Below are 229701 nucleotides of genomic sequence, written 5' to 3' on the forward strand. Positions count from 1 at the left end.
GTGTCCCCTACCGGCGCTGGCTGAGGCTGCGGCTGGCGCGGCTGTTCCGGCCCGTGATGCCCGTGGCGGCCCTGTGGAGCGTGTCCGCGGTGACGCTGCTGCTGTCCGGCACCGACTACGGCACCGTGCGCACGCTGGTCAAACTCGCCCTGTCCCCGCTGTGGTTCCTTCTGGTGTACGCGGGGCTCACCGCGGCCACGCCGCTGCTGGCTCGGGTGCACCCGCTGTGGCCGCTGGTGGTCGTCCTGCACGTCGACGTGGTGCGCTTCGGTCTCGGCGGACCCCCGTGGCTGGGCTGGGTGAACCTCGTCGCGGGCTGGGCGGTGCCGTTCACGCTGGGCGCGGCCTGGACCCGCGGCGAGGCGGAGAGCCGCCGTGCCGGGTGGCTGCTGCTGTGCGGCGGGGCGGTGGCGACGGCCGGGCTGGTGGCGTGGGCGGGCTATCCCGCGTCGATGGTCGGTGTGCCCGGTGCCGCGGTGTCCAACCTGAATCCGCCGACCCTGGCCGCGGTCACCTTCGGTGTCGCACAGTGCGGGCTGGCCCTGCTGCTGCGCGGCCGGCTGAGCCGGGCCATGCGCCGGCCGGTCCTGTGGGCGGGGGTGGCGGGCGCCAACCTCTTCGCGCTGACGGTCTTCCTGTGGCATCAGACGGCCCTGATGGCCGTCACCGCGAGCACCCTGCCGCTCGGCCCGCTGCCCGGCCTGCACACGGCACCCGGGGACCTGGGCTGGATCGCCGGCCGACTCGTCTGGCTGCCGGTGTTCGCGCTCGCGCTCGCGGTCTGCTGGGCCGCGTTCCGGTTCTGCGAGCTGGACGCCCGCGCCGTGAGGACGCGGCGGCGGGAGCGCCCCGCGCGAGTGGCCGGGCCGAGTGGTCCGGCGGGCGGCCCGGCGGCCGGTCGCCGTCCGTCCGCAGTCGAGGAGGTACGACATGTCTAGGGTGAGGGGTATGAGGGGCACGGGGGATGGGGGACGGCCGTCGCAGCCGCCCGGTGTGCGCGGTACCCGGCAGGCGCTGCGGTCGGTGCGCGAGGACCTGCTGTCCTTCGACGCGGCACCTCTGCCGCCGTCGGAATGGCTGCGCTGGCTGCCGCACGGCGTGGTGTGGCTGATAGCGGTGATCGTCACGGGCACCGAGATGGCCATGCTGGCCGACGGCTACCGGCAGAACGCCCAGTACGCGGTCGCGGTGTCGCTGGTGCAGGGCGCGGCCGTGGTGCTGGCGCTGCGGCGGCCGGTGCCGGCCTGGCTGCTGTCCACGACGGTCGCGGTCGTCGTCGCCCTCGCGGCCCGGTCCCAGCTGATCTCGGGCCAGGCCACCGACGGCATGTCCTGGCCGTGGTCCGTGCCCGGTCTGTTCGCTCAGGCGCTGGTGGTGCTGCTGCTCGCGCTGCGGGTCCCGACCCGGGTGACGGTCGAGGCGCTGGCGGTGACGGCGCTGGCCACCTACCTCGTCCAGGGCGTCGTCGGCGCGGCGAACTACGAGTCGACCGGTGTGACGGCGGTGGCCCTGTTCACCGGCATGGGCACCCTGGGCAGCGCCCTGCGGGGCCGCCGCGTGGCCCGCAGCCAGCTGGTGGAGCAGACGGAGATCACCGCCGAGGAGCGGGCCCGCCGCACCCTGCTGGAGGAACGCAGCAGGATCGCCCGGGAGTTGCACGACGTGGTGGCCCACCACATGTCGGTGATCTCCATCCAGGCGCAGGTGGCCCCGCATCTGGTGCAGGACCCGTCGGAGGAGCTGAAGGAGAACCTGGCCGGCATCCGGCAGAACGCCCTGGAGGCGCTCACCGAACTGCGCCGCGTCCTCGGTGTGCTGCGCTCCGAGCATCCGGAGGAGGCCGACGGACTGGGCGAGATGTCCGGCGGTCTCGCCCCGGACGCGCCGCAGCCCACCCTGGACCGTCTCGACGCGCTGATCGCGAACACCCGGGCGGCGGGCCTGGCGGTCACCACCGAGATCATGGGCGAGGCCGGCCGGCCCTACCCGCCGGGGGTGGAGCTGTCGGCGTACCGGATCGTGCAGGAGGCGCTGAGCAACGTGCTGCGGCACGCGCCGGGCTCGACGGCGGCCGTCGGGGTCACGCACTTCCCCGAGGGCCTTTACATCGGCGTCGTCAACTCCCCTCCGAAGCAGCCCGTTCCGCCCTTTCCGGGGGCAGGGCACGGACTGCTCGGCATGCGGGAGAGGACGGCGATGCTGGGCGGCCGGCTCAGCGCGACCCGGACCCGGGAGGGCGGGTTCGCGGTGACGGCGTTCCTCCCGCGCGACGCCGAGGGTGCCGCGTCCTGGAGCGGGGACGGCCTCGATCCGCTCGTGCCGTCCCCCCGCCTTCCCGCTCGCCCGGCCGAACCACCGACAGGAGACAAGAACCCATGAAGAGCGGTGCGATCCGCGTCCTCATCGCCGACGACCAGCAGATGGTCCGCCAGGGCTTCACCGTGCTGCTCAACACCCAGCCCGACATCGAGGTGGTAGGTCAGGCCGTCGACGGCCTGGACGCGGTCGCCAAGGTCGCCGAACTGGCGCCGGACGTCGTCCTGATGGACATCCGCATGCCCGAGCTCGGCGGCATCGAGGCCACCCGCCGGGTCGTCGCCGCCACGGCGGACACCAGAGTGCTGGTGCTGACGACCTTCGATCTCGACGAGTACGTGTACGAGGCGCTGCGGGCCGGCGCGTCCGGCTTCCTCCTCAAGGACGCCTCCGCCGACCAGCTCGCCGAGGCGGTACGCGTGGTCGCGGCCGGCGACGCCCTGCTCGCCCCCGGCATCACCCGGCGTCTGATCGCCGAGTTCTCCCGGCTGGACGGCACGCCCCGTGCCCCGCTGAAGCAACGGGTCGGCGATCTCACCGAGCGGGAGACGGAGGTGCTGGCGCTGATCGCCCGGGGGCTGTCGAACGCGGAGATCGCCGAACGGCTGGTCGTCGCCGAGCAGACCGTGAAGACCCATGTGGGCCGCATCCTGGTGAAGCTGGGTCTCAGGGACCGCACCCAGGCGGCGGTGTTCGCGTACGACTCGGGGCTGGTGAGACCGGCCGGGTACTGACGTCTGCGCACCGGTGCCGGCGGCAGGGCCGAGACCTGCGGGCCGGGGCGGAGACGGGCGGCACCGGGACCCGTAGTACCTGAGACGGAGGCAGAAGGACCCCTCTCACTGGTGACGACGGCGGCACCCGGCCGGGCCTACCGTTTCTCATGTGACCGAGACGACCCAGACCAGCGGGGGCGGGACGCGGGGGACCGCGCCGGAGAGCCCGTACGAGCCCTACACACCGCGCAGCCCCGAGGCGCGTGCGGCGATGCAAGCGCTGCGCGGCATGCGCGAGGACCTGATCCATGACGCGTTCGCCTACCGGCCCCTGCCGCGGCTGGCCGCGGACAGCCCGAGGATGCGCAAGGTGCCGCCCCGGCTGCGCCGGTACGCGGTGTGGACACCGCACGCGATGGTGGCCGGGCTCGCCTGGTTCACGCTGATGACCGGGCTCACGACGGGCCACGACATCGGCTCACCGACCGCGCTCCTCGGCAGTGCGGTTCCCGCGGCGGTGGTGCTGCTGACCCTGGTGCGGCCGGTTGCCGCGTTCTGGCTGTCGCTGGCGTCCACCCCCGTCATCACGGTCATCGGCGGCTCCTGGGACGGCTGGCCCTGGCCGCCGGGCAGCTTCGTCGCGCATGTGATCGTCATGACGATCGTCGCGATGCGCACCCGGCCGCGGGCCGCCGCGTGGATGTGGCTGGTGACGGCGGCCTACGGCCTCGGCTCCGACCTCGTCACGGCGTCCCCCTACTACGACTCCTCCGGCACCGCGCCCATGCTGGTCGTCTCGGCGTTCACCCTGCTGCTGGCGACCGTGTTCCATGTGCGGCGCGAGGCCGCCCAGGAGGTCACCGCCCAGCAGACGGTGACCCAGCAGGAGCGGTCCCGGCGCACGCTGCTGGAGGAGCGCACCACGATCGCCCGCGAGCTGCACGACGTGGTCGCCCACCACATGTCGGTCGTCGCGATCCAGGCCGAGGCCGCCCCCTATCGTGTGGAGAACCCGCCGCCCGAGCTGGAGCGCGCCTTCGCGACCATCCGGGAGAACGCGGTCGCCGCCCTCACCGAGCTGCGTCGCGTCCTCGGCGTGGTGCGGGCGGAGGACTACGAGGCGCCGGACGCCCCGCAGCCCACCCTCGCCGAGCTGGACGCGCTGCTGGCCAATGTGCGGGACGCGGGCCTGACGGTGGAGAAGGCGGTGACGGGCGCGGTGCGTGAACTCCCACAGGGCGTCGAGCTGTCGGCGTACCGGATCGTGCAGGAGGCGCTGAGCAACGTCCTGCGGCACGCGCCGGGGGCGAGCGCCCGGGTGGAGATCGGCTATGTCCTGGGCGGCCTGGGCGTGCGCATAGTCAACGGCCCGCCTCCGTCGCCGGGGCTGGTCAAGCCCTCGCCCGGAGCCGGGCACGGCCTCACCGGAATGCGCGAGCGGGTCACGATGCTGGGAGGCGAGATGGCGACGGACCACACGCCGGACGGTGGTTTCGAGGTGGCGGTGTTCCTTCCGGTCGCCCTGGCGAACGAGGCCGGGGCATGACGATCCGTGTGCTGATAGCCGACGACCAGATGATGGTGCGCGAGGGTTTCTCCGTGCTGCTGAACGCGATGCCCGGCATCGAGGTCGTCGGCGAGGCGGTCAACGGCCGCGAGGCCGTGACGAAGGTCCGTGAGCTCGCCCCGGACGTCGTCCTGATGGACATCCGGATGCCCGAGCTGAACGGCATCGAGGCCACACGGGAGATCGTGGCGGCGGACGGCACGGCCAAGGTGCTGGTGCTGACGACCTTCGACCTCGACGAGTACGTGTACCAGGCGCTGCGTGCCGGGGCCTCCGGCTTCCTGCTGAAGGACGCCTCGGCCCGCCAGCTCGCGGACGGGGTGCGGGTGGTGGCGGCCGGGGAGGCCCTGCTGGCGCCCTCGGTGACCAAGCGGCTGATCAGCGAGTTCTCCAAGCTGTCCGAAGTCACTCGGCCGGCCGTCGGCGCAGGCGCCCAGGCGGCCTACGGAGAACTGACCGAGCGGGAGACGGAGGTGCTGGTGCTGATCGCCCAGGGCCTGTCGAACGCGGAGATCGCCGGGCGGCTGGTGGTCGCGGAGTCGACGATCAAGACCCACGTCAGCAGGATCCTGGTGAAGCTGGGGCTCAGGGACCGCACCCAGGCGGCGGTGTTCGCCTACGAGGCCCGGCTGGTGACGCCGGGGTGAGCGGGCTCCGGCGAAAGCCCGGAGGACGTGTGCGGCACCGAAGCCGGCACGGGTGCCGGCTCTGGTCACGGACCGCCCCGGCGCGTTAGCGTCCGGGCATGTCAGGCCGCACCGATCTCGCCTTCGATCCCTGGGACGCCGGGTTCCTCGCGGACCCGTACCCCGCCTACGCCGAGCTGCGCGCGCAGGGCCGCGTGATCCACTACGCGCCCACCGGCCAGTGGCTCGTCCCCCATCACGCGGACGTGTCGGCGCTGCTGCGGGACAGACGGCTGGGCCGGACCTATCAGCACCGGTTCACGCACGAGGAGTTCGGGCGGAGCGCGCCGCCGCCGGAGCACGAGCCGTTCCACACGCTCAACGACCACGGGATGCTGGACCTGGAGCCGCCGGACCACACCCGGATCCGCCGGCTGGTGTCGAAGGCGTTCACGCCGCGCACGGTGGAGCGGCTGGGGCCGTACATCGAGCGGCTGGCCGCGGAGCTGGTGGACCGGCTGGTCGGGGCGGGCGGCGGTGATCTGCTGACGGACGTCGCCGAACCGCTGCCGGTCGCGGTGATCGCGGAGATGCTGGGTGTGCCGGAGGCGGACCGGGCGCCGCTGCGGCCGTGGTCGGCGGACATCTGCGGGATGTACGAGCTGAACCCGTCGCAGGAGACGGCCCAGAAGGCCGTACGGGCGTCGGTGGAGTTCTCCGGCTATCTGCGGGAGCTGATCGCCGAGCGCCGCAAGGAGCCCGGCGACGACCTCGTCTCCGGGCTGATCGCGGCGCACGACGAGGGCGACCGGCTCACCGAGCAGGAGATGATCTCCACCTGTGTGCTGCTGCTGAACGCCGGTCACGAGGCCACGGTGAACGCCACCGTCAACGGCTGGTACGCGCTGTTCCGCAACCCCGGCCAGCTCGAAGCGCTGCGCGCCGACCACACGCTGGTGCCCTCCGCGGTCGAGGAGCTGATGCGTTACGACACCCCGCTCCAGCTCTTCGAGCGGTGGGTGCTGGACGACATCGAGATCGACGGACAGGTCGTCCCGCGCGGTGCGGAGCTCGCCCTGCTGTTCGGCTCCGCCAACCACGACCCGGCGGTCTTCGCCGACCCCGGACGGCTCGACCTCGCCCGCAAGGACAATCCGCACATCTCCTTCAGCGCCGGGATCCACTACTGCATCGGCGCCCCGCTGGCCCGTCTGGAACTGGCCGCGTCGATGAGGGCCCTGCTGGACCGTGCGCCGACGCTCCGGCTCGCCGCCGACCCGGAGCGCAAGCCGAACTTCGTGATCCGCGGCCTGGAGGGCCTGAGCGTCGAGGTCGGCTGAGCGGCGGCGGCCGCCCGCCGGACCCGGTGAGCCCCTGGACGCCCGCCGGGTCCCACCGCCGCAGCCCGGCACCCGGCCCGCCTCACCGCGGCCCTGCGCCCGCGGCCCTGCGCCCGCGGCCCTGCGCCCGCGGCCCTGCGCCCGCGGCCCTGCGCCCGCGGCCCTGCGCCCGCGGCCCTGCGCCCGCGGCCCTCGGACGGCGGCCGGGGCAGTCCACGGCTGGTTCCGCTCCCGGCCCACGGCTGGTTCCGCTCCCGGCCCACGGCTGGTTCCGCTCCCGGCCCACGGCCGGTCCCGCTCCCGGCCCACGGCCGGTCCCGCTCCCGGCCCACGGCCGGTCCCGCTCCCGGCCCTCGGACGGGCGGCCGGGGCAGTCCACGGCCGGTCCCGGCTCCGCTCCACGGCCGGTCACCCCGGCAGCGTCAGCCCCAGCGCCCCCTCCCACACCGTCCACGTCCGCCGCCGCACCGGCCCGGACACCACCGCGTCGGCCCGGTACCGGAAGTCCGACCCCGACACCGTCACCCGGCGCCCGGCCGCCCGCAGGGGCACCGCCTCCGTGCCCACGGACGCCGGCCGCACCTCGACCGCCGCGGCCCCGCCGCCCGCCCCCGGCGTGACGGAGACCTCGCGCACGGGCTGGTCCAGATCCACCAGCGTCACCCCGTCGACCTCGACCCGCAGCCGCGCGGGCCCGGCCGCGGGGACGGCCACCGCCGGCACCCGGGCGGGCCGCGCCGATCCGAGCGTGCGGACCAGCGAGCGCGCGGACCGCAGCCAGGGCACCCGCCCCCCGCCGTCGGTGACGGCGGCCGGCACGCCCACCGCCAGCACCGGCGGGATCCGCAGCGCGCCGAGCACGATGCCGTCGCTGTCGTCGACCAGAAGGTCGAGCCGCCGCTCGACCCCGTCGAGGACCGCGCGCGCCGCCGCGACCGCGCCGGTCGGCACCCCCAGCGACCCGGCCAGGGACAGCACCGCCCCCACGGGCACCACCGACAGCGCGCATTCGGCCAGCTCCCGCTGCCGGTGCAGCAGGGACACCGTCCGCACCAGCGCCCGGTCGTCCCCCACGACCACAGGCCGCCGCGACCCGCGCCGCGCCAGCGCCCGGGCGAACTCGTCCGGTCCGTCCGGCAGACACACCTTGGTCGCCGCACCCGCGCTGAGCACGTCTTTCGCGATCCGTACGGACTCTCCGTCCATCCTCCGAGCGACCGGATCGATCACCACCAGCAGCTGATCGGATGTCGCGAAAGTCGCCACCTCGGCCATGCCTCGCTTCCTCGGGTAGCATCTTTGTGCAAGAGCCCCTTGCGCTATTGCGCCAGGGGCTTCGTCTATTCCGGGGCATCCGGTCCGACGGGTTGCGGCCAACGAAGGTCGCCGGTGTACGACGCACAAGCCGTGTCGCGTACTCCCCTGACCTTGGACATGCCCCGCCCGGAAGGGGTGTACGCGCGTGCCCGCACTTGTGCTGCTCGGTGCTCAGTGGGGTGACGAGGGTAAAGGGAAGGCCACGGACCTGCTCGGCGGCTCCGTCGACTACGTGGTCCGTTATCAGGGCGGCAACAATGCCGGCCACACGGTCGTCGTGGGCGACCAGAAGTATGCCCTCCACCTTCTCCCCTCCGGCATCCTCTCACCGGGGTGCACCCCGGTCATCGGCAACGGTGTCGTCGTCGACCCGTCGGTCCTGCTCTCCGAGCTGAGCGGGCTCAACGAGCGAGGCGTCGACACGTCCAAGCTCCTCATCAGCGGTAACGCGCACATCATCACGCCGTACAACGTGACTGTCGACAAGGTGACGGAACGCTTCCTCGGCAAGCGCAAGATCGGCACCACGGGGCGCGGCATCGGCCCGACCTACTCCGACAAGATCAACCGTGTCGGCATCCGGGTCCAGGACCTGTACGACGAGTCGATCCTCCAGCAGAAGGTCGAGGCGGCGCTCGACGTCAAGAACCAGCTGCTGACCAAGCTGTACAACCGCCGCGCGATCGCCGTGGACCAGGTGGTCGAGGAGCTGCTGGTCTACGCCGACAAGCTCCGGCCGTACGTCGCCGACACGGTGCTCATCCTGAACCAGGCCCTGGAGGACGACAAGGTCGTGCTCTTCGAGGGCGGCCAGGGCACGCTGCTGGACATCGACCACGGCACGTACCCCTTCGTCACCTCCAGCAACCCGACCGCCGGCGGTGCCTGCACGGGTGCGGGCGTGGGCCCGACGAAGATCAGCCGGGTCATCGGCATCCTGAAGGCGTACACGACCCGGGTCGGCGCGGGTCCGTTCCCGACCGAGCTGTTCGACGCGGACGGCGAGGCGCTGCGCCGGATCGGCGGCGAGCGCGGTGTCACCACCGGCCGTGACCGCCGCTGCGGCTGGTTCGACGCGGTGATCGCCCGCTACGCCACCCGCGTCAACGGTCTGACGGACTTCTTCCTCACCAAGCTCGACGTCCTCACCGGCTGGGAGCAGATCCCGGTCTGCGTGGCGTACGAGATCGACGGCAAGCGCGTCGAGGAGCTGCCCTACTCGCAGACCGACTTCCACCACGCGAAGCCGGTCTACGAGACGCTGCCGGGCTGGTCCGAGGACATCACCAAGGCCAAGTCCTTCTCGGACCTGCCGAAGAACGCCCAGAACTACGTCAAGGCGCTGGAGGAGATGTCCGGCGCCCCGATCTCCGCGATCGGCGTGGGCCCGGGCCGGACCGAGACGATCGAGATCAACTCGTTCCTGTAGGCACGGCAGGCACAGCACGGCACGGCCGGTCCCGGCACAGCTCGACCGGGCCACGGCATGAACGGGCGTCCCCGGCAAGCGGGGGCGCCCGTTCCGTGTTCCAATCGGGTCATGCCCCTCCGTGAGGCGCCGTGCCAGGGCCCGTACGGGGGAGAGGTCCGGGGCACCGACTGCGGTGAGCGGGCCCGCTTCGAGGTGGTCCGCTACCGCCGTCCGCCCCTGCGTGTGTGCCCCGTCCATCTGGGGCCGGCGCTGCTGCTCGCGGGCGGGGTGCTGTGGCCGCCGGAGATCCGCCTCATCGGCTGAGCGGCCCCGCCGCGAGCCGGGCGGGCGCCACCGGCCGGACCTGTCGTGAAAGAGCGTGACTTTTCCCGGACCGAGGAGAAGGTGAGTGCCATGCGCCTGCTGATCAAGGCGAACGTGGACACGGAACGCGGCAACGAGGCCATCCGCAGCGGCAAGATGCCCGAACTCCTCCGGCAGACCGTGGAGCGCATCAAGCCGGAGGCGGTCTACTTCGGCCCCATGGACGGGCACCGCTCGATCCTGCTCGTGGTCGACCTGGCGGACAGCTCCGAGATCCCGCCCGTGGTCGACGGGCTGTTCACCGACCTCAACGCCTATGTCGAGGTCACCCCCGTCATGAACATGGACGACCTTCAGAAGGGCCTGTCCAGGATCCAGCGGTGACGGTCAGCTGAACACGATCATCGACCCCTGCGCCAGGCTCCGGGTCGCGGCCGCGTGCAGCCCCAGCCACACGTGCCGTTCGCGGGCGAAGGGGCTCGGGTCGTACGGCGCGGGCACGGCCGGTTCCTCCAGGCCGGTGGGGCCGGGCGGGGGCTGGGGAGCCGTCGGGGGGTTGGCGGGGTCGATGCCGATCGACGGGGCGATCAGCTCCAGCTCCCGCAGCAGGGCGTGCGAGGAGCCCAGCGGGCCGCCGCCGGCCAGCATCTCGTCGTCGGAGAGCGGGTGGGGGAAGTCGACGGGGAGGTACGCGCCGGCGTGGTCGTAGTGCCACACCAGGTGCGACTGCTGGGCCGTCGTCTCGAACATCTCCAGCAACTGCTCGTAGTCGCCGCCGAGTTCGTCCACCGGTGTCACGGGAAGGCCGCAGATCTGGAGCAGGTAGACGCGGCGCAGGAAGTGCAGCGCGTCGTAGTCGAAGCCGGCCACCGGGGAGACGTCGCCGGACAGCCCCGGCATGTACTGGTACACCGGCACCGGCGGCAGCCCGGCCTCGGTGAGCACCCGGTCGTATTGCGCGAGTTCGTCGGCGAACGGGTTGTCCGGGGTGTGGCACAACACGTCGACGAGAGGTACCAGCCACAGGTCACAGGCCAAGGAGGGCTCCTCACTGAGAACGCGCAGAACGCGCAGAAGCGCAGAACGCTGGGAACGGGACGGTCGGTGTACGCGGTGTGGCGCGGTGGTCAGGGCAGCGTAATCGGTGCAGTGCACGGATGGTTCCCCGCGTGCGCGTGCTCAGTCCCCGCCCAGGTTCTCGATCAGGGCGAGCGAGTGGTCGTTGTAGGCGGCCACGACGGCCCGTGCGGTGACGGTGTCCCGCCGGGTGAGCGCGTCGACCAGCTCGGTGTGCCCGGCCCACAGCCGGCCCCGCAGATCGGGCAGCAGCCGCAGCCGCTGCACCGCGCAGACCCAGGACTGCACCCGCAGCCGGTGCAGGAAGTCGGAGAGGTACGCGTTGCCGTACAGGGCGCTCAGCTCGCGCCAGAACCGCAGGTCGTAGCCGATCAGCACGGTCAGGTCACCGGCGACCGCGGCCCGTTGCGCCTCCTCGCCGCGTCGCCTGACGCCCGCGAGGGCGAGGGTCGTGCGCGGGTCGTCGGGGTCCTGGAAGCCGTGGCGGCCCTTGCCGAGCGCGTGGAACATGCCGTCGGTGACGAGCGTGCGCGCCTCCACCAGTCCGCGGAAGTCGGCCAGCGAGTACTCCCGGACCCGGAACCCCCGGTGCTGGTCCGCCTCCAGCAGGCCCTGCGCGGTCAGGTCGACCAGCGCCTCGCGCACCGGGGTCGCCGAGACGCCGTACTGGTCGGCGATCTCCTTGACCGTGAATGCCTGCCCCGGCTGCAGCCGCCCCGCGAGCACCTCGTCCCGGAGCGCGTCCGCGATCTGCTGCCGCAGCGTGCTGCGCATCACGGAGCCGGTGCCGCTGCTGCCGGACATGGTGCGTCCCGTCTCCCTCGTCGCGCGAAGCGGCCTGCTGAACGGCCTGGCCGGTGGGCGTGCTCGTACACGCCCGTACGTACACGACCACGAGTACGTACACGTCTACGAGCACGCCACCTTACGCGTTCGCGCCGGGGGCGGCGCCGGTCAGTTCCGGGTGTGCTCGTCGGCCACGGCCAGCGCGGTGTCGAGCACGGCGAGGCCCTCCTTCAGCTCGGCCTCGGAGACGTTGCACGGGGGTACGACGTGCGTGCGGTTCATGTTCACGAACGGCCAGACCCCGCCCTTCTTCATGGCGGCGGTGAACGCCGCCATCGGGGCGTTGGCCTCGCCGGCCGCGTTGTACGGCACCAGCGGCTCGCGCGTCTCCCGGTTCCGCACCAGTTCGATCGCCCAGAACATGCCGAGGCCGCGGACCTCGCCGACGCTGGGGTGCCGCTCGGCCAGCTCGCGCAGCGCCGGCTCCAGGACCGTCGTGCCGAGGGCGGCGGCGTTCTCGACGACCCCCTCCTCGGCCATGACCCGGATCGTCTCGACGGCGGCGGCGCAGGCCAGCGGGTGCCCGGAGTAGGTGAGGCCGCCCGGGTAGGGGCGCCGGGCGAAGGTGTCGGCGATCTTCCCGGAGATGGCGACGCCGCCGAGCGGGACATAGCCGGAGTTCACGCCCTTGGCGAAGGTCATCAGGTCCGGTACGACGCCGAAGCGGCCGGCGGCGAACCACTCGCCGGTCCGCCCGAACCCGGCCATGACCTCGTCGAGGACGAGGACGATGCCGTACTTGTCGCAGATCTCCCGGACGCCGGCGAGGTAGCCGGGCGGCGGGACCATGATCCCGGCCGTGCCCGGCACGGTCTCCAGCAGGATCGCGGCGATCGTCGCGGGCCCCTCGAAGGCGATCGTCGTCTCCAGGTGCTCCAGCGCCCGCGCGCACTCCTGCTCCTCGGTCTCGGCGTAGAAGCGTGAGCGGTAGAGGAAGGGCGCCCAGAAGTGCACGACCCCGGCCGTGCCGCTGTCGCTGGCCCAGCGGCGGGGGTCGCCGGTGAGGTTGATCGCCTGCTGGGTGCCGCCGTGGTACGAGCGGTACGCCGAGAGGACCTTGGGGCGGCCGGTGTGCAGCCGGGCCATGCGCACCGCGTGCTCGACGGCGTCGGCGCCGCCGTTGGTGAAGAAGATCTTGTCGAGGTCGCCCGGTGTGCGCTCGGCGATCAGCCGCGCCGCCTCCGAGCGGGCCTCCACGGCGAAGGCGGGCGCGAAGGTGGTCATCCTCGCGGCCTGCTCCTGGATCGCGGCGACGACCCGGGGGTGCTGGTAGCCGATGTTCGTGTAGACGAGCCCGCTGGTGAAGTCGAGGTACCGCTTGCCGTCGTAGTCCCAGAAGTACGACCCCTCGGCGCCGGCGACGGCGAGCGGGTCGATGAGCTCCTGCGCGGACCAGGAGTGGAAGACGTGCGCGCGGTCCGCGGCCTTCACTGCGGCGCCGGCTTCGGGATGGGGCTGAGGGGTCATGCGGGTGAGGGTAAATGTCCGCGATGCGGAATCGGTATCGGCGTCCTGTCTGCGGTGCGGGGCTTTCCGCGACAGGTTGTCGAGGTACCGGCCCCCGCAACTATTGACAGCATCCTGTCCAAGTGACAGTATTCTGTCATCAAGGGAACGGCCCGGAGGAGGAACCATGAGCACCACCGTCCGCAAGCCCGTGCACCACGCCGTCTACGACACCTACGCCGACTGGGAGACCGGGCACGCGACGGCCTTCCTCGCCCGGGGCGGCCACGAGATCCGCACGGTCGGCCCCGCGGACGAGGCCGTCCGCAGCATCGGCGGACTGCGCGTCCTGCCCGACCTCGCGCTCGACGCCCTGAGGCCCGAGGACAGCTCGCTGCTGATCCTGCCGGGCGCCGACCTCTGGGACACCTCCGACGACCTCGCCCCCTTCGCCCGCAAGGCACGCGAGTTCCTCGACGCCGGTGTGCCGGTCGCCGCGATCTGCGGCGCCACCGCGGGACTCGCCCGCGAGGGCCTGCTCGACGACCGGGCCCACACCGGCGCGGTCTCCTTCTACCTGGCGGCCACCGGATACGCGGGCGGCGGCCGCTACGAGGACGCCGACGCCGTCACCGACGGCATCCTGGTCACCGCGGGCCCGACCGAGCCGGTCGCCTTCGCCCGGGAGATCCTCCGGCTGCTCGGGGTGTACGAGGGCGAGGTGCTGGACGCCTGGTACCGGCTGTTCCACGACTCCGACGCCGAGGCGTACGCCGTCCTGGAGAAGGCGGGAGCGCAGTGAGCCGGGACCACCAGGACCTGTTCAGCCGCAGCGCGCTGGGGGTCTTCCGGCTCAACGGCCAGTTCCTCGCCGTCGCCGAGGAGCTGGCCCGGCCCGCCGGGCTCACCGCGGCCTGGTGGCAGGTCCTCGGCGCGGTGCTGCGCGAGCCCCTGCCGGTGTCGGGCATCGCCCGCACGATGGGCGTGACCCGGCAGAGCGTCCAGCGCATCGCGGACCTGCTGGTCGGGCGGGGGCTCGCCGAGTACCGGCCCAACTCCGCCCACCGCCGCGCCAAGCTGCTCGCGCCGACCGAGGAGGGGCTGGCCGCCGTACGCCGTATCGACCCCGGGCACGCGGCGTTCGCGGACCGGCTCGCGCGGGCCTTCGGGGAGGACGGACTCGCCTCGGCCGTCCAGCTGCTGGAGCGGCTGTCGGACGTTCTGGACGAACTGGGGAGCGAAGGGTTCCGCGACGGGGCGCCGCCTGCCGACGGGACATCGGCAGCCGTTACGGAACCGTAGACGCGAGCCCGTTCACCTCGCCGTTTGCCGCACTATCGTGGGTCTGTCGCACAGGCGGGACCGGGGGAGGGCCTGCGATGGAGAAGCTCGGGGCGGGAGATCCGCACCGGATCGGGGCGTACCGGCTGCTGGCACGGCTGGGCGCGGGCGGCATGGGACAGGTGTACCTGGCCCGGTCCGACCGCGGGCGCACGGTCGCCGTGAAGCTCGTCAAGCGGGAGCTGGCCGCGCGGGAGGAGTTCCGGGCGCGGTTCCGGCAGGAGGTGCAGGCGGCGCGGCGGGTCGGCGGCTACTGGACCACACCGGTGCTGGACGCCGACACGGAGGCCGAGGTGCCGTGGCTGGCCACCGGCTACGTCGCCGGGCCGAGCCTCCAGCAGGTGGTGGGCACGGACCACGGGGCGCTGCCCGAGCGTTCGGTCCGCATCCTCGCGGCCGGACTCGCCCACGCCCTCAAGGACATCCACGCCGCCGGGATCGTCCACCGCGACCTCAAGCCGTCCAACGTGCTGGTCACCATCGACGGGCCGCGGGTGATCGACTTCGGTATCGCACGGGCCCTGGAGACGGTGACGGACGGGGGCGGCGGGCTGACCCGTACCGGCGCGCTCATCGGTTCGCCCGGTTTCATGGCCCCCGAGCAGGTCCGCGGCGACCGCATCACGCCCGCCTGCGACGTCTTCTGCCTCGGCTCCGTGCTCGCCTACGCCGCCACCGGCACGCTGCCCTTCGGCGACAGCGACAGCGGGGTGCACGCCCTGATGTTCCGCATCGCGCAGGAGGAGCCGGACCTGGCGCGCGTCCCCGAGGGGATCGCCGACCTGGTCCGCGACTGCCTGAAGAAGGACCCCGGCGCCCGCCCCACCCTCGACCGCATCCTGGAACGCACCGGAGCGGAGGACACCGTCTCCGGCGGGCGCTCCCGCGACCCCTGGCTCCCGGGCGTGCTCGTCGCCCAGCTGGGGCGCCACGCGGTGCGGTTGCTGGACGCGGAGGACCCGGAGACGGCGGACGGCTCCGGCACGCCGGGCCCGCAGCGAGGAGAAGCGGCTCCGCCCGCGCCGCCGGTCCCCCGCGCACTGCCGCCCGCGCCGCCGGTCCCCCGCGCACTGCCGGGCGCACCGGCCGCCCCGGGACTTCCTCCCGTGCCGCCGAACGCGCCGGGGGCTCCGGGCGGGCAGGGCACGCCGCCGGCCCCCTACGGGGCGCCGGGCGCACCGGCCGCACCGGGTTCGCCGGGAGCTCCTGCCGTGCCGCCGGCCCCGCCGGGTGCGCAGGGCGGACCGGTGGCCGCGGGTGCCGCGGGCGGCCCGGGGGTTCCCGCCGGGTTCGGGCCGGCGGCCGGGCCGGTGGGTTCTCCTGCCGGCGCGTGGACCGAGCCGCGCGGTGCCTCGCCGGAGCACGCCGCCGTCGCCGACGGCCCGGGCTTCCCCGGCGGGGCCCCGGCCCCGGCTCCGGGCGCACCGCCGCACCGGCTGCCGGCGGCCCCCGGCGGCCAGGGCGCACCGCCGCATCCGGCGTACGGGCCGCCCTCGTCGTCGTACGGCCGTCCCCAGCCGGGCCACGGCGGCCACGGGTACGGCCACCCGCAGGCCGGCGCCGGTCACGGGCCCGTCCACGGCGGTCCGGGGCAGGGGCACGGCGGGCTCGGCCCGACCCTGTACGGGCCGCCGCCGCCCGAGCCGGTGCGGCGCAACGGACGGGCCACCGCCGCCCTCGTCGCGGTGGCGCTGGTCGTCGCGCTCGCGGCGGGCGGATCGGTGTACGCGCTGATGAACCGCGGCGACGACGGCGCAGCCGGCGGCGACCCCACGCCCGCCCCGGTCACCAGCGCCCCCGCGACGACCGGCCCGGCCACCGGGGATCCCACCCCGGCCTCCTCCGGCCCCACGTCCTCGGCCCCCTCGGACGGGGCGGTCCCGCAGGCGTACGTCGGGACGTGGACGGCGGTCATCGACAACGACGGCGGGCGCAACACCCGTGTGCTGACGATCGGCCAGGGGCAGGTCGGCGACGTCGTGCTGTCGCTCACCGCGGAGGGACCCGCGGGGAGCGGCACGTACCGCTGCGTGTTCGAGGCCGGGCTGAGCGAGGAGCCCGGCGCGGACGGACCGCTGGCGATCGGCCCCTCCACCGTCACGACCGGCGAGCCCGCCTCCTCCTGCACCCCCGGCGGACCCACCGAGATCACCCTGCTGTCCGACGGCAGCCTCCGCCGGGTGAACACCGCCACCGGCGAGGAGCTGACGTACACCCGGCGGTGACGCCTCGGCGGGTCCGGCTCAGCGCGGCTCCGGCGGGCGCTGCCGGGGCATGTTCGGCCGGGCCGGTCCTCCGCCCGGCGGCAGCGGGAAGCGGCCGTTGACGACGCCGGGCTCGGGGGGCCGTACCCCGGAGGGGACGGTCGCCTGGATGCCCAGCGGAGCCGAACCCGTGCGGAACTCCACCATCCAGTCGGCCGTCTCGGCGCGCACCAGCTCGGTCACGTCCTCGCAGAACCGGCGCAGGACGGCGAGACACCGGTCGGCCGCCTCCCCGGCGGTGCCCTCCGTGGGCCCGAGGACCTCGCGCACGCTCTCCGAGGCCCAGTCGAACTGGAGGACCTGGAGGCGGCGCTGCACGGCCTGCGCGGTGGCCATGTCCCTTATCCAGCCCGAGGTGACCCCGAAGAAGCGGTCCACGGCGACGCAGGCGACGGCGACGAGAAGGGCCAGATAGCCCCAGGGGGCGACGCCGCCCAGGACCCCGGTCAGGTCCAGCAGGGGGAGGGCCGCGCCGGAGACCGCCCCCGCGGCCGCCCCGGTCCGCAGGACGCGTGCGCCGCGCCGCTTCCAGATCCGGTCGCCGAGATACCACGCGGCCGTCTCCAGCGCCCCGCGCTCCACCCACCGGTACAGCTCGTCCAGCCGCTGCGCGGGCTCGCCCCAGTCGCCGTGCGGGAACGTCCGTCCGGTCAGATCGCCCGGTCGCAGTGCCGCCGTACCGTCGCCGCGTCCGTCCTGCGGCGGCTTCTCTGGCTGCATCTCCGGCTGACCCACCCGGCACTCCCTACTGAACTGATCACGGTGCGTGACACTGCCCCACTGCCCCGATGGCGTGGGAGACGACCCCCATCGGCGCTCATGTGACATCTGATGCTGATGCGCCGGATCCTTCCTACCGCCCAATGGGTGGCGAAGTGGAGGGTTTCACAGCTTTTCCGCCCGGAAGTGGGCCTTGATCAGGTATAGGACGGACGATCGGCTCACCCGAAAGAGTGGCGGGGCGACGGGCCCCCCGACCACGTAGGCTCGTGCCGAACGGGAAGAAACCGGCGACAGAGGAGAACAGATCGTGATCCCCGGTGGCGGCCAGCCCAATATGCAGCAGTTGCTGCAGCAGGCGCAGAAGATGCAGCAGGACCTCGCGCGGGCCCAGGAGGAACTGGCGCGCACGGAGGTCGACGGGCAGGCCGGCGGCGGTCTGGTGCAGGCCACCGTCACCGGCTCCGGCGAACTGCGCGCGCTGAGGATCGACCCCAAGGCGGTGGACCCGGAGGACACCGAGACCCTCGCCGACCTGATCGTCGCAGCCGTGCACGCGGCCAACGAGAACGCGCAGGCGCTCCAGCAGCAGAAGCTCGGCCCTCTCGCCCAGGGGCTCGGCGGCGGTATTCCCGGCCTGCCTTTCTAAGACGGGCGAGGGGCATCTACCGTACGTAGTGAAGGCACATCAGGAAGGACGGCGGTCCGTTGTACGAAGGCGTGGTCCAGGACCTCATCGACGAACTGGGGCGGCTGCCCGGCGTCGGTCCGAAGAGTGCCCAGCGGATCGCCTTCCACGTCCTTCAGGCGGAGCCGGCGGACGTACGGCGCCTCGCCCAGGCCCTGATGGAGGTCAAGGCGAAGGTCCGTTTCTGCGCGACCTGCGGGAACGTGGCGCAGGAGGAGCAGTGCGGCATCTGCCGTGACAGCCGCCGCGACCCCTCCGTCATCTGTGTGGTCGAGGAGCCCAAGGACGTCGTCGCCGTCGAGCGCACGCGCGAGTTCCGCGGCCGCTACCACGTGCTGGGCGGCGCGATCAGCCCGATCGAGGGAGTCGGTCCGGACGACCTGCGGATACGAGAACTTCTCGCGCGGCTGGCCGACGGGACGGTCACGGAGCTGATCCTGGCCACGGACCCGAACCTGGAGGGCGAGGCCACGGCCACGTACCTCGCCCGCATGATCAAGCCCATGGGCCTCAAGGTCACCCGCCTGGCCAGCGGCCTCCCGGTGGGTGGCGACCTGGAGTACGCGGACGAGGTGACCCTCGGTCGCGCCTTCGAGGGGAGACGACTGCTAGATGTCTGACGCCACGCTGCACGCGACCGGCCGGAACCCGGACGACTTCGCCGTCCAGATCGCGGACCAGATCGAGAGCTTCCTGGTGGCCGTCACGGAGGTGGCCAAGGGCGACGAGCCGGGCTCGGCGGTCCCCTTCCTCCTCCTGGAGGTCTCCCAGCTCCTGCTGGCCGGCGGCCGTCTGGGCGCCCACGAGGACATCGTCCCCGAAGAGCGCTACGAGCCCGACGCGGGCCCTGACATCGACGTCGACGAGCTGCGCGAGAACCTCTCGCGTCTCCTCGACCCGATCGACGTCTACTCCGAGGTCTTCGACCCCTACGAGCCCCGCAAGGCGCCCGTGCCCGCCCGGATCTCGGACGACCTCGCGGACGTCATCACCGATCTGCGCCACGGGATGTCCCACTACCGCGCCGGCCGCGTCACCGAGGCCCTGTGGTGGTGGCAGTTCTCCTACTTCTCCAACTGGGGCACCACGGCCTCGGCGACCCTGCGCGCACTCCACTCCGTCCTCGCCCACATCCGTCTCGACCAGCCCCTGGAGGAGCTGGACGGCCTCGACACCGACCAGACCATCGGCGACGAGACCCTGGAGTTCGAGGCGGGCCGGGTCATGACCGAGGAGATCGCGGGCCCCCTCGGCCTGGGCACGGCCCAGCAGTGACCGGCCCGGTCCGCCGGCCGGGCCGCGAGTGAGCTGGCCCACTTTCACGCGTGGGGGGCCGGGACCGGGGCAGGGTCCACGTCGGCGCACCGAAGTCTCACCATGCGATACCGCAGGGGTGAATTTCGGGCGCTCGATAGACTGAGCCGACCCGCGGTACACCGGCGTATGAGCGGGAAAACAGACGGACTGAGCGAGGAGCGCACGTGGGCCTTGTCGTGCAGAAGTACGGAGGCTCCTCCGTAGCCGATGCCGAGGGCATCAAGCGCGTCGCCAAGCGGATCGTGGAAGCCAAGAAGAACGGCCACCAGGTGGTCGCCGTGGTTTCCGCGATGGGCGACACGACGGACGAGCTGATCGATCTCGCCGAGCAGGTATCCCCGATCCCTGCCGGACGCGAGCTCGACATGCTGCTGACCGCCGGGGAGCGGATCTCCATGGCCCTGCTGGCCATGGCGATCAAAAGCCTGGGCCACAGCGCCCAGAGCTTCACCGGCAGCCAGGCAGGTGTCATCACCGACTCGGTCCACAACAAAGCCCGGATCATCGATGTCACGCCGGGCCGTATCCGGGACTCGCTGAACGAGGGCAACATCGCCATCGTCGCCGGTTTCCAGGGCGTCAGCCAGGACAGCAAGGACATCACCACCCTCGGGCGGGGCGGCTCGGACACGACGGCCGTGGCGCTCGCCGCCGCCCTCGACGCCGAGGTCTGCGAGATCTACACCGACGTGGACGGCGTGTTCACCGCCGACCCGCGTGTGGTGAAGAAGGCGAAGAAGATCGACTGGATCTCCTTCGAGGACATGCTGGAGCTGGCCAGCTCCGGCTCCAAGGTGCTGCTCCACCGCTGTGTGGAGTACGCCCGCCGGTACAACATCCCGATCCATGTGCGGTCCAGCTTCAGCGGACTGCAGGGCACGTGGGTCAGCAGCGAGCCGGTCGCCCGGAAGACGAAGCAGCAAGGGGAACAGAAGGTGGAGCAGGCCATCATCTCCGGTGTCGCGCACGACACCTCCGAGGCCAAGATCACGGTCGTCGGTGTGCCGGACAAGCCGGGCGAGGCTGCCGCGATCTTCCGCACGATCTCCGACGCCGAGATCAACATCGACATGATCGTGCAGAACGTGTCCGCCGCCTCCACCGGTCTGACGGACATCTCGTTCACCCTCCCCAAGGCCGAGGGCCGCAAGGCCATCGACGCCCTGGAGAAGAACAAGGCGGGCATCGGCTTCGACTCGCTGCGCTACGACGACCAGATCGGCAAGATCTCGCTCGTCGGCGCCGGCATGAAGACCAACCCGGGTGTGACGGCGGACTTCTTCACCGCCCTGTCCGACGCCGGGGTGAACATCGAGCTGATCTCGACCTCCGAGATCCGCATCTCGGTCGTCACCCGGGCCGACGACGTCAACGAGGCCGTGCGCGCCGTGCACACCGCCTTCGGGCTCGACTCCGACAGCGACGAGGCCGTCGTCTATGGAGGCACCGGACGATGACCGGACGACCGACGCTCGCGGTCGTGGGGGCGACCGGAGCCGTCGGCACGGTCATGCTCCAGATCCTGACCCACCGGGCGGATGTCTGGGGCGAGATCCGACTCGTCGCCTCCCCGCGCTCGGCCGGCCGCAAGCTGACCGTGCGCGGGGAGGAGGTCGAGGTCGTGGCCCTGTCGGAGGAGGTGTTCGACGGGGTCGACGTCGCGATGTTCGACGTGCCCGACGACGTCGCCGCGCAGTGGGCGCCCGTCGCCGCCGCGCGCGGCTGTGTGGTCGTCGACAACTCCGCGGCCTTCCGGACGGACCCGGACGTGCCGCTCGTGGTCCCCGAGGTGAACCCGCACACCGCACGGATCCGGCCGCGCGGGATCGTCGCCAACCCCAACTGCACGACCCTGTCGATGATCGTCGCGCTGGGCGCGCTGCACGCCGAGTTCGGACTGCGCGAGCTGGTCGTCTCCTCGTACCAGGCGGTCAGCGGGGCGGGCCGGGCCGGCGTGGAGACGCTGCGGCAGCAGCTGTCCCTCGTCGCCGGTACGGAGCTGGGGACCAGCCCCGGTGATGTGCGGCGGGCCGTCGGCGACAGCACCGGGCCGTTCCCGGAGCCGGTCGCGCTGAACGTCGTGCCGTGGGCCGGGTCGCTGCGCGAGGACGGCTGGTCCTCCGAGGAGATGAAGGTGCGGGACGAGTCCCGCAAGATCCTCGGGCTGCCGCACCTGCCGGTCGCGGTGACCTGTGTGCGGGTGCCGGTGGTCACCACGCACTCGCTGACCGTCCACGCGCGGTTCCAGCAGGAGGTCACCGTCGCCGGCGCGCGCGAGATCCTGGCGACCGCGCCCGGGGTCGTACTGTTCGACAATCCGGCCGCCGGGGAGTTCCCCACCCCCGCCGACGTGGTCGGCACCGACCCGACCTGGGTCGGGCGGGTGCGCAGGGCCCTGGACGACCCCACCGCGCTGGAGCTGTTCGTCTGCGGGGACAACCTGCGCAAGGGCGCCGCGCTCAACACCGCGCAGATCGCCGAGCTGGTGGCGGCGGAGTTCCCGTCGTGACCGCGGCGGAGTTCCCGTCCCGGGCCCGTACGCCCGGAAACTCTGTCGACGGACTCCGATCGATTTGTAGGATCTGCGTAAGTCATGTGATCCGAACGATGGTCCGGATCACTTGATCGGCACCTGACGGCGTCAGAAGATTTTCTCCCCGCCCTCCGCAACCGCGCGGAGTGCGGGGAGCGTCTATGCGGTCGTCCTTACGGGTGCGCAGACGCATTCATCCAGGCGCGGGGACGCCACGAGCGGGCGTGGGGACGTCCGTTCGCAGGGGACATAAGGGAAGAGCGGGACGCATGTGGGCATCTGAGGCGCCGTCGGTCGTGCCGTCCGGCGCGAGAACGTTGTCGGGCACGCCCTCCGGCGCAAAAGTGACGCCCGGCACGTACAACCCCCGGCGGGGGAAGCGTGTCCAACTGGCGTGGCAGAAGTACTCGACTTCAGCGTCGCCCCGCGCGGCACGGCCCTGCGGCCCCCCGTCCGCGGGCCCCTGCGCCCCCGCGGCGCGCCCGGCGGCATGCCGGTGATCGCCCCCATGCCAGCAGCGCGGCCCGCCCGCATCCCCAGCCAGCGTGACGGCGCCGACGACACCGTGGCGGCCGGCACGACCGTCGACCACCTCACCGAGACCTACCGCGCCCACTACCGTTCCCTGCTCGGTCTCGCCGCCCTCCTCCTCGACGACACCGCCTCCTGCGAGGACGTCGTCCAGGAGGCGTTCATACGGGTCCACTCCGCGCGCAAGCGCGTCCGCGACCCCGAGAAGACGCTCGCCTATCTCCGCCAGACGGTCGTCAACCTCTCCCGCTCCGCCCTGCGCCGCCGCATCCTCGGCCTGAAGCTGCTCTCCAAGCCGATGCCGGACATGGCGAGCGCGGAGGAGGGCGCCTACGACCAGCTGGAGCGCCGCGACCTCATCAAGGCCATGAAGGGCCTGCAGCGCCGCCAGCGCGAGGTGCTGGTGCTGCGCTACTTCGCGGACATGACGGAGGCCCAGGTCGCCGAGACGCTCGGCATCTCGCTGGGCTCGGTGAAGGCATACGGCTCACGCGGCATCGCGGCCCTGCGGATCGCGATGGAGGCGTCGGCGAGATGAGCGACAACGGCGAGGAGCTCACCCCGGGCCGCGAGCCCGGGCGGACTCCGGAGCAAGAGCCGAAGCAATCGCAGGACGAGGACCTCACCCCGGGCCGGGAGCCCGGCCGGGTCCCGGAGCAACAGCCGAAGCAACCGCACGCTGGGAACCGAACTGTGAACGACAGCCCTGACGGACAGAGCCCCGACGGGCTCGGCTCGGACGAGCTGGCACTGCGCCGGATGCTGCAGGACGCGGTGCAGGACGTCGAGCCGCGCGACGGCACCCTCGACCACCTGCGCCGGGCCGTGCCCGCCCGCCGTGCCCGCAAGCGGCAGGCCGCGGTCGGCATGGCGGCCGCCGCGCTGTTCATCGGCACCGCCGTGCCCGCGCTCGTGCACGTCACGCGCGTCAGCGGCTCCGACGCCAACCCCTCCATCGCCGGCCAGGCGTCGGCCGCCCAGGGCGGCTCGACCCAGGGCGAGGGCACGAACGGCGGCAGGACCGACGCGGGCGGCACCGGCGGCACCACCGAGGACGGCGGCCAGAACGCCGGCAGGCCGGACCCCGACGACAAGGGCGACACCGCCGGCCCCGGCGCCGACGGCACCGCGGACCCGTCCGGCAGCGGCGACGCGAGCGCGCCCGCCTGCACCGCGGACCAGCTCAGCGCGAGCGGCAGCTCCGGCGCACCCGACTCCATGGGCACGGTCTACGGCAGCTTCCAGGTCACCAACACCTCCGCCGACAGCTGCTCCGTCGTCGGCTCCGGCGAGGTCACGCCCCTGGCCCAGGGCGCGGCCGACCCCGCCGAGATCGGCCTGGCGCGTCACACCGCCGGGGACGCGGCGGTCGGTCTGCCCGACCCCTCCCTGGAGAGGCACGAGCTCGTCCTGGTGCCCGGTGCCGCCTACGAGGTGAAGTTCGCCTGGGTGCCGTCCGCGACCTGTCCCACGGGCGGGGGGACCGGAGGCGGGACCGGCGGCGGCACGGGCGGCGGCGGCGGTGACGGAGGCGGCACGGGCGGCGGTACGGGCGGCGACACCGGCGGGACCGGCGGCGGTGACACCGGCGGAGCCACACCGACCCCGACACCGACCCCGACGACCACCGCCGGCAGCACCACCGAGGGCACCGAGACCACCGGGGAGACCGGTGTGACCACCCAGCTGCTCACCGAGGAGGGCACGGCCGACGGCAGCGTCGCCGTGACCTACACGGCCGAGCTGGGTGCGCCGAGCGCCGGCGTGACGGTGTCCGGCGCGTGCGCCGGGACGGTCTACCGGACCGGGATGCTGTCCGGGTCGTAGGAGCCGGAGGAGTCCGAGGGATCGTCGGAGGAGTCCTCGGAGTCCTTGGAGCCCTTGGAGCCCTTGGAGTCCGGGGAGCCGGAAGGGCCGGAGGAGTCCCGGGTGCCGGGTGAGGCGTCGTCCTCGTCCGGCACCAGCCCCATCTCCGCGTCCCTGGCCAGCTCCACCTCGCGGCGCAGCAGCCGGAACCACATGAACACGACGAAGCCGGTGAAGACGAACCACTCACCGGTGTAGCCGAGGTTCTGGAACGCCTTCAGGTCCAGACCGGTCTGCGCCGCCGCCTGCGCGGGGACGGCCTTCATCCCCGAGTCGCCCCGGTTGAGGGTGACGAACGCGTCCTCGACGTCGTACGGCACCAGGTTGACCAGGGAGGCCGAGCTGATCGCCGCCGTCTGCCCGGAGGGCAGGCCGCCCCGGGCGCTCACGCCGTTGTCCCCCGGCGTCTCGGACGCCTGGAGCGCGCCGGTCACGGTGACCTCGCCGGACGGCGGGGCCGGGGCCTTCGCCGGGTCGGCGGTGCCGGGCAGCCAGCCGCGTACGACGGGGAGGGCCTTGCCGTCCTGCTGCCGCAGCAGTGTCAGGACGTAGTGGCCCGGCCTGCCGTCCAGCTCGCGGTCCGGGACCAGCAGCTGGTCGGCGTAGCGTCCGGTGGCGGTGGCCTGTTCGCCGGAGGTCGCCTTGTCCACCGGCAGCAGCTCGGCCAGCGGGAGCGCGGGCTTCCCGCGGTCCTCGGAGGCCCACTCGCCGGCGGCGCGGTGGTTGTCCAGCCGCTCCTCGAACCGGCCCAGCTGCCAGGAGCCCATGAACACGCAGAAAGGGATGGCGAGCAGGACGAAGACGTTGATACCCCACCAGCGGGGCGTCAGCAGGAACCGGTACACGCCTTCCACGGTACGGGGCCGGGGTACGGGTGCGGGGTTCGGGGTCCCGAGGCCCCCGGTTCGGGTTTGATAGGGGCCATGAGCAGCGACGCAGAAGCCATGCCCGAGTGGGAGAAGCGGTTCCGCGCACCGCGTGTCTCCCTGCCCGACTGGGCCGAGGACGCCCCCGACAGATCCCTTTTCGTGTCGAACGCGACAGGGACGTACGAGCTGTACGCCTGGGACCGTGCCACCGGCGACCGGCGCCAGGTGACCGCCCGGCCCAACGGCACCACCGACGGTGCGCTCACCCCGGACGGCGCCTGGATCTGGTGGTTCGACGACAAGGACGGCGACGAGTTCGGCGTCTGGCGCCGCCAGCCGTTCACGGGCGGGGAGGACGAGGCAGCCGTACCGGGCCTGGAGCCCTCCTACCCGGCCGGGCTGGCGCTGGGCCGGGACGGCGGCACGGCCGTCGTCGGGCGGTCCACGGACGAGGACGGCACGACCCTGCACGTCGCCCGCCGGGGCGAGGCCCCCGTCGAGATCTACCGTCACCGTGAGTCCGCGGGGGTCGGCGACCTCTCCCACGACGGCACCCTGCTGGCCGTCGAGCACACCGAGCACGGCGACGCGATGCACTCGGCGCTGCGGGTGCTGCGCCTGGACGGCACGGCCGTCGCCGAGCTGGACGACACCAAGGGCGGCACCGCCGAGCTGGGCCTGGAGGTGCTGGGCTTCGCGCCGGTCGACGGCGACACGCGTCTCCTCGTCGGGCATCAGCGGCGCGGCCGCTGGGAGCCGCTGGTGTGGGACGTGGACTCCGGCGAGGAGACCGATCTGGCGCTGGAGCTGCCCGGCGACGTGAGCGCCGAGTGGTACCCGGACGGCACCGGGCTGCTCATCGCGCACAGCTTCGAGGCCCGCAGCGAGCTGTTCCGCTACGACCTGACGAGCAGGGCGCTGGAGCGGGTGGAGACGCCGCCCGGCACCGTGTCGGGGGCGACCGCGCGGCCCGACGGCAGCGTGGAGTACCTGTGGTCGTCGTCGGCCGAGCCGTCCGCGGTGCGGTCCACGTCCGGAGGGGTGGTGCTGGATCCGCCGGGGATGAGGTCGCCGGGTTCGGTGGCGGTCGAGGACGTGTGGGTGGAGGGGCCCGGCGGCCGGATCCACGCCCTGGTGCAGAAGCCCGCCGGGGCCACGGGCCCGCTGCCGACGGTGTTCGACATCCACGGCGGGCCGACCTGGCACGACAGCGACTCCTTCGCCGCCGGGCCGGCCGCGTGGGTGGACCACGGTTACGCGGTCGTCCGGGTCAACTACCGCGGCTCCACGGGGTACGGGCGGGCCTGGACCGACGCCCTCAAGCACCGTGTCGGTCTGATCGAGCTGGAGGACATCGCCGCGGTGCGCGAGTGGGCGGTGGCCTCCGGGCTGGCCGACCCGGCGCGGCTCGTCCTCACCGGCGGCTCCTGGGGCGGCTACCTCACCCTGCTCGGCCTCGGGACCCAGCCGGACGCCTGGGCCGTCGGCATCGCCGTGGTCCCGGTCGCCGACTACGTCACCGCCTACCACGACGAGATGGAGGCCCTGAAGGCGATGGACCGCACCCTGCTGGGCGGTACGCCGGAGGAGGTCCCGGAACGCTTCGAGGCGTCGTCGCCCCTGACGTACGTCGACCAGGTCAAGGTGCCGGTGTACATCTCGGCCGGGGTGAACGACCCCCGCTGCCCCATCCGCCAGATCGACAACTACGTCAAGCGGCTGGAGGTCCGGGGCGCGGTGCACGAGGTGTACCGCTACGACGCGGGGCACGGGTCCCTGGTGGTGGACGAGCGGATCAAGCAGGTCCGGCTGGAGCTGGACTTCGCGGCGCGGCACCTGCCTGCGGCGGCCGGCCCCGACGGGCCTCGGTAGCAGGCGCCTGCCGGCGGGGCTGCGGCGGCGTCGCGCCGCAGCCCCGCCGTTCCTGCACCGCGTCGGGTGCGGCTGTGGCTGTGGCTGTGGCTGTGCGTCGTGCGCGGCTGCGGGTGGTCGTGGGCCGGTCGCGTGGTTCCCCGCGGCCCTGGGGCGTCCCGGTGGGGCGTGTCAGCGTGTGGCGCGGCGCTGCTCCGCCGTCCCGCCGTTCTCCCTTTCCGCCGTGCGCGGGCGGCTGCGGGTGGTCGTGGGCCGGTCGCGTGGTTCCCCGCGGCCCTGGGGCGTCCCGGTGGGGCGTGTCAGCGTGTGGCGCGGCGCTGCTCCGCCGTCCCGCCGTTCTCCCTTTCCGCCGTGCGCGGGCGGCTGCGGGTGGTCGTGGGCCGGTCGCGTGGTTCCCCGCGGCCCTGGGGCGTCCCGGTGGGGCGTGTCAGCGTGTGGCGCGGCGCTGCTCCGCCGTCCTGCCGTTCTCCCTTTCCGCCGTGCGCGGGCGGCTGCGGGTGGTCGTGGGCCGGTCGCGTGGTTCCCCGCGGCCCTGGGGCGTCCCGGTGGGGCGTGTCAGCGTGTGGCGCGGCGCTGCTCCGCCGTCCTGCCGTTCTCCCTTTCCGCCGTGCGCGGGCGGCTACGGGTGGTCGTGGGCCGGTCGCGTGGTTCCCCGCGCCCCTGGGGCGTCCCGGTGGGGACGGCCTCAGCCGGGGTGGTGGTCCGGTTCCCGGGTCCGGCGGCCCAGCAGTTCCGCGAAACCCCTGCGGGTCGCCGCCAGGATCACCCGGTCCCCGGCCCCGAGGACGTACCCCTGCGGCAGCTCCCACACGAGCCCCGCCCCGGGGGCGTCCTCGGGGCCGGCGCCCGTGTCGAGGGCCAGCACCCTCCAGGACCCGGCCCGGAAGGCTTCTCCCACGGTGCGGCCCTCCAGCTGCGGATGCCCGGCCACCTCCAGCGCGGCGAACAGCAGCACCCTCCGCTCGACGGGGATCGCCCCGAGGATCTGGCGCCCGAACATCGCCCCGGCGAACGCGGGCGCGGCCAGGTGCGTGACGCTCCGGCTCCGGGTGAGGGCCTGCGGATGCGCGGCCCGCAGCGTGCGGTACACGGCGGTGGCGAAGTCGTCGTCGTACAGGCGCAGCACCACCCGCAGGTCCGACCGCACGGACCGGGCGTACAGCGCCGCTTCGAGGTTGGTCGAGTCGACGCTGGTCAGCGCGAGCAGCGCATGCGCCCGATGCACCTTCGCCGCCTCCAGGACACCCTCCTGCGTGACGTCCCCGAGCACCACCGGCACCCGCAGCCGCCGCGCCACCGCGAGGCCGCGCGCCTCGGGGTCGGTCTCGACGCACACCACGGGGATGTCCAGCTCGCGCAGCCGGATCAGCACCCGCGCGCCGATCTTGCCGAGTCCCAGCAGCACCACATGCCCCCCGAGCCCGCGGGGCGGCCTGCGCAGCCCGGACGCGTTGCGGAACGTGCCGAGCGCCTCCAGGACGGCGGCCAGCAGCACCGGGAGGAGGAGCAGCCCCAGCAGCCCGGTCAGGAGCTGGAGGATCTGGCGGCCCGTCGATGTGTTCAGCGCGGGCTCGTTGATGGCGAACAGGTCCAGGAGCGTCACGTACGTCGCGTGCAGCGGGTGGTCCCCGGTGAGGACGGTCAGCGCCACCGCGAGGGCCACCACACAGCCGACCACGCCGGCCAGTGACCAGCGCAGCCGCCGGGAGAACAGCGACCCGAGGGCCGGCACCCCGGACGGCGTGCCGGAGGGCGCCCCGGAGTACGACACCTGCTCCAGCACGATCGTCCCGCGCCCGGTCGCCTCACCGACCGCGGCGGCGTCGGGCAGCAGCCGCGGGCCCTGGTCGCCGCTGCTCTCCGAACCGTCCGCGCCCGCAGGGTCGTTGCTCGTCGCGGACAGCAGCGCGAGGGTCGCCAGGCCCGGGTCGGCGACCTGCCCGGGGCCGGGCGGCGGCCGCTCGACCGCGCGCAGCATCAGGCCGTCCGTCTGGACGACCTTGCTGGTCCCGGCGAGGGCGGTGGCGGCGAGTGCGGGTGCCGCCGTGTCGGCGTCGGAGAGGACCACGGTGGATGCGTCCGGCGCGGAGCCGGTCGCCAACGCGGCCGCCTGGTCGAGGAGTTCCTCGATGTGCTGGCCCAGGCGGCGGTTGTACAGGCGCAGCACGAGCCTCAGCCGCGGGTTGAGGCGGCGGGCGGTGAGGGCGGCGCGGATGTTGGTCTCGTCGTCGTCGTGGACGAGCGCGAGGGCGGCCGCGCGGTCGACCCCCGCCTCGGCGAGCACGGCCTCGGTGGGTTCTGCGGCCTCCAGGACGCGTTCGGGGGCCCCGCTGTCGCCGCTGCCGCGGGCCGCGTTCACCATCCGGTCCAGCAGGGCCGCCGAGGCCGCCCGGGCCCGTCCCACGACGGGCCGGCTCACGCGGCGCCCGGCCTGCGGCACGACGAGCGTGACCTGTTCGCCGTAGACACCGCGCAGTTCGGCGGCCAGCCGGTGCGCGAGCCCGTCGTCCCCGCACACCACCATGTGCGCGCCCGCGCCGCCCGGCGGACCCTGGTTCGGAACGCTCCCCACGAGGGGACAGACTGCCGTACGCCCGGGGCCGGTTCCAGTCGGCCCCGGCGGGAGGGATCTTCTGTACTGGGGTTCGAGCCTTCGTCGTGGGGTGTGATCCCGCGCGCCGGTGCGCACCCGGTGCGCGTGTGGAGCGTTGGGCCTGCTGTGGCGCTGGATGCAGAGACGGTTCTGCACCCCTGGTCCACGGTCGTGCAGGAACGGTTCTGCACCCCGGGCCGGCAACGCGCCGGGCACGGCGACCGGGAGAGACGGCTGTGTGGACTTGCGCGAGCGGACCCGACGTCCCACCTCCCGCCTCCGGCGACAGCCGGACGGGACGGACCGAAGGGCCCCGACGGACCGAAGAGGCCGGACGGACCGAAGGAGCCGGACGTCCTGAGGGGGACGGACGTGCCGGTGGATCCGGGCGTGCCGGTGGATCCGGGCGTGCCGGTGGATCCGGGCGTGCCGGTGGATCCGGGCGTACGGAGGGGTCCGGGCGTGCCGGTGGATCCGAGCGTACGGAGGGGTCCGGGCGCATCGAACAGCCCGGTGTGACCGGTGTGACCGGTGCGACCGGCCGCACCGGTCACACCAGTCGCACCGGGCATGCCCCGAGAACCCCGGAGGGAGCGGCCCCGGTGCGGGACGCGGACCCCGGCGGACTCGTCGGACGGAACCGGGAGACCGTCCTGCTGGGCGAGTTGCTGGCCGCCCACCGCCTGGTCACGGTCACCGGCGCCCCCGGCGTCGGCAAGAGCGGCCTCGCCGCGACCGTCTGCGCGGGCACGGCCGGCGGACCCTGGCGGCGGGTGGTACGGGTGCGCTGGCCGGGGACCGGGACGGGGGGCCTGGCGGCGGAGATCGCACGGGTGCTGGACGAGGGGGAACCGGCGGCCGTCGCGGACGGGGGACGGGCCCCTGCCGGCGGGGCGGCCGACAGCTCTTTCCCCGGCCTCGCCCGTGCCCTGCGCGCCGCGGCCCGGCAGGGCCCGGTGCTGCTGTTCCTGGACGACGTCGACCCCGTGCACACCGCGTGCACGGGCCTGGTGCAGCGGCTGCTGATGGCCGTGCCCGGCGTGCGGATGCTGGTGACCTCGCGGGCGCCGCTCGGGCTCGGCGACGAGCACGTGCTGCGGCTCGCCCCGCTGCGCACCGAGGCACGCGACGACGACGAGGGCACGGTCGCGCCGGCGGCCCGGCTGTTCCTGGAACGGGCGCGTGGAAAGGGCCCGTTCGAGCAGGCCGCCGTGCACGAGGTGTGCCGGCTGCTGGAGGGCCTGCCGCTCGCCGTCGAGCTGGCCGCCGGCCAGACCGGCAGGCACTCCGTGGAGGAACTCGCCCGGCTGCTGCGCCGGCACCAGGTCTGGCTGTCCGGACCGCGGCCGGGGGCACCCCGCCGCCACCGCTCGCTGCGCTCGGCGATCGCCTCGGCGTACGCGCCGCACGAGCGGGCCGTACGCGCCGTATGGGCGCGGGCCAGCGTCTTCGCCGGGTCCTTCGCCGAGTCGGCGGCGGTCTTCCTGTGCGCGGGCGGCGGCGTCGCCCCGCACGAGGTGCCCGGCGCTCTGGCCCGCCTCGCGGCCATCGGCGTGCTGCGGCCCGACGGCGACCCCGCCGGGGTGCACCGCCCGCGCTACCGGATGACGCGCGCCGCCCGCGACTTCGGGGCGGAACGGCTGCACGCGGCCGGTGAGCACGCGGTCGCGGTCGAGCGGCTGGTCACGCACTCCCGGCGGGTGGCCGAGGTCGCCGAGGACCTGTGGGGCGCGGGCTCCCAGCGCCAGGCCGTACGCCTGCTCGCCGAGGAGCAGGACGACCTCATGGCCGTCGCCCGCCACGCCCTGGACCGGCCCGAGCACACCGAGGCGGCCCTGGAGACGATGGTCGGACTGTGGTTCTGGTGGGTGGTGTACGACCACGCCGACGAGGGCCGGGACCTGCTGCTCACCCTGCTGCGCCGATGCGACCCGGACAGCCCGCAGGCCGTCCGCGCGCAGTGGCTGGCGGCTTGGCTGACCGCCTCCGGCGATCCGCGCGGGGCCCGCTCCCTGCTGGGCCGCGCCTGGCCCGCCGCGATGCTGGCCGGCGACGACGCCGCGCTCGGCCGTATCGCGCACGTCCAGGGCATGCTGGCGCTGCGCGAGCACGACGCCGTCGCGGCCGCGGCCCACTTCAGGGAGGCGGCCGACACCGTCCCGGCGCACGCGCCGGGCGGACCCTCGGCGGCGGTGAGCCTCGCCGCCCTGGCCGTGGCCGAGTCCGCCTTCGACCCCGCGGCCGCCCGCCGCAGCGCCCGCCGCGCGCTCTCCCACCCGGACGTCCGCGAGGACACCTGGGCCTGTCTGCTCGCCCGCTATGCCCGGGCCGTCGTCGACCACCGCCACGGCCGTCGCGGCCGCGCCTGGCACCGCGCCCGGCGTGCGCTGGCCGCGCTGGACCTGGAACTGCCCGCGCCGCTGCCCGCCCCGCACGGCTGCGCCGCGCTGCACGGCCTTATCGCGGACATCGAGTCGGGTGCGGCGGGCCGTGACCGGGGCCGGGTGCCGTTCGTCCCGACACCGCGCACCGCGGCGGGCCTGCCGGCCCCGTCGAGACGACCCCGGTGACCCTGATGGTCCCGATGGGCCGGGCGATCTCTCGGAATGCAGACCCGGTGAATACGGACGGTCACGGAAGGTGAATGGGTGCGGGTGATGACAAGTAGGTAGTTGTGCACGGAAATTACCGGTGGGCAATTGCGGAAACGGAAACTTGCTCCGATGCTGGAAGAGCTGCGCCCGCCTGTTCCGGTAGCCGCGGGCGCAGCTCGCCCGCCGGCGCGCGCACATCCCCCCGCGGGTGGGATGATGGGGACGGTGATCCTCCCGGCAGGAGGTGGATCATGGGACAGGCGCGTGAAGCGATGGACCGGCTCACCGAGGCCGTCACCTCGAAACCCGACCTGAAGGCCGTGGCCGAACTCTTCGACGAGGACGCGGTCGCCGTCACGCCGGACGGCGTCTTCCACGGCCGCGAGGCCGTCGTCGAGTGGTGGCGCCAGATGACGGACGCGGTCCCCGATGCCGTCTTCGAGCCGCTGTACGCCTTCGAGTCCGGCGACACCGCCATCGACGAGGGCTACTACAGCGGCACCAACTCCGGCCCGCTGCAACTGCCTTCGGGCGAGACGCTCCCCGCGACGGGGAAGGCCGTCAAGGTGCGCGGGGTCGACCTCGCGACCGTCCGGGACGGACACATCGTCAGCTACCGGGCCTACTACGACCAGCTGGCGTTCCTGGAGCAGCTGGGGCTGCTCCCGGAGACGCAGGAACCCGCGACGTCGACGTAGGAACCCGCGACGCGGCGACCTGTGACGCAGGAACCCGCGCGACACCCCCCTCTGACACGGCTGGGGCATTTCTCGATCCGGAGAGGAGCCCCGGCCGTGGTGCGTCGTGCACGCGATGAATTCCATGGGCCCAATTCGGTTCATACCGCTGCCGTCGAGTGATCTGGATCACCTCGCAACCGTTTTCCGTAATGCTCGCCGAACGGAAAACGCTTAATGGTCTGGGCCACTGCTGTTACCGGTGTGCCTCATGTGACCTTCTGGTGGCCGTAGCGGCCTATTTGGGGTGGATTTCTTCGTGAGTCGACGTAAGGGGCACGCGTACAGGCCTTTGAGTCTCAAGCGGCGGGCGTGGCTGACGCTCGGCGCGGTGGTGCTGGGGGGTGGGGGCCTGGCGACGTACGCCGTGGCCAGCCCCCCTGCCGGTCCGGAGGAGACGGGGCAGGACAAGCGGCCGGTCGAGGTGTTCGACCTGGCCCTGAAGGCGCCGGCGGCGGGCAGGCGTGAGCTGCCGCGGACGGAGACGAAGCAGTTCTCGCTGGTCGGGGTGTCGTGGACGGGTGCGACCAAGCCCCTTGAGGGCAGGGCGCAGGTGCGGACCCACAGCCTGGAGACCGGCGAGTGGAGCGGGTGGCACGACCTGGAGCTGGACGCGTACCGGCCGGAGGAGCCGGACGCGCAGATGCGCGGGGCGTCCGCGCCGCTGTGGGTCGGCCCGTCCGACGGCGTGCAGGTGCAGATCCTGCACGAGGACGGCACGACGGCCGCCCTGCCCGCGGGACTTGAGGTCAACATGGTCGACCCGGGTGTGGTGACCGAGGCCGAGACGAAGATGGACGAGCCGGAGCCGGCCGCGTTCGCGGTCGGGGGCACGGTGGCCCAGGCCCCGGCGGCCACGACGGCGGAGTCGACGGTGCCGCAGCCACCGGTCACCTCGCGTGCGGACTGGGGCGCGGACGAGAACAAGAGCCCCGACCCGTCGGAGTACAACCCGGACGTGAAGGCGGTGTTCGTCCACCACACCGACGGCGCCAACGACTACGACTGCGCCGAGTCGCCCTCGATCGTCCGCGGCATCTACGCGTACCACACCGACGTCGAGAAGTGGAACGACATCGGCTACAACTTCCTGGTCGACAAGTGCGGCACGGTCTTCGAGGGCCGCAAGGGCGGCATCGACAAGCCGGTGCTCGGCGCCCACACCTACGGGTTCAACCGTGAGTCCGCGGGTATCGCGGTGCTCGGTGACCATGTCGGGGAGGGTGCCTCCGACGCGGCGCTCGCGTCGGTCGCCCGGGTGGCGGCGTGGAAGCTGAGCCTCTACGGCATCGACCCGGTCGGCACGGTGGACCTGAACGCAGGTATCGACCAGACCAACTACTTCGGCAAGAAGTTCGTCCTGGGCACGAGGTACCCCTTCGAGCGGATCTCGGCCCACCGGGACGGCTTCAACACCCAGTGCCCGGGTGACGCCCTGTACGCCCAGCTGGGCAAGATACGCACCTGGGCGGCCGGTCCGGTGGAGGACGTGAAGATCGGCTCGCTCACCGGCGCGACCGCGTCGGGCTCGACGTACTACACCAAGGGCGCCGTCACGGTGCGCTGGTCGGCCGCCACGCCCGCCTCGCTGATCAAGCGTTTCGACGTGCTGGTGGACGGCACCCCCGTCGCCGGCACCTCCGGCCTGGGCACGGCGAAGGCCGTGACCCTGGCCGCGGGCAGCCACACGGTGGCCGTGCGGGCCACGCACATCACGGACAGGACGACGACCAGCGCGCCGCTCACCGTGGTCACGGACGCCACGGCGCCGACGTTCACCTCGGCGCCGAAGCTCTCCCTGCGCACCGGCACGGTCGACACGACCGCCGTCCCGGTCACCCTCGGCTGGAAGGCCGCCGACGACAAGGCGCTGCGCCAGGTGCAGCTGCTGACCCCGGCGACGGCCACCTTCAGCGCGGCCGCCACCCTCTCCAACCGCACCGCCGGCTCCGGTGCGGCCGCCACGTGGTCGATGCGGGCGTACGACTACGCCGGCAACTACGGCAACGTCTCCGCCTCCTTCACCCCGCTGATCCTCCAGGAGACGTCGGCGGTGAAGACCGGTACCTGGTCCACCCGTTCCTCCACCAGCTACCTCGGCGGCAAGTCCTACTCCAGCGCCTCGAAGAGCGCGAGCCTGACCTGGACGTTCACCGGCCGCTCCGCCTCCTGGGTGGTCTCCCGCGCCTCGACCTCCGGCCAGGCGTACGTCTACGTCGACGGCGTGAAGACCGCCACGGTGGACCTGAAGTCGACCGCGACCCTGTACCGCCAGGCGATCTGGACGAAGACGTGGTCGGCCGCCGCCAAGCACACGATCAAGATCGTCGTGGTCGCCACCACCGGCCGCCCGACCGTCACCACGGACGGCCTGGTCTACATCAAGTAACCACCGCTGATCACCCGTCCCGGGGGCCCGGCCTGCACACCAGGCCGGGCCCCTGCGTGTTCTCCCGGTTCAGGCCGCTGCACGCGCCACGCGGCAGCTCCGGCAGTGTCCGGGCTTCGACTCGCCGGTGAAAGCGCCCCAGAGGGAAGCCCCGAAGCACAGAGCCGGACCGTCCGGGACCTCGCTGCCACGGACGGGGACGACACCCGGGCATCCGGCGGACGGCCGATTCCGGTCCGGCTGTTACTCACTTTCGGGTGATGGGCCGGATTCCGGCGGGGTGGCGCGCTGTGGCGGTCGAGGGGCACGGCCCCGCTCCCACAACGGCAGATCGTCCACCAAGACGTCAATTTCGTGCATACAAGACATACGTGAGTGTTGCAGTCAACAGTCACAGAAATATGGTCAACAGGTAACACGGTGCGCGTTTCCTCTCCAACTCCTGCACACGGCGGACAAAGTCTGTGGTGCGCGGCCAACCGGTCGCCACCCGCACATCGCACCGACCCCGGCGGCTGCCCGTGAAGGCCGCTCCCGAGGGAGGGTGCCCGCACCATGTAGGGGTACTTGATGTCCGCTTCCTCTTCCCTCACCTCCCGCCGTCTGCTTGCCGCCGTGCTCGCGGCCGGCGCCGTCATCGGGGCGGCGGCGCTGCCGGCGTCGGCCGCCGACCACGACCGCGGCCCCCGTGCCCCGAGGGTGGAGATCTCTGCCGTCCAGTACGACTCCCCGGGACGGGAGGACCGCTCGAACCGCTCGCTGAACCGGGAATGGGTGGAGCTGACCAACACCACCCGCCGCGCCGTCAACCTCGACGGCTGGACGCTGGAGGACGAGGACGGCCACACCTACACCTTCGACGGCTACCGCCTCGCCGGGCGCTCCACCGTCCGCATCCACACCGGCGTGGGCCGCGACACCCGCACCGACCTGTTCCAGGACCGCCGCCGCTACGTGTGGGACAACCGCGACACCGCCACCCTGCGCAACGACCGCGGCCGTTTCATCGACGACGAGTCCTGGGGCAACGACCGCCACCACCACGGCGGCGGCCACCACCACGGCGGCGGTCACCACAACCACGGCGGTGGCCACCACAACGACCGCGGCCACCACAACGACCGCGGCAACCACAACGACCGCGGCAACCACAACGACCGCGGCAACCACAACGACCGCGGCAACCACAACGACCGCGGCAACCACAACGACCGCGGCAACCGCCACTGACCGCTTCCTCACCACGCCGGTGACGGCTGAACACCCCACCCACGCGTACACATGAGACACAGGCGCGCCCGGCCACCTCCATGGCCGGGCGCGCCGACGTCCTGTCCATGCGGCCATACCTGTCCGAACCGCCGCCGGCCTGCCGCACGGGCCGTGCAAGCCTCGACGCGGACACCGTCAGCTGCACCGCACGTTCGGTCCACGGGAACGCCGCCGTCAGATTTCTCCCAGGCCCCGGCAGCACCCCAGAAACCACTCAGGGGCCCGACCCGCTGAGCGGATCAGGCCCCTGACCTGGTACTGCACTGTCGGGGTGGCGGGATTTGAACCCACGACCTCTTCGTCCCGAATTAGGTCCGATCATGTTGCCCACCAGCTGCGAAGGGTGTATGCCCAGGTCAGGCTGTTGGTGGCTGTTGGTCTCGGGTGGTGTCGCGAGGGCTCTGGGAGAAGATCTTCTCCCAGATTTCTCCCAAGCGGTGGGGTGACAGCGTGACAGTTGCTTCAGGATGTCGCGTTACGAAGGCGAATTTGCATGCTGCGGTACGCCGTCAGCTGCAGCACGGCGCATGGCGTGCCACCGTCTATGCATTGCTCGCGCAGAGGATCGGTTGAACCGTCCTTTCAAGTACCTCGACGTCTCTCTGCTCTGGCTGAGGGAGTTGGCCGAACCCGCGGGTGTACCTGCACGTTTGGAGCAAGAATGGCCGCCTGGTAGATCAACAAGGCGCAGGGGGCGAAGTTCTGTATGACGAGCCAGGTGGAAGTAGGCGGCCTGAGGATCGCCAAGGCGCTGTCGTACGTGTGTGGGCATCGGGACGAACTCGCCGCGCTGCTTGACGAGGACGACGCCGCCTTGCGTGCTGTCGAAGCCGCAGTCGGCAGGCCGCCCGCAGACGTCTCGCTCACTACCCTTCTGGACGCCTTGCACGCAGCAGTTCGATGCGCAGGCGATCCATCGGGGGTGTATGGGGGAATGGGCCGCAGCGTGATGTCGGCCGGTGTTGCTGGTTTGGACGTCGTGTACCGGTGTCCCTTGCAGCTGTGTATCGGTCGATCCGGTCAGGAAGTGGACGGCGACGTGCCACGCTGCCAGTTCGCCCCCGGCGCGACGGCGCTGATCCGGGAGAGGCTCCCGTAGTGGGAGGGCTGCTCGGTGAACTCAGCAAGAAGCTCGCCGAGCGGTGGCTGACTCTCCTCGTACTCCCAGGCGCGCTCTATTTGGCGGTCGCCGCAGCCGGACACACTCTCGGGCAGAGCGCTGCGCTGGACGTGGGACGGCTTACTCACGCGATCTCGGACGCTGCCCGGGCTCCCGTGGCGACTGCGGTAGGCGGCCAGGTCGTGCTGCTTGCTGCCATCTTGGCCGGTGCGGCCGCCGCTGGTCTTGCTGCCCAGTCCCTCGGCTCCGTTGTCGAGCGTGTGACCCTGGCTGCCGGCTGGGGTGCATGGCCGTGGTTGTTCGGTGAGTTGGCTGAGCGGTACGTGGCACGCCGGCAGCGTCGCTGGGACGCGGCACGGGCGGAGTACGAAGCTCTACGGCTTCTGGAACGCGCTCCGCGACCGGCTGACCGTCCCAGGCCCCGGGAGCGTCACCGCGCTGCCCACAGGTATGAACGTATCTCCGTGGAACGGCCTGAACGGCCGACTTGGAGTGGTGACCGGATCCACGCCACGGCGGTTCGGCTGGACCGAGATGCACATATCAATCTCCTCATCCTCTGGCCACACCTTTGGCTAGTGCTGCCGGAAGAGATACGTGGCGAGATCAGCAGGTCCCGCGCCGCGTTGGCGCGAGCTGCCGTCCTTGGTGGATGGGCCCTGCTCTATCTGCCTCTGGCCTGGTGGTGGTGGCCTGCAGCGCCGCTGGCCGCCACGATGGTGGTCGTCTCGGCACGTCGCCTCCGTGCTGCGTCGGACACCTACGCCACGTTGCTGGAGGCGTCTGTGCGCCTTCACCTGGCGGACCTGGCCGACAAGCTGCGCATCGAGGAACAGCCGATGGGTCCTCTGCTCGGTGGCGCGGTCATGCGACGGCTGAGCAGCCCGGCGCCTGCGGCGGAACCGGCTTCGTGAGTTCCGTCGAATTCAGAGGCTCGCCTCGGCATTCCTGGGCGGTGTGGCAATCAGATCTACCGGAGACGGAGATCGGGAAGTGACAGGACGGTTTATGCAGGGGCGTGAGCAGGATATCGCAAGGAAAAGCGAAGTGGAGAAGCGCATTGCCGTAGTGGAGTTACGGCTGGACCGGCTCGCCCGCGAACAAGACCCTCGGGTGGTGCTGGAGCCGGAAGCACTGGTCGAAGCCCGTCAGCTTGCCTCGATACTCCACGATGACGAGTCCGACCTGGAAGGTTACTACCTCCTCGGTTGGTTGCATGTCTCCAGGTACAAGGCACTTCCCGAAGGGGCTGGGCAGCGGGACAGAGAGGAAGCCGTCGCGAAGTTCACGCCCTGCTTCGTGTTCGGCGCAGATGAGGAGGATCTGCCGGACGAACTCCTTCCAGATGTGGCCCAGCGCGCGCTCGGCTTCGTCTGGAGGATCCAGCAAGGGATGAGTGCTTCGCCGAGCCCAGCTTTGCGCGCGAGAGTGACCGATCTCCTGCGCCGTATCGCGGCCGCTATCCCCCGTGGAAAAAGCGAGTACGCGGAAACGCTGTCCAATCTTTCCGTCATCCTGAGTTCCCACTTTGACGCGGGTGGCGAACTGGCGGATCTGGACGCGGCTATCGACGCGGCCCTGGGCGCAGTGGAAAGCACGGCAACAGGGCATCCGAAACAGCCGGGCATGCTGTCCAACTTGTCAGGTGTGCTGATGTCGCGCTTCACTCATACAGGTGCCGCGGCGGACCTGGACGGTGCGATCGAGACCGGCCGATTGGCAGTCCAAGCTTCTGTGGGCTCCGCTGTCGGCAGGGCTGGCGGGCTCAACAACCTGGGTACCGCGCTGAAGACCAGGTTCACCGAGAGCGGCATCCTGTCGGACGTGGACGCGGCGATCGAAGCCTTCCAGGAAGCCTCAGCCCTCTGTACCGAGGACCACGAGAAGGCGGGAGTTCTTCACAATCTGGGGACCGCCTGGCACGGCCGATATGAAAGCACCGGCGCGCTGGCGGATCTCGACAACGCGATCGAGTGCTGCCAGGCCGCAGTCGAGGCGGCTCCCCAGGAACATCCTGCGCGCTCCATGTTCCTGTCTGGGCTCGGCACCGTCACGCTGACTCGATTCCAACGCACTGGTGAAACAGCGTATTTGGGCCGATCTGTTATTGCGTTCCGGGAAGCTCTGGAGATACTCCCGTCGGGGCACCGGGCTCGTGGGCTTCGTCTCTCCGGCCTGGGGCAGGCTCTCCTGGCGCGATACCGCATCGGCGGCGACAGGTCCGATCTCGATACGGCGATCGAGATGAACCGCGCTGCCTCCCGGGAAATTACCCCGCATCAGACCGAGTTCAACGCGGTTCTCAACAACCTGGCCATCTCCCTCGGGCAGCGTTTCGAATGCACTGGTGACATGGACGACCTGGACGAGGCGATCAGTGCCAGTCGTGCTTCCGCTCAGGCCACCGCGGACGGTCACGTCGACCGGCCGACCCGTCTGTCCAACGTCGGTCTGATGCTGTGGACTCGGTTCAAGCACACCGGGGCGTTGTCGGACTTGAACGCCGCGATCGAGTTCGCGCACGGAGCCGTGAAGACGGCACCCCGTGAACACTCCGCCTTGGCGGCGATGTTGTCCAATCTCGGCACAGTGTTGTTGCAACGTTACGAGCGGAACGGGGACCCTCATGACATCGACGAGGTGGTCCGAAGAAACCGCGAGGTCCTCGGCATTACGGATGCAAGTAGTCCTGACCGCCCTCGCTTTCTCGCGAATCTGTGCACCGCCCTGCACACCCGTTTCCAGCGCCTTGGAGGCTTTGAGGACCTGGACGGCGCGGTCGCAGCGGGACATGACGCGACCGCTACCGTTCCGTCCCACCACCCTGAGCGCCCCAGGTACTTGTCCTTGCTGGGAGGTGTGCTGACCGTCAGGTTCGAGAGGACCGGGTCCATAGCGGATCTGGATGACGCGGTGGTTGCGTGCCAGGCTGCGCTCGACATCTCGTCCGCGGAACATCCGGAGCGCGCCGACTACCTGTTCCAGCTCGGGGCGGCCCTGTATCGCCGGTATCAGCGGACTCACACGCGGCACGACTTTGATCGCGCACTGGCCGCCCATATGGAAGGCGCGCGAGCCGACGGGGCCAGGCCCTCGATTCGTATTCGGGCCGCTCAGGCAGCGGCCTCAATGACCGGACGGTCGGATCCTGATCTCGCAGCTGATCTCTTGGCCAGCGCCGTACACCTGCTGCCCGAAGTGGCAGACCGCCGACTGAGCCGTGGTGACCAGCAGCACGCCATGGGCAAGTGGTCCGGGCTGGCCGGAGATGCGGCGGCACTGGCTCTTGCTTCTCGCGAAGGCACACTCGCTGAACGGGCGGCGCGAGCACTGCAGTTGATCGAGGTGGGTCGCGGCGTCCTCCACAGCCAGGCGTTGGACATGCGGAGCGACCTCGCAGAGCTTCGCGAGCGCCATCCCGACCTGGCCCATCGCTTCGAGGTACTTCGGGACGAGCTGGACCGGCCGATGGAATTGGCTTCCCTCACGGAGCCCGACGGACAAGTAAGCGCCGCGGTACGTGCGGTCGATGCCGAGGAGCAACGACGCAGCCGCGCCGACCAACTTCAGGCCACGCTGGGCAACATCCGAGCGCAGGAAGGATTCGCCAGCTTCGCTCGTCCCCCCGCCGTCAGTGAGCTCCTGGCACAAGCCGCCTCCGGACCGGTGGTGAGCTTCACCGTCAGCCACTACCGCAGCGACGCACTGCTGTTGACGTCCGATGGAATCGAGTCCCTGAACCTGCCCGACCTTACGTACGACCTCGTCATCGACCAGATACAGACTTTCCATAGGGCACTGGAAACCGTTGCGGATCCGCGCATGTCGCCTCTCACGCGAAAGGAGGCGCAAGCGACGCTTCACGCTGTCTTGGAGTGGCTGTGGGACGCGGCGGCCGAGCCGGTCCTGCGCAGCCTTGGTTTCACTGGTGAGCCCTCTCCCGGACAGTCGTGGCCCCGCGTCTGGTGGGCGCCTGGCGGGCTCCTCTCGCTGCTACCTCTGCACGCTGCCGGCCATCACTCCGAGTGGCTCCGGGCGGACTTGAGAGACGGGGAACCGCCGACAGTCATGGACCGTGTCGTCTCCTCGTACACCACCACGATCCGCGCACTGCACCACGCGCGCCGTCGTCACATCTCCGCGCCGTCCGTGAGCCGGTCACTGATCGTGGCCATGCCCACAACTCCGGGCGTTCAAGGACGCCTGGACCACGTCTCGGAAGAAGCCGCACTGCTGTGCGGCCTGCTGCCCGAGCCGACGCTCCTCATGGCGCCGGGTGCAGAAGCTGACGGCATGACCGTCCCCGGGCCGGAGACACGACCGACCAAGGCTCGGGTCCTGAAGGCCCTCTCCGATTCCGGGATCGTTCATTTCGCGTGCCACGGTGCCCACGACCCCGACGACCCGTCCCAGAGCTTGTTGCTTCTGCACGACCACGAACGTGATCCGCTCACGGTGGCGAGCCTTACAGGAATTAAGATGGACTCGGCCCAACTGGCCTACCTGTCAGCGTGCCGAACAGCGTTCATGGAATCTGTGGAGCTGATCGACGAGGCCATCCATCTCGCATCGGCCTTTCAGCTCGCGGGTTTTCCCCACGTCATCGGCACCCTCTGGGAGATAAACGACGAGGTGGCCTCGCATATGGCAGCTGACTTCTATGCTGAGCTCGGCGGGGTCACCGACCAGCATGGTGGCCTCGACACGGATGCGGCGGCCCGTGCTCTGCACCACACTGTGCGCAAGTTCCGTGATCGCTATCCCAAGTCCCCCTACCTCTGGGCGGCCCACGTGCACGCCGGGATCTGAACGCGGGCGGTGTCGCCGCTGAGACGCGGCATCGACATGCATACTGCTGTCGATGCCGTTTGCACCTTGGTCTCGACTGATCGTGAGTGCGCGGTGATCGGATGTCCGTGACGCGGATCTTCCGCGATGGACATGTAGAAACTCCCCAGGCTATGGCTCACATTGTGGTGGACGGGGGCCAACCAGGCCGAGGTCCGACAGGACTTGGTGAGCCAGTTCGAAGGGCTGGTTGCGGGGGCCGTGGGGTACGGAGGCGGCGGATTCGAAGCCGCGTTGTGCGGCGAGGGCTCTGGGGCCTACCAGCCCGGTGAGCCGGTAATGCCGCCAGAGGGGAACCGGCCGGCGGGCATCGACCACGATGAGGTCGGGCCGACGCCAGACGACCAGCGCCCAGGCTCCCCTGTCGGGCTCCGAGCCCGAGTCGGCCCAGGCCCCGACCAGGGACGCATCCTCGGCGGCGCCGACTGCTTCGAGTGCCACCAGCGCCGGGTTGCTGAAGCGGCCGGTGACATGGAGGAGGAGTCGTCCGTGGCGGTGTACGTCACGCCCCTTCTCGGCGAGGGACCATACGGCGTCGGCGAGGGGATCGTTCTGGACGACGTCCGACGCGACATCGAGCACGGCGGCCGGGTCGACGGCCGGGCCGAAAGCTGTGTCGAGCAGCGTCGTGTACTCCGTGACGTACGCGGAATCCACTGCGGGAAGCAGGCGGTCGACTGCCTGGGAGGCTTCGTTGAAGGCGATGGTCTCAGGCGTGATCTCGTAGCGCGGGGCGTGGCTGCGGAGCACGGCGAGGGCGACTGCGGCGAGGCTGCCGACCTGGGGCTCGATCCGCTCGGGGAGGTCGTTTCGGTTCAGTGCGCGGACGGCCTGGGAGAGCAGCGGCACCCAGTCGGTGTGCGCCGGCGGCCAGGCGCCTGCCGCGACGGTCCACAGGGTCAGCCGAACCACGAGCATGCGCTCCGGAGGGCCCAGGTGGGGAGCGAGGGCGACGAGGCGCTCCACCCAGCGCCGGTATCTACGGCGAACTTCCTGGTTCGCCTGCCGGAGGTCGGGAAGGGTGGCGGTGCTGCTCGCTTCGGCACCGGCTGCCTCGGGGTCGTGCTCTGCCGCCACGGCCTCCGCGGTGTCATCGTCGAGGGCGGCTTCGATGTCGTCGGTGAACCGCTCGTCCCAGGAGACGGGCAGCAGGTCCTGAAAGGGCGTGCTGATGTCGGTGGGCAGGGGGAGCCCCAGCGCGAAGCGCGTGAGCGGATGTCCGACGCGTCCGGCACATTTGTCCAGATAGCGCTCCCAGCCGTCCTCGTCGCCGTCCAGCGGGGCCGTCGTGACCGCACCGCCAGTGCTACTGCTCGCGGATACGCCTGCTGGGGTAGGGGTCAGTCCCGTACGGAGGGTTTCCAGGTCGCCAAGGAATCGTTCGGCGAGCCGGGGATCCGCGAACAGGTCGGGAGGCCGTGTCGTGGGGGCCTGGGACTGGGTCGGGGTCATTCGGCGCAGGGCGCGGTCAGGGTCGACGACGAACACAATGTTGCCGAAGCTCGGTACGCCGTCGCTGTCGACTACGACCAGGCGCACACGGCTGCCCGCATCGGCCGGAGCCGTCACCGTCAGCGTGGCCTGTCCGGGCGGGACATCGGCGATGCGCTCCCATGCCTCCGGCGGTGCTGCGGCCTGGGACAACTCCAGGTGAGCGGTGCCGGAGAGAGGCCGGGCCACGCTGATCTCCAGGCCGTCCGATACGCGTAGGGCACCGAGCAGCAGCGGCCCACCGCCAGCGATGGGGCGGGGAAGGGGCGGGACCGTGTGCAGCCGGGCGGCGGGCTCGTCGGTGCCGTCCGGAAGGAGGGTGGCGGGGATGGGGGTGATGACGCCGAGTTCGCAGTTGCCGCCCTCGCCCTGGGAAAGCAGCAGGGCCGCGGCCGAGAGGTTCGGGCTGCCGGTCAGGGCCCAACGCTGCCCCTCGGAGATCCACTCGACGAGTTTCCCGTGGCGGTACCGCTGGCCGTTGTCGCTGACGACGCGTCCGTCGTACTGCTTCACCAGGGCGGCGACGGACGGACCGTCGAGATCGCTGAGTCCGGGCTGGTAGGCGAGGGTGAACCGGCTCGGGCGGAAGCGTTCGAGCAGCCGCCGCAGTGCCATCGAGCGCCGGTCGTAGAAGGGCGCGAACACGGCCAGTTCGTCGACGGGCCCCTGCGGCAACTGATCGATGATCGGCGAGCGCAGACTGCTGACGACACGGACCTGTGACGCCGCAGGTGTCCTGTCGCGGTGGAGCCGGTCCAGCAGCGCTGCGACCCGACCCAGCGCCTGTGGCACTCCGGCGGAGAACCTCACCTTTTCCGGGAGGTCGCGCAGCCATGCCGACAGCTCCGGAACTGCCGTGGGACTCTGCTCGCCGTCCACCCGCAGAACCGTCCACAGTTCGGCGTTGGCCTGCCAGCCGGCCAGCGTGGTGTTGCCGGAGCCGAGGGCGATGGTGGCGTGCTCCGGTCCGGCAAGGACCATCAGCTTGGGATGGAACGCGGCACCCTGGGCGTACGCCAGACCGGCGAGGTAGCTGCGGCCGGCCCGCCGGACGGACCGGGGATCGTTCCGGGTCATGGAGACGTCTCCCGCCACCGTGACGCGTGCGCCGGTGGCCTGGGTGACGCCGAGGGCTACCTCCTCGAAGAAGCCGAGATCGGCGGTGAAGCTGAGGAAGAGCGCCTCTTCCAGGTTCCGCCCGCCCGTGCGCTCCTCATCAAGGATGAGGGTCAACGGAGAGGCGAACGCGGTTGGTGGCTCCACCACGACCGGTGCCGGTGCGGTCTCAGTCAACGAGAGCCCTCCCGCTCCTGGTCACCGACCAGTGCTGGTCGTCGTAGTGCAGCACGCCGCATGTGGCCAGGACGGTCCCGAGCTGGTCCAGCCGTAGCCCGACGTCACCGCGCCCCTCCTGGCTCGTCCGGTACAGCAGCCCGCCCCGTTCGTGCAGCCGGGTCGGTAACCACAACGTGCCGTCTGCACGTCGGCGGGCCTTGGCCAGCGCGATCCGCTGCGACCGCGCCACCAGGTCGTAGGTGAGTCGGCGGGCGACATCGCGCAGTTTCATGGGCCGGGCTTCGTCAAGCCGCCGCTGGACCCATTCCGGGCCGAGCTCGACACCACGCTGGCCTAGGAACGCGTCCCGGACCCGACCGGTGAGTTCGTCCACCCGACGGGCGCTGGTGGCCAGCACCCGCAGTTCGGCGACAGGCAAGGGATCACCCGCCCACCGCAGGTCATGCTCGGCGGGCAATGGCGTTCCGACCGTGCTCTGCGTCGCGGGCAGAGAGGACAGGAACGCATCCACCGTCATGTCCGGAAGCTCCGCGGCGAAGCGGTCGGCCACTTCCTCGATCGGCACCAGCCCGTCGACCTGCTCCACGAGCCAGGACCACAGGCGGCGCCAGGCTCCGACGGAGTAGTTGCGCAGCACCACTCCGCGCCAGGCACCGGCCGCGTCGATGCCGCTGGTGACAGGATCACTGGTCAGGAAGTCGCCGAAAGCGAGCACCTGGCCGATATCGCGGGTGAAATATCGGACGGGATGTGTGGCGACCACACGAGCCAGAAGCTGAATCGTCTGGCGTCGCGTTGCCGAGCGGGAGCCTGCTTCGGCCGGTCCACCGGGCTCGCACATGAGGTTCGCCAGCCACTCCCCATCGGGATGCTCACCGCCCGCGCATACGCACAGCCGGTCCCCGAAGGAGGCGAGATCATCCACGTCCAGCGTGTCCTCGGCGGCCAGTTCGAGCAGCCCGCCCAGCCCCGCTCGTAGTGCCGCGGTCTCCAACCGCGGTCCGGGAACCGGTATGGGGCCCGCACCGAGGATGCCGAGCGCGACCTCGGATCCGGCGTACGGTGCCCAGAACCCCCACGAGTTGCCCACGTACCCGTCCTTGCCCGGGACCTCGGCTTCGGACATGGTGACCGTCCCGGAGTGCAGCCGCCGGGCAAGGGCATCGACCCCATGAGCACGCGGCAGCCAGTCCAGAGCCTGTGGATGATGCGCGAACGACACGGCGGCCAAGGCCACTTCCGCGCGGCGCAGCAGAGTCTGGGCGGCCGGGACCGTCAGGTCCTCCCCGCCGGCTTGCGCCGCGATCAGCCCGTGCAGTGCGTAGTAACGCCCGTGCGGCGTCTGCGTGGTCACCCCGGGGACCAGGTGATCGACCATGCGCGCCACATGCCGCTCCACCGAGAGCGGATAACGGCCCGCGGCGACGTCCAGTCCGGGGCGGCTCCAGCCCGGTCCGTCCACGGGCTCCGGTGTTTGCCCCTTCGCACCGACGGCGACCATGCCCTCGACCATTTCCCGCTGTCACCCCCTCAGCGCTGTTCAGTCGGGAAACCGATCCGTCATTCTGGCGCATCTCTTGGCGCAGCGGCACTTCGGATGGGAATCCCCAGTCGGACGAGGCAGTGGGGTACCTCTGCTGGGAACCTGATAACCGTCATTATCAAATGACGGCGCCTTCGCCTCGCCGGGGTCGGCGTATCGTCATGAGGTGTCGGGCGGAATCTGCTGCAAACGAAGCCGTGACGCAAGACAAGGCCCAGCCTGACGGCCGAAGCGGCTGATGTGACGATAGACGAACGGGGGAAGGATGCGCATCGTGGTCACTGGTCTGCCGGACCCGGCACGCCGCTCCCCCGGGCCGCTGCCCCTCCTGGTGTCGATGTCCGACATCGCGACGTTCGCCCGGGTGAAGCGCCCTGTCGTGTCCACCTGGCGCCGACGCCATCCGGACTTCCCCGCCGCCGTATCCGAGAACTCGGGACGGCCGCTGTTCGACGGCGCACAGGTGACCGACTGGCTGATCGCCTCCGGCCTGGGCAACGCCGCCCCGCAGGAGCTCCGGTCCGAGCTGGCCCTCTTCGGCATCATCGCGCTGCGGGACCGCTTCACGCCGTGGCAGCTGGTCGAGACGCTGGGCAGTCTGCTGTGCCTGCGCCGGCTCGACGGCCGGCCACTGGCCGACGACGCGAACGTCTCCCCGGCCTCCCCGCCCGACGTCGAAGCCGACGAGGCCCTCTGGTCCGCGCTGCTGCGCCGAGCCGAACGGATCGACGCCGAGGACGATTTCGTACTCCGCGAGTTTCGCTCGATCGACGCCACGGCGGCCCCGCTCGTCCGCCTCGCCGAGGGCCTGATCGAGTCCGCCTACGACGAGCGGGGCGCGTACGAGTGGCTGCTCGCCGCCCGCTCCCGGCTCGGACTGGACTCCCTCGCCGCCGACGCGGTCACCCCGGAGCTGCGGAGACTGCTCACCCAGGTCACCGATCTCCGCGTCCGTCTTGAGCGAGGCGAGTCTCTCACCCTCGCCGACCCGCATGCCCGCGCCGGCGACCTGCTCGCCGCGCTCCTCGACGACACGGAGGACCGCGACCGCGTCACCGTCCTCGCTGCCGACCCCGATGACCGGCTCACCCGCATCACCCGTCGCCGCTTCCTGCTGGCGGGCGTAAGCGAACTCGACCTGGACGTGCAAACCGGCTCCGACCTGGAGGAACGCTTCGCGGACCCAGACATCGTCGTCACTCAGCTCCCGTACCGCCCGGGCGAGGACCGCTCGGTGCTCGCCGCCCTGACGGAGCTCGAACGCGTCGCCTACCTCCTCCGCCCCGGCTGCACGGCCCTCGTCCTCGGACCGGCCGACGCGCTCGTCGACGATCTGAAGAGCACGGAGGCCGCCCAGCTCCGCTCGGCTCTCCTGCGCGAGAACATCGTCGAGTCGGTCATCGCCCTTCCCGGCGGGGTCCTGCCCTTCCGCCCCGGCTACCGTCCCGCGCTGTGGACGCTCACACGCGGTCCCGTCCGGGAGGCGGAGGGCATGGTCTTACTGGCCGACATCAGCTCGGAACAGCTAACGCCGGGTGTGCGCATGCGGCTCGCCGAGGACGTCCTCCTCTGGCGGGCGGAAGGCTTCCGAGGACTCGACGGTCACGACCCACGCTACGGCCGTGTGGTCCCCGTCGCCGACCTTGACCGGGCCTTCGGCGGCCCCCTGACCCCGCCCGCGCCACCAGCCTCGGCGATCTGGTCCGACAAGGTCACCGAACGCCCCGCCCTGATCGCCGAGGCCGAGGCCCGCCTGGAGCGTGCGACGGCGGACACGCACGCGTACGAGGAGGAGCGGGGGCCCTACCGAGGGGCCGTGTTGCGCAGGATCGGCCGCCTGCCCGGCCGCACCACCCTCGGCAAGCTGATCACTGAACGCAGGGTGATCCGGCTCCCCGGCCACCGTATCGACGAGAAGGACCTCACCCGCGACGGGCACCACACCGTCCTGGGCTCGGAGGAGATCACCGGTCGACAGCCTGTGGGCGGACGCCGTATCGACCGCCTGGTGCTGGCGACGGCGTACGAACGAGCGGCGCTGACCGAGCCCGGTGACGTCGTCTACACCCTCGCGCCCCGCCTCGGCGTGTACGTCGACCACGACGGCTTCTCGGTCGTTGCGTTCCCCGCCCGCATCCTCCGAGCCAACGCCGACGCCGCCCGCCCGCTCACCCCCCGGGTCCTGGCGGCCCTGCTCGGCGCGGCCCGTGGCACGGCCCGCAGCCCCAGCGCGGTACGCCCGGCCCGCCGTATCGAGGACTACCATCTCCCCGACCTCGACCCGGACGAGGTGCACCGCTTCGACGCCCTCCTGGCCGAGACCGAACGCCGGGAACGCCTGCTGCGCGCCCAGTCCGACGCCCTCGCCGAGGCCCGCGGCCTGACGATCGCGGGTCTGGCCGACGGCACCCTCACGCTCGCCGATCCACACACTCCCGTCATCAACCGTACCTAGCCGACCAGTTGGAAGAAGGAACGATGCCTCCCCGCAAGCGAGCCGCGGCAGCCGCCGGACAGGGCGAACTGCTCAGTGTCTCCAGCACCAAAGAGATCCAGGACATCCTGTGGAAGGCCGCGGACAAGCTCCGTGGCTCCATGGACGCCGCCCAGTACAAGGAGTTCGTGCTCGGCCTGGTCTTCCTGAAGTACGTCTCCGACGCCTTCACCGAACGACGCGAGGAACTGGCGGCCGACCCCGAGCTGGCTCAGATCCCCGAGCACCGCCGGGCGGCCTTCCTTGAGGAGAAGGACGAGTACACGGAGAAGAACGTCTTCTGGGTGCCCCCAACCGCCCGCTGGGACCACATCTCCGAGAACGCGGCCAGCGCGGACGGCGGCGTCGGCAAGCTCCTCGACGAGGCCATGGACGAGGTGATGAAGGCCAACAAGACCCTCACCGGCGTCCTCCCGAAGATCTTCAACCGCGACAACGTCGACCAGAAGCGACTCAAGGAACTCGTCGACCTGATCAGCGACGCCCGCTTCACGGGCCATGGCGACCGCCCGGCGCAGGACGTGCTGGGCGAGACGTACGAGTACTTCCTAGAGAAGTTCGCCCGCGCCGAGGGCAAGCGGGCCGGCGAGTTCTACACGCCGGCGAGTGTGGTGCGCCTGATCGTCGAGGTGCTGGAGCCGTACGAGGGGCGGGTGTACGACCCGGCCTGCGGCTCGGGCGGCATGTTCGTGCAGAGCGGCAAGTTCGTCGCGAAGCGGCGCGGCAAGGACCACACGCACGACATCGCGGTCTACGGCCAGGAGGCCAACGAGCGCACCTGGCGCCTGGCCAAGATGAACCTCGCCATCCACGGCATGGACCCGAAGGGCGTAGGCGATCGCTGGGCGGACACATTCGCGGATGACAAACTGCCGGATCTGAAGGCCGACTTCGTGATGGCAAACCCGCCGTTCAACATGTCCGACTGGGCACGGAAGACGGACGACAGGCGGTGGCGGTACGGGGTTCCACCACAATCGAACGCCAACTACGCGTGGCTCCAGCACATCGTCTCCAAGCTGGGGGACAGGGGCAGCGCGGGCGTGGTCCTGTCCAATGGCTCGATGTCGTCGAAGCAGTCCGGCGAGGGGGAGATCCGGGCGGCGATGGTCGAGGCGGACCTAGTGTCTTGCATGATCGTGTTGCCGGGAAATTTGTTCCGCACCACTCCAATTCCGGCTTGCCTGTGGTTCCTTGCAAAGGATAAGTCGCCGCAGGGTTCAAAGAATTTCAACGACCGCCGAAGCCAGGTTCTTTTCATCGATGCGCGAGCAATGGGTTCACTTCTTGACCGAACAGAGCGGATCCTCACGGACGGCGACTTGGAGAAGATCTCCGACTCGTACCATGCGTGGCGCGGAACCCAGTCAGCAAAGGAAAAGGGTCTCTCCTATGAGAATGTTCCTGGATACTGCTACAGCGCGTCTCTGGAGGAGATCAAGAAGCATGACTATCTGCTGACTCCAGGATTGTATGTGGGTACAGCAGAGGCTGATCATGACCCGGATGCAGAACCCGCGGATGAACGTATCGCACGACTAACGAAAGAGCTGTTCGCTCAACTTGACGAGTCGGCACGGTTGGATGCTGCAGTGCGGGCACAATTGGGGCGTATCGATGGCTGAGTGGCGTCAGACAACCTTGGACCAGCTGGTCAAGCTCCAGCGTGGGCATGACCTGCCAACGTCTCTGAGGAAGCCTGGAGCTGTGCCCGTTGTGGGCGCAGCGGGCCCAAGCGGAACTCATGACACAGCAATCGTGAAGGCGCCAGGAGTCGTGCTTGGGCGCGCTGGCGCTTCCATGGGAACAGCAACGTATTGCGACGTAGATTTCTGGCCCCTCAATACGTCGCTTTACGTAACAGACTTCTTGGGAAATGATCCCAGGTTCGTTTACTACCTGCTCGATCTGCTCGACTTTTCTGGGTACAATTCCGGTGCCGCTCAACCCATGTTGAATCGGAATTATATTACTCAAATCGAGATTTCTTTGCCGCAACCTCAGGAGCAGAAGAATATCGCTGCCGTGGTTGGCGCCCTGGAAGACAAGATCTCGTTCAACCAGCGCCTCGCCATCACTGTCGAGTCTCTACTTCGCAGTATGTACGACTCAACCAGAGATGGAGCTGATGTTGTTCGTCTTGATCGGATTGGATCCCTGGTTCGCGACTCAGTGAAGCCGGAGGACCTAACAGGGGAAGAACCCTACATCGGCCTGGAGCACATGCCACGCAGGAGTATCTGGCTTGGAGAGTGGGGAAAGGCGTTGGAGGTGAGCAGCAACAAGAATAGGTTCGCAAGAGGAGATATTCTCTTCGGTAAGTTGCGCCCCTACTTTCATAAAGTGGGCCTTGCTCAGGCTGCCGGTATTTGTTCGACAGACATCATCGTGGTGCGTGCGACGGAAGACGCGTATCAATGTTGGCTTCTGATGGCGCTCTCCAGTGACGAGGTTGTTGCCCACGCAACTGCACGTAGCGGTGGCACGCGAATGCCTCGCGCTAAGTGGTCTGACCTTGCCGCTTTTGAGGTTCCTTGGCCCGGTCCGGAGGAAAGGGCGCGCTTTGAGGCGACGGCCTCTCCCCTGATTGAGAGAGCGGTGCGTGGCTCTGAAGAGAGCCGCACCCTAGCAGCCCTCCGCGACGCCCTCCTCCCCCAACTAATGTCCGGCAAGCTCCGCGTCCGCGAAGCCGAGAAGATCGTGGAGGACGCCGTATGACCACAGAAAGCGGCATTGAGCCCACTCACACACCCGCCCACCTCGACGCCAAAATGACCGAGGCCACCTGGGAGCACCTGGCCCTGGATGAACTCGCGCAACTTGCCTGGGAGAAAAGGACCGGCAAAGACCTCGCCCCCGGCACCGGCCACCGCCGAGACTGGGACGACCTGATCCTCCACGACGAGCTCCAAGCAGCCATCGAGAAGCTGAACCCGGAGCTGACCTCCACCGCCGTCCACGAGGCGACGCGCATCGCCACCGACCCCACCTCCCGCGAGGCATACCCAGAAAACAAGCAGGCCCACGAATACCTGACCACCGGCATCCGCCTCACCTACACCGACGAGTTCGGCGCCGAGCAGACCCCCACCGTCCGCCTCGTCGACTTCACGGACCCCGACGCGAACAGCTACCTCGCCGTCAACCAGGTCACGGTCAGGGACACCGACGGCAGCCACCGCCGCTTCGACATCATTCTGTACGTCAACGGTCTCCCCCTCGCCGTCGTCGAACTCAAGAGCGCCTCCGACGAGAACGCGACCCTCAAGTCCGCGCACGCCCAACTCCAGACGTACGTCTCGGAGTTCCCGATCGCGTTCCGCTACAACGTCCTGTGCCTGGTCTCGGACGGCATAACCGCCAAGTACGGCACAGCGTTCACGCCGTACGAGCACTTCGCGCCCTGGAACGTCGACCACGAGGGCGAACGCGTCGACACCAACGAGCCCGGCTACGACGGCCTCGACGCGCTGAACCTGGCTCTCCAGGGCCTGTTCACACAGGAGCGGTTCCTCTCCCTCACCCGCAACTTCGTCAACTTCCCCCCGCCCAAGCCGGGCGAGCCACTCTCCGGTAAGCGCATCGCGAAGCCGCACCAGTACTTCGCGGTGAACAAGGCGGTGGACGCCGTCGTCGAGGCGTCGCGGACGAACGGCCAGGCCGGCGTCGTCTGGCACACGCAAGGCGCGGGCAAGTCGGAGGAGATGGTGGAGACGGCGGCGCTCGTCGCCCGTCACCCGGCCCTCAACAACCCCACCATCGTCGTCATCACCGACCGCAACGACCTCGACGACCAGCTCTACGACACCTTCCTCGACAGCGAGTCTCTGCTCGGGCAGAAGGCCCACCAGATCGACACACGCGAGGAGTTGCGCACCGAGCTGACGCGGCGCAACGTCGGCGGGATCGTCTTCACCACCCTCCAGAAGTTCGGCCTGAGCAAGGAGGAGAAGGACGCCGGCAAGTCGCACCCGCTTCTCTCCGAGCGCCGCAATATCCTGGTGATCGTCGATGAGGCGCACCGCTCGCACTACGACAGCCTCGACGGTTATGCCCGCCACCTGCGCGATGCCCTGCCGTACGCCACCCTGCTCGCCTTCACCGGTACGCCGATCTCAAAGGCCGAGGCCGACACGCGTGCCGTCTTCGGCGAGTACATCGACATCTACGACCTGAAGCGCGCCGTGGACGACGGGGCCACGGTCCGCGTCTTCCACGAGCCGCGTGTCATCAAGGTCGACCTGCCCAAGGGTGTCGACCCGAACACGCTCGACGAGCAGGCCAACACCCTCACCGAGGGCATGGACGACGCCGAACGCCGCCGCGCCATCCAGTACGCCACGACGATGAACACCATCTACGGCTCCGAGGACCGCATAGCGAAGCTCGCCGACGACCTGATCGCCCACTGGGAGCAGCGCCGCGAGCTGGTCAAGCCCGACATCGGCGCCCCGGGCAAGGCGATGATCGTGTGCGCGACCCGCGAGATCTGCGTACGGGTCTTCGACGCGCTGGCCGAGCGGCGGCCCGGCTGGGTCAGTGACGAGGTCGACAAGGGCGTCATGAAGATCGTCTTCCACGGCGACCGCTCCGACCCCGAGCACATGCGCAAGCACTCGCTGCGCAAGTCCCAGCAGAAGGTCGTCCAGAAGCGGGCCAGGAACGCCGACGACGAGCTGGAACTGCTCATCGTCCACTCGATGCTGCTCACCGGCTACGACGCGCCGCCCATCCACACCCTGTACATGGACCGCCCGATGCAGGGCGCCAACCTGATGCAGGCGCTCGCCCGCGTCAACCGCCGTTTCCGCGGCAAACAGGACGGCCTGCTCGTCGGCTACGCACCCCTCACCGACAACCTCACCAAGGCCCTGCGCGAGTACTCGGACCAGGACCGCAAGGACCAGACCCTCGGCGCGGACATCGAACGGGCCGTCACCGAGGTCAAGAACGAGCTGGCCACCATCAAGGGGCTGCTGGCCGGGAGCCGTTGGAAGGAGTGGCTGGCCGATACTGGCCGCCCCGACTCCCGCAAGCGCGCGCTGCGCCTGACCGCCGACTTCCTGCGCGACCCGAAGAACCCAGGCAACAAGGTCGAGCCCCCCGCCAAGCCGCTCTCCGTCCGCTTCAAGGACAGCGCGGCCCGGCTGGACCGCTTCTACCGTGTCTGCGCGATGAGCAAGGAGATCGCCGAGCGCTGCGAGGACCTGGACGACTGGCGTCGGGACATCTCCTTCTTCAGCGAGGTCCGGGCATGGATGATCAAGCTCGACGCCGCCCAGCGCGAGGCGAGCGGGGAGCCCCTCAGCGCCGAGGTCCAGCGTTACCTGCAAGCACTAGCAGCCTCGGTCGTCGACGCAGACGAGATCACCGACCTGTACGCGGAGGCCGGCATCGGCCGGTTGGACATCACCCGCCTCAACGAGGCTCAACTGCGGAAGCTGGAGAACTCCGAGACCCCCCACCTGGTCACCGAGGCCCTGCGCCGCATGATCCAGCAGAAGATGCGCGAGGTGACCAAGCACAACGTCGTCCGCAACGAGAGCTTCACCGAGCGCCTGAACGACCTGATGAAGCGGTACATGCTCCAGCAGCTCACCAGCGCCCAGGTGATCGCCGAACTCGCCGCCCTGGCACGGGAGGTGTCCGCGGAGGCCCGCCGCGGCGAGCGGTTCGATCCGCCGCTGACCCACGCCGAGCTGGCCTTCTACGACGCTGTAGCGCACCGTGACATGGCCGAGGTGATGGAGGGCGGCGACGACACCCTCGCCAAGATCGCCCGTGCCCTCGTCAAGGACATCCAGAAGAACCTGTCCGTCGACTGGCTCTCCCGCGAACCCGTCCGAGCCAAGCTCCGCACCCGTATCCGCCGCGTGCTGGCGATGTTCGACTATCCGCCGGAAGAGGAGCGCGAGGCGATCGACCTGGTCCTCAAGCAGATGGAGATCGTGGCCGCCCTGTGGGCGCCCGCTGCGAAGTAGCAACGCATGCGGGAGGGCGCCACCAGGGGCGCCTGCCCGTCACGGCCAGGTGCGCTCGACACGGTCGTGCCGTACGGCGTACGCCGCCGGGCCGCCCTTCTCGACGGCCCGGTGGATCGCGTCACGACGCGCGACGAGCCGCTCGACCATCTCGGAACTGCGAAGCTGCTGGTTGTCCAGGTAGAACAGCACCGCCTCGCGCTCCAGGACGGGCTGGATCTCAAGATCCCGGGTCTTGATCCGCCCGTCCTTCGACAGCGGGACCCAGGACCGGTCGAGACCGTAAGTGATCCACTCCTCGTCCGGAACGTCCTGCCCGTCGTCAGGAAAGACGTCCCCGATGCGGTGAACCGTCCACCCGCAGGCTCTCAGTCCTTCCGCGACACGGCGACCGAGGTTCCGGTCGAGGAAGAACTCAGGCGGCAAGGTGCACCACGGCCCGGCAGAGCGCGTCCACCTGTGCAGGCGTCATGTCGTAGTCGTACGCGATGTCCTCGACGGTCTCCCCGGCCTCCCACAGGTCGGTGATGGCCTGGACCGTGACGCGGTTGGCGGCCACCACGGGGAGACCATGGCCGAACCTCGGATCGATCACGACGGGGACGGAGTCCGGGTACTGCCTCAGCCGCAGGCTGGAGGGGAAGTCGTCGCCCGGCTCCCAGGTGAGGTATCGGAGATAGTCGGAGACCACTTCGTGGATGGGGACCTGGCCGTCGCGGGCTCTGCGGAGATCTCCCCAACCGTGCTCGATGAAGATGTCCACGCCGTCTGTGGCGATCCGCTTCGACACGAGGCCATACGGGGTGTCGAAGGCGTCTCGTACGGCGGCGGCGGCCTCCCTGATCTCACTCATGCGGAGGCCCAGAGAACGCAGAGAACGAAGAACGTGTGCCTCGGCCACCGCGATGAACGGCACCGAAGGCTGTCCCCTCCGTACCGGCTCGACCTGGTGGACCAGTGGCGCTCCGGCGGCCTTGCCCTTCAGCCACGAGGTCAGGGTCGACTGCGGAATCTCAAGGTAGGAGGCGGTCTCTGCGGGCGTCAGCAGCCCGTCGTTGAACCTGTCGACCATGTCCCACCTCCTCTTGGCGCCGGATTTCGCATCGTGCCACATCAAGCCTCCCACCTGCAGGTGGACCGCACACCCAGTCATCGGCTCAGCCAGCCACAGGGAGTCGGTCTTTGGCCTGGCAGTCCCGGCAGCGTTCAATTCACTTTAGACCGCGATTCTCGATAACCAGGGTTATCACTGAAAACTTGGATTCAATAACTTCTCCGCCTCTACCGTCGGTTCTGTCACACCGGGCTCGCGCAAAGCGAGAGACTCAGCCCTCTCGCCCACCGCATGAGGCCGGCCCAGGAACCGACCACGGAGGGCGGAGAGCACCATGACGGAACACCCCGCACAGAACGAGCCGAACGCATCCGATCATCAGGTCGATCACCGCCGAGGCGCCTCCTCGACGCTCTCCCGCCTGACCGCCCGCCTCGAAAGCTCGGCGCTCGCCGAGGCAGCCCGGGAACTCCTGCGAGAGGCACTGAGCGCCACCGCGACGGAGTCCTCCGGCACCCCCGCCGCTCCGCACCCGGACCAGCGGGTGTTCCTCGACTCCATCAGCGTCAACGGCTTTCGCGGCATCGGCCGCAAGGCGCGTCTGCCGCTGACCGCGAAGCCCGGCGTCACCCTCGTCGTGGGACGTAACGGCTCGGGGAAGTCCAGCTTCGCCGAGGGCGCCGAGACGGCGCTCACGGGCCGGACCGCCCGCCTGGACAAGCAGCGGGGCGAGGTGTGGCGCCGGCACTGGCGCAACCTGCACGACGGTGCCGACCCGAAGGTCGAGGTCCGCCTCGCCATCGCGGGCGACCCCCGGCTGTCCACTCTGGCGTGCACCTGGCCCGGCGACGACGTCACCGCCCCCGAGGTCGAGTTCAGACGGCCGGGCCACGGCCGTCGCCCCTCCGTCGGCGTCGGATGGGAGCGGGCCCTGAAGGACTACAGCCCCTTTCTGTCGTACGCGGATCTCGACAAGGTCCTCAACGGCAGGCCCAGCGAACAGTACGACTCGGTCGCCGCCATCCTCGGACTTCGCGAACTGACCGACGCGGACGAGCGGCTCCAGGGCATCGAGAAGACGCTCGACTCCGCGCTGAAGCAGGTTGAGGCCGAACGGCCCGCACTCGCCGAGGCGTTGTCCGCACTGGACGACCCGCGGGCGGTACGCGCGCTCGCCGTCGTCGGCAAGGCGGGCGAGCCCGACTTCACCGAGCTCGACGCCCTCGTGACCGCATTGCCCGACGCGGACGAGGGCCGCCTGAGCGAGCTGCGCGCGACCGCCGCCCTGGCCGGACCGGACCTCGGCGTGGTCGGCGCGGCCGTGGACCGGCTGCGCGAGGCCGTCGCCGTACTCGACGACGTACGTGCCTCGGGCGCCGAGGACGCCCACCAGCGCGCGGAACTGCTGGCCAAGGCCCTGGAGCACAGCCGTCGGCACGAGGACGAGAACACCTGCCCGGTGTGCGGGTCCGACCGGGCGCTCGACGAGGCGTGGGCCGAGCGGGCCGCCGAGCAGGTGGCGACCCTGCGACGGGAGGCCGCGACCGCGCGGGAGGCCCGCACCGGACTGCGGGACGCGATGGACGCCGTCCGCTACCTCGTCACGCCGGTCCCCGCGTGGCTGCCCGCCCCGCTCGTGGACCCGTGGGAGGAGTGGCAGGCGTGCCGGGCGATCGATGACGCCGAGCGGCTCGCCGCCCGCGCCGAGACCGCCGCGCTCGTCCTCGCCGACGCCTGTGCCGCGCTGCGCGAGGAGGCCCTGCGGGAGCTGGAGAAGCTCGACGAGGAGTGGCGCTCCTGTGTCACCCGCCTCGCGGGCTGGCTCGACCGGGCCCGGCCCGCGTACGCCGGCAGGCCCCGGCTGTGCCAGATCAGGGCGGCACGTAAGTGGCTCAAGGAGGCGCGTGCCGAGCTGCGCGAGGAACGGCTGCGGCCGTTCGAGGACCACTCGCAGCAGATCTGGGAGGAACTGCGCCAGCAGAGCAACGTGGACCTGCGCTCCGTACGCCTGACCGGCAGCGAGAAGGCCAATGTGCGCAAGCTGGTGATGGACGTGTCCGTCGACGGCACCGAGGCGGCGGCCCTCGGCGTCATGAGCCAGGGCGAACTGCACTCCCTCGCGCTCTCGCTCTTCCTGCCGCGCGCCGCCGCGCCGGACAGCCCCTTCGGGTTCGTCGTCATCGACGACCCGGTGCAGTCCATGGATCCCGCCAAGGTCCACGGCCTTGCGAAGGTGCTGCACGACCTCGGGGAGACCCGGCAGGTCGTGGTCTTCACCCACGACACGCGACTCCAGCGGGCCTTCACCAACCAGGAACTCCCGGTGACCGTGCTGGAGGTGGAGCGGGCGGGCCGGTCCGTGGTGACCGTGAACCGGGTGACCGATCCGGTCCGCCAGGCGCTGGCCGACGCACGCGCCCTCATCCGCACGCGAAACCTCCCGCCGGTCGCGGTGACCCATGTGCTGCCCAGCCTCTGCCGCGCCGTCCTGGAACGGGCCTTCTCCGAGGCCGCGTGGCTGCGGCTGCACCGGGCCGGGGTGGCCGAACACGAGGCGGAGAAGACCGTCGCGGGGGCCGTAACGCTCATGGACATCGCCGCCCTGGGGCTCTTCGGAGACCCGACGAAGGGGGCCGGTGAGGTCTACGGGGAGCTGCGCAGGCGGTGCGGCCCCAGGGCGGTGGACCTCGTCCGGCAGTGCCAGGAGGGCGCCCACCCGGCGGGCACCTCGATGCCGGACCCCCAACGGTTCGTGGACGACATCAAGGCCGTCGCTCTGACGGTACGTAAGCCCGAGGAGGGGCCGTGAACCAGACGATTCGCCAGCTGCTCGACACCGCCGACCTGCTGCTCACAGACACTGGCGAGCCCGCCACGTCCACTGCCGCCACGGCGAGCCGGTGTCGAGGTGCAGCCTTCGCCCTCCGGGTCGCGCTGGAGAGCGCGGTCGCCGACCGCCTCACCGCCCACCGGGCGCCTCGCGCGATCCGGGAGGGCACCCAGCGGGCCGCGTTCCTCTGGCTCCGCGGTTGCGCCGAAGCAGGAGCGGCCCGCCGCGCGAAGGCCGTGTGGAGCCAGCTCTGCCTGGGATGCCACTACCACCAGTACGAGATCGGTCCCACGGAGGACCAGGTCCGCGCATGGCACACCGAAGTCGCGGCGCTCGTCGCCCTGTTGGCCCTCTGATCCGCATCGACGCCGCGAGAGGCGCTGCCGGGAGGAGACACGCATGAGAACGAAACCACGAGGGCGGTTATCGCCGCCGTCCACAAAGAGCGGAACGAGGAGCAGCACCATGACGGCCCGTACGTCCAAGCGAACCCTGTACCGACTCAGGGGCGTGCCTCCCACTGCCGACGCGATGTTCGACGCCCTCGACGCGAACCAGTTGGAAAGGGTCCACGCAGACTTCGACGTCCCCGAGAACCTCGGTGTACCAGCGGTCCTGGTCACCGGCAGCTTCGAGCAGCCCGTCGCGAGCTGGTGCGACGAGATCTTCCGTACGACAGGTATCGAGGTGTCACGGCCCGTGAACCGCTCGGCCGGCCTGCTGATGCTGGCCGTCGACGGCGAGGTGTACGCGATCGGTTACGACCAGGGCTTCCGCCTGGTGCCCGACCGCCTGAAGGACCACCGCTTCGGCCTGAGCTTCGCGTCCCGCCGGGTGGACCCCGCGAAGATCCGGGACCTGGTGTCGCACACCCCGGGCGGAGGGCGCACCGACATCACCCTGATCCCGAGCGGGGCCTCGGTGTGGAGCCTGGGCATCGTCGAACACGCCCAGATCGTGCGCCGCCTCGGCGGCCACCTGGACAACATCCCGCTCACCATCTCCCGGGACAACCCGGGGAAGATCTCCAGCGCCGAGGGCGGCGCCGGCCTGCGCATGCGGCTCGGCGTGGAGGGCGCCGACCTGATCGCCGACATCCGTGCGATCGCCCGCGTGCTGCGCGAGGAGAAGCCGAGTCCGGAGCTGGAGTTCGTCGAACACGTCGTGCCCGTCGACGATCCCAGCCTAGTCACCCATCTGGAAGCCGTCCTCGACGACCTTCTGGGACAGGAGCCCGACGGGAGAATCAGCGTCGCTGTCCCCGCCGACCGTTGGGACGACTACATGGCCGCCAGAGCGTTCAAGGCCAGGATCAACAGCGACGTGGCCGGCCGGTCGACCGACGACTTCGACCTTGAGTACGTCCTCTGCCGCGCGCGCATCCAGCGTGCGGGCAGCCGCGTGGCCGCGCTCCGGGAAGGAACCGTCACCCTCTATCGGCATGGCCGCGCCGACCGGGCCGACGAAATCTGGACGTCCAGCGCGCTCCGCTGGATCGAGGCGGAAGTCTTTCTCGACTCCCGCCGGTTCTTCCTGATGGACGAGCACTGGTACGAGATCGACCAGGAGTATCTGAAGGCGATCCGCTCGCACGCCGAGCGGCTGATCACCGACACCCCGTCCGTCGACCTGCCCCCGTGGGTCCTCGGGGAGAAGGAACGCACCTACAACGCGTCCGTGCCGGATCAGCGGCCTGGGTACGTCTGCTTCGACCGCGACAACGTACAGACCTCCATGCACCGCGGGAACGGCGTGGAGATCTGCGACCTGCTGAGCCCGGACGATGTCCTGGTCATGGTGAAGCGAGCCAAGGGCTCCGACGCCCTGAGCCATCTCTTCAGTCAGGCGCTCGTCGCCGTACAGACGCTACGGAACTCCCCGGAGGGCAGGGAACGGTTCGCCAAGAAGGTGGCGGCGGCCCGGCAAGCGCACGGTCTGCCGGAAGACTTCCGGCCTTCGAAAGTCGTCTTCGCGATCCTGCTGAAGGATGGCACCGACCTCACCGCGGACACCCTGTTCCCGTTCTCACAGGTCACTTTGGTGCAGACGGCGAGGACGCTCGAAACATGGGGCGTCCAGGTCGAGGTCATCGGCATCGCCTCCACTCCGTCGGCCGCCACCTCGACTGGGACTCGGCGGTTGGCGGCGTAGCCGCCGCGCACCGTAACGACGTACACCGACGTGGCTGGCGAGCCGTTCCGGATCTCGGGGCCACAGCGATGCCAGCTGTTACGCCAGCGACTTTCGCACCGCGTCGACCAGTGACGTCGCACGCAGGTCGTCGAGGCCCCCGATGATGTTGTTCATCGCATAGCCGAAGGCGATGCCCTGCTCCGGGTCGGCGAAACCAAGTGAGCCGCCTCTGCCTGTGTGACCGAAAGAGTTCGGCCCGATCATGGGGTTGGTCTCGGTAGGCAGCATGTACCCGGAGCTGAACCGGCTCGGGATCAGCATCACCTGGTCCTTCCCACTGGCCTGCTCCTTGGCCGCCGAGGCCAGGGTCTCCGAGGTCAGCAGGCGCACGCCGTCCACCTCGCCGATCAGCGCGGCGTACATGCGCGCCAGTGCGTGTGCGGTGCCGATGCCGTTGGAGGCCGGGAGTTCCGCGGCCTGCACCTCGGGCGAGTCGAAGTCGATCGCGGCGGGGTCGGTGACCGCGTACGCCCGGTTGCTGAGTGACTCCGGATCCCGCCAGGCGGCGACCTGTTCGCGGAGTTCTTCGGGAACCGACTCGGCGGGCACGGTGGTGAGGTCGATGGCCGGTCGCTGGTACACCATGCGGCTAACCCGGTCGCGTTGATCCGCTGGGAGTCCGATGAAGAAGTCGAGCCCGAGGGGGGCGGCGATCTCGTCGGCGAAGAAGCGGCCCGGTGTCCGGCCGGATACCCGGCGGATCACTTCGCCGACGAGCCAGCCCCAGGTCCGGCCGTGGTAGCCGTGCGCCGTGCCCGGAGTCCACTGGGGACGCTGAGCGGCAAGCGCGGCTGCCATCGGGTGCCAGGCCAACGCCTCGTTCAGCGGGACGGGTTGGTCCAGTGTGATCAGGCCAGCCTGGTGGGACAGCAGCCAGCGCACCGGGATGTCCGCCTTGCCGTTCGCGGCGAACTCTGGCCAGTACTTTGCCACCGGCGCGTCCAGGTCCAGCGCACCGCGCTCGGCCAGCATGTGTGCCGCGGTCGCGGTCGCCCCCTTGGTCGCCGAGTAGACGAGTTGCAGCGTGTCTCGTGTCCACGAACGATCGGTCTCGGGGTCGGCGACACCGCCCCACAGGTCCACTACCGGTCGGCCGTACTGGTAGACGCACACCGCCGCGCCGATGTCCCCGTGCTGGGCGAAGTTCGCCGCGAACGCCTCACGCACCGGTTCGAACCCAGCCGCGACCTCACCGTAGATCGTCGTCATGCCGTCCATCCTGGCATTACGACAGCCTGCTCTGAGGGGGCGGGCTCGGCCTCTCAACCCGAGAGGTGACGGTCACGCCGCGACGGGCACGGCCTGAAGCCGCTCGCGGAACTCACGGACAGCGGGGACGGACTTGCGCGGTTCGAGGTGTGCCGAGAACTCCTTCAGGCGGTCCAGAGCCCTTACGGAGCTGACACTGCTCTCCAGGAGTTCGGTGCCGTAGTTCGCGGCGTCAAGCGCCCCGTCCAGGTCGCCGCCGGCGAGCCGGGCTTCGGCCAAGCGGCTGGAGCGTACGGCCTTGTCCCGAGGAGCCGCGCTCTTCACCGAAGTCTCCAGGGAACCGGTCGCGCGCTCCACCTGCCCGGACCGCAGCAGGACCTTGCCCTCGGTTGACTTCAGCTGCGCCTCGCCGAACCAGTTGAGCCAGTCCGGGTTTTCCTCCGTCGTGTGGTGCTCCCAGTGGGACAATGCGCGGTTGAGCGCTGTACCGGCATTCGCATGGTCGCCGTCGCGGGACAGCGCCTCGGCCTTGTGCAGGTAGAGGAAGGACTGGGTGTAAGGCGACAGCGTTCGAGGGGCGTTGTCGATGGCAGTGGAGATGAGAGCGACGCGCTCGGCGGTCCGTCCGGCCTCGGAGACGTGAACGCCCATCTCCGCGAGGATGAAGGCGCCGAACGCGTCGTCTCCGGCGGTACGGGCGCTGCGCAGGGCGCCGACGTAGTAGCGCTGGCCGGCGGACCGCAGACCGGCGTCGTAGGCCATCCAGCCGGTCAGGTGCGACACCCGGGCGGCCAGGGCGTAGAGGCGGGTTCGGATGCTCTCCGTGTACCTGCCGGTGCTGAGGAGTCCGGTAACGAGGGCGAGATCGCCGCGTGCCTGCTCCAGGAGTGTGGCCCCGCCGAGTTGGTCGTCGAGGGTACGGAGCGTGCTGATGCGCTGCTCGATCGTCGAGACCATCGTGTCCGTGACCTGATCCCCGCCCAGAGCCGAGGCGAAGGCGGACGGCGCGTCCACCCAGCTCGCCGCGAGGCCCGTCAAGGCGGCGCCGGTGATGGTGAGAAAGCCCCGGCGATCCATGCGGCCACTCCCCACGAGTTCGGACAACGCCTCAACGGTACCGGCCTCGGTCCACGGGGCGGTGAGTCCCGTGACCTCCCAGACCGGCAGCCACCGGGGCCAACCTTCCCTCCGGGCCTGCTCGTACGGGACGCGCAGCAGGTCGGCGAGTACGCGCTGGGCGTCCGCGTCCGGCTCCTGTCCCTGCTCCCACTTCCATACGGTGGTCCGGTTGGTCGCGAGCGGGATTCCGAGCGACCGCCCGTGCGCCTGCATGAGCCGGGCGAACTCGGCCTTCCCCCATCCACGCGTCTGGCGGAGGAAGCTCAGCGGGTGGACTGCCAACGGCTCACCAGGCATGTCATCACTCCCGTCATCCCCTCAAGGCGTAGTGGGGAGGCTACTTCGCGTGGCCGCGTACGGGGAGGGCGTCCCCATGAGGAACCCCCTAGAAACGTTCCGCCTTGCCGTCAGGGGCCGTTGACTGAATATCAGCCGTCCACGGAGCCCGCGCAGGGTGCAGCTTCCAGAACGGTTCTCAGATCGGCGGCTCCGCCCCTGTTTCCCCGTCAGGGGACGGAGCCGCTCTCCAACTCCTCGGAGGCGTCCGCCATGTCCACGCTCGTCCATCGGTTCGTCCTCGCGGGTGAGGAGAGGGAAGTTTCCCTCGCCCGGCGCACGGTCGTCGACAAGGTGCGTGCGTGGGGTGTGCCGTTGAACGACGACGCGGCTGACGCCATCCGTCTCGTCGCCTCCGAGCTCGTCGGCAACGCCGTGGTCCATGGGGAAGGGTCCGTCACCGTCACGCTGTACCACCGGCCCGGCCGCCTGGTGATCGACGTACTCGACGACAACCCTGCTGCTCCGCAGATGAGTTGTGCCCAGGCCGACGACGAGAGCGGGCGCGGCCTGGCGCTGGTCGAGCTTCTCGCTTCGCGGTGTGCCTGGGAACCCGCCGGCCAGGGCAAACGCGTATGGGCGGAGATCCCGCTTCCTAAAGCGGCGCCCGCCATCCGAGCTGCCGTTCTGCGCAGGCTCTTCGCGCTACGGCCGAGGCGCGGCGTAGTAGCTGAGCCCGAGTCGCTCGCCCTGGCGGTCGCGTGATGGGACGACACACCTTACGAGCGAATCCGCTACCTGATCCCGACGTGGTCTTCCGGCCCACCCGCCGAGACATCGACCCCGTCACCAGAGAGCCCACTGACTACGCGCTTTGGGATCGCCACGAGTGGCAGGCACGCGGCGAGTGCTGGCTGTGGTGCGGACGCGACGACGTCGAGGTGACGTGGATCGGGCCCGTCCGGTCGAGCGGCATGCACGCGGCCCTCTACGCCTGCCGTGCCTGTCTGTATGAGCTGGACCAGCGCGTTCTGGAGATCAACATGCGCGAGGACGTCGGCGGCCGGCCGAACCACCGCTGACCTGCCCTGTCCCTGGCGCCGGACTGCCGCTCATCGAGCTGCCAATGACCGCCGCCCCACCGCAACCCACATCGCCCACGGCCGTGGGGCGGCCATAGACCTCCCGTCGGAGCCCTGACGGGAGAACCGAAGAGGAAGGAGTACGAGGTGGCAGAGCCCACGACACCGCCTCCGGCCCGGAGCGGCCTCCTGGTGGCGGTGCAAGAGCTGACCGCCGTCCACGACCGGTACGACAGCCTCCGGTCGGACAACCAGGGTAGTTCCGGCGACGCGCCGTGGCCGGGTGGCGACGGCAACCTGCACGACAGCGAGTAGGCACCAAGCGGTGAGGGCTGGCGTGGTCGGCCGCGCCGGCCCTCACCGCGTCCGCATCAGTGGTCGAACCCATGGAGGACGCACGATGGAACACCGGTTGATCAGTGCCATCGAGGCAGCGCTCGGCTGGAGTGGAGCCGAGGCGCTGGGCAAGGAATTTGTACGCGGGAGCATGGACGACCCCGCGCTCGTCTCCCGCATCATGACTCCGAACCGCCTGCTCGACGTCGCGATGCGCAGGAGTCTGAACCGCCCGCAGTTCCGGTGCTTCCAGAAGGGCGAGGAGGTCCATCCGGCCATCTACTACACCGACAGCGTCAGTCCCCGCGGCCAGAGCATTTCCATGGTCAACATGCGCAGCCTGGGCAGGCTCCTGAGGGAAGGCGCGACGGTGATCATGGACCAGGCCAACATCTTCGATCCGACGATGGAGGTCGCCTGCCGGGCCCTGCAGTGGTGGTCCCGCGAGCGAGTCCAGGTCAACGCGTACCTGACGACGAACGACGCCTCCGGCTTCCCCCTGCACTGGGACGACCACGATGTCGTCATCGTCCAGCTCGCGGGTGAGAAGGAGTGGGAGGTCCGCGCAACCTCCCGTCCGGTCCCGATGTACCGGGACGCCGACCCCAACAGCACTCCGAGCGACGAGATCATCTGGTCCGGCCTGATGCGGACCGGCGACGTCATGCACATCCCCCGGGGCCACTGGCACCAGGCGACACGGACCGGCAGCGGCTCCGGCAAGAGCCTTCACGTCACGTTCGGCATCACCAAGCGCACCGGGGCGAGCTGGCTCGCGTGGCTGGCCGACTGGTGCCGCGAGCGCGAGATCTTCCGCCACGACCTTGACCGCCGGCACGGAACCGGCACCGCCGCGCTGACCGAGGCCGCTGCCCAGCTGGTCAGCGAGCGTCCGCCGGCCGACTTCTTCGACGCGTACGAGCAGGCGACGACCCTGCCTCGGCACGTGCCGTTCCTCGACGTACTCGGGCCGCTCGACGCCGTGGTGTGCACCACCCATTTCCCGCCCCAGCTTCAAGAGCGCGGAGAGACCGTCGACGTCGTGGCCTCGGGGAAGAAGCTCACCCTCGCGGCCAAGGCCCTGCCCGCACTGCGTCTGCTGCTCAGCGGCAAGCCGGTCGCGCTGGAACAGGCCACGGCCGTCGTCGGAGCCGAGGTGGCGGAGGTCGCTGAGATCCTGGTGGAGGAGGAGCTGTGCGCGGTGCTGACCCCCGAGTTGTTCTCGGGCTACACCGGTCTCGTCACGAACGCCGGCTCCTGATCGGGGCGCTCGACCTCGGCGTCACAGCACTCGACACCAGCACCAACTACCTCGGCTTCCGTTCGCATCAGGTCCTGGCGAAGACGGCCGGAGCCCTGTTGCCTAAGTTCACCGTCTCCACGAAGGTGGGCTACTTTCCGGGACCGGGCGGGGCGGAGCACTCCCTGGCTCCCGTACGGCTGCACGCAGCCGTGGAACAGGCGGCTAGGGACCTGGGGCAGGAGCCGGATCTAGTGTTCCTGCACAACCCGGAACACTCGCTCCGCGAGGCCGGCCCTGGTGGCCAGGAGGTGCTGGCAGAAGCGTGCGCTGCCCTCGATGACGCCACGGGCAAGGGCCTGTGCGCCGCCTGGGGCATCGCCTCCTGGGATCCCTCATCCCTGGTGGAACTGATCGGCCCGGCTGTACCCAGGCCGGCGACCCTCATGGTCCGCGCCGGCCTACTCGTCGGAGTCAGAACGCTGGACGCCGCGGACGCCCTCATCAAGGCGTGGGACCTGGACCCCAGCGAGGTATGGGGCATGAGCCCCTTCGGCGGCAGCACCAGCGACTCGGTGTGGGCCAGGATCGACCCCCGCGTCTTCCTCGGTGACAGACGTCAACTCTCCTGCATGCAAGCGGCGTTCATAGCCGCCTATCACCTGCCGAGGGTCGGCACTGTGGCTGTGGGCACTGATGAGCCCGCCCATCTGGGCGAACTCATCGGCGCCCTGGTCGGCGAGGTCGAGGAACGAACAGTCCAGGAGTACCGGAGTCTCCTGCGAGACCGTTCACACGATCAGCTGGCCTGAAGCTCCTTGAAGACCTGCTCGGCCATGCGCCGGGCGGGTTCCAGCCGAGGGTCTTCCGGGTGCGCGTACGGCCCGAGGATCTTCGAGCAGGCAAACAGCGTCATCAGCTTGCCGTCCCAGCTCTCGAAGTCGGACCGGCGCTCGTGCCATACGCGATCGGCCAGAGCCGGGACGGCAAGGGAACTCGCCCACAGCGAGGCCGCATCCAGACCCCGCGGCGCGTTACCCCAGTCCTCCCAGTCGAAGAGACTGAACGCCGGAGCGGTCATGTTGGCCCAGTTCAGGTCCGCGTGGGCCGGTACCCACTGCTCGATGGTCGGATCGAAATCGCCGGAGAAGACACCGCGGATGGACTCGGTGACCAGCCCCTGGGTGATGGTCTCGGTGTCCGGTGTGGCGACCCGGCTCGTGCTCTGGGCCGCCAGCGCGTCCAACGACGCGTTCAACGCCTCCCACCAGTCATCTGGCAGTTCTGGGTCTTCGCTCAGGATGGCGTTTCCGACGCGAGCCCCTGGCAGGAGTTCGGTTTCGTCGGCTCGCCACATCACCGGCCCGTCCGTGGCCCGCCAGACCACACATCCGTGCCATTCGGGCTGGGCGATGACCTTCAGACGAGCGGCACTCTCAGTCCCGTTCCACCCCTGGTCGGAGATCTTGTCGAGCAGGCGCCGTTCAATCCGAACCCAGGTGTCGCGGTCTGTTCTGGCCCCCACGGATCGGCGCTTACGCACCATCGTCTCCGGGAGCAGCCCCACTTGGAGAGACCGCTCGACGCGATCAAGAACCTCGTCAACCGGCTGTACTCGAAGGTCGACAGCCTGACCCGTGGAGACCGAGAGCGTCATGGACGCGACCGTAGCAGTGGCGCAGTGAGAGGCGCCTGTTTGCCGAAGTACGGGCGGTAGCCACCAGCCAATCCAGAATCCGACTGCAGGGTCCCCACCGCCGTCCTGCCGTTTCTGAACTCTGCTCAGGCCCCCCACCCCGTTACGGCCTGAGCTTGGAGCGACTGCACGAGATGGGCGCCCTGATCGCTTCGTCCGAGCCCCACCGCCCGAAGGCCCGGGGTGGGGCGGACTGGCCAGCCGAGAGGAGGCGCTGGAAACTGCTCAAGCCCAGATTGTCCGTGCGGCTTGCTACGGAGTGAGCCGGTTCGGCCCGCGGAACAGGAAGCTGGCTTGGCGGATGGAGTCCAGACCGAGCAGCACCATCAGCACTCGCCCGAGCCCCATGCCAAGGCCGCCGTGGGGCGGGCATCCATACCGGAACGCGTTCAAATAGTCCTGCATCGGCTCAGGGCTCATGCCCTTCTCGGCGGCCTGCTTCAGCAGCACGTCGTACCGGTGCTCGCGCTGCGCGCCGGTGGTGACCTCCAGGCCCTTCCAGAGCAGGTCGAAGCTCAGGGTCACGCTAGGGTCGTCGGCCGACCGCATGTGGTAGAAGGGCCGGATGCCGACCGGGTAGTGCGTGATGAACACGAACTCGTGCCCGGTGGCCTCCTTGATGTGAGCCGAGATGCTCCGCTCGCCTTCCGGGTCCAGGTCTTCCTTCACCCCTGCCAGGTCCCAGCCACCCTTACGCAGAATCTCCCATGCGTCGGCCATGGTGGCGCGGGGGAAGGGCGTCATGGGCACGGTGACCTCGACGCCGAAGTGCTCGGCGATCGCCTCACCGTGCGCCTCGGCGACCTTCGCGATCGCGTGGGCGAGCATCTGCTCCTCGAACGCCATCACGTCCTCGACGCCGTCGACCCAGGCCAACTCCACATCGATGCCCGTGAACTCGGTGGCGTGCCGCGAGGTGAACGAAGGCTCGGCGCGGAAGACCGGCCCGATCTCGAAGACCTTGTCGATACCGGCCGCGATCGCCATCTGCTTGTAGAACTGCGGCGACTGCGCCAGGTAGGCGCTGCGGCCGAAGTAGCCGACCTCGAAGACCTCCGCGCCGGACTCCGAGGCTGTGCCCATGAGCTTGGGGGTGTGCATCTCGGTGGCGCCCTGCGCGTAGGCGTACTCGCGCATGCCCTGTTCCAGGGTGGTCTGCACGGCGAACAGGAGCTGAGTGGCAGGACGGCGGCGCACGTCCAGGAAGCGCCAGTCCATCCTCTGCTCCAGCCCTGTGTGCTCGTCGATGGGCAGCGGCGTCGCGGCCGGGTTCAGAACCTCGACAGCCTCGGGGACGATTTCGAGGCCACCGAGCTTGACCTGGGCTGCGTCGACGACGCGTCCTGTGATCTTGACTGCGGACTCGGAGGTGAGAGCTTCGAGTTGGGCCTCCAGCGGCCCGTCGTCGCGCTTGTGGGTCACCTGCACCATGCCGGTGTGGTCGCGCACGATGACGAACTGCATGTGGCGCTGCAGGCGGAGGGTGTTCACCCATCCGCAGACGGAGACGGTACGGCCGACGTGTTCTCGTAGGTCGGAGACGGGTACGCGGCTGTGGATCATTCGGTCCTCCGAAGGACGTCGTCATGATCCCTTGGGAGTGCGGGCGAGAAGGGCAACTCGCGGTACCACCGCACTTTCGCCGCCACATGGTGGCGACCTCGTTCAGGCCCAGTGACGGGGGCTGGCCGGCGGGGAATTGGACCACCAGACGCGGGTCGTTCCTCCCCGCGCTCAGGAGGGTCTTCACCACGGGACGCGAGACCGCCTTCCCAGCTTCCAGCGGCTCTCTCTGCTCGCGTGATCTGTGGGTACTCGTCTCCGTCAACGCGTTGCCCAGCAGGATACGGAGCGGGCAGTGACAGCAGCAATCAAAAAGACGGGCGTGCAGCCAGAGACGCATGAAGGAACGCGGTTTACTCGCTCGTCGTCATGCCGTCTGCCCCTTCCGTACTCAGGCAGGACGAGGGGGCTGGCCCCTACGTGCTAGGGCAAATTTGTCCGCCTTATTTCCAGTTCGCCACTGGCAGACAGGAAATCCCCGGAAATGACTGGTGCCCGGCCGCAAGCCATGTCAACGTACACACCCCCGCCAGAACACCCACCCCCGAACCCACGGAGGCGCCCCTGTACCCGCACCACCCCAGCGACCCCCTCCGCCCCGACTCGCAGGAGCCGTTGTACTGGGTCACCCCTCGGCACCTGGCTGGTGACGACGGCGTACTCGCCGAGCAGATCGGGTCCGCCCTGACCGGTCTCGGCTGGCGCATGTGGCCCACCTCCCGCGACACCCTGTTGTACGTGAGCCCGGACGGGCTGTGCGGTGCCGAGTGGGTCCTCGCGGCCTACCCGTTCGAACTGGGCGGGCTGCCGGTGGCCTGGCAACTGAGTGCCCGCCCGGATGCCGACTCCGTGATGACATCGTGGAACGCGTACTTCACCGCCGGTATCCCGTATGAGGCACTCGCCGACCTCCTCGTTGCGGTCGACACCCGCGAGGCGCCCGACATCGGCTACGAGGGGCCCGAGACGGTCCTGAACGCGCTTGGCGCCCAGGACTGGGTCCGTGACCTGGACAGTCCCCACACCACCGCCATGGACCCCGGGTTCTCCGCCACCTTCTCCCTGGGGCTGCAGCCGCCGCTCGTCCAGGACGCCGATCCGCGCCCCGGCTTGATGGGCTGGCAGGCGTGGACGGAACCCGTTCTCGGCGCCCCGTATCTGTGGTGCGCCAGTTTCAGCGCCGGTGTCCCCCATGATCTGGTCGCCGCCTTCGCCTCCTCGCTGGCCTCGCTGGCCGTGGTGTCCCGCCGCACTTTGCCCAAGGACGCCGAGGGCCGGCTCATGGTCGTCCGCCGCAGCTGACGGCCCGCGCCCCAGGGGTGGCTGTTGTGCCGCTCCTTGCCGACCGCAGATTTCCCTGAGCGGCCGGTTCCCCGCACTCGCCAGACGGCAGAGATGGAGACCCGTATGTTCCGAATGTTTCGGTGCCGTGTTCGCGCCGACCGTGAGTTCCGTGATGTTCAGCGTGAGATCCAGGCGCTGCTGCAGACGCACACCGAAATGCCCTGGCCCGATGCTCCCGACCCGGTCGCCGCTACCACCCAAGACACTGCGGAGGCTGCGCCGGAAGCCGACTTCCTGCCGCCGGAATTCAGGGCGCCGTCCCGCCAGGACGTCGCCGGGTTCATGATGCGCTGGGACCAGCCGCTCGTCGTCGACGGCGAGGTACGTGAGTGTCCCGCGTGCGGCGCGTACCGGAACTGGGTTGTCCTCTGCCTGCGCGACGACTCGGTGTGGCTACGCTGCCGTGCCGGCCACACGGCGCGGGAGCCGGGGCTGGACGCGGCCTGGTACAACCGCCACTCCGGTCCGGCCGACCACTGGCACCCCACCCTTGAGGACGGGCTACGCCACCTCGGCCACTGACTCCCACGAAACCCCCCTTCCCTTCCCCTCCACATCGCCGGCCCCGGAGAGCCGGCTTGGTCAGACCGTTCGCTCCGCACCAACATGGGGGTTCCACATGCGTTTTCCCACCACAGCCGCGCTCTGCCTCGGCACTGTGTCCGTCCTGGTCCTGACGGCCTGCTCCAACGACAGCACCCGCGCCACGGACCCGACGTCTTCCGCCTCCGTTTCCGGACGCCAGGAGGGCAGGAACACCCCGGCTGCCGGGCCGTTGTCCTCAGCCGGGCTGGCCAAGCGGCTTCTCGACGAGGGCGACCTGGGCGAGGGCTACGCCCGCAAGGCAGAGCTGCCCGGTCGGCACGCTGACGTCAAGGTGACCGGCTGTCCCGCGCTGGAGGAACTCGACGCTGACACTGCGGCCGGCGGCAGCCTCGGCTTCCCGCGCCGGGCGAAGGTCTCCTTCACCTACGCAAGCGGCAACGGCTCGGAGGTCTCTGAGGAGTTGTACAGCGGCACCGCGGCCAAGCTCTCCAGTGGCGTGGGCCTGATCTTCGAGGCGATGACCTCCTGCTCCAGCTACCGGGTCCTCGCCGGCAGCACGGCCGTCACGGTCACCGCCCACGAGGTGCCCGCCCCGAGGTTGGGTGACGAGCAGTGGGGCCAACTGCTTACCTTCACGGCGGGAGGACGTAGCCAGGTCGTCAAGCAGACCGCTGTTCGTGTGGGGATGGTGGTTGCGGTGGTCTCGGGTTCGCCCGCGCTGGTCGATGCCCATGTGGAGGAGGCGGTGGCGAAAGCCCGTGTGACCACGTGAGTTCGCGTGCATGCCGAAGGCCCGGCCGGTGTCTCCGGTCGGGCCTTCGGCATGTGGGGCCAGGGTTCGTGGTCTGAGGGTGTCGGCCGGTGGGTGGAGTCCTGAAGTGCCGCCCGTGTGTGGTCAGTCTTCTTCGAGTTCGGCGTGCCCTTCGGGCGCGCGCAGGGTGCTGTGGATGTCGGACAGGCGTTCCAACTCCGCGTAGTCCTCGTCGGTCATGAGGTCGTAGACACTGTCCAGGGAGTCGTCGGGCAGCAGGTACGCGTACTTCATGTACAGGCTGACGAGGGCCCTCCCCACGAGGGTGCTTTCGCTCATCCAGCCAGCCTCGTCAGGCAGGCCGTGCACGACCGCCATGTCTATCTCGTCCGAGGTGCTGGTGGAGAGCAGGTCGTGCTCGATGCCGGTGAGCGGGCGGCCGTCGCGGTTGTACAGACGACCAAGTTCATCGCAGCGGGAGGGATCCACGTCGGCGAGGAGGATGACGACGCGGGGGCGGATTTCGGTCTGGGCCATGCAGGGGGGTTCCTTCCGGGAAGTGGGAGTCGGGGTTGGGGCACGAATGCTCCGGACGATCCCCGGTTTCGGTGGCCGGGGATCGTCGGCTACAGTCCGCGCGCCTGCGGGTCAGCGCCGCCGCGCGGGAGGCCGCTGCTGGAGCGGAACGCCGACTGTGGGGTGGGCTGCTGCCTGGGCGCGGGGGCTGGGGACGTGACGCTCGCCGAGACGCCGTATGCGCCAGGTCAGCGCGCGGGCCGGGCTGTGGGCGTCGTCGAGCGTGCGCTGTCCGAGGGCTTGGTCCAGGACGGTGGCCGCGTTGTGCCCGGCGGCCTCCGCCTCGGCGAGCACGGTGGCGAGCGCGTCCCAGGAGACGTCGTTGAGGATGCGCTCGGCGTGCTCCGGCACCGCCTCCTGGAGGTGATGGGCGAAGCGACGCTTGGTCTGGTCACTTGGGGTGCGTTGGGCGAGGCCCGCCAGGACCGGCTCGGCGACCTGCCCGTACACGGTCTGCAGGTGGACGAGTGCCTGTGCGGCGGCGGCTTCCTGCTGGGCGTGCTGGCGGGTGCGGTGCCAGTGCACGGCGAACGCCACGGCGGTAAGGACGGAGTCGAGGAGCATCGCCAACCCCGTGCCGTCACGCTCCTGTGGGCGGTCGCGCCAGATCACCTGGACGCTGCGGTGTAGGGCGCGGGTGCTGGCGAGGTCGGCGGTGATGCGGGAGCGCGTGGCTCGCTCGAAGGCGGCTGCGGCGCGTTCGAGTTCAGCCCTCAGCGCGGCCGGAGCGGCGACCGGCAGCAGGTCCAGCGTCGCACCGAGGGCAACGAGCTGGCCCTGGGCGGCGTGGTCGTCGTCGTGGGTGAGGTGGTGGGGGATGCGTTCGGCGGCGGCGGTGGCCTGGTGCCACGGGTTGCCCGGCCGGGCGGTGGCCGGTTCGGAGCCGGTGATTGCGAGGCTCTTGCGGATCTTGGGCAGGGACAGGTCGGGGGAGAGCGTGGATCCCGCGTAGAACACCGGCTCGCCCTTGTCGTTGGTGTCACCGGGCAGGGCGAAGTTGCAGCCCAGCGCATCGCCGGAGGGGCCGAGCTTGAGGCGCACGATCACGTCCGTCGCCTCCAACAGGGCGAAGAGCTCGGCCTCGTCGGCCGCGGCGGCGACCGCGCGACGCACCCGCAGACGCAGCACGTCACGGGTGGCGGCGTCCTGGCCCAGACGCCTGGCCTTGAAGTGTTCCTTGCTGGTGGGCCGCTTGGCACCGGTGCCATCCCCCTGCTTCAACCGTCTGAGCCCGTAATCGATTTCGATCCTGCGGGCCTCGCGCTGGACGGCGCGCTGGTCGTAGCCGCGCTCGGGACGGCGGCCGTCCTGGCGTACGAGGGTGGCGGCGATGTGGATGTGGTCGTCGGCGTGGCGGACGGCCACCCAGCGGCAGGCGTGCTCGTCCCCGGCGGGGGCGATGCCGGCGGCGGCCACGATCCGGCGGGCGATGTCGGCCCACTGGGCGTCGGTGAGGATCGGGTCCTCGGGGGCGGCGCGGACGGGGCAGTGCCACACGATGTCTTTGGGTGCCTTGTCCCCCAGCATCTTCACGGGCTGGTCGAGCTGGGCGACGAGCTGGGCCATCGCGTCCTTCGGATCGCGGTGGGGGCTGCGGCCGGGGTCGGGGGCGAAGCCGTTCCAGGAGGCCACCAGGTGGGGGTCGATGTGTTCGTTGGCCCGGCCCTTGCCGAAGAGGTAGCCGATCGTACGGCGCGTAGCATGCGGGCCGGCGCTGAGGATGATCTTGGGTATCACCCACTCACCGCCCTTTAGTGACCTGGGCTACGGCGGTGTCCAGTTCGGCGATGGATGCCTCGACGCGCGCCAGGAGCCGCTGGACGACGTCGGGGTGGGGCCAGGCACCGTCCTTGTTGAGGTGCCATGTGAGCTGGTTGAGGTTGCTGCCGATCATGCCGAGCCGTCCGTTGGCGGCCATCAGCGCCTTGACCATGGCGCGGTAGTCGGCGACCGCTGCGGTGGGGTCGTCGGTGCGGGCGGCGGCGAGCGAGCACTCGGCCACGTAGCCGCCAAGGGCCATGCCGCTCAGGGCAGCGGCATTCACGACGAGGGCGAACTCGTCGTCGTTGTAGCGAGGGTGGACGCGGCGCTCGCGCAGCTGCTTGTCACGCAGACGGCGACGCGGGGCAGACTGCTGCTGCGGCACGCTCGACGACGACTCGGCTGCCCCTGTCCCGGTTGGCCCCCCTGGTCCGGCCGACTCCGGTGCCGCCTCGGCGCCGGACGCCTCCACCCCCTGCGGGGTGGAGGCCGGATAAGGACTCCTTATCCGACAACTTGCTGGGCTGTTCAGGCTGGTGGTCATCTCCGGTTGGGGTGTGGGGAGTCGGTAGTTCGGTTCGTGCATGGATCGGTGCTCCGTGGGGTGCTGTTGTCAGGATCTTCGCGCTGCGCAACCCGTGCCCCGGACTGGTCTGGCCCTGGGCACGGGGTGAGCAGGAAGGGCGGTGCGGTGCGCGCGTTTGCGGGGGTCAGGCGACGCCGACGGGGGCTACGTCGAGATGCCTCTGGTGTTCGGAGGCGGCTTCGTCGGGTCCGTCGAGAGGTTCGGCCTTGATGTCGTCGTGGGCGACGGGGTCCGGCCGGTCGGTGCGTTCGGCCTTCAGCTGGTCACGCACGACGCGGGCGCGGTTCTGGCTGATCCGTAGTTTGGTGCGCAGGCTCTGTGCGGTCAGCTGGTCGGCGCTCCAGTCGGTGGTCAGGCGTCGGGCCTCGGCGAGGACTTCGTCGTCGGTGCGGGGGCGGTCGGTGGCCGACTCGGCAGTGGCGGGGGCCCGACGTCTCGCACGGCGCGGGGCGGTTTCGGTCGACTCAACCGCGCCGGACGATTGGAGCGGTCGGGTAGTGGGGGCCGCCTGGGTGGCCTCGGTCGGCTTCGGCGCGGGCGTCCTGGCAGCCTTTGCGGAGGTCGACTCGGTCGGCTGCCGCGGTGCCGATTCGGCCTGGTCAGAGGCCGACCGTGCGGCTTGCCGTCCGACCGCTTCGGCAGAGTCGGCCGACTCGGGGTGGTGGTGCAGCACCTTCGCGACGAGGTCCGACCCGAAGTAGATCGACCCGACCGGGAGTGAGGTCGCCAGCAGTACGAGGGTCCAGTTCGCGGGGTCCCAGTCGGTCAGTCGGCCCCACCGGGTCGGCGTGGTGTGCAGGGCCGGGGTGAGGCCGTGTACGTAGTTCAGCAGGAGACTGGCGATCGTGTAGGTCGCCAGGACCCGCAGTGCGAACTTCCGGTCGGCATCGGGCAGCACGAGTGTGGCGATCAGCGCGAGGGCCATCAGCCCGTCGACCACGACCGGGTAGAACAGGGCGGCGGTGGGGTCGGCGCCGATGGCGCGGGCCACGTCGGACAAGGCGTTCCAGGAGACTCGGAAGGCCATGAGGACCACGGCCATCAGGCCGACGACGAGGGTGAATCGTGCACCGCGGTTCGCGCGATGGCCCTCGGCACGTGCGACCGTGCGGCGGTCGAGGCAAGTGCGGAGCCGGGTGTAGCGGGAACGATGGGTGTCGGAGCTGGGGAAGGCGGCTGGGGGCAACGGGGTGGGGGAGGGCAAGTCAGCTATCTCCAGGGTGGGCATGAGGGGGGCCAAGGAAGCCGACGGGCATGGCATCGGCGCTGCCGACGGGCGGTGAGGGCGGGAGCGGGATGCGGCGGAGAGGGCGTTGGTCAGGCGCCGGCGCCGATACGGCAGCCGTCGGTCACGCGATGCCCTGCCGGGCCAGCTCCGCCACGGCGAGGTCCATACGGGTGGGGTGCGGCCTCGTGCGGGGTGCGTTGCCCCGGGCGTGGCCGTCGAGGTCCAAGCGCCGGCTGCGGCAGGGCTCGCCCTTGTCGGCGTGGCACCACCGGCAGGGGACCCTGAGCGCGTCGGGCTGTTCGGCCGCGACGGCAGCCTCGCGGGCGGCACGCGCGGGCCGGTAGGGGGCGAGTGCCGCGCGGACGGCTGGCGGGATGGATGATCCGACGACGGCCAGGCGGGCCTCGATGTCCCGGCGTGGGCCCTGGGCGAGCTGTCGGTGCGAGGAGGGCGCGGCCATCCCGGTGGCGACGGCGTGCCGTGTCCCGAGGAGTTCGGTGCGCCAGGCGGCGGGGTCGTCCGGATCAGCGTCCGGAGTGGGATCGGTGTGCCGGTCCAGACGGTCGCGGCGGTAGGCGCGCCACTTGCGGGCGACGTCCACCGGGAGGATCGGGTACGGGGAATCGAGCACGTGGGCCCGTATCGCCTCGCGGACGTCCCAGTCGTGGGCGGTGGCGAAGGGCACGTCGTCGAGCAGTTCCTGCCACTGGACGATCTGGTCACGGGCATTGCCCGTGTCGGCGGGGATGGTGCGGGGGTCGAGGCGCCCGATGTAGGCGAGGACGGCGGCGACTTCGCGTCGGTCCAAAGGCGGTCTACTCCGTTCCGGTCGGTTCGTCGAGGGCGGCGAGCAGGGCGGCCATGTGCGCCTCGGAGCGCGTCATGCCGGTGGACGAGGCGGGGGCGGGTGTGCCGCCGGGCAGGGCGTAGAGGTTCGGGCGGCCGGGGGCGGGGGTGCGTTCCCGAGCGATCCACGCACGCCAGTCGGCGACCCACGCGTCGGCGGTGCGGGGATCCCACGAGCTCCTGAAGGTGCGCCACTTCGCGTCGGCGGCGTCCAGGCCCTGCTTGCCGAGCCGATCGAGATGCCCGTCGCGTTGCAGCCAGGCACGGGCGCTCGCGTCGATCTGCCACTCGATGGCGGAGATGAGCGGAGCAGAGCTGCTGCTGCTCTTACTACCGTTCACCTTCGGTTCTCTTCTGTTCTGGGGGTCGGAATCCGCACCCCCCTCGGGTTGGAATCCGTACCCCCGGGGGGTCGGAATCTGTTCCCCGGGGCTGGTTTCCGATCCCCCCTCGAAGAGCTCGGCAGGGTCGGATTCAGACCCCCCGAGGGCCGGATTCCGACCCCTTTGAGGTGCCGGAATCCGGCCCCCCTCTCGGTGCTCATCGGCCAGGAATTCGGCGGCGATTGGGAGGCAGTAGTACGTCTCTCCCCTTGGTCCCTTGCGGTCGGGGAGCTGCACCAGCTCACCGTCGGCGATCAGCTTGGCGAGCGCGTCGCGTACGGCGGTACGCGAGGCGTTGGCGCGCTTCATGAGGGTGGGCACGGACGCGTACGCGACGCAGTGCCGGTCGCGGCACCGGTCGGCGATCAGGGCGAGAACCATGCGGGCGGTGCCCTTGCTGCGGCTGTGGTCCCACACCCATTCGCGGGCGTCGTAGCTCATCGGGCGGCGGCTCCTAGGTCAGGGCATGGGAGTGCAGTCGGCCCTTGTCGGGCGGTGCACAGGGAGGGGGTTGGCCCACCGCCCCGGCCGAAGGCGCGAGGGAGGGCTGGTGGCGTCGTATAGCCAAGACAGCCACATCCATGCCGCACAAGTCCAGCATTCCCGTCGAGAAACCAGACAGCTGACGGCGAACGCTTACTACGAGCCAGGCATTCCAAAAATTATAAACCCGAATCCGCCGCTGCCGAAATAACGGACCGTCAGGCGAAGCCAGAAGTATCACATCGGCAAGCCGTTGACGCACCGTCGCCGGGGAAGCTACAACACAACACCGCACGTCAGGGCATCGATCGACGCACCCGTCCGCTCCCCCTCCCGACCCCCGGAAATCCCTCTGCAGCGTACGGCGCGGAGGGCAACATAGCCGACGATCGCCGGTTACCAAAACCGGCGATCTAGCCTTTCAATTGGAGCCATGCCCCCACGCTCATTGGAAATCGGGCCGGCAGGAATGCAGGCGGCCCGCGCCATCGAAATGCTCCGTGCCGAACGCGGCCTGTCACAAAGGCAGTTGGCCGACCGTGTGACAGCCCTCGGCCACCCGATGTCCAACACCATGTTGTCCCGTATCGAGCGCGCCCAGCGCCGATGTGACGTCGACGACCTCGTCGCGATCGCCGAGGCCCTCCACGTTCCGGCACCTGCGCTTCTGCCCAGCCTCCGCGCAGTCTGAACCGCCTTCGCCCCGCCGAGGCTCGTCCCATCCCACAGCCGAGTAAGGACCCACCCCTCTTGCACCACACCGCAACGCCACCTGCTCTCCCACGCCCGCTTCCCCGGGCTGACGGCGAAGCATCCTTGCCCCGCCTCTACCGCCCCGAAGAGATCGCCGAGACGCTCGGCTGCTCTGCCTGGTGGGTCAAGGACCGTGCGCGAAGGCGCCTGATCCCGCACACGCGGGTCGGTCGCGCATACCGCTTCACCGCCGGACACTTCGCCGAGATCATCCGCATCCACGAAGAGCCGGCCCCGCAGTCTGCGCAGCGCAACCCTCCCCGGACGCCTCAGCCTGCGCCGACAACTACGTCATCGCGTACGGGGCGACTGCCCCAGTCCCCGATGCCCTCCGCGCAACGTCTCCAGGCCCGACCACCCCGCAGGTCCCAGTACGGCACGGCGGCCTAGCACGACACGGCAGACCACAGGAAGGAGGGAGCACGAGGCATGGGTTTCGCCGAGAAACGCGGCAGTTATTGGCGCGGCAGGTACAAGGCCAGCGAAGGCAAGTACGGCACCGTCGCCGACCCGACGGGTGCGGTGGTCAAATTCGCCACGAAGCGCGAGGCGAAGCAGGCCGCAGACGAGGAAGAGGCCAAGGTCCGGCGCGGCACCTGGCGCGACCCGTCCGCCGGACAGGAGACCTTCGGCGAGTACGCCAGCCGCTGGTATGACGCCCAGGACCTGGCCGCATCCACCATGCAGAACTACCGGCGCCATATCGAGGAGCACTTGCTCCCCGAGTACGAGGACAAGGCCCTCGCTGGCATTCTCCGCACAGACGTGGACACCTGGGAGAAGCGGGAGAAGTCCGTCTACGCCGCATCCAGTGTCAAGACCTGGCGCTCGACGCTCCACCTCATCCTGGCCGACGCCGTGGATGAGGGCCTCATCGCCGCCAACCCGGCCACCAAACGACGCGGACGCGGCAAGCGCGCCGGCCGTTCCCGCGACCGGGGACCCGAGAAGGTCATCACCGATCCGCTCGGCCTGCTGCTCATCGCCGAACGCGCGGCCCTGCTGTCCGGGCGCGACGACGAGTTCGTCGCCGTGATCCTCAAGGGATACACAGGCATGCGGTGGGGCGAAATCGTCGGCTTGGAAACCGAGTTCGCACGACCTGACGCCGTACGGGTCGAGCACCAGTTGTACGAGCTGGACTCGGGCGAGCTGATCCGCTGCCCGCCCAAGGACGACAGCTACCGCAGCATCGACGTGACGGACTGGTTGTCGGCCCTGGTCGCCGACCACATCGCCCGTACGAAGCCGACGCCGTGCGCCTGCCACGGCAAGAGGTACGTGTTCCGTGGCCAGGGCACCGCTCGCACCGGTGGGCACACGGGCGCCAAGCTCGTGGACGTCGCTCGCCGCGCGGAGGTTTCCAGCGGCACTGTGTCCAATGTCCTCAACCACCCCGAGCGGGTACGAGAGGACACCCGCGTCCGGGTTGAACGCGCCATAGCCGAGCTGAAGTTCGTCCGAGGAGGCGTCCCGACGGAGAACGCCGCCCACTGGCGCCGCAACGGCTTCGCCACCTGGCTGTTCGCGCCGGCCACCTCCGGCTGGTACCCGAAGAAGGCACCTCAGGAGGCCCGCCCAGTCCCGCTGCTCGGCGAGCCTTGGCCCGGCATCCCGGTCCGAGGCCGCAACGCCCGTGGCCGGGCCGACGCCTGCTGGCTGCCCGTCGCCAGAGGACTCACCCCGCATGGCCTGCGCCACTCCCATCGCACGCACATGGAAGACCTCGGCACCGAGAAGGTGCTGATGGACGAGCGTATGGGCCACATCGACGGCTCGGTCTCGGCCCGCTACGCCCACGTGACCCCTGGCATGCGCGAGCGTCTCAAGGCCGGCCTGACCGAGCAGTGGGATGCGGCGCTCGATGCCCGGCGTGGCCTGCACCCGCGATCGCCGGTCGCCGTACTCGATCGGCTGCTGCGCGCTCGCGCCACGACGATGGCCTGATGGTCGGGAGACGGGCTCCGGTTACCTCGAATGGAGCCCCTCTAGCGCGCGACGTGTGCGGTTCGGTGGTCTTGGCGGTGGTACTGGTATGGCGCGGCGGATCTCCCCGATTTGCCGGGACGGGTTGGGAAGGGGCGTACGCTGTGCATGGCAGATCGCGCCTGCCCGCTCCGAGTCATGATGGCCCACGTCCATCATGGCGGCGAAGACAAGGTTCCCCGAATCGCGCAGCAGCGTTCCGCCAGGTCATCCAAGTATCCGCGGTGGGGTGGACGTGGGGCGTCCCGTCAGATGGAGCACACGATGACTAGTAGTGCTTGGTCAGGTTCGTAGGGGTGTGGGTATGTCGCGGTGGCAGGTGGGGCAGGCGCCGGTCCAGAGGACGAGGAGTGTCTGTAGCTCACGGACGACCTGGTAGAGGCTCAGACCGGCGCCGCGTCTTTTGGGGCCCGGGCCAGCCGTTGCAGGGTGCAGAAGGCGTGCGCGACGGAGACGAGGGTGACATGGTGGTGCCAGCCCTTCCAGGTGCGGCCCTCGAAGTGGGCGAGTCCCAGGGCCTGTTTCATCTCCCGGTAGTCGTGCTCGATGCGCCAGCGGAGCTTGGCGAGGCGGACCAGCGTGGTCAGGGGCATGCCGGAGGGCAGGTCGGACAGCCAGTACTGCACCGGCTCGCTCTCGCCGGCGGGCCATTCGGCCAGCAGCCAGCAGACGGGCAGTTCCGGGCCGTCGGCATGCCGGCGGACCTCGCGTCCGGCGGGCCGGATGCGCAGGGCCACGAAGCGGGAATACATCCGCTTGCGGCCGGATCGGCCGGTGCCGGGCCGGGAGCCCTCCCGCCATTGCACCGGCCGGGCCGCCTTCCGGCCCGCCGTGATCACCAGCTCCTTCACCGAGCGTGGCCTGTCGGGATACTTCGCCACCGGTGGCCGTCCCGCCCCGGAGTAAGGCCCGGCCACCGGCACCGCGTCGGCGCTCTGGGCCGACAGCGTGCTGGAGATCCCCATCACGTAGTTCAGGCCGCGCTCCTGCAGTCCGTGCCGGAACGCGGCGGCGTCGCCGTATCCGGCGTCCGCGACGGCCAGCGGCACCTCGATGCCCCAGGAGCGGGTCTCGTCGAGCATGTCCAGGGCCAGCTGCCACTTCTCCACGTGCCCGACGTCGTCCGGGATACCGCAGGCGGCGCGGCGGGCGACCTTGTCCGCATCGGCCTCCGGCGAGGCGGGATCCCAGGTCCGGGGCAGGAACAGCCGCCAGTCGACCGCCGCCGAGGCATGGTCGGACGCGAGGTGGAGCGAGACGCCGACCTGGCAGTTGGTGACCTTGCCGGCCGTGCCGGTGTACTGCCGCGACACGCACGCCGAGGCGCTCCCGTCCTTGAGGAACCCCGTGTCGTCGAAGACCAGGGCGTCGGGTCCGATCGCTTCCTCCATCCGCCAGGCGAGCCGGGCGCGGATGTGTGCCGGGTTCCAGGGGCTGGTGGTGATGAAGTTGGCCAGTGCCTGACGGTTGCCGTCCTCACCCAGGCGGGCGGCCATCGGCTCGACCGACTTACGCTGCCCGTCGGTCAGCAGCCCGCGCAGATAGACCTGCCCCCACCGACGCTGATCCTTGCGCGCGAACGGCTCGAACACCTCCGCCGCGAACGTCTCCAACTCACCACGCACCAAAGCAATCTCGTCCGGAGTCACACACTCTCAACGTCACACCGGGCCAGCAGGACACGCATCACCACAACCGACCTGACCAAGCACTACTAGGGACCGTCGCCGCAAGGCTGAGATTCACGCCCACCAGGCAACCACCGGAGCGGCGTATCTGGTGGCCCGCCGACAGATCGCTGCCTTGGCCGAGGTGATGCAGCAGCATCCGCGGCTCAACTCCTTCGGCATCGGCGTCTTCAATCCGCTTCGCAAAACGGCCGAGCAGCGTCGGACCGAACTCGCAGTCGGCCGCGAGGAGTTGGCCGGAGGCGTGGTCATGGTGATGGAGACCGCAGCGTGGCTGCGCGAGAACATCACGCCGATCAAGACCCCTACCGTCAGCAGCTACACCGTGAAACACGTGATGCAGCGGGCAACCGGCAGGTACGTCACCAATGGTGTGTTCATCGCGGCCGCTCTCGTCGCCGGCTACACCTTCAAGTACGAGCAGCCGAATGTGCTGTTCGGCATGAGCGCCCGGGACCTGAAGCGGATGAACTGAGCACCCCAGAACGGATCCCTCCGGCCAGGTGAACGGGCCTCGAAAGGGCTCGGTCTTCCACGGGTGCTTCATCGTGTGCGCAGGACCTTCGAAATCCTGCGCACACGACAGCTTTAGCCAGGGCGTCGGCAGTTACGGCCGAAAGATCAACGGCATCTGACGGAGGATCCTCGGCGGGTGGCGATGCACTCCTTACCAGTAGGTCGCGGTCGACGATTCGACGGTCAGGCGGCCGTGGCGGGGCGTGGGCTGCCGTGGAAGACCTGGCTGGTGTGCCAGGAGCGGTGGATCGCGGCGACGGGGTGGGCGCCTGGTTGAGGTCCGATGAGTGGGCGGTCGGCGAGCGCGATGACGTGTTCGCGGGCGGCTGGGCTGTGGCCGACGAAGCGCTGGGAGACCAGGATGCGGTGGCCGTCGCCGACACCGAGGACGCCTTTGTCGAAGAGTTTGTGGTGCAGCGAGCACAGGCACAGCCCGTTGTCGACGTCGTCAGGGCCGTCGAACGCCCACCAGCGTACGTGCGCCGCCTCCAGCCCGACCGGCACCGCGCCGATCCTGCCGTCGTAGCCGCAGAATGCGCACCGGTATTCGTAGGCCGTCAGGACCCGCTCCCGCATCCGAGGATCCCGCCGCCTCCGCACGGCGGCCGAGAGCTGTCCGGTCTCCGCTGGCTCCAGCTCCAGGCCGACGGATTCGCACAGGTCGCCGTGGAGGGAAGGCGGGAAGTGTAGGTCGAGCAGGACCCGTGCCATCCGGCCGAGCAGCTCCGGCTCCCGCCGCAGCGCCGCCCGCAGCTCCGGCGCCAGTCGCCCAGCGGCCCCCGCGGCCCGCAACTCCCGCACCCCGCTGCCGGGGCTGCCCGGTCCGCGATCGGTGCGCACCTCCCACACGCCGTCGCTCACCAGGTGGTGGAACGGGTATGCCGGAGTCGTCCTGTTCGGCGGCCCGTACTCGGTCAGCAGCCGCTGCAGATCCTCCTCCACCGCGCTGTACCGCAGTTCGCCGGCGGCATCCTGCTGGAACCGACCGAGCACGTACAGCAACAGCAACGGCTTGTGCGGAGCGCGGGTCCCGCTTCTGGTCCACTGCCTCAGTTCCGCGGTGCGCTCCAGCCAGTCCATGACAGGCGATCGTAGTCGCGCCACGTCGACCGGCGATCTGCGCATGTGGGGAAAGCCTAACGAGCCGTGGCGAGTTGATCGCGACGTGTCGTCACCAGGTGGCGCCATCGTTCGCGGGTCTGTTGTTCTCCGTCGATCCACCGTGCTCGCGCGGTGTGCTCGGGAAGCGGAAGGCCGGCCATGAAGTGGGCGATGTCGACGTAGTAGGCGTAGTCGCCGCTCTGCGTGAGTTCGCGCAGGCGGGTGATCGCGGTGGCGAGGCCGTCCTGGGCGTCGAGGACGGCGTGGTGGAAGCACAGGGCCAGTTGCAGCTTCGCCGCGGCGTAGGCAATGCCGGAGACACCGATTTCGGCGAGCAGTACGGCCGCCCGGCCGGGCAGGTCGGCGGCGAACCCGGCGTCGCGTACGAGCACGGCGATGCGAGCGGTCATCTCACTGGAGCGCAGGCTGAGGTGGGACAACAGCCGTTCCGCCAGATCGAGTTCGTCATCGGCCCGAAGCGGATCGGAGAAGGAGACGGCGAAGGCGAGATGCGCCTGCACCATGGCGGTCTCGCCGACCACACCGTGCTCCTCGGCGTCGCTCCGGCCTGCCAGGTAGGCGGCTACCGCCCGCTCCATGTCACCCTGCACCCACCACACGTCCCCCAACACCCGATGGTGCCTCCCCTCCCAGCCCAGTCTCCCCGCGGCTTCGACCGCGGTCGGGAAGTCTCCGGACAGGCGGCTTAGGTGTGCCAGGCCGCGCCGAGCCGCGGAAGAGAGCCGACCCCCGGCTGAAGCGACGCGCTGCATCCCGCGACGCGAATAGTCGGTCAGACCGAGGTCTCGCTGGGCCTTCGCCAGGTAGTACGTGGCCAGTTCGACCAGGTCATCGGGGAGCAGCTCCGAGGCGAGGACGACCGAGAGCCGACTGGACGTGCGTTCACGGTGCTCGTGCTGGCGCCGGGCGATGGCGCTCAGCGTTTCGACCAGGGCATCTGCCGAGGTCTGCAGACCACCTGACGACGTGGCATCGGCGGCGGGAAGCGCCAGTGGTTCCCAGACGGAGTCCCCCACGTACTGGAATGCGGCATCGGCGAGCCAGCCGAGATTGAGACGGAAGTCCCGTGCGAGGAGCAGTCCTTGCTGGAGACAGCCGACCAGGACTGCGCGATCGTGTCGCAGGTCCTGGCGCCACTGTGATTCCAGTGCGTGGAAGGCTCGCCTGGCCGCGCGCCGCCAGTCCTGTTCCGACCAGCGGTCGTCACTGCTGTCGTCTGCGTTGCGAATGGCGGAGCGGATCAGGTCGTGGACGTGGAAGGGCCACACACCGGAGGAGGACTCCCGGATAAAGGGGCGCTCGGTCAGCCGTAGGGCGGGCGCGTCGTGGTCCATTCCGGCGGCTTGGGTGGCCAGGGGTACGGAGAACGCGCTGAGCAGGCTGACCGAGCGGAGCACGTGGCGCTCATCGGCGGTCAGGTCGCTGAGGGTACGGGCGATCAAGGCGGGAAAGTCGTGGTCGAAGTCGGTGAACTGCGGCTGTCTGCCGCCGCGCCGGAGTTCCAGGTAGCGCATGACCGACAGGTCCAGGTAGAGAGGCAACCCGTGCGAGCGCTCGGTGATGATCCGGCGGACCGGTTCGTCGATCAGCGGCTGCCCGTCGCGGCTCAGCCTGCGGACCAGGTAGTCCTCACAGTCTTCGGGAGAGAAGTCGCCGATCAGGACCTGACGGCCCGATATAGCTCGCCCCACATGTGCCGTGTCGGCTGCGAGACCGGGCCACGCGTGCGGCCCGGTCCAGTCGACCTGCCCCTCCAGGCTCGTCTCTCCCCACTGGAGGCGGTTGCGTCCGGTGACGACGAAGAACGCGTTGGGCATCAACCACACGGTGCGTTGGAGCAGACGCTCGAAGTCGCGGTGCGTGCGGTCGCCGGTGTCCTCGAAGGTGTCCAGCAGGATCACGGGCAGTGCGCTCTTGCCGACGGGGATTTGGGCCAGGTCCCAGGCGAGGAGGTGCGGGTAGAAGCTCAGGGCTTCCAGGTCGGGCTCGGCCTCCAGGAGGTCGGCCAGGCGTGAGCAGCCGGCGAGGGCGCGTACAGACTGGCGCCGTTCGCGTAACGCCTTGATGAGCGCTCCGGCCCCGTGCCCGAGCGCACTGCCGACTGTGCCGGGCAGGAGCAGAGCCTGGGCGACATCGCTGAGGGCGGACTGCATCTGCTGCGGCAGGGCGGCAGCGGCGCTGAAGCGGCTCAGCAGCCCGCCCCGGCGCAGGTAGTCCTCGATCGATTCGCCCGGGTGGTTGTGCTCCCAGTAGCGGCGCAGGGCGAGGTCGAAGGCGGGCAGTGGCCGGCCGAGCGCGGCGACGGCAAGACGGATGGTGAGGATGACGCGCTCGAAATCCATACCCGCGGCGCGCGCGAGATCGATACGAACTGGCAGGGTCCGCTCTTCGGGGTGGGATGGCGATTCCCATTGCGCCGGGCGGTGCTCGCTGCGGGCCAGCGATGCCTCGATCTTTCGGGAGAGCGTGGACTTGCCGATCCCGCCCACACCGTGGAACACGAGGATGTTGTGGCGGGGAGCTTCCAGGTCCTCCACGTCGAAGTCCGCACGGGTCACGTGCCGTATGTGCTCGGCGAGGCCGGCCGTTACGGCCTGCCACTGTGCCTGCCGGTTCGTGAACGCCTCGCTGGCGGCGATGCTCCGGTCGTTCGAGCTGAACAACGTGCGAAGATCCCGCCCTGCCACAGCTCCCCCTGACGATCAACTGAACGCGAGCGACGCTCCGTTGACGACAGCATGGCATGCCCGCATCCAGACAGGTCCGCAGGCCGCATCCGGCACGCGGCAGTTCAGCCGACGGCCTCGGTCAGGGGACGGTGACATGGGTTCCCCATCCTGCGTACTCACCCTCACAGGTCGAACAGGCTCTCCTGGAAGTTCTCGACGACATCCCGTCGCGGGTAGAACAGGCCCAGCAGCAGGAACGTCTTGGGGCGGGCCGCGACGTTCCCGACGAAGCAGTGCACGGCCTTCTCCGCAGTGACCATCCGGTCGAACCAACGCTCGCGAAGCTTCTCCTCCACGCCGTCCTTCCCGTAGTGGCGAAAGAACTTGCGGTACGACTCGCCCGCCTCCCAGTCCCTCAGCCCCATGTCGTGACCAGCGCACTCCTGATCCGCGCATCGGAAGCTGTACCGGAACTCAAGTGGCACCCACTCCAGTTGGCGGAGGTCCTGTGCGAGTAGATCCAACTGATCTGCCAGGGCCGCCTTCGAAGCTGGCCAGGGCTCGGCAGGAGCGAAGCGGAAGCCGGTGAACTCCGCTGGGCGGAAGACGCCAAGCGACGTTCCCCGAAGCTCCTGGTCCCGCTTTATGGAGCACAGGGACGGCGCTACGAGGGGCTGCACATGCGAGAAGCGTTCGCGCCAGCCGTCCGCTGTCCCGAGGCGCTCGATGACCTTGAGACTCTGCAGATTGGGGCGCAAGCTTTCGGGACGGCGGTCCCCATGGTGTCGCTGCACATCGACCTCGACGATCGAGTACTTGGCGAACTGGCTTTCTTCGTTCAGCAGCCGGAACGGAACCGGGAAGAGCCGCACATGCTGGGGCGCCCCTTGGTCGAGCCGTATGCCGGCCACGCAGCTCGTCTCGTGGTACTTCGCGGACAGTTCCGGATAGGTCTTGACCGTGATCATGATCCGTGCGCGCTGCCAAATCCCCGATCCCATGGTTGCCCCCTCCACTGATCTCCCGATCCGATTGGAGGAGAGGCATGCGCCAGCGGCAAGGGCGCGTACAGGAGCGAGGGGCGAAGTCAGGCCAGGGGAATTACGGGCACGGCGGCCCGCTTGCGGACCGTCTCTAGGACGACCTGTCGGTGGCAGCGGCTTTCGTCTTTCTCGAAGCACAGCACCGCGACCCGGGACTGCCGGGCATGCTCTGCGAGGCGCTCAAGATCGGTTTGCGCTTCCTCGGACCGCAGCACTCCACGGAACCGAGCCCGGCCTACGTCGAGGCGGCCCTCCCAGAACGGCGCCCGGTTGTCCTTGGGATTGCCCAGGCCACGCAGGTGGGTGTATTCGATGCCGGCCTCGGCGAGTGCCTGCCCGAGCCGAGTCTTGCTGAAGCCCTTCTTGCGGCTGATCGGTGTAAGTCGTACGTCCGCCACGACATCAATACGGCTGTCGAGGAGAGAGGAGACGAACGAGTCGATGTCCCGGCCTTCGTACCCAGCGGACCAGAGGCCGGGAGCGACCTTGGTCTCCTGGAAGAGTTCATCGAGGGAGACTTCAAGTGCCTCGGCGACTGCTCCGACGGTGAAGAAACCTGGCTGGATCGCTCCCTCGCTCTCCAGACGGGCCAGCGTTCCTACGGCGATGCCAGCTTCCTTGGAGAGCCGCTCCCGCGACCATCCTCGAGCCTCCCGCATCGCTCGCACGCGCTGGGCGAGTGCTCGGGCGTGGTCGTGGGGACGCGCTGAGTGATGGCTTGCCATGTGTCGTGATCCTAAGGGCGGTTGAGGCGGGCGGGCATGGTGTTCCCGGCCGACTACTAGGCTGGATTCGCGAACGCGCAGGTCCGAGTGCCCTAAGCCGCCGCACTTCAGACGGCCTCACCAGTCACCCACTGGGAGAACCCGACCAAGATCTTCTCCCAGATTTCTCCCAAGCGATCTCCAGGAACAACTCAGGGGCCTGATCCATCAACTGGATCAGGCCCCTGACCTGGTACTTCACTGTCGGGGTGGCGGGATTTGAACCCACGACCTCTTCGTCCCGAACGAAGCGCGCTGCCAAGCTGCGCTACACCCCGATCGTCGCTGCTCTCGCGGCGACGACGTTTACTTTAGCCCACTGGTGGCTGGAGACGAAATCCGGTTTTGGCGCGGTGGCGGATCAGGTTCGGGCGCAGGTGGTCCAGGGTCACGAGGAGGACCGCGAGAGCGTAGAAGGAGAGGCCCAGGAGGAGGGCGTTGGCGAGGATGCTCTTGTATCCGTGGGCGTCGATGTCCAGGAAGGCGTAGAGGTAGCGGCCGCCCGGGGTGCCGGGCAGCAGGAGCTCGCCGCGGACGAGGGAGAAGGCCAGATAGGCGACGGGGAAGAGCATCCATGTCGATGCCTGGCGCAGGTGCAGCCGGCCCGGGGCGGTCAGCAGGAGCCAGTCCAGGACCGCGGCCGCGGGGACCACGGTGTGCAGGACGTGATTTCCGGCGGCGTGCCATCCCGTGGGTGCCGCGGAGGGGTCCGTCATCGAGAACGGGGTCGCCGCGTCCGCCAGCAGCAGGTGGTACACCAGGGCGGCGATCACGACGTAGAGGAGCGCGGCGCCCGTCAGGGCTCCCGGCAGCGGGCGGCGGGCGCTCCACGCGCGGCGGGCCGAGGCGGCCGTGACCAGGGCCAGCAGGATCGCGGCCTGGACGGTGAAGAAGCTCAGGACGCGCGGCGGGCTGCCCAGCATCAGCTCGACCGCCACGCCGCCAGCGGCCAGCAGCGCGGTCAGGAGGCGGAAGGCCGCGGTGAGGGGCCGGCGTACCGGTGCCACGACGGCCGAGGCCGGGACGGGCGAGGGCGGCAGCGCGGGAATGCCCGGGATCGCGGGGAGGTCCGGGATGTCCCTGGGTATCGGGGCGGTCATGACCTCAAGCTAGGCAGAAGCGACATGGCGGGCGATATGGGTGACCCATACGGGTTACGTCCCGTACCGGTCGTCCCGCTTGCCCCGGCTGTCCCACCTGCCCCGGTCGTTCCGCCCGTCCTGTCCGTACCGCTCGCCTCGGACGCCCCGGCGTTCCGTCGGTCGCAGGTCCTTTACTTCCGTCCCACCAGCGTCAGCAGCGTCGCCTCCGGCGGGCACGCGAACCGCACCGGGGTGTAGCGGTTCGCCCCGCAGCCCGCCGACACGTGCAGGTGGGCGGTACGGCCCTCGGCCGTGTGCGTCGACAGGCCCTTCACCCGGCCGGTGTCCAGGTCGCAGTTGGTGACGAAGGCGCCGTAGAAGGGGAGGCAGATCTGGCCGCCGTGCGTGTGGCCGGCCAGGATCAGCGGGTAGCCGTCGGCGGTGAAGGAGTCCAGGCTGCGCAGGTACGGCGCGTGCACCACGCCCATCGAGAAGTCCGCCTCGCCGGACGGGCCGCCGGCCACCCGCGCGTACCGGTCCCTCTTGATGTGCGGGTCGTCCACGCCGGTCAGCTCGACCGACACGCCCTCGGTCTTCAGCACACCCCGCGTGTTCGTGAGGTTGAGCCAGCCCGCCGCGTCGAAGCCGTCCCGCAGGTCCTCCCACGGGTTGTGGATCACGCCCACGGCCGGCGGGTTGCCGTTGAGGCCGTGCCGTCCCTGCATCTTCTCCAGCAGATAGAGGGCGGGGTTGCGCAGCTTCGGGCCGTAGTAGTCGTTCGAGCCGAAGACGTACGCCCCCGGGAACTCCATCAGCGGCCCCAGCGCGTCCAGCACCTCCGGCACGGCCTCGGTGTCGGAGAGGTTGTCGCCGGTGTTGATCACGAAGTCCGGGCGCAGCCCCGCCAGCGACCGCAGCCACCGCTGCTTCTTGCGCTGGCCGCCGACCATGTGGATGTCCGAGACGTGCAGCACGCGCAGCGGGCGCATGCCCGCGGGCAGCACCGGGACGGTGACCCGTCGCAGACGGAAGGAGCGGGCCTCGAAACCCGCCGAGTAGAGAAGGCCGGCGGCCCCGACCGCCGTGATGCCGAGGGGTACTCCGTATCGCGCGCGCATGCGCCCATCGTGTCAGACCTGGGCACCCGCCCCGCACGCCCGCCCCGCGTGCCCCCGTACGCCCCCGACCTGTGCCTCCCCGGCCCGTACGCCGTCCCGTGGCCCCGTCCCCGGCGGCTCCGTCCGCCTCGCACCTCAACCACCCCCTCCCGCCGCCCTCTTGGCCCGCCCCGCTAAATGCGCGGGCGATCCTCCTGCCGTACCTGCGACAATCAGGCCATGACCACGCTCAAGTCGAAGCTGCAGGAAGACCTCAACGCCTCGATCAAGGCGCGCGACGCGCTGCGCTCCTCGACGCTGCGGATGACGCTCGCCGCGATCACCAAGGAGGAGGTCGCGGGCAAGGAGAAGCGCGAGCTCTCCGACGACGAGGTCCAGAAGGTGATCATCCGCGAGGCGAAGAAGCGCCGTGAGGCCGCGGAGGCGTTCGCGCAGGGTGGTCGTGCCGAGCAGGCCGCGCAGGAGGAGGCGGAGGGCGAGGTCCTCGCCACGTACCTGCCCAAGCAGCTGTCCGACGAGGAGCTGGAGCAGATCGTCTCCCAGGCCGTCGCGGAGGCCAGGGCCGCCGGTGCCGAGGGGCCGAGGGCCATGGGCGCCGTCATGAAGATCGTGAACCCGAAGGTGGCCGGCCAGGCCGAGGGCGGCCGTGTCGCCTCCGTCGTGAAGAAGCTGCTCGCGGGCTGACCGCGGACGAGCCCGCGGACACATGGCCGCGGAGTACGGCAGTGGGGGCGCCCTTCGTGAGAAGGGCGCCCCCACTGCCGTGTGCGCTGTGTCCGCCGGAGGGTTACGGGAAGGCGCCGCCGGTGCTGTTCCCGTTGCCCTGGCCGGGGCCGCCGTCGTTGCCCTGGACGAAGCCCTCCGGGAGGGAGAACGAGGGAGTCGGGAAGACGTCGCCGCCGATCAGGCCGTTGTCGTCGCCGTTGCCGTCGTCGTCACGGCCCTTGTCCCTGTCACGGCCCTTGTCCTCGTCGTCCTTCTCCTTCTCCTTCGGGGGGTCGGGGATGTTGACGTAGGTGAAGTCCGGGGTGTCCTTGCCCTCCAGGGCGCCGGACATCATGGACTTCCAGATCGGGCCGGGAACCTGGCCGCCGAAGACCTTGTCGTGCCAGACGCCGCCGATGGAGATGCCCTCCATCTTGCGCTCGTGCGCCGGGTCGCCGACCCAGACCGCGCCCGACATGTTCGGGGTGTAGCCCACGAACCAGGCCGCGTAGCGCTCGTCGGTGGTACCGGTCTTACCCGCGCTGGGGCGGCTGTCCAGACCGGCCTGCGTACCCGTACCGTCCTCGACCACACCGCGCAGCAGCGTGTTGACGGTGTCGGCGGTCGTCTCGGACATCGCGCGCGAGCAGGTCGACTTCGGGACCTCCAGGGACTTCGTCTCCCCACCGATGCGCTGGCTGATCGACTCGATGGCGACCGGCGTGCAGTACATGCCGCGCGAGGCGAAGGTGGCGTAGCCGTTCGCCATGGTCAGCGGGGACATCTCCTGCGTGCCGAGGGCGATCGAGGGCGCCTGCTCCAGCTTGCCGCCGTCGGCGCGGTCGACGCCCATCTTCTTGGCCATCTCGGTGACCGGGCAGATGCCGACCTCGCTGATCATCTCCACGAAGTAGGTGTTGACGGACTTGGCCGTCGCCTCCTTCATGTCGTACGGGCCGGACTCCGACTCGTTCTCGTTGGTGAGGGTGACGCCCTTCTCGTTCCAGGTCTTGCCGTCACATGCCTGGACCGGGTTCGGGTACTCCATCTCGTACGGCGACCCGTACATCTTCGTCGCCGGCATGCCGCCCTCGATGGCGGCCGCGGCCACGATCGGCTTGAACGTCGAACCGGGCTGGAAGCCGAGGCCACCGCCCATGGCCTGGTTGACGGAGAGGTTGATCTGCGTCTCGTTCTTGCCGAAGCCGTAGGGGCGGGACTGGCCCATGGCGAGGATCTTGCCGGTGCCGGGCTCGACGATGCTCGCCGCGGTCGCGACCTCGTCGTTCTTGTTGACGTGGTCCTTGACCGACTGCTGGACCGAGTCCTGGGCCTGCGGGTCCATCGTCGTGCGGATGGTCAGGCCGCCCTGGTTCCAGATCTTGGCCCGGTCCTCCTTGGTCTTGCCGAAGACCGGGTCGGTCAGGAACACGTTGCGGACGTAGTCGCAGAAGAAGCCCGCGCCCTTCACGGCGGTGATGCAGCCGTTCTTGGGCTGCTTGACCTTCAGGCCGAGCGGGGCCTCCTTCGCCGCGTCCGCCTCCGCCTGGGAGACGTCGCCGACGTCGGCCATGCGCTGGAGCACGATGTTGCGCCGCTTGGTGGCCTCCGTCTCGTCGTTGACCGGGTCGAACCGGCTCGGCGACTGGACGATGCCGGCGAGGAGCGCGGCCTCCTGGAGCTTGAGGTCCTTGGCGTGCTTGGAGAAGTAGCGCTGGGCGGCGGCCTCGACGCCGTACGCCTGCTGGCCGAAGAACGTGATGTTCAGGTAGTTCTCGAGGATCTTCTTCTTGCCCAGCTCCTCCTCCACCTGGATCGCGTACTTCAGCTCCGCGATCTTGCGGCCGAGGGTCTGCTGAGTGGCCTGCGCGACCTTGGTGGGGTCGTCGCCGGCCTCCTCGACGAAGACGTTCTTCACGTACTGCTGGGTGAGGGTGGAGGCACCCTCGGCGACGCCGCCGCTCTGCGCGTTCTTGTTCAGCGCGCGCAGGACACCCTTCAGGTCGACCGCGCCGTGCTGGTAGAAGCGGGCGTCCTCGATCGCGACGATCGCCTTCTGCATGTACGGCGAGATGTCCTTGAGCTCGACCACCGTGCGGTCGCGTGAGTACACCGTGGCGATGGTGCCGCCCTGGGCGTCGAGGATCGAGGTGCGCTGGCTCAGCGGCGGCGTCTTCAAGTTGGCCGGGAGCTCGTCGAAGCTCTCCACCGACCCCTTGGCCGCGAGCCCCAGCGCGCCGACGGCGGGCAGCGCGATACCGGCCAGCACCGCACCGGCGAGCACACTGACACCGAGGAACTTGGCGGCCTGCTGCGCGGGCGACAGACCACCGCCTGAGGGCTTCTTTGGCATAGGGGCAGCCTACGTTCTCATTCGCCGGACACGCGTATATGCCTTGGCCTAAGCTGCTCACAACTGTCACAGCAGTGCGGCCATGTATCAATACGTCCGGCGACCCCGAATCGTTCCGGACGGGCTCCGGCTCTCTGCCGGGGACGTGTCCGAATCCACCTCGTGTGTCACCGGACATCCGGTGTGACTCAACTGAACCATCCGGATCTGCCGGGAATGTCCCGCATGTCGCCAGCTCACTCCCGCGGGTGATCTGCCGCTTACGCATAGTCCGTTCGGGCCATTCAAGATTGGGCCCGAAGGGGGTGTTGCGCTGTCCCCACCTTCCGTAACGTCCTCAACTGGCGGCGGTGAATATGCCGCTGCCGCCGTGGGGGAGCCTCGATTCGGGAGAGGACGGCGCCGGTATGGGCTGGGTAACCGACTGGAGTGCGCAGGCGGCCTGCCGCACTACCGATCCGGATGAACTGTTCGTTCAGGGAGCAGCGCAGAACAGGGCCAAGGCGGTGTGCACCGGATGCCCGGTGCGGACCGAGTGCCTGGCCGATGCGCTCGACAACCGCGTCGAGTTCGGCGTGTGGGGAGGCATGACGGAGCGGGAACGCCGCGCGCTGCTGCGCAGGCGGCCCACCGTCACCTCCTGGCGCCGGCTGCTGGAGACGGCTCGTACGGAGTACGAGCGTGGGGCCGGCCTGGTGCCCCTCGACGACGACCAGGTGTACGAGAACTACGCGGCGGTGGGCTGAGGGCGGGCGCGGGCGTCGACCGCCTGTGTCACCCGTCACGCGCACGCGGCCGCCACCTGCGGAACCCGTCGGGCGTACGGCTCCGGCGCCTGTGGCGTCGGCCGGGTGTGAGGGCCGGCGGCCTGTGCCGTCGGCGGAGTTCGTACGTCGGCCGTGAGGGCCGTCGGCGGAGCTCGGGCGGACGTCGGTCATGTGCGCCGCCGGGAGAACTCGGCCGTCGGCCGTGCAGGCTGTCCGCAGGGTTCCGGCGTCGGTGGTCTGTGCCGTCGTCCGAGGTCAGGGCGGGGCTGTCCGGGTGCGCGCCGCGGGCCGGGTGCGTGCGTCGGTCTGTGGAGGCGTCACGCTGTCGGCGGGGCCCGGACGATGACCGTCCGGGTGGTGCCGGTGGGTGCGGACGGGGCAGGCCCCGGGCGGTGAGGCGCGGGCTTGCCGCGCCGTACTGCCCGGACGTCGGACCCCGGACGGCGCACGTCGGCGTTCCCGGCCGGAACCTCCGTGCACGGGGCCCGCGCGGGCCCCGGTGTGAGCTTCGTCACCAACTGCCGCCCGGACCCCGGACGGTACGGTTCCGCATCTCCGGGACCGGCCGCGGACACCCCCGGACATCACGGACCGGCGGCATCCGCGCAGGCCCGGTCATCCGTCCGCGGGCAGCTCCGGCCGGTGGGCCGCGAGGCGGTCGGCGATGTCCCGCAGCCCCACGAGGTCGTGCACGTCGCCGGGCAGCGCGGCCACTTCGGCCACCGCCACCTCGGGGTGGAGCGCGGTGAAGCGGTCGCGCGTGCGCCGCTCCCGGGAGAGCAGGTGCATGCGGTCCGCGTGGAGCCTCAGCAGGCCCGCGGTCAGTTCGTCCGCGGACGGTTCGGGGTCGGGCTCGTCGGTCCCGGCTGCGGGGGATGGCGCCGGAGGGGCCGAACTGCCCTGTGGGTCGGGGGAGTTACGAACTCCAGCCTTCCCGTCCGGCTGATCCACAATGCGGGGCTCCTCAAGATTTTCCGCGGCGGCGAGCGCCCGCTCGGCCGACAGCCGGGCGGCACCGCTGCCGTGGACCCGGTTGAGCACCAGACCCGCGAGCGGCATCCTCTCGGCGGCCAGCCGCTCCACGAAGTACGCGGCCTCGCGCAGCGCGTCCCTCTCCGGCGCCGCGACCACCAGGAACGCCGTCCCGGGCGCCTGGAGCAGTCTGTACGTCGCGTCCGCGCGGGTGCGGAACCCGCCGAACATCGAGTCCATCGCGGCCACGAACGTCTGGACGTCCTTCAGCAGCGGACCGCCGAGCAGTTTGCCGAGGGCGCCGGTCATCATCGACATGCCGACGTTCAGGAACTTCATCCCCGCGCGTCCGCCCACCTTCGCGGGCGCGAGCAGCACACGGATCAGCTTGCCGTCGAGGAAGGAGCCGAGCCGCTTCGGCGCGTCGAGGAAGTCCAGGGCCGAACGGGAGGGCGGGGTGTCGACCACGATCAGGTCCCACTCGTCACGCGAGCGCAGCTGCCCCAGCTTCTCCATCGCCATGTACTCCTGCGTGCCCGCGAAGCCCGCCGAGAGCGACTGGTAGAAGGGGTTGCCCAGGATCGCGGCCGCCCGGTCGGCGTCCGCGTGCGCCTCGACGATCTCGTCGAAGGTGCGCTTCATGTCGAGCATCATCGCGTGCAGTTCGCCGCCCGCCGAGTCGTCGATGCCCTTCACCCGGCGCGGGGTGTTGTCGAGCGAGTCGATGCCCATGGACTGCGCGAGCCGGCGCGCGGGGTCGATGGTGAGCACCACGACCTTGCGGCCCCGCTCGGCCGCGCGCAGCCCCAGAGCGGCCGCCGTGGTGGTCTTGCCGACGCCGCCCGAGCCGCAGCACACCACGATGCGGGTGGCCGGGTCGTCGAGCAGGGGATCGATGTCCAGCACGCGCGCGGGGGACAGGCGACGCTCCGGGACGGTCTCCGCGCTCATGCGATCCCCTGCTTCCGCAGTTCCTTGGCCAGGTCGTACAGGCCCGCGAGATCCATGCCCTCGGCGAGCAGCGGCAGCTCGTGCAGCGGCAGGTCCAGCTCGCCGAGGACGGCCCGCTGCTCCTGCTCCAGCGTGTGCCGCTCGGCGTACTCCTCGGCCTGCTGGAGCAGCGGGTCCACCAGCCGCTCCGCGTTCCCGCCGCGTCGCGCCCCGCCGAGGCCCGCGGCCGACAGCGACCGTGCGACGGCCGTGCGCGGCAGCGCGCGCACGCCTTCCAGGCCGGCCGCGTCCAGCACCTCGGGCCGCACCATGTTCACGATGACCCGGCCCACCGGCAGCCGCGCCGAGCGCAGTTCGGCGATGCCGTCGGCGGTCTCCTGGACCGGCATCTCCTCCAGCAGCGTCACCAGGTGCACGGCCGTCTCCGGCGACTTCAGCACCCGCATCACGGCCTGCGCCTGATTGTGTATCGGGCCGATCTTGGCCAGGCCCGCGACCTCGTCGTTGACGTTGAGGAAGCGGGTGACGCGGCCGGTCGGGGGCGCGTCCATGACGACGTAGTCGTAGACGAACCGTCCGCTTCTCTCCTTGCGGCGGACCGCCTCGCACGCCTTGCCCGTCAGCAGGACGTCCCTGAGGCCGGGCGCGACCGTCGTGGCGAAGTCGATCGCGCCGAGCTTCTTCAGGGCGCGTCCCGCGCTGCCGAGTTTGTAGAACATCTGGAGGTAGTCCAGAAGGGCCAGTTCGGGGTCGATGGCGAGGGCGTACACCTCCCCGCCCCCGGGTGCGACGGCGATCTTGCGCTCCTCGTAGGGAAGCGCCTCCGTCTCGAAGATCTGTGCGATGCCCTGCCGGCCCTCGACCTCGACGAGGAGCGTCCGCTTCCCCTCCGTGGCCAGGGCCAGCGCTAGGGCTGCGGCGACCGTCGTCTTGCCGGTCCCGCCCTTGCCGCTGACGACCTGGAGCCTGCTCACGTCTTCGAGCGTAACCAGTCCGGGCGCACGACAATCAAAGGCTGTGGACAACCGGTGCCCCAAGCCTGTGGAGAAACGATCCGTAAAGCGGCCGGGGCACCCGTGCGTGCCGCGTTCCCCGGGCCGCGCGGCGCCCGTGGCGGCCTGGCGCGGCAGCGCCTGCCGCAGCCGCTACAGTCGGCCCCATGACCAAGTGGGAATACGCAACCGTGCCGCTGCTCGTCCATGCCACGAAGCAGATTCTGGACACCTGGGGCGAGGACGGCTGGGAGCTCGTCCAGGTCGTGCCCGGACCGAACAACCCCGAGCAGCTCGTCGCCTACCTGAAGCGCCAGAAGCCGGAGAAGGCGGCGTGAGCGCGGTCGAGGCGAAGCTCGCCGAGCTGGGTCTGACGCTGCCGGAGGTCGTGCCGCCGCTGGCCGCCTACCAGCCGGCCGTGCGCAGCGGCGTGTACGTGTACACCGCCGGCCAGCTGCCCATGGTGGAGGGCAAGCTCCAGCTCACCGGCAAGGTGGGTGCGGAGGTCACGCCGGAGGAGGCCAAGGACCTGGCCCGGATCTGCGCGCTGAACGCGCTGGCGGCCGTGAAGTCCGTCGCGGGCGACCTGGACCGTGTCGCGCGCGTGGTGAAGGTCGTCGGCTTCGTCGCCTCGGCCTCCGACTTCACCGGCCAGCCCGCCGTGCTCAACGGCGCCAGCGAGCTGCTGGGCCAGGTGCTCGGCGACAAGGGTGTGCACGCGCGCAGCGCCGTGGGCGTCGCCGTCCTGCCGCTGGACGCGCCGGTCGAGGTCGAGATCCAGGTGGAGCTGACCGAGGTCTGACCGCCTCCCCGGGGTGCCGCGCGTTCCTGCCGGCCGTGGGCGGGTGATCGTTCCCTCTCGAACATCCGCCCGCCACGGGATAGCCTCCGGCCATGGCGAACGGTCAGTGGTACCCCCCTCAGTGGCCGGACCGGATCCGCGCGCTCGCGGACGGCACCCTCACACCCGTGCAGCCCAGGCGTGCGGCCACTGTCATGCTCCTGAAGGACGGGTCGGACGGCCTGTTCGTGCACATGCTGCGCAGACGCGCCTCCATGGCCTTCGCCGGGGGCGCCTACGCCTATCCCGGCGGCGGCGTGGACCCGCGCGACGACGACCGCCAGATCCGCTGGGCGGGTCCCTCGCGCGCATGGTGGGCGGACCGGCTCGGTGTGGACGAGCGCGGCGCCCAGGCGATCGTCTGCGCCGCCGTGCGGGAGACCTTCGAGGAGGCCGGCGTCCTGCTCGCCGGGACCGACCCGGACACCGTCGTCGGCGACACCACCGGTGACGACTGGGAGGCCGACAGAGCGGCGCTGGTGGCCCGCGAGCTGTCCTTCGCCGAGTTCCTCGGCCGCCGCGGTCTGGTGCTGCGCTCCGACCTGCTGGGCGCCTGGACCCGCTGGATCACCCCGGAGTTCGAGGAACGCCGCTACGACACCTGGTTCTTCGTCGCCTCCCTGCCCGTGGGGCAGCGCACCCGGGACGTCTCGGGCGAGGCGGACCGCACGGTGTGGATCCGCCCCGGGTACGCGGCCGCCGGGTACGACAAGGGCGAGCTGCTGATGATGCCGCCGACGATCGCGACCCTGCGCCAGATCATGCCGTACGGCACTGCCGCGGAGGCGCTCGCCGCCGCGCCCTCCATGGACATGACGCCGGTGCTGGCCCGGGCGAGCCTGGAGGACGGGGAGATCGTGCTGTCCTGGCCGGGACACGACGAGTTCACCAAGCACGTGCCGACGGATTCGGCAGGGCCCTCCGGGGGCACCCGGCAGCCCCCGACGAGCCCCCCGACCGGTGGAGCCGCCCGATGACCGACGCAAGCGCCCTTCCCGGCCAGCCGCGGAGCACGGTCCTGTCCGGCCCCGCCACCGCGCGCGCGGTGAACGTGCTGGCGCCCAACGCCTCCGCGATGACCCTGGACGGCACCAACACCTGGATCCTCGCCGAGCCGGACTCCGACCTGGCCGTGGTGGTCGACCCGGGCCCCCTGGACGAGGGGCATCTGCGCGCGGTCGTCGACACCGCCGAGAAGGCCGGCAGACGCGTCGCCCTGACCCTGCTCACCCATGGCCACCCCGACCACGCCGAGGGCGCGGCCCGCTTCGCCGAACTGACCGGCACACGCGTGCGTGCCCTCGATCCCGCGCTGCGGCTGGGCGACGAAGGACTCGCCGCCGGGGACGTCGTCGAGGTCGGCGGCCTGGAACTGAGGGTCGTGCCGACGCCGGGACACACCGCCGACTCCCTGTGCTTCCATCTGCCGGCCGACCGGGCCGTCCTGACGGGCGACACGATCCTGGGACGCGGTACGACGGTCGTGGCGCACCCGGACGGGCGGCTCGGCGACTATCTGGACTCGCTGCGGCGCCTGAGGTCGCTCACGGTCGACGACGGCGTGCACACCGTGCTTCCGGGCCACGGGCCGGTCCTGGAGGACGCACAGGGCGCCGTGGAGTACTACCTCGCCCATCGCGCCCACCGGCTCGCCCAGGTCGAGACGGCCGTGGAGGACGGCCACCGGACGCCCGCCCAGGTCGTCGCCCATGTCTACGCCGACGTGGACCGCTCCCTGTGGCCGGCGGCCGAGCTGTCGGTACGCGCACAACTGGAGTACCTGAGGGAGCACGGGCTCATCTAGGGGCCGCGCACGCACTTCGGCCGGCCGGGCCCGCGGGCGGCCGCCGCGGCCACGCGCGTGTGCGCCCCGGTCAGTCGGGCCTGGGGGCCTTCGTGCCGTGCACGCGCGTGTACTCCCCGGCGAGCCAGGGTCCCAGGTCGTCGACGTACGTCCGCAGGATCTCCGGGTCGGCGCTCGGCCGGTACCCGAGGACGGCCGCCGAGCGCAGCTGCCCGGCCCGCTCCGGGTAGTACTGCGCGAACGCCCCGGCCATTTCGTGCAGGTCGCTGGTCCAGCCGTTCCAGCGGGGCATGACCAGTGTGAAGCCGGTGCGCACCAGGTGCCGGGACGTGTACCGGACCAGCCGGAGCCGCTCCCGCGGTGCGCGCGCCGCGGCGGCACGGTCCCGCCAGCGCGGCAGGAGCAGCGCGAGATCGCCGTTGGTCTCGCGGGCGAGACGGGAGTCGGGGCGGTAGCGCGGAAGGTACTCCGCGAGGTCCTCGCCGAGCAGCGGCGTGCACAGACACGCCACGAACCAGCCCAGGTCGTAGGTCTCCAGGTCGCTCAGCAGCCGCGCCCGGCTGTACAGCAGCGTGCCGACGCCGTCGATCTGCCCGAACCGCCGGTCGAGGTCCGCGCCCAGCGCCTGTACGGCGTCCCGGCCGGCGTCGTCCGGCTCGTCCCGCAGCGCGACCAGCAGGTCCAGGTCGCTGCGCCCCACGCGCGCGGTGCCGCGCGGGACCGAGCCGTAGAGGTAGGCGCTGTCCAGCCGCGGCCCGAGGACGTCCAGGAGCCGGTCGCGGGCCGCCGCCACGACGGGACGGAAGGCGTGCGGGATCCCGCCGAGGGAGCCCTCGCGCTCGATGTACCCCTGGGAGTCGAGGCCGGGGCGGTGCACCCGCGGGCGGCGAACCGTTTCGGTCATGGGGCCACTGTGCCCGGCGAAGGGCACAGCGGCGGTGCGTTTTCCGCGCGGTCAGATGAACGTCGGCCGTCGTCCGGCACGGCGGGGACTCACCGGGAGCGCTTGGCGAGCCGCTCCACGTCGAGCAGGATCACGGCCCGCGCCTCCAGGCGCAGCCAGCCGCGCTGGGCGAAGTCGGCGAGCGCCTTGTTGACCGTCTCGCGCGAGGCGCCGACGAGCTGGGCCAGCTCCTCCTGTGTCAGGTCGTGGACGACGTGGATGCCCTCCTCGGACTGCACGCCGAAGCGGCGCGAGAGGTCCAGCAGGGCGCGCGCGACACGGCCGGGGACGTCGGAGAAGACCAGGTCCGACATGGCGTCGTTGGTCTTGCGCAGCCGGCGGGCGACAGCGCGCAGCAGCGCGGCGGCCACCTCGGGGCGGGCGCTCAGCCAGGGCTGGAGGTCGCCGTGGCCGAGGCCCAGCAGCTTGACCTCGGTCAGCGCGGTGGCGGTCGCGGTGCGCGGGCCCGGGTCGAACAGCGACAGCTCGCCGATCAGCTCGCCGGGGCCGACGACGGCGAGCATGTTCTCGCGGCCGTCGGGGGAGGTGCGGTGGAGCTTGACCTTGCCCTCGGTCACCACGTAGAGCCGGTCGCCCGGGTCGCCCTCGTGGAACAGCGAGTCGCCCCGCGCCAGGGTCACCTCACTCATGGAGGCGCGGAGCTCCGCGGCCTGCTCGTCGTCGAGAGCAGCGAAGAGCGGGTTGCGCCGCAGAACGTCGTCCACGAGTTCTCTCCTTGTCGACCTGCTCAGGGGATCTTGCTCCCCTTGTGTACCAGGGGAGCGTGGTGCCCATTTTGCCGGACGGTCCAAACAGTGTGATCTGTCACAAGGATGCCGCACTGGTGTCCGCTGGTAAGCGCCAGGGGTCCAATTGGGGGCCGATCTTCGAGGTCCGGGGCGGATGTCGGTGCCGGGCCGTAGGCTGGCCGGGTGTCCAAAACGCCGGTGAGAGCGCAGGCCGAGGGGGCTGGGCGGATGGTTGTGCGGCGGGATTCCGCTGTGGGCGAACAGGCCACTGACGGCGGTAAAGAAGCGTCAGAACCGACAAAGAGGGCGGCGGGTGCCGCGAAGAGGACCACCGTGAGGAAGACGTCCGCGACGCCGTCCGGGACCGCCGCGAGGAAGGCGCCGGGCGCGGCGAAGAAGACCCCGGGCGCGGCGGGGAAAGCCGCGGCCGGGAAGGCCCCGGGGGGCACGGGGAGAGCCCCGGCCGCCGCCGCGGTGAAGGCCGCCCCCGCCGGGGCGGCCGCCCCGAAGCCGCCGAGGAACGAGTCACGCACGGCGCTGGTCCGCCGCGCCCGCCGGATCAACCGGGAGCTCGCCGAGGTCTACCCCTACGCCCACCCCGAGCTGGACTTCGAGAACTCCTTCCAGCTCCTGGTCGCCACGGTGCTGTCCGCGCAGACCACCGACCTCAGGGTCAACCAGACCACCCCGGCGCTGTTCGCCAAGTACCCCACGCCCGAGGACCTGGCCGCCGCCGACCCGGAGGAGGTCGAGCAGATCCTGCGGCCCTGCGGGTTCTTCCGTGCCAAGACCAGGTCGGTCATAGGACTGTCGAAGGGCCTGGTGGAGGAGTTCGGCGGGGAGGTGCCCGACCGCCTCGACGACCTGGTCAAGCTGCCCGGTGTCGGCCGCAAGACGGCCTTCGTGGTGCTCGGCAACGCGTTCGGGCGGCCCGGCATCACCGTGGACACGCACTTCCAGCGGCTGGTGCGGCGCTGGCGGTGGACCGACGAGACCGACCCCGACAAGATCGAGGCCGCCGTCGGCGCGCTGTTCCCCAAGCGTGACTGGACCGACCTCTCGCACCATGTGATCTGGCACGGCCGGCGCATCTGCCACGCCCGCAGGCCGGCCTGCGGCGCCTGCCCGATCGCCCCGCTCTGCCCGGCGTACGGCGAGGGCGAGACCGATCCCGACAAGGCCGCGAAGCTCCTGAAGTACGAGAAGGGCGGTCTGCCCGGCCAGCGTCTGAACCCGCCGCAGGCGTACCTCGACGCGGGCGGCCGGCCGGCGCCGCCGCTGGGGGCCGGATGAGGGGGCGTACGGCGGCCGCCCGGCGGCCGTGCCCGACGGGGGAACGATCACACGGGGCCCGGGCGTTGGAACGGTCGGAACGGGGGTGGCTATGACACGGGCAAGTCATATGCGGGGCGGTTCGGTGACGCTCAGCAAGGAAGGGCTGCCCGACTGGCTGGACCCCGTGGTGCACGCCGCGGAGACGGTGGAGCCGCTCCAGCTGAGCCGCTTCCTGCCGCCGGAGAACGGCGCGGGGCGCCAGTCCGCCGTCCTGATCCTGTTCGGCGAGGCCGAGCAGGGCCCCGAGCTGCTGCTGATGGAGCGGGCCGGCTCGCTGCGCTCGCACGCCGGCCAGCCGTCCTTCCCGGGCGGCGCCCTCGACCCGGAGGACGGCGACCCGCAGGGCGACGGACCCCTCTGGGCGGCCCTGCGCGAGGCCGAGGAGGAGACCGGGCTCGACCCGGCCGGGGTCCAGCTCTTCGGCGTCCTGCCCAAGCTGTACATCCCGGTCAGCGGCTTCGTCGTCACCCCGGTGCTCGGCTGGTGGCGTGAGCCGAGCCCGGTCGGCGTCGTCGACCCGAACGAGACCGCGCGGGTCTTCACCGTCCCCGTGGCGGATCTCACGGATCCCGCCAACCGCGCCACCACCGTCCACCCCAGCGGCCACCGGGGTCCGGCATTCCTGGTCGAATCCGCCCTCGTGTGGGGCTTCACGGCCGGAGTGATCGACCGCCTGCTGCACTTCTCCGGTTGGGAACGACCCTGGGACCGGAACAAGCAGGTCCCGCTCGACTGGCGCGCATGACAGGGTGGCCTTCGTGAACGTGCTGGACATCTTGTTGCTGGTCGCTGCCGTGTGGTTCGCGATCGTGGGCTATCGCCAGGGGTTCGTCGTCGGCATCCTGTCGGTGATCGGATTCCTCGGCGGCGGCCTCGTCGCCGTCTACACGCTGCCCGTCATCTGGGACGCGCTGACCGACAACGCCGAGGTCAGTACGACCGCCGCCGTCGTCGCGATCGTCGTCGTCATCGTCTGCGCCTCGATCGGCCAGGCCCTGACCACCCACCTCGGCAGCAAGCTGCGCCGGTACATCACCTGGTCCCCGGCCCGCGCGCTGGACGCCACCGGCGGCGCCCTGGTCAACGTCGTGGCCATGCTGCTGGTGGCCTGGCTGATCGGCTCCGCCCTCGCGGGCACCACCCTGCCCACGCTCGGCAAGGAGGTCCGCAGCTCCAAGGTGCTGCTCGGGGTCTCCCGGGCGCTGCCCGCACAGGCCGACACCTGGTTCGCCGACTTCTCCTCCGTCCTCGCGCAGAACGGCTTCCCGCAGGTCTTCAGCCCGTTCGCCAACGAACCGATCACCGACGTACGGCCCCCGGACCCGGCGCTCGCGAACAGCGCCGTGGCCGCCCGCGCGCAGCGCTCCATCGTCAAGGTGATGGGGACCGCCGAGAGTTGCGGCAAGGTCCTGGAGGGCACCGGCTTCGTCTTCGACGACCGCCGCGTGATGACCAACGCGCATGTCGTCGGCGGCGTCGACGAGCCCACCGTCCAGATAGGCGGCGAGGGCCGCCGCTACGACGCCACCGTCGTCCTGTACGACTGGAAGCGCGACATCGCCGTCCTGGACGTGCCCGACCTCGACGCGCCCGCCCTGCGGTTCACGTCCACCGACGCCGAGAGCGGCGACGACGCGATCGTCGCCGGCTTCCCGGAGAACGGCTCGTACGACGTGCGTGCCGCGCGGGTACGCGGGCGGATCCCGGCCAACGGACCGGACATCTACCACCGCGGCACCGTGCGCCGTGACGTGTACTCGCTGTACGCGACCGTCCGCCAGGGCAACTCCGGCGGCCCGCTGCTCACTCCCGAGGGCGAGGTCTACGGTGTGGTCTTCGCGAAGTCCCTGGACGACGCCGACACCGGCTACGCCCTGACGGCGGACGAGATCGCGGAGGACATCACCGAGGGCCGTACGGCGACCCAGCAGGTGGACAGCGACAACTGCGCTCTCTAGGGCCCGCCCTGTCCGGCAGGTCCCGGGGCGTCAGCCGCGGGGGTGGCGCAGGCGTACCGAGACCCAGCGGGCCCGGCGGCGCAGGATGCGCGGAATGCCCACCCGGAGGTCGGAGCCCGGCAGTTGCGGGGCACCTCCTTGATGGGGGCTCAGGGAGTTGCCCGAGCGTCGGTTGCGTGCTGCGTCACTGTAGTCGTGCGTCCAGCCCATACCCCGACGTCTGCCCCCGCCCCAAGGTCGATAACCGCGCCCGTGACCCCCAATTGGCTTATGCGCCGGGCATTTGGCTGTTCGAGGCACAGGTGTTCCGCGTCCGTTCACCGGGCGCTCGGACACGGTCACCGACGGGTCCGGATCTGTCCGGCCGGGACAGCCCGTTCGGGTGAACGGGGCCCGCTCAGCGGTCCGGTTCGGGGTCCTTCAGCCAGTTGATCAGCTCCGTGGAGAACGCCACCGGGTCCTCCTCGTGCGGGAAGTGCCCGAGCCCGTCGAACAGCCGCCAGCGGTACGGCGCCTCGACGTACTCGCCGGATCCCGCCGCGCTGCGGGTGCGCGTCACGGGGTCGAGCGAGCCGTGCAGATGCAGTGTCGGCACCCGGACGGGCCGCTTCATGCGCCGGTTGAACTGGATGCCGTCGGGGCGGGCCATCGACCGCACCATCCAGCGGTACGGCTCGATCGAGCAGTGCGCCGTCGAGGGGATGCACATCGCCCTGCGGTACGTCAGCACGGCCTCGTCCTCCGGCAGCCGCGGGCCGGACCAGTCCCGGATCAGCCGGCCGACCAGCGCCCCGTCGTCGGCCGTGAGCTGCCGCTCGGGGACCCAGGGCCGCTGGAAGCCCCAGATGTAGGAGCTCGCGGTGGTCTGCTTGAGGTCGGCGAGCATGGCCGAGCGCCAGCGCCGCGGGTGCGGCATGGAGGCGACCGCCAGCCGCCGGATGAGCTTGGGCCGCATCACGGCCGCCGTCCAGGCCAGATAGCCGCCCAGGTCGTGGCCCACCAGCGCCGCGTCGGGCTCGCCGAGGGAGCGGATCACACCGGTGACGTCGAGGGCGAGGTTGGCGGGGTCGTAGCCGCGCGGCGTGCGGTCGCTGCCGCCGACGCCGCGCAGGTCCATGGCGACGGCCCGGAAACCGGCGTCGGCCAGCGCGGTCAGCTGGTGCCGCCAGGTCCACCAGAACTGCGGGAACCCGTGCAGCAGCATCACGAGCGGGCCGTCGCCGACCTCCGCGATGTGGAAGCGCGCGCCGTTGGCGGCCACCTCGCGGTGCGTCCAGGGCCCGTCGGGTCGGACGACCGAAACGGGCTGGGCGGGGGGAGTGGCGGGGTCCGTCATGACGACGAGCGTGCCACAGCCTCGATGGCCTTGGGCGCCCGGTCCTGCGTCAGCTCGGGCTGCTGCGGCAGTTCGGGCCGCGGGTGCGGCTTGGCGTTCTGCAGCACGCTCGCCGATTCCTTCATCGACGCGGCGACCTTCTGCGGGCCCTTGCTCTTCGACGCCTTCTTCGCGAAGACCACGCCGATCAGCGCCAGGACACCCGCGACCAGCACGTTCGCCGCGAACGACAGCAGGAAGCAGACGGCGAGATTCCAGTCGCTCCAGGTGCGGATGCCGTAGGCGAGGGCGAAGTTGAGCATCGGCAGGGAGAAGACCAGCACCGCGCCGGCCACCGTGAACGCGCCGCCGCTCGTCGCACCGCGCTTGACGTCCTGCTTCAGCTGCGCCTTCGCCAGCGCGATCTCGTCGTGCACCAGCGCCGACAACTCGGTCGTCGCGGAGGCGAACAGCTGGCCGATGCTGCGTTCGGCGCCGACCGGGCTGCCGTCGGGTGCGCTCATCGCGGTCTCCCTCTTGTGACGTGTGACTGCCTTCCGGCCGGTTGCGCCGGAGGAGTGACGGTGCCGTCTTTGTACCGTCCCGTCAGATCATGCCGGACGGTCCTTGTCCGCGCCTGCCCCGCCCGTCACTTCGGCAAGCCGCGCGGCGGCCTTCTCCTTCGCGATCCTGCGGTGTTCGGCCGCCTTTCGCTCGTGGATCGCGGCCATGCGGAGGTGGTACTCCGGATCGTCCTGCTCGTAGACGTCCGGAATGCCGTCGTGGTCCTCGTCGAGCTCCTCGGCCTCGATCAGACGCCGGTACTTGGTGTTCCGTATCTTCAGCAGGATCATGGCCAGCGTCGCCGCGATCAGCGAGCCCATCAGGACGGCGGCCTTCCCCTCGCTCATCAGGGCCGCGTCGTCCTCGAAGGCCAGCTCGTCGATGAGCAGGGACACGGTGAACCCGATGCCCGCCAGTGTGGCGACGGCGAGAACGTCGCCCCACCTCAGCTCCTCGCTCAGGGATGCCCGGGTGAAGCGGGCGGTCAGCCAGGTGCCGCCGAAGACACCGAGGGTCTTGCCGACGACCAGACCGAGGACGATCCCGAGGGTCTCCGGCTGTGTGAAGACATCCGCCAGGGCCCCGCCCGACACCGTCACACCGGCGCTGAACAGCGCGAACAGAGGTACGGCGAGCCCGGCCGACACCGGCCGCACCAGATGCTCGATCCGCTCGCCCTTGGACTGCTCCTCGCCCTCGCGCCGGGTGCAGGGCAGCATCAGGCCCATGGCCACTCCCGCGATGGTGGCGTGGATGCCGCTGTTGTACATCAGGCCCCAGACCACCAGCGCCAGCGGGATGTACACGTACCAGCCGCGTACGCCCTTGCGCAGCAGCAGCCAGAAGACGACGAGCCCGGCGACCGCGCCGCCGAGCGCCGCGAAGTCGATCTCGCTGGTGAAGAAGACCGCGATGATCAGGATGGCGAACAGGTCGTCGACGACGGCGAGCGTGAGCAGGAAGGCGCGCAGGGCGCTCGGCAGCGAGGTGCCGATGACCGCGAGCACCGCGAGGGCGAAGGCGATGTCGGTGGCCGTGGGCACCGCCCAGCCCTGGAGCGAGCCGCCGCCGGCGCTGCTGGTGAGGACGTAGACCAGCGCGGGCACCGCCATGCCGCACAGCGCGGCGACGACGGGCAGCGCGGCGGCCCTGGGGTCGCGCAGGTCTCCGGCGACGAGCTCGCGCTTGAGCTCGATGCCGGCCACGAAGAAGAAGATCGCGAGGAGTCCGTCCGCGGCCCAGTGGGCGACGGAGAGGTCCAGACCGAGGGCCTCGGGGCCGAAGTGGTGGTGTGCGACGCTCTCGTAGCTGTCGTGCAGCGCCGGGACGTTCGCCCAGATCAGCGCGGCCACCGCGGCCACCAGCAGCAGGACACCGCCGACGGTCTCGGTGCGCAGCGCGTCGACGACGTAGGTGCGCTCGGGCAGGGAGAGACGTCCGAGGACCTTGCGGGGGGTGGTGTCGCGGGGCGCGGTCACGAGGCGGACCTCCAGTCGGTGGGCAGGGCAGAGCACATGCCGACCAGACTTCCCGGCGCACCTGATGCGTCGAGATTACCCATGGCGCGACGGGCTGTCCTGGCGCCCTTCGCGTCGACCGCGGAAGGGGCACCCCGTGGCGGGGTGCCCCTTCCTTGCCTCGGCGGTTCTCAGTCCTCGCTGGGTGCTGCGGGGAGTTTGTCCTGGATGAGCTGCATGACGCTGCTGTCGGTGAGGGTGGTGACGTCGCCGAGCTGCCTGTTCTCGGCGACGTCGCGCAGGAGGCGGCGCATGATCTTGCCGGAGCGGGTCTTGGGGAGTTCGGCGACCGGGAGGATCCGCTTGGGCTTGGCGATGGGGCCGAGGGTGGTGGCGACGTGGCCTCGCAGGGCGTCGGTGAGGCCCTCGTCCTCGGCGTCGGCGGTGGCGCGCAGGATGACGAAGGCGACGATGGCCTGGCCGGTGGTGTCGTCGGCGGCGCCGACCACGGCGGCCTCGGCGACGGCGGGGTGGGAGACGAGGGCGGACTCGACCTCGGTGGTGGAGATGTTGTGGCCGGAGACGAGCATGACGTCGTCGACCCGGCCGAGCAGCCAGATGTCGCCGTCGTCGTCCTTCTTCGCGCCGTCGCCGGCGAAGTACTTGCCCTCGAAGCGGGACCAGTAGGTGTCGAGGAAGCGCTGGTCGTCGCCCCAGATGGTGCGCAGCATGGAGGGCCAGGGCTCGGTGAGGACGAGGTAGCCGCCGCCGCCGTCGGGGACCTCGGCTGCCTCGTCGTCGACGACGGTGGCCGAGATGCCGGGCAGGGGGCGCTGGGCGGAGCCGGGTTTGGCGTGGGTGACGCCGGGCAGCGGGGAGATCATCATGGCGCCGGTCTCGGTCTGCCACCAGGTGTCGACGACGGGGGTGGTGTCGGCGCCGATGTGCTTGCGGTACCAGATCCAGGCTTCGGGGTTGATCGGTTCGCCGACCGAGCCCAGGATGCGCAGGCTGGACAGGTCGAACTTGGCGGGGATGTCGTCGCCCCACTTCATGAAGGTGCGGATCGCGGTGGGCGCGGTGTAGAGGATGGTCACCTTGTACTTCTGGACGATCTCCCAGAAGCGGCCCTGGTGGGGGGTGTCGGGGGTGCCCTCGTACATGACCTGGGTGGCGCCGTTGGCGAGGGGGCCGTAGACGATGTAGGAGTGGCCGGTGACCCAGCCGACGTCGGCGGTGCACCAGTACACGTCCGTCTCGGGCTTGAGGTCGAAGACGGCGTGGTGGGTGTAGGCGGTCTGGGTGAGGTAGCCGCCGGAGGTGTGCAGGATGCCCTTGGGCTTTCCGGTGGTGCCGGAGGTGTAGAGGATGAACAGGGGGTGCTCGGCGCCGAACGCCTCGGGCGTGTGCTCGGCGGACTGGCGGGTGACGAGGTCGTGCCACCACACGTCCCGGCCCTCGGTGAAGGCGACGTCCTGTCCGGTGCGGCGCACCACCAGGACGTGCTCGACGCTGTCCACGCGCGTGACGGCCTCGTCCACGGCGGGCTTGAGCGCGGAGGGCTTGCCGCGGCGGTAGCCGCCGTCGGCGGTGATGACGACACGCGCGTCCGCGTCCTGGATGCGGGTGGCGAGCGCGTCCGCGGAGAACCCGCCGAAGACGACCGAGTGCGCGGCGCCGATACGGGCGCAGGCCAGCATCGCGATCGCGGTCTCGGGGATCATCGGCATGTAGACGGCGACCCGGTCGCCCTTGGTCACGCCCAGTTCCAGCAGCGCGTTGGCGGCCCGGGACACCTCGTCCTTGAGCTCGGCGTAGGTCAGGGAGCGGCTGTCGCCCGGCTCGCCCTCGAAGTGGATGGCCACCCGGTCGCCGTGGCCGGCCTCCACGTGCCGGTCCACGCAGTTGTGGGCCACGTTCAGCTCGCCGTCCGCGAACCACTTCGCGAACGGCGGGTTGGACCAGTCCAGGGTCTCGGTCGGTTCCTTGGCCCAGGTCAGGCGCCGGGCCTGCGCGGCCCAGAAACCGAGCCTGTCCGCCTCGGCCTGCTCGTACGCCTCCGCCGTGACATTGGCATGCGCGGCCAGGTCGGCGGGCGGCGCGAACCTGCGCTCCTCTTTGAGCAGGTTGGCCAGGCTCTCGTTGCTCACGACATCTCCCTTTCCCAGGGTGTCCGTTGTGTCCCAGGCCACAGCTCATCAGACCCGAGGGGCCCCTGACAAGGGTCGCCCAGAAATTGGTTTAGACCTGTGTTCGGGCCGGGGCTCCGGTCGCCGTGACCGGGGGCTTCGACGGTTCCCACGGACGGCTCCGTCATCGGGTTCAGGCGTGCAGCGCCCTTCACACGTCCGGCCGGACGCCGGGAGGGCCGGGTCCGCCCTCCCGGCCCGCCCTCACACGGGACTGCGCGCCTCCTCCACGCCCGCCACGTGGTCGAACAGCTCGCCCCCCTGCGCCTTCGTGAGCAGGTACGCCTGCGCCTCGCCCACGTGGAAGTACATGCCGTGCAGTTCCAGCACCCCGCGCCGCAGCGCACGGGCCACCGACTCGTGGGCCCGCAGGTGCTCCAGCTGCTGCACGACGTTGGTCAGACACAGCTGCTCGGCCGCGTCGGCCGGATGCCGGCCGGACAGCCGGGCCCAGGGCCGGCTGTCGTCCGCCATCCGCTCCAGGCTCGGCAGGCCGTGCCGCAGCCACCGCCTGAGCGGCGTCTGCACGCCTTCGGGCTCGGAGCTGAGCAGGGCCTGCATGGCCCCGCACCCCGAGTGCCCGCACACCGTGACGGACCGCACCTGGAGCACGTCCACCGCGTACTCGATCGCCGCCCCCACCGAGTCGTCCCCGCTCTCCGCGTCGGGCAGGGGCACGAGGTTGCCCACGTTGCGGACCACGAACAGGTCGCCCGGACCGCTGGAGGTGATCATCGAGGTGACCACACGCGAGTCGGCGCACGTCAGGAACAGCTGCGAGGGACGCTGCCCCTCACGCGCCAGCCGCGCGAGTTCGCCGCGCACCAGGGGAGCGGTGTTGCGCTGGAACGCCGTGATCCCCCGCACCAGCTGGTGCTGGCCCGGCTGCCGGGCCGGGGAGCCGTGGGAGAGGCCGGAGGGGGACCGGCCTTCGGCGCCGCAGCCGCAGCCGCAGCCGGGGCCGTCGCCGTCGTCGCCGTCGGGGCTGCGGTCGTGACGGGTGTGGTCCCGGTCGTGGTGGGGGTGGCCGCTGCGGATTCCTCGGCCGCGGGGGTGGTTGTGGCCGTGGCCGCAGTCGTGGGTGCGGTCGTGGTGGCCGGACTCGTGGCCGTCGCTGTCGCCGGCCGGCGTGGTGGCTGCCTCTTCCGGCTGCCGTCTGTGGGAGTCGAGCGGCAGGCCGTCGGGGTCCGGCGGCAGGTCGTCGGCGATCGGCGGCTGTCCGTCGGCGGCCGGGCGCCGTTCGGCCGTACCCGGCGGCGGGCCGTCGGGATGCCGGGGCCGTCCGCCCGTGCCGGGCCGGCCACCGGCGGGCGGCTGCCTGTCGGGAGGGCCGGACGGTCGGGCCTGGCGTCGGGCCGAGGACCGGACGCCGGACGCGGGGGCCTCGCGGGCTGCGGGGCGTCCGCCCGGGGCCGGCTCCGCACCGGAGGCGGCTGTGGGGTGCGGCAGCTCGCACTGATGGTTGCGCCAGGGCGTCCACGGGCGGCAGCGGCAGGCGGAGGAGTCGGCGGGGGTGTTCCCGTCGTCCGATCCGGGGGCCTCGTGGGTGTCGGCGAGGGCCGCGGGTTCGGCGATGCGGACTCCGGCACGGCGACCGGTCAGCTCGACGGTGCCTCCGTGGGCGGTGTGCGCCGTCTGCCAGTCCTGAAGTGACTCGTAGGCCGCGTGGTCCATGAACGAGCCGTCCAGCTCCACGACGACCCGGGTGCCCTGGGGAACGAGATGCAGGGCGCGGCTGAGGCGTGGCACCGCGAGGAACGTCAACTGGCCCCTCACATGTACGTGATGGACTCCTTCCTGCTCGTCGTGGGTGATGCGGGTGCGGGTGAGGCGGTTGAGGGCGACGGCCACGGCCACGGCGACGCCGAACGCCACGCCCTCCAGGACGCCGAGCAGCACCACGCCGGCCGTGGTGACGGCGTACACCAGTGCTTCTCTGTGCCGGGTCACCGTGCGGATGTGGTGCAGGGACACCATCTGGATGCCGACGGCCATCACCAGGGCGGCGAGCGAGGCGAGCGGGATGAGCTCCAGGAGCGGAACCATCAGCAGCGCGGCGACCACTACGAGAACGCCGTGCAGCACCGTGGAGTTCCGGCCGACGGCACCGGCGTGCACATTCGCCGAACTCCGCACCGCCACACCCGCGACGGGCAGTCCGCCGAGGGCTCCGGACACGATGTTGGCGGCTCCCTGGCCGAGCAGTTCGCGGTCCAGGTCCGAGCGGGCGACACGGGGGGCGGCTGCGGCGCCTGAGGCCGCGGCTCTCCGGGCGGCGGCCAGTCTGTCCACCGCGACCGCGCCGAGCAGCGACTGCACGCTGCACACCAGGGTGATGGTGAGGACGGCGGCGGCGATGCCGGTCACCGGCCCCTCGGGCAGGCCGGCCAGGGCGTGGCTGCTCCAGGACGGCAGGTCGACCTTGGGCAGGGTGAGCGCGGTGAGCGAGGCCGTCGTCGTGGCGCCCGCGACCGCGACGAGCGGGGCCGGGACGACGCGCAGCCACCGTCCCGCCCGGCCCGGGATCCGGGGCCAGAGCAGCAGCAGGGCGAGGGTCAGGATGCTCATCGACACGGCGGCGGGGTGCACATGGGCCAACTGGGACGGCAGACCGGCGAGGTTGGCCGGGACCGAGCTCTGCGGCGTGCCGCCGAGGACGATGTGGAGCTGGGCGACGGCGATGGTGACGCCGATGCCGGCGAGCATGCCGTGCACGATCGCGGGGCTGACGGCGAGGGCCGTGCGGGCCACGCGCAGTCGGCCCAGCACCAGCTGGGTGAAGCCGGCGAGGACGGTGATGGCGCAGGTGGTGCGCCAGCCGTACTGATGGATGAGGTCGGCGGTGACGACCGTGAGCCCTGCGGCCGGTCCGCTGACCTGGAACGGCGATCCGCCGAGCAGCCCGGCGACGATTCCGCCGACGGCGGCGGCGACGAGGCCGGCCTGGAGCGGGGCGTCGGTGGCCAGGGCGATGCCCAGCGACAGGGGCAGGGCGATCAGGAAGACCGCGATCGAGGCGGACACATCGGCGCCCGCGAGCCGGAAGCGCCGAGGGTGCGGCTCCGTCGGCGGGCTGTGCGGCCGGTGGGCGGACGGGGGCGGCGCGGTCGCGGCGGAGGTCTGCTCCACCGGGGGCGCGGGGTCGGGGTGGGTGTGCGTGGGGACGCTGGCGGACATGTTCCCGTCTCCTCCGGGGCGGCGCGGTCGCGGAACAGGTGGTCCCCGCTCGGGCGGCGGGGGTCGGGTCGCGGCCGTGGGTCACGGCGTGCAGCGGCGGGATGAATCAACGCTCGGTAAACGGATCGTAATCCAGAGTAAAGGACCAGCATGTATTTTCGACGCAAATGGTCTAATCCATCACCTCTATGAGGTAAGGAGTCCTTTGATCGGCTTGTCGTACTAATTCCTCCTCGGTCCCGTGCGACTTTTGCGGCGCCGCCGGCTCGTCCCGGCGCGTCACCTCGCAGATGTCGTCATCAGCGTTGGCACCGAGAGAAGGAAGAAGGTGGGCGGACATGGCCGCCACCCAGAGGATCGCCGCGGGCGCCGTGGCCGTCGCGGCCTGTGCCGCGTCACTGGCCGGTTGCGGACTCGGCACCGACGGTACGACCGGAGGGGTCTCCGGGCCGCAGAAGGCGAAGCCGGCTCCGGCGCCCAGGAACGTGGTCCGCCTCATCGGCGACGGCTCCACCGCGTACACCGGCGCACAGCCCCATCTGCCGCGGCAGGAGCGGCTGAAGCCGGGTCAGAAGCCTCCGCAGTTCGTGGTCTTCTCCTGGGACGGAGCCGGGGAGGACAGCCAGCGGCTGTTCTCCCACTTCCGCCAGGTCGCCAAGGACAACAACGCCACCATGACCTACTTCCTCAGCGGCGTGTACCTGCTGCCCGAGGAGAAGCGCGACCTCTACAGGCCCCCGCAGCACTCCCCGGGCCGTTCCGACATCGGCTTCAACGACGAGCAGGGCATCGCCGACACCGTCGAACAGCTGCGTCTGGCATGGATGGAGGGCAACGAGGTCGGCACCCACTTCAACGGCCACTTCTGCGGCAAGGGCGGCGGAGTCGGCGAGTGGTCGGTCGAGGAGTGGAAGGACGAGATCGCCCAGGCCAAGCACTTCGTGAAGTCCTGGAAGACCAATACGGGGTTGGAGAAGGCGGCCCCGCTGCCCTTCGACTACGACAAGGAGCTCATCGGCGCCCGCACCCCCTGTCTGGAGGGGCAGCAGAACTTCCGCCTCGCCGCCCGCGAGCTCGGCTTCCGCTACGACACCAGCGGCGTCAACAACCAGGTCTGGCCCGGCAAGAAGGAAGGGCTGTGGGATCTGTCCATGCAGCTGGTGCCCTTCCCCGGCCGCTCGTTCGAGCAGCTCACCATGGACTACAACTTCATGGTCAACCAGTCGGGCACCACGACCCAGGGCGACCCGGGCAAGTACCGGTTCTGGGGCGACCAGATGCGCGACGGCCTGCTGGCCGGTTTCCGGCGGGCCTACGACGGCAACCGCGCGCCCCTGATCATCGGCAACCACTTCGAGTCCTGGAACGGCGGCACCTACATGCGCGCCGTCCAGGAGGTCATCGAGCAGGTGTGCACCAAGCAGGAGGTGCGCTGTGTGTCCTTCCGGCAGCTCGCCGACTGGCTGGACGCCCAGGACCCGGACACGCTGGACAGACTGCGCACCCTGACCGTCGGCGAGGCCCCGAAGCAGGGCTGGGAGTCCTTCCTGTCGGGCGGCCCGGCTCCGGCGCCGAAGGGAGTGCCCGGAGCCCCGGCGGTCCAGCGGTAGAAGCCGGCGCCCCTTCGGGCGGAGCTCCGCGGGCGGCGGACGCCGCAGGACGTCACACCGGCTGGGTGACGTTCTCGCCGAGCACATAGCCGGGGTCGACCTGCGCGGCCAGGTCGGCTCCGGTGCGCTCGTTGCCCCACGACTGGGCGTTCTTCAGATGGAAGTGGACCGTCTGGCGCGTGTAGCGCTCCCAGTCGCGCTGCTCGTACGTCGCGTCGGCGGCCGTCTGCAGTGTGCGCAGGGCGCGGCGGTTGACGTCCTCCAGGAGCTCGAACCGGGGCGGCCGTCCCTTCTCCATGGCGCGCACCCAGTCGGAGTGCCCCACCGTCACGAGCAGGTCGTCCCCGACCTCGGCACGCAGGAAGTCGAGGTCGTCCTGGCCCTGCACCTTGTTGCCGACGACCTTGAGGCCGACGCCGAAGTCGCGGGCGTACTCCTTGTACTGGCGGTAGACGGAGACCCCCTTCCGGGTCGGCTCGGCGACGAGGAACGTGATGTCGAAGCGGGTGAACATGCCCGAGGCGAAGGAGTCCGAGCCCGCCGTCATGTCGACCACGACGTACTCGTCGGGGCCGTCGACGAGGTGGTTCAGGCACAGCTCCACCGCTCCGGTCTTGGAGTGGTAGCAGGCGACCCCCAGGTCGGCGTCCGTGAAGGGGCCCGTGACCATCAAACGGACGGCCCCGCCGTCGAGTTCCACCGGACGGGCGCAGGCGTCGTAGACCGGATTGTTCTCCCGGACCCGCAGCAGCCGGGAACCCTCGCCGGGCGGCGTCGTCTTGATCATCGTCTCGGCGGAGGCGATACGGCGGTTGCTGCCGCGCAGGTAGTCCTTGATCAGCGGCAGCCGGTCGCCCATCGCGGGCAGGCCGGCGGCCTCCGCCTCGTCGAGGCCCAGCGCGGCCCCCAGATGCTGGTTGATGTCGGCGTCGACCGCGACGACGGGCGCTCCGGTGGTCGCCAGATGGCGGATGAACAGGGAGGACAGGGTCGTCTTGCCGCTGCCGCCCTTCCCGACGAAAGCAATTTTCATGTTCAGTAAGCGTAGTGGCGCATGGCTCGTCCCGGGGGGCCGGACGTGAAGAAGACCACTCCTTCGTGGGGTCTGCGTGCCGGTTGCGTACTGTCGTACCCATGAGTACGACAGGCGCGACCGCCGATCCGCTCGCGGCCCTGGGCGCACTGCCCGGCGTGGCCGAGTCCGTCGAATCCGTGCGCAAAAGCGTGGACCGGGTCTACGGACACCGGATCATGCGCCGCCGCAGCAACGAGATCACCTCCGAGGCGGCGCTGCGCGGCGCCCGCGGTTCGGCTGCGCTGTCCGGCGCGGACTGGGCCCTGGAGGAGGTGCGCCGGCGCACCGACTTCAGCGGCGACGACGAGGCGCGGGTGATGGGCGGCGCGCTGCGGCTGACCGCGGAGGCGGGCCAGCTGCTGTCGATCTGGCGGCAGACCCCGCTGCGCGTGCTGGCCCGGCTGCACCTCGTGGCGGCGGCGGACGACGCCGACCGGGTGGGGCGTCCGCGTCTGGCCGGTGAGCCGGTCGCGGAGCCGCTGGTGGAGCTGGACCTGCCGGACGCGGACGAGGTCTCCGCCCGGCTGGAGGGGCTGTCCGACCTGATCGTCGCGGGCAGCTCGGCCCCCGCGCTGGTCACCGCGGCCGTGGTGCACGGCGAGCTGATGGCGCTGCGCCCCTTCGTCTCGCACAACGGCCTCGTCGCGCGCGCGGCCGAGCGGATCGTCCTCGTGGGCAGCGGTCTCGACCCCAAGTCCGTCTGCCCGGCCGAGGTCGGCCACGCCGACCTGGGCCGCGCGTCCTATCTGGCGGCGCTCGACGGCTATGTCTCCGGTACGCCCGAGGGGATGGCGGCCTGGATCGCCCACTGCGGCAGGGCGGTCGAGCTGGGGGCGCGCGAGTCGACGGCCGTCTGTGAGGCGCTTCAGCGGGGTGCGGCGTAGGCGTCCCGTGGAAAAGGCCCCCTCCCGGGGGCCGGACAGAGTTGCGGCGGTACGAGTTCTCGTACCGCCGCTGGCATGTTCACCCGGTTACCAAGCGTCCTCGATATGTCGCCCATCAGGCCGGGATCTTTGCCCGTGGCCTGGTGCGGCTGGCCCGTAATCGACGGGTCGACGTCGCGTGGGTGCCCGGTGTTCATGCTCGGTCCGTGGGGCCAGATGCGTATGAAGGTGATCCTCTCGGATGTCCTTGGTCTCGCGGGCCGTTGATTCCTTTCTACTCCAGGTCGGGAGCAAGCGGAACCCCTGACCGCACTTCTTTACTTTTGGGTTCAAAGAGTGTCGAAAAGGGCGTCAAGGGCGGACGGCGCGGCTGGAGGCGAGGAAAGCGCTGGTCAGGCCGTCGACGCCCGATGGAGGAAATCGCCGGTCAGGCCGTCGACGCCCGACGGCGGCTGGCGTACCAGACAAGCCCCGCGGTGGCGGCCGCGGCGCCGATCGCGGCGGCCGCGACGAGCGCCGGACGCGGCGGTACGGAGAAGGCGGGCAGCCGCTGCTTGAGCCGTACGGGCCGGTGGAAGTCGAGTACCGGCCATCCCCGTGCCAGCGCCTCCCGGCGCAGCGCGCGGTCCGGGTTGACGGCGTGCGGGTGCCCCACGGCCGTCAGCATCGGCAGGTCGGTCGCCGAGTCGCTGTAGGCGTAGCAGCGTGAGAGGTCGTACCCCTCCGACTCCGCGAGCTCCCGGATCGCCTCCGCCTTGGTGGGGCCGTAGGCGTAGTACTCCACCTCCCCGGTGAAGCAGCCGTCGTCCCCTACGACCATGCGGGTGGCGACCACCCGGTCCGCGCCCAGCAGCTCGCCGATCGGCTCGACGACCTCCGCGCCCGACGTGGAGACGATCACGACGTCGCGGCCTGCGGTGTGGTGGTCCTCGATGAGGGAGGCGGCCTCGTCGTAGATGATCGGGTCGACGATGTCGTGCAGGGTCTCGGCGACGATCTCCTTGACCTGCCGGACGTTCCAGCCGCGCACCATCCCGGACATGTACTCGCGGGTGCGTTCCATCTGGTCGTGGTCCATGCCGCCGACGAGGAACACGAACTGGGCATATGCGGTGCGCAAGGCGGCCCTGCGGTTGATCAGACCGCCTTGGTAGAACGACTTGCTGAAGGTGAGCGTGCTCGACTTCGCAATGACCGTCTTGTCCAGGTCAAAGAAGGCGGCTGTGCGGGGCATCGAGTGGTTTTCCACGACCCTGAGCATAGGCGCAGCCCATTCGGCGTAAGGTGGGGTGTGTGGGTTTGCCTGAGAAGGCTCTCGGGTACACCATGGAAGTCACGGATCGTTCGCGACCGTGCTAACCCGGTCCGACTCCTCCCCCCCCGAGTCGGCCGTGGGGACGACCCCCGCTCTCCCCCCCGGCGGGGGTCGTCGCATGTCCGGGTGGGTTTTTCCTCTCTGTGCACGGCCGTGAGGGCCGGATCGAGGCGGCTTCGGCCGCCTCTTCGTCGTATCCATGATCCGTCACGCTGTGTAGCCGTCGGACTGCTCTGCGGAAGTCGCACAGGAGATGGTGCAGGGGTCACCGGTATGGGTGAAGGCGATATTCACAACCACGCTCCCGTCCACAGTTATTGACCAAGATCCACAAGATTTCGGGGTTCGCTCCACCGTGATTCCAGCGCGCCCCGATCGCGGCGAGTTCGTGACCTCTTCCGTTTGTCGGACGCGTTTGGCCGGTTTCTTCCGGCCGCTCATATGGAGGCCGGTCGACCGGTTCTCCGCACGGATGGGAATCGCGGGGCCGCAGGGGCCCCGCGGGACACACAGCGAAGGGGGAAGCCGCGCCATGACCGATGTCGTCACACATGATCCGCCGCCCGCCGCGGGAGGCCGGCAGAGCAGGCCGCTCATCGTCACCGAGGACGCCCGTCTGCTGGACGACCTGCTGCGGCTGTGCGCGGCCGCCGGCGCCACACCCGAGGTCCGTCCCTCGGTGCCGCAGCGCCGCGACGGCTGGGAGTCCGCACCGCTCGTCCTCGTCGGGGACGACGCCGCCCGCCGGGCGCGCGGCGCGGCACGCCGGCGGGGAGTCGTGCTGGTCGGCCGTGACCAGGACGATCCCGGTGTCTGGCGCCGCGCCGTCGAGATCGGCGCCGACCACGTGCTGATGCTCCCCGACGGCGAACAGTGGCTGGTGGACCGCATCGCCGATGTCGCCGAGGGCGTCGGCCGGCCCGCTCTCACCGTCGGCGTCATCGGTGGCCGCGGCGGTGCCGGTGCCTCCACGCTCGCGTGCGCGCTCGCCGTCACCTCCGCGCGGGAAGGACTGCGGACCCTGCTGGTGGACGCCGACCCCCTCGGCGGCGGGCTCGACGTGCTGCTCGGCGGGGAGACCACCGAGGGGCTGCGCTGGCCCGCCTTCGCCGGATCCCGCGGGCGGGTCGGCAGCGGGGCGCTGGAGGAGTCCTTGCCCGAGGTGCACGCGCTGCGGGTCCTCAGCTGGGACCGGGGCGATCGTGTGGCCGTCCCGCCCCAGGCCGTCCGCGCGGTGCTCGCCGCCGCCAGACGCCGGGGCGGCACCGTGGTCGTCGACCTGCCGCGCCGCTTCGACGACGGCGTGGCCGAGGCCCTCGCCCAGCTCGACGTCGGCATTCTGGTCGTCCCCGCCGAGCTGCGCGCCGTGGCCGCCGCCGGACGCGTGGCCTCCGCCTTCGGCATGGTCCTGCGCGACCTCCGCGTCGCGGTCCGCGGGCCGTACGCGCCAGGACTCGACGAGCGCGAGATCGCCCGGCTGCTCGGACTGCCTCTGATCGGCGAGGTCCCCGTGGAGTCCGCGCTGCTGCGCCCGGGCGGCGGGAAGAACCCGCCGGGGGCCGGCGGCCGCGGCCCCCTGGCCCGGTTCTGCAGGGAGTTCTGGGAGCGGGCCCTGATCGAGGCGGAGGCGGCATGAGCACGCTGCCCGGGTTCGGGGGTCCGCGGACGCGGGAGGGCGCGGACGCGCGGCGACGGTTGCCGCCGAGCGGTACGGAACCGGCCGATGCGCTGGTGGAGGGCGTACGGCGGCGGCTCGCGGCGGAGAGCGGGGCCGAACCGGCCGCCGTGCTGCTGGAGGGCGTGCGCAGACGACTGGCCGAGAGCGGTGCGGAACCGACACCCGCGCGGGTGGCGCAGGCTCTGCGGGAGCAGGGGCGGGTGCTCGGCGACGCGGAAGTGCTCCGCACGGCCGAACAGCTGCGCTCGGAGCTCATCGGCAGCGGGCCGCTGGAGCCGCTGCTCACCGATCCGTCCGTGACCGACGTGCTCGTGTCGGCACCCGACCGGGTCTGGGTCGACCGCGGCGGCGGCCTGGAGCTGACGGGGGTCGCCTTCTCCGACGCCGCGGCGGTGCGGCGGCTCGCGCAGCGGCTGGCCGCGGTGGCCGGGCGCCGCCTCGACGACGCCAGGCCCTGGGTGGACGCCCGGCTGCCCGACGGCACCCGGATGCACGCGGTGCTGCCCCCGGTCGCGGTCGGCTGCACCTGCCTGGCCCTGCGGGTGGTACGGCCGCGCGCCTTCACACTCCATGAACTCGTCGCGGCCGGCACGGTCCCGCCCGGCGGCGACCGCGTCCTGCGCGCTCTGCTGCGGGCCCGGCTCTCCTTCCTGATCAGCGGCGGCACCGGCAGCGGCAAGACGACGCTGCTCAGCGCACTGCTCGGCCTCGTCGGGCCGGACGAGCGGATCGTCCTCGCCGAGGACTCGGCCGAGCTCCGGCCCGACCATCCGCACGTCGTGCGCCTGGAGGCCAGACCCGCCAACCAGGAGGGAGCCGGCCGCGTCACGCTGGAGGACCTGGTGCGTCAGGCCCTGCGGATGCGGCCGGACCGGCTGGTCGTGGGCGAGGTGCGCGGGCCCGAAGTGGTGCATCTCCTGGCGGCGTTGAACACCGGTCACGACGGAGGCGGCACCGTCCACGCCAACGCCGCCGCCGACGTGCCCGCCCGCCTGGAGGCGCTCGGCACCGCCGCCGGACTCGACCGGGCCGCGCTGCACAGCCAGTTGGCCGCCGCCGTGTCGGTGGTGCTGCACCTGGTGCGCGACAGCGCCGGGCGCCGGCGGATCGCCGAGCTGCATGTGCTGGAGCGGGACGCGGCGGGACTGGTGCGGACGGTGCCCGCACTGCGGTGGGGCGCGCGGGCGTTCGTGCGCGAGCCGGGCTGGCAGCGGCTGCGGGAGCTGCTCCGGGAGGACTGCCTGACGGGATCGCGGGCGCCGGCGGAAGAGAGCGCGGGCGGCAGCGGAGGAAGGGGAGAGGACACATGAGCTCGATGACCCAGGTGGGGGCGGTGACGGCCCTGGTCTGCGCGACGGCGGCCGCCTGGCCGGCCGGGGAACGACGGTCAGGGGCGCGGCGGGCGCACCTGCTCCTGGCGGGCGGCGAAGCGGTGGGGACGGGACCGCCCGAGCGGCCTGGGCCGGCCCGTCGTCTGCGTGAGGCGCACGGGCGGGTACGGCCCGAGTGGTGGGCGCCCGCCGTGGGACTCGTGCTGGCCGTGCTGGGGACCTCGGTGCTGCCGGCCGTCGCGGGGGCGGCCGGGCTGCCGCTGCTGAGGCGGGTCCGGCTGGCCCGGGAGGCACGACGCGCCCGGGAACGCCGCGGGGACTCGGTCATCGCCCTGTGCGGGGTGCTCGCAGGGGAGGTACGGGCCGGACGGCAGCCGGGTGAGGCGCTGCTGCGCGCCGCGCAGGAGTCCGGCGGCCTCGGTGAGGCGCGGTCCGCGGTGCTGGCGGCAGCCCGGTTCGGCGGGGACGTGCCCCAGGCACTTGCGGTCGCCGCGCGCAGGCCGGGTGCCGAGGGACTGCTCGGCCTCGCCGCGTGCTGGCGGGTGGCCGTGGACCAGGGCGCCGGACTGGCGGCCGGACTCGACCGGCTCGAAGGGGCGTTGCGGGTCCAGCGCGACCAGCGCGCCGACCTGCGGGCCCAGTTGGCGGGTGCGCGTTCCACGGCACTGATGCTCGCCGGGCTGCCGGTGCTCGGCCTGCTGCTCGGCGCGGCCCTCGGCACGGACCCGCTGCGGGTCCTGCTGCACACGGGAGCGGGGCTGGTCTGCCTGCTGGCCGGCGGGCTGCTGGAGGGCGTGGGCCTGTGGTGGGCGCTGCGGATCGTGCGGGGAGCGGAGGCGGAGTGAGCCAGGAAGGGCAGGAGATCGTCCACAGGCTGTGGGTGGCGCTGGGCGCGGGAGCCGCGCTGGTCTGGGCCGTCCACCGGCTGGCCGGAGCGAGGCACGAACGCAGAGTCCGGCGCAGGCTGGCCGGGCTGTGCGCCCTGGAGTCGGCGGCGGGCCGGAGGACGCGCCCACGGCCGGCCTCCGCTCTGCGGAGATGGTCGGCGCCGACCGGAGTGGCGTGCGCAGGATGGGTGCTGGTCGGAGGGCTCACGGGAGTGCTGGTCGGACTGGCCGCCGCAGGCGTGCTGTGGCGATGGCGGCTGCGGCCGGCGAAGGCCGATGACAGCGGACCGGAGCTCGACGCCGGTGAAGTCGCGCTGGCGGCACGTCAGTTCCCGCTGGCAGCCGATCTGCTGGGAGCCTGCATCGCCGCCGGAGCCGGTCCGGTGCTCGCGGCCCAGGCGGTGGGGGAGGCGCTGGGCGGCCCCGTGGGAGAGGCGCTCGCCCGTGGTTCGGCGGAGGTCCGGCTCGGCGGGGAACCGTCCGCCGCCTGGCGCGGGCTCGCCGCTCTCCCGGGCGCCCGGGGCCTGGCGAGACTGCTGGAACGCGCCGACGTCTTCGGACTTCCGGCGGCCGGTCCCGTCGCCCGGCTCGCGGCTGACGCCCGCGCGGACCGGACGCGCGCCGCGACAGCACGGGCGAGACGCGCGGCGGTCCTGGTCACCGCGCCGGTCGGGCTGTGCTTCCTGCCCGCCTTCATCGCGATCGGCGTACTGCCGGTGGTGATCGGGCTGGCGGGCGAGGCGCTGGGAGGAGGCCCATGACGGCGGACCCATGACGGCGGACCCATGACGGCGGACCCATGACGGCGGACCGATGCCGATGACCGCGGATGGCCGATGACCGATGACCGATGACTGCGGATCGGCGGCAGCGAACCGACGCAGAGAGCAGTGACGCAGTTCAGCAGTGCCGATGGCGATGGACAGGGACAAGGAACCTCACGGGGGTCGAGATGTACGGAGTGGTGCGGGCGCGGCTGGGTGCCCTGGTGTGCGGGATGCGCGGCTGGTGCCGGTCGCGGGGGCGGGACGCGGGAATGGTGACCTCGGAGTACGCGCTGGGCATCGTCGCGGCGGCCGCCTTCGCGGTGGTGCTCTACAAGGTCGTCACCAGCGGGCAGGTCAGCGCGGAGCTGCAGGCCGTCGTGAAGCGGGCGCTCGATGAGGCGATGTGAACGACCGGCGGACCAGGGGTTCGTGACGGCGGAGTCGGCTGTGGTGCTGCCGGTGCTGGTCATGTTCGCGATGGCACTCGTGTGGGGGCTGCTCGCGGTGGCCACGCAGATCCGGTGCATGGACGCGGCCAGGACGGGCGCCCGCGCTGCGGCCCGGCAGGACCCCGAGGGCGCGGTCGCCCGGGTGGCCCGCGGGGCCGCGCCGTCCGGAGCGCGGGTCACCGTCAGCCGGGAGGGCGACCTGGTGCGGGTCGTCGTGGTGGCAAAACCGCGCTTCCTGGGCGGGCTGCCCTTCGAGGTGCGGGAGGAGGCCGTGGCGGCCGCCGAGGAGACGGTGGGGGTGGAATCGTGAGAGCGCCTTCCGGCGGATCGGGGACACCGCTCCCCGGGCCGTACGGCGTCGGCCCGGGGAAGAGCCCGTACGGCATCGGCCGGGGGGCGGATCCGTGCCGCTCGGACCGGGGGTCGGCGACCGTCTGGGGCATCGGTGTGATCGCCGTGCTGTGCGCCGTCTTCGGTGGGGTGCTCGTACTCGGGCAGGCCGTCGTGGTCCGGCAGCACGCCGCGCGCGCTGCCGACATGGCTGCGCTGGCCGCGGCGGACCACCGGCCCGAGGGCGGCACGGCGGCCTGCGGGCACGCCGCCCGCGTGGCCCGGGCCCAGGGCGCACGGCTCGTACGGTGCTCCCTGGACGGCGAGATCTCGGATGTGACGGCCGAGTCCGCGCGGGGGCCGTTCACGGCAGAGGCCAGAGCCCGGGCAGGACCGGCAGGGCCCCCGGCGCCGGATCCTCCTGGAAGAGCCCTGGCACCCCCTGGGAGGCCCTCCTAGGCGTTCTTCGCCCCGGTGGCCTCCCCGGAGCCTGTCTCCCCGTCCCCGGGCTTCTCCGGCGGAGCTCCGCGCAGCAGGACGGTGAGCAGCCGTACGGCACCGCGCTTGTGCAACGGGTCGTTGCCGTTGCCGCACTTGGGGGACTGGATGCAGGACGGGCAGCCGGCGTCGCACTCGCAGGAGGCGATGGCCTCGCGGGTGGCGGTGAGCCAGGCGCGGGCGGTGCGGAAGGCGCGCTCGGCGAATCCCGCGCCGCCGGGGTGGCCGTCGTAGACGAAGACCGTGGGCAGGAGGGTGTCGGGGTGGAGCGGGACCGACACACCGCCGATGTCCCAGCGGTCGCAGGTCGCGAAGAGGGGCAGCATCCCGATCGACGCGTGCTCGGCGGCGTGCAGGGCGCCCCCGAGGATCTCGGGGTTGATGCGGGCCTCGTCCAGCTGGTCCTCGGTGACCGTCCACCACACCGCGCGGGTGCGGAGCGTACGGGGAGGGAGGTCGAGCTTCGTCTCGCCCAGCACCTCTCCGGTGATCAGACGCCGGCGCAGGAAGGAGACGACCTGGTTGGTGACCTCGACGGAGCCGTAGCAGAGGCGGCCCTCGCCCCAGGGGATCTCGGTGTCCGTCTCCAGCACGGAGACGGAGGTGGTGTCGCGGGCGACGGTGGAGTACGGCGGGGCGGCCTCCTCGACCAGGGCGACGGAGTCGTCCAGGTCGAGGGAGCGGACCAGATGGGTACGGCCCTGATGGAGATGGACGGCGCCTTCGTGGACGGTCGTGTGGGCCGCGCCGGCGTCCACCGTGCCGAGCAGACGGCCGGTGCCGGCCTCGACGATCCGCACGGGGCTGCCGCCCCCGCCGCGGATGTCGGTGAGGTCCGCGGCCCGCTCCCGGCGCGTCCAGTGCCACGCCTTCGTACGGCGGCGCAGCAGCTTGGCGGCCTCCAGCTGCGGCAGCAGGCCGGCACTGGCAGGCCCGAACAGCTCCAGGTCCTCGTCCGTGAGCGGGATCTCCGCGGCGGCCGCGCACAGATGCGGGGCGAGGACGTAGGGGTTGTCGGGGTCGAGGACGGTCGACTCCACGGGCCGGTCGAAGAGGGCCTCGGGGTGGTGGACCAGATAGGTGTCCAGCGGGTCGTCGCGGGCGACCAGGACGGCGAGGGCGCCCTGGCCGGAGCGGCCCGCGCGGCCGGCCTGCTGCCACAGGGACGCGCGCGTGCCCGGGTAACCGGCGATGAGGACGGCGTCGAGGCCGGAGACGTCCATGCCGAGCTCCAGCGCGGTGGTCGCGGCGAGGCCCAGCAGCTCTCCGGAGTGCAGGGCCTGTTCGAGGGCGCGGCGCTCCTCGGGGAGGTAGCCGCCGCGATAGGCGGCCACGCGCCGCACCAGGGAGCGGTCGGTCTCGGCCAGCCGCTCCTTGGTGATCACCGAGATCAGTTCGGCCCCCCGCCGGGAGCGGACGAAGGCGACGCTGCGGACGCCCTGGAGGGTGAGATCGGTGAGCAGGTCGGCGGTCTCGGCGGTGGCGGTCCGGCGTACCGGCGCGCCCTTCTCGCCCTGCAGCTCGGTCAGCGGCGGTTCCCAGAGGGCGAACACCAGTTCCCCTCGGGGTGAGGCGTCGTCGGCGACCTCCACCACCGGCAGGCCGGTGAGGCGGCGGGCGGCCACGGCGGGCTCGGCGGCGGTCGCCGAGGCCAGCAGGAACACGGGGGACGCGCCGTGACGCGCGCACAGCCGGCGCAGTCGGCGCAGCACCTGTGCGACATGGGAGCCGAAGACACCCCGGTAGGTGTGGCACTCGTCGATGACGACGTACTTCAGCGCCTTGAGGAAGGAGGACCAGCGGGGGTGGGAGGGCAGGATGCCGCGGTGCAGCATGTCCGGGTTGGTGAGGACGTAGTTGGCGTACTGGCGGATCCACTCGCGTTCCTCGAACGGCGTGTCGCCGTCGTACACCGTCGCGCGCACCGCGTTGCCCAGCGGCCGGGACAGCTCCCGCACGGAACGGCACTGGTCGGCGGCGAGCGCCTTCGTGGGGGCCAGGTACAGGGCGGTGGCCCCACGGCCGTTCGGCGCTCTGGAACCATCCAGAAGGGTGGAGAGCACGGGGACGAGATAGGCCAGCGACTTGCCCGAGGCGGTGCCGGTGGCGACGACCACGGAATCGCCGTCCAGGGCGTGCTCGGCGACGCGTGCCTGGTGCTCCCAGGGGTGCTCGACGCCCGCGGCGCGCACCGCCGCGACGACCTCCGACGAGATCCGGTCCGGCCAGACGGCATGGCGGCCCTCGCGCGGGGGCAAGTGCTCCGTATGAGTGATGCGCGAAGCCCGGCTCGGACCCGAGGCGAGCCGGTCCAGGACCGTGCCCGGGGCCTGATGCGGCGCGGGGTCCGTCGGGTGTCGATCGGATCGGTGATTCTTGGCCATCGGCACCGAGTGTGTCACTGGAGTGACGGACAATGGGCTCAAGGCGTCGTGCACGCCTGCCGGTAAGTGATTGAATGCCATCGCGGCTGGCGAACAGTCCTGGGGGCTTCAAGCCGAGTGCCCCGAGGGGCGACCGCTCGATAGCAAGGTGCTGGAGGATCCGTGGACCTGTCCCTGTCGACCCGTACCGTCGGCGATCGTACGGTCGTCGAGGTCGGTGGCGAAATCGACGTATATACCGCGCCCAAGCTGCGTGAGCAGCTGGTCGAGCTGGTGAACGACGGGAATTTCCACCTCGTCGTCGACATGGAGGGCGTGGACTTCCTCGACTCCACCGGTCTCGGCGTGCTGGTCGGCGGACTGAAGCGCGTGCGTGCCCATGAGGGCTCTCTGCGCCTGGTGTGCAACCAGGAGCGCATTCTCAAGATCTTCCGCATCACCGGCCTGACCAAGGTGTTCCCGATCCACACCTCGGTCGAGGAGGCGGTGGCGGCGACCGACTGATCACCGGAGCCGGGCCCGCGCGGCCCGGCTCCGCACAGTTCCACCGGAGGACCGGTCGGTTCGGCGGCCCGGCCCTCGACAGCACGCCCGTAGCTTTGAGGGGGATGCATGGCCACCGTCGAACTCCGCTTCAGCGCGCTGCCCGAGCACGTGCGGACCGCCCGGCTGGTGGCGGCCGCGGTGGCACGCAGGGCCGGGGTGGACGAGGCCGTCCTCGACGAGGTGAGACTCGCCGTCGGCGAGGCATGCACCAGAGCGGTCGGGCTGCACCAGAGCGCCGGCATCGCCGCGCCCGTGAAGGTGCTGCTGGTCGAGGAGGAGAAGCAGTTCTCCATCGAGGTCGGCGACGAGGCGCCGCGTTCCTCTCCCGGCGACCGGGCTCCCGGCGCCGCCGGCGAGGACCCGGACGCCGAGGAGGACGAGATGGGCCTCGCGGTCATCAGCGGCCTCGTCGACGACGTGGAGGTCACCGCCGGGGAGAACGGCGGGCAGATCCGCATGACCTGGCCCACCGCGCTGCACCCGGTGCCTCTGGCCTGACCGCCCCGTTCACCTGAATGGCCCCGCCTCGGCGGGGCTTTTCTGCGTGTGCGGCTGTCAGTGCCCCCGCCTACAGTGGTTGCGTCCGGAGTTGCTACCGATCCGTACCGTACCCGGCCATGCGATTCGTGAATTCCTTCACGATCGGGGGTACTCGGATGAATCGATCAAGCGCCAATGTCCATTGATCAAGCGGCAATGCTTCGAGGGCATTACTGCTTGAATGCAAATTCCATTTACGCACACTGTTTTGATCAGGTTCCGGTACCTAGAATCCGTCCACATCTTGAGCTCAGCCCAAGCGTCAAGGAGGACGAATGGCGGGGCTTTCTACCCCTCAACAGCTGGATCACCCCACAACCTTCGCAGCCGCGGTCCTGACCGACGGCAACCGCGTCCTCGTGGTGGTCATCGCGGTCGTCGCGCTGGCCGCCCTCGTGGTCGCGGGGATGTTGTTGCGCCAGGTGCTCGCGGCGGGCGAGGGCACCGACAGCATGAAGGAGATCGCGGCAGCGGTACAGGAAGGCGCCAACGCCTATCTGGCCCGGCAGCTGCGCACCCTCGGCGTATTCGCCGTCGTCGTGTTCTTCCTGCTCATGCTGCTGCCCGCGGACGACTGGAATCAGCGTGCCGGACGCTCGGTGTTCTTCCTGATCGGCGCCGCGTTCTCGGCGGCCACCGGCTATATCGGCATGTGGCTCGCCGTACGCAGCAATGTGCGTGTCGCCGCGGCGGCGCGGGAAGCGACACCCGCGGAAGGCGAGCCGGAAAAAGATCTCACCGAGGTCTCGCACAAAGCGATGAAGATCGCTTTCCGTACGGGCGGCGTCGTCGGCATGTTCACGGTGGGGCTCGGCCTGCTGGGCGCCTCCTGCGTGGTGCTGGTGTACGCGGCCGACGCGCCCAAGGTGCTTGAGGGCTTCGGCCTGGGAGCCGCCCTGATCGCCATGTTCATGCGTGTGGGCGGAGGCATCTTCACCAAGGCCGCCGACGTCGGCGCCGACCTGGTCGGCAAGGTCGAGCAGGGCATTCCGGAGGACGATCCGCGCAATGCCGCGACCATCGCCGACAACGTGGGCGACAACGTCGGCGACTGCGCCGGTATGGCGGCCGACCTCTTCGAGTCGTACGCCGTGACCCTGGTCGCCGCGCTGATCCTCGGCAAGGCGGCCTTCGGCGACTTCGGGCTGGGTTTCCCGTTGCTCGTGCCCGCGATCGGTGTGCTCACCGCCATGATCGGCATCTTCGCGGTCGCTCCGCGACGGACCGACCGCAGCGGCATGTCCGCGATCAACCGGGGCTTCTTCGTCTCCGCGGTGATCTCCCTGGTGCTCGTCGCCGTGGCCGTCTTCGTCTATCTGCCGGGCTCGTACGCCGAGCTGGACGGAGTCACCGACGCGGCCATCTCGGACAAGGGCGGGGATCCGCGGATCCTGGCGCTCGTCGCGGTCGCGATCGGCATCCTGCTGGCCGCCGTCATCCAGCAGCTGACCGGCTACTTCACCGAGACCACCCGCCGGCCGGTGCGCGACATCGGCAAGACCTCGCTGACCGGCCCGGCCACCGTCGTCCTCGCCGGCATCTCCGTCGGCCTCGAATCGGCCGTCTACACCGCCCTGTTGATCGGCCTGAGCGTCTACGGCGCCTTCCTGCTCGGCGGTACGTCGATCATGCTGGCGCTGTTCGCGGTGGCCCTGGCCGGCACCGGGCTGCTCACCACGGTCGGCGTCATCGTCGCCATGGACACCTTCGGGCCGGTCTCCGACAACGCCCAGGGCATCGCCGAGATGTCCGGGGACGTCGAGGGCGCGGGCGCTCAGGTGCTCACCAACCTCGATGCCGTGGGCAACACCACCAAGGCCATCACGAAGGGCATCGCCATCGCCACCGCGGTCCTCGCGGCGGCGGCGCTCTTCGGGTCGTACCGCGACGCGATCATCACCGGCGCGCGGGACGTGGGGGAGAAGCTCGGCGGCGAGGGCTCGGCGATGACCCTCTCGATGGACATCTCCCAGCCCAACAACCTCGTCGGGCTCATCGCGGGTGCCGCGGTCGTCTTCCTGTTCTCCGGGCTCGCGATCAACGCCGTGTCGCGGTCGGCCGGTTCGGTCGTCTTCGAGGTGCGGCGGCAGTTCCGTGAGCGGCCCGGGATCATGGACTTCAGCGAGAAACCCGAGTACGGCAAGGTCGTCGACATCTGCACGAGGGACGCGCTCAGGGAACTCGCGACGCCCGGACTGCTCGCGGTGATGGCGCCGATCTTCATCGGGTTCACCCTCGGCGTCGGCGCCCTCGGCGCGTACCTCGCGGGCGCGATCGGCGCGGGCACGCTGATGGCGGTGTTCCTCGCCAACTCCGGTGGCGCGTGGGACAACGCCAAGAAGCTGGTGGAGGACGGACACCACGGCGGCAAGGGCAGCGAGGCACATGCCGCCACGGTGATCGGTGACACGGTCGGCGACCCCTTCAAGGACACCGCCGGTCCGGCCATCAACCCGCTGCTGAAGGTCATGAACCTGGTGTCGCTGCTCATCGCACCCGCCGTCATCAAGTTCTCCTACGGCGCCGACAAGAACCTCGGCATCCGCATCCTGATCGCGGTGCTGGCGTTCGTGGTGATCGCGGGCGCGGTGTACGTCTCCAAGCGCCGCGGCATCGCCATGGGCGACGAGGACGACGCCGGGACGTCGTCCAAGTCGGCCGACCCCGCGGTGGTTTCGTAGTCCGTTCCGGCAGGGACGCTCAAGGGGCGGGCGGACGGCGCACGTTGAGGCGCCGTCCGCCCGCCCCGCGCTGTGCGCCGTCCGTGCCGTGAGCCTTCTCTCGCTTGGTGCAAATGGCTTCAATGGGGCACAGAGCGGACGCTTGTCATGTGGGTGTCGCCCGTTTGGCGTGTATGTTCCGGGGCCGAGAGCCATGGAAGGGACCAAACCGGTGAACAAGAAGCTCGCGGCCGTACTGTCCGGCGGTGCGGTACTGGTACTGGCGCTGTCGGGATGCAGCAGCAGCGACGACGGCGACGAGAAGCTCAACGCGTGGGCCAAGCAGGTCTGCGACGCCGTCCAGCCGCAGGCGAAGAAGATCGAGGCCGCCAACAACGCGATCAAGAAGGAAGCCTCGGACAACAGTACGCCGGCACAGGTCCAGGAGGCCGACTCGCAGGCGTTCCAGGACATGTCCGACGCCTACAAGGCGATCGGCGCGGCCGTCAGCAAGGCCGGGGCACCCGACGTGGAGAACGGCGAGAAGAAGCAGCAGGACGCGGTCAAGGAGCTCAACGCCATCTCCGCGTCGTACGCCTCGCTGAAGAAGCAGGTCGACGAACTCGACACCAAGGACCAGGCGAAGTTCGCCGACGGGCTGAAGGACGTCGCAGCCGAGCTGGACAAGCTCAGCAAGAGCGGCAACGACGCGCTGACCACCCTGGAGGAGGGCGAGGTCGGGCAGGCGATGGCCGAGCAGGCCAGCTGCCAGCGCGCCTCCGCACCGGTCTCGGCACCGGCCACCAACGGCTGAGCCCCGACGGGCCCGAACGGAGAACCCCGGGAGCCGGAGCTTTCGGGGTGACCCAGGAGCCGCGGCCCCTGGGGACCGATGAGCCGGAGCCTGCGGGGGACCGATGAGCCGGAGCCCCTGGGGACCGATGAGCCGGAGGAGCCTCCGGGAGGCCGGGGAGCCGCGGCCCCGGCGGCGTCCGAAGAGCTGAGCGTTCGGCGGAGGGCCGTCACAATGGGGACGTGAGTAACGCCACCCTCTCCTCCCTGCCCTCCGCCGACCGCCCCGATGCCGCCGCGCGACTGCGCGACGCCCTGCTCGCGGCCGACTTCACCGCCGACGGTCTGCTCGAACTGCTCGGTGCCCCCGCCTACGCGGCCCTCGCCCGCAGCGAGACCGTGCCCGCGCTGCGGGCCACCCGGGGCGACACGCCGCTGGAGACCCTCGTCCGGCTGTTCCTGCTCCAGCAGCCGGTGCCGCACGCGCGCGTGGAGGGCGTCCTGCCTGTCGCCGAGTGCCTGGAGAGCGGGTGGCTGGCGCGGGCCGGTGAGGACCAGGTGGCCGCGACGGTCGATGTACGGCCCTACGGCGGACCCGACGGCGAGGACTGGTTCATCGTGTCCGACCTGGGCTGTGCCGTCGGCGGGGCGGGCGGCATCGGAAGCCGGCACGAGGGGGTGGTCCTCGGCGTCGGCGGCGCCTCCACGACCCTCGCCGGCATCACCGTCCGCACCCCCGTCGCCTCCGCCCTGGACCTCGGCACCGGCTCCGGCATCCAGGCGCTGCACGCCGCCCAGCACGTCACACGGGTGACGGCGACCGACCTCAACCCCCGCGCCCTGCACATCACCGCGCTCACGCTCGCGCTGTCCGGCGTGCCGGCCGCGGACCTGCGCGAGGGCTCGCTGTTCGAGCCGCTGCGGGAGGGGGAGACGTACGACCTGATCGTCTCCAACCCGCCCTTCGTGATCTCGCCCGGAGCCCGGCTGACCTACCGCGACGGCGGCATGGCCGGGGACGATCTGTGCCGCTCGCTCGTTCAGGGAGCAGGGGAACGGCTGAACGTGGGCGGGTTCGCACAGTTCCTCGCCAACTGGCAGCACGTGGAGGGGGAGGACTGGCAGGACAGGCTCAGGTCGTGGGTGCCTCGCGGGTGCGACGCCTGGATCGTGCAGCGCGAGGTGCAGGACATCACGCAGTACGCCGAGCTGTGGCTCCGGGACGCCGGTGACCACCGGGGCGACCAGGAGGAGTACCGGGCCCGGTACGACGCGTGGCTGGACGAGTTCGAGGCGCGCAAGGTGAAGGCTGTCGGCTTCGGCTGGATCAGCCTGCGCAGGACGGACGCCGCCGCACCCTCCGTCACGGTGGAGGAGTGGCCGCACCCGGTCGAGCAGCCGCTGGGCGACACCGTGCGCGCGCACTTCGAGCGCCTCGACTACCTGCGCGGACGCGATGACGCCGGACTGCTGGAGGAACACTTCAGGCTCGCGCCGGAAGTGGTGCAGGAGCAGGTCGGGCTGCCCGGCGCCGAGGACCCGGAGCATGTGGTGCTGCGGCAGAACCGCGGCATGCGCCGGGCCACCAAGGTCGACACGGTCGGTGCGGGCTTCGCCGGTGTGTGCGACGGCACCCTGAGCGCGGGCCGCATCCTGGACGCCATCGCGCAGCTGATGGGCGAGGACCCGGTCCTCCTGCGCGACCGCACCCCCGCCCAGATCCGGCTCCTGGTGGAACAGGGCTTCCTGTACCCGGGGCACGGACCCTCGGCGGACTGACCCCCGGGCGCCGAGACCGCCGGGCACGGAAGCCGCCGGGCACAGAGGCGGCCGGGCGCGGAAGCCGCCGGGCACCGAGGCGGCCGGGCACAGAAGCGGCCGGGCACCGAGGCGGCCGGGCACAGAAGCGGCCGGGCACAGAAGCGGCCGGGCACAGAGACGGCCGGGGTACCGAGGCGGCCGGGCACAGAGGCCGCCGGGCACAGAAGCGGCCGGGCACAGAGACGGCCGGGGTACCGAGGCCGCCGGGCACCGAGGCGGCCGGGCACCGAGGCGGCCGGGGGCCGCGGCCCGGGGGCCGTGTTCCGGGACGCGGTGCACCGGGCCGACCGCCGCGGGGGCTGAGCCGGACCGGTCCGGGGTCCCGTGCGTCCCCGCCCAGCGCGTCGCGCCCGCTGTCCTCGTCCTGCCGAAGGGCCGCGTCTCCCGTCGCGCACCGGCGAGAACGCGTCGATCTGTATGGGCCGGCCGACGGGCGAGGACGTCCGCGGGCGGCGTAGAGCCGGTGCGGTCGGAGCGGTAGGCGGCACGGCGGAGGCCGGTCGTTCACCTCGGGTTCGCCTATATGAAGCCCCGGCGTGTCAGTCTCGCGGCGGCTGGGCACGCGGTGCGGGAGAAAAGGGACGGGGCGGCCATGGAGAGCGGACCGGCGATCTTCGCGGGAGGGGTGTTCGCCCTGTTCGGAGGCGGCCTGCTGATGTGGACGGCAGTCCGGGTGCGGCGCGGCGAGCCCGTGGCGGACGGGGTGCGCCCCGTGGTGTCGGCCACTGTCTCGGGTGCCGTCGCGGTGCTCGCGCTGGCCCTCGGGCTGTGGTGCTTCACCCGGATCTGAGTGTCGGTGCCCCGTAGGCCGGACGTGCAGGTCCGGGCGTCGCGGGGGCCTCGGCGAGGTGTCCGGGAAGTGTCGTGCCAGGGTCGCGGAAGCGGCGGCTCCGCAGTAATGAGGAGGCCGTCTTCCGGATCGTCCGAAATGAGCCGGGGGACACTCTGGGCGGCAGGAAGGGCGGTAGTCGGGTTACCGTTCGAGTGGCCGTTGCGGGCTTTTCCCGTTTGACACGGGGGCGGGATGTACCGTCACACTCCGCAGCGTCACCACCCCGACCCCGGGAGCAATGCCTGGGGAGGCCCCAGCGTCGACCGGAGAGAAGAGCGAAGTTGTCCCCGACCAGCGAGACCGCGCATGGCGGCCGCCGACTCGTGATCGTCGAGTCGCCTGCCAAGGCGAAGACGATCAAGAGCTACCTCGGCCCCGGCTACATCGTCGAGGCGAGCGTCGGGCACATCCGTGACCTTCCCAACGGCGCCGCGGAGGTGCCGGAGAAGTACACCGGCGAGGTCCGCCGCCTCGGTGTGGACGTCGAACACGACTTCGAGCCGATCTATGTGGTCAACGCCGACAAGCGGGCCCAGGTCAAGAAGCTCAAGGACCTGCTGAAGGAGTCCGACGAGCTCTTCCTCGCCACCGACGAGGACCGCGAGGGCGAGGCGATCGCCTGGCACCTCCAGGAGGTGCTCAAGCCCAAGGTCCCGGTCAAGCGGATGGTCTTCCACGAGATCACCAAGGCCGCGATCCAGGCCGCCGTGGCCAACCCGCGCCAGCTCAACCAGAAGCTCGTCGACGCCCAGGAGACCCGCCGGATCCTCGACCGCCTCTACGGCTACGAGGTCTCGCCGGTGCTGTGGAAGAAGGTCATGCCGAAGCTGTCGGCGGGCCGTGTCCAGTCCGTGGCGACACGCCTGGTGGTCGAGCGGGAGCGAGAGCGCATCGCGTTCCGTTCCGCCGAGTACTGGGACCTGACGGGCACCTTCGCGACCGGCCGCGCGGGGGACTCCTCGGACCCGTCGTCGCTGGTCGCCCGCCTCCAGACCGTCGACGGCAGGCGGATCGCGCAGGGCCGCGACTTCGACTCCCTGGGGCAGATCAAGAGCGCGAACACCCTCCACCTCGACGAGGCGACCGCCCGCGGCCTCGCCGCCGCGCTGGAGAACACGCGGTTCTCCGTGCGGTCCGTCGAGTCCAAGCCGTACCGCCGCTCGCCGTACGCCCCGTTCCGTACGACGACGCTCCAGCAGGAAGCGTCGAGGAAGCTCGGCTTCGGCGCCAAGGCGACCATGCAGGTCGCCCAGAAGCTGTACGAGAACGGCTTCATCACCTATATGCGTACGGACTCCACGACGCTGTCGGACACCGCTGTCTCGGCCGCCCGTGCCCAGGTCACGCAGCTGTACGGCGCCGCCTACCTGCCGGACCAGCCGCGCACGTACGCCGGGAAGGTCAAGAACGCGCAGGAGGCGCACGAGGCGATCCGTCCTTCGGGTGATCGTTTCCGCACGCCCGCCGAGACCGGACTGACCGGCGACCAGTTCAAGCTCTACGAGCTGATCTGGAAGCGGACGGTTGCCTCCCAGATGAAGGACGCGACCGGCAACAGCGTGACCGTGAAGATCGGCGGCACCGCCGCCGACGGCCGGGACGTCGAGTTCAGCGCGTCCGGCAAGACGATCACCTTCCACGGCTTCCTGAAGGCGTATGTCGAGGGCGCCGACGACCCGAACGCCGAGCTGGACGACCGCGAGCGCAGGCTGCCGCAGGTCGCGGAGGGCGACGCCCTCACGGCCGAGGAGATCACCGTCGACGGCCACGCCACCAAGCCGCCGGCCCGCTACACCGAGGCCAGCCTGGTCAAGGAGCTCGAAGAGCGCGAGATCGGCCGTCCGTCGACGTACGCGTCGATCATCGGCACGATCCTCGACCGCGGCTACGTCTTCAAGAAGGGCACGGCCCTGGTGCCGTCCTTCCTGTCCTTCGCCGTGGTCAACCTCCTGGAGAAGCACTTCGGGCGGCTCGTCGACTACGACTTCACGGCCAAGATGGAGGACGACCTCGACCGCATCGCCCGCGGCGAGGCCCGGTCCGTGCCGTGGCTGAAGCGCTTCTACTTCGGCGAGGGCGCGGGAGAGGGCGGCGCGGCCGACGCCGGCAACGGCGACGGGGACCACCTCGGTGGTCTCAAGGAGCTGGTGACCGACCTGGGCGCGATCGACGCGCGGGAGGTGTCGTCGTTCCCGGTGGGCAACGGCATCGTGCTGCGGGTCGGCCGCTACGGCCCGTACATCGAGCGCGGCGAGAAGAACACCGAGCAGCACCAGCGTGCCGACATCCCCGAGGACCTGGCGCCCGACGAGCTGAACGTCGAGCTGGCCGAGGAACTGCTCGCCAAGCCGAGCGGCGACTTCGAGCTGGGCACCGACCCGGTCAGCGGCCACACGATCATCGCCAGGGACGGCCGTTACGGGCCGTACGTCACCGAGGTGCTCCCCGAGGGCACCCCGAAGACCGGCAAGAACGCGGTCAAGCCGCGCACGGCCTCGCTGTTCAAGTCGATGGCGCTGGACACGGTGACCCTGGAGGACGCCCTGCGGCTGATGTCGCTGCCGCGTGTCGTCGGCGCGGACGCCGAGGGCCAGGAGATCACCGCGCAGAACGGCCGCTACGGCCCGTACCTGAAGAAGGGCACGGACTCGCGGTCCCTGCAGTCCGAGGACCAGCTCTTCACGATCACGCTGGAGGAGGCGCTGGCGATCTACGCCCAGCCCAAGCAGCGTGGTCGTGCGGCCGCCAAGCCGCCGCTGAAGGAGCTGGGCACCGACCCGGTCAGCGAGAAGCCGGTCGTGGTCAAGGACGGCCGCTTCGGCCCGTACGTCACCGACGGGGAGACCAACGCGACCCTGCGCTCCGGCGACAGCGTCGAGACGATCACCCCGGAGCGCGGCTTCGAGCTGCTCGCCGAGAAGCGCGCCAAGGGGCCCGCCAAGAAGACGGCGAAGAAGACGGCCGCCAAGAAGACGACCGCGACGAAGAAGACCGCCGCGAAGAAGACGACGACGGCCAAGAAGACCACGGCCGCGAAGAAGACGACGACGAAGACGGCGGCCGCCAAGAAGACGGCTGCCAAGAAGGCGACCGCGTCGCCGACGACGTCCGAGGACTGAGCCGACGACGTCCGAGGACCGGGCCGACGACGCCGGAGGACCGGGCCGACGGCCGGGCCGACGACGTCCGGGGACCCGGCCGGTGGCTCACCGAGCCCCGGTGTTCGCTGAGCGAACGCCCCGGTACCGCTGAGGTGCCGGGGTGCTCGCGCGTTCGGGCGCCTACTCGGAGTGGCGGCGTGTCCCGATAGGCTGAACGCATGACGCGAGCCGAGCAGCCAACGGCCCACCCCACCGCCCCCGACGACGCGCTGGTCGCGGACTCACGCGAGCGTGCCGTCCGTGCTCTGCTGCGGACTCCGCAGCTGAAGAGGCTCTGGAGCGCACAGCTGGTGGGAGGTGTCGGCGACACCCTCGCGCTCCTGGTCCTGGTGCTTCTCGCGCTCCAGGCGGCGATCGTCCAGGGCTCCTTCGGCGGAGGCTACCGCGGCGTGGCGTTCGCAGTGGCGACCGTTTTCGGGGCGCGTGTCCTCGCGACGCTCCTGTTCGGCGCGGTCCTGCTCGGACCGCTCACCTCCCTCACGTCCAAGGAGGGCCCGCTCGACCGCCGCTGGACCATGGTCGGCGCCGACGGTGTGCGGGCGGTGCTGCTGATCGTCGCGCCCCTGTGGATCGACTGGACGCCGGACAACGCCCTCGCGGCCCTGCTGGTCACCGTCTTCCTGACCGGCGTCGCCGAGCGCTTCTGGACGGTGTGCCGGGAGAGCGCCGCCCCGGCGCTGCTGCCCGCCCCGCCGCTGGAGGGTGCGACCGTGCGGCCGTTGCCCGACCACATGGACGCCCTGCGCCGGCTGTCCCTGCGGACGGCGTTCATGGCGTTCCCCCTGGCGGCCGCCGCGCTCGTCGCCGCCGGCCTGCTGAACAACCTCCTGGGCGCGGGCATCGAATGGTTCGCCCAGCACCAGGCGGCGCTCGGCTCGTACGTCGCGGCCGGGCTCTTCGCCGCGTCCCTGTCCGTCGTGACCTTCCTGGAACTGCCCGGCACACGCACCCCGCGCGCGCGGTCGCCGCTGGAGGGGCTGCGCCGTCCGCGCACCGGCGACGGCGCCGACAAGGGCCGTACCGGTGCGATCTCGCTGCTGGTCCTCACCTGCGCCTCCGTCGCGGGAGCGGTGGCGGCGTCCGTCGCCGTCGCGGTGCTGCACGCCAAGGACCTGGGCGGCGGCCCGGTGCTGTACGGCCTGCTGGTGCTGGCGCTGACCGGCGGGGTCGTCGTGGGCATCCGTACGGCGCCCAGGGTGCTGGTGTCGCTGTCGCGGCGCCGTCTGCTGGCGCTGGCGACCGCCTTCACCGGTGTGGCGCTGCTGGCGGCGGGCCTCGTCCCGGACGTGACCACCGTGCTGCTGATCCTCGCCCTGGCGGGCGTCGGCGCGGGCACGGCCGCGAACATCGGGCACGCCCTGCTCGACCAGGAGGTGGAGGACTTCCGCCGCGCGCGCACGACCGAGCACCTGCACGCGATGGTCCGCGTCTTCGTGGCTCTCGGTGCGCTGATCGCGCCCGTCGTCGCGGCGCTGATCGGTCCGCACCGGCTGGAGAACGGCCGGTTCGTGTTCGCGCACGGCGGGGCCGCGTTCACCCTGATGCTGGTCGGCGCGCTGCTGCTGCCGGTGGCCGCGCTGGTGCTGGCCAAGCTCGACGACCGCTCCGGCGTACCCCTGCGGCACGACCTGCGGGACGCGCTCCTCGGTGGCGACGACCCCGTGCAGGCGCCCGTCGCGAACGGCTTCTTCATCGCCCTGGAGGGCGGCGACGGCGCCGGGAAGTCCACCCAGGCCGAGGCGCTCGCCGAGTGGATCCGCGCCAAGGGCCACGAGGTCGTGCTCACCCGCGAGCCCGGCGCCACACCGGTCGGCAAGCGGCTGCGTTCGATCCTGCTGGACGTGTCCTCCGCCGGACTGTCCCACCGCGCGGAGGCGCTGCTGTACGCGGCGGACCGCGCCGAGCACGTCGACACCGTCGTACGGCCCGCCCTGGAGCGCGGCGCGGTGGTGATCTCGGACCGGTACATCGACTCCTCGGTGGCCTACCAGGGCGCGGGCCGGGACCTGTCGCCCGTGGAGATCGCGCGGATCAACCGCTGGGCCACCCACGGGCTGGTCCCGCACCTCACCGTCCTGCTGGACGTGCCGCCGGAGACCGCCCGCGAGCGGTTCACGGAGGCGCCGGACCGGCTGGAGTCGGAGCCCGCCGAGTTCCACGCGCGGGTACGGTCCGGCTTCCTGGCGCTGGCCGCCGCCGACCCCGGGCGCTACCTGGTGGTGGACGCGGGCCAGCAGCCCGAGGCCGTCACGACCGTGATCCGGCACCGCCTCGACACCGTGCTGCCGCTGTCCGAGGCCGAGGTCCGGGCCCAGGAGGAGGCACGCCGCAAGGCCGAGGAGGAGGCCCGGCGCAGGGCCGAGGAGGAGGCCGCCCGCAAGGCCGAGGAGGAGCGTCTGGAGCGTGAGCGCCAGGAGCAGCTCGCCAAGCTGCGCGCCGAGGAGGAGGAGCGCAAGCGGCGCGAGCTGGAGGAGGCCCAGCGCCGCGAGGCCGAGCGGCAGGCCGAGGAGGCCCGGCTGCGGGCGGAGGAGGCACGCAAGCGGGCCGAGGAGGAGCGTCAGCGGCTCCTCGCGGAGGAGAAGGCACGGGCCGAGGCCGAGGAGCGCCGCAAGGCCGACGAGGAGCGGCGGCGCAGGCAGGCGGAGGAGGAGGCCCGGCTGCGCGCCGAGGCCGAGGAGCGCCGTCTGGAGAAGCAGCGCAAGGCCGAGGAGGCTCTGCTGCGGGCCGAACAGGCCCGCCGGGCCGCCGAACAGGCCGCCGCGGCGGCAGCGGCCGGCCCCAAGGCTCCAACGCCCCCCGCGGGTTCCCCGGAGGCCGTGACCATGCCCACGCCGGTCGTGACCGCGCAGGAGGCCCGCGCGGCACGCGGCGCGGCGGACGCACCGAACCGCCCCGCGGCCTCGGCGGACGACACCACCGTGCTGCGACCGGTGCGTGACCGGGCGGACGGGGCGGGTGCCGGTCCGGCACCACGGGCCTCCCGGGGCACGTCCGGCGCTCCGGCCCACGGTTCCTCCGCGACGTCCGGGTTTTCGGAGTCCTCGGAGTCCGAGGTGACGGCGGAGCTGCCGCAGCCCCCGGCGCCGGCGGGCGCGGCCGACGAGACCGCGGTCCTGCCGCCGGTCGTCCCGGGTGCCGCCGACGAGACCGCGGTGCTGCCGCCGGTCGTCCCGGGTGCCGCCGACGAGACCGCGGTGCTGCCGCCGGTCGTCCCGGGTGCCGCCGACGAGACCGCCGTGCTGCCGCCGGTGCCGGGCGACGATCCGGCGGGCCGGGTTCCGGCGGGATTCTTCCGTGACGAGCGGACCCCGGCCGGGCCGGACGCCGCGCAGGACCGTACGCGCGAGCTGCCGCAGGTCGACTCCGAGGGCGCGTCGCGCAGGCGGCCGCGGTCCGACTGGGCCGAGGAGACCCCGCTGGACGACCTGCCGACCCTGGCGGACGAGCTGCTCGGCCCGCGCGAGGACGAAGGCGAGGGCGAGGGCGACGGCCGCGGACGTGGCCGAGGGCGGCGCGGCTGAGCCACCGGACCGCGCCGGCGGCCTGCGCGGGCGGAGGGCGTCGCGGCCCGTGCGGCCGGTGCGGGCAAGGACGGCGGCGGTCTGCGGGAGCCGACCGTGTTGTCAGTGGTTGCCCGCACAATGGATGCGGCACCACGAAGCGTGACGAAAGGGCGGGGTGACCCATGGCCGTGTGGGACGACCTGGTCGGGCAGGAGAGGGTGAGCGGGCAGCTGGCCGCGGCTGCCCGGGACGCCGATGCCCTGGTCACGGCGGCCGCCACCGGCGCCCCGCCGCCCGAGGCGTCGAAGATGACGCACGCCTGGCTGTTCACGGGGCCGCCCGGGGCGGGTCGTACGCAGACGGCGCGGGCGTTCGCCGCGGCGCTGCAGTGCGTGAGCCCCGACCGTGCTCTCGGCGGAGCGCCCGGCTGCGGCTTCTGCGACGGCTGCCACACCGCGCTGATCGGCACGCACGCGGACGTCACCACGGTCGCCGCGGTCGGTACGCAGATCCTCGCCGACGACATGCGCGACACCGTCCGCAAGTCGTTCACCTCACCGGCGAACGGCCGCTGGCAGATCATCCTCGTCGCGGACGCCGAGCGGCTGAACGAGAAGTCCGCGAACGCCGTCCTCAAGGCGGTGGAGGAGCCCGCCCCACGCACGGTGTGGCTGCTGTGCGCGCCCTCCCTGGAGGACGTGCTGCCCACGATCCGCTCCCGCTGCCGCCACCTGAACCTGAGCACGCCGTCGGTGGAGGCGGTGGCCGACATGCTCGTACGGCGTGAGGGCATCGAGCCCGGCGTGGCCGCCGCCGCGGCCCGGGCCACGCAGGGCCACGTCGACCGGGCCCGCCGTCTGGCCACCGACCCCGCCGCGCGGGAGCGCCGGGCCGCCGTGCTGAAGCTGCCGCTGCGGGTCGAGGACATCGGCGGAGCGCTCAAGGCCGCGCAGGAACTGGTCGACGCCGCGGCCGAGGACGCCAAGCAGCTCGCGGAGGAGCTCGACACGAAGGAGACGGAGGAGCTGAAGGCGGCGCTGGGCGCGGCCCAGGGCGGCCGGCTGCCGCGCGGAACGGCCGGTGTGATCAAGGACCTGGAGGACAAGCAGAAGCGCCGCCGCACCCGCACGCAGCGCGACAGCCTCGACCTGGCCCTCACCGACCTCACCGGCTTCTACCGTGACGTCCTGGCCCTCCAGATGGGCTCGCGGGTGGCCCTCGCCAACACCGACGCCGAGGACACCCTGGAGCGTCTGGCCCGTTCCGGCACCCCGGAAGCCACCCTGCGCCGCATCGAGGCGATCGGGGCATGCCGCGACGCGCTCGACCGCAATGTGGCGCCCCTGCTGGCCGTGGAGGCGATGACGATGGCGCTCAGAGCGGGCTGAGGACGACGGCCCGGTCCCTTCGGGGGTCCGAGAGGCCGCGCAGGCCATGACCTCGCCACGTGACCTCACCAGAGGCACGCGACCGTGGTCTCCGCAGGTTGACGCCGTACCTCCATCCGTGGAACCGCGCGTACGCTCGGCGTCCGGGCCGTCGCGCAGAGTTACGCTCGCTGGATGTACACAAGGCGCTCCCTCCGCAGGCCCCGTACCACCGTCGGCCTTCTCGCCACTGCCGCGCTGCTCGTCTCGGCCTGCTCGTCGGGCAGCGCCTCGGGCTCGTCCTCCTCGGGCGCGCAGGCGGGGCTGGCCGCACTGCCCCGGGCGACCCCGTCGGCACTGGCGCCGTACTACGGGCAGCGGCTGAAATGGCGCGGCTGCGGGGTGCCCGGCTTCGAGTGCGCCACGCTGAAGGCGCCGCTCGACTACGCGAAGCCGTCCCGCGGCGACGTCCGGCTCGCGGTCGCCCGCAAGAAGGCCACGGGCCCGGGGAAGCGGCTGGGCTCGCTGATGGTGAACCCGGGCGGCCCGGGCGGCTCGGCGATCGGCTATCTGCAGGCGTACGCGGGGATCGGCTACCCGGCCGAGGTCCGCGCCCGCTACGACATGGTCGCCATGGACCCGCGCGGCGTCGCCCGCAGCGAGCCCGTCGAGTGTCTGGACGGGCGGCAGATGGACCGCTACACGCAGACGGACGTCACACCGGACGACAGCAAGGAGGTGGACACGCTCGTCCGCGCGTACAAGAAGTTCGCCGAAGGCTGCGGGGCGGACGCGCCGAGGCTGCTGCGCCATCTCTCCACCGTGGAGGCGGCGCGCGACATGGACATCCTGCGGGCGGTGCTGGGCGACAGGAAGCTGACGTATGTCGGGGCGTCGTACGGGACGTTCCTCGGGGCGACGTACGCCGGGCTGTTCCCGGAGAGGGCCGGGCGGCTGGTGCTGGACGGGGCGATGGACCCCTCGCTGCCCGCCCGCCGGCTGAACCTGGACCAGACGGCGGGCTTCGACACGGCGTTCCGGGCGTTCGCCGAGGACTGCGTGCGGCAGCCGGACTGCCCGCTCGGCGGCCCCGGCACGACACCGGACCAGGCAGGGCGCAGGCTGAAGGCGTTCTTCGGGAAGCTGGACGCGCGGCCGATCCCCGCCGGCGACCCGGACGGCCGCAGGCTCGGCGAGTCGCTGGCCACCACGGGGGTGATCGCGGCGATGTACGACGAGAGCACATGGGAGCAGCTGCGCGAGGTGCTGGCCTCGGCGATGAAGGAGAACGACGGGGCGGGGCTGCTGATGCTCTCCGACAGCTACTACGAGCGGGACGCCGACGGTGACTACTCGAACCTGATGTACGCCAACGCCGCCGTGAACTGCCTGGATCTGCCGCCCGCCTTCGACCGCCCCGACCAGGTGCGTGCCTCGCTGCCCGCCTTCGAGAAGGCGTCCCCCGTGTTCGGCGAGGGCCTCGCGTGGGCCTCGCTGAACTGCGCGTACTGGCCGGTCGCCCCGACGGGCGAGCCGCACCGCATCGAGGCGAAGGGTGCGGCACCCATCGTGGTGGTCGGCACCACCCGGGACCCGGCGACCCCCTACCGCTGGGCGCAGGCCCTGTCCCGCCAGCTCTCCTCCGGCCGTCTGCTCACCTACGAGGGCGACGGCCACACGGCGTACGGCCGCGGCAGCGCGTGCATCGACTCCGCGATCAACGCCTACCTCCTGCGCGGCACCCCGCCCGTGGACGGAAAGCGCTGCTCATAGCCCTGCGGGCGCCTTCCGCCCGGCCCTGGAGGTCCGCCCTCCGGGGCCGGTACGAAGCACCCCTGGAAACTGTGTAGACTTACCGACGTTGCCGATCGCACCATAGTGCGGACAGCACGCCGCTTTAGCTCAGATGGCCAGAGCAACGCACTCGTAATGCGTAGGTCTCGGGTTCGAATCCCGAAAGCGGCTCACCCTAAGCCCAGCTCAGATACTGTCTGAGCTGGGCTTTCTCGTTCAGCGGATGCGGCGGCGACGCTGCGCACGGGCCGCGCGGCTGTCCCTGGTCTCAATTCTGGTCTCAATGGATGGCCCGGGGCGGGGTTCCGGCTGAGGCTCCGGGGCCGGTTCCGGGCCGGGCATGAAGGTGTCGCCCATGCGACGCATGGCGTCCTTCGACAGGTGTGAGCGCCCCTTCACGTACCGCCGGGTCTGGCTGATCTGGGTGTGCCGGAGTATCTCCATGATGGTGGGCATGTCCACCCCGAGTTCGTTGAGGATCGTGCCAGCGGTGTGGCGGCTCCCGTCGTACAGGCGGCGGTCGTCGATCCCGGCTTCCGCCAACAGTTTCTTGAACTCTTCCCAGTCCTGCCGGGGGTCGAGGGGACGGCCGTCCGGGCGGGTGAAGACCAGCTTGTTTTCCTCCCACGCGTCGCCAGCCGCCTCGCGCGCTTCCTGCTGCTGTGCCTTGTGCTCGCGCAGGTAGGGGATGAACGGGGGCGGGATGGGGACGGCGTTCCGGCTTTTCTTGGTCTTGGGGCGGGTGAAGACCAGACCGCCGCCCTTGCGGTCGGGGCACGCGCGGGCGTGGCGTGTGCAGCCCTCCGGGCACGGCTGTGGGCAACCGCGCTTGTAGCCCTTGTGGGCCCGGCAGTCCAGCGGGCACGGCTCGAACCGGTGGAATTTGGCGCCGCACGCGCGCGGGTCCTCGCAACCGTGCCGCCACGTCAGCCGCTGAAGCTGCCACTCCGGGCGGAAGAGTTCGTTGTCGAAGTCGACGTATGGCCACCTCAGACCGAGGGTCTCGCCCTGCCGAAACCCCATGCCGACTCCGACGCACCACCGCATGAACGTGGGGCGCTTCGCGGCGGCCTTCAAGAACGCCTTTGCCTCTTCCGTCGTGAACGGGTTCGCCTCCGTCTCGTCGACCGTGGGCGGGTCAACGAGGATGGCCACGTTCTCGACAACGAGTCGCCGGCGGTGAGCGATTTTCAGGGCGCGGGACAGAATGCGGTGCACCTTCAGCACGTGTGAGGGCGCGTGGCCCTCGTCGAGCATGACGCGGTACATCCGTTCCAGATGCTCCGGCTGAAGCTTGTCGAGACGGTGTTTGCCAATGCCCGGCACGATGTCGTTCCTGGTCTTGGACCAGTAGTCATCCAGTGAGCGCGGCTTGAGCTTCAAGGATGCGATGTCGGTCAGGTAGGTGGTCATCCACTGTTCTACGGTCGGCTTCCGGCCCGCCTTAGGCGCGCGTGCCTTGTCCCGCAGGTCCTCCAACTCTCGGACCTTGCGCTTCACTTCGGTTTCTGTCCGGGCCCGGCGGTGGCGCCGGTCGGGGCTACCGTCGTCCTTCACGCCCATGGTGACGCGTCCGTGCCACCAACCATCGTTGCCCTCGTAGACGGACGACTCCATGTTCGGCTTCTTGGGGCGGGGACTCATGTGCTCCTCTGTGCAACAGAACGGCTCCGGGCACGGTGCCCGGAGCCGAGTCGGGTGTGTGATCAGGCGGCGGCCGGTTCGAGGGCGTTGACGTACGCCTCCAGGTCGCTGCGACGGATGCGGCGCGAGCGACCGCGCTTGACGTAGATCAAGGTCCCTTCGGCCATGAGTTCGTAGACGGTCGAGCGGCCGAAACGGAGAACCTTGGCGGCTTCCTCCGGGGTGTAGAGCAACTGATCGGTGGGCGACTCGATGGCGGTCCTCATCGGCGCGTACCTCCGTGGCGGGACGGCTCCGGGCCGGAACAGGGTTGGGGTGACATTGCTCTGAGCCGCGACTCACCGCGACTCAGAGCGCGATGCCGGGGGCGGTCTGAGTCGCGGTGAGTCACGACTCTGGCTGATGTGGTTCGGACGGCCTGAGGGTGATGCCGGCGTAGATGGCCACCTGTCGGCCGTAGGCGTCCCGGGGGCGGGTGCGGTTGAGTTGGGGGACGACGGAGAGGAGGTTGCGGCCGAATACCTGCTTTGTGCCGGGCTTGACGCCGTTGTCCTCTGCCCAGTCCCGCCAGACGCTCCACAGCGTGTCTACGGGGATGGTGCACGTCGGGCCGGTGGTGCAGCGTTCGCGGATGAACGCGCTGGTCGGGGATGCGGTGTCGCGCATGGTGGTGACGGCTTCGCGGCTGGATTTCGGCTCGGTGATCCGTCCGGTGCGTTCCAGTCGGGCGAGTCCGTCAAGGGCCCAGTTGAGGATGCCGGGCATCTCTGCGGCGAGCTTGTCGGTGAGGGTGGTGTCTTCCTTGCCCAGCCACGACACGGTCATGTTGAGCAGGACGAACCGGCGGGCGATGACCCCGGAAGAGTCGCCGAAGTGCGGCAGCTCGTTGGACAGGATCATCAGCCGGGTGGGCAGCTTGCCGGTCCATGGCTCGCGGTACTTGCGGTCAATGTCGATCGTGTCCTCACCGGAGATCGTCAGCAGCCGCTCAACCACCTGACTGTTGTCGGTGCCGGACAGACGGGCGTCGGAGATCACCGCGAGCGGCTTGCCCAGCAGAGTGGACAGTCCGAAGTTCGTACCGAGTCCGGCGAGCGTGGGGCCGGCGAGATTCTCTTTGCCGACCAGCTCTTTGAGGACGCGGGCGATGGTGCCTTTGCCGGAACGCGTCGGGCCGACCATGAGCAGGATCTTCTGTTGGTCGGTACGGCCGGACAGGATGTAGCCGAACCATTCCTGTACGGCGTGGATGGCGTCGGGGTCGTCGGGCCAGAGCTGGGCCAGGAAGCGTTCCCACGTCGGTGCGGTGGCGGCGGGGTCGTAGGTGAAGGGGACGGATACGAGGTTGAAGAATCCGGGGCTGTGCGGCAGCAGCGCGCGGTCACGGATGCGCAGCAGACCGTTCTCACACGCCACGATCGGGCCGCCGTCCGGCTCGCCGTCGCGGTCGGTCCATGCGGGGGCGTCGGTGTCGGTGGGCAGCAGTGTGATGGCTCCGAGCGCGTCGAGAAGGTTGCTGATCTTCTGCTTCGTCGGTGCCCAGTCGCGTTCCTCGGGCTGTCCGTCCTTGCCCGGTGCCTGATAGGTGGCGTGTTCGAGGCGGGTGTACATGTGGGCACGGACCTGCGCTTCGTCCATCTCGCGCCACGATGTGCCGGTCCATCGCATCCACGACGCTCGCCAGCGACGGCAGACAAGCTGTCCGTCCTCGGTCTGCCAGTCCGGCAGCAGCCGGCGGGCGACGGCGAGTGGGTTGGACGGCGCTGGCAGCTCTTCCGCCCGCGGCTCAGAGCGAACGGCAGAAGGGACGCCCTTGCGGGCGGCACCTGTCGGCTCGCCTGCGGCCGTGCTCGATGCGGGTTGTACGGCGTCCTGCGGGCCGCCGGCGGGGGTGTGGGGCCTTTGCATCATGCGGTGGCTCCCTGGCCGGTGTTGAGGCCGTTGGCGACCGCGCGGCGGGCGTACGCCTCCGGGACGCCCACGGCGACGGCGGCGGCCACGATCTCTTCCCCGAGCGCGTCGAGTCCGCAGGGTCCGGGGCATGCGGTGTGCTGTACGGCGAGGAACCGCGCGGCGCCGAACGCCTGTGATCCGGCGCCGGATTTGACGCGGGCGCGTACGAGGGTCAGACCGCGTTCCAGGCCCTTACGGACGAAGCGTTCGTTGTGGCGGCACCCGGTGGCCGCGCTGCGGTCCCAGGTAGCGCGGGGCAGGGAAGACACCACCTTCCCAGCGGCGGGGGTGGTGTCTTCCTTCACGGCCAGCGCGCGCACGGTCGACGGGAGTTCGAGCATGCGGCCGGTGCCGGAGCCTAGCCAACGGGCGTACTGCATGTGCGACTTGATGTCGACGCCGGGTCGGACGGCGTTCGCGGAGCGCATCACGCCGCGGTAGATCCAGTGTTCGCCGCGGGTGGTCGGCACGGTGCGGGTGGCGGGCAGGGTCGCGCGGGCCCATGCGATGGCGGCGGGGTTGTCCAGGTCGACGACGGTCACGCCGGCGCCGCCGGGGTAGTAGCCGACGCCGTGCGCCCGGTGCCAGGCGAGGGCCCACGTGGGGGAGGTGAGGACGTGGGTGTCGGTGGTGGCGGCGGCCCATCCGTGGCACGGTGCAGGGCACTGGCAGGGGCCCACGCTCTTCATGTGGGGCCGGTCGCCGCATGCGCTGTTCTTGCAGTCGGGGCAGTTGCCGAACGGCCGCTTTCCCGCACGCAGGGGGAACGCCGGTACGCCGTGCGCGGCGAGTTCCAGCGCGATGCGCAGGGGTTCGGGCGGGGCGGTTCGGGCTCGCCGAAGGGGGGTGGGTTGGGTCATGCTGAGTGTCTCCAGTCCTGTTGCAGGGTGCTGGGGGACAAGGGCGGCCCCGGACTTTGGCGAGACGGGGGCCGCCCTTGGCGTAGCTAGAACGGGGGTTCGTCGCTGTAGTCGACGGGGCCCCACGAGTCGCGGTAGTGGTCGTGGCGGCGCAGCCACCGGGGCCGACGGGGCAGGGGCAGCAGGACCAGGCAGCGGGCTTCGTCCCAGCAGTGGCAGGGCGCCCATTCGGTTCCGGCGTACTCGCCGGTGTGGTCGCCGTAGTCGTGGGCGGTGCCGCCTTCGCCCCGGCATTCCGGGCATGTGGGGTGGGGCGTGTCGGTGAGGACCAGCGCGCGGCGCGGCCGGTCTGTGAGGCGGATGCGCGGTCGCACGGTGAAGGCTCCTGTCAGCCGTAGAACTTGTTCCGCTTGATGACGGCCTTGCGGATGTTGACCGTGGTCGCGCCCTTGTGGCCGCTCGCGCTGAGCACCTGCACCGCGACCCATCCGCCGAAGACGACGGCGGCGAGGATGACCAGCTGGGTGACCAGCGCGGTCAGCGCGGTGATGAACGCGGTCAGCAGGAACAGCCCGCCGCACACGGCGAGGAACCCGACGCCTCCGAGGGCGACGTTCACCGCCGTGCGGGAGACGGCCAGCTTGGCGGCGAGCGGTTCGGGCTGTGCGGGGTGGACGGCGTAGCCGGTGACGACACGGCCGTCCGGCAGAACGACGCTCGCCACGGCCGGGACGCCGCCGGGCTGTGCGGGCGCGAGCTGCACCGTGGGCGTGGGCGTGATCGGGGTGGGGTGGTGGATTTCCAGGGCCGTCGGTTCGGCCGGAGTCCCGTGGAGGGTGGGCTCGTTCACGGTCATGATCCCTTTCTCAGCCGATGTCGTTGAGGGCGGCGGCGAACGCCTCGACGAGGTTGTGGATGGGCTCATAGGCGCCAGTCCCGGCGGTGAAGAACCCGAACATGAACAGGACCAGGGCGGCGCCGCCTCCGGCGGACTTGGTCTTGACGGCGAACGCGGATGCGGCGCCGAAGAGCAGGACGGCGGAGATGTTGAGGATCATCGGAAGCCTTCCGGGCGGGGGGTATCGGTGCCGGCGCGGTAGATGCGGGCCCAGCGGTTGTAGAGCCAGCGGCCGACGCGTATGCGCTTGCCGGTGGCCTTGCAGCGGCGGCAGTCCTTGCCGCGCTTTAGCCGTCCCTTGCGGTCGGTCGTCAGCGCGTGGCCCATGCCGCGGCACTTGCGGCAGTCGCCGAACGGCGAGGCCACACACACCCCGCCGTAACCGAGCGTGACGGCGAGCAGGCAGGCGATAGCAAGGAGGATGGGGGTCATGAGATGTCCTCCGGGCGGAGTTTCGGGGGTTTCCGCAGGTGGGCCGCTATCCGCTAGCGGCCTGATCAACGCAGGTTTAGGACGCTAGCGGGGCCGCTAACGTTAGCGGGGAGGGCCGCTAGCGCTAGCGGCCCCGGAGCCTCAGCCCGCGTCCCGCTTTCCGTCACGCTCCGCAATCGCGGCCGTGATGTGGGAGCGGTCGATACCGCGCCGGTTGACGACCTTGCCGTTCACCCGGCGGCCCACCTGGATGGTGGAGATGCCGTGCGGCTTGAGGGCGGCGGCGAGCGCGTCGGGCTCCCATCCGCCGTAGACGTCGGGGCGCAGTTCGGAGAGCCGGGCCACGACCGTTTCGGACCATTCCTTGGCCTGAGCGGCGGGGGTGACGGCGAGGATGTCGGCGAGCAGGTCGTAGGCCGGTCCGGTCACCGCCTCCGGCGCCTCACCGAGCGCGTGGCCGGAGAGGAGTCCGGCCGTCTCGCGGGCCTTGCGGGCACGGGCCGCGATGGTCTCGGCTCCGGGGGCGTCGACGTAGACGCCGGCGACGATCCGGGCGTCCGCCCCTTCACCCACGAAGTAGTGGATGCCCTTGTCACCCCAGGCGAACATGGTCGCCCGCACGCCGCGCTTGTAGGCGGACGTGCCGAGCACCATGTCGTTCTCGGTCTGACCCATGACCTTCATGCACCACCGGGCGGACGCGTTCGCGCTGATGCCGGTGGGCAGCGACTTGGCGTCGGGGCGCTGCGTGGCCAGCAGCATTACGATGCCGGTGGCGGGGCCGCGCTTGACCAGGTCGGTGGCGATCTCCTCGAACTCCTTGCCGTGCTCGGGGTGCTCGAACAGCACCTGGCACTCGTCCACCCCGACCACGATCGGGTGCAGCCCGAGCGACCGCTTGTCGGCGAGTTGGCTGGTCACCTTGGACTCGGGGCAGATGTCCCGAGGGAGGGAGCGGATCACCTTGGTGCGGCGGCGCAGTTCCTCGCGCAGCGCCCGCCAGTCGGCGAGCGCGTAGCCGATCGCATCGTCGTCGTCGCCGGCGGCGTGCCGGTGGGAGACGGCGTTGCCGACCGGGTCCAGGTCGCCGGTGCCCTTCATGTCGTACGTGTGCAACTCCGCCCGCGGGTCCAACGCTGCGATGAGCAGCAGCAGACGCAGCAGGAACGTCTTGCCCATCCGCGGGATGGCACCGATCACCCCCGCGATGTACATCAGAGTGACCTCAATCCACCGTCCGCGCTGGTCGGTGCCGTACGCGACGGGCTTGAACAGGTCGACCGCACCCGCCTTGGCCAGCGGCCACTGAGGCTTCTTCGCCGTCGTCAGGTCCTGATCCCCCACCCACAGCACGAGGTGCCCGGTGTGCTCCTGCGCCACCGCCTCCGGCCACACACAGCCCAGCGGGCGGCGCAGACCGGAGGCGAGCCGGTCGCGACGCTCGATCACGTCGGTCACAGTCACGCCGTAGGGGAGGTTGCCCTGAGCGCGCCATCCGGGGCCGTCGCGGGTGATCGGGGCGGTGAACTCGAACCCGTCCCGCCCCTTCGACTGCGCCTGATTGATCGCCGGGATACCGAGCGCACCGAGCGCCCGCAGCACAATGTCGGACGTGAGCTTGGTGGCCTTGGGCAGCTCCACCGCACGATGGACGACCGGAGCGTCCGCCTTGCGGCCGACGGCACCGAGGGCCATCACCAGCGCGGTCACGGACACGGCCTGAAGCCAGTCGGGTGCGAGCACGTACATGGCCAGCGCCGTACCGAGTCCGATGAACATGCCCAGCACGGTGACCAGGGTGCGCAGCCGCACGCGGCCGTCGCGCTGCCGCGACAGCTTCAGGTACTCGGCTGCGTCCTCCCGGCGGACGGCGGCGAGGCGGACGGGTTCGCCCTCCCGGTCGGCCACCCACCGCATCGTGCCCCCGACGAACCGGGCCGCGCCGGTCGGGGCTTGAAGGGCGAGACGGGCGGCGTAGACCGGGGTGCGCAGTGCGTGGTAGCCGGCGGCGTGGGCGTAGTGGCGGGCCACCCATGCCGACGCCGTCCTGAGTTCCGACAGGGAGCGCAGCCACGCCGGGACGACCGGGCGGCGGCGTGCGGCGACGAGCCGACCGAGGTAGCCGGGACCGGCCGCCTTCAGCGTCGACGAGTCGACCAACACGGCCGTGGTCGGATCGGCCGACTCCTGCCCCGACTCGGTGGGGTGGGAGTCGGGCGACCGGTCGGCGGTCGGTCGGGGGGCGGGGCCGGTCGACTCGGTGCGGGCGGATCGGGCCTTGTCCAGGTCGACTACCTCGCCGCCGGAGTCGGCGGACATCTCGGCTTCGAGTCGGTTGAACAGTTCGTGGTCGTCGTCGGGGTGCTTCACTGAGGTTCCTTCCAGAAATCGCGGGAGGGTGGGCCCGGCCGTCGCTGTAGGAGGTGGGCGGCCGGGCCCGTGCGGAGATGATGAAGGCGCTACTGGGCGGTAAGGGGGACGCTTTGTCCCCCTGTCCCAACCTGTCCCCCTGACCGTTGAGCGGTTACAGGTCGAACAGGCCGCACTGATCCTTGGGGGCTGCGGGCAGGCGCTTGCGGGCGAGTCGGGCGGCGGCGGTGTGGCAGTCGGGGCACCACGCGCGCAGCTCGCTCGCGGGTAGGCGGGCGGCGGTGAGGTCGGTGGCGAGCGGGTCGACCGGCGCGGCCATCAGCCGGACTCGTCGGCCGTGCTTGCTGGTGTAGTGGTCGTGCTCGCGCGGGCAGCGTCCGCCGTCCCGGCTGTGGGGGTTCCCGCACCTGCCGCCGCACTGGCAGCGGTAGCCGGCCGCATCCATCACCGCGTTGAAGACGGCGGCGCCGACGATCGGCTGTGACTTCACGCCGCCACCCCCACGGCCGGCGCGTCCCCGGCGGTGCCGGAGCGTCCGGCGCGCCGTCCGGCGAGGGTGGCGAACAGCCTGCCCAGTCCCGCGCGGCGGGCCCCGGACCGGGCTTGCTTGGCCGCGTACATGGCCTCATCCGCCCGCCGCAGCAGACCGGACAGATCGTCTGCGGGGAAGTCCGCGGCGCGCACCCACCCGAGAGAGACCGTGGTGCGTACGGCCGGGTCCTGGCCGTCGACCGGGCGGGCGAGCACGCCGTGCAGCACGGCGAGCATGTCACCGGCCATGCCGTGGTCGTCGATCACGACGGCGGCGAACTCGTCACCCCCGAGCCGTCCGGCCACCCCACGCGTTCCGGCGTGGTGGGCGAGCCGGTCGGCGGTCGCCTTCAACAGCGCGTCCCCGGCGGCGTGCCCGTAGGTGTCGTTGATGTGCTTGAAGCGGTCGACGTCGGCGAGGACGACAACGGCGCGCGGGTCCTTCAGCAAGGTGGTGGCGCGGCGGGTGAAGCCGTCGCGGGTGTGCAGCCCGGTGAGCGGGTCGCGCCGGGCGGTGTTCAGGCAGCCTCGCAGCCACCACACATGCCCGGCCCATCCCGCCGCGAGCGGCAGCGTGGACAGCAGGACAGTGGCCCAGGTGTTCACGCGGCCACCCCCTCAGCCTCAGCGCCGGCGCCGGACGCGGGGGCGTCGGTGCCGATGATGTGCGGGGTGAGGGTCTGCGCGCGGTCGGCGAGCAGGGCGTCACGTACCTGCCGGGCCGGGCCGGAACCGCAGTGCAGCACCTTGCGCAGTTCCTCGCCGTTGATCTGCGCGTCGGGCCAGTCGGCCGTGAGCGTGCGTGCTTCGGCGAGCAGTTCGGCCGGCGTGCGCCGCGGCGAGGCAGCAGCCTTCTTCGGCCGGGGTTTGGCCGTCCGCGGGCGGGGCGCTACGAGTGCCTCGCTCCTCGGCTCCGTCACCTCTGGCGCCGGGGCCGGGTCGGGAGCGGCGGGCACGGTTTCGGCGGCGGGGGTGAGTTCGCCCATCCGCAGCATCACCCGCTCGCGCCGTGGTGTCTTCCACCGCCACAGCGGCCCGTACTGCTCCCGCAGGTCCGCGCGGGCCAACAGGCGTTCCCGCTCGCAGCCGAGCGCCAGACTGTAGGAAGTGATCTCCCACAGCGTCATGCGGCGCCACAGGGCGAAGGTGGACAGCGGGGCGAGCAGCCAGCGGGAGAACCGGATCTTCTCCATCCTGCGGCCGGTGGCGGCGCCGATCCGTACGGCGTAGATGTGCGCGCCGATCTCGGAAAACACCACCCACAGCAGCGGCATCGTGCCGTGCGCCAGCTTCGCCCACAGCCCGTCACCCGCAGCCACGTTGAGACCGCAGGTGACCAGGGTGAGCGCCCAGGGCACGAACCGCACCCACGCCAACGCCATGTCCATCCGGATCAACAGCAAGTTGGCCACGGTGAACACCGGAATGGCCGTGTCGATCCCGACGGGGAGCATCCACGGCTCGCCGAACCCCCACCGCGTGGCGGCGGCGGACACGGCGTCGAAGGAGGAGATCAGACCGAGCGCCCCGACGCCAGCGGCGGCGAGCGCGCCGACACCGGCGAGACCCATTTCCGGGCGGGTGAGCGGCGGCACAGCCGGACGCTCAGCGGTCTGTGCCGTCTCGGGGGTGGTCATGCCGTCACCCCCCTGCGGCGGTTCTCCGCGCGGCTGCGCTGGTTCGGCTGCGTCCGCGGGGCGCCCTCGTACCAGACGAACGGCGGGATGTCGTCCGCGGCGGTGAAGACACGGATGGCGGCGCCCGCCGGCGCGTCCGGCAGGGCGTAGACCCTGCCGCGCTCCAACGATGCCAGCAGCCTGGCCCCGTGATGCTCGCAGCCGTCCGCCCCCGCGTTGTAGGCGTCCAGCACGGTCACGACGGCTGGGCCGTCGCACAGGGTCGGGTCGTCGGGGTGAGCGGCCGGGCAACGGGCGGTGCCGGTCATGCGGCACCCCCGCTCAACTCGCCGTTGGCCAGGACCCGCCGGGCCGCCAGGATCCGGCGCTGTGCACGGCGCACCCGCCGCATGCCCAGTTCGTCCGGGTGGTGGTTCAGGCTCTTGATCAGCGCGTCGATCCGCTTGACGTCCGCCTCGATGGCAGGCCACTCGCTCTCGATCGCGTCCAGTTCCGCAGCCGTCGGCTCGCGGTCGTCACCGTCGGCGGTAACACCTGCCTGATCAGCACCGATGTGCTTCATGGGTCGTGGATCTCCTTAGCAGGGGGAACGGCCCGTACGCGGTCCCCGGGGTGCCACCCGGGGGCCGCTCGCCGTTGGAGGGGAAGCCGCGTGCAACACGCGGCGCGACCGCAGGACAGCGGCCAGAGCGCCCCCGTCGGGAGTCGAACCCGGCGTTGCGACCATCGGGGCGGATCGATCAGGGGCCGGTCACCACAGGTACGGGTGCGGGCCACGCGGGCGCTGCGGGAGCGGTTCCTTCGTCCTCTCGTGCTCGGATTCGGCCATCACCGGCCGTCCCTGGCACGGGCGTTGTCCGCGCTGCGCTTGTTCGCTTCGGCGTTCTTGCGCGCCAACTCGGCACGCTCTTCGTCTGTCAGACTGAGCACCACAGGTTGCCTCCAGCTAGGCGCCTGTATGCGGTCCCTCGGGGGGCAACCCGGGGGACCGCTCCTGTATCCAGAGTCGGCGGATTCCGGCTCCCCGCGCTCCCGGCCGTACAGAGCCCGCGCGGTGCGCGGCCCCGGACGGCCGGAAGAGGCAGCCGGCCGCAGCGTCATGTGCTGCGGGCCAGGAACGGACCGGGCCGTGTCAGGGCACCGCCGCCCGGTCCACGGCGGCGGTGCCCGCGTACGTCGCTTCACCACGGAACCTCCGGGGCGAGTCGGGACGACCGGCTTCACCGGTACGCCGTTGCCACGGCACACCGGCCCCGAGCCGGAAGAAGTCGGGCGCGCCATCATCACTGCTCTGACGCCAGCAGGGCGGCGCGTGACCAGGTGGCGCACCGGAGGCTGACCCCCATGAAGTGGAAGGGTGATCCCCAGGAACGTTCTCCAGAGCTGACACGCAAAGAAGTGGCCGCCGGCGGCCTTCACCCATCCGCCACGGGGACGGGGACTCAAACCCCGTCGAACTTGACACCCTGTTGAGTTCTCAAGCAACGCATGCGCTTCCTTCGAGCCCCCTCCGGAGCCCTCCGGGCGTTAATGCAGTACCTGTTTTACAGGTACTGCATAGTGTTCCGTCAAGCCCACCGACGGACCCTCTTGGCTTTGCGCCGAGACTTCTTGGCGCACACTCAGAATCGCTGCAGGTCAGGGGAGTTGTTCACCCCGCGCGTAGACAGCTCTGGGAGTTCTGGCTACCGTCAAGAGCTCCCTAGAAGTCCCAACGGGGGGTACGGATGTCCAACGAACGCTTGCGCTCAGCTCTGTTAGCTCGGGGCATGACCATTCAGGGGCTCGCTGAAGAGATTGAGGTCAACCCGAAGACTGTTGAACGCTGGATCACGCAGGGCAAGGTGCCTTACCGGCGTCACCAGTACGCGACGGCCGCGGTGCTGAAGGTCGACGTCACGACACTGTGGGATGACGCCCGCACTGTTGACAGCGCAACGGATCTGGCTAAGGCGGAGATTGGCACCGTCTACCCCCACCGGCACACGGTGCCGTCGGGGCTGTGGCGTGAGATCTACGGTCGGGCACAGAGCAGCCTTGACGTGCTTGTCTACTCCGGTCTGTTCCTGTCGGAAGATCCGCTCTTCCATGACCTTCTAAAGGCGAAGGTGGCGGCGGGCGTGCGGGTGCGCATCCTGCTCGGGGACCCTGGCAGTGCGGCCGTCCAGCAGCGCGGCATAGATGAAGGTCACCGGATCATGGACGGCAAGATTCGCAACGCCATGGTGCTCTACCGTCCGCTCATGCGGAGTCACCCGGACATCGGGTTCCGGCTGCATGACTCGACTCTCTACAACTCGATCTACCGGGCTGATGACGAGATGCTCGTCAACCCGCACGTCTACGGCATCGGTGCCTACCTGGCCCCCGTGCTGCACCTGCGACGCTTGGCGGATGGCGGGCTGTTCGACACGTACGCGAATAGCATCGAACACACCTGGGAGAACGCGCGTCAGATCACCGACGCGGACTTTGCGAGCAACACGGGAGCCTGACCATGGGGCGGATCGACTACCTTCACGACCCCGACGCACCGCCGGCCAACTCGGTTGTGCCGTCGGTCGTCGCGTTCGTACAGAACGGCGCGGGTGAGGTGCTGATGATCCGGCGGTCCGATAACGGCCGTTGGGCACTGCCCGGCGGTGGTCACGACGTGGGGGAGTCCATCAGCGACACCGTCGTCCGGGAGGTCTGGGAAGAGACCGGGATCAAGGCGGAAGTCCTCGACATGTCCGGGATCTACACCGACCCGGGGCACGTGATGCAGTACGACGACGGGGAGGTCCGGCAGCAGTTCAGCATTTGTTTCCGGGCCCGGCCGGTAGCCGGTGAGGTGCGTACGAGCAACGAGACGACAGCGGTCCGCTGGGTCACTCCGGAGGACCTGTCTCAACTCGACATCCACCCCACGATGCGGCTCCGCATCGAGCACGCCATGGACCGGACGCGCGGCACCCCCTACATCGGCTGACGCTTGGCGGCGGCCACCCGTTCGAGTACTCGCGAAGTACTGGCGAGGATCTCCGGTTCGGCTCGCCGGATGAACGTCCCGATCAGACTGTCGGGCCCGTACCGTCCGGTGATCTCGTTCACGCGGTCGATCGGGTTCGTGGGCGTGCCGTCCGGTGTGGTGTTCATGTCGCAGAAGCACAGCGCGTCATTGAGATGCGCGTGCTCGCGGGGAAACTCGCCCTCCAGCTCCTCACGCAAGCCTCGCGCGTCCGCCTCCATCCACGAACACGAGTGGTGCGCAACGAGGTTGATGACTCGCTCGTCTGCCTTGGCGACGTCTCGGAGGTAGCGGGCGCCGTCAAGGGGATGAAAGCCGGTCTTGGCAAGGTCGGGGGAGTACCCGATGTCATGCAGGACGGCCGCGGCTTCGAGCAACGCGGCGTCTTCTCCGAGGATGGGCGCGATCGTGCGGGCCCGTTCGGCGACGCCTTGCGAGTGCCGCCATCGGCGCGGCAGCGGCTCAGCCAACAACGACTCAGCCAAGGGATAGGCCCACTCCGTCAACTCCGACAAGCTAGGAACGCTCCTCTCGAATCGGCACGGCGCGGACTGTCCGCACCTTGCCCTGCCCCCCGCTCGCCAGCACGCCGGCAGACGCCAACTTGTCCAGAGCCTTGGTCACCGTGGGGCGTGAGACCCCGAACCGCGCAGCCAGCACGGAGGCACTGGGGAACGCTTCCCCTACTTGCAGCTTCTCAGCCGTGATGATGTCCGTGATCCGTTCTTCCAGCGGGCGCCGGTCCACAGGGGCGCCGGCTCGTACAACTCGCCACCGCCCGCCCTTCGCCGGTTCGGCCACACCTTCCTGCCGCAGCACACCGAACGCGCGGACCGCGACCCCCCGCGAGACCTTGTGATCGCGCATGATCTCTGTCAGTGATGGCAACTTTGTCATGTTCGGGTCATTCTCGATCTGCCTTTTCACCGCGTCGGCAATCTTCAGGAAGGTTCCCCGAGGGTTGGCCTGCTGCGACACTCGCTCTCCCTCTCCGTTCGCCCGTCATCAGGGTCTAGCTTCCCACTGCCAGCATTTGGCCGTCTTTGGCTTGAGCTGAGCACTACGGTGATCCCATGGTGGAGTACGTGGATAACCCCGCTGGTCGTCTGCGCAAGCTGATGCTTGACCTGTACGCCCGCAACCAGGGCGACCAGACGCAGAAGCAGAAGCCAGCCTGGACGGCCATCCTGGAGCTGGCAGGTGTTGACGGCAGCTTGGCTCAGGAGATGGCAGTCATCGGCGCTGTCGTGGGTTTGCCGGCTCAGGTCCGGGAGGCCGTACATGCCCTACCCGTGGACGACGACCGCAAAGAACATCTGCTCGATCACCTGGGCGAGGTCGAGCACGGGATGGGGCAACTTCTGACTCGCCAGAGTCTGTGGACGGTGTTTACCGCCTTCGCCCCGGGCGGCGTCGTGCTTCAGTCGGCTGCCATCAGCAGCCTGTCTCACTGTTCGTACGAGCTGCACCGTCACGCGCCTGAGCCCACCGTCTCTGATGAGGACTTGGCGCGGATCATCGAAATGATCAATGATCTGATGCTGGAGGTGGGTGAGGCCGACCTCCCCGACGTGGTGAAGCGTGCCATGTTGAATCACCTGATGGCACTGTTGCAAGCTGCCCAGAATGTCCGATTCGCTGGAACCTCATCGCTGGATGATGCTCTGTTTGCGTTGATGGGTGCTGCCAGTCGGGTGAACGCACAAGAGGACCTGGCGCGAGTCGGGCTGTGGGACAAGTTCAAGAATGCTGTTCAGACTCTCGGCACCATGATGTCGACCGGACAAAGCGCAGCCCAGCTCGGGCAAGGGATCGCTGGCGTTCTCGGGGGTTGAGTGTCCGGTGTTGGTCAGGGCCCGGTCTCAATCGTGGTCTCAATCCGCTCTCAATCCGAGGGCGTCCGTCGTCGTCCACTGACGTCCGGCGACCGCCCTGAGCAGGCAGGACGGCCGTGTCTCGGACTCCCATGGACGCCCCCGGATCAAGATCGGACAACTCGTAATGCGTAGGTCTCGGGTTCGAATCCCGAAAGCGGCTCCACCGGAACCCCAGGTCAGAGAAATCCGACCTGGGGTTTTCTCGTTCCTCGGCACAAAAAGGAGGCCCGGCGGGCCTGAAGGTCGTACGCAGTGAGGGGAACCGGCGGGCGCGGCGCCGTAGGGGTGGGGACGAGGGCCCCGGTCGTTCACCTCCGACGACCGGGGCCCTCTTGCGTCCCCGGACCAGGCACGGCGGCGACACTCCCCCGAGCAACGCGTAGAACGCGCGCACCGTCGGGCCGGATCCGATGAAGTGATCACATCAGGTCGCGCCAACGGATCGCTAACATGTGGCCAACGGATTTCCGTGCCGCCGTCGGCCGACTGGCGCGAAGTCGACCGTCGGCAGGACATGACGGCAGACGGGTGGCCCGGTCGGTGACGCAAGGACGGTGGAACCACGCCCGTGTACGCCGGTAAACGGCCGTAACGGTAGCGGAACGCAACGGATTCCGCGGGGTTCTCGCCGGATTTCGTCGGCCGTCCGCGGCCGGCGCCGGGAGCGGACGCGGAACGGATGGCGGGAAACCGTCGCAGGGTAGTGGGAATCGGCCAACGGACGGTCGCTTCCTCAGGGAGCGCGACCGCACACAGGCGCGCGGAAAGGCAGTGGAGCGGCGGATGGGGGCACCTCCCTGCTCGAACGGAGCCGAGAACCCGAAGGAGCGGCACGAGCCGCTGTCCGCGCTGCGGTTCGGGCTGCTGGGACCGCCCGTGCTGTACGACGGCGGTGGCGGTGGTCGCGGCGTCGGCGTCGGTGGTGGCAACGGCGCAGCTCTCGGCGAGCCGGACCGCGCCGTGCGTACGGTGCGCAGCGGCAAGGCGAGGTCGCTGCTCGCGGCGCTGCTGCTGGAGGCCGGCCGGGTGGTCTCCGTCGGCTCGCTCAAGGACGCGCTGTGGGGCGGGGAACCTCCCATGTCCGCGCACGCCTCGCTGCACAACCATGTCGCCCGGCTGCGGCGCCTCCTCGACGACCCCGAGCGGCTGCGTGCGGTGCCGCCCGGCTATCTGCTGCGGGTGGAACAGGGGGAGTTGGACGTCCATGTGTTCGAAGCGCATGTCGTCGCCGCCCGCTCCGCGCACACCCGGGGCGACTGGGAGCGGACCGTGCGCGAGTGCACGGCCGCGCTCGCGCTGTGGCGCGGTACACCGCTCAGCGGGCTGCCCGACGAACTGGGCGGATACGCCTTCGTCCAGCGTCTGGCCGAGGCACGTCTGCTGCTGCTCGAATGGCGCTACGACGCCGAGCTCGCGGTTCCCGGTACCCGGCCCGACGGCCTCGTACCGGAGCTGACGGCCCTGGCCGCGGAGCATCCGCTGCGCGAGGCGTATCACCGTCAGCTGATGCTCGCCCTGCACGCGACCGGCCGCCAGGCCGAGGCCCTCGCCGTCCACCGCGACCTGCGCGCCCGCCTCGTCGAGGAACTCGGCGTCGAGCCCGGCCCACTGGTGCGCGAGGCGCATCTGGCGGTGCTGCGGGGCGACGGGGGCAGCCTCCCGGCGGGCCTCGGCCGGAAGGATCCACGGACCGCTCCCGCCGCGGGCACGGCCCGGCCTCCGGGTGGCGGCCGCCCTGAACTCCCTGAGCTCCCTGAGGGAACCGAAGGTACTGAAGCGCCTGAAAGCCTCGAACTCCCTGAGGACCTCCGCCCCGCGGACCGTGCGGACCTCGCACGGGCTGCCGCCCCGCCACGGCGTGCCGCCACGGCTTCAGGCCCTGCCCGGAAGCCGGAGGCCGCCCCGGCCTGTGGCGCCGTGCGGACTCCGGCCGCTGCCGCCACGGCTCCGGGCCTCGCCCCGACCGGGCACGCCACCGCCGGCCCGAACGCCGCCGGCCCGAACGCCGCCGTGCGTCCGAACGCCCTCGTCGACCGGCACCGGCACCAGCACCAGCAGGACCAGAACCCGGCCCACGACCCGGACCCGGTTCCCGACCGCCCCGCCGACGCACCCCCCGCGGCCCGGACCCCCCTCCCCGGCGAGGCCGCCGGTCCCGCGTCCCGGGCCACGCCGTCGCCCGCCGCGCCGAGCGCGACCGGCTTCGCTCCGTCCGCCGCCCCCGGCGGTGTCCCGGACCGGCCTGCCACTCCGCGCCCGGCACAACTGCCACCACCCCCGGCCCACTTCACCGGCCGTGCCTGTGTCCGCGACGCCCTGCTCCGCAGCCTCGCCCGCCCCTCGGCCGTCACCGTGGTCAGCGGCATGGCCGGGGTGGGCAAGAGCGCCCTCGCCCTGCATGTGGCACACGGCCTGCGCGAACGCTTTCCCGACGGGCAGCTCTATGTGAACCTGCACGGCGCCACCCCGGGCATGACCCCGCTCACCCCGGCGCAGGCGCTGGCCGCGCTGCTGCGCGACCTCGGTACTGAGCCCCGTCGCATCCCCGAACATCCCGACGCGGCGGCGGCGTTGCTGCGCTCGCTGCTCGCGCCGACCCGCACGCTGATGGTGCTGGACGACGCCGCGAACGCCGCGCAGGTGCGGCCCCTGCTGCCGGCGGGTTCCGGTTGCGCGGTGATCGTGACCAGCCGCTCACCGCTGGCCGCCCTCGACGGGGCCGACCGCTTCCCGCTCACACCGCTGAGCGAGGAGAACAGCGCCGCCCTGCTGCGCGCGGTCTCCGGACGGGACGGACTCGACGCCGGTCATCCGCTCGTCCGCCTCACCGGCCGGCTGCCGCTCGCCCTGCGGGTCGTCGCCGCGCGGCTCGCCGCCCGCAGCGCCCTCACCCCGGAGGTGCTCGCCGGTCAACTGGCCGCCACCCAGGGGCGTCTGCACCACCTGGAGTACGACGACCTGAGTGTGCGCCGTTCGCTCGCTGTCGCGCACGAGGCGCTGGCCGCCTCCGACCGTGAGGCCGACCGGGACGCGGCCGCGGCCCTCGGCCGCATCGGCGCGCTCGACCTGCCCGCCTACGGCGCCCCGCTCCTCGCCCGTCTCCTCGGCACCGACGAGCGCCGTGCGGAGGCCGCGCTCGACCGGCTCGTCGACGTGGCGCTGCTGGAGGAGACGGCGTACGGCCGGTACGCCCCGCACGACCTGGTCCGCGACTTCGCCCGCGAGCTGGCCCACAGCGCGCAGGACGGCGGCGTCGCCCGGATCGCCCTGCGCTGGTACGCGGCGGTCGCCGAACGCATCCTCACCGCGATCGCCGAACCGGGCCCCGACCTGGACGACCGTCGCCGTCCGACCACCGCGCAGCCGCCGGCGCACACCGACGACGTCACGGTCGTGCCGCCCTTCGCCAGCCCGGAGGATGCCTTCGCCTGGGCCGACGGGGAGCTGGAGAACATCGTGGCGCTCGTGGAGCGGCACGCCGGCGAGGAGGCGGGCGGCACGGACACGGAGCCCGAGCCGCACCTCGCCCACCTCTCCGCCCTGCTGCGGCTGCTCTTCCCCTGCGTGCAGCGCAGCGGCCGGGTCGCCGAGATGGAGGTGCTCGGGCGGGCCGCGCTCGGGGCGGCCAGGCGGCTCGGGGACGCGGCGGCCGAGGCGTACGCGCTGGGCGACCTCGCCGCCCTGCACTTCCTCACCGGCCGGCAGAAGGAGGCGCTCGCCCTCAACGACCAGGCGCTGGAGGTCTGGCAGCGGCTCGGTGCGGTCACCCGGATCCGGCGCTGCCTCAACAACCGCGGGCTCCTGCTCGAAGGTCTCGGCCTGCACGCCGAGTCGGAGGCCGCGCTGCGCCGGAGCCTGGAGTACTCACGGCAGCTGAACGACCCCCAGGGCGAGGCCGTGACCTACAGCCACCTCGGCAACCTCTACGAGCACACCGACCCGCGGGCCGCCATCGAGCAGCACCGGCGCTCGCTGGCGATCGGCGTCGAGATCGGTGCCGTGATCGTGCAGCACTCGGCCCACTGCAACATCGGCTACGCCCATCTGACCCTCGGCGAGCCGGGTGCCGCCCTGCCGCACTTCGAGGAGAGCCTGCGCATCCTGGGCGGCCACGGCGACTGGCACGGCGAGTCGCAGACACGGCTCGGCCTGGTGCGGGCCCTGCGGCTGCTCGGCGACACCGGGCGGGCCGGCCGCGAGTGCGCCGAGCTGCTGGACCGCGCCGACGCCCGCGCCGACGGCTACACCGGTGCCCTCGCCCGGCACCAGCACGGACTCCTGCTGCGCGAGCGCGGCCGCACGGAGGAGGCCCACGGCCAGTGGCGGGCGGCCCTCACCGCGCTGGACGGCACCGACGCGAAGTCCGTGGTCGAGGAGCTGAGGGGGCTGCTGGCCCGCCAGGGCTGAGTGCGCCGCGTCGTCACTTGGCGTCGGCATAGCACTCCACCACCGCCGTGGTGAACGGGAACCGCACCGGTGTCTGTCCGAACGTCAGGCGTCCCGCCAGGTCCGCCGCCTCCCGGACGGCCCGGACGACGCTGTCGGCCTCCTCGGCCGGGCAGTGCACGATCACCTCGTCGTGCTGGAAGAAGACCAGCTCGGCCGAGAGGTCCGCGCAGGCACGGCGCAGCGCGGCGAGCAGCAGCAGGGCCCAGTCGGCGGCGCTGCCCTGGACGACGAAGTTACGGGCGAAGCGGCCGCGGGCGCGGGCGTTGGTGGAGGCGTGGCCCGGTACCCACTCCTGGCCCTCCGGGGGCGGCGGCCCGTCGTCCTGGGGGAGGCCGGCCTCCTCGGCGGCGTCGGCCGCTCCGGCCGCGGGCGGGCAGGTCCGGCCCAGCCAGGTGCGGACGAGCCGGCCCTCCTCGCCCGCGCGGGCCGCGTCGTCGACATAGGCGACGGCCCGGGGGAAGCGGCGGCGCAGCGCGGCGAGGTTCTTCAGGCCGTCCCCGGAGGTCTGGCCGTACACCGCGCCCAGCACGGCGAGTTTGGCCTGGTCGCGGTCGCCGGAGAAGGCGCGGTCGGAGACGGACTGGTAGAGGTCGGTCTCCCGTCCGGCCACCTCCATCAGCCCGGGGTCGCGGGAGATCGCCGCCAGGACGCGGGGCTCCATCTGGTCGGCGTCGGCGACCACCAGCCGCCAGCCGGGGTCGGCGACGACGGCCCGGCGGATGACCCGGGGGATCTGGAGCGCGCCCCCGCCGTTGGTCACCCAGCGGCCGGTCACGGTGCCGCCGGCGACGAACTCCGGGCGGAACCGGCCCTCGCGCACCCAGTCCTGGAGCCAGGACCAGCCGTGCGCGACCCAGATGCGGTACAGCTTCTTGTACTCGACCAGCGGTTTCACGGCCGGATGGTCGATGGTCTGGATCTCCCAGCGGCGGGTCGAGCCGACCTTGACACCGGCCTGGGCGAAAGCCTTGATCACGTCGGCCGGCAGATCGGGGCGGACCCGGCGGCCGAAGGCGGCGGAGACCTCGTCGGCCAGCTCGGCCAGACGGCGCGGCTCGCCGCCGCCCGCATAGCGCTCGCCGAGCAGTTCGTGCAGGACCCGGCGGTGGACCTCGGCGCTCCAGGGCAGCCCCGCCGCGTTCATCTCGGCGGCCACGAGCATGCCCGCCGACTCGGCGGCGGTCAGCAGGCGCATGCGGTCCGGGTGCGCGGTCGTGTCGTGCCTGCGCTGCTGGTCGGCGTACACATCGACCAGGTCGCGCAGGGGGACGTGCACCCCCTGCGGCTCGAACAGCGGTGACTGGGCGCCCGGTTCGGCCGCGCGCTGCGGCGGGTCGGGGGGTACGGGGCCGCCGCGCAGCCGGGCGAGGGCCGCCGCGGCCGAGCGGGGTTCGCCGGACCGCCCCTCGTGGCCGAGCAGCAGGGTCTCGGCGTCCTCCATGTCGTAGCACCGCTCCACCCGGACCCCCGCGGCGAGCAGGCGCGGGTAGATCTCGGGGGTGGAGCGCCATACCCACCGCGTGACCCCGGGCCGTCCCCGTACCGCTTCGGCCAGGTCCGGTTCCCGTCGCACGGGTCCGGCGGGCAGCCCGTCCGGGCCGAGGGGGGCGAGCTCCACGCCACCGTCCTCGGCCGGTGCGAGCGCCCACCGGTCGGTCATGCCTGCGAGTGTGACACCGAGGTCTGACAACGCCCCGGACCGAGCGCCCTGCTCCGAGGGCCTGGTCCGAGCGCCCGGTCCGAGGGCCCCCGGCCGAGCGCGTCGCTCAGCTCTCCTCGGTCTCCTCCGGCGCCTTGGCCGTCAGCAGGCTCAGCGCCTCCGTCACCCACCCTTCCACGGCGGGCTTGGTGATCCCGAGGCCGTTCAGCAGCCCTTCCCCGTTCTCGAACTCCAGCAGGGCCAGCAGGATGTGCTCGGTCCCGATGTAGTTGTGGCCGAGGCGCAGGGCCTCCCGGAAGGTGAGTTCCAGGATCTTCTTGGCGTCGGTGCCGTAGGGCACCAGCTCGGGCGCGTCCTCGACGGCGGGCGGCAGCGCCGCGTGGGCGGCCTGGCGGACGGTGTCCAGAAGGACGCCCTGTGCGGTGATGGCCTTCGCGGCGAGCGCGTCCGGCTCGGTGAGCAGGCCGAGGACCAGGTGTTCGGGCCGGCCCTCGGTGTTGCGGGCGGCGACGGACTCGTTGTGCGCGGCCATGATCGTGTTCCGCGCGCGGGGGGTGTAGCGGTCGAAGCCCTGGCTGGGGCCGAGGTCGGCCGACTCCTTCGGCACGAACCGCTTCTGCGCGGCCTGCCGGGTGACGCCCATGCTCCGGCCGATGTCGGTCCAGGAGGCGCCGGAGCGCCGGGCCTGGTCCACGAAGTGCCCGATCAGATGGTCGGCCACGTCGCCGAGGTGCTCACCGGCGAGCACGGCGTCCTGGAGCTGTTCGAGGGGTTCCTCGTGGACCTTCTTGATGGCCGCGATGAGGTCGTCGAGGCGGACGGAGGACGTGATGGCGGAGTTCTTCGTCATGTGTCAACCGTAGGTTGCCTCCCTGAGGGTGTCAACCAGAAGTTGACACTCGTCCGGAGTCTCGGGTGAGACGATCGGGCGGTGAGTACGCCCACCACCGTCGAACGCGCCTTCGAGGCCGCTCTGTACGGCGACACGCCCGATCGAGCCCTCGACACCGCCGCCTCCCTGCTCGCCGCCGACCCCGCGGCGGACACCGAACTCGACCGGCGGGGCAGGGAGTTCGTGGCGACGGCCTGGCGGCGCGGATGGCAGCCCGCCGACCTCGCTCGGATCGTGCGCCGGGAGCTCGACGACGTGCACGTACGGCTGCTGGCGGCGCTGATCCACGCACAGGCGCCCGACGACCGGCCGCGCGGGCCCCGCTGGGCCGGGCAGCTCGCCGAGCTGCCCGGGGAACTCCCGCGCCGCGCCGACCGTTTCACGTATGCCACCGTCACCCTGGAGCTCTACCGTCTGCTGCTGAGGCTGCCCGCCCTCGAACCCCTCGACCGCCCCGAGGGCACGCCGCGGACCGAGTCCCGCATGCTCACCCGGATCCGCGCGCTGCTCGCCAAGGCCGAGGCGACCGGTTATCCGGAGGAGGCCGAGGCGCTCAGCGCCAAGGCGCAGGAGCTGATGGCCCGGCACAGTGTGGACGAGGCGCTGCTCGCCGCGCAGGCGCCCGACCCGGACGCGCCCGCCGCCTGCCGGATCGGGGTCGAGCCGCCGTACGAACAGGCCAAGGCGGTGCTGCTGGACGCGGTCGCGACGGCCAACCACTGCCGGGCCGTGTGGAACGAGCCGCTCGCCTTCTCCACGGTCGTCGGGTTCGAGGCCGACCTGGAGGCGGTCGAGCTGCTGTACGCCTCGCTGCTGGTGCAGGCGACCTCCGCCATGACCAGGGCGGAGGCCGCGCAGCGGGCCGGCGGGCGGAAGCGGACCAAGACCTTCCGGCAGGCGTTCCTGGCGGCCTACGCCCATCGCGTCGGCACCCGGCTCGCCGCCGCGGCCGAGACGCAGGTCAGCGACGACCTGCTGCCGGTGCTGGCCTCCCGCGAGGTGGCGGTCACCGCCACGACCGACCGTCTCTTCCCGGAGACGACCACGAGCAGGCTGCGGGGGGTGAGCGACGAGGCGGGCTGGGTGGAAGGCTCCCGCGCCGCGGACGGCGCGGAGGTCCGCTCCCGCCGCCGCCTGGACTGAACCGGCCCGGCCCTGCGGCCCGGCCCTGCGGCCCGGCCCTGCGGCCCGGCCCTGCGGCCCGGCCCTGCGGCCCGGCCCTGCGGCCCGGCCCTGCGGCCCGGCCCGGCCCAACGTCCGGGCCGACTCGCAGCCTGGCCCGGCCTGTCGTCCGGCCCGGCCTGTCGTCCGGGCTGGCCTGTCGTCCGGGCTGGCCTGCGGCCTGGGCTGACCCCTCGTCCGGTCCGGCCTGCGGTCCGGGCTGGCCCACCGCCTGGGTCGACCCGCGACCTGGACTGATCCGGGGCCTGGGCCGGCCTGTCGTCCGGGCCGACTCACTGCCCGGACCGACCCAGCCGGCGGGTCGGCCCACCGCCCAACCCGGCCCGGCTTCCGGACCGGCCCGGCGTCCGGTTGGAACCGGCGGGTCCGGGCGGTCCAAGTCGTCCGGGTGGTCCAAGCCGTCCGGGCCGGCCGGGGGCCGGCGTTCTGCCGGGAGGCGGGTGCCGGGGGGTGCTGTCCGTCAGTCCCCGGCCTGCTGGAAGGCCGTGACCGAGGCTTCCGGCGTCCCGGCCCCGGCCACCGGGCCGTACGACCACGGGAAGCTCCGGGTCTCGGACCCTCCGGGCAGGCCGACCGACAGCGTCCGGGCGTCCAGGCTGTCCGCCCCGGCCTCGCCCCGTACGTAGGTGAGGGTGAAGGAGACGGCCGCCCCTTCCGCGAGGGTCACCTCCGTGGCCTTCGCCGCCTTGTCCGCCGGGACGGCGACCGGGTCCCCGTCGGCACTCAGCCCGACCGCGGGGAAGCCGTTCAGGGTGCACTCCGTGCCCTTGTTGGTCACCGTGACCGGCACGTTCCCGCTGTCCCCGGCGGCGGGAGCGGCGTTCGCCGGGCCGACCTCGATGTCCACCCCGCCGATCGCGCACGCCCCGCCGGAAGCGGACTTGGCGTCGCCGCCCCCCTCACCGCCTCCGCTGTCGCAGGCGGTCAGCGCGAGGGTCGCGGCGAGAGCGGTGGCGGCGAGGGTGACGGTCGTACGAACGGCGCGCATGGCTGGTCCTCAGGGCTCGGGTCGGTGCCCCTGGATCATGCCGCAGGAGATCGCCCGCCGCACCCTGCCCCATATGTCCCGTACGCTGACGGAATGAGCTGGTTCCGGGCGCTGAAGGAGAGCTCGCGCTCGGGCCTCACCCTGGAACGGAAGCGCCTGGAACCGCTGATCGCACTGCGCGGTGCCGCGGGACTCGGGATCACCATCTGGCTCAGTCTGTGGGCCCTGGGGCCCGAGGCGGCCGCGAGTTCGGCGTTCGGGGCGTTCCAGGCGGCGATCGCCACTTTCCAGCGCAGCTGGCGCCCCCGCCCCGAACTGGCGCTGGTCTCCGGCGCGACGCTGGCGGTCTCGACCTTTCTCGGCTATCTGACGATCCCCTGGCTGCCGCTGTTCCTCGCGTTGCTGGCCCTGTGGACGTTCGTGGCCGGACTGAGCTGGGCCGTGGGCCCGACGGCGGGCCTGATCGCCTCCTCGAACGTGGCGATGATGCTGGTCACCGTCACACTGCCGACCTCGGTCGCGGACGCGGCCGTGCACGCCGCCACGATGGTCGCGGGAGGGCTCGTCCAGGCGGCCCTGATCGTGCTCGTTCCCGTACGGCGCTGGAGGGCCCACCGCGACGTGCTCGCCGACGCCCTGGCCGCCGAGGCCGGCTACGCCCGCCGGCTGCGGGAGGACCCGGTCGCGCCGTTCGACCCGGCGCCGCTGATGGAGGCCCGGGACGCGTCCGCGCTCACCCGGCGCCAGGCACGCCGTCGCCCCGCCGGGCTGCGCGGCACCCGCGGCGTCGCCGAACGCATCCGCCCGGTGCTCGCCTCCCTCGCCGACCCGGCCGTCGGCGTCCCGCCGGAGGGGCCCGCACGCGACCGCGCGCGCGAGCTGCTCGGCGCGGCGGCCGACGTCCTCGACGCCACCGCCGAAGCCGTCCGCGACGGCACCCCCGTGGATCTCCCGCCCGCCGCCGTCGCAGCCTTCCGCACCCCGGACACCGGCTCGATCCTCAGGGGTGCCCCCTACCGCGCGGCCGTCCGCCTCGGCCGCCTGCTCCAGGACGTCGTGGAGGCGGCCGGGGGAGAACCGTCGGCCGGGCCGCGCCCCACGGGCCATCTGCGCAGACCCTCGCTCCTGGCCCTCGTCCCCGTCGCCGCGCGGGCCATGGGCGACGAACTGCACCGCTCCTCGCCCATCAGCCGGCACGCCGTCCGGGTCACCGTCGTGGCCTGCCTCGGCTACCTCCTCGGCACCGCCCTGCCGTTCGGCCACGGCTACTGGGCGCCGCTCGCCGCGGTGATGATCATGCGGCCGGACTTCTCGCAGACGTACAGCCGCGCGGTCGCCCGTTTCGCGGGCACCGTCGTGGGCGTGGCCGCGGCCACCGGGGTCCTCCAGGTCGCCGGCCCCGACCCGGAGGTCTCCGGGGTGCTGGCGGTGCTCAGCGCCGCGCTCAACTACCTGGTCCTGCGGACGGGCCAGTTCGCCGTCCAGATGTGCACCTCCGCCTACGTCGTCTTCCTGCTCGGCATGGGCGGCCAGCAGTGGACGCAGACCGTGCCCGAACGCGTCCTGCTCACGCTGCTGGGCGGTGTGCTGGCCATGGTGGCGTACGCGGTCTACCCGGCGTGGGAGACCCCGCGGCTGCGCGACCGCCTCGCCGACTGGCTGGCCGCGCAGGGCCGCTACGCCGCCGCCGTCCTGCGGCACTACGCCGAGCCCTCCGGCGAGGCGGTCGCCGATGTGCGCGAGGCCCTCCTCACCGCCCGGGCCGCCCGCGCGGGCTGGCACGCCGCGGTGGCCCGGGCCGCGGGCGAGCCGGTGCGCCACCGGGGTCTGTCCCGCGCGGCCGCCGACGACGCCGAGGACGCGCTGATCCGGACCGGCCGCGTCGCGATGCTCCTGGAGGCGCACCTCCCGGACCGCGGCGCGGCCCCGGTCCCGGCGGCCGTCGGTCTCGCCGACGCACTGCACACCGCCACGGAGACGGGCGCCCGCGCGGTGCGGGAGCGCCGGGTGCCGCACTGGACGGCCGTACGAGCCGCTCTGGAGGACCCCGGCTGGGCCGCCACCGGGGACGAGGTCCTGCGCGAGGGCGGCCGTCTGCTGCTGAGGCATCTCACCGAGCTGTCCGAGGCCCTCGACCCCGTCGTACCGCCGACGACCACGGGCGGCGGGCAGGACGGGCCGCGCCGTCCGAAGGGACCCGGGGCGGGCGGACGCCGCTGAGACCGCATCCGTGCCGGACCGCCGGGCGGTCTCCTCGGACGGTCCGCGTCACAGGCCCGGACCGGCCGTCGGCAGGCCCGAGGGCAGCTGCCCGCCCTCGGCACGCTGGTACGTCTCCTGGCCGGGGCCGCCGTCCCAGGTGACCTTCAAGGTGGTGCCGTCGACGGAGTCGACCGTGCCGGACGTGCGGGAGTCGTCGCCGACGGCGCAGGTCAGACGGATCGACCCGGCGTCCGCGGAACCGCTGCACACCGTGCCCTTGGAGCCGAAGAGGGCGGCGTCGTCGCCGGTGACGACCAGTGCGACCGCGCTGCCGCCGGCGGTGGTGAGCCAGCTGCCCTCCAGGGTGCCCGAGGGGGACCGGGTGCCGCCGGTGCCGCCGGTGTCCTGGGCCGAGGAGGCGGAGGGCGTGCCGCTCGGGCCGGCCGAGGCGTCGTCGTCCGGGCCGCCGCCGTCGCTGCACGCGCTCAGCACCAGCATGCCCGCCAGTGCCGCGGCCGCCGCCGCGCCCCGCACCCGCCTGCGCGCCACGCGCGCGTACGTCACCGTGTTCACTGCAAGCCCCCAGGGTGGCCGGTCGGACGCCACGACGCGCAGCAAGCTACCAGCCCGTAACCCGGAGAGTGCCTGTGAGTTCCGGCACGAGTGCCCGCCGCCGACCGGCACCCCGCCCCGTCCCGCCGAGTGACTCGCGTCACCCGCCGGCGGCGGAAGCGGCCGGTCCGAGTGGTCCGGGACGCCCCGGAGGCGGCCCTTCCGCCGTACGGGGCCGCCGGCCGCACCGCCGGCCCGGCCCTTCCTCATGCGGACGTCATGGGTCCGTATTCGGCCGATCGAGCCCGCCGAACTCCCGGCCCGCACCATGGAACAGGATGGGCACCCCGTGCGTCTGTATCTCTTGCACGGAGGATCCGATCCGGACGGCCCGGCACGGCGAACGGCGCGGAACACCATGGGCGGGGGCGGGCGGTCGCGAGTGACGCGACCACCGGGGAAGGCGCTGAAAGGCCGCACCTGAGGGTGTCGGCGCAGCTGTAACCGCAGGACCACCCCGCGTGCACGTGCATCTGCCCATGCATCTGCACATGAACAACGTTATGATCCGGCTCAGTTGACCACTGCATCAATGGCCACATCAGCCAGTGCACCAGCGGGGAGCGATCTGTGGACCACGACGTGTACAACGGCATGGCCGCGACGAAGCTGAGGGACGTGGCCTGGCAGAAGAGCCGCCACAGCAATTCGCAGGGATCCTGCGTGGAGTTCGCCCGTCTTCCGGGCGGCCGCGTGGCGGTGCGCAACTCGAACTTCCCCGACGGTCCCGCGCTCGTCTACACGCGCGCGGAGATCGAGGCGATGCTCCTCGGCATCAAGGACGGGGAGTTCGACCACCTGATCGCGGGCTGAGGCGCCGCGGCGAGGGCCTCCGGGTTCGGCGACGCGCGTAGACCCGCGGCGGCGCAGGGTGCCGCGGGCCGTCACACCTCCGGGTGAAGCCGGAACAGCGCCCAGACGACCTTTCCGCTGAGCGTCCCGGCCAGCGGGTGCCAGCCCCAGCTGTCACTGAAGGAGTCGACCAGGAACAGGCCGCGTCCCGACTCCGCGGAGAAGTCGTCCGTGGCGCGCGCGACCGGGCTGTCGTTGCTGGGGTCGCGCACCGCGCACACCAGCCGCTCGGTCCAGCGCATCAGGTGCAGCCGTACGGAAGGCTCCTGCGCCTGCGGAACATGCGCGCCGGCCTCCGGCAGGGCGTGCCGCAGAGCGTTGGTGACGAGTTCGGAGACGACGAGACAGACGTCGTCGAAACGGTCGCCGAGATCCCACTGGTCGAGGGTTCTCCGGGTGAACTGCCGTGCCTCGCGCACCGCTTCGTAGCGGGCGGGCAGTGCACAGGAGGCGGCGCTGGACACGGCCGTGGGATCCAGCGGCGGAAGGCCCTGCCTTAACGGCTCGAGCATGGTCGATCCATTCGTCCCCATGCGAGGCACTCCCCCGGGAATTCGCGGTCGTTGCGATGCAGCGGTGGCGCGGGACCATGGTTTCGGATGCGTAGGGCAGATGCAAGGGCAGATGCACGTGCACGTGACCGAATTGGTCAGGCCCGTACCGCTTCTTAGCCATTTTTTCTGCCATCTTCCAGCCGCTCGCTGCTCGACGGCTGCACTGGTTCGCAGTTAAATCTTTGGCTTCTTTCCGTCTCTGTAATCGGGCGAGTACTGCTCGGAGTGATTTAGTGGCAGACTGCGGGCCCTGAAGACGGTTGGGGAGGCTGGCAAACGTGAGCGCGGGAGAGCCCGGATCGGTGGTGCGGCGGATGCTGCTCGGCTCGCAACTCAGGCGGCTGCGCGAGGCGCGCGGGATCACCCGTGAGGCGGCGGGGTACTCCATCCGTGCCTCGGAGTCGAAGATCAGCCGGATGGAGCTGGGCCGGGTGAGCTTCAAGACCCGTGACGTCGAAGACCTGTTGACGCTCTACGGCGTCACCGACGAGACGGAGCGCACGGCCCTGGTCTCGCTGGCGCGCGAGGCCAACGTGGCGGGCTGGTGGCACAGTTACTCGGACGTGCTGCCCAACTGGTTCCCCACCTACGTCGGTCTGGAGGGAGCGGCCTCGCTGATCCGCGCCTACGAGGTGCAGTTCGTGCACGGTCTGCTCCAGACGGAGGAATACGCCCGCGCGGTCGTGCGGCGCGGCATGAAGGGCGCGGGCGAGGCCGACGTCGAGCGGCGCGTGGCGCTGCGCCTCGAACGCCAGAAGCACCTCGTCGACGAGAACGCCCCCGACTTCCACATCGTCCTCGACGAGGCGTCCCTGCGCCGCCCGTACGGGGACCGTGCCGTGATGCGCGGCCAGCTCCAGCACCTCATCGAGATCTCCGAGCGGCCCAACGTCCGCCTCCAGATCATGCCGTTCGGCTTCGGCGGGCACTCCGGCGAGAGCGGTGCCTTCACCGTCCTCAGCTTCCCCGAGTCGGACCTTTCGGACGTCGTCTACCTGGAGCAGCTCACCAGCGCCCTGTACCTCGACAAGCCCGAGGACGTCGCCCAGTACGAGGGTGCGCTGAAGGAGCTGCAGAACGACAGCCCCGGCCCGGACGAGAGCCGGGATCTTCTCCGGGGACTCCTTCAACTGTCGTAAAACACAAGTACGATGACGCGTGATCAGACCGTGAGGCCGTTCGGGGGTCCGGGCCTGCTGCCGTGACCGCTCGACTGGTGCGACTGTTTCTGCGGCAGGGGATTGAGGGATCACATGTCGTCCTACTTCACCGACCTGGCTCAGCAGTACATCGACGGCGAGTGGCGCTCGGGCTCCGGCTCGTGGGACATCATCGACTTCAACCCCTACGACGGCGAGAAGCTGGCCTCGATCACCATCGCCACCGTCGACGAGGTCGATCAGGCGTACCGCGCCGCCGCGCGGACCCAGCGCGCCTGGGCGGAGGCGGGCGCCTTCGCGCGGCGTGCCGTGCTGGAGAGAGCGCTGCGGCTCGTGGAGGAGCGCGAGGCGGAGATCGCCGAGGTGATCGTCGCCGAGCTGGGCGGCACCCGTACGAAGGCCGGCTTCGAACTCCACCTCGCCAAGGAGTTCCTGCGGGAGTCGGTCAGCCTCGCCACCCGGCCCGAGGGCCGGATCATCGCGTCACCGGCGGACAGCAAGGAGAACCGCCTCTATCGCGTGCCGGTCGGCGTGGTCGGCGTCATCAGCCCCTTCAACTTCCCCTTCCTGCTGTCGCTGAAGTCCGTCGCCCCGGCGCTCGCGCTCGGCAACGGCGTCGTCCTCAAGCCGCACCAGGACACCCCCGTGACCGGTGGCTCCCTGATCGCGAAGATCTTCGAGGACGCGGGCCTGCCGGCCGGTCTGCTCAACGTCGTGATCACGGACATCGCCGAGATAGGCGACGCCTTCATAGAGCACCCCGTACCGAAGGTCATCTCCTTCACCGGCTCCGACAAGGTCGGCCGTCATGTGGCCACCGTCTGTGCCGCGCAGTTCAAGCGCACCATCCTCGAACTGGGCGGCAACAGCGCCCTGGTCGTCCTGGACGACGCCGACATCGACTACGCCGTCGACGCGGCCGTCTTCAGCCGGTACGTGCATCAGGGCCAGGTCTGCATGGCCGCCAACCGTGTCCTGGTGGACCGGTCGGTGGCCGAGGAGTTCACCGCGAAGTTCGTCGCCAAGGTCAAGGGGCTGAAGTCGGGCGACCCGCGGGACCCGGAGACCGTGATCGGCCCGCTGATCAACTCCTCGCAGGCCGAGGCCGTCTCGGCGGTCGTCGAGCAGGCCGTCGCCGCGGGCGCCACCGCCCTGGTGCGCGGAACCACCCGCGACAACCTTGTGGAGCCGTCGGTCCTGACCGACGTGCCGGCCGGCTCGCCCCTGCTGAGGCAGGAGGTCTTCGGTCCGGTCGCCTTCCTCATCCCGTTCGACGGCGAGGAGGAGGCCGTACGCCTCGTCAACGACACCCCCTACGGCCTCAGCGGCGCCGTCCACACCGCCGACGTCGAGCGGGGCGTGCGCTTCGCCCAGCGCATCGACACCGGCATGTTCCATGTGAACGACGGCTCGGTCCACGACGAGCCCCTGGTGCCCTTCGGCGGCGAGAAGAACTCCGGCGTGGGCCGCCTGAACGGCGAGACCACGCTCGACGCGTTCACCACGCTCAAGTGGATCTCGGTGCAGCACGGGCGGAGTGTGTTCCCCTTCTGAGCCGCCCTCCCCCTCGGTCTGCCGCATCGCTTTCCGGGACCCCGTTCCGGGACCCCGTTCCGCGGCCTTTTCCGACACCGTTTCCCGGGCCCCGGGCCCTTGAGGACAGAACCTGACCTCAAGGGACCGTAGCGTGGTCGGTGTCGGGAAGAACGGCGACGAAAGCGGCGAAAGGCGGCAACCATGGTCACTCACGTGCGGGCCGAGGAGCGGGGCGACGAGCGCGGAGCGCTGCTGGCGTTCCTGGCCGAGCAGCGCGGGGGCATCCGGCGCGCGGTGTCCGGGCTGACGGACGAGCAGGCGTCCTCCCGGCCGAGCGCGAGCGAGCTGACTCTCGCCGGGCTGGTCAAGCATGTCGCCGAGGTCGAGCAGGGCTGGGTGGCCCGCGCCAAGGGCGAACGGCCGGCGGTCGAGCGGGACGAGACGAACTGGCACGAGAACTTCCGGCTGGTCGGCGACGAGACGCTCCGGTCGCAGCTCGACCAGTGGGAGAAGGTCGCCGCCGAGACCGAGGCGTTCGTCCGGTCGGTGCCCAGCCTGGACGACACCTTCGCACTGCCGGACGACCCCTGGTTCCCGCCGGACGAGCGTGTCTCCATGCGCTGGCTGGTCCTGCACCTGATCCGCGAGACCGCACGGCACGCGGGTCACGCCGACATCATCCGCGAGTCCCTCGACGGCAGGACCGCCTTCGAGCTGGTCGCCCTGGAGCAGGGCACTTCCTGGGGCTGACCGCCGGGCGCCGGGGCCGGGGGCTCTACGCTGGCCCCATGTCAGCGATCCGTCTCCTCGTGCTGGGCGCGGTGCGCCAGCACGGGCGGGCCCACGGCTACCAGGTGCGCAACGACCTGGAGTACTGGGGCGCGCACGAGTGGTCCAACGCCAAGCCCGGCTCGATCTACCACGCCCTGAAACAGATGGCGAAGCAAGGGCTCCTGCACGCGCACGAGATCGCCCCCTCCACCGCCGGAGGCCCTCCCCGTACCGAGTACGAGATCACCGACCTCGGTGTGGCGGAGTACCTCGGCCTGGTCCGCGAGGCGCTCACGAACTACGACCAGAAGACGGACATGAAGTCCGCGGCCATCGGCTTCATGGTCGACCTGCCGCGTGCCGAGGCGGTGGCGCTGCTCAGGGAGCGCATCCGCCGTATCGACGAGTGGCGCGGGGCCGTCCTCCAGCACTATGTGCCTGAGGGGGGCCCCGGACAGCTGGGCCACATCGGCGAGATCATGAACCTCTGGATCTACACGGCCGACGCCGAGGCCGAGTGGACGCGCGGTCTGATCGGGCGGATCGAGGGCGGGGCCTACACCTTCACGGGGGAGGGCGAGCCCTTTGTCGGGGTCCTGGCGGAGGGGCAGGAGAACCCGTACGCGACACAGGAGCGGCATCCGCAGGACGAGCGCTGAGCCTCCCCCGGGACGGCGAGCTCTCTGATCAAGTTTGACGAGTGAGGTGGAAGGGTTTACTTTTGAGTTTGTAGTCAAGTTTGACTAGAGAAGGGGCGGGTCATGGCCGACGCGGCGATCGCCGTAGAAGGTGCACACAAGGCGTACGGGGACAGGAAGGCGCTGGACGGGCTCGACCTCCTGGTCCCGCCCGGCACGGTCCGGGGAGTGCTGGGCCCCAACGGAGCCGGCAAGACGACCCTGGTGCGCATCCTGTCCACACTGCTGCGGCCGGACGCGGGCCGTGTCGAGGTGGCCGGCCACGACGTGGTGACCCATGCGCGCGAGGTCCGCCTGCGCATCGGACTGCTCGGCCAGCACGCGGCCCTGGACGAGGAGCTCGACGGCCGCCAGAACCTGGAGATGTTCGGCCGCCTCCACCACCTGGGCGCCCGCCCCGCGCGGGTGCGCGCCCAGGAGCTCCTGGAGCGCTTCGGCCTGGGAGACACCGGGCGCAAGGCGGTCAAGCGGTACAGCGGAGGCATGCGCCGCCGGCTCGACCTCGCCGCCTCCCTGATCACCGACCCGGACGTGCTCTTCCTGGACGAACCCACCACCGGCCTCGACCCGCGCGGACGCGCCGAGGTGTGGGCCGCGGTCCGCTCCCTCGTGGGCGGCGGGACGACGGTCCTGCTCACCACCCAGTACCTGGAGGAGGCGGACCAGCTGGCCGACCGTGTCTCGGTCGTCGACCGCGGCCGGACCGTCGCCGACGGCACCCCCGAGGAGCTGAAGTCCGCCCTCGGCGGCGACCGCATCGACGTGGTCCTGCGTGACGCGGGCCAGCTCGGTACGGCGCTCGCCCTGCTGCCCGTGGCGAAGGACGCGGTGTCCGTCGACACCGACCGGCGGCTGATCAGCGCCCCGGTCACCGACCGCATGACCGCCCTCACCGGCGTCGTACGGGCCCTGGAGGAAGCCGGTGTCGAGGCGGAGGACATCGCCCTGCGGCGGCCCACGCTGGACGAGGTCTTCCTGCACCTGACGGGCGACGGGCACCGGGTGGAGGAGGCCGTATGAGCCACGCGCTGACCGACTCGTGGACCATGACCCGCCGCGAACTCGCCCACTGGGCGCGGCAGCCGGTCCAGGTCGCGGTGAGCCTGGTGTTCCCCGTGATGCTCATGCTGATGTTCGGCTACCTCATCGGCGGCGGCCGGGGCGTCACCGGTTCCTACATCGACCACCTGGTCCCCGGCATGCTCGCCCTCACCATGGCGTTCGGCCTGGAAGGCACGATGATCGCCGTCACCCAGGACCTGAACAAGGGCGTGCTCGACCGGTTCCGTTCCCTGCCGATGGCCGACGGGGCCGTGCTGGTGGGCCGTTCCGCCGCCGACATGCTCCAGTCGGCGCTGGTGCTCGCCGTGCTTGCATCCGTGGGACTCGCCCTCGGCTGGCGCGTCCAGGGAGGTCCCAGGGGCTTCCTCGCCGCTTTCGGCCTGCTCCTTCTGTTCCGGTTCGCGATGCTGTGGATCGGCATCCATCTCGGCCTGGTCGCCGGACGGCCCGAGCTGGTCCAGGCCGTCCAGATCCTCGTCTGGCCCGTCGGCTTCCTCTCCAACGCCCTCGCCGCCCCCGGCTCCATGCCCGGCTGGCTGGGCACGGCCGTCGAGTGGAACCCTCTGTCCCGTACGGCGACCGCGGTACGGGACCTGTCCGGCGGCGGCCCCGTGGACCCCGGCCACGTCTGGGCGGCGGCGCTCTGGCCCCTGGCCCTGCTGGCGGTGTTCTTCCCCCTGGCGGTACGGAGGTTCAGGCGGCTGAGCCGGTAGACGGCCGGGCGGACGGAGGCCCGGGCGGCCGGGCGACGGCTCCGCGGGCAGGCGGCCGACTCGTCTGCGGCCCAGGCCCGGTGCCGGAGCGGCCCGCCCGTCGCGCGCCCGCTTGCACCTCACGCCACGTGAGGCGGCACCGTGGAGGGCGTACCGAGACAAGGAGCGGAAGAAGTGGACTACTCCGTGGGACAGGTCGCCGGTTTCGCCGGTACCACGGTGCGCACGCTGCACCACTACGACGACATCGGCCTGCTCGAACCCGGCGGGCGCAGCCACGCGGGACACCGGCGCTACAACGACGCCGACCTGGACCGGCTGCAGCAGATCCTGTTCTACCGAGAGCTCGGCTTCCCGCTCGACGAGGTCGCCGCCCTGCTCGACGACCCGGACGCGGACCCGCGCGCACACCTGCGCAGACAGCACGAGCTGCTGACCGCCCGGATCGAGAAGCTGAGAAAGATGGCGGAGGCCGTTGAGCACGCCATGGAGGCGCACAAGATGGGAATCGACCTCACGCCCGAGGAGAAGTTCGAGGTGTTCGGGGACTTCGACCCCGACCGGTACGAGGGCGAGGTGCAGGAACGCTGGGGGGGCACGGACGCCTACCGGCAGTCCCGGCAGCGGGCGGCCTCCTACACCAAGGAGGACTGGCTGCGGATCCAGCGCGAGTACGACGAGATCACCCGGAGGTTCGTGGCGCTGAGGGAGGCCGGTGAGCCCGCGGACTCCCCGGCGGCCATGGACGCCGCCGAGGAGCACCGCCTGTGGATCTCCCGCAGCCACTACGCCTGCGGGTACGAGATGCACACCTGCCTGGGCGAGATGTACGTCGCCGACGAGCGCTTCACGCGCAACATCGACAAGGCGGGGCAGGGCCTCGCGGCCTATCTGAAGGACGCGATCCTCGCCAACGCCGCCCGGCACCGCGCGTAGCCGTCCCGGCCCGGGAGCGGAGGATCACTCCCGGGCCAGGACCACCGCGGTCCCGTACGCGCAGACCTCGGTGCCGACGTCCGCCGCCTCCGACACGTCGAAGCGGAAGGCGAGCACGGCGTTGGCGCCCCGGGCGCGTGCCTGGTCGACCAGGCGCTCCATGGCCTGGTTGCGGGTCTCCACGAGGGTCTTGGTGAGCCCCTTGAGCTCACCGCCGACCAGTGACTTCAGCCCCGCGCCGATCTGGCTGCCCAGATGGCGGGAGCGGACCGTCAGTCCGAAGACCTCGCCGATGACCTGCTCGACCCGGAAGCCGGGGATGTCGTTCGTCGTCACGACCAGTACGTCCGGCTGGGGCCCCTGGCCGCCGCCGTAGTCCTCGATACCCATGGGTCACAGGTTTGCCCAAGTCGGGCCACAGTGCATCCTGGAGATCCCGGTGGAACCCGGGGAACCCGCCAGGCGTTGATAGCTTTGACCGGCCGTACTGGACGCCGCCGACTTCACCTCACCCCTCGGGAGCCCGGAACCGTGACGACGCTCGCCCTCGGACCGAGCTGGCTCGATCCGAACTACCTGCTCGACGACTTCGGGATCTGGGGCCTGCTCCTGATCGTTTTCGCCGAGTCCGGGCTGCTGATCGGCTTCTTCCTGCCGGGTGACTCCCTGCTGTTCACCGCGGGTCTGCTGATCACCTCCGACCAGCTGGACTTCCCGCTGTGGGGGGCGATCGCGCTGATCTGCGTCGCCGCGATCCTGGGCGACCAGGCGGGCTACATGTTCGGCAAGAAGGTCGGCCCGTCCCTGTTCAACCGCCCGGACTCCCGCCTCTTCAAGCAGGAGAACGTCACCAAGGCCCACGAGTTCTTCGAGAAGTACGGCCCGAAGTCGCTGGTTCTCGCCCGTTTCGTGCCGATCGTCCGCACCTTCACGCCGATCATCGCGGGCGTCAGCGGCATGCGCTACCGCTCGTTCCTCGTCTTCAACGTGGTCGGCGGCATCCTCTGGGGCGCCGGTGTGACGCTGCTGGGCTCCTGGCTGGGCAACATCGAGTTCGTCCAGAAGAACATCGAGGCGATTCTCATCCTGATCGTCCTCATCTCCGTCGTCCCGATCGCCATCGAGTTCCTCAGGGCCCGCTCCCAGGCCAAGAAGAACCCCCCGCAGCAGCCCCTGCCGGCCGAGCAGGGACAGCCGCAGGCCCCGCAGCAGTACCAGCAGTACCCGCCGATGGACGACGCCACGACCCAGCTCCGCCGCATCCCGCAGGACGACCAGCAGTACGGCCAGGACCAGCAGTACGGCCAGGACCAGCAGTACGACGGCCGGCAGCAGTACGGCACGGACGACGAGGGCTACGGCCGGCAGCAGTACGCCCAGCAGCCGTACGACCCGTACTACGGCGACCAGCAGCCGCAGCCGCAGCAGCAGTACCCGTACCCCTACAACCAGGGCGACCAGCAGTACCGCTGAGGGGCGTGGGAGCGGCGCGGGCACCACGCACGCCCCGCGCCCGGCCACCGGAAGATCCTCCGACTCCGCCGGCGCACCCGCCCTAGAACCCGCGGGTGCGCTTCGCGGCCTTCCGCCCGCCTTCGGCCGCCCCCGGAACCCGCAGGAACAACCGCGAGACCTCCGCCCCCAGGTTCACGCCGATGGCGATCGCCATGGCCAGGGCAGCCGCCTTGGTCAGTGACCCCAGGCCCTTGTCCACCTCGTTCTGCGCGATGGACAGCAGCCCGAAGTACGTGGCGGAACCGGGCAGCAGGGGGCCGATCGCGGCGGTCGTGTAGGGCAGCGCCGACGCGTACCGGTAGCGGGACAGCAGCTGCCCGAACAGACCGACGAGCCCGGCCGCCACCGCGGTGGAGGCGACGGGGGACAGGCCCCCGGCGTAGTGCATCGCGCCGTACACCGACCACGCGACCCCGCCGTTGAGGGTCACCGCGAGCACGGTGGATCGTTCCTGCTGGAGCAGTACGGCGAAGGTCAGCGACAGCAGCATCGAGGCGGCGATCTGCAGGAGGGGCCGTTCGGCGATGCCGAGAGCGGCGTCGGGGTTCAGCTCGCTGCCCAGCTGGACGCCGAAGTACAGCATCACCAGCACGCCGACGACGATGCCCACGAACAGGTACATGACCTCCAGCAGACGCGCGGCGGCGGTGATGTAGAAGCCCGTCAGCCCGTCCTGCACGCCCGCCACCAGTGCCCGCCCGGGCAGCAGCGCGAACAGCCCACCGGTGATCACGGCCGAGGCCCTCACATCGACGTCGGCGAGCGTCAGCGCGACCCCGATCGCCGCGGGCGGCATCGCGGCGACGGTGAACTGGTAGAACTCCGGCAGCCCCCGGCCGGCGCACAGCCAGGCCAGCCGGTCGCCGAGCATCGCGCCCAGCGCGGCCGCGACGAACACGATCACGTCACCGCCGACCAACACCGAGGCGGCGCCCGCCAGCAGTCCGCTCGCGGAGGTCAGCACCCAGGTCGGATACGGATGCCGGTTGCGGCGGATCTCCGCGAGGCGGCGGTATGCCTCCTCCAACGAGACATGGGTCTCGGGGTCGCTGAGATCGTCCACCAGCCGGAACACGGCCGCCAGCCGTGTGTAGTCGGTCGCACGACGCCGTACGGTCCGCGACGCCGACACCGGGTCGTCCACCAGGGACGGCTGGTAGGAGATCGACAACAGGGTGAAGGTGACGTTCGGCTCGCAGCGGTCCAGGCCGTAGGAGCGGCACACGGCGAACATCGCCGTCTCCACGTCCTCGGCGCTCTCACCGCCGGCCAGCAGCAGCTCACCGAGACGCAGTGTCAGGTCGAGCACGCGGGGGACGGCGGGACCGCCCTCGTCCGTGCGGTGCACCGGCTCCGGCGCGGGCCGCTCGGCCACCGGCATCCGCAGCATCGTGCGCATCCGGTCCTGCCACGGTCCGCCCTTGGCCAGACTCACCACCGGCATCCCGGTCGCGGGCGTGAACGCGGGCGGTGCCGCCTCGGCGCTGTAGGTGCTGGGTCTGCTGAACGCCGACCCCTCCGGCCCGGCGTCGGCCGGCGGCAGGACGCCGAGCCCCGGGGGAATCGCGAACTCCGACGTCGTCGACGAGTCGGTGTGCGGAGTGTCCGCCGGCTCCGTACCGGCGGGAGGTGCGAACGCGCTCCTCGCCTCGTCCGACTGCGGTTTGCGGTCCTCCGCTTCCGTCACTTAAAGCAGCGCTCCCTGTACGACACCGAACCAAGGCCAGTATGCGCACAGATAACCGAACGGGCCGCACGCATGCGCGTACGGCCCGTTCGGCTCGGTGGAACCAGGGGGCTCAGTGGCCGCCCGACTCCTTGAAACGCTTGTAGGAGCGCTCGATCTCGACCTCGGCGTCGACACGGCCGACCCAGTTGGCGCCCTCGACGGACTTGCCGGGCTCCAGGTCCTTGTAGACCTCGAAGAAGTGCTGGATCTCCAGGCGGTCGAACTCCGACACGTGGTGGATGTCGCGCAGGTGCTCCACACGCGGGTCGGTCGCCGGGACGCACAGCAGCTTGTCGTCGCCGCCGGCCTCGTCCGTCATCCGGAACATGCCGATCGCGCGGCACTTGATGAGGCAGCCCGGGAAGGTCGGCTCGTCCAGGATGACCAGCGCGTCCAGCGGGTCACCGTCCTCGCCGAGAGTGTTCTCGACGAAGCCGTAGTCGGTCGGGTAGGCGGTCGAGGTGAAGAGGCGACGGTCCAGGCGGATCCGACCGGTCTCGTGGTCCACCTCGTACTTGTTCCGCGAACCCTTCGGGATCTCGATCGTGACGTCGAACTCCACCGGTGGCTCCTCCATGATCAGCGCACAGTTCTGGTGATTAAGTGTCCCTCACGCAGGTGTGTGATCGCGAAAGGGGCTGGTGGTCGTGCCAGAGCTGAGGTCTTGGCGGGCCGCGGGACCGCGGATGGCGCGGCTCGCGAGCGCCGTGCGACCCCGTCTCGCCCGGGTCACCGCGGCAGCCGCACCGCGGATCACGCGGTGGGTGCGGAAAAAGCCGCAGGTCACACGGGTCAGAACCTGGCAGTACACCGCGGGTGCCGCCACCGCCGGACTGGCGCTGGCCGCCGGCGTGGTCACCGCCGCGGGGCCCTGGGACTCCTCCGGCCAGCGTACGGCCGAGCGTGACCGGGCCGCCGCCGGGCACCCCACAGGTGGCGCAGATCACGGACGTACATCCGGTACGACGTCCGTCGCAGGGCCCCGTCCCGCCCCCAGCGCCGCCTCCGTCCTCGCCGGTCTCGGCGGGGCGGCCCCCGCCGCCGGGAACCCCGCGCCGGGCGCCCGGCCCCTCGCCGACGTCCTGGATCCCCTCCTCGGCGGCGGAGCGCTCGGCGAACGTCACGCCGCCACCGTCGTCGACCTGACCACCGGACAGCGCCTCTACGGCTCCGGCGCAGGCCAGGCGCTGATCCCCGCCTCCACCACCAAGGTCGCCACCGCGGTCGCCGCCCTGTCCGCCCTCGGCCCCGACCACCGCCTCACCACCCACGCCGCCTTCGAGCCCGACACCGGCGAACTCGTCCTCGTCGGCGGCGGCGACCCCACTCTCACCGCCCGTGACGACGCCGGGGAGTGGGCGAGCCTGCGCACCCTCGCCGCCCGCACCGCGAAGAAACTGCGCGAACGCGACGTGCGCGAGGTCACCCTCTCGTACGACACGACGCTCTACGCCGGCCCCGCACTGCACCCGATCGGGGTCAACGACAACATCGCCCAGGTCACCCCCCTGATGGCCGACGAGGCCCGCACCGACGACTCCACCAGCGGCCCCGCGCCCCGCGCGGCGGAACCCGCGGCCGACGCCACCCGCGTCTTCGCCGGTCTGCTGAAGAGCCACGGGATCAGGACCACGGCACCCGGCCCCTCCAAGGCGACCTCGCGCGCACAGACCCTCGCCACCGTCTCCTCGCCGCCGCTCTCCACCCTCGTCGAGCGCATGCTGACCAACAGCGACAACGACATCGCCGAGGCCCTCGTACGCCACACCGCGCTCGCCACCGGCGAACGCCCCGACTTCGCCGGCGCCGGCCGGGCCGTCGAGCAGCAGCTGAAGAAGCTCGGCCTGCCGGTGAAGGGCGCCGTCTTCCAGGACGGCAGCGGACTGAGCCGCGGCGACCGCCTCACCACCGGCCTGCTCACCGCCCTGCTGGCCGAGGCCGCCGAGCCCGACCGCCCCGAGCTGCGCCCGGCCCTCACCGGGCTCCCCGTCGCCGGCTTCACCGGCACGCTGAGCAGCCGCTACGCCGACGGCGCCGCCGGGATCGTACGGGCGAAGACCGGCACCCTCACCGGCGTCAACGCACTGGCGGGCACGGTCGTCGACAGCGACGGCCGGGTCCTCGCCTTCGCGTTCCTCGCGTCGGGGACCGTGGACCCGGCCGCGACACAGACGGCCCTGGACCGCGCGGCGACCGCGCTGGCCGGCTGCGGCTGCAGATGACCGCCTGATCCGCGGGCCCCGCGGCCCGCGGGGACGCCCGGCCGGACCCGGCCCCGACGGCCTGCCCGGAGCGGCGGCGCTCACGTACGGTTGACGCATGACGAGCATCGGTGGTGCCGCATCTGCTGGGATGATCGACTGGAACCTCGCCGTGGCGACCGCGACCCGGCTCGTACGGCCGGGCCCGGAGATCAGTCGTGACGAGGCCCGCGCCGTCGTGGCCGAACTGCGCCGGCACGCCAAGGCGTCCGAGGAGCACGTCCGCGGCTTCACCCGGCTCGGCGGCGATCACCTGCACGACACGCCCGTCCTGGTCGTCGACCGCCCCGGCTGGGTCAAGGCCAATGTCGCCGGGTTCCGCGAGATCCTCAGGCCGCTGCTCGACAAGATGCAGGAACGGCGCTCCGACAGTCCCGGAGGGGCCGTGCTGGGCGCCGTCGGCGGCAAGGTCACCGGCGTCGAGCTCGGCATGCTGCTGTCCTTCCTCGCCTCCCGCGTCCTCGGCCAGTACGAGACCTTCGCCCCCGCCACCCGCGATCTGCCCGCCGGCGAGAACGGCGGCGGCAGGCTGCTGCTCGTCGCGCCGAACATCGTCCACGTCGAACGCGAGCTCGACGTCGAGCCGCACGACTTCCGCCTGTGGGTGTGCCTGCACGAGGAGACCCACCGCACCCAGTTCACCGCCGTGCCCTGGCTGCGCGACCATCTGGAGGGCGAGATCCAGGCGTTCCTCGCCGAGACCGACGTCGACCCCGGCACCGTCCTCGAACGCATCCGCGACGCCGCCCAGTCGCTCGCCGGAGGCCGCCCCGAGGGCGAGGAGGACGACGGCGGCCGCTCCCTCGTCGAACTCGTCCAGACCCCCGCCCAGCGCGAGGTCCTCGCCCGCCTCACCGCCGTGATGTCCCTCCTCGAAGGGCACGCCGACTACGTCATGGACGGCGTCGGCCCCGACGTCGTCGGTTCCGTCGCCGAGATCCGCGAGAAGTTCCAGCAGCGCCGCGCCAAGGGCGCCTCCCGCCTCGACCTCGCCCTGCGCCGTCTGCTCGGCCTCGACGCCAAGCTCCGCCAGTACCGCGACGGCGAACGCTTCGTGCGCGCCGTCGTCGACCAGGTCGGCATGGACGGCTTCAACCGTGTGTGGACCTCCCCGAACACCCTCCCCACCAAGAGTGAGATCGCCGAACCGGCGGGCTGGATCGCCCGGGTGCACGGGCGGACCGGGGCCGAGGAGGAGTGAGGCGCACGCCGACGGTGCGGACGGCGACCGGCCGACGGCAGACGAACGCCCCTCCAATCACCCGTCCGAGGGACCGTGGGTCCTGGACAGGCGTGCAATGCTCGGGGAACCGCCCGTTTCTGTCACCATCTACACACTCTGTGTGACCGGACATCGGGCTCAACCCCGACAACTTCATGAAGGGAACCGGACATGGGTCCCCATCCTGCGGTCGCGGCGATACGCCTGGCGGTCCGCCGCGTCCTCCACGACATCCTCACCGACCACGCCTTCGCCCTGCGGGGCACCGCACACGAGCGTCCGTCGCCGCTCGTGCTCGTCGCATGCTCCGGCGGCGCCGACTCCATGGCGCTCGCCTCCGCCCTCGCCTTCGAAGCCCCCAAGCTCGGCGTCCGCGCCGGCGGCATCACCGTCGACCACGGGCTCCAGGCCGGCTCCGACCTGCGTGCCGAAGAGGTCGTCCTGCGGCTGCGCCAGCTCGGCCTCGACCCCGTCGACGCCGACGCCGTGACCGTCGGCCGTGAAGGGGGCCCGGAGGCGGCCGCCCGCGACGCCCGCTACGCCGCCCTCGACGCGGCAGCCCTCCGCCACGGCGCCACCGCCGTCCTCCTCGGCCACACCCGCGACGACCAGGCCGAAACCGTCCTGCTCGGCCTCGCCCGCGGCTCCGGCATCCGCTCCCTGTCCGGAATGGCCGAGGTCTCGGGAGCCGGCGGCCGTTACCGGCGCCCCTTCCTCCATCTCGACCGGCAGACCGCCCGCAAGGCATGCATGGTCCAGTCCCTGCCCGTCTGGGACGACCCGCACAACACCGACCCCGCCTACACCCGCTCGCGTCTGCGTCACGAGGGCCTGCCCGCCCTGGAGAAGGCCCTCGGCAAGGGAGTCGTCGAGGCCCTCGCCCGAACGGCCCAGCTCTCCCGCGACGACGCCGACGCCCTCGACACCTGGGCCAGCCAGGCCGAGGCATCCGTCCGTGACGCCGCCGGACTGCTGGAGTGCGCCAAGCTCTACGCCCTGCCGCCCGCCGTACGCCGCCGGATCCTGCGCCGCGCGGCCATCAGCGCCGGTGCCCCGGCAGGCTCGCTCTTCGCCCGGCACATCGAGGAAGTCGACCGTCTGATCACCGGCTGGCGCGGCCAGGGAGCCATCAATCTCCCCGGCAAAGTCGTGGCCCAGCGCCAGGGTGGCAGACTGGTGATTCGGCAAGGCTGAATCTCTCCCTGGCGGAGAGAGGCCCGGCCCCTTCCCACGGAGGGGCCGGAGAAGCCGGTGGGACGACCGAAAGTGATGCGGGTGGACGCGAAAGACATGGGTGCCGACCTCAAGCAGGTGCTCATCACCAAGGAACAGATCGACGCCAAACTGGCCGAGCTGGCTGCGAAGATCGACGCGGAGTACGCGGGCAAGGACCTGCTGATCGTCGGAGTCCTCAAGGGCGCGGTCATGGTCATGGCCGACCTCGCCCGGGCGCTGTCCACCCCCGTCACCATGGACTGGATGGCCGTCTCCTCCTACGGTGCCGGCACCCAGTCCTCGGGCGTCGTGCGGATCCTCAAGGACCTCGACACCGACATCAAGGGCCGCCACGTCCTCATCGTCGAGGACATCATCGACTCCGGCCTGACCCTGTCCTGGCTGCTGTCGAACCTCGGCTCGCGCGAGCCCGAGTCGCTGAAGGTGTGCACCCTGCTGCGCAAGCCCGACGCGGCCAAGGTCGCCATCGACGTCGAATGGGTCGGCTTCGACATCCCCAACGAGTTCGTCGTCGGCTACGGCCTCGACTACGCCGAGAAGTACCGCAACCTGCCGTTCGTCGGTACGCTCGCGCCCCACGTCTACGGCGGCTGACCCGAAGGGCCCAGTCCCGTAGGAAGATCGGGAACCCCGGCGGGTGTCGCGCCGTTGGAGCATGCAGACGGGCCAGCCCCGTCGTCCGTGCGGCTTCGGGCGACAATGCTGGGGTACCGTCAGAAGAACTGTCTTATCAAACTCACTATGGCAGGAGGGACGGGGCGGCACCGCTCCGTATGGATGGACGTGAAGCGATACTTCCGTGGGCCGGTCATGTGGATCGTGCTGGCCGTCCTTGCCGTGGTCGTGTTGATGCAGGTCGTCGGCTCGTCCGGGGGCTACAAGACGGTGGACACCGGCCAGGTCGTCCAGGCGATCAATGACAACAAGGTCGAGTCGGCCAAGCTCACCACCGGCGACGAACAGATCATCAAGGTCGAGCTCAAGGACGGCGTAAAGGTCGAGGGCAGCTCGAAGATCCAGGCGAGCTACATCGGCGACCAGGGCGTGACCATCGCAGCCACGCTGCAGCAGAAGTTCCAGGACAAGCAGATCCCGGACGGCTACACCGTCTCGCCGTCCAAGCAGAACCCCATCGTGGGCATCCTGCTGTCGCTGCTCCCCTTCGTCCTGATCGTGGTCGTCTTCCTGTTCCTGATGAATCAGATGCAGGGCGGCGGCTCCCGGGTGATGAACTTCGGCAAGTCGAAGGCCAAGCTCATCACCAAGGACACCCCCAAGACGACGTTCGCCGACGTCGCCGGCTCCGACGAGGCCGTCGAGGAGCTCCACGAGATCAAGGAGTTCCTCCAGGAGCCCGCCAAGTTCCAGGCCGTCGGCGCCAAGATCCCCAAGGGTGTGCTGCTCTACGGCCCGCCCGGAACCGGCAAGACCCTGCTCGCGCGCGCCGTCGCCGGCGAGGCGGGCGTCCCGTTCTACTCGATCTCCGGCTCCGACTTCGTCGAGATGTTCGTCGGTGTCGGTGCCTCCCGGGTCCGTGACCTCTTCGAGCAGGCCAAGGCCAACGCCCCGGCCATCGTCTTCGTCGACGAGATCGACGCGGTCGGCCGCCACCGCGGCGCCGGCCTCGGCGGTGGACACGACGAGCGCGAGCAGACGCTGAACCAGCTGCTCGTCGAGATGGACGGCTTCGACGTCAAGGGCGGCGTGATCCTCATCGCCGCGACCAACCGGCCCGACATCCTCGACCCGGCGCTCCTGCGCCCCGGCCGCTTCGACCGCCAGATCGCGGTCGACCGCCCGGACATGCAGGGCCGTCTGGAGATCCTCAAGGTCCACCAGAAGGGCAAGCCGGTCGCTCCGGACGTGGACCTGTCCGCCGTCGCCCGCCGCACCCCCGGCTTCACGGGTGCCGATCTCTCCAACGTGCTGAACGAGGCCGCGCTGCTGACGGCCCGCTCGGACAAGAAGCTGATCGACAACCAGATGCTGGACGAGGCGATCGACCGCGTGGTCGCGGGCCCGCAGAAGCGGACCCGGATCATGTCGGACAAGGAGAAGAAGATCACCGCCTACCACGAGGGCGGTCACGCCCTGGTCGCGGCGGCCTCACCGAACTCCGACCCGGTCCACAAGATCACGATCCTCAGCCGCGGCCGCGCGCTGGGCTACACGATGGTCCTGCCGGACGAGGACAAGTACTCCACGACGCGCAACGAGATGCTGGACCAGCTGGCCTACATGCTGGGCGGCCGTGCGGCCGAGGAGCTCGTCTTCCACGACCCGACCACGGGCGCGGCGAACGACATCGAGAAGGCCACCGCCACGGCCCGGGCCATGGTCACCCAGTACGGCATGACCGAGCGTCTCGGCGCCATCAAGTTCGGCGGCGACAACACCGAGCCGTTCCTCGGCCGTGAGATGGCCCACCAGCGCGACTACTCGGAAGAGGTCGCCGCCCTGGTGGACGAGGAAGTCAAGAAGCTCATCGAGAACGCGCACAACGAGGCGTGGGAGATCCTGGTCGAGAACCGCGACGTTCTCGACAACCTGGTCCTGCAGCTGCTGGAGAAGGAGACGCTGGGCAAGGAGGAGATCGCCGAGATCTTCTCCGCCATCGTCAAGCGCCCGGCGCGACCTGCCTGGACCGGTTCCTCGCGGCGTACGCCGTCCACCCGTCCGCCGGTGCTCTCCCCCAAGGAGCTCGCACTGACCAACGGTGCCAACGGCGCGACCCCGGCGATCAGCACCGCCAAGTCCACGACGACCGACGCCGCCCCGGCGGCCGAGCCGGTCACCGAGGACCGCCCCGAGAGCTGACACCCCGGGCCCGGTGACCCCACCGGGCCCGGAATGGATGCCGCGCCCCCCTGGTTCTAGCCTGGGGGGCGCGGCATTTCGTATGGCCGCACGTAAGACGCGTGATCCACGCGACAGGTACAGGAACGAGGCACCAGATGACCGACCCCGTGACGCTGGACGGCGAAGGCTCCATCGGCGAGTTCGACGAGAAGCGTGCCGAGAACGCCGTACGCGAACTGCTGATCGCGGTCGGTGAGGACCCGGACCGCGAGGGTCTGAGGGAGACACCGGCACGGGTGGCGCGGGCGTACCGGGAGCTGCTCGCGGGTCTGCGGCAGGAGCCGGAGGACGTCCTCACGACGACGTTCGACCTGGGGCACGACGAGATGGTCCTGGTGCGGGACATCGAGATCGTGTCTCTGTGTGAGCACCATCTGCTGCCGTTCCACGGGGTCGCCCACGTCGGCTACATCCCGGCCGAGACCGGCAAGATCACCGGCCTGTCCAAGCTGGCCCGGCTCGTCGAGGTGTTCGCCCGCCGCCCGCAGGTGCAGGAGCGGCTCACCACGCAGATCGCGGACTCCCTGATGCGGATCCTGGAGGCGCGGGGCGCGATCGTGGTCGTCGAGGCGGAGCACATGTGCATGTCGGTGCGCGGCATCCGCAAGCCGGGCGCCAAGACGACGACCTCGGCGGTGCGGGGCCAGCTGCGGGACGCCACGACCCGTGCCGAGGCGATGAGCCTGATACTGGCCCGCTGACCCGGAGCGCGGCGCGGCGGGGCTACGCCACCGGGGCGGCGCCCGTCCCGTCGTGCTCGTCGTCCTCCGGGAGTTTGCAGACGCGCTCCAGGAAGAGGGCGGCCGCTATGACGCCGATGCCGGCCAGGACGGAGAAGGCCGCGTAGATGGCCTGGTCGCGGCGGGCGGGGATGTCGAGGTACTCCAGGAGGAAGATCCCGGTGCCGCCGTACATGCCGGCGACGAGGGCGGCGACCAGCGCGCTGGCCTGGCCGAAGACGACCGCGCGGGCCGCCATGAGCGGGTCGACGCCCTTGGCGCCGGGGCGGCGCTCGCGCTGGGCCTTGAGGCGGCCGCGCAGGGAGAGGGCCGTGGCGAGGAGGACCACCGCGATCACGGCCAGCACGATGGGGGCGGCGAGGGGGACGCTGGGGAGGGTTCCGACCGAGTTCCACAGACGGGCACCCGCCCAGGACAGGACACCGGCGACGACGAACACGCCTGCCAGCACCCTGATGCGCAGCTCTCTCACGGTGTTCCTTCAGCTCCCCCCGGACATGTGCGGTCGTCTTGACCTTAACGACTACTCGGGCAGCCGGAGTTCCAGGTCCCCGCGCGGCGCCACGCCGTCGCGGGTGAGGGTGTCCAGAAGATCGGCGACGGCTCCGCGGCCGGGCAGCCGGGCACCGGGGTCGACGTCGTGCCAGGGGGCGAGGACGAAGGCCCGCTCATGGGCGCGGGGGTGCGGCAGGGTGAGGACCGGGTCGTCGGAGACGACGTCGGCGTAGGCCACGATGTCGACGTCCAGGGTGCGGGCGCCCCAGCGCTCCTCGCGCACCCGGTCGAACGCCTCCTCGACCGCGTGCGCCCGCTCCAGCAGGGAGGACGGCGGCAGGGTGGTTCTGAGGATCACGACCGCGTTGAAGTAGGAGGGCTGGCTGCCGGGCTCCACGCCCCACGGCTCGGTCTCGTAGACGGGGGAGACGGCCTTGATCCGGATGCCGGGGGTGTCCTCCAGGGCGTCGACGGCTCCCTGGAGGGTCTCCAGGCGGTTGCCCAGGTTGGAGCCGAGGGAGAGCACGGCACGCCGGGGGTTGCTCAGGGTGGTGTCGGCGGCATCGACCTGTTCGACGACGGAGGCGGGCACCGGCTGTACGGTCGGGTCGCTGGGACCCTCGGTGAACGCTGTGCTCATGCTCGCCTCCGGGCGATGGTCACGGTCACGTCGTCGAAGGGGACGGTGATCGGTGCGTCCGGCTTGTGGACGCAGACCTCGACCTCCTGTACCCCCTCGTGCTTCAGACACGCCTGGGCGATGCGCTCGGCGAGGGTCTCGATGAGGTTGACGGGCTCGCCCTCGACGACCGCCACGACCTCCTCGGCCACGATGCCGTAGTGCACGGTTCTCGTCAGGTCGTCGTCGGCCGCGGCCGGCCGGGTGTCCAGGCCGAGGACGAGGTCCACGATGAAGGTCTGGCCCTCCTCGCGCTCCTTGGGGAACACACCGTGGTGCCCGCGGGCCTTCAGGCCGCGCAGCGCGACACGATCCACGCGAATCACTCCTGCAATTGTCGGTGACGGCCGGGTCGTGCCACGTGCGGGCGGCGGACCGGCCTCGAACGAATCTACCTGCGGGCACTGACAGCGCCGGGCCACGGGGGCCCGGCTCCGGGCCGGAGCCAGAGGTGTCCAGCGGTTGTTTCCCCTGGGGAACCCGGCGCCTCACGGGTCGGTAGCCGCCCCTACCCGCACAACCGTGATCCCAACCACTCCTTGCTCCCTGCGGGGAGGCGCCCCGCCCCGCCCCGACGCACGCCCGCTCAGGCGGCGGGGTCCTCGTCCTCCTCGCCGTCCTTCTCGGCCAGCACGGGCGAGGCGTGGTGCGACCAGATCTTCCAGCCGTCCGGGGTGCGCCGGAACACGTTCGTGGCGACCACGAGCTGGCCGACCAGGGGGCCGAGCTCGCCCCCGGCCTCGGGTGCGGGGCCGCCGCTGAGGATGTTCTCGGTGCAGGTGACCAGGGCGGTGTCGCCGGTGACGGAGACGTGGACGTCGGTGAGGAAGAACTGGATGTAGTCGGTGTTCGCCATGATCAGCGCGTACGACCTGAGGACCTCGGCGCGGCCGGTGAGGACGGGCCAGCCGGGGTGCACGCAGGAGACCACGCCGGTGTCGGCGGGGTCGTGGTACTCCTCGTCGACGCCCAGGTCGGAAGGCGTGAGCCAGAGCGAGGAGAGGGTGTCGAAGTCGCCGTGCTCCAGGGCCTCGTAGAAGGCCGTGTTGGCGGCTTCGACGTGCTCGACATCGGTGTGAGGGGCGCTCACCGGGCTCCTTCATGGGGGTGCGCGCCGGGCGCGCGTTCGGTTGGGTGCGCGGGGTGCCCGGCGTGTGCCGGGCGCGTCATGACCACTCCGGCGAGGAGCCGCGCTCCGCACGGGCCCCTTCCACGGCGCGTGCGACCCGTACCGCGTCCGCCGTGGCGCGCACCTCGTGCACGCGTACGGCCCACGCCCCGGCCTGCGCCGCGAGGGCGGAGACGGCGGCCGTCGCCGCGTCCCGCTCGCGGGCGGGCGGGGGAGCGGCCTCGGGCCCGGCGAGGACACGGCCGAGGAAGCGCTTGCGGGAGGCGGCGACGAGGACCGGGTGGCCGAGGTCGCGCAGCCGGTCGAGGTGGGCGAGGAGGGAGAGGTCGTGGTCGCCCTCCTTGGAGAAGCCCAGGCCGGGGTCGACGACGATGCGGTCGGGGGCGATGCCGCCGTCGAGCACCGCCTGCACGCGCGCGCGGAGCTCGTCGACGACCTCGGCGACGACGTCGTCGTAGGTGCCTTTGACGTTGCCGCCCTGGAGGAAGCCGCGCCAGTGCATGACGACGAAGGGGGCTCCCGTGTCGGCGACGGCCGGGATCATCGCGGGGTCGGCGAGGCCGCCGCTGACGTCGTTGACGAGGGCGGCGCCGGCGGCGAGGGACCGGGCGGCGACGGAGGCGCGCATGGTGTCGACGGAGACGACGACGCCCTCGGAGGCCAGGCCGCGGACGACGGGGATGACGCGTCGCAGCTCCTCGTCCTCGTCGACGCGGGTGGCACCGGGACGGGTGGACTCGCCGCCGACGTCGACGAGGTCGGCGCCCCGGGCGATGAGGTCGAGGCCGTGCTTGATGGCCGCGGTGGTGTCGAACCAGCGGCCGCCGTCGGAGAAGGAGTCGGGGGTCACGTTGACGACTCCCATGACCGCGCAGCGGTCCCATTCCGGAAGACCCGCGATGTGCCCGCGTCCGCTCTGCTTGCTCATATGTTCAGCGTAGGCCCCGTGGGCGGCCGGGAAGGCCGTGCGGCCCGGGCCCGGCTCCCGCCCCCCTCCGCCCCCGGGAGCCGTGTCCGGGCCGGCCGGGTTCACGCCGCGCGGATCTTCCGTGCCGGGAGGGTGTGCGGGGAGGGCCGGCCCTGGAGCGGGGCCCGGACCGGGGCCCGGCCCGCCTCCGGCTCGCGGCGGGGACCCGGACCGGTGCGGCCGAGGTCAGGGACACGTCGTACCAGGGTCGCGCAACCGGCCCGCCCGAGGCGCTCGGCGATCTGGAGTGCGTCGCGCGTGGGGCGGCCGGCGAGGGAGAAATCCGCGGTGTCCACCACCGCCCCGTCGTGCGGTCCGAGGACGTCGAGGCCGGTCTCGCGGACCCACACCCGGCGGCCGGTCTCGGAACAGCCCGTGACGGCAGGGGTCCAGGAGCGGACGCGGGCCTCGTCCATGAAGCGCTCGATGGCTCCGGGCCATGCCTCGACGTCGCCGACGGGGTCGCCGTCGGCGAGCATCGTGCCGGAGACCACGCGGTAGGTGACGGCGGCCCTGCCGCTGGGGGAGAAGACGACGGCAGTGGCACGGCGCGGGGCCGGACGGCCGAGCGGGTCGTGGCCGCCGTGCCGTTCCAGCAGGGCGCGCAGCCGGGCCGCGTCCCCGGGCGTGAGGCGGGCGGCGGGGCGGCCGGGGCGCAGGGCGAGGCAGAGGGTGGTGGCCGCGGTGAGCAGTCCGAGGGAGCCGAGGGAGAGGGCGACGGTCCAGGAGGTGCTGCCGAGGTAGTCGACGGGGCCGTCGAGGCCCGACAGGCCGTAGAGGGCCTGGGCGATGCGGTCGGCCAGGCTGGGGTCGCCGACCGTGCGGCCGGGGTGGGCGCTGACCACGACGAGGCCGAGGGCGAGCGAGGAGGCGCCCATGAGGACGAGGTGGGCGAGCGCGTGCAGGCGGCCGTGCGGGCCGGACCGGGCGTCGGACCGGGCGCCGAACCGGTCGCGGTGGCGCAGCAGCAGCCAGAGCAGGGCCGAGGGGACGACGAGACCCAGCACGGAGCCGCGGCAGGCGAACTGGGCGAACGCCCCGGTGGGCAGCAGGGCGAGGGCGGCACGCCAGGCCCGTCGTTCGTCGCGTCCGAGGCCCGGCGCGAGCAGGACCAGCAGCACGCCGCTGCTGAGCGAGAGCGCGGCCGCGAACGGGCCGGGCACGTGGGGCAGCAGGCCGGCGAGGGCGTGCCCGTGGTCGGGGCGGAGGCGCGGGAAGACACCGGCGGCGATGTCCAGCAGACCCACCAGACCGGCCGTGCGGGCGGCGAGGACGGGCACGGACTCGGGGCGCGGACCGCGGGGCAGCCGCCGTGTGCGGCCGGGCGGGGCCGAGTTGGTGCCCGGTATGTCCTGTTCTTCCCTGGCAGGCATCGCTTCCCGTGGTTCCGCGAGAGGACTCGGCGCCGGGCCGATTCGGGCATCCGGCGACATTGCGCCCTCTAGGACGGTGAGTTCGGGAGGGAGGTTCACTCGCCGCACGCACGTGTGCGAGCGCCGTGAACGGCTGACGCCCTGTGAAGGCTCGGCTGTCGCTGTGTTTTTGTGACCCAGGGCACCACGGTTCGCCTACGCGCGGTAAGTTTCTGGCCATGCCACGTGGACGTCACCGCCATTCCCCGCCTCTGCACAGGCTGCTGCCCCCCTCGGTGATCGCAGGCGTCTCCGTCGTCTGCGCCCTCGGGCCCTGGGTGTTCTCGGAAGCGGCGCTGTTGCGCGGCTTCGCCGCGGCGGCCGTCGCCACCACGGTCGCGGGCGCGGTCGTCATGCGCCGCTGGGACACGCAGGCCGGCAAGCAGGTCGCCGACCTCACGCGCGCGCGAGCGAGCGACGAGTGGCGCCATGAGGAACGGGTCGCCGAACTGGAGTCCGACCTGGACGAGTCGCGCGAGCTGCGCGGCAAGCTGGAGCAGCGCCTGCGCGCGAAGCGCGCGGAACTGGCGAAGCTGCGCAACGAGCACGCGGCCCTGCTGCGCCGTTACGCCACCGCGGAGACCGAGCGGGCCAGCGCCCTGGAGGGCCGCCGCCTGCTGGAGATCGAGTCCGGCACGCCCGCGCGTGCGGCGCTGCCGCCCGTACCGGCGGCCCGCCAGGCCGAGATCGAGAGCGCCGAGGCCGCGACGGCCCGCGCGGACGCCGCCGAGGCGGAGCGCGCGCGGGAGGCGGAACACGCGGAGCAGGAGCAGGAGCAGCACGCGGAGCAGGAGCAGCACGCGCGGCAGGAGGAGCCGAAGGCGCTCGCGGTGTTCTCGCCGGAGGGCTCGCAGCTGTTCCTGCGCGCGAACGCCGCGCTGAGCCGCTTCGCCGGCGACACCGCCGAGGAAGGCTCCGTGCAGGCCGCCGACTCCGCCGCCGCCGACTCCGCCGCCGGCGGCGAGGGCGGCGGCGACACGGACGGCCCCGGCGGCCCCGGCGGTACCGGCCCGCAGGCCGCGCCGGAGGACGAGGCGCGGGGGAAGACCGAGGCGGCCGCAGGACATGAGCGCGCGGCCGCCACCGCCGACACCGGCGCCGCGCAGGACCGCGCCTCCGACGCCGCGGCCACCCGGGAGCGGCCTTCCGCCGAGGACGCCGACGCCGACGCCGGCACCGACGCCGAGGACGCCGGCACCGGCACCGCCGTCGATGCTGACAGCGATGTCGGGACCGGCGCCGCCCCCGCCGCCGCGGACGAGCGGGCCGTCCCCGAGCCGAAGCGCGTGCAGGAGACGGCGGAGGAGCCGAAGGACACGAAGGAAGACTCCACGGACTCCACGGACTCCACGGACTCCGCGGCCGCCGGCGCCTCCACGGACGCCGCGGCCGTCGCCAGGCCCGTACGGCAGCCCGGTGGCGGGCACTTCACCGTCCCGACCGCCGTGGCCGTCGTACCGGCCGCCCCCGCGCGGCGACCGGCGGTGGAGGGCGGATTCGACTTCTTCGGCACGAAGGAGCCCGGGCCCGACGCGCTGGAGGCCGTGCAGAACGAGGACCTCGCCGACGTCGTCGGCCGGGAGGCGCTCGATCTGCACAAGGCCGAGGCCGAGTCGGAGTTCCGGCCCGCCGGCGAGGAGGTCCGCGCCGTCGGCCAGGTGATCGACCTGACCGCGCACGACGAGACCGAGCAGATCGACCTGCAGGGCCTGCGCAGCGCGGCGTCCTGACACCGCGTCACAGCACGGACGCACGCACCCCGTGAGGGCGGCACGCACACACGCGTGCCGCCCTCGCGGCGTCATCCGGTCGTCATCCACCGGTCGGGCAGGGCGTCCCGGCGGCCGGTGCGGGAGCGCTCGGCCTGGCCGTGCAGCAGCCGTGCGGCCTCCTCGGCGCCCCGCAGGCGCGCTGTGACGGTCTTGTCGGCGCCGGTGTCCACCTGGACGTCGGCGAGCCGCCACAGCCGCTCCCAGGGCCCCTGGGTGAGCCGTACGCTCTGCACCTTGGCGTGGGGGACGAGGGCGAGGCTGCGGCGCAACAGACCGTGCCGGGCGGCGAACACGGCGTCGGTGACCACCACGCCGTGCCCCCGCCACCACAGCGGCACGCACCGGCCCGCGCGCCGCGGCGGCCGGGACAGCGCCGCGTACGGCGGTACGGTCACGCCGGGCAGCACGTGTGCGACGAGCGACTCGGCGACCTCGCGCGGGGCGACGGGCACCAGCACGGAGTTCGACGACCCGGCCACGTCCAGTTCGACCCGCACCCAGCCGCGCCCGCGCCACAGGACCGGTTCCACGATCCGCACGGTCTGCACCCGGCCCGGCGGAACCGTCTCATGGGTGCGGTCCAGCAGCCCGCGGTCGATGCGCAGTCCGTCCGGGGACTCGGCGACCGTCCAGTCGTAGTCGGCCACGAACCGTCCCACGCTGTTCGCGCCCGCCGCGCCCAGCAGGGGCAGCGCGGTCGCGAGGACCGTCCACAGGCTGTGCGTGGCCGTCCACAGCAGCAGCGGTACGACGAGGGCGGCGGCCAGCGCGCCCCAGGTGGAGCCTGCCAGCAGCAGCGAGCCGGCGAGCACGGGCGGGGGCACCCGCAGCAGCTCGCGGGACGGCGCCTCGCCGACCTCGTGCGCCGTCCCGGGCGCGAAACCGGCGGCACGCGCGAGCAGTTCCGCGCGGAGCGCACGTGCCTCGCGCTCCCCGAGGAAGGCCAGTTCGTCCTTCTTGTCCGCGCCCACGACGTCCAGTCTGAGCTTCGCCACACCCGCGACGCGGGCGAGCAGCGGCTGGGTGACGTCGACGGCCTGGATGCGCTCCAGCCGGATGTGCGCGGTGCGCCGGAACACCAGGCCGGTACGGATGCGCAGTTCGCCGCCGGTGACCGCGAAGTGGGTGTACCACCAGGTCAAGAAGCCGTAGAGGGCGGCGGCCGGGACGATCACGGCGAGGGCGGCCAGCAGGGTCGTCGTCGTCAGCCGTTCCAGCTGGCGCTGGGTCTGGCCGGGGTCGTGCACGGCCCATCCGGCGAGCACGGCCAGGGGGGCCCAGGCCCGCCGCAGCGGCGTCACCGGGTGCAGCCGCCGCTCGGTGACGGTGTGCTCGGTGTCCGGTCCCGTTTCGGGGCCCGGTCCCGTTTCGGTGTCCGGTTCCGCGCCGGTGTCCGGTTCCGCGCCGGTGTCCGGTTCCGTTTCGGGGCCCGGCGTGTTCACAGGCCCGCCGATCGGGCCTCGCCCAGTTCGGTGAGCCGGTCGCGCAGCCGTTCGGCCTCGGCGGGGTGGAGGCCGGGGACGGTGGCGTCGGTCGCGGCGGCGGCGGTGTGCAGCTGGACGCTGGCCAGCCCGAAGTGCCGCTCGACGGGCCCGGAGGTGACCTCGACGAGCTGCATGCGGCCGTACGGCACGACCGTGACCGTGTGCCAGAGCACGCCCCGGCTGATCAGCAGGTCGTCGGCGCGCTCGGCGTACCGCCAGGAGCGCCAGTTGCGGCCCAGCAGCACCCAGCCCCAGGCCGTGAGGGCGAGGGGGAGCAGGGCGAAGGCCGCCCACGCGGGGCCGGCGAGCAGGCCGAGCAGCAGCGCGGTGCCGGCGGCCAGCAGCCCCAGCCACAGCACCAGCAGCATCCGCCGCATCCGCAGCAGTCCGGGCGGCAGTCCCTTCCACATGGTCCCGTCCGGCTCCGGCCCGTCCGGTATGCCCGGCTCCGGCCTGTCCGGCCCGTCCCGGTCCGGCGTCGTTCCGTCCGGCTCGGTCCCCGGCGCGTCCGTGTCCCGCGGGCTCCCCGTCTCCATACGGCCAGCCTACGTAGGGGAGACTGTGTCCATGACTCCTCAGACGGAGACCATGGTCGGAATCGGCGGCGCCGCGGAGAGCACCGACATGGTGCTCAACATCGGGCCCCAGCACCCGTCCACGCACGGCGTGCTGCGGCTGAAGCTGGTCCTGGACGGCGAGCGCATCCTGAGCGCGGAGCCGGTGATCGGCTACATGCACCGGGGCGCGGAGAAGCTGTTCGAGGCGCGCGACTACCGGCAGATCATCATGCTGGCCAACCGTCACGACTGGCTGTCGGCGTTCTCCAACGAGCTGGGCGTGGTCCTCGCGGTGGAGCGCATGCTCGGCATGGAGGTGCCGGAGCGGGCGGTGTGGACGCGCACGCTGCTGGCGGAGCTGAACCGGGTGCTCAACCACCTGATGTTCCTCGGCTCCTACCCGCTGGAGCTGGGCGGCATCACGCCGGTCTTCTACGCGTTCCGGGAGCGCGAGGTGCTCCAGAACGTCATGGAGGAGGTCTCCGGCGGGCGCATGCACTACATGTTCAACCGCGTCGGCGGCCTCAAGGAGGACCTGCCGGCGGGCTGGGCCGTACGCGCGCGCGGCGCGGTCGCCGCGGTGCGCTCGCGCATGGACGTCTTCGACGACCTGGTGCTCGGCAACGAGATCTTCCGCGGGCGCACCCGGGGCGTGGGCGCCCTGACCCCGCAGGCCGTGCACGCCTACGGGGTGAGCGGGCCGATCGCGCGCGCCTCGGGCGTCGACCTCGATCTGCGCCGCGACGAGCCCTACCTGGCGTACGGCGAGCTCCAGGACGTCCTGAAGGTCGTCACCCGTGAGGAGGGCGACTGCCTCGCCCGGTTCGAGTGCCTGCTGGAGCAGACGCACAACGCGCTGGACCTGGCGGACGCCTGCCTGGACCGGCTCGCCGGGCTGGCGCCCGGCCCGATCAACCAGCGGCTGCCGAAGGTCCTGAAGGCGCCCGAGGGGCACACGTACGCGTGGACCGAGAACCCGCTCGGCATCAACGGCTACTACCTCGTCAGCAAGGGCGAGAAGACGCCGTACCGCCTCAAGCTGCGCTCGGCCTCGTACAACAACATCCAGGCGCTGACCGAACTGCTGCCGGGCACGCTGGTGGCGGACATGGTGGCGATCCTCGGGTCGATGTTCTTCGTGGTCGGGGACATCGACAAGTAGGCCGTGGACATCGGCAAGTAGGCCGTGGACACCGGCGGGCGGTCCGTGGACACCTGCGGGCGGGCCGTACGCGGCTCAGTCCGCGGACGCCTCGCCCAGCGGGTCGGGGATCCCGGCCGGCTGCACCAGCCAGCCGAAGTCGCCGAGACCGCCCGCCGCGGTGAGCTCGGCGGCCTCTCCGGCGCTCGCGAGGGCGCGTACGTACTCCGCGGGGTTCGTGGAGGCGAGGGTGAGCGGAGGGCGTGCGCCGGTGAGGCCCAGGGCGTGCAGAGCGGCGCGCTGTGAGATCACCCGCCCTCCGGGCAGCGCGCACGCGTCCAGCGCGACGTGCGCCGTGACATCGCACGACCCGTCCGGCACGGGCGTGGTCCCCCGCCCCTCCCGGAAGCCGGCCAGCGTCCCGAACGGAGGGCGCGCGCCCGCGGTGTGCGCGTAGTCGACCGCCACCGCGAGCCCCCGGCCGACACACGAGACCGCCGAGGCCCATGCGGCGTCCCGGGGCAGACCGATCTCGGCGCGCAGCCCCTCCTCGCCCGGCAGCGGCCACCAGCGGGCGAGCCACTCCGCCTCGGCGCCCGAGACCGGCACCCCGAGCCGCTCGGTCCCGTCCTCGCGGACGAGGACCAGCCGGGCGACGCCCGCCGCGTCCACCTCGGCGACCTCGACGGGCACGTTGTCCAGCCATTCGTTGGCGAACAGCAGTCCGGTGACGTCCTCGGGCGGCTCGGCGGTCCACTCGATCCGGGGATCCAGCCCCGGGGGCCGGTCCGCGATCTCGACGGCACACGCACGCACGCGTGCCGCCACGTCCGCCGGCAGCGCCCCGAGCACCCCCGCGGCCAGCTCGCCCCGGCCTGCGGCCATGTCGACGAAGTCCAGCCGCCGCGGGCGGCCCAGTGCCTCGTCGACGCGGCACAGCAGCCCGGCCACCGCCCGTGCGAACAGCGGCGAGGCGTGCACGGACGTACGGAAGTGCCCGGCCGGCCCCTCCGGCCCGCGGTAGAAGCCGCCGGGCCCGTACAGCGCCTCCTGTGCGGCCGTACGCCACCCCCGCCACCGGCCCGTCCTGTCCGCCGCGTGCCCCTCGGCACGGCCCGTCGTCTCGTCCGTCACGGCGCAAGGCTAAGCGCACAGGAGAACGGGGCCTCCACCTTGCGGAGTACGCGGGGCGGGCTCGGATCGGCCCTCCGGTTGACCCCGGCGCACATCGCGCTTCCCTACTCTGGGTTACGTGCAGCGCCTCTATGACTTTCTCCGCAGACACCCGACCGGGGTCGACTCCTTCTGGGCGATCGTCCTGTTCGGGCTCTCCGCGGCGAGCGGAACGGTCGAGCGGGAGGCCGCCGGGACCGATCAGCCGTGGCTCGTGGTCCCGGTCGCGCTGCTGCTGTGCGTGGTGGTCGCGCTGCGCCGCCGTATGCCGGAGAAGATGCTGGTCCTGGCCGCCGTGGTCGGTGTCGCCCAGCTCGTCCTGGACGTGGCGACCACACCGGCGAACTTCGCCATGCTGGTGATCGTCCACACGGTGGCCGCCACCGGCGAGAGCTGGGCCCGCCGCTTCGGCCTGGCCGCCGGCCTGGTCGCGGCGCCGCTGGCGCAGATCCGCTGGCACGACCCGGACACCAGCGCGCTGGGCAATGCGGCGATCGCCGTGTTCCAGACGGTCCCGTTCGCCCTGGCCTGGGTCCTCGGCGACTCGCTGCGCACCCGCCGTGCCTACTTCGCGCAGCTGGAGGAGCGCGCGGCCCGTCTGGAGAAGGAGCGCGAGGCGCAGGCCAAGGTCGCGGTGGCCGCCGAACGTGCCCGCATCGCCCGGGAGCTGCACGACGTCGTCGCGCACAACGTGTCGGTGATGGTGGTGCAGGCCGACGGCGCCGCCTACGTCCTCGACGCCGCCCCCGACCAGGCGAAGAAGGCCCTGGAGACCATCTCCTCCACCGGCCGCCAGGCACTCGCCGAGATGCGCCGTCTGCTGGGCGTGCTGCGTACCGGCGAGCACGAGGAGGCCGGGGAGTACGTGCCGCAGCCCGACGTCGAGCAGATCGAGGATCTGGTCGAGCAGTGCCGCGGTTCCGGTCTGCCTGTCGACTTCAAGGTCGAGGGCACCCCGCGGCCGCTGCCCAGCGGCGTCGAGCTGACCGCGTACCGGATCGTCCAGGAGGCGCTCACCAACACGCGCAAGCACGGCGGTCCCGACACCGGGGCGAGCGTGCGGCTGGTCTACTTCGACGACGGCCTCGGCCTGCTCGTCGAGGACGACGGCAAGGGCGCCCCGCACGAGCTGTACGAGGAGGGCGGCGTGGACGGACAGGGCCACGGCCTGATCGGCATGCGCGAGCGTGTCGGCATGGTCGGGGGCACCCTGGACGCGGGCCCGCGGCCTGGCGGAGGATTCCGCATCAGTGCCCTGCTGCCGCTCAAACCGGCGCACTGACGTCGGCGCACGCCCCGGTGACACCTGTAAGACCCCGCCGGACCACCTGGACAAGACCTCCGGACCAGACCTCCGGACCGACCGGACAAGACCCCGGACCACCCGCAAGACCCGCCAGACCGTCGCCGGCCCGGGCCGGACGGAGAACGGAAGAGGACCCGATGACGATCCGCGTGATGCTCGTCGACGACCAGGTGCTGCTGCGCACCGGATTCCGGATGGTGCTCGCGGCCCAGCCGGACATGGAGGTCGTCGCCGAGGCGGGCGACGGCGTCGAGGCCCTCCAGGTGCTGCGCGCGACCCAGGTCGACGTCGTACTGATGGATGTGCGCATGCCCAAGCTGGACGGCGTGGAGACCACCCGCCGCATCTGCTCGGAGCCCGAACCGCCCAAGGTGCTGATCCTGACCACCTTCGACCTCGACGAGTACGCCTTCTCCGGACTGAAGGCGGGCGCCTCCGGCTTCATGCTCAAGGACGTGCCGCCCGGCGAACTGCTCGCCGCCATCCGCTCCGTGCACAGCGGCGACGCGGTCGTGGCGCCGTCGACCACCCGCCGGCTGCTGGACCGGTTCGCGCCGATGCTGCCCGCCACCGGCGGCGAACCCCGGCACAAGGAGCTGGAGCGGCTCACCGACCGTGAGCGCGAGGTCATGGTGCTGGTCGCGCAGGGCCTGTCCAACGGCGAGATCGCGGCCCGCCTCGTGCTGTCCGAGGCGACCGTGAAGACGCACGTCGGCCGCATCCTGACCAAGCTCGGCCTGCGGGACCGTGTGCAGGTGGTGGTGCTCGCCTACGAGACCGGGCTCGTACGGGCCGGCGGACACGGCTGACGGGCCCCCGCCCCGCCGGTGGCGTCGGCGCATGCTCCTGCGGGGCAACGGCCCCTTCGGGGGCGGCAGGACACAGACCGCGTACGAGATGCAGCGCCGCCTGCGTCCCGGAGACCGCCGGCCGTGTCGCCGCCCTGGCCGGGCTGACGCTGCGGCCCGACGGCGAGGGCGCGCCGCGGACCCGGCTGCGGCAGGCACGGGCCGGCCTCCGGCACATCCGGTTCGACCGAACCGGACGCCCCGGGGCTGCCGCAGCAGGCCGGCCGATCCGGGCAAAAGCCCCCAGGGCCCTTCTGGCGGGTCTCCGCGGCGTCGCGACGCCCGGCACGCATGGCCCGCCGCACGGCGCGAAGGGCCGGGTGACTCCGCCGCACGACTCTCCGCACCGCACGCCGACCGCGCGCACCGGACGCCGCTCCCGCTCCCACGGAGATCCGTCAGAAGGGCCCTAGCGGAGCATCCCCTCCAGGAAGTCGCTGCCCAGCCGCGCGACCACCGTCACGTCGAGCTGGTGCAGCACGTAGCGCCCGCGCCGGCGCGTGGTGACCAGCCCCGCCTTCTTGAGCACCCCGAGGTGCCGTGATATCTCGGGGGCGGTCATGCCGTGCACCTGCGCCAGATCGCTGGTGGTGTACGCGCTGCGGGCCAGCAGGCGGCACAGCCGCATCCGCACCGGGTGGGACAGGGCGGTCATCCGCAGGGTGAGCTGCTCCAGCGACAGCGGCGAGGACAGCTCGGGCGAGCCGACGGGGTAGTGCAGCAGCGGCTGCCAGCCGGCCCGGTGCAGCACGCTCAGATGCGGCCGCCCCAGGCTCGTCGGCAGCAGGTACAGGCCGTCCGCCCCGGCGGTCGTACGTCCTTCGAGGACCTTGTCCACGACGATCCGCGTGCCGTCCTCCTCCAGCGACAGGGCCGGGGAGACCGCGGCCAGCGCCTCCGCCAGGCCGCGGCGGCGCAGCAGGTCCGTCTTGTGCCGGGCGTCGGCCGCCAGCTGGTGGCTCAGCCGGGCCCATGCCTCCGCGAAGAAGGCGTCGTCGCAGTCCTCCAGGAAGCGGCGCAGCCAGGCGCGCACCGCGGGCGGGTCGTCCAGCAGCCGCTGGGTGAAGCGCACCTGCGGGTGCCCGCGGGACGCGGCCGTCTCCAGCGCGCGGCGGCGGACCTCCGCGTCCGAGAGGATGCCCGTCGCCGGCAGGTCGTACTGCGACATGCAGGTGAACTCCAGCGCCGCGTCCACGAACTGCTCGTCGGTCAGCTTGTCCAGCAGGTCCAGGTCCTCGGCGAGCGTGGTGCCCGGCGGCGTGCCGCCCGCGAGGCCCGCGAACGGCAGGAACAGGTCCGAGAACGTCGACCGCCACAGGAAGTCCGCCTCGCACATCCGGTCGGCCAGATGCGGGTCGAGACGGGCGGCGACGGCGGTCGCCCACGCCTGGAGGCCGGGGTGATGGGCCGGCTCGGACAGCGCGTGCAGCGCCATGCCGAGCTCGGCCAGGGGCGAGGTCACGAAGACGACCCCCTGCGGCCGCAGCCCCGCGATGTCGATGCGCACGCTCATGCCCCCATGGTGCACCCCGCCCCCGGCCGCGCCCCCGTCGATTGACCGCGCCCGTCAATCGACGCGACAGTCGTCGTGACCGGGCGCAGCCTGGAACGACCGGGGCGTCCCGCGGAGCCTTCCGGATCCGCGGGACCCCCTCCCGGCGTCCACCCGAGGCGGGCCCATGAGCATCACCCAGCAGTACGCCCTCGACACCCACCGCGCCCTGCGGCTCGGCGAGCCCGTCCCGCCCGAGCCCGGCACCCACGACCTGCGGACCGTGCGCGAGCTGCGCGGTCTGCGCCGATTCCGCGCGGTCCTGGCGGGCCGCCCCGCCCGCGGCCGGATCCGGCTCGCCCTGGGGCGGTGGACACGGCCGCGTGCCACGAGGTGACGCCGCCGCGCCGGGGACCGGCACGCCGGAGCCCGCCGCGCTAGGACAGGCCGGGCAGACGCGCGGCGAAGTCCGCGGCCGCCTCCCGCACGTCGTCCGCCGTCCAGTCGAGGCCCGCCGAGCGCACGGTGACCTCGGTCAGCGCCAGCCCCGGGCCGCCCGGCGCCCAGCCGGCGGCGAACAGCATCGTGCCGGTCTCCTCGGCCTGGCGCACCGCGGCCTCGGCGAGCACCTCCGCGTCGTACGGCAGCCAGACCTGGAACTGGTGGATGTGCGGTGTCCCGGGGTGCACACGCGTCCACGGCAGGCCCGCCGCGGCGAAGCCGTCCCGCAGCGCGGCGGCGACCACGCGCGCGTGCCGCACGTACCGCGGCAGCATCGGCAGCTCCCGCTCCAGCCCGGCCAGCGCCGAGAGCACCGTCGGGAACTGCTGGAAGACCAGCCCCCCGTAGCGGTGCCGCCATGCCTTCGCCTCGTCGATCAGCGTGTCCGGGCCCGCGAGGGCGGCGCCGCCGAAGCCGTCGAGGGACTTGTAGAACGACACGTAGACACTGTCCGCGAGACCCGCGATCTCCTCCAGGGGACGGCCGAAGTGCTCCGTGGTCTCCCACAGGCGTGCCCCGTCGAAGTGCACCACCGCGTCCCGCTCGCGCGCCGCGTCCACGAGCTCGGTCAGCTCCTCCCAGGACGGCAGCAGGAACCCGGCGTCCCTGAGCGGCAGCTCCAGCATCAGCGCGCCGAAGGGCTCCTCGAAACCGCGCACCTCCGCGGCGGTGGGCAGCCGGGACTCGGAGGTCAGCCGGGCCGGGCGCAATCCGCTGACCAGGCTGAACGCGGCACGCTCATGCATCTCCGGGTGAGCCAGCCCGTGCAGTGCGACGGTGGGGCTGCCGGTGCGGCCCGCCCAGCAGCGCAGGGCGACCTGCTGGGCCATGGTGCCGGTCGGGAAGAACGCGGCCGCCTCCGTGCCGAGGAGCTCCGCGACGCGCGTCTCCAGGGCCTCCACGACCCCGTCGCCGTACAGGTCGGCCGGTTCGTCCAGGTCGTACACCTCGGGCGCCGTCTCCCGGAGCCGGTCGAGCCGCTCGCGCATCGATCCGCCGGAGCCGGGCCGCGACAGCACGCGCCGCGCCCCGCGGAAGGCGGCGCTCCGGCGCTCGCGCAACCTCTTCGGCCCCGATCGGGTGTCCTGCTCGCTCTGGTGCTCCGCCGCGGCGCTCATGCCCGGGATCATGCCCCTCGCGGACACGGTGCGGCACCGGGATTCCGGTGTCCGCGCGGCGCGTGGGGAAACCCACAGCCTGTGGATGACCGGACACCCCCCGAACCGATCGCGTTAACATGACGAGAAATCGTCCGGTACCCAGAGCGGACTGGAACGGGAAGGCCACCGTCGCGTGAGTACAGTCCAACAGCCAGACCCCAGGGACCGCCCCGCGCGGCTCACCGTAGGCGTCGTCGGCGCCGGTCGGGTGGGCCCTGTGCTGGCGGCGTCCCTCCGGCTCGCCGGGCACCGCCCGGTCGCCGTCTCGGCCGTCTCCGACACCTCCCGGCGGCGTGCCGCCGAACTGCTGCCCGACGCGCAGGTCGTGCCGCCCGCCGAGGTGCTGGAGCGCTCCGACCTGGTGCTGCTCACCGTCCCCGACGACACGCTGCCGGGCCTCGTGCAGGGCCTCGCCGACACCGGCGCGGTGCGCCCGGGCCAGCTGCTGGTGCACACCTCCGGACGCTACGGCGCCAAGGTGCTCGACCCCGCCCTGCGCGCGGGCGCGCTGCCGCTGGCGCTGCACCCGGCGATGACGTTCACCGGCACACCCGTCGACGTGCAGCGCCTGGCGGGCTGCTCCTTCGGCGTGACCGCCCCGCAGGAGCTGCGGCTGGCCGCCGAGGCCCTGGTGATCGAGATGGGCGGCGAGCCGGAGTGGATCGCCGAGGAGAACCGCCCGCTCTACCACGCGGCCCTCGCGCTGGGCGCGAACCACCTGGTGACCCTGGTCGCCCAGTCCATGGAACTGCTGCGCACCGCCGGTGTCGCGGCCCCCGACCGGATGCTCGGCCCGCTGCTCGGCGCCGCCCTGGACAACGCCCTGCGCTCCGGCGACGCCGCCCTGACCGGCCCCGTCGCACGCGGCGACGCGGGCACGGTCGCCGCCCACGTGGCCGAACTGCACCGGCACGCCCCGCAGACCGTCGCCGGCTATCTGGCCATGGCACGGGCGACCGCCGACCGGGCGCTCGCCAGCGGCCTGCTCAAGCCGGAACTCGCCGAGGACCTGCTCGGGGTGCTCGTCGGCCGGACCGGTCCGGCCGGCCCGACCGACGGGAGCGACGGCGCCGAAGGAGACGCCCGATGACCACCACCCTGCTGCGCACCGCCGCCGAACTGTCCGCACGCGCGCGTGCGGGCCGCCGCGCCGTCGTGATGACCATGGGGGCCCTGCACGAGGGCCACGCCACCCTGATCCGTGCCGCGCGCGAGACCGCCGGGCCCGACGGGGAGGTCGTCGTCACGGTCTTCGTCAACCCGCTGCAGTTCGGCGCGGGCGAGGACCTCGACCGCTACCCGCGCACCCTGGACGCCGACCTGAAGGTCTGCGAGGCGGCCGGTGCCGACGTCGTCCTCGCGCCCTCGGCCGAGGAGGTCTACCCCGGCGGCGAGCCGCAGGTGCGGATCACCGCCGGTCCCATGGGCGGGCGCCTGGAGGGCTCCTCCCGGCCCGGCCACTTCGACGGCATGCTCACCGTCGTCGCCAAGCTGCTCCACCTCACCCGGCCCGACGTGGCGTTCTTCGGGCAGAAGGACGCCCAGCAGCTCGCCCTGATCCGGCGCATGGTCCGCGACCTGAACTTCGGCGTGGAGATCGTCGGCGTGCCCACCGTGCGCGAGGAGGACGGCCTGGCGCTGTCCAGCCGCAACCGCTACCTGTCCCCGGGCCAGCGGCGCACCGCGCTCGCCCTGTCCGGCGCGCTGTTCGCGGGCCGCGACCGGCACGCCGCGCAGGAGGCACTGCGCGCACGGGCGCTCCAGGTGCCCGCCACGCACGCGCGTGCCGAGGCGCTCAGCGCCCTGGGCGAGTCCCGCGCCGCCGCCGACGCGCACGCCGTCGCCCAGGCCGTGCCCGGCGCCGCCTCGGCCGTCCGCGCGGCCGCCCGTCTCGTCCTGGACGAGGCCGCCCGCCTGGACCCGCCGCTCGAGCTGGACTACCTCGCGCTCGTCGACCCGTCCGACTTCACCGAGATCGACGACGACCACCTCGGCGAGGCCGTCCTCGCCGTCGCCGCCCGGGTCGGCACCACCCGGCTGATCGACAATCTGCCCCTGACCTTCGGAGCCGCCTCGTGACCAGCACAGGCATACGACTGCACGCGCCCGCGCCGGGCTGGTCGATCGACGCGGACGTGGTCGTGGTGGGCTCCGGAGTGGCGGGCCTGACCGCGGCCCTGCGCTGCGAGGCGGCCGGTCTGAGGACGGTCGTCGTCACCAAGGCCCGCCTCGACGACGGCTCCACCCGCTGGGCGCAGGGCGGCATCGCCGCGGCCCTCGGCGAGGGCGACACCCCCGAACAGCACCTCGACGACACCCTGGTCGCGGGCGCCGGCCTGTGCGACGAGGAAGCCGTGCGCCTTCTCGTCACCGAGGGCCCGGACGCCGTGCGGCGGCTGATCGCGACCGGTGCCGCGTTCGACACCGACGACGAGGGCGGCATCGAGCTGACCCGCGAGGGCGGCCACCACCGGCGCCGCATCGCCCACGCGGGCGGCGACGCGACCGGCGCGGAGATCTCCCGCGCGCTCGTGGAAGCCGTCCGCGCGCGTGGCCTGCGGACCGTCGAGAACGCGCTCGTGCTGGACCTGCTGACGGACGCCGAGGGCCGTACGGCCGGGGTGACCCTGCACGTGATGGGCGAGGGCCAGCACGACGGTGTGGGCGCCGTGCACGCGCCCGCGGTCGTCCTCGCGACCGGCGGCATGGGCCAGGTCTTCTCCGCCACCACCAACCCGTCCGTCTCCACCGGCGACGGCGTGGCTCTCGCCCTGCGCGCGGGCGCCGAGGTCAGCGACCTGGAGTTCGTGCAGTTCCACCCGACGGTGCTGTTCCTCGGGACGGAGGCGGAGGGCCAGCAGCCGCTGGTGTCCGAGGCCGTACGCGGCGAGGGCGCCCACCTGGTGGACGCCGACGGCGTGCGCTTCATGGTCGGACAGCACGAGCTGGCCGAGCTGGCGCCGCGCGACATCGTCGCCAAGGGCATCATGCGCCGTATGCAGGAGCGGGACGCCGAGCACATGTACCTCGACGCCCGGCACTTCGGCGCCGAGATGTGGGAGCACCGCTTCCCGACGATCCTCGCCGCCTGCCGCGCCCACGGCATCGACCCGGTCACCGAGCCCGTCCCGGTCGCCCCGGCCGCCCACTACGCCTCCGGCGGCGTGCGCACCGACTCCCGGGGCCGTACGACGGTCCCCGGCCTGTACGCGTGCGGCGAGGTCGCCTGCACCGGTGTGCACGGCGCCAACCGGCTCGCCTCCAACTCGCTGCTGGAGGGCCTCGTCTACGCCGAGCGCATCGCCGCGGACATCGCCGCGCGGCACGCCGCCGACGGCCTCCACGCGCGCGTGCCGCAACCCGTCCCGTACCCGGAGGTCCCGGCCCACCCCCTGCAGGCGTCCGAGGCCCGCTTCGCGATCCAGCGGACCATGACCGCGGGCGCGGGCGTCCTGCGCTCGGCCGTGTCGCTCCAGCGGGCCGCCGAGCAGCTCCAGCGGCTGCACACCGAGGCCCGTGACGCCCTCGACGAGAACGGCAAGACCGCCGAGCCCGGCGTCGACACCTGGGAGGCCACCAACCTCCTGTGCGTCGCCCGGGTGCTGGTCGCCGCGGCCCTGCTGCGCGAGGAGACCCGCGGCTGCCACTGGCGCGAGGACCGGGCCGAGCGGGACGACACGACCTGGCGCCGCCATGTCGTCGTACGGCTGAATCCGGACCGCACGCTCGCCGTGCACACCACCGACACCGCAGACTTTCCCCCTACCCGGCAGCCCCAGCCCTCCCAGGAGCAGTGACAGAAGTGAGCGACACCGACCTTCCCCTCGTCCAAGAAGGCGGCTGCGGCGACGGCTGCGCCTGCGGCGGCGACGCCGAGTACCTGGAGAGCGGCCTCGACCCCGCCCTCGCGCAGCTGCTCGCCGACGCCGGGCTCGACCCGCTGGAGGTCGAGGACGTCGCCAACGTGGCGATCCAGGAGGACCTGGCCGGCGGCGTCGACGTGACGACCGTGGCGACCATCCCCGAGGACGCCGTCGCCACCGCCGACTTCGTCGCCCGCGAGGCCGGCGTCGTCGCGGGCCTCAGGATCGCCGAGGCGGTCGTCTCGATCGTCGCCACCGACGAGTTCGAGGTCGAGCGGCACGTCGAGGACGGCGACCGCGTGGAGCCCGGGCAGAAGCTGCTGTCCGTCACCACCCGCACCCGCGACCTGCTGACCGCCGAGCGCAGCGCGCTGAACCTGCTGTGCCGCCTGTCGGGCATCGCCACCGCCACGCGCGCCTGGGCCGACGCACTGGAGGGCACCGGCGCGCGGGTGCGGGACACCCGCAAGACGACGCCGGGCCTGCGCGCGCTGGAGAAGTTCGCCGTGCGCTGCGGCGGCGGCGTCAACCACCGCATGTCCCTGTCGGACGCGGCGCTGGTCAAGGACAACCACGTGGTCGCGGCCGGCGGCGTCGCCCAGGCGTTCACGGCCGTACGGGAGGCGTTCCCGGACGTGCCGATCGAGGTCGAGGTCGACACCCTGCACCAGCTGCGCGAGGTCGTCGACGCGGGCGCGGACCTGATCCTGCTGGACAACTTCACGCCCGGCGAGTGCGAGGAGGCCGTGGCCCTCGTGCACGGCCGCGCCGCGCTGGAGGCGTCGGGCCGGCTCACCCTGGACAACGCCAAGGCGTACGCGTCCACCGGGGTGGACTACCTCGCCGTGGGGGCCCTGACCCACTCCTCGCCGATCCTGGACATCGGTCTGGATCTGCGAGCGGCGGAGTAGGGAGCGGGAACCGGCCATGCTGCTGACGATCGACGTAGGCAACACGCACACCGTGCTCGGTCTGTTCGACGGCGAGGACATCGTCGAACACTGGCGGATCTCCACGGACGCCCGCCGGACCGCCGACGAACTGGCGGTGCTGCTGCAGGGCCTGATGGGCATGCACCCCCTCCTCGGCGACGAACTGGGGGACGGCATCGACGGCATCGCCATCTGCGCGACCGTCCCGTCGGTCCTGCACGAGCTGCGTGAGGTCACCCGCCGCTACTACGGCGACGTCCCGGCGGTCCTGGTCGAGCCCGGCGTGAAGACGGGCGTGCCGATCCTCACCGACAACCCCAAGGAGGTCGGCGCGGACCGCATCATCAACGCGGTCGCCGCCGTCGACCTCTACGGCGGTCCGGCGATCGTCGTCGACTTCGGTACGGCGACGACGTTCGACGCGGTCAGCGCGCGCGGGGAGTACATCGGCGGGGTCATCGCGCCGGGCATCGAGATCTCGGTCGAGGCGCTCGGCGTCAAGGGCGCCCAGCTGCGCAAGATCGAGGTGGCGCGGCCGCGCAGCGTGATCGGCAAGAACACCGTCGAGGCCATGCAGTCCGGCATCGTCTACGGCTTCGCCGGGCAGGTCGACGGCGTGGTGAGCCGGATGGCGCGCGAGATGGCCGACGATCCCGAGGACGTGACGGTGATCGCCACGGGCGGGCTCGCCCCGATGGTCCTCGGCGAGTCCTCGGTCATCGACGAGCACGAGCCCTGGCTGACGCTGATCGGCCTGCGCCTGGTCTACGAGCGGAACATCTCGCGGATGTGAGGCGGGTGGCGCGGCCGGGCGAGTGGACCGGCCGCGCCACACCCGCCTGATCAGCCGGGTTTGTCTGATTAGCGCGTACTGTCGCCGCATGCCCACGCCATACGGATCCCGCGGCGGCATGGCGTTCGGCGCGGAGGAGCTGCGTGTGCTCCGCCGCGCCCTCGCCCTCGCCCTCCACCCCTCGCCCGCCTCGGCCCAGGACGTCCAGGACTGCCATCGCCTCGCCGAGTCGCTCGACGAGGCGACGCGGGAGGGGGTCCGGCTGCGCGCGTTCCTGGTGGCCGACCTGGCCCGCTACCGGGCCGCCCTGCCCGGCACCGCGGCCGGCTACCTCGCACTGCTGGAGGAGGTGCTGGGGGCCGGTCACCGCCCGGACCCCGACGACCTCGCCGCGCTGCGCGCCCTGCGCGGCAACCCCGTCGCCGCCGCGCTGCTCCAGCGCTGCCAGATCCTCGCGGAGCAGGACGTGCGGTCCCGTCTGGCCCGCCGCTCCCGTCCCGCGGCGGCGTCCCCGGCCGTCCCGTCCCCGGTCGTCCCCGCGTCCCGCACCCGTCTCCTGGCCCTCCCCGGCGGCCGCACGGAGCCTCCGTCCCCCCGCCGCTCCCCGGAACCGGCCCTCAGGGGCGCGCGCCCCGACCGCGCGGCAGGCCCGACGGGCGTCCAGGACGGGCAGGATCCGGCAGGGCGGCAGGCAGGGGCCGCCGGCGGCCGCTCCGAGGCGATGCCGGTCGGCCGCGCCGAGAGCCGGGCCGGGGCATGCTCGGCGGGCCTCGTCGACGAGCGGACCGGCACCCGACCGACGGGCCGGCCCGTCGCGGCCGACCGGACGGGACCGACGGGCGGGCGTCCCCCGGCGCCCGCGACCGGACTCACGGGCGGCCGTACAGCGTTCACGGCGGGCCCCGCCGGCCTCATGGGCCCCGCCGGCCTCGCGGGCGCCCCGGGAGCCGGGCAGGAGCCGGGCGGGACGCCCGTGCGGAAGCCCGGGCGGACGCCGGAGGAGCGGCCCGCCGGGGAACCGGCCGTGCCCCCGTCGGCCCCCGCCGGGCCCGGGCCCCGGCGCCCCGTCCCCACACCGGGCGAGGTGTTCCCGAAGCGCAAGCCGCAGGGCCCTGCCGACCCGCGGCAGAGACTGGCCGCAGGCTGAGGGACACCCGCCGCGAGCCCGCCTGTGCCCCGGACCGGCCGTCATCGGCCGGTCCGGGGCACACACGCGCGGGCGCCCCGTTCCTCCGGCCCGGGGGCCCGCCCGGAGCCGCTCCGCACCCCGGCACCGGCGCCTTCGCGCGCGTGGCTACCCTGGGGTCATGGACTACCTCTCCGCGCTGCTGCCCCCGGTCGTGATGGCCGTGTTCTTCGTCGGCGTGATCCGGGTGATCGTCAAGACCCAGGGCGGCACCCAGAAGGCCAAGGAGGACGCGGCCGTCGACGCCGCCCTCGAGCGGGCCGGCGACGCCCGCCCCCCGGCCGGCGCGGACGCCTGACCGCACCGCCGCGCAGCACCTCGGCGTACGACTCCCCGGAGGAGTCGTACGCCCTTTTTGTCCCGGTTCAGAGCAAAAGTTCACGTCCGGCACGCCATCGACGTGATCTCCCACTATTGTCTGAGCTGTGCCTCGCCCATTGGGAGAACTCGAAGACGCGGTCATGACGCGGGTGTGGAAGTGGAACCGCCCGGTGACCGTTCGAGAAGTCCTTGAAGACCTTCAGCAGGAACGGTCGATCGCCTACACCACGGTGATGACCGTTCTGGACAATCTCCATCAGAAGGGCTGGGTGCGCCGTGAGGCGGAAGGCCGGGCCTATCGATATGAGGCGGTCTCCACCCGCGCCGCCTACGCCGCGGCCCTGATGAACGACGCCTGGGCGCAGAGCGACAACGCCGCGGCCGCACTCGTCGCCTTCTTCGGGATGATGAGCGACGAACAGCGGCAGGCCCTCACGGATGCCGTACGGATCGTCCAAGGGCCGGAATCCGCCGAACCCCCGGAAGCCCCCGAACCCGCGCGTCCCGCCGAAGAAGCCGTACGGCCCGCCGAACCGTCCGAAGGCGCCGGCGGGGACAACCCCGGTTCCGCACCGGAGGCGGACGGGCGATAGCGTCCGCTCATGTCAGCAGCCAGTCCCGAAGTCACCGCTAAAGCCATCACCGTCCGCCGGGCCCGGACCAGCGATGTCCCCGCCGTGCGCCGACTCCTTGACGCGTACGTCCGTGACGGCATCCTGCTCGACAAAGCGACGGTGACCCTTTACGAGGACATCCAGGAGTTCTGGGTCGCGGAACGCGACGACAACGCCGAGGTGGTCGGCTGCGGCGCGCTGCACGTGATGTGGGAAGACCTCGCGGAAGTCCGCACGCTGGCGGTCAGGCCCGGCCTGAAGGGCGCCGGGGTCGGCCACCGGGTGCTGGAGAAGCTGCTGGAGACCGCCCGCTGGATCGGCGTTCGCCGGGTTTTCTGCCTGACCTTCGAAGTGGACTTCTTCGGCAGCCACGGCTTCGTGGAGATCGGCGAGACGCCGGTGGACACGGATGTCTACGCGGAGCTGCTGCGTTCTTACGACGAGGGCGTGGCGGAGTTCCTCGGTCTCGAACGAGTGAAACCGAACACCTTGGGCAACAGTCGGATGCTTCTGCATCTGTGATCGACGTGCGGTCTATGCCCGGGCTATGCCCCAGGTATGGCCGAGGTATGCGCGGGAGTATCCCCAGGTCTATGCGGTCGCCTATGCCAGGGGTATTCTGACGGATCCCCCATGTCCAGTTCCCTCATGTCCAGTTCCCCTATGTCCGAAACGCGCATGTTTCCGGGGCCGGGGCGGACCGCTGGTGCTCTCCCGGGGGTTTGTGTTTTTCCCGCAAAAGCGGTTTGCTTTCCGACGTACTGCAGTACTGCATATAAGAGGGGGCGGCGAAACGGCGGACGCCGGACCCCCGGCCCTCACGTTATCGATGAAAGGAAATCCGGTGGCACAGAAGGTTCAGGTCCTTCTTGTCGACGACCTCGACGGTGGCGAGGCCGACGAGACCGTGACGTTCGCGCTGGACGGCAAGACGTACGAGATCGATCTCACGACTGCCAATGCGGACAAGCTGCGCGGCCTTCTCGACCCTTACGTGAAGGGCGGCCGGCGCACCGGTGGCCGTGCTTCGGGCGGGCGCGGCAAGGCGCGCGCCGCTTCCGGCGGCAGCCAGGACACCGCGGCCATCCGCGCCTGGGCCAAGGAGAACGGTTACGAGGTCAACGACCGCGGCCGGGTTCCCGCGTCCATTCGTGAGGCGTACGAGAAGGCCAACGGCTGAGCGCGGACGCGCCCCAGCCGGATCCGGTGGCACTGCGCGGCCACCGTTTCCACCACCCGCGCGAGATCGGGGGCGTCCCCTACGCCCCCCAGGGCCGACAGCGTCGGCAGCGATGCCTCGACCTCGCACCCCGGCACGGGGGGCCGCAGCCAAGCGGCCCCCTGCAGCGAACCGGTGCGGGCCGACGGCCGCGTCCGGCGGCTCCCTCCCGGTCCGCGGCCGGCCGTGGCCGGTGAGCCGGCCCCTGCCCGCGGACGCTCCCCCGTGTCCGGGCCCGCCGGCGTCCCCGGCGCCGCCGCCGACGTCCGAGAGACGGCCCCTGCGGCCGTGCCGTGTCCCACGGGCGGCGGAGCCGTGATGTGCCCGCCCCTGCCGATCGGCACCAGGTCCGGCACCAGAGGACCCCATTCCAGCCAGTCCAGCAGGCCGGGCAGCTCCTCCGCGCCCCCGGCGGCCACCAGCAGCCACATCCGCTCGCCGCACACGGCCACCGGAGAACCGGGCCGCAGATGACGCAGAGCCGCGAGACCGGCCTGAACCGGTACGTCCAGGACGTCGAACCGCACACCTGCGGAAAGTAGGACCGGATCCCCGGGCACTGTCGCCCAGCCCAGTTCGTTCTCGTACCAGCGCCGGACGCGGGCACCGCGCCCGTGCGCCCGGAGGGGCGAGGGGACGACCGGGCAGGCGGACGACAGGGCCGGAGGTGCGGATGACAGGGCCTCGGGAACGGACGGCGGGACCGGAGAGGCCGGTGACGCCGGGGTCACCGGCGGGACTGCGCCAACCATGCCAAGTGCAACCGCCCGAACACCTCCCAAGTTACGCTGAGTGTTTCCACGGGTGCACGCAGTGGCGAAAGGCGGAGCGGGGCCGCGCGCGAGGAGGCACAAGGTTGTTCGCCCGTAGCGGAGGGAAAAGGGGCGCACGGCATGGAGTGTCAGTCCCGGCGGGTAAGACATCCCTAGTGGGAGGGGGCGACGCGCGGGAAAGGCCGTCTCACGTTCGCCATCGGCGTAGTGGCGACTGGGGTAACTGCCTGGCCTGCGGGAACATCGTCTCGCACCATCGGGTTGGAGCAGATGTCGGCGTTCGGGGTCAGGAGGCCATCGACGGTGTCGGCAGTTGGAATGAGCGGTCCCCGCTCGCGGGACTAAGCTGCGGAAGGACAGGGAGGGGAAGTTCCCCCCACTGCCTGACCGCTCTGAGGAGCGATTAACGATGTTCGAGAGGTTCACCGACCGCGCGCGGCGGGTTGTCGTCCTGGCTCAGGAAGAAGCCCGGATGCTCAACCACAACTACATCGGCACCGAGCACATCCTCCTGGGCCTGATCCACGAGGGTGAGGGTGTCGCCGCCAAGGCCCTTGAGAGCCTCGGGATTTCGCTCGAGGCGGTCCGCCAGCAGGTGGAGGAGATCATCGGCCAGGGCCAGCAGGCGCCCTCGGGCCACATCCCCTTCACCCCCCGTGCCAAGAAGGTCCTGGAGCTGTCGCTCCGCGAGGCCCTTCAGCTGGGTCACAACTACATCGGCACGGAGCACATCCTGCTCGGCCTGATCCGCGAGGGCGAGGGCGTCGCCGCCCAGGTCCTCGTCAAGCTGGGCGCAGACCTCAACCGGGTGCGGCAGCAGGTCATCCAGCTGCTCTCCGGTTACCAGGGCAAGGAGACCGCCACCGCCGGCGGGCCTGCCGAGGGCACCCCCTCGACGTCCCTGGTCCTCGACCAGTTCGGCCGGAACCTCACCCAGGCCGCTCGTGAGTCCAAGCTCGACCCGGTCATCGGGCGCGAGAAGGAGATCGAGCGGGTCATGCAGGTGCTGTCCCGCCGCACCAAGAACAACCCGGTCCTGATCGGTGAGCCCGGCGTCGGCAAGACCGCCGTCGTCGAGGGCCTCGCCCAGGCCATCGTCAAGGGCGAGGTGCCCGAGACCCTCAAGGACAAGCACCTCTACACCCTCGACCTCGGTGCCCTGGTCGCCGGCTCCCGCTACCGCGGTGACTTCGAGGAGCGCCTGAAGAAGGTGCTCAAGGAGATCCGCACCCGCGGCGACATCATCCTGTTCATCGACGAGCTGCACACGCTGGTCGGTGCGGGTGCCGCCGAGGGCGCCATCGACGCGGCCTCCATCCTGAAGCCGATGCTGGCGCGCGGTGAGCTCCAGACCATCGGTGCGACCACGCTCGACGAGTACCGCAAGCACCTGGAGAAGGACGCGGCCCTGGAGCGCCGCTTCCAGCCCATCCAGGTCGCCGAGCCGTCGCTGCCGCACACGATCGAGATCCTCAAGGGCCTGCGTGACCGGTACGAGGCGCACCACCGCGTCTCGATCACCGACGAGGCGCTCGTCCAGGCCGCCACCCTGGCCGACCGGTACATCTCGGACCGCTTCCTGCCGGACAAGGCGATCGACCTGATCGACGAGGCCGGTTCCCGGATGCGCATCCGCCGGATGACCGCGCCGCCGGACCTGCGCGAGTTCGACGAGAAGATCGCCGGTGTCCGCCGCGACAAGGAGTCCGCGATCGACTCGCAGGACTTCGAGAAGGCCGCCTCCCTCCGCGACAAGGAGAAGCAGCTCCTGGCCGCCAAGGCCAAGCGGGAGAAGGAGTGGAAGGCCGGCGACATGGACGTCGTCGCCGAGGTCGACGGCGAGCTGATCGCCGAGGTGCTGGCCACGGCCACGGGCATCCCGGTCTTCAAGCTCACCGAGGAGGAGTCCAGCCGCCTGCTCCGCATGGAGGAGGAGCTCCACAAGCGGGTCATCGGCCAGACGGACGCCGTCAAGGCGCTCTCGAAGGCGATCCGCCGTACGCGTGCCGGTCTGAAGGACCCGAAGCGTCCGGGTGGCTCGTTCATCTTCGCCGGCCCGTCCGGTGTCGGTAAGACGGAGCTGTCCAAGGCGCTCGCCGAGTTCCTCTTCGGCGACGAGGACGCGCTGATCTCCCTCGACATGTCGGAGTTCAGCGAGAAGCACACGGTCTCGCGTCTCTTCGGTTCGCCCCCCGGCTACGTGGGCTACGAGGAGGGCGGCCAGCTGACGGAGAAGGTCCGCCGCAAGCCGTTCTCGGTCGTCCTCTTCGACGAGGTCGAGAAGGCCCACCCGGACATCTTCAACTCGCTGCTGCAGATCCTGGAGGACGGTCGCCTGACCGACTCCCAGGGCCGGGTCGTGGACTTCAAGAACACGGTCATCATCATGACGACCAACCTCGGCACCCGGGACATCTCCAAGGGCTTCAACCTGGGCTTCGCGGCCTCGGGCGACAAGAAGACCAACTACGAGCGCATGAAGAACAAGGTCTCGGACGAGCTCAAGCAGCACTTCCGGCCCGAGTTCCTCAACCGTGTCGACGACGTGGTCGTCTTCCCGCAGCTGACGCAGGAGGACATCCTCGCGATCGTCGACCTGATGATCGGCAAGGTGGACGAGCGCCTGAAGGACCGGGACATGGGCATCGAGCTCTCCCAGTCCGCCAAGGAGCTGCTGTCCAAGAAGGGCTACGACCCGGTGCTGGGCGCGCGTCCGCTGCGCCGCACGATCCAGCGCGAGGTCGAGGACACGCTGTCGGAGAAGATCCTCTTCGGCGAGCTGCGCCCCGGTCACATCGTCGTCGTGGACACCGAGGGCGAGGGCGAGTCCCAGACCTTCACGTTCCGGGGCGAGGAGAAGTCCGCTCTCCCCGACGTCCCGCCGATCGAGCAGGCCGCGGGTGGGGCGGGTCCCAACCTGAGCAAGGACGCGTGACCCTGCGGGGCTGAGCGTCACCGAAGGGGCCGGTGCTTTTCGGAGCACCGGCCCCTTCGTGCTGCCCGGCGGCGGGTCACAGCACCAGGTGCCCGGGAGGGCGCAGCGGGCGCCCAGGCAGTCCTGGAAGGCGCGGTGGGCGAAGCCCGGCGCCCCGTCGGCGGGCCGGGGGGTCAGGAGAGCCGGCCGCCGTAGTCCGGCAGTTTGTACGTCTTCTCGGCGTGGCCGCCCGACAGGTCGGTGGCGCTGTTGCCGATGTTCGCGATGATCGTGTAGCCCTTCCTCTCGATGGCGGCGCGCTGGGCGGTCTTGTAGTCGGCGACGTTCTTGAACAGGTCGAGGAAGCCGCGGACGTGCAGCCCGGAGACCTCGTAGCCGCGGTGCTCCAGGTTCCACTCGGTGGGCGCGTAGACGATGCCGGGGCGGGCGGTGACGAAGAACAGGCCGACGCCGTGCTCCTGGGCGTACCGGGCGACCTCCAGGACCGGGCTGTTGGCCGGCTGGGGGTAGCTGAAGCCGAAATCGGTCTCCAGGGCCGTGTTGTCGATGTCCAGGACGATCGCCTGCCGCTCGCCCGGCCTCGCGTTCGCGATCCGCTGTTCGAGGTGGGGCAGCGCCTGGTCCATCACAGCCCGGCAGTCCCGCTGCCAGGTGGCGTAGTCGACGTCCTGCGCGGCAGTCGTGGCGGCGGCGGTCGTCGTGCTGCCGGTGGGCGTCGCGGCTCCGGCGGGGGTGGCCAGGGCTGCCAGCGCGGCCGCGGTGACGGCGGTGGCGGCAGTGCGACGCGTCCAGGGGCGTCGTCCGGTCATCTGTGGGGGTCCTCTCGCGCGCGTACGGCGTCCCGTACACAACTGACGTGTCATGAGCATGCTTGTTCATGAGGGTGGCGTCGAGGGGTCCGGCAGATGACCGGGCGGTGGTTTCGGCGTAGCCCCGGTCACATCCGCAGGTCAGCGCGGTGGAGGCCCCGGTGACATGCCGCACAGGCGATTTGTCCGTTACTAGCCGGAATAGTGGAGACCCGCGGGAGGGGTCCGGAGTGCCGGGTAGCGCAAAACCGGTGGCCGATTGGGTTAAATGGGCGATTCATCCCGAATGGAGGCTCTGTCAAGGAAGCGGGATGTTCGGGGGGTCGTACTAGCTTTCGTCGTAGATCACACGTTTGAGCCTCGATGGCCGACTCGGTTACCAAGGGATGGCCATCCGGACGCCGTTGTGTGCCGGGTGGTTCTCCTTGCCCCCGAACACATGAGGTTCTCGATGTCCAAGCGCACCACGTCCCGTTCCGCCCGCATGTCCGTCCTCCGTACCCGTGTCACCGTCCTGGCCGCCGGGCTGGGTGTGTCGGTCGCGCTGGGGGCCGGGGTCGCGGCTGCCGCGGACACCAGCGCGGCCACGACCGCCGCCGGTGCCGTCCAGGCGCAGGCGGCCGCCCAGGCCAAGGCCGCGAAGGCCGCCGAGGCCGCCGCGGCGGCCAAGGCGAAGGCCGCCGCCGTGAAGAAGGCCGCCGCCCAGCAGGCCGCCGCCAAGAAGGCCGCCGCTGTGAAGAAGGCCGCCGCCAAGAAGGCCGTCTCCTGGGTCTCGCCGGTGAAGCACTACGCCAAGTCGGCGAGCTTCGCGCAGGCCGGTGGCATGTGGGCGCACACCCACAGCGGCCAGGACTTCGCGGTGCCCAGCGGCACCGTGGTCGTCGCCGCGCACGGCGGCACCGTGGTCAAGGCCGGCGGCAACGGCGCCGGTGACGGTCCGGCGTACGGCAACGCCGTCGTCATCAAGCACGCCAACGGCACGTACTCGCAGTACGCCCACCTGTCCCGCGTCGACGTGAGGATCGGTCAGGTCGTCGCCACCGGCCAGAAGATCGCCCTGTCCGGCAACACCGGCAACTCCAGCGGCCCTCACCTGCACTTCGAGATCCGCACCACCCCGAACTACGGCACGGCCGTCGACCCGGTCGCCTTCCTGCGCGGCAAGGGCCTGACTGTCTGAGCCGGTGACGCTCAGGCGCCCGAGTGCGCCTGAGTCACCAGATCCAGGGCGACCTCCAGGACAGCGTTGCGCTTGTCCTCGGGGTCGCCTTCGATGTCCTGCAGGAAGAACATCCCGGCGTGCAGGGTGAAGATCGCGCTGACGCTGCGCACCTGGTCGACCAGGGGGGCGTCGGGGTCGATGACGATGTCGCGCAGTGCGCGCATGCGGTCCTTGAAGAGCTCGCCGATCCGCAGGTCCCGTACGGTCGCCTGGTTCTCCTGCATGAAGCGGAACAGGGGCGACGCCCCGGCCAGGGCCGCGCTGTAGCGCCGTACGATCTCGTGCTTGGTCTCCAGGGTGGAGGGCTGCCGCCGGCCCCACTCGATGAGTTCCTCGATCGGCTTCGTCAGGTCCTCGAAGAGGCTGACGACGATCTCCTCCTTCGTCTTGAAGTGGTAGTAGAGCGCTGCTTTGGTCACCTCCAGCCGCTCGGCGATCTCGCGCAGGGAGGTCTTCTCGTAGCCCTGCTCGGCGAAGAGTTCGAGGGCCACGTCCTGGATGCGCTGGCGGGTGTTGCCGCGGCGCTGCTTTGTGCCGTCCATCGTGACGCCCATCCTCTTACTCCTCGCGCTGCGGCGGAAATCAGCTCGTGCGGATTAACTTACTTGACGCCCGGCTAGTTAGGAGGCTACCTTCTCGCATCGGAGAAAACTAGCCGGTCGGCTAGTAAGTTGCAGGCGCTGGGGGAGACCATGGCGGACACCAAGGAAGTCGTGCAGGACAGCGGGAAACGGCCACAGAGCGTCAGGGTCGTCCTGCTCGCACTGATGATCGCGATGATGCTCGCGATGCTCGACAACATGATCGTGGGCACCGCGATGCCCACGATCGTCGGCGAACTGGGCGGGCTGGAGCATCTGTCCTGGGTGGTGACCTCGTACACCCTGGCCACCGCCGCGTCGACGCCCATCTGGGGCAAGCTCGGCGACATGTACGGGCGCAAGGGCGCGTTCCTCACCTCCATCGCGATCTTCCTGGCCGGGTCCGCGCTCAGCGGCATGGCCCAGGACATGGGCCAGCTGATCGGCTTCCGTGCGGTGCAGGGCCTCGGCGCCGGCGGTCTGATGGTCGGCGTGATGGCGATCATCGGCGACCTCGTGCCGCCGCGCGAGCGCGGCAAGTACCAGGGCCTGATGGCCGGTGTCATGGCTCTGGCCATGATCGGCGGTCCGCTCGTCGGCGGCACCATCACCGACCACTGGGGCTGGCGCTGGGCCTTCTACATCAACCTGCCGCTCGGCGTGGTCGCCCTGGCCGCCGTCGGCGCGGTGCTGCACCTGCCGAAGAAGGCGTCCAAGGCCCGTATCGACTACATCGGCGCCGCGCTGCTCACCGTCGGCATCACGTCCATCGTCCTGGTCACCACCTGGGGCGGCACCGAGTACGCCTGGACGTCCGCGCGGATCATGGAGCTGACCGGCATCGGCGTCGCCGCGCTCGTCGGGTTCCTGTTCTGGGAGACCAGGGCCGCCGAGCCGATCATGCCGCTGCACATCTTCCGCAGCCGCAACTTCACGCTGATGTCCGTCATCGGCTTCATCACCGGCTTCGTGATGTTCGGCGCGGTCCTCTTCCTGCCGCTCTACCAGCAGTCGGTGCAGGGCGCCTCCGCCACCAACTCCGGTCTGCTCCTGCTGCCGATGCTCGGCGCGATGCTGGTCGTGTCGATGATCGCCGGCCGGGTCACCACCAACACCGGCCGCTACAAGCTCTTCCCCGTCGCGGGCGGCGTCCTGATGGTCGCCGGCCTGTACCTGCTGTCGCTGATGGACACCGGGACCTCGCGGCTGACCTCCGGCCTCTACATGGCCGTCCTCGGCGCCGGCATGGGCTTCCTGATGCAGATCACCATGCTGGTCGCGCAGAACAGCGTGGAGCTGAAGGACATGGGCGTCGCCTCCTCCTCCACCACCCTCTTCCGCACCCTGGGCTCCTCCTTCGGCGTCGCGATCATGGGTGCCCTGTTCAACCACCGGGTCCAGGACGTCATGGCCGAGCGGGCCGGGGCACTGGGCTCCCGGATGACCGAGCAGTCCGCCCAGCTGGACGCGGCGAGCCTGGCCAAGCTGCCGGAGGCGGCCCGCGACGCCTACCAGCACGCGGTGTCCTCCGGCACGCACGGGGCGTTCCTGCTCGGCTCGATCGTGGCCGTGATCGCGCTGGTGGCGTCGGTGTTCGTCAAGGAGGTGCCGCTGAAGGGGGCGGGACCGCAGAAGACCGAAGGGAAGGACGCCGCCGAGCGGCAGGCCCCCGTCGGAGAGGCCGTCTGACGGCCGCACGGCTCTGACGTCCGGAGCCGTCCGAAGGCGCCGAGCCGCGCCGACGGCCCCGAGCCTCTCAGCCCACACGCCTCGCAGGCCCCCCGGGAGTGTCCGCCCCGGGGGGCCTGCCGTGCCGAGGGCGTCGCTGCGGGCTCCGGCGCCGGACCTCTTCGACGAGTTCCGGGCCGGGGACCGCGGAGTGCCACCGGCCGCCGGAGTGCGGCCGGTGGCCGGGGGCCCGGCCGCCGAGGGGCACCTGCAACCGGGGAGTCACCGGCCGCCGGAGTGCGACCGGTGCCGGGGTCACCGGCCGCCGGAGCGTCCCCGTTCACCGGACGGCGGCAGCATCGGGTAGCTGCCCGTGTTCGTCGGCGCGTGTTCCGGCAGCCACAGCACGGCGACCGCGCCGTCGGCCGGCATCTGGTCCGGAGCACCCGGCGGCCGTACGTTGCGGAAGGTCAGCCGGGCGCCCAGCACCCGTGCCTGACCCGCCGCGATGGTCAGGCCCAGGCCATGACCGTGTCCGGCGCGGTCCACGCTGCCGGTGCGGAAGCGGCTCGGACCCTCGGCGAGCAGGTCCTCGGGGAAACCGGGCCCGTGGTCGCGGACACGGATCACCCGGCCCTCGACGGTGACCTGGATCGGCGGGCGGCCGTGCCGGGCGGCGTTGGCCAGCAGGTTGAACAGCACCCGCTCCAGACGCCGGGGGTCGGTCGTGACCTCCGACTCGTGCACGACCAGCACCTCGGCGTTCGGGTCCTTGGCCGTCACCCGCCGGGCGACGAACTCGCCCAGCATGATGTCCTGGAGCTCCGCCCGCTCCGAGGCGCCGTCCAGCCGGGCCACCTCCAGCACGTCCTCCACCAGGGTGCGCATGGCCTTCGCCCGGTCCAGCACCAGCTCGGTGGGCCGGCCCGGAGGCAGCAGCTCGGCCGCCGTGAGCAGGCCCGTCACCGGGGTGCGCAGCTCGTGCGCGATGTCGGCGGTGACCCGGCGCTCCGCCTCCAGACGCTGTTTCAGGGCGTCGGCCATCGCGTCCACCGCCCGGGCCAGGTCGTCGGTCTCGTCGCGGACGACCCCGCCGATGGCCTCGCGCACCCGCACCTCCGTCTCGCCCTTGGCGACCCGGTTCGCCGCCGAGGCCGCCTTGCGCAGCCGGCTGGACAGCTGCGCGCCGGTCAGCACCCCGAGCGCGCTGCCGCCGAGGACGGCCGCGATGGAGCCGATGACCAGCGCCTGGTCGAGGTCGTCGAGGATGTCGTCGCTGCGGTCGGGGAAACCGGTGTGCAGGGACAGGACATGACCGTCGGTGGCGGGCACCGCGGCCCATATGTCGGGCGGTCCGTCCGGACTGTCGGACACGAACGTGGCCCGCCGTCCGAGCTCCACCCTCTCCCGCAGCTCGGCCGGCAGATCGGGGTCGTCGAGCACGACGTTGGGGAAGTTCAGCCGGCCGGTCAGCTCGTAGTTCCGCTGCGCTATCTGCACCCGCTCGTCGGCGAGGTCGCGGGCGTTGTCCAGCATCGACACCCGGGCGGCGTTGTGCACGACCAGGCTGAGCGCGACCGCCACCAGCGCGCCGACCAGCGCGATGGCCGTACTGAGCTTCCAGCGCAGCCCCGTCCGCAGACTCCCGTCGTCGAGCCGCTGCCCCAGCCCGCCGCGCAGCCCCCCGGGCCGTCGGCCGAGCGCGGGACCGGGCCTGCCGCCGGCCTCCGGACCGAGACCGGTCCGCCCGTGGCCGCCGCCGTCGCGGGTGCGGCCCGGACCGGTCCGCCCATGGCCGTCGCCGTGGCGGGTGAGGCCGAAGCCGGTCCCTTTCTGCCCGTCGCCGTCGGGGCCGCTGTCGCTGTCCCTGTCGCTGTCCTGTCCTCGGCCGAGGCCGTTCCACCGCACCGCTGTGCCCTGTCCCCGCCCGCTCACGCCTTGAGCTTGTAGCCGAAGCCCCGCACCGTCTCGATGCGGTCCTGGCCGATCTTCGTACGGAGCCGCTGCACATGGACGTCCACGACCCGGGTGTCGCCGCCCCAGCCGTAGTCCCACACGCGCTCCAGCAGCTTGTCCCGGGACAGCACGGTGCCCGGCGCCGAGGAGAACTCCAGCAGCAGCCGCATCTCGGTCGGGGTCAGCGCCACCGGCCGGCCCGCCCGGCGCACCTCCATGCCGTCGGTGTCGACCTCCAGGTCGCCGAAGGCCAGCACCCCGCCCACCGCGGTGTCGGCCTCCTCGGCCTGCGCGCCGCCGCTCGCGTGCCCGAACCGCCGCAGCACCGCGCGGATCCGGGCGACCAGCACGGCTCCGTCGAACGGCTTGGTCACATAGTCGTCGGCGCCCGCCTCCAGCCCCAGGACGACGTCGATGGCGTCGGCCCGCGCCGACAGCATGATCACCGGCACCGTCGACTCGTCACGGATCCGCCGGCACAGGCTCACCCCGTCCAGGCCGGGCACCATCACGTCCAGCAGCGCGATGTCCGGGCGCCGCGCGCGGAACGCCTCCAGCCCCGACAGTCCGTCGGGCATGGCGGTGACCGCGAAACCGTCCCGCTCCAGGGCGAGCTGGGTGGCCTCGCGGATGACGTCGTCGTCCTCGACGAACAGGACGTGGGTCTGGTCTGCCATCCGGCTGCTCCGTCAGTTGCTCTCGGGCACCGGGGCGGGCTCGCCGCCCCGGGCGGTGGTGCCGTAGTCGTTGTGCCAGTGGTGCCGTGCGACGAAACGGCCGGCCGTCCAGCGGTAGGTGATCACGTCTTCCCCGGACGGGTCCGTCACCGCGTCGCCCTTGTCGTACACCTGCTTGGTCACCAGCAGGTCGCCGCGGTCGATCTCGGTGTAGACGGGCGGCTCCTCCATCCGGAAGACGTTCTCGTAGCGGCCGCCCTCCCGCCGGTACACGTACGACCCGACACCGACGGTGTCACCGCAGGTCAACACGTTGATCACGACGTCGTCGACCGATCCGCCGGTCAGTTCCCCGTAGGAGACGTCGACCGGGTACTCGTCGCCGACGCACGGGCGCAGACCCCGCTTGATCGCCGCCGAGACCAGCGGGTCCTCCTGCACCAGCCGGACGGCGTTCACCCGTGGCGCGGCCGCCGCGGGCGCGGACGGGGACGCCGCCGCACCCGACACGCCGGTGTCGTGGGCCGGGCCCTCGTCGCGGGTTCCGGTGCCGCCGGTGGAACAGGCGGAGACGACAAGGGCGACGGCGGCGAACCCGGCCGCCGCCGTGCTCACCGCCTGCCACGAGTCCCGGCCCCGCCCGGGTCGTGCCGCACGCCCGGGGCCCGCGGGGTGTCCCGAGCGCCCTGGGCGTCCTGAGTTCCCTGTCGGTTCCGCGCCGGTCAGGCCGCGCAACGCTCCCGCTCCTCACGCTCCAGCGCGCGTGCGTCGAGATCGCGGGACTCCAGCTCCTCACGGAGCCGGGCGAGGGCCCGGTGCAGCGTGCTCTTGACGGTTCCGGCCGACATGCCGAGAGCGGCGGCCGTCTCCTCCGTGGACATCTGCTCCCAGTGTCGCAGCACGACCACACTGCGCTGCTTCGGGGCGAGCACCTTGAGCACGTCCATCAGCAGGGCGCGGTCGGCGTGCTGCTCGGTGGAGTCGTCCACGCAGGGCTCGGGGAGCTGCTCGGTCGGCACCTCCTCCAGCTTGCGCGCCCGCCACCACTCGGTCCGGGTGTTGATCATCACCCGGCGCAGGTAGGCGTCCGCCAGCCGCTTGTCGGCGATGCCCTCCCAGCGGCCGTACGTGCGGGCCAGCGCGGTCTGGAGCAGGTCCTGGGCGTCGACCGGGTCCGGGACCAGCCGGCGCGCACTGCGCAGCAGCGCGTCCTGCCGGGTACGGACATACTCCTCGAACTCGAGCACCTCGCCCTGCGCCATGATCAACCGCCTCCCGCTTCCCCGTACTCCGGCGGTCCCACCGCCGCCGCGACACTCCGTGTGGTCTGACATGAAGCTACGGAGGGGTTGTCACGGGGCTGTCCGAAGCAGCCTGCGGGGAGCGCGCGGCTGTCCGTCGGTTGTGTAACAGAAGTAGGCGCGGGGTAAGGAGCGCCACCGGATCACCCCGGTTTGGGGTGTTCGGTGCGCGGTGAGGCCGACGGACGTCTGTCACGGAGGCCGTTCGTGACGGCTGTCGTTCGTAACAGTCGCCGTTTGTGACGGAGGTTGTCCGGGACGGCTGTTGCCCGTGACCGGTACGGCTGTTGTCTGTGACCACGACCGTTCGTGACGGCCGTCGTCCGTGAGGCGGAGGTCGTTCGTGAGGCGGAGGTCGTCCGTAAGGCGGCCGAACCGTCCGGCCGAACCGTCCGGCCGAACCGTCACGGCCCTGCCGGACGGTGTGTCAGCTCTGTGGCAGCCGGTACAGACCGCCCGCCAGTGGCTCGACCAGACCGTCGGCCACCAGCCCGTCCAGGGCGCGGGCGCGCTGCACCGGCTCGTGCCACACGGCGTCCAGCGCGGCCCGCGGCACCGGGGCGTGAGCCTCACGCAGCACGGCCAGCAGCTTGCCGCGCACCTGGCGGTCGGTGCCCGCGTACGTCTGGCCCCGGCGCGGCGGGCCGTCGTGCTCGGGCTTGCCCCCGAGCCGCCACGCGCACTGCGCCGCGATCGGGCAGCGATGACAGGTCTCGTTCTTCGCCGTGCACACCAGCGCGCCCAGCTCCATCGAGGCGGCGGCCCAGCGGGCGGCGGTCGCCTCGTCCTCGGGCAGCAGCGCACGGGCCAGCCTGCGCTCGGCGGCCGTGGTGGCGTTCGGCGGGTACTGCACGCCGGTCACCGCGCGCGCGAACACCCGCCGCACATTGGTGTCGAGCACCGCGTGCCGTCGGCCGTACGCGAACGACGCCACGGCGGCCGCCGTGTACTCGCCGATCCCCGGCAGCGCGAGCAGCTGGGCGTGGTCGGACGGCACATCCCCGCCGTGCCGCTCCGTTATGGCGACCGCGGCACCGTGCAGCCGCAGTGCGCGGCGGGGGTAGCCGAGCCGGCCCCAGGCCCGTACGGCCTCGCCGGGTGCCTCGGCCGCGAGGTCGGCCGGGCGCGGCCAGCGGGCCAGCCACTGCTCGTACACCGGCAGCACCCGGTTGACCGGCGTCTGCTGGAGCATGAACTCGCTGACCATCAC

At 71.4% G+C, this 229701-nt stretch carries 197 protein-coding genes, 2 tRNA genes and 2 pseudogenes (2 of these 201 cut by a window edge); 114 read left to right on the forward strand and 87 right to left on the reverse strand.

Annotated elements, in window-relative coordinates; genetic code table 11:
- The 6 genes from ACIQGV_RS12445 to ACIQGV_RS12470 all read left to right on the forward strand — a co-directional run.
- Window positions 1-938, forward strand: partial view of an acyltransferase gene (locus ACIQGV_RS12445; protein ID WP_402494115.1) — the 3' portion only. The gene continues 274 nt to the left of window position 1, outside the view; the window shows 938 of its 1212 coding nt (coding positions 275-1212); its start codon lies off the left edge, out of view; it ends in the stop codon at window positions 936-938.
- A gap of 10 nt (window positions 939-948) precedes the next feature.
- Window positions 949-2379, forward strand: coding sequence for a sensor histidine kinase (locus tag ACIQGV_RS12450; protein ID WP_402493655.1), 1431 nt, complete (start codon window positions 949-951; stop codon window positions 2377-2379).
- Window positions 2376-3050, forward strand: coding sequence for a response regulator (locus ACIQGV_RS12455; protein ID WP_402493658.1), 675 nt, complete (start codon window positions 2376-2378; stop codon window positions 3048-3050). The genes ACIQGV_RS12450 and ACIQGV_RS12455 overlap by 4 nt, the downstream gene beginning before the upstream one ends.
- Window positions 3051-3201: 151 nt before the next feature.
- Window positions 3202-4578 carry a sensor histidine kinase gene (locus tag ACIQGV_RS12460; protein WP_402493661.1) on the forward strand — a complete coding sequence of 459 codons (1377 nt, stop codon included), beginning with the start codon at window positions 3202-3204 and terminating at the stop codon, window positions 4576-4578.
- Complete coding sequence (locus ACIQGV_RS12465) at window positions 4575-5246, forward strand: response regulator (RefSeq protein ID WP_402493663.1); 672 nt, start codon at window positions 4575-4577, stop codon at window positions 5244-5246. The genes ACIQGV_RS12460 and ACIQGV_RS12465 overlap by 4 nt, the downstream gene beginning before the upstream one ends.
- 98 nt (window positions 5247-5344) lie before the next feature.
- Entirely contained in the window at window positions 5345-6565 is a 1221-nt protein-coding gene (locus ACIQGV_RS12470; RefSeq protein ID WP_402493666.1) for a cytochrome P450, read from the forward strand.
- A 408-nt stretch (window positions 6566-6973) separates the two neighbouring features.
- Here the strand turns inward: ACIQGV_RS12470 and ACIQGV_RS12475 are convergent, their stop codons facing one another.
- Entirely contained in the window at window positions 6974-7840 is an 867-nt protein-coding gene (locus ACIQGV_RS12475; protein ID WP_402493668.1) for a diacylglycerol kinase, read from the reverse strand.
- A gap of 187 nt (window positions 7841-8027) precedes the next feature.
- Between ACIQGV_RS12475 and ACIQGV_RS12480 the strand changes: the two genes are divergently transcribed.
- The 3 genes from ACIQGV_RS12480 (at window position 8028) to ACIQGV_RS12490 (ending at window position 10001) form a co-directional block, all read left to right on the forward strand.
- The gene (locus ACIQGV_RS12480; protein ID WP_402493669.1) at window positions 8028-9311 is read left to right on the forward strand and encodes an adenylosuccinate synthase; all 1284 of its coding nucleotides are present in this window, start codon (window positions 8028-8030) and stop codon (window positions 9309-9311) included.
- 111 nt (window positions 9312-9422) lie between these two features.
- Complete coding sequence (locus ACIQGV_RS12485) at window positions 9423-9617, forward strand: hypothetical protein (protein WP_402493671.1); 195 nt, start codon at window positions 9423-9425, stop codon at window positions 9615-9617.
- Window positions 9618-9707: 90 nt separating this feature from the next.
- Window positions 9708-10001: a hypothetical protein gene (locus ACIQGV_RS12490; RefSeq protein WP_402493674.1), complete on the forward strand. Its 294-nt coding sequence runs from the start codon at window positions 9708-9710 to the stop codon at window positions 9999-10001.
- Window positions 10002-10004: 3 nt separating this feature from the next.
- Here ACIQGV_RS12490 and ACIQGV_RS12495 read toward each other — a convergent pair whose 3' ends face one another.
- From ACIQGV_RS12495 to ACIQGV_RS12505, 3 genes are all read right to left on the reverse strand, one after another.
- Window positions 10005-10655: a hypothetical protein gene (locus ACIQGV_RS12495; protein ID WP_402493677.1), complete on the reverse strand. Its 651-nt coding sequence runs from the start codon at window positions 10653-10655 to the stop codon at window positions 10005-10007.
- 141 nt (window positions 10656-10796) lie between these two features.
- Complete coding sequence (locus tag ACIQGV_RS12500) at window positions 10797-11498, reverse strand: GntR family transcriptional regulator (RefSeq protein WP_402493678.1); 702 nt, start codon at window positions 11496-11498, stop codon at window positions 10797-10799.
- 150 nt (window positions 11499-11648) lie between these two features.
- A complete protein-coding gene (locus ACIQGV_RS12505) occupies window positions 11649-13007 on the reverse strand; it encodes an aspartate aminotransferase family protein (RefSeq protein ID WP_402493680.1) in 1359 nt (452 codons plus the stop codon).
- A 166-nt stretch (window positions 13008-13173) separates the two neighbouring features.
- Here ACIQGV_RS12505 and ACIQGV_RS12510 point away from each other — a divergent pair, with 166 nt between their 5' ends.
- The 3 genes from ACIQGV_RS12510 (at window position 13174) to ACIQGV_RS12520 (ending at window position 16552) form a co-directional block, all read left to right on the forward strand.
- Window positions 13174-13788: a DJ-1/PfpI family protein gene (locus ACIQGV_RS12510; protein ID WP_402493681.1), complete on the forward strand. Its 615-nt coding sequence runs from the start codon at window positions 13174-13176 to the stop codon at window positions 13786-13788.
- Window positions 13785-14288, forward strand: a complete 504-nt coding sequence (locus ACIQGV_RS12515; protein ID WP_402493683.1) for a MarR family winged helix-turn-helix transcriptional regulator — start codon at window positions 13785-13787, stop codon at window positions 14286-14288. The genes ACIQGV_RS12510 and ACIQGV_RS12515 overlap by 4 nt, the downstream gene beginning before the upstream one ends.
- A gap of 77 nt (window positions 14289-14365) precedes the next feature.
- Window positions 14366-16552 carry a protein kinase gene (locus ACIQGV_RS12520; protein WP_402493686.1) on the forward strand — a complete coding sequence of 729 codons (2187 nt, stop codon included), beginning with the start codon at window positions 14366-14368 and terminating at the stop codon, window positions 16550-16552.
- An 18-nt stretch (window positions 16553-16570) separates the two neighbouring features.
- On the opposite strand, the gene ACIQGV_RS12525 is transcribed toward ACIQGV_RS12520, so the two are convergent.
- Complete coding sequence (locus tag ACIQGV_RS12525; RefSeq protein WP_402493688.1) at window positions 16571-17326, reverse strand: SLATT domain-containing protein; 756 nt, start codon at window positions 17324-17326, stop codon at window positions 16571-16573.
- Between the two features lie 295 nt (window positions 17327-17621).
- On the opposite strand from ACIQGV_RS12525, the gene ACIQGV_RS12530 reads away from it, so the two are divergent.
- The 7 genes from ACIQGV_RS12530 to ACIQGV_RS12560 all read left to right on the forward strand — a co-directional run bounded on the left by ACIQGV_RS12530 (window position 17622) and on the right by ACIQGV_RS12560 (window position 24207).
- The gene (locus ACIQGV_RS12530) at window positions 17622-17960 is read left to right on the forward strand and encodes a YbaB/EbfC family nucleoid-associated protein (RefSeq protein WP_388394300.1); all 339 of its coding nucleotides are present in this window, start codon (window positions 17622-17624) and stop codon (window positions 17958-17960) included.
- 59 nt (window positions 17961-18019) lie between these two features.
- Window positions 18020-18619: a recombination mediator RecR gene (gene recR, locus ACIQGV_RS12535; RefSeq protein ID WP_402493691.1), complete on the forward strand. Its 600-nt coding sequence runs from the start codon at window positions 18020-18022 to the stop codon at window positions 18617-18619.
- The gene (locus ACIQGV_RS12540) at window positions 18612-19274 is read left to right on the forward strand and encodes a DUF5063 domain-containing protein (protein WP_402493693.1); all 663 of its coding nucleotides are present in this window, start codon (window positions 18612-18614) and stop codon (window positions 19272-19274) included. Before recR ends, ACIQGV_RS12540 begins: the two co-directional genes overlap by 8 nt.
- Window positions 19275-19480: 206 nt before the next feature.
- On the forward strand, window positions 19481-20773 hold the full coding sequence (locus tag ACIQGV_RS12545; protein WP_402493694.1) for an aspartate kinase: 1293 nt from the start codon (window positions 19481-19483) through the stop codon (window positions 20771-20773).
- On the forward strand, window positions 20770-21825 hold the full coding sequence (locus ACIQGV_RS12550) for an aspartate-semialdehyde dehydrogenase (RefSeq protein WP_402493695.1): 1056 nt from the start codon (window positions 20770-20772) through the stop codon (window positions 21823-21825). The genes ACIQGV_RS12545 and ACIQGV_RS12550 overlap by 4 nt, the downstream gene beginning before the upstream one ends.
- 514 nt (window positions 21826-22339) lie before the next feature.
- Window positions 22340-22918: a SigE family RNA polymerase sigma factor gene (locus tag ACIQGV_RS12555; protein WP_402494117.1), complete on the forward strand. Its 579-nt coding sequence runs from the start codon at window positions 22340-22342 to the stop codon at window positions 22916-22918.
- 155 nt (window positions 22919-23073) lie between these two features.
- Window positions 23074-24207, forward strand: a complete 1134-nt coding sequence (locus tag ACIQGV_RS12560; protein ID WP_402493697.1) for a hypothetical protein — start codon at window positions 23074-23076, stop codon at window positions 24205-24207.
- Here the strand turns inward: ACIQGV_RS12560 and ACIQGV_RS12565 are convergent.
- The gene (locus tag ACIQGV_RS12565; protein WP_402493699.1) at window positions 24177-25091 is read right to left on the reverse strand and encodes an SURF1 family protein; all 915 of its coding nucleotides are present in this window, start codon (window positions 25089-25091) and stop codon (window positions 24177-24179) included. The two genes, ACIQGV_RS12560 and ACIQGV_RS12565, sit on opposite strands and share 31 nt — an antisense overlap.
- Before the next feature lie 78 nt (window positions 25092-25169).
- On the opposite strand from ACIQGV_RS12565, the gene ACIQGV_RS12570 reads away from it, so the two are divergent.
- On the forward strand, window positions 25170-26987 hold the full coding sequence (locus ACIQGV_RS12570; RefSeq protein ID WP_402493701.1) for a prolyl oligopeptidase family serine peptidase: 1818 nt from the start codon (window positions 25170-25172) through the stop codon (window positions 26985-26987).
- Between the two features lie 685 nt (window positions 26988-27672).
- Here ACIQGV_RS12570 and ACIQGV_RS12575 read toward each other — a convergent pair.
- Window positions 27673-29511 (reverse strand): NAD-binding protein, encoded by a 1839-nt coding sequence (locus ACIQGV_RS12575; protein WP_402494119.1) that lies wholly within the window; start codon window positions 29509-29511, stop codon window positions 27673-27675.
- A gap of 671 nt (window positions 29512-30182) precedes the next feature.
- On the opposite strand from ACIQGV_RS12575, the gene ACIQGV_RS12580 reads away from it, so the two are divergent.
- The 4 genes from ACIQGV_RS12580 (at window position 30183) to ACIQGV_RS12595 (ending at window position 36530) form a co-directional block, all read left to right on the forward strand.
- Window positions 30183-32150 (forward strand): ATP-binding protein, encoded by a 1968-nt coding sequence (locus ACIQGV_RS12580; protein WP_402493702.1) that lies wholly within the window; start codon window positions 30183-30185, stop codon window positions 32148-32150.
- Between the two features lie 275 nt (window positions 32151-32425).
- Window positions 32426-32872 carry an ester cyclase gene (locus ACIQGV_RS12585; RefSeq protein ID WP_402493704.1) on the forward strand — a complete coding sequence of 149 codons (447 nt, stop codon included), beginning with the start codon at window positions 32426-32428 and terminating at the stop codon, window positions 32870-32872.
- 298 nt (window positions 32873-33170) lie between these two features.
- A complete protein-coding gene (locus ACIQGV_RS12590) occupies window positions 33171-35300 on the forward strand; it encodes a peptidoglycan recognition protein (RefSeq protein WP_402493707.1) in 2130 nt (709 codons plus the stop codon).
- 570 nt (window positions 35301-35870) lie between these two features.
- Window positions 35871-36530 (forward strand): lamin tail domain-containing protein, encoded by a 660-nt coding sequence (locus ACIQGV_RS12595; RefSeq protein WP_402493710.1) that lies wholly within the window; start codon window positions 35871-35873, stop codon window positions 36528-36530.
- A gap of 1062 nt (window positions 36531-37592) precedes the next feature.
- Here ACIQGV_RS12595 and ACIQGV_RS12600 read toward each other — a convergent pair.
- Entirely contained in the window at window positions 37593-37820 is a 228-nt protein-coding gene (locus ACIQGV_RS12600) for a hypothetical protein (RefSeq protein ID WP_143672675.1), read from the reverse strand.
- 498 nt (window positions 37821-38318) lie between these two features.
- Here ACIQGV_RS12600 and ACIQGV_RS12605 point away from each other — a divergent pair, with 498 nt between their 5' ends.
- Both ACIQGV_RS12605 and ACIQGV_RS12610 read left to right on the forward strand, forming a co-directional pair.
- On the forward strand, window positions 38319-38606 hold the full coding sequence (locus ACIQGV_RS12605; protein WP_393291245.1) for a hypothetical protein: 288 nt from the start codon (window positions 38319-38321) through the stop codon (window positions 38604-38606).
- A gap of 133 nt (window positions 38607-38739) precedes the next feature.
- Window positions 38740-42501: a CHAT domain-containing protein gene (locus tag ACIQGV_RS12610; RefSeq protein WP_402493714.1), complete on the forward strand. Its 3762-nt coding sequence runs from the start codon at window positions 38740-38742 to the stop codon at window positions 42499-42501.
- A 150-nt stretch (window positions 42502-42651) separates the two neighbouring features.
- Here the strand turns inward: ACIQGV_RS12610 and ACIQGV_RS12615 are convergent, their stop codons facing one another.
- Together ACIQGV_RS12615 and ACIQGV_RS12620 are read right to left on the reverse strand one after the other, a co-directional pair.
- The gene (locus ACIQGV_RS12615; RefSeq protein WP_402493716.1) at window positions 42652-45324 is read right to left on the reverse strand and encodes a hypothetical protein; all 2673 of its coding nucleotides are present in this window, start codon (window positions 45322-45324) and stop codon (window positions 42652-42654) included.
- Window positions 45317-46840, reverse strand: a complete 1524-nt coding sequence (locus ACIQGV_RS12620; protein WP_402493719.1) for a hypothetical protein — start codon at window positions 46838-46840, stop codon at window positions 45317-45319. Before ACIQGV_RS12620 ends, ACIQGV_RS12615 begins: the two co-directional genes overlap by 8 nt.
- Window positions 46841-47144: 304 nt before the next feature.
- Here ACIQGV_RS12620 and ACIQGV_RS12625 point away from each other — a divergent pair, with 304 nt between their 5' ends.
- From ACIQGV_RS12625 to ACIQGV_RS12640, 4 genes are read left to right on the forward strand one after another with little or no spacing between them, the layout of a single operon-like run.
- Window positions 47145-49325 (forward strand): hypothetical protein, encoded by a 2181-nt coding sequence (locus ACIQGV_RS12625; protein WP_402493721.1) that lies wholly within the window; start codon window positions 47145-47147, stop codon window positions 49323-49325.
- 23 nt (window positions 49326-49348) lie between these two features.
- The gene (locus ACIQGV_RS12630) at window positions 49349-50989 is read left to right on the forward strand and encodes an N-6 DNA methylase (RefSeq protein ID WP_402493724.1); all 1641 of its coding nucleotides are present in this window, start codon (window positions 49349-49351) and stop codon (window positions 50987-50989) included.
- Entirely contained in the window at window positions 50982-52082 is a 1101-nt protein-coding gene (locus ACIQGV_RS12635) for a restriction endonuclease subunit S (RefSeq protein WP_402493726.1), read from the forward strand. The genes ACIQGV_RS12630 and ACIQGV_RS12635 overlap by 8 nt, the downstream gene beginning before the upstream one ends.
- The gene (locus ACIQGV_RS12640) at window positions 52079-55345 is read left to right on the forward strand and encodes a type I restriction endonuclease subunit R (RefSeq protein WP_402493729.1); all 3267 of its coding nucleotides are present in this window, start codon (window positions 52079-52081) and stop codon (window positions 55343-55345) included. The genes ACIQGV_RS12635 and ACIQGV_RS12640 overlap by 4 nt, the downstream gene beginning before the upstream one ends.
- 39 nt (window positions 55346-55384) lie before the next feature.
- Here ACIQGV_RS12640 and ACIQGV_RS12645 read toward each other — a convergent pair whose 3' ends face one another.
- Window positions 55385-55771 (reverse strand): toxin-antitoxin system, toxin component, PIN family protein, encoded by a 387-nt coding sequence (locus ACIQGV_RS12645; RefSeq protein WP_176162646.1) that lies wholly within the window; start codon window positions 55769-55771, stop codon window positions 55385-55387.
- The gene (locus tag ACIQGV_RS12650; RefSeq protein ID WP_070204397.1) at window positions 55761-56417 is read right to left on the reverse strand and encodes a DUF433 domain-containing protein; all 657 of its coding nucleotides are present in this window, start codon (window positions 56415-56417) and stop codon (window positions 55761-55763) included. Before ACIQGV_RS12650 ends, ACIQGV_RS12645 begins: the two co-directional genes overlap by 11 nt.
- A 316-nt stretch (window positions 56418-56733) precedes the next feature.
- Here ACIQGV_RS12650 and ACIQGV_RS12655 point away from each other — a divergent pair, with 316 nt between their 5' ends.
- From ACIQGV_RS12655 to ACIQGV_RS12665, 3 genes are all read left to right on the forward strand, one after another.
- Window positions 56734-59208 carry an AAA family ATPase gene (locus ACIQGV_RS12655; protein WP_402493732.1) on the forward strand — a complete coding sequence of 825 codons (2475 nt, stop codon included), beginning with the start codon at window positions 56734-56736 and terminating at the stop codon, window positions 59206-59208.
- On the forward strand, window positions 59205-59585 hold the full coding sequence (locus tag ACIQGV_RS12660; RefSeq protein WP_400891842.1) for a hypothetical protein: 381 nt from the start codon (window positions 59205-59207) through the stop codon (window positions 59583-59585). Before ACIQGV_RS12655 ends, ACIQGV_RS12660 begins: the two co-directional genes overlap by 4 nt.
- A gap of 109 nt (window positions 59586-59694) precedes the next feature.
- Entirely contained in the window at window positions 59695-61380 is a 1686-nt protein-coding gene (locus tag ACIQGV_RS12665) for a TIGR04141 family sporadically distributed protein (protein ID WP_402493735.1), read from the forward strand.
- A gap of 78 nt (window positions 61381-61458) precedes the next feature.
- Here the strand turns inward: ACIQGV_RS12665 and ACIQGV_RS12670 are convergent, their stop codons facing one another.
- Both ACIQGV_RS12670 and ACIQGV_RS12675 read right to left on the reverse strand, forming a co-directional pair.
- Window positions 61459-62631 (reverse strand): serine hydrolase domain-containing protein, encoded by a 1173-nt coding sequence (locus ACIQGV_RS12670; protein WP_402493737.1) that lies wholly within the window; start codon window positions 62629-62631, stop codon window positions 61459-61461.
- A 72-nt stretch (window positions 62632-62703) separates the two neighbouring features.
- Window positions 62704-64047 carry a transcriptional regulator gene (locus ACIQGV_RS12675; RefSeq protein ID WP_402493739.1) on the reverse strand — a complete coding sequence of 448 codons (1344 nt, stop codon included), beginning with the start codon at window positions 64045-64047 and terminating at the stop codon, window positions 62704-62706.
- A 252-nt stretch (window positions 64048-64299) separates the two neighbouring features.
- Between ACIQGV_RS12675 and ACIQGV_RS12680 the strand changes: the two genes are divergently transcribed.
- The 5 genes from ACIQGV_RS12680 (at window position 64300) to ACIQGV_RS12700 (ending at window position 67496) form a co-directional block, all read left to right on the forward strand.
- Entirely contained in the window at window positions 64300-64791 is a 492-nt protein-coding gene (locus ACIQGV_RS12680) for an ATP-binding protein (RefSeq protein ID WP_402493742.1), read from the forward strand.
- A 176-nt stretch (window positions 64792-64967) separates the two neighbouring features.
- Window positions 64968-65108 carry a hypothetical protein gene (locus ACIQGV_RS12685; protein WP_402493744.1) on the forward strand — a complete coding sequence of 47 codons (141 nt, stop codon included), beginning with the start codon at window positions 64968-64970 and terminating at the stop codon, window positions 65106-65108.
- A 147-nt stretch (window positions 65109-65255) separates the two neighbouring features.
- Window positions 65256-65423, forward strand: coding sequence for a hypothetical protein (locus tag ACIQGV_RS12690; RefSeq protein WP_167307964.1), 168 nt, complete (start codon window positions 65256-65258; stop codon window positions 65421-65423).
- 85 nt (window positions 65424-65508) lie between these two features.
- Entirely contained in the window at window positions 65509-66705 is a 1197-nt protein-coding gene (locus ACIQGV_RS12695) for a JmjC domain-containing protein (protein WP_402493747.1), read from the forward strand.
- Window positions 66639-67496, forward strand: coding sequence for an aldo/keto reductase (locus tag ACIQGV_RS12700; protein ID WP_402493749.1), 858 nt, complete (start codon window positions 66639-66641; stop codon window positions 67494-67496). Before ACIQGV_RS12695 ends, ACIQGV_RS12700 begins: the two co-directional genes overlap by 67 nt.
- Here the strand turns inward: ACIQGV_RS12700 and ACIQGV_RS12705 are convergent.
- The gene (locus ACIQGV_RS12705) at window positions 67484-68341 is read right to left on the reverse strand and encodes a hypothetical protein (protein ID WP_402493752.1); all 858 of its coding nucleotides are present in this window, start codon (window positions 68339-68341) and stop codon (window positions 67484-67486) included. The genes ACIQGV_RS12700 and ACIQGV_RS12705 overlap by 13 nt on opposite strands.
- Before the next feature lie 90 nt (window positions 68342-68431).
- Here ACIQGV_RS12705 and ACIQGV_RS12710 point away from each other — a divergent pair.
- A pseudogene (locus tag ACIQGV_RS12710) lies at window positions 68432-68643 on the forward strand (flavoprotein); the annotation flags it as partial.
- Here the strand turns inward: ACIQGV_RS12710 and aspS are convergent.
- The gene (gene aspS / locus ACIQGV_RS12715) at window positions 68633-69943 is read right to left on the reverse strand and encodes an aspartate--tRNA(Asn) ligase (protein ID WP_402493754.1); all 1311 of its coding nucleotides are present in this window, start codon (window positions 69941-69943) and stop codon (window positions 68633-68635) included. The pseudogene ACIQGV_RS12710 and the gene aspS overlap by 11 nt on opposite strands.
- Window positions 69944-70558: 615 nt before the next feature.
- On the opposite strand from aspS, the gene ACIQGV_RS12720 reads away from it, so the two are divergent.
- From ACIQGV_RS12720 to ACIQGV_RS12730, 3 genes are all read left to right on the forward strand, one after another.
- Complete coding sequence (locus ACIQGV_RS12720; RefSeq protein ID WP_402493756.1) at window positions 70559-71245, forward strand: DUF317 domain-containing protein; 687 nt, start codon at window positions 70559-70561, stop codon at window positions 71243-71245.
- A 93-nt stretch (window positions 71246-71338) separates the two neighbouring features.
- Window positions 71339-71809 (forward strand): hypothetical protein, encoded by a 471-nt coding sequence (locus ACIQGV_RS12725; RefSeq protein ID WP_402493757.1) that lies wholly within the window; start codon window positions 71339-71341, stop codon window positions 71807-71809.
- Window positions 71810-71906: 97 nt separating this feature from the next.
- Window positions 71907-72605 carry a hypothetical protein gene (locus tag ACIQGV_RS12730; RefSeq protein WP_402493758.1) on the forward strand — a complete coding sequence of 233 codons (699 nt, stop codon included), beginning with the start codon at window positions 71907-71909 and terminating at the stop codon, window positions 72603-72605.
- 123 nt (window positions 72606-72728) lie between these two features.
- Here ACIQGV_RS12730 and ACIQGV_RS12735 read toward each other — a convergent pair whose 3' ends face one another.
- The 6 genes from ACIQGV_RS12735 to ACIQGV_RS12760 form a co-directional block, all read right to left on the reverse strand.
- Entirely contained in the window at window positions 72729-73121 is a 393-nt protein-coding gene (locus ACIQGV_RS12735; protein ID WP_402493761.1) for a hypothetical protein, read from the reverse strand.
- A 111-nt stretch (window positions 73122-73232) separates the two neighbouring features.
- Window positions 73233-74897 (reverse strand): mobilization protein, encoded by a 1665-nt coding sequence (locus ACIQGV_RS12740; RefSeq protein WP_176162634.1) that lies wholly within the window; start codon window positions 74895-74897, stop codon window positions 73233-73235.
- 4 nt (window positions 74898-74901) lie between these two features.
- Window positions 74902-75306, reverse strand: a complete 405-nt coding sequence (locus tag ACIQGV_RS12745) for a plasmid mobilization protein (RefSeq protein WP_402493764.1) — start codon at window positions 75304-75306, stop codon at window positions 74902-74904.
- A gap of 325 nt (window positions 75307-75631) precedes the next feature.
- Window positions 75632-76549: a DUF2637 domain-containing protein gene (locus ACIQGV_RS12750; protein ID WP_402493766.1), complete on the reverse strand. Its 918-nt coding sequence runs from the start codon at window positions 76547-76549 to the stop codon at window positions 75632-75634.
- 307 nt (window positions 76550-76856) lie between these two features.
- Window positions 76857-77543, reverse strand: coding sequence for a hypothetical protein (locus tag ACIQGV_RS12755; RefSeq protein ID WP_402493769.1), 687 nt, complete (start codon window positions 77541-77543; stop codon window positions 76857-76859).
- Between the two features lie 7 nt (window positions 77544-77550).
- Window positions 77551-78405: a helix-turn-helix domain-containing protein gene (locus tag ACIQGV_RS12760; RefSeq protein WP_402493770.1), complete on the reverse strand. Its 855-nt coding sequence runs from the start codon at window positions 78403-78405 to the stop codon at window positions 77551-77553.
- A gap of 475 nt (window positions 78406-78880) precedes the next feature.
- Between ACIQGV_RS12760 and ACIQGV_RS12765 the strand changes: the two genes are divergently transcribed.
- The 3 genes from ACIQGV_RS12765 (at window position 78881) to ACIQGV_RS12775 (ending at window position 81147) form a co-directional block, all read left to right on the forward strand.
- Complete coding sequence (locus ACIQGV_RS12765; protein ID WP_402493773.1) at window positions 78881-79138, forward strand: helix-turn-helix domain-containing protein; 258 nt, start codon at window positions 78881-78883, stop codon at window positions 79136-79138.
- A gap of 125 nt (window positions 79139-79263) precedes the next feature.
- Complete coding sequence (locus ACIQGV_RS12770; protein ID WP_402493776.1) at window positions 79264-79590, forward strand: helix-turn-helix domain-containing protein; 327 nt, start codon at window positions 79264-79266, stop codon at window positions 79588-79590.
- A 39-nt stretch (window positions 79591-79629) separates the two neighbouring features.
- Window positions 79630-81147, forward strand: a complete 1518-nt coding sequence (locus ACIQGV_RS12775) for a LacI family DNA-binding transcriptional regulator (RefSeq protein WP_402493778.1) — start codon at window positions 79630-79632, stop codon at window positions 81145-81147.
- Between the two features lie 422 nt (window positions 81148-81569).
- On the opposite strand, the gene ACIQGV_RS12780 is transcribed toward ACIQGV_RS12775, so the two are convergent.
- Entirely contained in the window at window positions 81570-82835 is a 1266-nt protein-coding gene (locus ACIQGV_RS12780; RefSeq protein WP_402493780.1) for an IS701 family transposase, read from the reverse strand.
- 130 nt (window positions 82836-82965) lie between these two features.
- Between ACIQGV_RS12780 and ACIQGV_RS12785 the strand changes: the two genes are divergently transcribed.
- Complete coding sequence (locus tag ACIQGV_RS12785; protein ID WP_402493783.1) at window positions 82966-83349, forward strand: hypothetical protein; 384 nt, start codon at window positions 82966-82968, stop codon at window positions 83347-83349.
- Between the two features lie 224 nt (window positions 83350-83573).
- On the opposite strand, the gene ACIQGV_RS12790 is transcribed toward ACIQGV_RS12785, so the two are convergent.
- From ACIQGV_RS12790 to ACIQGV_RS12820, 7 genes are all read right to left on the reverse strand, one after another.
- Complete coding sequence (locus ACIQGV_RS12790) at window positions 83574-84470, reverse strand: phosphorothioated DNA-binding restriction endonuclease (protein ID WP_402493785.1); 897 nt, start codon at window positions 84468-84470, stop codon at window positions 83574-83576.
- A 56-nt stretch (window positions 84471-84526) separates the two neighbouring features.
- Window positions 84527-87199 carry an ATP/GTP-binding protein gene (locus tag ACIQGV_RS12795; RefSeq protein ID WP_402493786.1) on the reverse strand — a complete coding sequence of 891 codons (2673 nt, stop codon included), beginning with the start codon at window positions 87197-87199 and terminating at the stop codon, window positions 84527-84529.
- Window positions 87200-87363: 164 nt separating this feature from the next.
- Window positions 87364-88182, reverse strand: coding sequence for a hypothetical protein (locus ACIQGV_RS12800; RefSeq protein WP_283296058.1), 819 nt, complete (start codon window positions 88180-88182; stop codon window positions 87364-87366).
- Window positions 88183-88268: 86 nt separating this feature from the next.
- Window positions 88269-88949, reverse strand: a complete 681-nt coding sequence (locus tag ACIQGV_RS12805) for a DUF488 family protein (protein WP_402493789.1) — start codon at window positions 88947-88949, stop codon at window positions 88269-88271.
- Between the two features lie 243 nt (window positions 88950-89192).
- Window positions 89193-89266, reverse strand: a tRNA-Pro gene (locus ACIQGV_RS12810).
- Between the two features lie 33 nt (window positions 89267-89299).
- Window positions 89300-90088: a Pr6Pr family membrane protein gene (locus ACIQGV_RS12815; RefSeq protein WP_402493792.1), complete on the reverse strand. Its 789-nt coding sequence runs from the start codon at window positions 90086-90088 to the stop codon at window positions 89300-89302.
- Between the two features lie 173 nt (window positions 90089-90261).
- Window positions 90262-91188 carry a metallophosphoesterase gene (locus tag ACIQGV_RS12820; protein ID WP_402493794.1) on the reverse strand — a complete coding sequence of 309 codons (927 nt, stop codon included), beginning with the start codon at window positions 91186-91188 and terminating at the stop codon, window positions 90262-90264.
- Between the two features lie 219 nt (window positions 91189-91407).
- Here ACIQGV_RS12820 and ACIQGV_RS12825 point away from each other — a divergent pair, with 219 nt between their 5' ends.
- Window positions 91408-91872 carry a GatB/YqeY domain-containing protein gene (locus ACIQGV_RS12825; RefSeq protein ID WP_402493796.1) on the forward strand — a complete coding sequence of 155 codons (465 nt, stop codon included), beginning with the start codon at window positions 91408-91410 and terminating at the stop codon, window positions 91870-91872.
- A 103-nt stretch (window positions 91873-91975) separates the two neighbouring features.
- Here ACIQGV_RS12825 and ACIQGV_RS12830 read toward each other — a convergent pair whose 3' ends face one another.
- Window positions 91976-94246 (reverse strand): transglycosylase domain-containing protein, encoded by a 2271-nt coding sequence (locus ACIQGV_RS12830; RefSeq protein ID WP_402493797.1) that lies wholly within the window; start codon window positions 94244-94246, stop codon window positions 91976-91978.
- A 407-nt stretch (window positions 94247-94653) separates the two neighbouring features.
- On the opposite strand from ACIQGV_RS12830, the gene wblA reads away from it, so the two are divergent.
- On the forward strand, window positions 94654-94992 hold the full coding sequence (wblA, locus tag ACIQGV_RS12835; RefSeq protein WP_402493800.1) for a transcriptional regulator WblA: 339 nt from the start codon (window positions 94654-94656) through the stop codon (window positions 94990-94992).
- 636 nt (window positions 94993-95628) lie between these two features.
- Here the strand turns inward: wblA and ACIQGV_RS12840 are convergent.
- Entirely contained in the window at window positions 95629-96936 is a 1308-nt protein-coding gene (locus ACIQGV_RS12840; RefSeq protein ID WP_402493802.1) for an ArsA family ATPase, read from the reverse strand.
- On the reverse strand, window positions 96933-97910 hold the full coding sequence (locus tag ACIQGV_RS12845; protein WP_402493804.1) for an ArsA family ATPase: 978 nt from the start codon (window positions 97908-97910) through the stop codon (window positions 96933-96935). The genes ACIQGV_RS12840 and ACIQGV_RS12845 overlap by 4 nt, the downstream gene beginning before the upstream one ends.
- A 185-nt stretch (window positions 97911-98095) precedes the next feature.
- Here ACIQGV_RS12845 and ACIQGV_RS12850 point away from each other — a divergent pair, with 185 nt between their 5' ends.
- The 4 genes from ACIQGV_RS12850 to ACIQGV_RS12865 all read left to right on the forward strand — a co-directional run bounded on the left by ACIQGV_RS12850 (window position 98096) and on the right by ACIQGV_RS12865 (window position 100573).
- Window positions 98096-98266, forward strand: coding sequence for a DUF4177 domain-containing protein (locus ACIQGV_RS12850; protein WP_402493806.1), 171 nt, complete (start codon window positions 98096-98098; stop codon window positions 98264-98266).
- Entirely contained in the window at window positions 98263-98730 is a 468-nt protein-coding gene (locus tag ACIQGV_RS12855; protein ID WP_402493807.1) for a RidA family protein, read from the forward strand. The genes ACIQGV_RS12850 and ACIQGV_RS12855 overlap by 4 nt, the downstream gene beginning before the upstream one ends.
- 92 nt (window positions 98731-98822) lie before the next feature.
- Complete coding sequence (locus tag ACIQGV_RS12860) at window positions 98823-99746, forward strand: NUDIX hydrolase (RefSeq protein ID WP_402493809.1); 924 nt, start codon at window positions 98823-98825, stop codon at window positions 99744-99746.
- Complete coding sequence (locus ACIQGV_RS12865) at window positions 99743-100573, forward strand: MBL fold metallo-hydrolase (protein WP_402493812.1); 831 nt, start codon at window positions 99743-99745, stop codon at window positions 100571-100573. Before ACIQGV_RS12860 ends, ACIQGV_RS12865 begins: the two co-directional genes overlap by 4 nt.
- 70 nt (window positions 100574-100643) lie before the next feature.
- On the opposite strand, the gene ACIQGV_RS12870 is transcribed toward ACIQGV_RS12865, so the two are convergent.
- Both ACIQGV_RS12870 and ACIQGV_RS12875 read right to left on the reverse strand, forming a co-directional pair.
- Window positions 100644-101477, reverse strand: coding sequence for a nucleotidyltransferase domain-containing protein (locus ACIQGV_RS12870; RefSeq protein WP_402493814.1), 834 nt, complete (start codon window positions 101475-101477; stop codon window positions 100644-100646).
- An 89-nt stretch (window positions 101478-101566) separates the two neighbouring features.
- Window positions 101567-102241 carry a Crp/Fnr family transcriptional regulator gene (locus ACIQGV_RS12875; protein ID WP_402493817.1) on the reverse strand — a complete coding sequence of 225 codons (675 nt, stop codon included), beginning with the start codon at window positions 102239-102241 and terminating at the stop codon, window positions 101567-101569.
- Window positions 102242-102493: 252 nt separating this feature from the next.
- Here ACIQGV_RS12875 and nth point away from each other — a divergent pair, with 252 nt between their 5' ends.
- From nth to ACIQGV_RS12890, 3 genes are all read left to right on the forward strand, one after another.
- Entirely contained in the window at window positions 102494-103558 is a 1065-nt protein-coding gene (nth, locus tag ACIQGV_RS12880) for an endonuclease III (RefSeq protein ID WP_402493819.1), read from the forward strand.
- Window positions 103559-103649: 91 nt separating this feature from the next.
- Window positions 103650-104345, forward strand: a complete 696-nt coding sequence (locus ACIQGV_RS12885; protein WP_402493820.1) for an NUDIX hydrolase — start codon at window positions 103650-103652, stop codon at window positions 104343-104345.
- A gap of 13 nt (window positions 104346-104358) precedes the next feature.
- On the forward strand, window positions 104359-105558 hold the full coding sequence (locus ACIQGV_RS12890; RefSeq protein WP_402493822.1) for a MarP family serine protease: 1200 nt from the start codon (window positions 104359-104361) through the stop codon (window positions 105556-105558).
- 30 nt (window positions 105559-105588) lie between these two features.
- On the opposite strand, the gene ACIQGV_RS12895 is transcribed toward ACIQGV_RS12890, so the two are convergent.
- From ACIQGV_RS12895 to ACIQGV_RS12920, 6 genes are all read right to left on the reverse strand, one after another.
- Window positions 105589-105768: a hypothetical protein gene (locus ACIQGV_RS12895; RefSeq protein ID WP_402493823.1), complete on the reverse strand. Its 180-nt coding sequence runs from the start codon at window positions 105766-105768 to the stop codon at window positions 105589-105591.
- A 187-nt stretch (window positions 105769-105955) separates the two neighbouring features.
- On the reverse strand, window positions 105956-106894 hold the full coding sequence (locus tag ACIQGV_RS12900) for an alpha/beta fold hydrolase (protein ID WP_402493825.1): 939 nt from the start codon (window positions 106892-106894) through the stop codon (window positions 105956-105958).
- Window positions 106891-107397: a phage holin family protein gene (locus tag ACIQGV_RS12905; RefSeq protein ID WP_402493827.1), complete on the reverse strand. Its 507-nt coding sequence runs from the start codon at window positions 107395-107397 to the stop codon at window positions 106891-106893. Before ACIQGV_RS12905 ends, ACIQGV_RS12900 begins: the two co-directional genes overlap by 4 nt.
- 87 nt (window positions 107398-107484) lie before the next feature.
- The gene (gene nhaA, locus ACIQGV_RS12910) at window positions 107485-108915 is read right to left on the reverse strand and encodes a Na+/H+ antiporter NhaA (RefSeq protein ID WP_402493829.1); all 1431 of its coding nucleotides are present in this window, start codon (window positions 108913-108915) and stop codon (window positions 107485-107487) included.
- A gap of 170 nt (window positions 108916-109085) precedes the next feature.
- On the reverse strand, window positions 109086-111086 hold the full coding sequence (gene acs / locus ACIQGV_RS12915; RefSeq protein WP_402493831.1) for an acetate--CoA ligase: 2001 nt from the start codon (window positions 111084-111086) through the stop codon (window positions 109086-109088).
- A gap of 201 nt (window positions 111087-111287) precedes the next feature.
- Window positions 111288-114260 carry a SulP family inorganic anion transporter gene (locus ACIQGV_RS12920; RefSeq protein ID WP_402493832.1) on the reverse strand — a complete coding sequence of 991 codons (2973 nt, stop codon included), beginning with the start codon at window positions 114258-114260 and terminating at the stop codon, window positions 111288-111290.
- Window positions 114261-114598: 338 nt separating this feature from the next.
- Between ACIQGV_RS12920 and ACIQGV_RS12925 the strand changes: the two genes are divergently transcribed.
- Complete coding sequence (locus ACIQGV_RS12925) at window positions 114599-115870, forward strand: hypothetical protein (protein ID WP_402493835.1); 1272 nt, start codon at window positions 114599-114601, stop codon at window positions 115868-115870.
- Window positions 115871-115922: 52 nt separating this feature from the next.
- Here ACIQGV_RS12925 and ACIQGV_RS12930 read toward each other — a convergent pair whose 3' ends face one another.
- Window positions 115923-116903: an ATP-binding protein gene (locus ACIQGV_RS12930; protein ID WP_402493837.1), complete on the reverse strand. Its 981-nt coding sequence runs from the start codon at window positions 116901-116903 to the stop codon at window positions 115923-115925.
- 101 nt (window positions 116904-117004) lie between these two features.
- Between ACIQGV_RS12930 and ACIQGV_RS12935 the strand changes: the two genes are divergently transcribed.
- Window positions 117005-117829, forward strand: coding sequence for an oxidoreductase (locus ACIQGV_RS12935; RefSeq protein WP_402493839.1), 825 nt, complete (start codon window positions 117005-117007; stop codon window positions 117827-117829).
- Window positions 117830-118256: 427 nt separating this feature from the next.
- Here the strand turns inward: ACIQGV_RS12935 and ACIQGV_RS12940 are convergent, their stop codons facing one another.
- Window positions 118257-119090, reverse strand: a complete 834-nt coding sequence (locus ACIQGV_RS12940) for an HAD family hydrolase (protein WP_402493840.1) — start codon at window positions 119088-119090, stop codon at window positions 118257-118259.
- A gap of 586 nt (window positions 119091-119676) precedes the next feature.
- Here ACIQGV_RS12940 and ssd point away from each other — a divergent pair.
- The 7 genes from ssd to ACIQGV_RS12975 all read left to right on the forward strand — a co-directional run bounded on the left by ssd (window position 119677) and on the right by ACIQGV_RS12975 (window position 125045).
- Window positions 119677-120780, forward strand: coding sequence for a septum site-determining protein Ssd (ssd, locus tag ACIQGV_RS12945; RefSeq protein WP_402493843.1), 1104 nt, complete (start codon window positions 119677-119679; stop codon window positions 120778-120780).
- Window positions 120777-122132 carry a TadA family conjugal transfer-associated ATPase gene (locus ACIQGV_RS12950; protein WP_402493845.1) on the forward strand — a complete coding sequence of 452 codons (1356 nt, stop codon included), beginning with the start codon at window positions 120777-120779 and terminating at the stop codon, window positions 122130-122132. Before ssd ends, ACIQGV_RS12950 begins: the two co-directional genes overlap by 4 nt.
- Window positions 122129-122998, forward strand: coding sequence for a type II secretion system F family protein (locus ACIQGV_RS12955; protein ID WP_402493848.1), 870 nt, complete (start codon window positions 122129-122131; stop codon window positions 122996-122998). Before ACIQGV_RS12950 ends, ACIQGV_RS12955 begins: the two co-directional genes overlap by 4 nt.
- Entirely contained in the window at window positions 122995-123801 is an 807-nt protein-coding gene (locus ACIQGV_RS12960; RefSeq protein WP_402493850.1) for a type II secretion system F family protein, read from the forward strand. The genes ACIQGV_RS12955 and ACIQGV_RS12960 overlap by 4 nt, the downstream gene beginning before the upstream one ends.
- 191 nt (window positions 123802-123992) lie before the next feature.
- Window positions 123993-124214, forward strand: a complete 222-nt coding sequence (locus ACIQGV_RS12965; RefSeq protein ID WP_402493852.1) for a DUF4244 domain-containing protein — start codon at window positions 123993-123995, stop codon at window positions 124212-124214.
- Window positions 124201-124566: a TadE family type IV pilus minor pilin gene (locus ACIQGV_RS12970; protein WP_402493855.1), complete on the forward strand. Its 366-nt coding sequence runs from the start codon at window positions 124201-124203 to the stop codon at window positions 124564-124566. Before ACIQGV_RS12965 ends, ACIQGV_RS12970 begins: the two co-directional genes overlap by 14 nt.
- A gap of 74 nt (window positions 124567-124640) precedes the next feature.
- Window positions 124641-125045 carry an Rv3654c family TadE-like protein gene (locus ACIQGV_RS12975; RefSeq protein WP_402494120.1) on the forward strand — a complete coding sequence of 135 codons (405 nt, stop codon included), beginning with the start codon at window positions 124641-124643 and terminating at the stop codon, window positions 125043-125045.
- On the opposite strand, the gene ACIQGV_RS12980 is transcribed toward ACIQGV_RS12975, so the two are convergent.
- Entirely contained in the window at window positions 125042-127549 is a 2508-nt protein-coding gene (locus tag ACIQGV_RS12980; protein ID WP_402493856.1) for a DEAD/DEAH box helicase, read from the reverse strand. The genes ACIQGV_RS12975 and ACIQGV_RS12980 overlap by 4 nt on opposite strands.
- A gap of 81 nt (window positions 127550-127630) precedes the next feature.
- Here ACIQGV_RS12980 and bldG point away from each other — a divergent pair, with 81 nt between their 5' ends.
- The 11 genes from bldG (at window position 127631) to ACIQGV_RS13035 (ending at window position 144655) form a co-directional block, all read left to right on the forward strand.
- Window positions 127631-127972 carry an anti-sigma factor antagonist BldG gene (gene bldG / locus ACIQGV_RS12985; protein WP_010986038.1) on the forward strand — a complete coding sequence of 114 codons (342 nt, stop codon included), beginning with the start codon at window positions 127631-127633 and terminating at the stop codon, window positions 127970-127972.
- Window positions 127973-128080: 108 nt separating this feature from the next.
- Window positions 128081-128512 (forward strand): ATP-binding protein, encoded by a 432-nt coding sequence (locus ACIQGV_RS12990; protein ID WP_402493859.1) that lies wholly within the window; start codon window positions 128081-128083, stop codon window positions 128510-128512.
- A gap of 317 nt (window positions 128513-128829) precedes the next feature.
- A complete protein-coding gene (locus ACIQGV_RS12995; RefSeq protein WP_402493860.1) occupies window positions 128830-131235 on the forward strand; it encodes a sodium-translocating pyrophosphatase in 2406 nt (801 codons plus the stop codon).
- A gap of 193 nt (window positions 131236-131428) precedes the next feature.
- Window positions 131429-132028 (forward strand): small secreted protein, encoded by a 600-nt coding sequence (locus ACIQGV_RS13000; protein ID WP_402493862.1) that lies wholly within the window; start codon window positions 131429-131431, stop codon window positions 132026-132028.
- Window positions 132029-132249: 221 nt separating this feature from the next.
- A complete protein-coding gene (locus ACIQGV_RS13005) occupies window positions 132250-133785 on the forward strand; it encodes a methyltransferase (protein WP_402493864.1) in 1536 nt (511 codons plus the stop codon).
- A gap of 634 nt (window positions 133786-134419) precedes the next feature.
- A complete protein-coding gene (locus tag ACIQGV_RS13010; protein WP_402493866.1) occupies window positions 134420-134617 on the forward strand; it encodes a hypothetical protein in 198 nt (65 codons plus the stop codon).
- A 323-nt stretch (window positions 134618-134940) separates the two neighbouring features.
- A complete protein-coding gene (gene topA, locus ACIQGV_RS13015; RefSeq protein ID WP_402493869.1) occupies window positions 134941-137778 on the forward strand; it encodes a type I DNA topoisomerase in 2838 nt (945 codons plus the stop codon).
- A 200-nt stretch (window positions 137779-137978) separates the two neighbouring features.
- The gene (tmk, locus tag ACIQGV_RS13020; protein WP_402493871.1) at window positions 137979-141341 is read left to right on the forward strand and encodes a dTMP kinase; all 3363 of its coding nucleotides are present in this window, start codon (window positions 137979-137981) and stop codon (window positions 141339-141341) included.
- A gap of 164 nt (window positions 141342-141505) precedes the next feature.
- Window positions 141506-142711, forward strand: a complete 1206-nt coding sequence (locus ACIQGV_RS13025; RefSeq protein WP_402493873.1) for a DNA polymerase III subunit delta' — start codon at window positions 141506-141508, stop codon at window positions 142709-142711.
- Window positions 142712-142885: 174 nt separating this feature from the next.
- Window positions 142886-144463 (forward strand): alpha/beta hydrolase, encoded by a 1578-nt coding sequence (locus tag ACIQGV_RS13030; RefSeq protein WP_402493876.1) that lies wholly within the window; start codon window positions 142886-142888, stop codon window positions 144461-144463.
- A gap of 118 nt (window positions 144464-144581) precedes the next feature.
- A tRNA-Thr gene (locus tag ACIQGV_RS13035) sits at window positions 144582-144655 on the forward strand.
- Window positions 144656-144700: 45 nt separating this feature from the next.
- Here ACIQGV_RS13035 and ACIQGV_RS13040 read toward each other — a convergent pair.
- The 14 genes from ACIQGV_RS13040 to ACIQGV_RS13105 form a co-directional block, all read right to left on the reverse strand.
- Window positions 144701-146101 carry a tyrosine-type recombinase/integrase gene (locus ACIQGV_RS13040; protein WP_402493878.1) on the reverse strand — a complete coding sequence of 467 codons (1401 nt, stop codon included), beginning with the start codon at window positions 146099-146101 and terminating at the stop codon, window positions 144701-144703.
- Window positions 146102-146190: 89 nt separating this feature from the next.
- Entirely contained in the window at window positions 146191-146394 is a 204-nt protein-coding gene (locus ACIQGV_RS13045) for a helix-turn-helix domain-containing protein (protein WP_402493881.1), read from the reverse strand.
- 121 nt (window positions 146395-146515) lie between these two features.
- On the reverse strand, window positions 146516-148036 hold the full coding sequence (locus ACIQGV_RS13050) for a phage/plasmid primase, P4 family (protein WP_402493884.1): 1521 nt from the start codon (window positions 148034-148036) through the stop codon (window positions 146516-146518).
- Window positions 148036-148941: a bifunctional DNA primase/polymerase gene (locus ACIQGV_RS13055; RefSeq protein ID WP_402493887.1), complete on the reverse strand. Its 906-nt coding sequence runs from the start codon at window positions 148939-148941 to the stop codon at window positions 148036-148038. The genes ACIQGV_RS13050 and ACIQGV_RS13055 overlap by 1 nt, the downstream gene beginning before the upstream one ends.
- 86 nt (window positions 148942-149027) lie before the next feature.
- Window positions 149028-149315, reverse strand: coding sequence for a hypothetical protein (locus ACIQGV_RS13060; protein WP_402493889.1), 288 nt, complete (start codon window positions 149313-149315; stop codon window positions 149028-149030).
- Window positions 149316-149329: 14 nt separating this feature from the next.
- Complete coding sequence (locus tag ACIQGV_RS13065) at window positions 149330-149797, reverse strand: hypothetical protein (protein WP_402493892.1); 468 nt, start codon at window positions 149795-149797, stop codon at window positions 149330-149332.
- Window positions 149798-149807: 10 nt separating this feature from the next.
- Entirely contained in the window at window positions 149808-149999 is a 192-nt protein-coding gene (locus ACIQGV_RS13070) for a hypothetical protein (RefSeq protein WP_382021233.1), read from the reverse strand.
- A complete protein-coding gene (locus ACIQGV_RS13075; RefSeq protein WP_402493894.1) occupies window positions 149996-150271 on the reverse strand; it encodes a hypothetical protein in 276 nt (91 codons plus the stop codon). The genes ACIQGV_RS13070 and ACIQGV_RS13075 overlap by 4 nt, the downstream gene beginning before the upstream one ends.
- Window positions 150272-150412: 141 nt before the next feature.
- On the reverse strand, window positions 150413-152641 hold the full coding sequence (locus ACIQGV_RS13080) for a cell division protein FtsK (protein WP_402493897.1): 2229 nt from the start codon (window positions 152639-152641) through the stop codon (window positions 150413-150415).
- Window positions 152642-152795: 154 nt separating this feature from the next.
- Complete coding sequence (locus ACIQGV_RS13085) at window positions 152796-153131, reverse strand: hypothetical protein (protein ID WP_402493900.1); 336 nt, start codon at window positions 153129-153131, stop codon at window positions 152796-152798.
- The gene (locus ACIQGV_RS13090) at window positions 153128-153778 is read right to left on the reverse strand and encodes a GGDEF domain-containing protein (protein ID WP_402493902.1); all 651 of its coding nucleotides are present in this window, start codon (window positions 153776-153778) and stop codon (window positions 153128-153130) included. The genes ACIQGV_RS13085 and ACIQGV_RS13090 overlap by 4 nt, the downstream gene beginning before the upstream one ends.
- Window positions 153775-154809: a DUF2637 domain-containing protein gene (locus ACIQGV_RS13095; RefSeq protein WP_402493904.1), complete on the reverse strand. Its 1035-nt coding sequence runs from the start codon at window positions 154807-154809 to the stop codon at window positions 153775-153777. The genes ACIQGV_RS13090 and ACIQGV_RS13095 overlap by 4 nt, the downstream gene beginning before the upstream one ends.
- Window positions 154806-155117, reverse strand: coding sequence for a hypothetical protein (locus ACIQGV_RS13100; RefSeq protein WP_402493905.1), 312 nt, complete (start codon window positions 155115-155117; stop codon window positions 154806-154808). The genes ACIQGV_RS13095 and ACIQGV_RS13100 overlap by 4 nt, the downstream gene beginning before the upstream one ends.
- Complete coding sequence (locus ACIQGV_RS13105) at window positions 155114-155371, reverse strand: DUF6284 family protein (protein ID WP_402493907.1); 258 nt, start codon at window positions 155369-155371, stop codon at window positions 155114-155116. Before ACIQGV_RS13105 ends, ACIQGV_RS13100 begins: the two co-directional genes overlap by 4 nt.
- Before the next feature lie 1207 nt (window positions 155372-156578).
- Between ACIQGV_RS13105 and ACIQGV_RS13110 the strand changes: the two genes are divergently transcribed.
- Both ACIQGV_RS13110 and ACIQGV_RS13115 read left to right on the forward strand, forming a co-directional pair.
- Window positions 156579-157304 (forward strand): XRE family transcriptional regulator, encoded by a 726-nt coding sequence (locus tag ACIQGV_RS13110; protein ID WP_402493909.1) that lies wholly within the window; start codon window positions 156579-156581, stop codon window positions 157302-157304.
- Between the two features lie 2 nt (window positions 157305-157306).
- Complete coding sequence (locus tag ACIQGV_RS13115) at window positions 157307-157780, forward strand: NUDIX domain-containing protein (protein WP_402493911.1); 474 nt, start codon at window positions 157307-157309, stop codon at window positions 157778-157780.
- On the opposite strand, the gene ACIQGV_RS13120 is transcribed toward ACIQGV_RS13115, so the two are convergent.
- A complete protein-coding gene (locus ACIQGV_RS13120) occupies window positions 157768-158334 on the reverse strand; it encodes an HD domain-containing protein (RefSeq protein ID WP_401311154.1) in 567 nt (188 codons plus the stop codon). The two genes, ACIQGV_RS13115 and ACIQGV_RS13120, sit on opposite strands and share 13 nt — an antisense overlap.
- A gap of 1 nt (window position 158335) precedes the next feature.
- Window positions 158336-158797: a GntR family transcriptional regulator gene (locus ACIQGV_RS13125; protein ID WP_402493914.1), complete on the reverse strand. Its 462-nt coding sequence runs from the start codon at window positions 158795-158797 to the stop codon at window positions 158336-158338.
- 95 nt (window positions 158798-158892) lie between these two features.
- On the opposite strand from ACIQGV_RS13125, the gene ACIQGV_RS13130 reads away from it, so the two are divergent.
- A complete protein-coding gene (locus tag ACIQGV_RS13130) occupies window positions 158893-159654 on the forward strand; it encodes a hypothetical protein (protein WP_402493917.1) in 762 nt (253 codons plus the stop codon).
- Between the two features lie 825 nt (window positions 159655-160479).
- On the forward strand, window positions 160480-164103 hold the full coding sequence (locus ACIQGV_RS13135; RefSeq protein ID WP_402493919.1) for a BTAD domain-containing putative transcriptional regulator: 3624 nt from the start codon (window positions 160480-160482) through the stop codon (window positions 164101-164103).
- A 13-nt stretch (window positions 164104-164116) separates the two neighbouring features.
- On the opposite strand, the gene ACIQGV_RS13140 is transcribed toward ACIQGV_RS13135, so the two are convergent.
- Together ACIQGV_RS13140 and ACIQGV_RS13145 are read right to left on the reverse strand one after the other, a co-directional pair.
- Window positions 164117-165805: a bifunctional 3'-5' exonuclease/DNA polymerase gene (locus ACIQGV_RS13140; RefSeq protein ID WP_402493920.1), complete on the reverse strand. Its 1689-nt coding sequence runs from the start codon at window positions 165803-165805 to the stop codon at window positions 164117-164119.
- A 106-nt stretch (window positions 165806-165911) separates the two neighbouring features.
- Window positions 165912-166655 (reverse strand): Clp protease N-terminal domain-containing protein, encoded by a 744-nt coding sequence (locus ACIQGV_RS13145; RefSeq protein WP_402493923.1) that lies wholly within the window; start codon window positions 166653-166655, stop codon window positions 165912-165914.
- A gap of 81 nt (window positions 166656-166736) precedes the next feature.
- Between ACIQGV_RS13145 and ACIQGV_RS13150 the strand changes: the two genes are divergently transcribed.
- Complete coding sequence (locus ACIQGV_RS13150) at window positions 166737-167840, forward strand: DUF2786 domain-containing protein (RefSeq protein ID WP_402493926.1); 1104 nt, start codon at window positions 166737-166739, stop codon at window positions 167838-167840.
- 499 nt (window positions 167841-168339) lie between these two features.
- Here the strand turns inward: ACIQGV_RS13150 and ACIQGV_RS13155 are convergent, their stop codons facing one another.
- A complete protein-coding gene (locus ACIQGV_RS13155) occupies window positions 168340-168867 on the reverse strand; it encodes a DUF4232 domain-containing protein (RefSeq protein ID WP_402493929.1) in 528 nt (175 codons plus the stop codon).
- 93 nt (window positions 168868-168960) lie between these two features.
- On the opposite strand from ACIQGV_RS13155, the gene ACIQGV_RS13160 reads away from it, so the two are divergent.
- Complete coding sequence (locus tag ACIQGV_RS13160; protein ID WP_402493931.1) at window positions 168961-171087, forward strand: FUSC family protein; 2127 nt, start codon at window positions 168961-168963, stop codon at window positions 171085-171087.
- Between the two features lie 48 nt (window positions 171088-171135).
- Here ACIQGV_RS13160 and ACIQGV_RS13165 read toward each other — a convergent pair whose 3' ends face one another.
- Window positions 171136-171633, reverse strand: a complete 498-nt coding sequence (locus ACIQGV_RS13165) for a hypothetical protein (protein WP_402493934.1) — start codon at window positions 171631-171633, stop codon at window positions 171136-171138.
- Window positions 171634-172275: 642 nt separating this feature from the next.
- On the opposite strand from ACIQGV_RS13165, the gene ACIQGV_RS13170 reads away from it, so the two are divergent.
- The gene (locus ACIQGV_RS13170) at window positions 172276-172494 is read left to right on the forward strand and encodes a DUF397 domain-containing protein (protein WP_386384292.1); all 219 of its coding nucleotides are present in this window, start codon (window positions 172276-172278) and stop codon (window positions 172492-172494) included.
- 71 nt (window positions 172495-172565) lie between these two features.
- Here ACIQGV_RS13170 and ACIQGV_RS13175 read toward each other — a convergent pair whose 3' ends face one another.
- Window positions 172566-173045 carry an ATP-binding protein gene (locus ACIQGV_RS13175; RefSeq protein ID WP_402493936.1) on the reverse strand — a complete coding sequence of 160 codons (480 nt, stop codon included), beginning with the start codon at window positions 173043-173045 and terminating at the stop codon, window positions 172566-172568.
- A gap of 356 nt (window positions 173046-173401) precedes the next feature.
- Between ACIQGV_RS13175 and ACIQGV_RS13180 the strand changes: the two genes are divergently transcribed.
- From ACIQGV_RS13180 to ACIQGV_RS13210, 7 genes are all read left to right on the forward strand, one after another.
- The gene (locus ACIQGV_RS13180; protein WP_402494121.1) at window positions 173402-174226 is read left to right on the forward strand and encodes a helix-turn-helix domain-containing protein; all 825 of its coding nucleotides are present in this window, start codon (window positions 173402-173404) and stop codon (window positions 174224-174226) included.
- A 114-nt stretch (window positions 174227-174340) separates the two neighbouring features.
- Complete coding sequence (locus ACIQGV_RS13185) at window positions 174341-175801, forward strand: aldehyde dehydrogenase family protein (RefSeq protein ID WP_402493938.1); 1461 nt, start codon at window positions 174341-174343, stop codon at window positions 175799-175801.
- Window positions 175802-175984: 183 nt separating this feature from the next.
- Window positions 175985-176533, forward strand: a complete 549-nt coding sequence (locus ACIQGV_RS13190; RefSeq protein WP_402493940.1) for a DinB family protein — start codon at window positions 175985-175987, stop codon at window positions 176531-176533.
- A 38-nt stretch (window positions 176534-176571) separates the two neighbouring features.
- On the forward strand, window positions 176572-177213 hold the full coding sequence (locus ACIQGV_RS13195) for a PadR family transcriptional regulator (protein ID WP_402493942.1): 642 nt from the start codon (window positions 176572-176574) through the stop codon (window positions 177211-177213).
- 102 nt (window positions 177214-177315) lie between these two features.
- The gene (locus tag ACIQGV_RS13200) at window positions 177316-178272 is read left to right on the forward strand and encodes an ATP-binding cassette domain-containing protein (protein ID WP_402493945.1); all 957 of its coding nucleotides are present in this window, start codon (window positions 177316-177318) and stop codon (window positions 178270-178272) included.
- On the forward strand, window positions 178269-179027 hold the full coding sequence (locus ACIQGV_RS13205; protein ID WP_402493946.1) for an ABC transporter permease: 759 nt from the start codon (window positions 178269-178271) through the stop codon (window positions 179025-179027). The genes ACIQGV_RS13200 and ACIQGV_RS13205 overlap by 4 nt, the downstream gene beginning before the upstream one ends.
- Window positions 179028-179201: 174 nt before the next feature.
- Window positions 179202-179963: a MerR family transcriptional regulator gene (locus ACIQGV_RS13210; RefSeq protein ID WP_402493948.1), complete on the forward strand. Its 762-nt coding sequence runs from the start codon at window positions 179202-179204 to the stop codon at window positions 179961-179963.
- A 24-nt stretch (window positions 179964-179987) separates the two neighbouring features.
- Here the strand turns inward: ACIQGV_RS13210 and ACIQGV_RS13215 are convergent, their stop codons facing one another.
- Window positions 179988-180353: a YbjQ family protein gene (locus ACIQGV_RS13215; RefSeq protein ID WP_402493950.1), complete on the reverse strand. Its 366-nt coding sequence runs from the start codon at window positions 180351-180353 to the stop codon at window positions 179988-179990.
- A gap of 141 nt (window positions 180354-180494) precedes the next feature.
- Here ACIQGV_RS13215 and ACIQGV_RS13220 point away from each other — a divergent pair, with 141 nt between their 5' ends.
- Entirely contained in the window at window positions 180495-181436 is a 942-nt protein-coding gene (locus ACIQGV_RS13220) for a DedA family protein (protein ID WP_402493952.1), read from the forward strand.
- Between the two features lie 82 nt (window positions 181437-181518).
- Here the strand turns inward: ACIQGV_RS13220 and ACIQGV_RS13225 are convergent, their stop codons facing one another.
- Complete coding sequence (locus ACIQGV_RS13225) at window positions 181519-183165, reverse strand: threonine/serine exporter ThrE family protein (protein ID WP_402493955.1); 1647 nt, start codon at window positions 183163-183165, stop codon at window positions 181519-181521.
- A 112-nt stretch (window positions 183166-183277) separates the two neighbouring features.
- A complete protein-coding gene (locus ACIQGV_RS13230; RefSeq protein WP_194078292.1) occupies window positions 183278-183769 on the reverse strand; it encodes an inorganic diphosphatase in 492 nt (163 codons plus the stop codon).
- A gap of 124 nt (window positions 183770-183893) precedes the next feature.
- On the opposite strand from ACIQGV_RS13230, the gene dacB reads away from it, so the two are divergent.
- From dacB to folE, 6 genes are all read left to right on the forward strand, one after another.
- Window positions 183894-185429 carry a D-alanyl-D-alanine carboxypeptidase/D-alanyl-D-alanine-endopeptidase gene (dacB, locus tag ACIQGV_RS13235; RefSeq protein ID WP_402493957.1) on the forward strand — a complete coding sequence of 512 codons (1536 nt, stop codon included), beginning with the start codon at window positions 183894-183896 and terminating at the stop codon, window positions 185427-185429.
- Between the two features lie 97 nt (window positions 185430-185526).
- The gene (locus tag ACIQGV_RS13240; protein ID WP_402493960.1) at window positions 185527-186669 is read left to right on the forward strand and encodes a zinc-dependent metalloprotease; all 1143 of its coding nucleotides are present in this window, start codon (window positions 185527-185529) and stop codon (window positions 186667-186669) included.
- 192 nt (window positions 186670-186861) lie between these two features.
- Window positions 186862-187884, forward strand: a complete 1023-nt coding sequence (tilS, locus tag ACIQGV_RS13245) for a tRNA lysidine(34) synthetase TilS (protein ID WP_402493962.1) — start codon at window positions 186862-186864, stop codon at window positions 187882-187884.
- Between the two features lie 75 nt (window positions 187885-187959).
- A complete protein-coding gene (gene hpt / locus ACIQGV_RS13250) occupies window positions 187960-188520 on the forward strand; it encodes a hypoxanthine phosphoribosyltransferase (protein ID WP_402494123.1) in 561 nt (186 codons plus the stop codon).
- Between the two features lie 183 nt (window positions 188521-188703).
- Entirely contained in the window at window positions 188704-190743 is a 2040-nt protein-coding gene (gene ftsH / locus ACIQGV_RS13255; RefSeq protein WP_402493964.1) for an ATP-dependent zinc metalloprotease FtsH, read from the forward strand.
- A gap of 137 nt (window positions 190744-190880) precedes the next feature.
- The gene (folE, locus tag ACIQGV_RS13260) at window positions 190881-191486 is read left to right on the forward strand and encodes a GTP cyclohydrolase I FolE (protein WP_402493965.1); all 606 of its coding nucleotides are present in this window, start codon (window positions 190881-190883) and stop codon (window positions 191484-191486) included.
- A 22-nt stretch (window positions 191487-191508) separates the two neighbouring features.
- Here folE and ACIQGV_RS13265 read toward each other — a convergent pair whose 3' ends face one another.
- From ACIQGV_RS13265 to ACIQGV_RS13290, 6 genes and pseudogenes are all read right to left on the reverse strand, one after another.
- Window positions 191509-191997 (reverse strand): DUF3180 domain-containing protein, encoded by a 489-nt coding sequence (locus ACIQGV_RS13265; RefSeq protein ID WP_402493968.1) that lies wholly within the window; start codon window positions 191995-191997, stop codon window positions 191509-191511.
- 51 nt (window positions 191998-192048) lie between these two features.
- Window positions 192049-192660 carry a 2-amino-4-hydroxy-6-hydroxymethyldihydropteridine diphosphokinase gene (gene folK / locus ACIQGV_RS13270; RefSeq protein WP_402493970.1) on the reverse strand — a complete coding sequence of 204 codons (612 nt, stop codon included), beginning with the start codon at window positions 192658-192660 and terminating at the stop codon, window positions 192049-192051.
- Window positions 192657-193016, reverse strand: a complete 360-nt coding sequence (gene folB / locus ACIQGV_RS13275; RefSeq protein ID WP_402493973.1) for a dihydroneopterin aldolase — start codon at window positions 193014-193016, stop codon at window positions 192657-192659. Before folB ends, folK begins: the two co-directional genes overlap by 4 nt.
- A gap of 269 nt (window positions 193017-193285) precedes the next feature.
- Window positions 193286-193789, reverse strand: coding sequence for a nuclear transport factor 2 family protein (locus tag ACIQGV_RS13280; protein WP_402493976.1), 504 nt, complete (start codon window positions 193787-193789; stop codon window positions 193286-193288).
- A 76-nt stretch (window positions 193790-193865) separates the two neighbouring features.
- Window positions 193866-194756: a dihydropteroate synthase gene (folP, locus tag ACIQGV_RS13285; RefSeq protein WP_402493978.1), complete on the reverse strand. Its 891-nt coding sequence runs from the start codon at window positions 194754-194756 to the stop codon at window positions 193866-193868.
- Between the two features lie 218 nt (window positions 194757-194974).
- Window positions 194975-196168: pseudogene (locus tag ACIQGV_RS13290) on the reverse strand (phosphatidylglycerol lysyltransferase domain-containing protein); the annotation flags it as partial.
- Window positions 196169-196386: 218 nt separating this feature from the next.
- Between ACIQGV_RS13290 and ACIQGV_RS13295 the strand changes: the two are divergent.
- Window positions 196387-197937, forward strand: a complete 1551-nt coding sequence (locus ACIQGV_RS13295; RefSeq protein WP_402493981.1) for a hypothetical protein — start codon at window positions 196387-196389, stop codon at window positions 197935-197937.
- Window positions 197938-198008: 71 nt separating this feature from the next.
- On the opposite strand, the gene ACIQGV_RS13300 is transcribed toward ACIQGV_RS13295, so the two are convergent.
- Both ACIQGV_RS13300 and ACIQGV_RS13305 read right to left on the reverse strand, forming a co-directional pair.
- The gene (locus ACIQGV_RS13300) at window positions 198009-199289 is read right to left on the reverse strand and encodes a PH domain-containing protein (protein WP_402494125.1); all 1281 of its coding nucleotides are present in this window, start codon (window positions 199287-199289) and stop codon (window positions 198009-198011) included.
- Window positions 199290-199417: 128 nt separating this feature from the next.
- Window positions 199418-199999 carry a PH domain-containing protein gene (locus ACIQGV_RS13305; RefSeq protein WP_402493983.1) on the reverse strand — a complete coding sequence of 194 codons (582 nt, stop codon included), beginning with the start codon at window positions 199997-199999 and terminating at the stop codon, window positions 199418-199420.
- A 31-nt stretch (window positions 200000-200030) separates the two neighbouring features.
- Here ACIQGV_RS13305 and ACIQGV_RS13310 point away from each other — a divergent pair, with 31 nt between their 5' ends.
- The gene (locus tag ACIQGV_RS13310) at window positions 200031-201182 is read left to right on the forward strand and encodes an NADH-quinone oxidoreductase subunit D (RefSeq protein WP_402493986.1); all 1152 of its coding nucleotides are present in this window, start codon (window positions 200031-200033) and stop codon (window positions 201180-201182) included.
- Between the two features lie 75 nt (window positions 201183-201257).
- Here the strand turns inward: ACIQGV_RS13310 and ACIQGV_RS13315 are convergent, their stop codons facing one another.
- Window positions 201258-202295 (reverse strand): SAM-dependent methyltransferase, encoded by a 1038-nt coding sequence (locus tag ACIQGV_RS13315; protein ID WP_402493989.1) that lies wholly within the window; start codon window positions 202293-202295, stop codon window positions 201258-201260.
- A 118-nt stretch (window positions 202296-202413) separates the two neighbouring features.
- On the opposite strand from ACIQGV_RS13315, the gene ACIQGV_RS13320 reads away from it, so the two are divergent.
- Window positions 202414-203616 carry a sensor histidine kinase gene (locus tag ACIQGV_RS13320; RefSeq protein ID WP_402493991.1) on the forward strand — a complete coding sequence of 401 codons (1203 nt, stop codon included), beginning with the start codon at window positions 202414-202416 and terminating at the stop codon, window positions 203614-203616.
- 161 nt (window positions 203617-203777) lie between these two features.
- Complete coding sequence (locus ACIQGV_RS13325) at window positions 203778-204449, forward strand: response regulator (RefSeq protein WP_402493993.1); 672 nt, start codon at window positions 203778-203780, stop codon at window positions 204447-204449.
- A 448-nt stretch (window positions 204450-204897) separates the two neighbouring features.
- Here the strand turns inward: ACIQGV_RS13325 and ACIQGV_RS13330 are convergent, their stop codons facing one another.
- Window positions 204898-206001, reverse strand: coding sequence for a DUF5937 family protein (locus ACIQGV_RS13330; RefSeq protein WP_402493996.1), 1104 nt, complete (start codon window positions 205999-206001; stop codon window positions 204898-204900).
- Window positions 206002-206167: 166 nt separating this feature from the next.
- Between ACIQGV_RS13330 and ACIQGV_RS13335 the strand changes: the two genes are divergently transcribed.
- Window positions 206168-206377: a hypothetical protein gene (locus ACIQGV_RS13335; protein WP_402493997.1), complete on the forward strand. Its 210-nt coding sequence runs from the start codon at window positions 206168-206170 to the stop codon at window positions 206375-206377.
- A 40-nt stretch (window positions 206378-206417) separates the two neighbouring features.
- Here ACIQGV_RS13335 and ACIQGV_RS13340 read toward each other — a convergent pair whose 3' ends face one another.
- On the reverse strand, window positions 206418-207599 hold the full coding sequence (locus tag ACIQGV_RS13340) for a threonine aldolase family protein (protein WP_402493999.1): 1182 nt from the start codon (window positions 207597-207599) through the stop codon (window positions 206418-206420).
- Window positions 207600-207774: 175 nt separating this feature from the next.
- On the opposite strand from ACIQGV_RS13340, the gene ACIQGV_RS13345 reads away from it, so the two are divergent.
- The 10 genes from ACIQGV_RS13345 (at window position 207775) to ACIQGV_RS13390 (ending at window position 216530) form a co-directional block, all read left to right on the forward strand.
- The gene (locus ACIQGV_RS13345; RefSeq protein WP_402494002.1) at window positions 207775-208731 is read left to right on the forward strand and encodes a Rossmann-like and DUF2520 domain-containing protein; all 957 of its coding nucleotides are present in this window, start codon (window positions 207775-207777) and stop codon (window positions 208729-208731) included.
- A complete protein-coding gene (gene panC / locus ACIQGV_RS13350; RefSeq protein ID WP_402494005.1) occupies window positions 208728-209720 on the forward strand; it encodes a pantoate--beta-alanine ligase in 993 nt (330 codons plus the stop codon). The genes ACIQGV_RS13345 and panC overlap by 4 nt, the downstream gene beginning before the upstream one ends.
- Complete coding sequence (locus ACIQGV_RS13355) at window positions 209717-211438, forward strand: L-aspartate oxidase (protein ID WP_402494008.1); 1722 nt, start codon at window positions 209717-209719, stop codon at window positions 211436-211438. Before panC ends, ACIQGV_RS13355 begins: the two co-directional genes overlap by 4 nt.
- A 5-nt stretch (window positions 211439-211443) precedes the next feature.
- Entirely contained in the window at window positions 211444-212415 is a 972-nt protein-coding gene (gene nadC / locus ACIQGV_RS13360) for a carboxylating nicotinate-nucleotide diphosphorylase (protein WP_402494010.1), read from the forward strand.
- A 16-nt stretch (window positions 212416-212431) separates the two neighbouring features.
- Window positions 212432-213229, forward strand: a complete 798-nt coding sequence (locus tag ACIQGV_RS13365; protein WP_402494012.1) for a type III pantothenate kinase — start codon at window positions 212432-212434, stop codon at window positions 213227-213229.
- An 88-nt stretch (window positions 213230-213317) separates the two neighbouring features.
- Window positions 213318-214376 carry a hypothetical protein gene (locus tag ACIQGV_RS13370; RefSeq protein WP_402494015.1) on the forward strand — a complete coding sequence of 353 codons (1059 nt, stop codon included), beginning with the start codon at window positions 213318-213320 and terminating at the stop codon, window positions 214374-214376.
- Window positions 214377-214536: 160 nt separating this feature from the next.
- Window positions 214537-214713, forward strand: coding sequence for a hypothetical protein (locus tag ACIQGV_RS13375; protein ID WP_402494018.1), 177 nt, complete (start codon window positions 214537-214539; stop codon window positions 214711-214713).
- Between the two features lie 163 nt (window positions 214714-214876).
- Window positions 214877-215329 (forward strand): BlaI/MecI/CopY family transcriptional regulator, encoded by a 453-nt coding sequence (locus ACIQGV_RS13380; RefSeq protein WP_402494019.1) that lies wholly within the window; start codon window positions 214877-214879, stop codon window positions 215327-215329.
- A 9-nt stretch (window positions 215330-215338) separates the two neighbouring features.
- Complete coding sequence (locus ACIQGV_RS13385) at window positions 215339-215872, forward strand: amino-acid N-acetyltransferase (protein ID WP_402494020.1); 534 nt, start codon at window positions 215339-215341, stop codon at window positions 215870-215872.
- Between the two features lie 322 nt (window positions 215873-216194).
- Window positions 216195-216530 carry an Lsr2 family protein gene (locus ACIQGV_RS13390; protein ID WP_030872805.1) on the forward strand — a complete coding sequence of 112 codons (336 nt, stop codon included), beginning with the start codon at window positions 216195-216197 and terminating at the stop codon, window positions 216528-216530.
- On the opposite strand, the gene ACIQGV_RS13395 is transcribed toward ACIQGV_RS13390, so the two are convergent.
- Window positions 216461-217321, reverse strand: a complete 861-nt coding sequence (locus ACIQGV_RS13395) for an SCO3374 family protein (protein ID WP_402494023.1) — start codon at window positions 217319-217321, stop codon at window positions 216461-216463. The genes ACIQGV_RS13390 and ACIQGV_RS13395 overlap by 70 nt on opposite strands.
- Before the next feature lie 430 nt (window positions 217322-217751).
- Here ACIQGV_RS13395 and ACIQGV_RS13400 point away from each other — a divergent pair, with 430 nt between their 5' ends.
- Window positions 217752-220277: an ATP-dependent Clp protease ATP-binding subunit gene (locus ACIQGV_RS13400; RefSeq protein WP_402494026.1), complete on the forward strand. Its 2526-nt coding sequence runs from the start codon at window positions 217752-217754 to the stop codon at window positions 220275-220277.
- Window positions 220278-220450: 173 nt separating this feature from the next.
- Here ACIQGV_RS13400 and ACIQGV_RS13405 read toward each other — a convergent pair whose 3' ends face one another.
- Window positions 220451-221086 (reverse strand): HAD family acid phosphatase, encoded by a 636-nt coding sequence (locus ACIQGV_RS13405; RefSeq protein ID WP_402494028.1) that lies wholly within the window; start codon window positions 221084-221086, stop codon window positions 220451-220453.
- 451 nt (window positions 221087-221537) lie between these two features.
- Here ACIQGV_RS13405 and ACIQGV_RS13410 point away from each other — a divergent pair, with 451 nt between their 5' ends.
- Window positions 221538-222266: a M23 family metallopeptidase gene (locus ACIQGV_RS13410; RefSeq protein ID WP_402494029.1), complete on the forward strand. Its 729-nt coding sequence runs from the start codon at window positions 221538-221540 to the stop codon at window positions 222264-222266.
- Between the two features lie 11 nt (window positions 222267-222277).
- Here ACIQGV_RS13410 and ACIQGV_RS13415 read toward each other — a convergent pair whose 3' ends face one another.
- Window positions 222278-222862 carry a TetR/AcrR family transcriptional regulator gene (locus ACIQGV_RS13415; RefSeq protein ID WP_402494032.1) on the reverse strand — a complete coding sequence of 195 codons (585 nt, stop codon included), beginning with the start codon at window positions 222860-222862 and terminating at the stop codon, window positions 222278-222280.
- A 138-nt stretch (window positions 222863-223000) separates the two neighbouring features.
- Between ACIQGV_RS13415 and ACIQGV_RS13420 the strand changes: the two genes are divergently transcribed.
- Window positions 223001-224578 carry an MDR family MFS transporter gene (locus tag ACIQGV_RS13420; protein ID WP_402494035.1) on the forward strand — a complete coding sequence of 526 codons (1578 nt, stop codon included), beginning with the start codon at window positions 223001-223003 and terminating at the stop codon, window positions 224576-224578.
- 294 nt (window positions 224579-224872) lie between these two features.
- On the opposite strand, the gene cseC is transcribed toward ACIQGV_RS13420, so the two are convergent.
- From cseC to ACIQGV_RS13445, 5 genes are all read right to left on the reverse strand, one after another.
- Window positions 224873-226237, reverse strand: coding sequence for a two-component system sensor histidine kinase CseC (cseC, locus tag ACIQGV_RS13425; RefSeq protein WP_402494127.1), 1365 nt, complete (start codon window positions 226235-226237; stop codon window positions 224873-224875).
- A gap of 251 nt (window positions 226238-226488) precedes the next feature.
- Window positions 226489-227190, reverse strand: a complete 702-nt coding sequence (gene cseB, locus ACIQGV_RS13430; RefSeq protein WP_402494038.1) for a two-component system response regulator CseB — start codon at window positions 227188-227190, stop codon at window positions 226489-226491.
- A gap of 12 nt (window positions 227191-227202) precedes the next feature.
- Window positions 227203-227805: a hypothetical protein gene (locus ACIQGV_RS13435; RefSeq protein WP_402494040.1), complete on the reverse strand. Its 603-nt coding sequence runs from the start codon at window positions 227803-227805 to the stop codon at window positions 227203-227205.
- Between the two features lie 107 nt (window positions 227806-227912).
- Entirely contained in the window at window positions 227913-228452 is a 540-nt protein-coding gene (locus ACIQGV_RS13440) for a SigE family RNA polymerase sigma factor (protein ID WP_402494042.1), read from the reverse strand.
- Between the two features lie 466 nt (window positions 228453-228918).
- A protein-coding gene (locus ACIQGV_RS13445; protein ID WP_402494045.1) for an A/G-specific adenine glycosylase crosses the window boundary here: on the reverse strand, window positions 228919-229701 show its 3' portion. The gene runs 183 nt beyond the window's last position; 783 of the gene's 966 nt are visible here — the last part of the coding sequence; its start codon lies off the right edge, out of view; the stop codon is at window positions 228919-228921.

The organism is Streptomyces sp. NPDC093094 (assembly GCF_044754345.1).
Classification (GTDB): domain Bacteria; phylum Actinomycetota; class Actinomycetes; order Streptomycetales; family Streptomycetaceae; genus Streptomyces.

Coding starts and splice junctions, on each gene's coding strand:
- ACIQGV_RS12450 (WP_402493655.1), top strand. CDS start 949: ATGAGGGGCACGGGGGATGGGGGACGGCCGTCGCAGCCGCCCGGTGTG.
- ACIQGV_RS12455 (WP_402493658.1), top strand. CDS start 2,376: ATGAAGAGCGGTGCGATCCGCGTCCTCATCGCCGACGACCAGCAGATG.
- ACIQGV_RS12465 (WP_402493663.1), top strand. CDS start 4,575: ATGACGATCCGTGTGCTGATAGCCGACGACCAGATGATGGTGCGCGAG.
- ACIQGV_RS12470 (WP_402493666.1), top strand. CDS start 5,345: ATGTCAGGCCGCACCGATCTCGCCTTCGATCCCTGGGACGCCGGGTTC.
- ACIQGV_RS12475 (WP_402493668.1), bottom strand. CDS start 7,840: ATGGCCGAGGTGGCGACTTTCGCGACATCCGATCAGCTGCTGGTGGTG.
- ACIQGV_RS12485 (WP_402493671.1), top strand. CDS start 9,423: ATGCCCCTCCGTGAGGCGCCGTGCCAGGGCCCGTACGGGGGAGAGGTC.
- ACIQGV_RS12490 (WP_402493674.1), top strand. CDS start 9,708: ATGCGCCTGCTGATCAAGGCGAACGTGGACACGGAACGCGGCAACGAG.
- ACIQGV_RS12500 (WP_402493678.1), bottom strand. CDS start 11,498: ATGTCCGGCAGCAGCGGCACCGGCTCCGTGATGCGCAGCACGCTGCGG.
- ACIQGV_RS12505 (WP_402493680.1), bottom strand. CDS start 13,007: ATGACCCCTCAGCCCCATCCCGAAGCCGGCGCCGCAGTGAAGGCCGCG.
- ACIQGV_RS12510 (WP_402493681.1), top strand. CDS start 13,174: ATGAGCACCACCGTCCGCAAGCCCGTGCACCACGCCGTCTACGACACC.
- ACIQGV_RS12520 (WP_402493686.1), top strand. CDS start 14,366: ATGGAGAAGCTCGGGGCGGGAGATCCGCACCGGATCGGGGCGTACCGG.
- ACIQGV_RS12540 (WP_402493693.1), top strand. CDS start 18,612: ATGTCTGACGCCACGCTGCACGCGACCGGCCGGAACCCGGACGACTTC.
- ACIQGV_RS12550 (WP_402493695.1), top strand. CDS start 20,770: ATGACCGGACGACCGACGCTCGCGGTCGTGGGGGCGACCGGAGCCGTC.
- ACIQGV_RS12555 (WP_402494117.1), top strand. CDS start 22,340: ATGCCGGTGATCGCCCCCATGCCAGCAGCGCGGCCCGCCCGCATCCCC.
- ACIQGV_RS12570 (WP_402493701.1), top strand. CDS start 25,170: ATGAGCAGCGACGCAGAAGCCATGCCCGAGTGGGAGAAGCGGTTCCGC.
- ACIQGV_RS12575 (WP_402494119.1), bottom strand. CDS start 29,511: ATGGTGGTGTGCGGGGACGACGGGCTCGCGCACCGGCTGGCCGCCGAA.
- ACIQGV_RS12585 (WP_402493704.1), top strand. CDS start 32,426: ATGGGACAGGCGCGTGAAGCGATGGACCGGCTCACCGAGGCCGTCACC.
- ACIQGV_RS12595 (WP_402493710.1), top strand. CDS start 35,871: ATGTCCGCTTCCTCTTCCCTCACCTCCCGCCGTCTGCTTGCCGCCGTG.
- ACIQGV_RS12620 (WP_402493719.1), bottom strand. CDS start 46,840: ATGGTCGAGGGCATGGTCGCCGTCGGTGCGAAGGGGCAAACACCGGAG.
- ACIQGV_RS12630 (WP_402493724.1), top strand. CDS start 49,349: ATGCCTCCCCGCAAGCGAGCCGCGGCAGCCGCCGGACAGGGCGAACTG.
- ACIQGV_RS12635 (WP_402493726.1), top strand. CDS start 50,982: ATGGCTGAGTGGCGTCAGACAACCTTGGACCAGCTGGTCAAGCTCCAG.
- ACIQGV_RS12640 (WP_402493729.1), top strand. CDS start 52,079: ATGACCACAGAAAGCGGCATTGAGCCCACTCACACACCCGCCCACCTC.
- ACIQGV_RS12650 (WP_070204397.1), bottom strand. CDS start 56,417: ATGGTCGACAGGTTCAACGACGGGCTGCTGACGCCCGCAGAGACCGCC.
- ACIQGV_RS12655 (WP_402493732.1), top strand. CDS start 56,734: ATGACGGAACACCCCGCACAGAACGAGCCGAACGCATCCGATCATCAG.
- ACIQGV_RS12665 (WP_402493735.1), top strand. CDS start 59,695: ATGACGGCCCGTACGTCCAAGCGAACCCTGTACCGACTCAGGGGCGTG.
- ACIQGV_RS12670 (WP_402493737.1), bottom strand. CDS start 62,631: ATGACGACGATCTACGGTGAGGTCGCGGCTGGGTTCGAACCGGTGCGT.
- ACIQGV_RS12675 (WP_402493739.1), bottom strand. CDS start 64,047: ATGCCTGGTGAGCCGTTGGCAGTCCACCCGCTGAGCTTCCTCCGCCAG.
- ACIQGV_RS12680 (WP_402493742.1), top strand. CDS start 64,300: ATGTCCACGCTCGTCCATCGGTTCGTCCTCGCGGGTGAGGAGAGGGAA.
- ACIQGV_RS12695 (WP_402493747.1), top strand. CDS start 65,509: ATGGAACACCGGTTGATCAGTGCCATCGAGGCAGCGCTCGGCTGGAGT.
- ACIQGV_RS12705 (WP_402493752.1), bottom strand. CDS start 68,341: ATGACGCTCTCGGTCTCCACGGGTCAGGCTGTCGACCTTCGAGTACAG.
- aspS (WP_402493754.1), bottom strand. CDS start 69,943: ATGATCCACAGCCGCGTACCCGTCTCCGACCTACGAGAACACGTCGGC.
- ACIQGV_RS12725 (WP_402493757.1), top strand. CDS start 71,339: ATGGAGACCCGTATGTTCCGAATGTTTCGGTGCCGTGTTCGCGCCGAC.
- ACIQGV_RS12730 (WP_402493758.1), top strand. CDS start 71,907: ATGCGTTTTCCCACCACAGCCGCGCTCTGCCTCGGCACTGTGTCCGTC.
- ACIQGV_RS12735 (WP_402493761.1), bottom strand. CDS start 73,121: ATGGCCCAGACCGAAATCCGCCCCCGCGTCGTCATCCTCCTCGCCGAC.
- ACIQGV_RS12750 (WP_402493766.1), bottom strand. CDS start 76,549: ATGGCCGTGGTCCTCATGGCCTTCCGAGTCTCCTGGAACGCCTTGTCC.
- ACIQGV_RS12760 (WP_402493770.1), bottom strand. CDS start 78,405: ATGAGCTACGACGCCCGCGAATGGGTGTGGGACCACAGCCGCAGCAAG.
- ACIQGV_RS12765 (WP_402493773.1), top strand. CDS start 78,881: ATGCCCCCACGCTCATTGGAAATCGGGCCGGCAGGAATGCAGGCGGCC.
- ACIQGV_RS12775 (WP_402493778.1), top strand. CDS start 79,630: ATGGGTTTCGCCGAGAAACGCGGCAGTTATTGGCGCGGCAGGTACAAG.
- ACIQGV_RS12790 (WP_402493785.1), bottom strand. CDS start 84,470: ATGGACTGGCTGGAGCGCACCGCGGAACTGAGGCAGTGGACCAGAAGC.
- ACIQGV_RS12800 (WP_283296058.1), bottom strand. CDS start 88,182: ATGGGATCGGGGATTTGGCAGCGCGCACGGATCATGATCACGGTCAAG.
- ACIQGV_RS12805 (WP_402493789.1), bottom strand. CDS start 88,949: ATGGCAAGCCATCACTCAGCGCGTCCCCACGACCACGCCCGAGCACTC.
- ACIQGV_RS12815 (WP_402493792.1), bottom strand. CDS start 90,088: ATGACCGCCCCGATACCCAGGGACATCCCGGACCTCCCCGCGATCCCG.
- ACIQGV_RS12820 (WP_402493794.1), bottom strand. CDS start 91,188: ATGCGCGCGCGATACGGAGTACCCCTCGGCATCACGGCGGTCGGGGCC.
- ACIQGV_RS12825 (WP_402493796.1), top strand. CDS start 91,408: ATGACCACGCTCAAGTCGAAGCTGCAGGAAGACCTCAACGCCTCGATC.
- ACIQGV_RS12830 (WP_402493797.1), bottom strand. CDS start 94,246: ATGCCAAAGAAGCCCTCAGGCGGTGGTCTGTCGCCCGCGCAGCAGGCC.
- wblA (WP_402493800.1), top strand. CDS start 94,654: ATGGGCTGGGTAACCGACTGGAGTGCGCAGGCGGCCTGCCGCACTACC.
- ACIQGV_RS12840 (WP_402493802.1), bottom strand. CDS start 96,936: ATGAGCGCGGAGACCGTCCCGGAGCGTCGCCTGTCCCCCGCGCGCGTG.
- ACIQGV_RS12850 (WP_402493806.1), top strand. CDS start 98,096: ATGACCAAGTGGGAATACGCAACCGTGCCGCTGCTCGTCCATGCCACG.
- ACIQGV_RS12860 (WP_402493809.1), top strand. CDS start 98,823: ATGGCGAACGGTCAGTGGTACCCCCCTCAGTGGCCGGACCGGATCCGC.
- ACIQGV_RS12865 (WP_402493812.1), top strand. CDS start 99,743: ATGACCGACGCAAGCGCCCTTCCCGGCCAGCCGCGGAGCACGGTCCTG.
- ACIQGV_RS12870 (WP_402493814.1), bottom strand. CDS start 101,477: ATGACCGAAACGGTTCGCCGCCCGCGGGTGCACCGCCCCGGCCTCGAC.
- nth (WP_402493819.1), top strand. CDS start 102,494: ATGGTTGTGCGGCGGGATTCCGCTGTGGGCGAACAGGCCACTGACGGC.
- ACIQGV_RS12885 (WP_402493820.1), top strand. CDS start 103,650: ATGACACGGGCAAGTCATATGCGGGGCGGTTCGGTGACGCTCAGCAAG.
- ACIQGV_RS12895 (WP_402493823.1), bottom strand. CDS start 105,768: ATGGGCTGGACGCACGACTACAGTGACGCAGCACGCAACCGACGCTCG.
- ACIQGV_RS12900 (WP_402493825.1), bottom strand. CDS start 106,894: ATGACGGACCCCGCCACTCCCCCCGCCCAGCCCGTTTCGGTCGTCCGA.
- ACIQGV_RS12905 (WP_402493827.1), bottom strand. CDS start 107,397: ATGAGCGCACCCGACGGCAGCCCGGTCGGCGCCGAACGCAGCATCGGC.
- ACIQGV_RS12920 (WP_402493832.1), bottom strand. CDS start 114,260: ATGTCCGCCAGCGTCCCCACGCACACCCACCCCGACCCCGCGCCCCCG.
- ACIQGV_RS12925 (WP_402493835.1), top strand. CDS start 114,599: ATGGCCGCCACCCAGAGGATCGCCGCGGGCGCCGTGGCCGTCGCGGCC.
- ACIQGV_RS12930 (WP_402493837.1), bottom strand. CDS start 116,903: ATGAAAATTGCTTTCGTCGGGAAGGGCGGCAGCGGCAAGACGACCCTG.
- ACIQGV_RS12935 (WP_402493839.1), top strand. CDS start 117,005: ATGAGTACGACAGGCGCGACCGCCGATCCGCTCGCGGCCCTGGGCGCA.
- ACIQGV_RS12940 (WP_402493840.1), bottom strand. CDS start 119,090: ATGCTCAGGGTCGTGGAAAACCACTCGATGCCCCGCACAGCCGCCTTC.
- ssd (WP_402493843.1), top strand. CDS start 119,677: ATGACCGATGTCGTCACACATGATCCGCCGCCCGCCGCGGGAGGCCGG.
- ACIQGV_RS12950 (WP_402493845.1), top strand. CDS start 120,777: ATGAGCACGCTGCCCGGGTTCGGGGGTCCGCGGACGCGGGAGGGCGCG.
- ACIQGV_RS12955 (WP_402493848.1), top strand. CDS start 122,129: ATGAGCTCGATGACCCAGGTGGGGGCGGTGACGGCCCTGGTCTGCGCG.
- ACIQGV_RS12965 (WP_402493852.1), top strand. CDS start 123,993: ATGTACGGAGTGGTGCGGGCGCGGCTGGGTGCCCTGGTGTGCGGGATG.
- ACIQGV_RS12970 (WP_402493855.1), top strand. CDS start 124,201: ATGAGGCGATGTGAACGACCGGCGGACCAGGGGTTCGTGACGGCGGAG.
- ACIQGV_RS12980 (WP_402493856.1), bottom strand. CDS start 127,549: ATGGCATTCAATCACTTACCGGCAGGCGTGCACGACGCCTTGAGCCCA.
- ACIQGV_RS12990 (WP_402493859.1), top strand. CDS start 128,081: ATGGCCACCGTCGAACTCCGCTTCAGCGCGCTGCCCGAGCACGTGCGG.
- ACIQGV_RS12995 (WP_402493860.1), top strand. CDS start 128,830: ATGGCGGGGCTTTCTACCCCTCAACAGCTGGATCACCCCACAACCTTC.
- ACIQGV_RS13000 (WP_402493862.1), top strand. CDS start 131,429: ATGGAAGGGACCAAACCGGTGAACAAGAAGCTCGCGGCCGTACTGTCC.
- ACIQGV_RS13010 (WP_402493866.1), top strand. CDS start 134,420: ATGGAGAGCGGACCGGCGATCTTCGCGGGAGGGGTGTTCGCCCTGTTC.
- tmk (WP_402493871.1), top strand. CDS start 137,979: ATGACGCGAGCCGAGCAGCCAACGGCCCACCCCACCGCCCCCGACGAC.
- ACIQGV_RS13025 (WP_402493873.1), top strand. CDS start 141,506: ATGGCCGTGTGGGACGACCTGGTCGGGCAGGAGAGGGTGAGCGGGCAG.
- ACIQGV_RS13030 (WP_402493876.1), top strand. CDS start 142,886: ATGTACACAAGGCGCTCCCTCCGCAGGCCCCGTACCACCGTCGGCCTT.
- ACIQGV_RS13040 (WP_402493878.1), bottom strand. CDS start 146,101: ATGGAGTCGTCCGTCTACGAGGGCAACGATGGTTGGTGGCACGGACGC.
- ACIQGV_RS13045 (WP_402493881.1), bottom strand. CDS start 146,394: ATGAGGACCGCCATCGAGTCGCCCACCGATCAGTTGCTCTACACCCCG.
- ACIQGV_RS13050 (WP_402493884.1), bottom strand. CDS start 148,036: ATGCAAAGGCCCCACACCCCCGCCGGCGGCCCGCAGGACGCCGTACAA.
- ACIQGV_RS13055 (WP_402493887.1), bottom strand. CDS start 148,941: ATGACCCAACCCACCCCCCTTCGGCGAGCCCGAACCGCCCCGCCCGAA.
- ACIQGV_RS13065 (WP_402493892.1), bottom strand. CDS start 149,797: ATGACCGTGAACGAGCCCACCCTCCACGGGACTCCGGCCGAACCGACG.
- ACIQGV_RS13070 (WP_382021233.1), bottom strand. CDS start 149,999: ATGATCCTCAACATCTCCGCCGTCCTGCTCTTCGGCGCCGCATCCGCG.
- ACIQGV_RS13075 (WP_402493894.1), bottom strand. CDS start 150,271: ATGACCCCCATCCTCCTTGCTATCGCCTGCCTGCTCGCCGTCACGCTC.
- ACIQGV_RS13095 (WP_402493904.1), bottom strand. CDS start 154,809: ATGACCACCCCCGAGACGGCACAGACCGCTGAGCGTCCGGCTGTGCCG.
- ACIQGV_RS13100 (WP_402493905.1), bottom strand. CDS start 155,117: ATGACCGGCACCGCCCGTTGCCCGGCCGCTCACCCCGACGACCCGACC.
- ACIQGV_RS13105 (WP_402493907.1), bottom strand. CDS start 155,371: ATGAAGCACATCGGTGCTGATCAGGCAGGTGTTACCGCCGACGGTGAC.
- ACIQGV_RS13110 (WP_402493909.1), top strand. CDS start 156,579: ATGACCATTCAGGGGCTCGCTGAAGAGATTGAGGTCAACCCGAAGACT.
- ACIQGV_RS13115 (WP_402493911.1), top strand. CDS start 157,307: ATGGGGCGGATCGACTACCTTCACGACCCCGACGCACCGCCGGCCAAC.
- ACIQGV_RS13130 (WP_402493917.1), top strand. CDS start 158,893: ATGGTGGAGTACGTGGATAACCCCGCTGGTCGTCTGCGCAAGCTGATG.
- ACIQGV_RS13135 (WP_402493919.1), top strand. CDS start 160,480: ATGGGGGCACCTCCCTGCTCGAACGGAGCCGAGAACCCGAAGGAGCGG.
- ACIQGV_RS13140 (WP_402493920.1), bottom strand. CDS start 165,805: ATGACCGACCGGTGGGCGCTCGCACCGGCCGAGGACGGTGGCGTGGAG.
- ACIQGV_RS13145 (WP_402493923.1), bottom strand. CDS start 166,655: ATGACGAAGAACTCCGCCATCACGTCCTCCGTCCGCCTCGACGACCTC.
- ACIQGV_RS13155 (WP_402493929.1), bottom strand. CDS start 168,867: ATGCGCGCCGTTCGTACGACCGTCACCCTCGCCGCCACCGCTCTCGCC.
- ACIQGV_RS13160 (WP_402493931.1), top strand. CDS start 168,961: ATGAGCTGGTTCCGGGCGCTGAAGGAGAGCTCGCGCTCGGGCCTCACC.
- ACIQGV_RS13170 (WP_386384292.1), top strand. CDS start 172,276: ATGGCCGCGACGAAGCTGAGGGACGTGGCCTGGCAGAAGAGCCGCCAC.
- ACIQGV_RS13175 (WP_402493936.1), bottom strand. CDS start 173,045: ATGCTCGAGCCGTTAAGGCAGGGCCTTCCGCCGCTGGATCCCACGGCC.
- ACIQGV_RS13180 (WP_402494121.1), top strand. CDS start 173,402: ATGCTGCTCGGCTCGCAACTCAGGCGGCTGCGCGAGGCGCGCGGGATC.
- ACIQGV_RS13185 (WP_402493938.1), top strand. CDS start 174,341: ATGTCGTCCTACTTCACCGACCTGGCTCAGCAGTACATCGACGGCGAG.
- ACIQGV_RS13190 (WP_402493940.1), top strand. CDS start 175,985: ATGGTCACTCACGTGCGGGCCGAGGAGCGGGGCGACGAGCGCGGAGCG.
- ACIQGV_RS13195 (WP_402493942.1), top strand. CDS start 176,572: ATGTCAGCGATCCGTCTCCTCGTGCTGGGCGCGGTGCGCCAGCACGGG.
- ACIQGV_RS13200 (WP_402493945.1), top strand. CDS start 177,316: ATGGCCGACGCGGCGATCGCCGTAGAAGGTGCACACAAGGCGTACGGG.
- ACIQGV_RS13205 (WP_402493946.1), top strand. CDS start 178,269: ATGAGCCACGCGCTGACCGACTCGTGGACCATGACCCGCCGCGAACTC.
- ACIQGV_RS13215 (WP_402493950.1), bottom strand. CDS start 180,353: ATGGGTATCGAGGACTACGGCGGCGGCCAGGGGCCCCAGCCGGACGTA.
- dacB (WP_402493957.1), top strand. CDS start 183,894: ATGGCGCGGCTCGCGAGCGCCGTGCGACCCCGTCTCGCCCGGGTCACC.
- ACIQGV_RS13240 (WP_402493960.1), top strand. CDS start 185,527: ATGACGAGCATCGGTGGTGCCGCATCTGCTGGGATGATCGACTGGAAC.
- tilS (WP_402493962.1), top strand. CDS start 186,862: ATGGGTCCCCATCCTGCGGTCGCGGCGATACGCCTGGCGGTCCGCCGC.
- hpt (WP_402494123.1), top strand. CDS start 187,960: ATGCGGGTGGACGCGAAAGACATGGGTGCCGACCTCAAGCAGGTGCTC.
- ftsH (WP_402493964.1), top strand. CDS start 188,704: ATGGACGTGAAGCGATACTTCCGTGGGCCGGTCATGTGGATCGTGCTG.
- folE (WP_402493965.1), top strand. CDS start 190,881: ATGACCGACCCCGTGACGCTGGACGGCGAAGGCTCCATCGGCGAGTTC.
- folK (WP_402493970.1), bottom strand. CDS start 192,660: ATGAGCACAGCGTTCACCGAGGGTCCCAGCGACCCGACCGTACAGCCG.
- folP (WP_402493978.1), bottom strand. CDS start 194,756: ATGAGCAAGCAGAGCGGACGCGGGCACATCGCGGGTCTTCCGGAATGG.
- ACIQGV_RS13295 (WP_402493981.1), top strand. CDS start 196,387: ATGCCACGTGGACGTCACCGCCATTCCCCGCCTCTGCACAGGCTGCTG.
- ACIQGV_RS13305 (WP_402493983.1), bottom strand. CDS start 199,999: ATGGAGACGGGGAGCCCGCGGGACACGGACGCGCCGGGGACCGAGCCG.
- ACIQGV_RS13310 (WP_402493986.1), top strand. CDS start 200,031: ATGACTCCTCAGACGGAGACCATGGTCGGAATCGGCGGCGCCGCGGAG.
- ACIQGV_RS13325 (WP_402493993.1), top strand. CDS start 203,778: ATGACGATCCGCGTGATGCTCGTCGACGACCAGGTGCTGCTGCGCACC.
- ACIQGV_RS13330 (WP_402493996.1), bottom strand. CDS start 206,001: ATGAGCGTGCGCATCGACATCGCGGGGCTGCGGCCGCAGGGGGTCGTC.
- ACIQGV_RS13335 (WP_402493997.1), top strand. CDS start 206,168: ATGAGCATCACCCAGCAGTACGCCCTCGACACCCACCGCGCCCTGCGG.
- ACIQGV_RS13340 (WP_402493999.1), bottom strand. CDS start 207,599: ATGAGCGCCGCGGCGGAGCACCAGAGCGAGCAGGACACCCGATCGGGG.
- panC (WP_402494005.1), top strand. CDS start 208,728: ATGACCACCACCCTGCTGCGCACCGCCGCCGAACTGTCCGCACGCGCG.
- ACIQGV_RS13365 (WP_402494012.1), top strand. CDS start 212,432: ATGCTGCTGACGATCGACGTAGGCAACACGCACACCGTGCTCGGTCTG.
- ACIQGV_RS13370 (WP_402494015.1), top strand. CDS start 213,318: ATGCCCACGCCATACGGATCCCGCGGCGGCATGGCGTTCGGCGCGGAG.
- ACIQGV_RS13375 (WP_402494018.1), top strand. CDS start 214,537: ATGGACTACCTCTCCGCGCTGCTGCCCCCGGTCGTGATGGCCGTGTTC.
- ACIQGV_RS13380 (WP_402494019.1), top strand. CDS start 214,877: ATGACGCGGGTGTGGAAGTGGAACCGCCCGGTGACCGTTCGAGAAGTC.
- ACIQGV_RS13385 (WP_402494020.1), top strand. CDS start 215,339: ATGTCAGCAGCCAGTCCCGAAGTCACCGCTAAAGCCATCACCGTCCGC.
- ACIQGV_RS13395 (WP_402494023.1), bottom strand. CDS start 217,321: ATGGTTGGCGCAGTCCCGCCGGTGACCCCGGCGTCACCGGCCTCTCCG.
- ACIQGV_RS13400 (WP_402494026.1), top strand. CDS start 217,752: ATGTTCGAGAGGTTCACCGACCGCGCGCGGCGGGTTGTCGTCCTGGCT.
- ACIQGV_RS13405 (WP_402494028.1), bottom strand. CDS start 221,086: ATGACCGGACGACGCCCCTGGACGCGTCGCACTGCCGCCACCGCCGTC.
- ACIQGV_RS13410 (WP_402494029.1), top strand. CDS start 221,538: ATGTCCAAGCGCACCACGTCCCGTTCCGCCCGCATGTCCGTCCTCCGT.
- ACIQGV_RS13415 (WP_402494032.1), bottom strand. CDS start 222,862: ATGGGCGTCACGATGGACGGCACAAAGCAGCGCCGCGGCAACACCCGC.
- ACIQGV_RS13420 (WP_402494035.1), top strand. CDS start 223,001: ATGGCGGACACCAAGGAAGTCGTGCAGGACAGCGGGAAACGGCCACAG.
- cseB (WP_402494038.1), bottom strand. CDS start 227,190: ATGGCAGACCAGACCCACGTCCTGTTCGTCGAGGACGACGACGTCATC.
- ACIQGV_RS13440 (WP_402494042.1), bottom strand. CDS start 228,452: ATGGCGCAGGGCGAGGTGCTCGAGTTCGAGGAGTATGTCCGTACCCGG.